The 169,532-nt window shown below is 57.9% G+C and carries 147 protein-coding genes, 1 tRNA gene and 1 pseudogene (1 of these 149 cut by a window edge); 83 read left to right on the plus strand and 66 right to left on the minus strand.

The window, feature by feature from the left end; translation table 11 throughout:
• Positions 1-396 carry the 5' portion of a LysR family transcriptional regulator gene (locus tag KGA81_RS07665; protein WP_223545261.1) on the minus strand. 807 nt of this gene lie to the left of the window's left edge, so the window shows 396 of its 1,203 coding nt (coding positions 1-396); the start codon lies at positions 394-396; its stop codon lies beyond the left edge, outside the window.
• Between the two features lie 155 nt (positions 397-551).
• Here KGA81_RS07665 and galB point away from each other — a divergent pair, with 155 nt between their 5' ends.
• The 8 genes from galB (at position 552) to KGA81_RS07705 (ending at position 8,594) form a co-directional block, all read left to right on the plus strand.
• Entirely contained in the window at positions 552-1,286 is a 735-nt protein-coding gene (gene galB / locus KGA81_RS07670; RefSeq protein WP_223545262.1) for a 4-oxalmesaconate hydratase, read from the plus strand.
• On the plus strand, positions 1,283-1,999 hold the full coding sequence (locus KGA81_RS07675; protein ID WP_223545263.1) for a 4-carboxy-4-hydroxy-2-oxoadipate aldolase/oxaloacetate decarboxylase: 717 nt from the start codon (positions 1,283-1,285) through the stop codon (positions 1,997-1,999). The genes galB and KGA81_RS07675 overlap by 4 nt, the downstream gene beginning before the upstream one ends.
• Positions 2,000-2,004: 5 nt before the next feature.
• Positions 2,005-3,093, plus strand: a complete 1,089-nt coding sequence (locus KGA81_RS07680; RefSeq protein WP_223545264.1) for a 4-oxalomesaconate tautomerase — start codon at positions 2,005-2,007, stop codon at positions 3,091-3,093.
• Complete coding sequence (locus KGA81_RS07685; protein ID WP_223545265.1) at positions 3,093-4,004, plus strand: NAD(P)-dependent oxidoreductase; 912 nt, start codon at positions 3,093-3,095, stop codon at positions 4,002-4,004. Before KGA81_RS07680 ends, KGA81_RS07685 begins: the two co-directional genes overlap by 1 nt.
• Before the next feature lie 38 nt (positions 4,005-4,042).
• Complete coding sequence (locus tag KGA81_RS07690; protein WP_223545266.1) at positions 4,043-4,927, plus strand: LysR substrate-binding domain-containing protein; 885 nt, start codon at positions 4,043-4,045, stop codon at positions 4,925-4,927.
• 114 nt (positions 4,928-5,041) lie between these two features.
• Complete coding sequence (locus KGA81_RS07695; protein ID WP_223545267.1) at positions 5,042-5,905, plus strand: amidohydrolase family protein; 864 nt, start codon at positions 5,042-5,044, stop codon at positions 5,903-5,905.
• Between the two features lie 54 nt (positions 5,906-5,959).
• A complete protein-coding gene (locus KGA81_RS07700) occupies positions 5,960-7,273 on the plus strand; it encodes a dicarboxylate/amino acid:cation symporter (RefSeq protein ID WP_223545268.1) in 1,314 nt (437 codons plus the stop codon).
• A 91-nt stretch (positions 7,274-7,364) separates the two neighbouring features.
• Positions 7,365-8,594 carry an OprD family porin gene (locus tag KGA81_RS07705; RefSeq protein ID WP_223545269.1) on the plus strand — a complete coding sequence of 410 codons (1,230 nt, stop codon included), beginning with the start codon at positions 7,365-7,367 and terminating at the stop codon, positions 8,592-8,594.
• A gap of 212 nt (positions 8,595-8,806) precedes the next feature.
• On the opposite strand, the gene KGA81_RS07710 is transcribed toward KGA81_RS07705, so the two are convergent.
• The 3 genes from KGA81_RS07710 to KGA81_RS07720 form a co-directional block, all read right to left on the minus strand.
• Positions 8,807-9,172, minus strand: coding sequence for a histone-like nucleoid-structuring protein, MvaT/MvaU family (locus tag KGA81_RS07710; RefSeq protein ID WP_223545270.1), 366 nt, complete (start codon positions 9,170-9,172; stop codon positions 8,807-8,809).
• Positions 9,173-9,310: 138 nt separating this feature from the next.
• Entirely contained in the window at positions 9,311-15,946 is a 6,636-nt protein-coding gene (locus KGA81_RS07715; RefSeq protein ID WP_223545271.1) for a DUF3320 domain-containing protein, read from the minus strand.
• A gap of 167 nt (positions 15,947-16,113) precedes the next feature.
• Complete coding sequence (locus tag KGA81_RS07720) at positions 16,114-17,118, minus strand: hypothetical protein (protein ID WP_223545272.1); 1,005 nt, start codon at positions 17,116-17,118, stop codon at positions 16,114-16,116.
• Positions 17,119-17,396: 278 nt separating this feature from the next.
• On the opposite strand from KGA81_RS07720, the gene KGA81_RS07725 reads away from it, so the two are divergent.
• The 6 genes from KGA81_RS07725 (at position 17,397) to KGA81_RS07750 (ending at position 23,127) form a co-directional block, all read left to right on the plus strand.
• A complete protein-coding gene (locus KGA81_RS07725; protein ID WP_223545273.1) occupies positions 17,397-18,368 on the plus strand; it encodes an ornithine cyclodeaminase family protein in 972 nt (323 codons plus the stop codon).
• 20 nt (positions 18,369-18,388) lie between these two features.
• Complete coding sequence (locus KGA81_RS07730) at positions 18,389-19,354, plus strand: threo-3-hydroxy-L-aspartate ammonia-lyase (protein WP_223545274.1); 966 nt, start codon at positions 18,389-18,391, stop codon at positions 19,352-19,354.
• A 136-nt stretch (positions 19,355-19,490) separates the two neighbouring features.
• Positions 19,491-20,762 carry a dicarboxylate/amino acid:cation symporter gene (locus tag KGA81_RS07735; protein WP_223545275.1) on the plus strand — a complete coding sequence of 424 codons (1,272 nt, stop codon included), beginning with the start codon at positions 19,491-19,493 and terminating at the stop codon, positions 20,760-20,762.
• Between the two features lie 24 nt (positions 20,763-20,786).
• Positions 20,787-21,929, plus strand: coding sequence for an asparaginase (locus tag KGA81_RS07740; protein WP_223545276.1), 1,143 nt, complete (start codon positions 20,787-20,789; stop codon positions 21,927-21,929).
• 66 nt (positions 21,930-21,995) lie between these two features.
• A complete protein-coding gene (locus KGA81_RS07745; protein WP_223545277.1) occupies positions 21,996-22,385 on the plus strand; it encodes a RidA family protein in 390 nt (129 codons plus the stop codon).
• Between the two features lie 43 nt (positions 22,386-22,428).
• On the plus strand, positions 22,429-23,127 hold the full coding sequence (locus tag KGA81_RS07750) for an RraA family protein (RefSeq protein WP_223545278.1): 699 nt from the start codon (positions 22,429-22,431) through the stop codon (positions 23,125-23,127).
• A 23-nt stretch (positions 23,128-23,150) separates the two neighbouring features.
• On the opposite strand, the gene KGA81_RS07755 is transcribed toward KGA81_RS07750, so the two are convergent.
• Together KGA81_RS07755 and KGA81_RS07760 are read right to left on the minus strand one after the other, a co-directional pair.
• Positions 23,151-23,777 carry a transcriptional regulator gene (locus KGA81_RS07755; protein WP_223545279.1) on the minus strand — a complete coding sequence of 209 codons (627 nt, stop codon included), beginning with the start codon at positions 23,775-23,777 and terminating at the stop codon, positions 23,151-23,153.
• A gap of 52 nt (positions 23,778-23,829) precedes the next feature.
• Positions 23,830-24,738 (minus strand): LysR family transcriptional regulator, encoded by a 909-nt coding sequence (locus tag KGA81_RS07760; RefSeq protein WP_223545280.1) that lies wholly within the window; start codon positions 24,736-24,738, stop codon positions 23,830-23,832.
• A gap of 96 nt (positions 24,739-24,834) precedes the next feature.
• On the opposite strand from KGA81_RS07760, the gene KGA81_RS07765 reads away from it, so the two are divergent.
• A complete protein-coding gene (locus tag KGA81_RS07765; protein WP_223545282.1) occupies positions 24,835-25,971 on the plus strand; it encodes a DSD1 family PLP-dependent enzyme in 1,137 nt (378 codons plus the stop codon).
• 124 nt (positions 25,972-26,095) lie between these two features.
• Here KGA81_RS07765 and KGA81_RS07770 read toward each other — a convergent pair whose 3' ends face one another.
• The 8 genes from KGA81_RS07770 to KGA81_RS07805 all read right to left on the minus strand — a co-directional run bounded on the left by KGA81_RS07770 (position 26,096) and on the right by KGA81_RS07805 (position 32,701).
• A complete protein-coding gene (locus KGA81_RS07770) occupies positions 26,096-26,455 on the minus strand; it encodes a RidA family protein (RefSeq protein ID WP_223545283.1) in 360 nt (119 codons plus the stop codon).
• Between the two features lie 72 nt (positions 26,456-26,527).
• Positions 26,528-27,334 carry an ABC transporter ATP-binding protein gene (locus KGA81_RS07775; RefSeq protein ID WP_223545284.1) on the minus strand — a complete coding sequence of 269 codons (807 nt, stop codon included), beginning with the start codon at positions 27,332-27,334 and terminating at the stop codon, positions 26,528-26,530.
• Positions 27,335-27,363: 29 nt separating this feature from the next.
• On the minus strand, positions 27,364-28,056 hold the full coding sequence (locus tag KGA81_RS07780; protein ID WP_223545285.1) for an ABC transporter permease: 693 nt from the start codon (positions 28,054-28,056) through the stop codon (positions 27,364-27,366).
• 2 nt (positions 28,057-28,058) lie between these two features.
• The gene (locus tag KGA81_RS07785) at positions 28,059-28,772 is read right to left on the minus strand and encodes an ABC transporter permease (RefSeq protein ID WP_223545286.1); all 714 of its coding nucleotides are present in this window, start codon (positions 28,770-28,772) and stop codon (positions 28,059-28,061) included.
• 5 nt (positions 28,773-28,777) lie between these two features.
• A complete protein-coding gene (locus tag KGA81_RS07790; RefSeq protein ID WP_223545287.1) occupies positions 28,778-29,935 on the minus strand; it encodes an NAD(P)/FAD-dependent oxidoreductase in 1,158 nt (385 codons plus the stop codon).
• Entirely contained in the window at positions 29,928-31,460 is a 1,533-nt protein-coding gene (locus KGA81_RS07795) for an FAD/NAD(P)-binding oxidoreductase (protein ID WP_223545288.1), read from the minus strand. Before KGA81_RS07795 ends, KGA81_RS07790 begins: the two co-directional genes overlap by 8 nt.
• A complete protein-coding gene (locus KGA81_RS07800) occupies positions 31,457-31,852 on the minus strand; it encodes a (2Fe-2S)-binding protein (RefSeq protein ID WP_223545290.1) in 396 nt (131 codons plus the stop codon). The genes KGA81_RS07795 and KGA81_RS07800 overlap by 4 nt, the downstream gene beginning before the upstream one ends.
• A gap of 3 nt (positions 31,853-31,855) precedes the next feature.
• Complete coding sequence (locus KGA81_RS07805; RefSeq protein ID WP_223545292.1) at positions 31,856-32,701, minus strand: transporter substrate-binding domain-containing protein; 846 nt, start codon at positions 32,699-32,701, stop codon at positions 31,856-31,858.
• A 155-nt stretch (positions 32,702-32,856) separates the two neighbouring features.
• Between KGA81_RS07805 and KGA81_RS07810 the strand changes: the two genes are divergently transcribed.
• From KGA81_RS07810 to KGA81_RS07820, 3 genes are all read left to right on the plus strand, one after another.
• Complete coding sequence (locus KGA81_RS07810) at positions 32,857-33,768, plus strand: LysR family transcriptional regulator (RefSeq protein ID WP_223545293.1); 912 nt, start codon at positions 32,857-32,859, stop codon at positions 33,766-33,768.
• A 502-nt stretch (positions 33,769-34,270) separates the two neighbouring features.
• Positions 34,271-35,449, plus strand: coding sequence for a phospholipase D family protein (locus KGA81_RS07815; protein WP_223545294.1), 1,179 nt, complete (start codon positions 34,271-34,273; stop codon positions 35,447-35,449).
• Positions 35,450-35,708: 259 nt separating this feature from the next.
• A complete protein-coding gene (locus KGA81_RS07820; RefSeq protein WP_223545296.1) occupies positions 35,709-35,882 on the plus strand; it encodes a type II toxin-antitoxin system CcdA family antitoxin in 174 nt (57 codons plus the stop codon).
• A 376-nt stretch (positions 35,883-36,258) separates the two neighbouring features.
• Here KGA81_RS07820 and KGA81_RS07825 read toward each other — a convergent pair whose 3' ends face one another.
• From KGA81_RS07825 to KGA81_RS07845, 4 genes are all read right to left on the minus strand, one after another.
• Positions 36,259-36,594 (minus strand): hypothetical protein, encoded by a 336-nt coding sequence (locus KGA81_RS07825; protein ID WP_223545298.1) that lies wholly within the window; start codon positions 36,592-36,594, stop codon positions 36,259-36,261.
• Between the two features lie 24 nt (positions 36,595-36,618).
• Entirely contained in the window at positions 36,619-37,347 is a 729-nt protein-coding gene (locus tag KGA81_RS07830; protein WP_223545299.1) for a metallophosphoesterase, read from the minus strand.
• Between the two features lie 804 nt (positions 37,348-38,151).
• Positions 38,152-38,700: a hypothetical protein gene (locus KGA81_RS07840; protein ID WP_223545303.1), complete on the minus strand. Its 549-nt coding sequence runs from the start codon at positions 38,698-38,700 to the stop codon at positions 38,152-38,154.
• Positions 38,657-39,100: a DUF6957 family protein gene (locus KGA81_RS07845; protein WP_223545304.1), complete on the minus strand. Its 444-nt coding sequence runs from the start codon at positions 39,098-39,100 to the stop codon at positions 38,657-38,659. The genes KGA81_RS07840 and KGA81_RS07845 overlap by 44 nt, the downstream gene beginning before the upstream one ends.
• A 308-nt stretch (positions 39,101-39,408) precedes the next feature.
• Between KGA81_RS07845 and KGA81_RS07850 the strand changes: the two genes are divergently transcribed.
• Positions 39,409-39,882 carry an XRE family transcriptional regulator gene (locus KGA81_RS07850; protein ID WP_223545306.1) on the plus strand — a complete coding sequence of 158 codons (474 nt, stop codon included), beginning with the start codon at positions 39,409-39,411 and terminating at the stop codon, positions 39,880-39,882.
• A gap of 95 nt (positions 39,883-39,977) precedes the next feature.
• On the opposite strand, the gene KGA81_RS30175 is transcribed toward KGA81_RS07850, so the two are convergent.
• From KGA81_RS30175 to KGA81_RS07875, 6 genes and pseudogenes are all read right to left on the minus strand, one after another.
• Entirely contained in the window at positions 39,978-40,079 is a 102-nt protein-coding gene (locus KGA81_RS30175) for a hypothetical protein (protein WP_411736544.1), read from the minus strand.
• Positions 40,080-40,157: 78 nt separating this feature from the next.
• Positions 40,158-41,681: a hypothetical protein gene (locus KGA81_RS07855; protein ID WP_223545307.1), complete on the minus strand. Its 1,524-nt coding sequence runs from the start codon at positions 41,679-41,681 to the stop codon at positions 40,158-40,160.
• Positions 41,678-42,670 (minus strand): AAA family ATPase, encoded by a 993-nt coding sequence (locus tag KGA81_RS07860; protein ID WP_223545308.1) that lies wholly within the window; start codon positions 42,668-42,670, stop codon positions 41,678-41,680. The genes KGA81_RS07855 and KGA81_RS07860 overlap by 4 nt, the downstream gene beginning before the upstream one ends.
• A gap of 9 nt (positions 42,671-42,679) precedes the next feature.
• Positions 42,680-44,677 carry a hypothetical protein gene (locus tag KGA81_RS07865; protein ID WP_223545310.1) on the minus strand — a complete coding sequence of 666 codons (1,998 nt, stop codon included), beginning with the start codon at positions 44,675-44,677 and terminating at the stop codon, positions 42,680-42,682.
• Complete coding sequence (locus tag KGA81_RS07870; RefSeq protein WP_223545311.1) at positions 44,674-45,258, minus strand: hypothetical protein; 585 nt, start codon at positions 45,256-45,258, stop codon at positions 44,674-44,676. Before KGA81_RS07870 ends, KGA81_RS07865 begins: the two co-directional genes overlap by 4 nt.
• Before the next feature lie 468 nt (positions 45,259-45,726).
• Positions 45,727-46,240: pseudogene (locus KGA81_RS07875) on the minus strand (cupin domain-containing protein).
• A gap of 351 nt (positions 46,241-46,591) precedes the next feature.
• Between KGA81_RS07875 and KGA81_RS07880 the strand changes: the two are divergent.
• From KGA81_RS07880 to KGA81_RS07895, 4 genes are all read left to right on the plus strand, one after another.
• Positions 46,592-47,659: an alpha/beta fold hydrolase gene (locus KGA81_RS07880; protein WP_223545312.1), complete on the plus strand. Its 1,068-nt coding sequence runs from the start codon at positions 46,592-46,594 to the stop codon at positions 47,657-47,659.
• A gap of 372 nt (positions 47,660-48,031) precedes the next feature.
• The gene (locus tag KGA81_RS07885) at positions 48,032-48,685 is read left to right on the plus strand and encodes a hydrolase (RefSeq protein ID WP_223545314.1); all 654 of its coding nucleotides are present in this window, start codon (positions 48,032-48,034) and stop codon (positions 48,683-48,685) included.
• Between the two features lie 177 nt (positions 48,686-48,862).
• On the plus strand, positions 48,863-50,182 hold the full coding sequence (locus KGA81_RS07890; protein ID WP_223545316.1) for an OprD family porin: 1,320 nt from the start codon (positions 48,863-48,865) through the stop codon (positions 50,180-50,182).
• A gap of 361 nt (positions 50,183-50,543) precedes the next feature.
• On the plus strand, positions 50,544-50,789 hold the full coding sequence (locus tag KGA81_RS07895) for a type II toxin-antitoxin system ParD family antitoxin (RefSeq protein WP_223545318.1): 246 nt from the start codon (positions 50,544-50,546) through the stop codon (positions 50,787-50,789).
• Between the two features lie 57 nt (positions 50,790-50,846).
• Here KGA81_RS07895 and KGA81_RS07900 read toward each other — a convergent pair.
• The 7 genes from KGA81_RS07900 to fdnG form a co-directional block, all read right to left on the minus strand.
• Positions 50,847-50,942, minus strand: a tRNA-Sec gene (locus KGA81_RS07900).
• A gap of 20 nt (positions 50,943-50,962) precedes the next feature.
• Positions 50,963-52,870 (minus strand): selenocysteine-specific translation elongation factor, encoded by a 1,908-nt coding sequence (selB, locus tag KGA81_RS07905; RefSeq protein WP_223545431.1) that lies wholly within the window; start codon positions 52,868-52,870, stop codon positions 50,963-50,965.
• A complete protein-coding gene (gene selA, locus KGA81_RS07910; RefSeq protein WP_223545319.1) occupies positions 52,867-54,297 on the minus strand; it encodes an L-seryl-tRNA(Sec) selenium transferase in 1,431 nt (476 codons plus the stop codon). The genes selB and selA overlap by 4 nt, the downstream gene beginning before the upstream one ends.
• A gap of 51 nt (positions 54,298-54,348) precedes the next feature.
• Positions 54,349-55,275: a formate dehydrogenase accessory protein FdhE gene (fdhE, locus tag KGA81_RS07915; protein ID WP_223545321.1), complete on the minus strand. Its 927-nt coding sequence runs from the start codon at positions 55,273-55,275 to the stop codon at positions 54,349-54,351.
• A gap of 3 nt (positions 55,276-55,278) precedes the next feature.
• Complete coding sequence (locus tag KGA81_RS07920) at positions 55,279-55,944, minus strand: formate dehydrogenase subunit gamma (RefSeq protein ID WP_223545322.1); 666 nt, start codon at positions 55,942-55,944, stop codon at positions 55,279-55,281.
• Positions 55,941-56,876, minus strand: a complete 936-nt coding sequence (gene fdxH, locus KGA81_RS07925; RefSeq protein WP_223545323.1) for a formate dehydrogenase subunit beta — start codon at positions 56,874-56,876, stop codon at positions 55,941-55,943. The genes KGA81_RS07920 and fdxH overlap by 4 nt, the downstream gene beginning before the upstream one ends.
• Positions 56,877-59,942 carry a formate dehydrogenase-N subunit alpha gene (gene fdnG, locus KGA81_RS07930; protein WP_223545324.1) on the minus strand — a complete coding sequence of 1,022 codons (3,066 nt, stop codon included), beginning with the start codon at positions 59,940-59,942 and terminating at the stop codon, positions 56,877-56,879.
• A 309-nt stretch (positions 59,943-60,251) separates the two neighbouring features.
• Between fdnG and KGA81_RS07935 the strand changes: the two genes are divergently transcribed.
• A complete protein-coding gene (locus KGA81_RS07935; protein WP_223545325.1) occupies positions 60,252-61,406 on the plus strand; it encodes a MalY/PatB family protein in 1,155 nt (384 codons plus the stop codon).
• A 61-nt stretch (positions 61,407-61,467) separates the two neighbouring features.
• Here KGA81_RS07935 and KGA81_RS07940 read toward each other — a convergent pair whose 3' ends face one another.
• Positions 61,468-63,816: an ATP-dependent DNA helicase gene (locus KGA81_RS07940; RefSeq protein WP_223545326.1), complete on the minus strand. Its 2,349-nt coding sequence runs from the start codon at positions 63,814-63,816 to the stop codon at positions 61,468-61,470.
• On the minus strand, positions 63,813-65,480 hold the full coding sequence (locus KGA81_RS07945) for a VRR-NUC domain-containing protein (protein WP_223545327.1): 1,668 nt from the start codon (positions 65,478-65,480) through the stop codon (positions 63,813-63,815). The genes KGA81_RS07940 and KGA81_RS07945 overlap by 4 nt, the downstream gene beginning before the upstream one ends.
• Before the next feature lie 194 nt (positions 65,481-65,674).
• On the opposite strand from KGA81_RS07945, the gene KGA81_RS07950 reads away from it, so the two are divergent.
• Together KGA81_RS07950 and KGA81_RS07955 are read left to right on the plus strand one after the other, a co-directional pair.
• Positions 65,675-65,902: a YgdI/YgdR family lipoprotein gene (locus KGA81_RS07950; RefSeq protein ID WP_223545328.1), complete on the plus strand. Its 228-nt coding sequence runs from the start codon at positions 65,675-65,677 to the stop codon at positions 65,900-65,902.
• Positions 65,903-66,039: 137 nt separating this feature from the next.
• Entirely contained in the window at positions 66,040-66,717 is a 678-nt protein-coding gene (locus tag KGA81_RS07955; RefSeq protein WP_223545329.1) for an MliC family protein, read from the plus strand.
• A 45-nt stretch (positions 66,718-66,762) separates the two neighbouring features.
• On the opposite strand, the gene KGA81_RS07960 is transcribed toward KGA81_RS07955, so the two are convergent.
• From KGA81_RS07960 to KGA81_RS07975, 4 genes are all read right to left on the minus strand, one after another.
• Complete coding sequence (locus tag KGA81_RS07960) at positions 66,763-67,848, minus strand: polyamine ABC transporter substrate-binding protein (protein ID WP_223545331.1); 1,086 nt, start codon at positions 67,846-67,848, stop codon at positions 66,763-66,765.
• A gap of 71 nt (positions 67,849-67,919) precedes the next feature.
• Positions 67,920-68,261: a cupin domain-containing protein gene (locus KGA81_RS07965; protein ID WP_223545332.1), complete on the minus strand. Its 342-nt coding sequence runs from the start codon at positions 68,259-68,261 to the stop codon at positions 67,920-67,922.
• Positions 68,262-68,307: 46 nt separating this feature from the next.
• The gene (locus KGA81_RS07970; RefSeq protein ID WP_223545333.1) at positions 68,308-69,714 is read right to left on the minus strand and encodes an NAD(P)/FAD-dependent oxidoreductase; all 1,407 of its coding nucleotides are present in this window, start codon (positions 69,712-69,714) and stop codon (positions 68,308-68,310) included.
• 50 nt (positions 69,715-69,764) lie between these two features.
• Entirely contained in the window at positions 69,765-70,580 is an 816-nt protein-coding gene (locus tag KGA81_RS07975; RefSeq protein ID WP_223545334.1) for a helix-turn-helix transcriptional regulator, read from the minus strand.
• A 263-nt stretch (positions 70,581-70,843) separates the two neighbouring features.
• Here KGA81_RS07975 and KGA81_RS07980 point away from each other — a divergent pair, with 263 nt between their 5' ends.
• On the plus strand, positions 70,844-71,116 hold the full coding sequence (locus KGA81_RS07980; protein ID WP_223545335.1) for a DUF1652 domain-containing protein: 273 nt from the start codon (positions 70,844-70,846) through the stop codon (positions 71,114-71,116).
• A gap of 164 nt (positions 71,117-71,280) precedes the next feature.
• Here KGA81_RS07980 and KGA81_RS07985 read toward each other — a convergent pair whose 3' ends face one another.
• Complete coding sequence (locus tag KGA81_RS07985; RefSeq protein ID WP_223545336.1) at positions 71,281-73,755, minus strand: UvrD-helicase domain-containing protein; 2,475 nt, start codon at positions 73,753-73,755, stop codon at positions 71,281-71,283.
• A gap of 279 nt (positions 73,756-74,034) precedes the next feature.
• Between KGA81_RS07985 and KGA81_RS07990 the strand changes: the two genes are divergently transcribed.
• Positions 74,035-74,730, plus strand: coding sequence for a pirin family protein (locus KGA81_RS07990; protein ID WP_102670283.1), 696 nt, complete (start codon positions 74,035-74,037; stop codon positions 74,728-74,730).
• Between the two features lie 173 nt (positions 74,731-74,903).
• Here the strand turns inward: KGA81_RS07990 and pgm are convergent, their stop codons facing one another.
• The 4 genes from pgm to KGA81_RS08010 all read right to left on the minus strand — a co-directional run bounded on the left by pgm (position 74,904) and on the right by KGA81_RS08010 (position 81,183).
• Positions 74,904-76,550: a phosphoglucomutase (alpha-D-glucose-1,6-bisphosphate-dependent) gene (gene pgm, locus KGA81_RS07995; protein ID WP_223545337.1), complete on the minus strand. Its 1,647-nt coding sequence runs from the start codon at positions 76,548-76,550 to the stop codon at positions 74,904-74,906.
• 115 nt (positions 76,551-76,665) lie between these two features.
• Complete coding sequence (locus KGA81_RS08000) at positions 76,666-78,066, minus strand: PLP-dependent aminotransferase family protein (RefSeq protein ID WP_223545338.1); 1,401 nt, start codon at positions 78,064-78,066, stop codon at positions 76,666-76,668.
• A gap of 39 nt (positions 78,067-78,105) precedes the next feature.
• Positions 78,106-79,596 (minus strand): hypothetical protein, encoded by a 1,491-nt coding sequence (locus KGA81_RS08005; RefSeq protein WP_223545339.1) that lies wholly within the window; start codon positions 79,594-79,596, stop codon positions 78,106-78,108.
• A gap of 564 nt (positions 79,597-80,160) precedes the next feature.
• Positions 80,161-81,183: a zinc-dependent alcohol dehydrogenase family protein gene (locus KGA81_RS08010; protein WP_223545340.1), complete on the minus strand. Its 1,023-nt coding sequence runs from the start codon at positions 81,181-81,183 to the stop codon at positions 80,161-80,163.
• Between the two features lie 269 nt (positions 81,184-81,452).
• Here KGA81_RS08010 and KGA81_RS08015 point away from each other — a divergent pair, with 269 nt between their 5' ends.
• The 3 genes from KGA81_RS08015 to KGA81_RS08025 all read left to right on the plus strand — a co-directional run bounded on the left by KGA81_RS08015 (position 81,453) and on the right by KGA81_RS08025 (position 83,383).
• The gene (locus KGA81_RS08015; RefSeq protein WP_223545342.1) at positions 81,453-82,367 is read left to right on the plus strand and encodes a LysR family transcriptional regulator; all 915 of its coding nucleotides are present in this window, start codon (positions 81,453-81,455) and stop codon (positions 82,365-82,367) included.
• 366 nt (positions 82,368-82,733) lie between these two features.
• Positions 82,734-83,024, plus strand: a complete 291-nt coding sequence (locus KGA81_RS08020; protein ID WP_223545343.1) for a type II toxin-antitoxin system ParD family antitoxin — start codon at positions 82,734-82,736, stop codon at positions 83,022-83,024.
• Positions 83,025-83,026: 2 nt separating this feature from the next.
• Positions 83,027-83,383 (plus strand): type II toxin-antitoxin system RelE/ParE family toxin, encoded by a 357-nt coding sequence (locus KGA81_RS08025; protein WP_223545344.1) that lies wholly within the window; start codon positions 83,027-83,029, stop codon positions 83,381-83,383.
• A gap of 316 nt (positions 83,384-83,699) precedes the next feature.
• On the opposite strand, the gene KGA81_RS08030 is transcribed toward KGA81_RS08025, so the two are convergent.
• Together KGA81_RS08030 and KGA81_RS08035 are read right to left on the minus strand one after the other, a co-directional pair.
• Positions 83,700-84,986, minus strand: a complete 1,287-nt coding sequence (locus KGA81_RS08030; RefSeq protein ID WP_223545345.1) for a type II toxin-antitoxin system HipA family toxin — start codon at positions 84,984-84,986, stop codon at positions 83,700-83,702.
• A complete protein-coding gene (locus KGA81_RS08035; protein WP_223545346.1) occupies positions 84,979-85,296 on the minus strand; it encodes a helix-turn-helix domain-containing protein in 318 nt (105 codons plus the stop codon). Before KGA81_RS08035 ends, KGA81_RS08030 begins: the two co-directional genes overlap by 8 nt.
• A 381-nt stretch (positions 85,297-85,677) precedes the next feature.
• Here KGA81_RS08035 and KGA81_RS08040 point away from each other — a divergent pair, with 381 nt between their 5' ends.
• Both KGA81_RS08040 and KGA81_RS08045 read left to right on the plus strand, forming a co-directional pair.
• The gene (locus KGA81_RS08040) at positions 85,678-85,995 is read left to right on the plus strand and encodes a type II toxin-antitoxin system PrlF family antitoxin (protein ID WP_223545347.1); all 318 of its coding nucleotides are present in this window, start codon (positions 85,678-85,680) and stop codon (positions 85,993-85,995) included.
• Positions 85,992-86,465 carry a type II toxin-antitoxin system YhaV family toxin gene (locus tag KGA81_RS08045; protein WP_223545349.1) on the plus strand — a complete coding sequence of 158 codons (474 nt, stop codon included), beginning with the start codon at positions 85,992-85,994 and terminating at the stop codon, positions 86,463-86,465. The genes KGA81_RS08040 and KGA81_RS08045 overlap by 4 nt, the downstream gene beginning before the upstream one ends.
• A gap of 334 nt (positions 86,466-86,799) precedes the next feature.
• Here the strand turns inward: KGA81_RS08045 and KGA81_RS08050 are convergent, their stop codons facing one another.
• From KGA81_RS08050 to KGA81_RS08065, 4 genes are all read right to left on the minus strand, one after another.
• A complete protein-coding gene (locus KGA81_RS08050; RefSeq protein WP_317850777.1) occupies positions 86,800-87,177 on the minus strand; it encodes a fe2+ zn2+ uptake regulation protein in 378 nt (125 codons plus the stop codon).
• 69 nt (positions 87,178-87,246) lie between these two features.
• Positions 87,247-89,487, minus strand: a complete 2,241-nt coding sequence (locus KGA81_RS08055; RefSeq protein ID WP_223545353.1) for a TonB-dependent receptor — start codon at positions 89,485-89,487, stop codon at positions 87,247-87,249.
• A 110-nt stretch (positions 89,488-89,597) separates the two neighbouring features.
• Positions 89,598-89,999 (minus strand): ParB N-terminal domain-containing protein, encoded by a 402-nt coding sequence (locus KGA81_RS08060; protein WP_223545354.1) that lies wholly within the window; start codon positions 89,997-89,999, stop codon positions 89,598-89,600.
• Between the two features lie 26 nt (positions 90,000-90,025).
• Positions 90,026-90,916, minus strand: coding sequence for an HpcH/HpaI aldolase/citrate lyase family protein (locus KGA81_RS08065; protein WP_223545356.1), 891 nt, complete (start codon positions 90,914-90,916; stop codon positions 90,026-90,028).
• A gap of 27 nt (positions 90,917-90,943) precedes the next feature.
• Between KGA81_RS08065 and KGA81_RS08070 the strand changes: the two genes are divergently transcribed.
• The 13 genes from KGA81_RS08070 to KGA81_RS08130 all read left to right on the plus strand — a co-directional run bounded on the left by KGA81_RS08070 (position 90,944) and on the right by KGA81_RS08130 (position 106,654).
• Entirely contained in the window at positions 90,944-91,255 is a 312-nt protein-coding gene (locus KGA81_RS08070; protein ID WP_223545357.1) for a hypothetical protein, read from the plus strand.
• Between the two features lie 271 nt (positions 91,256-91,526).
• Positions 91,527-92,921, plus strand: coding sequence for a Y4yA family PLP-dependent enzyme (locus tag KGA81_RS08075; RefSeq protein WP_223545358.1), 1,395 nt, complete (start codon positions 91,527-91,529; stop codon positions 92,919-92,921).
• A gap of 14 nt (positions 92,922-92,935) precedes the next feature.
• Positions 92,936-93,979 carry a PLP-dependent cysteine synthase family protein gene (locus KGA81_RS08080; protein WP_223545360.1) on the plus strand — a complete coding sequence of 348 codons (1,044 nt, stop codon included), beginning with the start codon at positions 92,936-92,938 and terminating at the stop codon, positions 93,977-93,979.
• Between the two features lie 28 nt (positions 93,980-94,007).
• A complete protein-coding gene (locus tag KGA81_RS08085; RefSeq protein ID WP_223545362.1) occupies positions 94,008-95,168 on the plus strand; it encodes an NAD/NADP-dependent octopine/nopaline dehydrogenase family protein in 1,161 nt (386 codons plus the stop codon).
• Positions 95,169-95,204: 36 nt separating this feature from the next.
• Entirely contained in the window at positions 95,205-97,055 is a 1,851-nt protein-coding gene (locus KGA81_RS08090; protein ID WP_223545363.1) for an IucA/IucC family protein, read from the plus strand.
• Between the two features lie 13 nt (positions 97,056-97,068).
• Entirely contained in the window at positions 97,069-98,313 is a 1,245-nt protein-coding gene (locus KGA81_RS08095) for an MFS transporter (protein WP_223545364.1), read from the plus strand.
• 15 nt (positions 98,314-98,328) lie between these two features.
• Positions 98,329-99,492, plus strand: a complete 1,164-nt coding sequence (locus KGA81_RS08100; protein ID WP_223545365.1) for an aminotransferase class V-fold PLP-dependent enzyme — start codon at positions 98,329-98,331, stop codon at positions 99,490-99,492.
• A gap of 105 nt (positions 99,493-99,597) precedes the next feature.
• Positions 99,598-100,113, plus strand: a complete 516-nt coding sequence (locus tag KGA81_RS08105) for a sigma-70 family RNA polymerase sigma factor (protein ID WP_223545366.1) — start codon at positions 99,598-99,600, stop codon at positions 100,111-100,113.
• Positions 100,114-101,091, plus strand: a complete 978-nt coding sequence (locus KGA81_RS08110) for a FecR domain-containing protein (protein WP_223545367.1) — start codon at positions 100,114-100,116, stop codon at positions 101,089-101,091.
• A 97-nt stretch (positions 101,092-101,188) separates the two neighbouring features.
• Entirely contained in the window at positions 101,189-103,603 is a 2,415-nt protein-coding gene (locus tag KGA81_RS08115; protein ID WP_223545369.1) for a TonB-dependent receptor, read from the plus strand.
• A gap of 62 nt (positions 103,604-103,665) precedes the next feature.
• On the plus strand, positions 103,666-104,847 hold the full coding sequence (locus KGA81_RS08120) for an ABC transporter substrate-binding protein (protein ID WP_223545372.1): 1,182 nt from the start codon (positions 103,666-103,668) through the stop codon (positions 104,845-104,847).
• Positions 104,844-105,905 (plus strand): FecCD family ABC transporter permease, encoded by a 1,062-nt coding sequence (locus KGA81_RS08125; protein ID WP_223545375.1) that lies wholly within the window; start codon positions 104,844-104,846, stop codon positions 105,903-105,905. Before KGA81_RS08120 ends, KGA81_RS08125 begins: the two co-directional genes overlap by 4 nt.
• Positions 105,899-106,654, plus strand: coding sequence for an ABC transporter ATP-binding protein (locus KGA81_RS08130; protein WP_223545377.1), 756 nt, complete (start codon positions 105,899-105,901; stop codon positions 106,652-106,654). Before KGA81_RS08125 ends, KGA81_RS08130 begins: the two co-directional genes overlap by 7 nt.
• 44 nt (positions 106,655-106,698) lie before the next feature.
• Here the strand turns inward: KGA81_RS08130 and KGA81_RS08135 are convergent, their stop codons facing one another.
• From KGA81_RS08135 to KGA81_RS08145, 3 genes are all read right to left on the minus strand, one after another.
• Positions 106,699-107,595 (minus strand): alpha/beta fold hydrolase, encoded by an 897-nt coding sequence (locus KGA81_RS08135; RefSeq protein ID WP_223545379.1) that lies wholly within the window; start codon positions 107,593-107,595, stop codon positions 106,699-106,701.
• 111 nt (positions 107,596-107,706) lie between these two features.
• Positions 107,707-108,495 carry an SDR family NAD(P)-dependent oxidoreductase gene (locus KGA81_RS08140; protein WP_223545380.1) on the minus strand — a complete coding sequence of 263 codons (789 nt, stop codon included), beginning with the start codon at positions 108,493-108,495 and terminating at the stop codon, positions 107,707-107,709.
• A gap of 43 nt (positions 108,496-108,538) precedes the next feature.
• Positions 108,539-109,633 (minus strand): alkene reductase, encoded by a 1,095-nt coding sequence (locus tag KGA81_RS08145; RefSeq protein ID WP_223545381.1) that lies wholly within the window; start codon positions 109,631-109,633, stop codon positions 108,539-108,541.
• 220 nt (positions 109,634-109,853) lie between these two features.
• Between KGA81_RS08145 and KGA81_RS08150 the strand changes: the two genes are divergently transcribed.
• Positions 109,854-110,432 (plus strand): TetR/AcrR family transcriptional regulator, encoded by a 579-nt coding sequence (locus tag KGA81_RS08150; protein ID WP_223545382.1) that lies wholly within the window; start codon positions 109,854-109,856, stop codon positions 110,430-110,432.
• 37 nt (positions 110,433-110,469) lie between these two features.
• Here the strand turns inward: KGA81_RS08150 and KGA81_RS08155 are convergent, their stop codons facing one another.
• From KGA81_RS08155 to KGA81_RS08165, 3 genes are read right to left on the minus strand one after another with little or no spacing between them, the layout of a single operon-like run.
• Positions 110,470-111,366 (minus strand): alpha/beta fold hydrolase, encoded by an 897-nt coding sequence (locus KGA81_RS08155; RefSeq protein WP_223545383.1) that lies wholly within the window; start codon positions 111,364-111,366, stop codon positions 110,470-110,472.
• A 13-nt stretch (positions 111,367-111,379) separates the two neighbouring features.
• Entirely contained in the window at positions 111,380-112,381 is a 1,002-nt protein-coding gene (locus KGA81_RS08160; protein WP_223545384.1) for an NADP-dependent oxidoreductase, read from the minus strand.
• A 9-nt stretch (positions 112,382-112,390) separates the two neighbouring features.
• A complete protein-coding gene (locus tag KGA81_RS08165) occupies positions 112,391-112,846 on the minus strand; it encodes a DUF2147 domain-containing protein (RefSeq protein ID WP_223545385.1) in 456 nt (151 codons plus the stop codon).
• A gap of 84 nt (positions 112,847-112,930) precedes the next feature.
• Here KGA81_RS08165 and KGA81_RS08170 point away from each other — a divergent pair, with 84 nt between their 5' ends.
• Complete coding sequence (locus tag KGA81_RS08170; protein WP_223545386.1) at positions 112,931-113,614, plus strand: TetR/AcrR family transcriptional regulator; 684 nt, start codon at positions 112,931-112,933, stop codon at positions 113,612-113,614.
• 42 nt (positions 113,615-113,656) lie between these two features.
• Here the strand turns inward: KGA81_RS08170 and KGA81_RS08175 are convergent, their stop codons facing one another.
• Genes KGA81_RS08175 through KGA81_RS08190 form a run of 4 tightly spaced genes read right to left on the minus strand, consistent with a single transcriptional unit; the run spans position 113,657 to position 118,713 of the window.
• The gene (locus tag KGA81_RS08175; protein ID WP_223545387.1) at positions 113,657-115,255 is read right to left on the minus strand and encodes a GMC oxidoreductase; all 1,599 of its coding nucleotides are present in this window, start codon (positions 115,253-115,255) and stop codon (positions 113,657-113,659) included.
• A 60-nt stretch (positions 115,256-115,315) separates the two neighbouring features.
• Complete coding sequence (locus tag KGA81_RS08180; RefSeq protein ID WP_223545388.1) at positions 115,316-116,776, minus strand: class I adenylate-forming enzyme family protein; 1,461 nt, start codon at positions 116,774-116,776, stop codon at positions 115,316-115,318.
• A 39-nt stretch (positions 116,777-116,815) separates the two neighbouring features.
• Positions 116,816-117,742, minus strand: a complete 927-nt coding sequence (locus KGA81_RS08185; protein ID WP_223545389.1) for an alpha/beta hydrolase — start codon at positions 117,740-117,742, stop codon at positions 116,816-116,818.
• Positions 117,739-118,713, minus strand: coding sequence for an enoyl-CoA hydratase/isomerase family protein (locus tag KGA81_RS08190; protein ID WP_223545390.1), 975 nt, complete (start codon positions 118,711-118,713; stop codon positions 117,739-117,741). Before KGA81_RS08190 ends, KGA81_RS08185 begins: the two co-directional genes overlap by 4 nt.
• An 88-nt stretch (positions 118,714-118,801) precedes the next feature.
• Here KGA81_RS08190 and KGA81_RS08195 point away from each other — a divergent pair, with 88 nt between their 5' ends.
• From KGA81_RS08195 to KGA81_RS08320, 25 genes are all read left to right on the plus strand, one after another.
• Positions 118,802-119,758 (plus strand): SDR family oxidoreductase, encoded by a 957-nt coding sequence (locus tag KGA81_RS08195; RefSeq protein WP_223545391.1) that lies wholly within the window; start codon positions 118,802-118,804, stop codon positions 119,756-119,758.
• Between the two features lie 289 nt (positions 119,759-120,047).
• A complete protein-coding gene (locus KGA81_RS08200; protein ID WP_223545392.1) occupies positions 120,048-120,707 on the plus strand; it encodes a winged helix-turn-helix transcriptional regulator in 660 nt (219 codons plus the stop codon).
• 347 nt (positions 120,708-121,054) lie between these two features.
• Positions 121,055-122,425, plus strand: a complete 1,371-nt coding sequence (locus tag KGA81_RS08205; protein ID WP_411736546.1) for an outer membrane protein transport protein — start codon at positions 121,055-121,057, stop codon at positions 122,423-122,425.
• Between the two features lie 198 nt (positions 122,426-122,623).
• A complete protein-coding gene (locus KGA81_RS08210) occupies positions 122,624-124,267 on the plus strand; it encodes a GMC family oxidoreductase (RefSeq protein ID WP_223545394.1) in 1,644 nt (547 codons plus the stop codon).
• Positions 124,268-124,291: 24 nt separating this feature from the next.
• The gene (locus KGA81_RS08215; protein ID WP_223545395.1) at positions 124,292-125,557 is read left to right on the plus strand and encodes an NADH:flavin oxidoreductase/NADH oxidase family protein; all 1,266 of its coding nucleotides are present in this window, start codon (positions 124,292-124,294) and stop codon (positions 125,555-125,557) included.
• A 55-nt stretch (positions 125,558-125,612) separates the two neighbouring features.
• Entirely contained in the window at positions 125,613-126,458 is an 846-nt protein-coding gene (locus tag KGA81_RS08220) for an alpha/beta fold hydrolase (RefSeq protein WP_223545396.1), read from the plus strand.
• Positions 126,459-126,480: 22 nt separating this feature from the next.
• Complete coding sequence (locus tag KGA81_RS08225; protein WP_223545397.1) at positions 126,481-126,879, plus strand: helicase; 399 nt, start codon at positions 126,481-126,483, stop codon at positions 126,877-126,879.
• A gap of 1,036 nt (positions 126,880-127,915) precedes the next feature.
• Complete coding sequence (locus KGA81_RS08230; protein WP_223545398.1) at positions 127,916-128,086, plus strand: YhfG family protein; 171 nt, start codon at positions 127,916-127,918, stop codon at positions 128,084-128,086.
• Entirely contained in the window at positions 128,083-128,700 is a 618-nt protein-coding gene (locus tag KGA81_RS08235) for a Fic/DOC family protein (RefSeq protein WP_223545399.1), read from the plus strand. Before KGA81_RS08230 ends, KGA81_RS08235 begins: the two co-directional genes overlap by 4 nt.
• Positions 128,701-129,274: 574 nt before the next feature.
• Positions 129,275-129,568, plus strand: a complete 294-nt coding sequence (locus KGA81_RS08245) for a hypothetical protein (protein WP_411736545.1) — start codon at positions 129,275-129,277, stop codon at positions 129,566-129,568.
• Positions 129,565-130,248 (plus strand): GntR family transcriptional regulator, encoded by a 684-nt coding sequence (locus KGA81_RS08250; RefSeq protein WP_223545400.1) that lies wholly within the window; start codon positions 129,565-129,567, stop codon positions 130,246-130,248. The genes KGA81_RS08245 and KGA81_RS08250 overlap by 4 nt, the downstream gene beginning before the upstream one ends.
• Before the next feature lie 114 nt (positions 130,249-130,362).
• Positions 130,363-131,295: a 4-hydroxyproline epimerase gene (locus KGA81_RS08255; RefSeq protein WP_223545401.1), complete on the plus strand. Its 933-nt coding sequence runs from the start codon at positions 130,363-130,365 to the stop codon at positions 131,293-131,295.
• On the plus strand, positions 131,292-132,407 hold the full coding sequence (locus KGA81_RS08260; protein WP_223545402.1) for an NAD(P)/FAD-dependent oxidoreductase: 1,116 nt from the start codon (positions 131,292-131,294) through the stop codon (positions 132,405-132,407). The genes KGA81_RS08255 and KGA81_RS08260 overlap by 4 nt, the downstream gene beginning before the upstream one ends.
• Positions 132,400-132,636: a 2Fe-2S iron-sulfur cluster-binding protein gene (locus tag KGA81_RS08265; protein WP_223545403.1), complete on the plus strand. Its 237-nt coding sequence runs from the start codon at positions 132,400-132,402 to the stop codon at positions 132,634-132,636. The genes KGA81_RS08260 and KGA81_RS08265 overlap by 8 nt, the downstream gene beginning before the upstream one ends.
• Positions 132,633-133,889 (plus strand): FAD/NAD(P)-binding oxidoreductase, encoded by a 1,257-nt coding sequence (locus KGA81_RS08270; RefSeq protein WP_223545404.1) that lies wholly within the window; start codon positions 132,633-132,635, stop codon positions 133,887-133,889. The genes KGA81_RS08265 and KGA81_RS08270 overlap by 4 nt, the downstream gene beginning before the upstream one ends.
• A gap of 74 nt (positions 133,890-133,963) precedes the next feature.
• Entirely contained in the window at positions 133,964-134,713 is a 750-nt protein-coding gene (locus KGA81_RS08275) for an AraC family transcriptional regulator (RefSeq protein ID WP_223545405.1), read from the plus strand.
• Positions 134,714-135,399: 686 nt separating this feature from the next.
• Positions 135,400-136,218 carry a transporter substrate-binding domain-containing protein gene (locus KGA81_RS08280; RefSeq protein WP_223545406.1) on the plus strand — a complete coding sequence of 273 codons (819 nt, stop codon included), beginning with the start codon at positions 135,400-135,402 and terminating at the stop codon, positions 136,216-136,218.
• A 10-nt stretch (positions 136,219-136,228) separates the two neighbouring features.
• Positions 136,229-138,007, plus strand: coding sequence for an aconitase X (locus KGA81_RS08285; RefSeq protein ID WP_223545407.1), 1,779 nt, complete (start codon positions 136,229-136,231; stop codon positions 138,005-138,007).
• Entirely contained in the window at positions 138,000-138,665 is a 666-nt protein-coding gene (locus KGA81_RS08290; protein ID WP_007997725.1) for an amino acid ABC transporter permease, read from the plus strand. The genes KGA81_RS08285 and KGA81_RS08290 overlap by 8 nt, the downstream gene beginning before the upstream one ends.
• Positions 138,666-138,675: 10 nt before the next feature.
• Positions 138,676-139,326, plus strand: a complete 651-nt coding sequence (locus KGA81_RS08295; protein WP_223545408.1) for an amino acid ABC transporter permease — start codon at positions 138,676-138,678, stop codon at positions 139,324-139,326.
• On the plus strand, positions 139,319-140,041 hold the full coding sequence (locus tag KGA81_RS08300) for an amino acid ABC transporter ATP-binding protein (protein WP_223545409.1): 723 nt from the start codon (positions 139,319-139,321) through the stop codon (positions 140,039-140,041). The genes KGA81_RS08295 and KGA81_RS08300 overlap by 8 nt, the downstream gene beginning before the upstream one ends.
• Before the next feature lie 133 nt (positions 140,042-140,174).
• Positions 140,175-141,203 (plus strand): trans-3-hydroxy-L-proline dehydratase, encoded by a 1,029-nt coding sequence (locus tag KGA81_RS08305; RefSeq protein ID WP_223545410.1) that lies wholly within the window; start codon positions 140,175-140,177, stop codon positions 141,201-141,203.
• Positions 141,204-141,328: 125 nt separating this feature from the next.
• Complete coding sequence (locus KGA81_RS08310) at positions 141,329-142,246, plus strand: dihydrodipicolinate synthase family protein (protein ID WP_008018644.1); 918 nt, start codon at positions 141,329-141,331, stop codon at positions 142,244-142,246.
• A gap of 72 nt (positions 142,247-142,318) precedes the next feature.
• Positions 142,319-143,707, plus strand: coding sequence for a fosfomycin efflux MFS transporter AbaF (gene abaF / locus KGA81_RS08315; protein ID WP_223545411.1), 1,389 nt, complete (start codon positions 142,319-142,321; stop codon positions 143,705-143,707).
• Positions 143,708-143,860: 153 nt separating this feature from the next.
• Entirely contained in the window at positions 143,861-145,441 is a 1,581-nt protein-coding gene (locus tag KGA81_RS08320; RefSeq protein WP_223545412.1) for an aldehyde dehydrogenase (NADP(+)), read from the plus strand.
• A gap of 60 nt (positions 145,442-145,501) precedes the next feature.
• Here the strand turns inward: KGA81_RS08320 and KGA81_RS08325 are convergent, their stop codons facing one another.
• Positions 145,502-146,509 (minus strand): Ldh family oxidoreductase, encoded by a 1,008-nt coding sequence (locus KGA81_RS08325; protein ID WP_223545413.1) that lies wholly within the window; start codon positions 146,507-146,509, stop codon positions 145,502-145,504.
• 375 nt (positions 146,510-146,884) lie between these two features.
• Here KGA81_RS08325 and mexE point away from each other — a divergent pair, with 375 nt between their 5' ends.
• The 3 genes from mexE to KGA81_RS08340 are packed head-to-tail and all read left to right on the plus strand — an operon-like array spanning position 146,885 to position 152,751.
• Positions 146,885-148,138, plus strand: a complete 1,254-nt coding sequence (gene mexE / locus KGA81_RS08330; protein WP_223545414.1) for a multidrug efflux RND transporter periplasmic adaptor subunit MexE — start codon at positions 146,885-146,887, stop codon at positions 148,136-148,138.
• A gap of 12 nt (positions 148,139-148,150) precedes the next feature.
• Positions 148,151-151,330: an efflux RND transporter permease subunit gene (locus tag KGA81_RS08335; protein ID WP_223545415.1), complete on the plus strand. Its 3,180-nt coding sequence runs from the start codon at positions 148,151-148,153 to the stop codon at positions 151,328-151,330.
• Positions 151,330-152,751 carry an efflux transporter outer membrane subunit gene (locus KGA81_RS08340; protein ID WP_223545416.1) on the plus strand — a complete coding sequence of 474 codons (1,422 nt, stop codon included), beginning with the start codon at positions 151,330-151,332 and terminating at the stop codon, positions 152,749-152,751. The genes KGA81_RS08335 and KGA81_RS08340 overlap by 1 nt, the downstream gene beginning before the upstream one ends.
• Before the next feature lie 215 nt (positions 152,752-152,966).
• On the opposite strand, the gene KGA81_RS08345 is transcribed toward KGA81_RS08340, so the two are convergent.
• The 3 genes from KGA81_RS08345 to KGA81_RS08355 are packed head-to-tail and all read right to left on the minus strand — an operon-like array spanning position 152,967 to position 156,244.
• Positions 152,967-153,914 (minus strand): HlyD family secretion protein, encoded by a 948-nt coding sequence (locus tag KGA81_RS08345; protein WP_223545417.1) that lies wholly within the window; start codon positions 153,912-153,914, stop codon positions 152,967-152,969.
• A 4-nt stretch (positions 153,915-153,918) separates the two neighbouring features.
• A complete protein-coding gene (locus tag KGA81_RS08350; RefSeq protein WP_108217534.1) occupies positions 153,919-154,119 on the minus strand; it encodes a DUF1656 domain-containing protein in 201 nt (66 codons plus the stop codon).
• Positions 154,109-156,244, minus strand: coding sequence for an FUSC family protein (locus KGA81_RS08355; protein ID WP_223545418.1), 2,136 nt, complete (start codon positions 156,242-156,244; stop codon positions 154,109-154,111). The genes KGA81_RS08350 and KGA81_RS08355 overlap by 11 nt, the downstream gene beginning before the upstream one ends.
• A gap of 185 nt (positions 156,245-156,429) precedes the next feature.
• Between KGA81_RS08355 and KGA81_RS08360 the strand changes: the two genes are divergently transcribed.
• A complete protein-coding gene (locus tag KGA81_RS08360) occupies positions 156,430-157,485 on the plus strand; it encodes a tetratricopeptide repeat protein (protein ID WP_223545419.1) in 1,056 nt (351 codons plus the stop codon).
• Positions 157,486-157,531: 46 nt separating this feature from the next.
• Entirely contained in the window at positions 157,532-157,654 is a 123-nt protein-coding gene (locus KGA81_RS29985; RefSeq protein ID WP_263293275.1) for a hypothetical protein, read from the plus strand.
• 4 nt (positions 157,655-157,658) lie between these two features.
• Here KGA81_RS29985 and KGA81_RS08365 read toward each other — a convergent pair whose 3' ends face one another.
• From KGA81_RS08365 to KGA81_RS08380, 4 genes are all read right to left on the minus strand, one after another.
• Positions 157,659-158,036 (minus strand): response regulator, encoded by a 378-nt coding sequence (locus KGA81_RS08365; protein WP_223545420.1) that lies wholly within the window; start codon positions 158,034-158,036, stop codon positions 157,659-157,661.
• A 17-nt stretch (positions 158,037-158,053) separates the two neighbouring features.
• Positions 158,054-159,295: a hybrid sensor histidine kinase/response regulator gene (locus KGA81_RS08370; RefSeq protein ID WP_223545421.1), complete on the minus strand. Its 1,242-nt coding sequence runs from the start codon at positions 159,293-159,295 to the stop codon at positions 158,054-158,056.
• A 94-nt stretch (positions 159,296-159,389) separates the two neighbouring features.
• Positions 159,390-160,223, minus strand: coding sequence for a CheR family methyltransferase (locus KGA81_RS08375; protein ID WP_223545432.1), 834 nt, complete (start codon positions 160,221-160,223; stop codon positions 159,390-159,392).
• A complete protein-coding gene (locus tag KGA81_RS08380) occupies positions 160,223-163,714 on the minus strand; it encodes a response regulator (RefSeq protein ID WP_223545422.1) in 3,492 nt (1,163 codons plus the stop codon). Before KGA81_RS08380 ends, KGA81_RS08375 begins: the two co-directional genes overlap by 1 nt.
• A 257-nt stretch (positions 163,715-163,971) precedes the next feature.
• Here KGA81_RS08380 and KGA81_RS08385 point away from each other — a divergent pair, with 257 nt between their 5' ends.
• The 5 genes from KGA81_RS08385 (at position 163,972) to KGA81_RS08405 (ending at position 169,446) form a co-directional block, all read left to right on the plus strand.
• Positions 163,972-164,334 (plus strand): response regulator, encoded by a 363-nt coding sequence (locus tag KGA81_RS08385; RefSeq protein WP_223545423.1) that lies wholly within the window; start codon positions 163,972-163,974, stop codon positions 164,332-164,334.
• A gap of 74 nt (positions 164,335-164,408) precedes the next feature.
• Entirely contained in the window at positions 164,409-165,701 is a 1,293-nt protein-coding gene (locus KGA81_RS08390; protein WP_223545424.1) for a glycosyltransferase, read from the plus strand.
• A gap of 187 nt (positions 165,702-165,888) precedes the next feature.
• Complete coding sequence (locus tag KGA81_RS08395; protein WP_223545425.1) at positions 165,889-166,794, plus strand: phospholipase; 906 nt, start codon at positions 165,889-165,891, stop codon at positions 166,792-166,794.
• 116 nt (positions 166,795-166,910) lie between these two features.
• On the plus strand, positions 166,911-167,816 hold the full coding sequence (locus KGA81_RS08400; protein ID WP_223545426.1) for an AraC family transcriptional regulator: 906 nt from the start codon (positions 166,911-166,913) through the stop codon (positions 167,814-167,816).
• Positions 167,817-168,135: 319 nt separating this feature from the next.
• Positions 168,136-169,446 carry an ABC transporter substrate-binding protein gene (locus KGA81_RS08405; protein WP_223545427.1) on the plus strand — a complete coding sequence of 437 codons (1,311 nt, stop codon included), beginning with the start codon at positions 168,136-168,138 and terminating at the stop codon, positions 169,444-169,446.
• The last annotated feature ends 86 nt before the right edge of the window (positions 169,447-169,532 follow it).

The raw sequence follows: 169,532 nt of genomic DNA on the forward strand, positions 1-169,532 counted from the left end.
CGCTGGTTGTGAAACCCCGAAAGTGCTCGCAGTGGTTTGCATATGATGCGTTTCACAGAGTTTCGCAAAGATCTCTAGGCGTCGGATTTGGAACAGATAAAGCGGCTCCGCAACGTGACCTAATACCTGTCCAAGCAATTGCGGTATAGCGAGTAACTCATCCATTGCCCTTCTAGCCCGAGGAACTGTGCACTCACCATACTTAGTCAGACGCATACCATCGACGTGTCGCTCAAACAGCGAAATACCGAGCCGTTTCTCTAAAGAATGGATGGAGCGCGTTACAACGGGCTGAGCACGAAACAGCACAGCGGATGCCTTAGAAACACTGCCGTATTCGACGACACGAAGGAACGCCCGAATCTGCATGAGATTGGGTAGTTCAGGACTGTGCATGTGCACCTACCGAATTTTCGAGGAAGCAGATGTACAGCATGCAGAACCCATCGCGATAAGTAAAACGTATACCCACCACTGCCGAACGCATTATTCATTTCCCTCCTCAAATGCGAACGTGGGCTCTATCAAACAACCGCAAAAAGAGCCCTCCAATGATCGATAAAACAAAAAACGCACTGGTTGTCAGCGCCCACTCAGCCGACTTCGTCTGGCGCGCTGGTGGCGCCATCGCGCTGCAAGCCCAACAAGGTCACGCCGTTCACATCGTGTGCCTTTCCTATGGAGAGAGAGGTGAGTCGGCCAAGCTCTGGCGCAAAGGCGATATGTCTGAAGACAAGGTCAAAACCGCGCGTCGCAACGAGGCTGAAGCCGCAGCGAAGATCCTTGGCGCGAGCGTGGAGTTTTTCGATATCGGCGACTACCCGATGCGGGCCGACAAAGAAACGCTGTTTCGCTTAGCCGATGTATTTCGTCGCGTTCAACCGGAGTTTGTCCTCAGCCACTCGATCAAAGACCCCTACAACTATGATCACCCGCTAGCGATGAACCTGACGCAGGAAGCCCGCATCATCGCCCAGGCTGAAGGCTACAAACCTGGCGAGAAAATTGTGGGGGCCCCGCCTGTTTACAGTTTCGAACCCCATCAGCCTGAGCAATGTGAATGGCGCCCGGATGTTCTGTTGGATATCACTGAGGTCTGGGACAAAAAATATGCCGCCATCCAGTGCATGGCAGGCCAGGAACATCTCTGGGAGTACTACACACGTGTTGCGCTGCAACGTGGAGTGCAGGCCAAACGCAATGTGGGCATCGCCTCCACCCGCAACATCGTTTACGCAGAGGGCTACCAAAGCATCTTCCCACGGGTGACGGAGAACTTGGCATGAGCACACTGATCGGAAAAACCGGCATTGTGGTGCGCAACATTCCCCGTGCTGACTCGGCGTTGATCGACGAATTGGATCGCTTCGGTGTTGCCACCGTACATGAAGCCCAAGGACGCAAAGGCCTTCTGGATTCGGCCATTCGCCCAATCCAGCAAAACCAAAGCATTACTGGAACGGCGGTGACCGTATTGGTCGCGCCTGGCGACAACTGGATGTTTCACGTGGCAGTCGAACAATGCCAACCCGACGATATTCTGGTGGTCGCGACATCGTCGCCCTGCACCGATGGCTACTTCGGCGACTTGCTCGCCACCTCGTTGATGGCCAGAGGAGTACGCGCCCTAATCATTGACGCGGGTGTACGCGATATCCGAACACTACGCGACATGGGTTTCAAGGTATGGTCGCGGGCAGTTCATGCCCAGGGTACCGTCAAGGAAACCCTGGGTTCAGTCAATGTGCCAATCATCTGCGCTGGCCAATTGATCGAGCCCGGAGATGTTGTCGTGGCAGACGATGATGGCGTAGTCGTTGTCCGCCGAGAAGAGTTACCCGAAGTGTTTGAAACCAGCCGAAAACGCGCTCGGCTCGAAGAAGAGAAACGCGTACGCCTGGCAGCTGGTGAATTGGGACTGGATATCTACGAGATGCGTCAGAAGCTCGCTGACCGGGGCCTGAGATACCACGACAGTCTCACTGACCTGCAAGGATAACCTTCATGCACCAGACTCGTATTCCGTGTCTCTTGATACGTGGAGGTACCTCCAAGGGTGCTTACTTCATGGCCGACGACCTGCCGCCCGAAGGCAAGCTGCGTGACCGAGTACTTTTGGCCGTCATGGGATCACCCGATGCACGCCAGATCGACGGCATTGGTGGGGCAAACTCGCTGACCAGCAAAGTCGCAATCATCAGTCGCTCAAACCGTCCGGATGCCGATGTCGATTATCTGTTTGCCCAGGTCTCAGTCGAGCAAGCTCAAGTTGATTACGGTCAGAATTGTGGAAACATCCTCGCAGGTGTCGGCCCCTTTTCGATTGAGCGTGGGCTGATAAACGCCGACGAATCGCAGACAAGCGTGCGAATTTTCATGGTCAATACCGGCCAGATCGCTGTAGCTAATGTACCCACGCCAGGCGGCAACATTGAGTACGCCGGTGAGACTCGAATCGACGGTGTTCCAGGCACCAGTGCCCCACTGATTGTCGAATTTGAAGACATTGCCGGCTCCAGTTGCGGATTACTGCTACCGACTGGTCACGCCATTGACCGCATCGACGGTATCGAGGTCACGTGTATCGACAACGGGATGCCTGTTGTACTGATCAGGGCCGCTGATGTGGGTTGCACGGGTTACGAACTCCCCGAGCAATTGGACGCCAACATCGAGCTCAAAGCGTTGTTGGAATCAATCCGACTGCAAGCGGGCCCTTTGATGAATCTGGGGGATGTCCGCGAGCGTACTGTACCGAAAATGTCCTTGATAGCAGCCCCTCGCAGTGGTGGCGCAATTTGCAGCCGTACCTTCATTCCTCATCGCTGTCACACATCGATCGGAGTGTTCGGCGCTGTCAGCGTCGCCTCTGCTTGCCAGGTTCAAGGGACAGTTGCAAGCAACCTAGCCCAAGTAGAAACAGCTGATCGAGTGCAATTATCTGTTGAGCATCCAACAGGGGAGTTTACGGTCGAGCTTCGTTTGATTGCCGGTCAGTTAGCCGGGTGCGGATTGGTGCGCACGTCCAGACTTCTATTCGACGGTGACGCTCTCATCCCTGGCGATATCTGGCAAAAAACGGTGAAATCATAATGACCACAACCTTGTCTCTAATCGGTTTCGGTGAAGCAGGCGCCATTTTCGGCCGAGACCTCGCCGCGCTGGATGTGAAAATCTACGCCTATGATCGACTCCTTGAAGACCCGGCTCAACGAACTGCGCTGCATGAACGCTCTCAGCGGTGTGGCGTTCAACTTTGTGAAAGTGCGGCCCAGGCGATAGCGCTGGGCGAGTGGGTAATTTCAGCAGTCACAGCGGATAACGCACTCGAAGTTGCACTGAACGCGGCGCCACTGATGAGGCGCGGGCAGCTGTTCATCGACATCAACTCGGTGGCCCCCTCTACGAAGCGCGCAGCGGCCACGGCCATGCAGCAATATGGCATCGATTACATCGATGCGGCTGTCATGGCACCCGTACCCCCTCAGCGTTTGAAAACCCCCATTCTTTTGGGCGGCGAATGTGCTGACCAAGTTGCCGAACGATTACGCGAGCTAGGAATGAACGTACGGGTTGTGGCCAACCTGATCGGCGTAGCGTCAGCGATAAAGATGTGTCGAAGCATCATGATTAAAGGCCTGGAGGCGCTCACTACCGAATGCCTGAGTACTGCTCGCCAATACCAGGCCGAGGATGAGGTGCTAGCGTCGTTGCACGAAAGTTTCCCGCAAATGGGTTGGGACAACGCACTGCCCCACTACTTGATAAGTCGTGTGGCCGAACACGGTCGTCGTCGATCTGAGGAAATGAAGGAGGTCGCGAAAACTTCTCGCGACGTAGACGTTGTTCCGAACATGAGCCTTGCCATCGTCAATACTCAAAAAGGGCTCGTCGACGCCATGTGTGACGCCGATATCGGTTACCCAAATCTTGAGCCATTCGACTGGTCACACCTAATCGACACGTTGTATGGCACTCCAGTCGCCCGTGAAAGCGCTCTGTAGGAAAAGCGGTAACATAGCCTTTTCCCAGAGTCGCGCTCATGGATCTAAAACAACTCGAATGTTTCGTAAGGGTGGCCGAGTTCGGAAGTTTCACCAAGGCGGCGGCCGTACTGAACATTTCCCAGTCGGTCGTCAGCCGTCAGGTCAGGCAACTTGAGGTCGAGTTGCAGGAGCATCTACTGCTGCGAAATGGTCGAGGGGTATTGCTTACCGCTTCCGGACAACGCTTGTTCGATCATGGCAAAGGAATCTTGCGTCAGGTGCAAGTGGCTCGTGAGGATCTACGCGAACAACGCGATACCTTGTCGGGCAAAGTGGTCGTCGGGCTTCCTCCAAGCATTTCCCGACGACACACCGTGGCACTGGTCTCGGCCTTTCGTGAGCGCTTTCCCAACTGCATACTAGGGATCAAAGAGGGGCTGACTCACTCGATGCGCGAGTGGCTGCTGCTCGGTCGCCTGGATTTCGCCCTACTCTTCAATCCTAGCCACAGTGCTCAATTACAGTATGAGCACATCCATTCAGAGCCACTGATGCTCATCGGTGGCCAGCACTCGAACCTTCCCTCCCAAGTAGCGATGAAAGACTTGGGGCAATACCCTTTGATCACCCCCAGCGAACCTCACTCCATACGTCGCCTCATCGAAAGTGAAGCGTCACGTCACGAGGTTAATCTGAACGTATGCCTGGAGATCGATAGCATTCCTTCACTGCTGGAACTGATCAATCTCAATATGGGCTTCGGCGTACTGTTTCGCTCTGCTCTGGCAAATAGCGACGGGAAACTTGAAGGCCTGAAAGCTGCTCAGATCGTTGATCCATCTATCCAGACACACCTGTTCATAGCCACCTTTGAGCAACGCCCCTTGTCTCGTTTGGCAGTAGAGACAATGGCTCTGGTTCGTAGAATCTGCATAGCCTGAAGAGTCGCATGTGAATTCAGCATAACTGCTAGAGCCTGCATCTGGTTGTTGTAGAGCGTAGAGAGCGCCACCATCGGGTTATCGCTTTCGCTAACAATGACTAAAGGACACGAGATGAAAACCTGCCTCGCACCTGACTCCAATCCTACAAAACCCATGCAGCCGCTCCCTGTGGGTGCTTGGGATGCCCACTGCCATGTATTCGGCCCCGGGGCTGAATTTCCCTACGCCGAAGATCGCAGCTACACCCCTCCTGACGCACCTTTTGAAACTTTGCGGGCATTGCATGACCACCTGGGGTTCACTCGCGGTGTGATTGTCCAGGCCAGCTGTCATGGCAGCGATAATCGCGCGATGCTGGACGCTATAGCTCGTAGCGAAGGACGGTATCGAGGCGTAGCCATCGTGGACGGCAGTGAAACCGACGAGCAACTTGCCGAGATGGACGCTGGGGGTGTTCGTGGCGTGCGATTCAACTTCGTTGCACATCTGGGTGGCGCGCCAGATCTTGATGTCTTTGATAGCACTGTGGATCGCCTGGCTGATTTGGGATGGCATGTTGTGCTGCACCTTGATGCACAAGACATCCTGACCTATGCGGACAGATTGGCGCGGATACCCGTACCCTTCATTATCGATCACATGGGCAGGGTCAAAGCCCAGGATGGCATTGAGCAGCAGTCCTTCCTTGCGTTGCAGCAACTGATGGAAAATCCACTGGCGTGGGTCAAGGTATGTGGTGCAGAACGAGTATCAGTGGGCCGGCGCCCCTTCGATGATGCGGTTCCCTTTGCAGAGAGACTGATTGAGATTGCTCCAGACCGCGTCCTGTGGGGCACTGACTGGCCGCATCCGAACATTACCAAAGACATGCCCAACGACGGGGAGTTGGTGGATCTGATGTTCAACTTCTGTACCGCCCCTCTATTGCGTCAAAAGCTGCTGGTCGAAAACCCGATGAAGCTTTACGGACGCTAAGCACAACTACCTTCGCTGCACCTCCAAAAATAAGACTTTCAGTGAGTGACCGCCATGAATCCTAGCCCTGCATCTGCTCAGGTCGAAGTAACAGTTCCCATCAAGGTGAAGACCAAGCCACCCTTCTATCGCGCAATGTACTTTCAAGTGCTTCTGGGGATTATCGCAGGCGTCGCCGTCGGCCACTTTTGGCCCACCTTTGCCGCCGACCTTAAGCCACTGGGCGATGCTTTCATCAAGCTGATCAAGATGATCATCGGCCCAGTAGTTTTTTGCACAGTCGTCACTGGCATCGCAGGGATGCGCGATTTGAAAAAGGTTGGTCGAGTAGGTGGCAAAGCACTGCTCTACTTCGAAGTGATTTCGACCGTTTCGCTGCTGATTGGCCTTATCGGTGGTCACCTTTTCAATCCAGGTGGTGGCTTCAATGTGGACGTCAATACGCTGGATGCTTCGGCGGTCACCGGATTCGCTGAAAAAGCACAACACATGCACATGGTCGAATTCCTGATGGGGATCATCCCCTCGACATTTGTGCAGGCCTTTGCCGAGGGCAACGTCCTTTGCATTTTGCTAGTCTCAGTGCTTTTCGGATGCTCGTTATCAGCTATGGGTGAAAAGGGCCGCCCGGTCTACGACATGATCGAAGGTCTGTCCGGTGTGTTCTTTCGCATCGTACACATCATTGCCAAGCTCTCTGCAGTCGGTGCATTCGGTGCCATCGCTTTCACGGTAGGTACTTACGGTGTTGGCTCACTGCTTCCACTGATGAAGCTGGTAGGCAGCTTTTACGTGCTGTGCGCATTGTTTGTGATCGTCGTGTTGGGCGGTGTGGCGAGAGTCTGCGGATTTAGCATTCTCCGCTTCATCTCCTACATCAAAGAGGAACTGTTAGTCGTTCTTGGAACCAGTTCCTCTGAAGTGGTTTTGCCACAAATTATGGAAAAAATGGAGCGTCTCGGCTGCTCAAAACCCGTTGTTGGCCTGGTCATTCCCACGGGTTACTCCTTCAACCTCGACGGCACTAACATCTACCTCACAATGGCGGTGCTATTCATCGCACAAGCGCTGAATATCGACCTGTCACTTTCGCAACAACTTACATTGGTCATCGTGGCCATGCTCACCTCCAAAGGTGCCAGCGGTGTCTCAGGTGCCGCCTTTGTCATGCTAACCAGCACCTTGATGGTCGTACCACTTGTCCCTGTGGCAGGCATGGTGCTGATTCTGGGTATCCACCGTTTCATGGGTACCGGCCTTGCCATGACTAACCTGGTTGGCAACGGCGTCGCGGCACTTGTTGTCTCAGCGTGGGAAAAGGAACTAGATCGCGACAAACTCGCCAAGGAACTTGGCACTAAGCCGTAACCCTTCTGCACTAACGATCACAACATCTCTAGAAAGTCTCTGTTCGGTCTAATACCGAGCAGCGACTCCCTGCGTCAGGAAGATAATAAAAATGAACCGCGCCTTATATGTTGCTGTGCTTGCATCCGTATTTTTCTCCATCGACACCTCCATGGCCGACGGTTTTATCGCTGACAGCAAAATTCGCTTAGAAGCACGAAACTTCTACTACAACGGTGATTATCGCCAGGGGGCTGGCGTATCGAAAAAAGAAGAATGGGCTCAGGGCTTTTTGCTCAACTATGAATCAGGATACACACCAGGAATCATTGGCTTCGGCGCTGACGCATTGATCTTTGCAGGCTACAAGCTGGATTCGAGTCCAGATCGCTCTGGCAGCGGCCTTCTCCCCAAACGAGCTTCCGGTGAGGCCGCAGACGAATATTCGAAAGCTGGATACGGTGCAAAACTCAAGATATCCGAGACGTCGTTGCGCTATGGGATGTCATTACCAAAGGTACCGGTGCTGCAATACAACAACAGCCGGCTGCTTCCCCAGACATTCCAAGGTTGGCAGATTAGCTCTACCGACATCGACCGCCTGACCATAAACCTGGCTCAATTCAATAAGACGATTACACCTGATTCCACCGATCTTCAGGACATCAGCCTCGCGGTGAAAGACGGCCGATATCGTGCAACAGGTATCGGAGACTACTACCGGTATGGCGGTGGTGCATACAAGCTGACTCCCGAGTTGAGTGCAACGTACTTTTATGGCGAGCTTGATGATGTATATCGTCAGCAGTTCGCTGGCCTGGTACACAGCACACGTATCGGAAAAGGCACGCTCACTACTGATCTACGTGCTTTCGCAAGCAGTGATGTTGGTGCAGCTAAAGCCGGAGACGTCGATAACCGTGCATACGCCGCAGCGCTCAGCTACACAGTGGGCAATGGGCATAGCGTCATGGCGGCCTATCAGGTCATGGAGGGCGCTACCGGCTTCCCTTACGTCAACAACCCCTATCTGCCGAACTACGTGCAATACCATGATTTCGGAAGTGCAGGCGAACGCAGTTGGCAGCTTCGGTACGGGTACGACTTTGCGGCCATGGGTATTCCTGGACTGAGCTTTTTTACAGCGTACACCCATGGAGATGGACTGAAGAAAGTCGGCACCGAAAAGGAATGGGAACGGGATATAGATGTGAGCTACGCTTTCCAAGGGTCGCTTAAAGGCTTTTCGGTACGTCTGAGGAACGCAACCTATCGTAGTGACGACGCCCGAGATATCGACGAGACACGCTTAATCGCAACTTACCTGTTCACATCTTTTTAAACGGCATGGAGTGCCGTTGAAAGGAAGCAGGATTCAATGCGCAATGCGTCAAAAATCGCATTTTCGGATCGATTCTGGCCACGCGACCAACAAACGATGATCGATTGATTCCATCTCACCATCAGCTGCATTTTGATCGCAGTTCGTGAGCTACGACATACTATTCCTCGAAATAAGGGCCATCGACGGGCCCTTTTGTACTCAAACCAAATTCACTTGGTCAGCCAGGACTCTACGGTCGCGGAGCCGTGCTGTGCTTTCCATTCCTTTAGCGTCTTGTGGTTGCCGCCTTTGGTTTCGACGACTTCTCCGGTGTTAGGGTTTTTATAGACCTTCACTTGACGTGGCTTACGGGAGCCTGCTTTGGACTCGACGGATGGAGCGCGACGACGGGACTGCGGATCAAGCAAGTTGATCACATCTTTCAGGCTGTAACCGTACTCAGCCAACAATGCACGTAGCTTGGTTTCAAATTCTATTTCTTTCTTGAGGCCAGCATCATCTTTCAGAGCTTCGAGAGCTTGGAGCTGTTCGGCAAGGTTTTTTTCGAGTTGACGAAATTCTGCGAGCTTGGACATGTAAAACCTCCATGTGATCTGGGTTAGCAAGACAAAAGAGATGTAAAAAAATCTACTCTTTCATCGCTAATACGTTTTAACAGTATCTTACAAAATCCCGGTATCAGCTACTTTGCGACACCGGGGTGCTGCAGTTTATTAGCTAGCTAAAATCTGCTGGCTCACTTTTTCGAGTCTCAATCGGCTAGATGCGGTTAGTTTCTGTAGCCCCAACTCCCTAGCCATGGCATGGAGTAGAACCTCCCCTTCTTTGCCTTTTGCAAGAAGCTCCCGGGCGAGTGCGGCCAATTCATCACCACAAACTTCATCAACCGGACGGATACTCGCCTCATCTCTTGGACGCCGACAGACAATGGCAGAAGAGTCACCAATATGGCTTGGCCAGTAGAACTCCCCCACGTCATCTATCGTCGTACGGTGAGTACTCTTCGCCATCGATGACACCCTTTCTCGGATCTTGGATCCGGTGCGCACCCAGCCATGGGCTCTCGCGATTCGCCGAGCAAGAATCACATCGAGAATAGGCCCTTCCTCATTGATCACGTGAGCAATGAGTGCGCTTAATACACCTGAATAGCTGGGTTCAAAAAACGCATCCGGATCCACTTCCTGAATGCTGGAGGCGGGATCACATTCTCGGTAGTAAACGACTTCAGTTGGGGAGTACTGCGATGGGGTAGCACTCACAGTTTGAGGTAGCGAAGCAGCTGCCGCGTAGTGCTGTTTCATTGGAGCTGCACTTTCGTCACTGGCACTCTCGACAATCATCGATTCAGTAACTGAACTTGTGACCCCCTCGATCACCTCTATCACTTCGACCATAGCAGCATCTGCTAACAAACGGGCAGCCTCTTCACGCGCTTCTTGCTCAGCCCGTTGAGCACGACTTAAAGCAAGCAAAGCGGTCAGGCGTTCATGGATGAGATCAGCGGTGCCAACGGCGTTGATCCACCAATCCGTAGACCAGATGCGAAGAATCTCCCATCCAAGGCCACGTAATACGTGCTCACGCAGTTTGTCTCTATCTCGTGCGGTGGCGCTGCGATGGTAGGTCGCCCCATCACACTCTACACCGGCAAGATAACGACCTGGCGCATCAGGGTCGACAACTCCCAAATCAATTCTGAATGCTGAAACGCCGACTTGAGTATGCACTTGCCATCCACGGCTGGTGAGTGCACGGGCAACGGCTTCCTCGAAAGGGCTATCGAAGCCGCCAATGCTGCCGGTGACTGCTTCAGCCAACGCGCGAGGCCCTCGCTGGGCAAACTCGAGGAAGTGCTTCAGGTCACGTACGCCGATCGCTTGGGTTCGAGTTAAATCTATTTGCTCAGGTTGCAAGCTAGCGAAAACACATAGCTCGTGCCGGGCACGCGTAATTGCAACGTTTAATCGACGCTCGCCACCAGGGCGGTTAATTGGGCCGAAATTCATTGCTAAGGCGCCTGTTGCATCACGGCCATAGGTGGTCGAGAAGTAGATGATGTCTCGCTCATCTCCCTGAACGCTCTCGAGGTTCTTCACGAACAGAGGCTCAAGCTCGGTGTCCGCAAAATAAGCTTCAAGCGAAGGCTCGTTACGACGGGCTTCGTCCAACAAATCCTCAATGAGCTTCTGTTGCTCACCGTTGAATGTCACCACACCTATGGTCAACTTACTTTCCCGGAAGCCCGGCGAGCGCAGGCGAGCAACCACATCAGTGACGACTGCACGCGCTTCGATCAGGTTAGTCCTCGACCCGCCCTTGGAATAAACGCCTGCGATCTCGTGCAGTTTGACGGCACGATCATTCGTCACAGGTGATGGGAACGTCACGAGCTTAGACTCGTAATAGCGTTGGTTTGAGAAGGCAATCAAGCTTTCATGGCGACTGCGGTAGTGCCAATTAAGGTGACGAGTCGGAAGATTCGCACTGATACATTCATCAAGAATGCTCTCAAGATCAGCCTCAACGTCTTCATCATCCGCCGTTGATTCTGCCCGATCAAAGAAGGATGTCGGAGGCAGCTGTTTGGGGTCGCCGACCATTACGACTTGCTTACCGCGTGCCATGGCTCCGACAGCATCCCAGACGGGAATTTGCGAAGCTTCATCGAAGATGACAAGGTCAAAGGCACTTGCACCAGGCGTGAGGTATTGAGCAATGGACAGCGGACTCATCAGCATGCAAGGCGTCAATTTCGTCAACGCGTCAGGAATTTTCGACATCAATTCCCGAAGCGGCAGGTGACGCGTCTTCTTACCCATTTCATACCGGAGCACACCCCACTCCGAAGAGCGAGTAACCGTCTCCGGATTTGGTAAGTCAGCGCACAAGCGCGCCCGTAGCCAGTCGCGGGTCAATGCGGTGAAGCGATCATCCAGGGCTCTGAAATCTCGAATTCGCTGCTCATGTTCAACACTGACAAAACCACGAATGACTGGTTCGTTGTCGACGACTGCGTTCAGCCACCACCGCGCGTAATTGGTTTCAAAAGAAAGGCGGACTTCGCCAGGGTTTACGAGATTCTCCTCCATCGCCTGAACCAGACTGGAGAGACCAGCACCGATCGCCTCCTCGCGCACCTTGCGCCATGCGCACCAGGCACGAACACCTGTTTCAGATCGAACGATGGCCTCGCAATGATGCAGTAGCGCATCAAGTGTCAGTTGCTGGATGTCCGCTTGCCCTGATTCTGAGAAGCGCCCTGCTGTCGCCAGAAAATCCACTCGTTGACGGAGCGACTCAAAGCACTGACGCAATTCAGAACCCGATTGGCAAACAACACCCTCTGGTTCAAGCAGTGCATTGGCGTCGCCGAGCAGTACCTGTATTGCACTGCGATAAGCAGATACAAGCTCAGGCGTTGTGCCGAGCTGCGCTAGTGCGAACGCTAGATTACCTTGGAACGCGACCGCGTCCGAGACCTTGTCTACTTTGGTTTTGAGACCCGCCCATAGCCCCGAGGTAACAGCACTCAAATCATCAAATTCTGACAGCGCTTTTTCAACGAGATGTCGCTGATGGAGCACCGCCAATTCTGTCTGCATGGTCTTGCCACACTGGCCTGCGGCCACTGAGCCATGATCACCCTCAATTCCACCGTGCTCGATCACTGGGCGACGCTCGGTTTGAAAAGCGATAGCAGCGAACAACGGTTCAGAGGCGGTGTTAAGCCCAGCCCACAATCCTTCTGTGAGGTCGCCCAGGTGAAGAGGTGCAAGCTCCTGGTCAAGCAAGACGATGGAACGCATATGGGAAAGGTCTGATTTCAGCTGCTCACCGCAATGCCCTTCAGCGACCAAATCAAACCCGGTATCTGTCCAAGGCTCGTCCGACGCCAAACACAACATTGCCTGACGTAGCTGAATAGCCGCCTTAAGATGCTGCGCAATCGATAGTGCACCGTTCCAGATTTGGGCGCAGTAATCCCCCACCTCCAACGTGTCGAGTTTATCGCGCAGGTCACGGATCTGAATCCAGGCGTGCAGGTCGTTGGCCACATCAGGCTCCGCATCACCAGAGACGGCTGTTGAGAGAGTCTTTGTGACTTTGCGTGTCCCCAACAGGGACTTGGGCCAGAACGACTGCTCTGCGCTTTGCCAATCCCCGAGTAACTCACGCACATCAAGTGTTTCGATGATATCGGTGTAGGTCACAGAGAGCTCCTGCGTGACCTCAGCGATACGCTCAAGCATTTCTATTGCTTGGCTCAATGTCTCAAACGTCTGCACTGGCCATGCGGGACTGAGCTGCGACATCAAAGCCCTACGCCTAGCCAAAAGACTGAGGCCTTTTTCAGCAGCATTAACCGTCGAGATGGCCCACACCGGAGAGAGTTGTTGGCAGAGTGCACGATGCTTCTCTACAAGCGTGCTGCTTTCAGTCAGTCGCTGCGCAATCATGCGACCGTCTGGGCGCAGTACGAACCGCCAATCATGACCCGCCGCTAACGGCAATGTCGACGAGAGGAGCGAAAGTCCGTTGCAAACTGAAGGCACTAGACTCGCGACGGGTAAACTCGTAGCAGCACTGAATTTCTCCGCGGCCCGGATTGCAGCTTGCGCGGCAGGCAGTACTTCTCGCGCAGCTTGAATCAGTTGTTGCTGCCATGAAGGCGACCACTCTCCCTGACCAACCAGGCTCAGTGAATGACTCGATAGCGCACCATATCCAATGGCCTGTGCATTCACTTCCAGACGATCAGACAACTCCCGCAGTGCAGCCATATCCTCCCGCGTATGAGCATGTGGTGATGACCACGACATGGTCATTGGTGTGATGGCTGCGCCGCCGCAAACAACGCCAATCGCATGGTAGATGCTGTACCCATTCGTATAACGCTGATGCAGTCGCTCTACGTAAGTGTTCAAGCCTTCGCGTAACACCTGAAGACGATCAGCTTCGGCATGCCATGTCGCCGAATCCACAACCCCCTTCGCATCCCATGCTGACTGCAGCTGAGCTAGGACGTCAGTTTTGCGTGCTTTGCTTGAATGGACTTCCAGGCAGAACTCACCCAAGCCAACTTCGCGTAAACGCCGGTAAACGACATCCAGCGCTGCGATTTTTTCAGAGACGAAAAGCACGCGTCTGCCCTGAGCCACCGATTGCGCAATAAGGTTGGCAATGGTCTGGCTTTTCCCGGTTCCGGGCGGGCCAATCAGGACGAAGTCTTTTCCTTTCGAAGCCGCCATCACAGCGGATAGCTGCGAGGAGTCCGATGGCAAAGGGCAGAACACTTCTCGTGGGTTGAAGTCGATGTCCAGACGTCGATCTTCTGGGAACGTAATGTCGGATGGGAAGGCATCTCGCGGAGTATCCAACAGGTGCCGAACGACCGGACTTTCGCGAAGCGCTTCGGCATTCTCAGCGAGGTCTTTCCACATCAAGTATTTTGCAAAGGAGAACATGGACAGGACGACGTCTCCCACGACTTCCCAGCCTGCGATGTCCTTGACTGCGCGGCCTACCGCTTTCCAGATCGCATCAATATCCAGGCCCGAGTCGTCCCGAGGAAGCTCGGTCTCAAGCGACCCAAGATTCAATTCGAAATCTTGGCGAAGCATCTCGATGAGTGTCGGGTTGAACCTAGGTTCGTCGTCGTGCAGCACCATCGAAAAACCAGAGCGCGCGCTTTTGCGCTCAAGCGTCACAGGGATCAATACAAGCGGAGCCCGGTACTTCTGCCCACCTTTATCCGCTCGCTCCCAGCTGAGAAAACCCAGGGCAAGGTAAAGGGTGTTCGAGCCCCCTTCCTGCAAGGCAGTACGTGCCCCACGATAGAGCTCGATCAGCCGTGCTTCCATTTCAGTGCTGGAGAGGCCGACAAACACCTCATACCGTTTCAAGGCATCCAGGGCGTGGAGACGACGAACATCTTCTCGCTCACGTAATTCGTACAGCGCCTGGTCACGTGGATCGGCCCCATCCATCAGATCGGGACGTGTCAGCAATTTCAGCTTCTTACCGCTGGCCAGGATATCTTCCAACGCCGCAGGATCGGGTGACTCCAGCTTCAGCGACTTTTTCCCGGCCTTGAAGTTGAGCAAATTATTGCGAAGCGATAAGTCCAGTAGCTTGCGTTGCCACCGTCCGAGGCGATCTTTTGGGTCGAGCAGACGCTCATCCACCTCGACCGTAACCGCCTCATCAGGAAGCGCCGGCGCAATACCGACCAATAGCTCCGTCCCACTGGCAAGATCATCGTCCGTCGGTAACTTAGAAAGCTGCGCGTCGGCACTGGCCAGAGGTTTAATACGTTGCAAACGTGCTCTGCGCACATCCAGCAGCAGGTGGAAATCTTCATCCTGCCCTTCAGCAATCAGTTGCTCGCCACGGTCAGTGGCATAAGTGAAGGACGGTACCGGGTGCTGGGTCGCAAAGGTCGTCTCGAACAACATCAATTCTTTGAGTTTTATACGTTTGCGCACGGCCGTGATGTCGTCGATGACAGTCGTGGAAAACTCTTCAGCTTTAAGCCAGAAGCCGGCAAAAGCATGTCCCTTGGTGAACACCAGGACTGGGTTAAGACCTGCCTGCTCAATTGCGGCGCAAAAGAACAATGCAAGATCGAAACACGTCGCCAGGCCATGTTCAGTAACGTGGCTTGGGCTACGCACCTTCTGGCCGGTTTGCTCAAAGCTCGCCGGTGGTAGTGCGTAATCCAGCTTCATACGTGCCACTGCAGCCCAGATGGCTGAAGTCAGCTCCCAGGCTCTTTTCGCTCCACCGGTGTATCCATCTAAGGCAGAGCTCTTTTCGCTTTGTCGTAATACCTCAGCCGCCTGCTTGAGTAGTCGCTCCACCGCGAGATCATTCGGCTGAACAAACGCTGCGGTCATGTCAGGGAGATGGGAAAGGCCACCCCAGTGATTGCGAGGCAGCAACTCCAGTGCCAAATCTAGGCGAGCAATTTCGGCTCGACCATCTTCAGCAGCGGTATCCGCGGCGGTTAGCGTGTACGTGAGAGTGGCGTTTTCCGCTTCAGTGAGGCGCCCAAGCAATGCACCGTCCAATGCAAGGTCATGCCCGGGGATGGGCATGAATGCATCCGGCATCAGCGCATCAATGCGCCAGGTCTTGGGTTTGAAAACTTCGGGATAGGCGGTCAGGGTCAATACCAAGTCGTTGTACTTGGTGGACGTTTCATTGACGACTCTCAGCTCCCTAATGACTGGAACTGCGTTTTGATAGTCTGCGAGATTTAGCTTTGCGACGACGGTACTGTGAATGCTTACAACTTTGACTGGCTCTACTTCAGGCTCAACCGTAATTTTTGCGGCCTCGTCCATGTGCTTCCCCTATCCTGCTGATGGTGGCGCACATGAACGCGGAGCGAGGTAAGTGGGCTCAACGCGGCAAGTAGACGCCAGAAATGGCCACTATCTTATAACGGGATCCAGAGGCGAGTCCGCGGTATTTGCCCATGCAAAAGCGGTTCACCAATACCGTCTATCTGTTAGGCGTTAGTGACGAACTGTCGAGCATCCAACGCATTAACAGGTTGGAAACCGGACGTCTTTTTAAAGGATGTGTTGTGCACGAAGTTTTTCATGGAATCGGATGGATCGATCGAATCCATATTCAATGCTTCCAGGGTGTGCCTAGAGAGCGCTACGCTCAATATAGGTAACTCTTCTATATGCCCCGTAGCTGAGTTCAGCACATCGTCGACGGCCGTCACGATCACAAGATCATCAGGGAGCATCGACAAAAGCTCGCGCCCTACCCTCAAAACACAACTGCACACATAGTCCTGCAAAAGCTCATTGTACTTTCCGGCCGGCATCTTCTTCGTTGAAAGCTTTCCGCTCTGCAGCAAGGACTTGATCTCAGCTGGAATTACGCGAACACCATGCACGCCAAGGCTAGCCTCCACGAGGCCCGTCTCCCCTATTGAGAACTTGATCGATGTGCCGAGATGAGAAATGTCCGTGAATGGATCGACGAGCTTGATCGCTTCAAGCTTTGCCTTGCCTGAACCGCTCAGAACTCCTTGCGCAATCGTGAGTTCCTGCTGCCAAGAATCATGCTCGACTCGCCACTTCGCGACAGCGGCCTCATGCTGTTTAGCATCGTGCAGTCGCCCCGTCTCAATGGCGGCAGCCAAGTTTTTACGTTGGCGCGCTTCGAGCTTGAGCAACCTTGCGAAGAAACCAGGCTTATAGGTTTGCTCTTGAGCTTTAGCATGCGCTTCACTCGTATCTGCGAATGCGGGCTTTACGGGTTCAGCCCTATCAACGAATGATTGCCAATCTATTTCCTCCCCACATTCTTTATGCACGGAGAGCAGGACATCAATTTGGTTTTCATAGACTTCGACTTCGTAGGCCGCTTGCTCCAGCGCCTCCATCTTGGCGTACTCTTTCTGGCGTACATGAAGCTCACGTTGCCTACGCTGGGCGTTACGATCAGCTTTGCGCGAAGCTGCCTGCATCGAACGCAACGTTCCTTTCCAGCCCATATCTCATTCCTTCGAAGTATTGGCTGAGCGGTTTCAGACCACGAACAGCCTCGGATGATGATGGCAGCGTAGCACCAAGACTCGATTTGGAAAGGTGATGAACCCGGGGAATACGGTGCAAGCTCGACTTGGCTACCAGCGCCACGGGACATCTTTCCAACCTGTCTAATTTTCAGCTGATTGGTCGCCCTCTCATGACAGGCGGCTGCGCCTTTACTTTACAATTTGTCTAGTTCTGGATAATATGTCTGAACGAATTGTCGTACCAGGCGTGCATAATGTTCAAGATTGAAACGCTAAAACTGCTGGATAGGGACTGTGTCAATGCCCTAGTGCTACCCGAGCAGATCCTCTTCGCCGTTCGCGAAGCCTTCTACCTGCACAGCGCAGGAGATGGCCAAGTCTTCCCGGTTGTTCGCGAAGCGCTGAGTACGGGTGGCATCTTTGGAATCAAATCCGGTGGTATCGCCAACGAGGGCGTGCTCGGATTCAAAGCAGCCGGTTTCTGGCCCGCCAACCGTGCCCAGCAAGGTGAGCCTCATCAAGCGACCATCCTACTGATTGATCCTGCGACCGGACGGCCACTGTGTGTCATTAATGGCAATGCCATTACGACACTCCGTACAGGTGCTGCCGGGGCCTTGGGTCTGGAGATGTTTGCTCGTCGGGACAGCTCGCAACTCTGCGTTTTCGGCACCGGCGTACAGGCCCGTATTCAAGTGGATTACGCACTTCGCGTGATGTCCGGCATCAAGCATGCCACCTATCTGACGGCAGATGGCGTACCGAGTGCCCAATTTGAATCGCAGTTTTCAGAACGTGTCTCCGTGCGCCACAGCACATCGGCAAACGATGCCGTATCCGTAAGTGATGTAGTCATCACAGCGACGCCTGGAGGACAGGTACTTTTTGACTTGGACGCTGTGCAACCCGGTACGCACTTCAACTGCGTGGGTGCAGACACCAAGGGCAAAAGGGAGGCGCCGGAAGGGCTTTTGCCCAAGGCCAAAGTCTTTGTCGACGACAAAGCTCAAGCTCGCCAACTTGGCGAAACGCAATGGGCGCCGGCTTCACCAGTAACGGAAATCGGCGACCTGCTGACAGGGCAAGTCGAATTCATCCGTAGTGCCAATGACATCACCCTCTTCGACATGACGGGGTTGGCACTTCAAGACCTGACAGTTGCTCAGCTTCTGTTCAAGCAAGCCAATATCGAAGGTATTGGCCACGATATTTCTTGGCCGTGGTAAATCTTTGAGGACATTTTGCTATGCAAATCACTCTGCCAACTTATCAAGACGTAGTCGACGCGGCTACGCGACTTGAGGGAGCAGCCAACGTCACACCTGTTCTGACCTCCCGTACGATTGATGAGGAAGTCGGTGCAAAGGTATTTTTCAAATGCGAAAACTACCAACGTACGGGTTCCTTCAAGTTCCGAGGGGCATACAACTCGCTCGCTAAATTCAGCGAAGAGCAACGTCGAGGCGGTGTTGTAGCGTTCTCTTCGGGGAACCACGCACAAGGCATCGCTTTGGCGGCCAAGCTGTTGAAGATTCCGGCCACCATTGTTATGCCAACTGATGCTCCTGCAGCCAAGGTCGCGGCTACCAAAGGCTATGGCGCCGAGGTTGTGTTCTACGACCGCTATACCGAAGACCGCGAGGCTATCGGTCGGGCGCTGGCCGCCAAGCATGGCATGACGCTGATCCCGTCCTACGATCATCCAGACGTTCTGTCCGGCCAGGGTACGGCGTCCAAAGAATTGTTCGAAAGTGTCGGTCAACTGGACGCCTTGTTTGTAGGCCTGGGCGGCGGCGGCATGTTGTCGGGAACCACCTTGTCGACGCGCGCATTGGCACCAGAATGCACTCTGATCGGCGTTGAGCCTGAAGCAGGTAACGACGGACAACAATCTTTCAATTCAGGTGAGATTGTTCACATCGACACCCCTAACACCATCGCTGATGGTGCTCAAACACAGCATCTGGGCAATTACACCTTCCCAATTATTTTGAATGGTGTGAACCGGATTGTAACTGTCACTGACGAAGAGCTGATTTCTGCAATGAAGTTCTTTATTCAGCGCATGAAGATTGTGGTCGAACCCACCGGATGTCTGGGTCTTGCCGCAGTAAGAAAGTTAAAGGATGAGTTCCAGGGCAAACGGATCGGCGTCATTATTACAGGCGGTAATATTGATATCGACAAGCTTGGGAAGCTTCTCCAGTCCTAAGGATAGTTAGCTTTATCTGTTGAAAAAATCAGGCGTTCAACAGCGCCTGACGGCACCGTCTTGCCGAAATTTAATGAACATACATTTAGCCCAGACAATATGGCCATAAATTAGGCCACTATAAAAAGAGGTGCACATGAAAAGCCGCCTTCTCGTTAAAGCGATAGTTATCGCAATGATTTTCGGCGTAGTCCTGGGAGGCACGCTCCACAGCCAGCTGGATGCTGCGGCCGCAAAAGAAATTTCCGGATACCTGAATCTGGTCACTGACGTGTTTTTACGCCTGATCAAAATGGTTATCGCACCCTTGGTGCTTGCCACTCTGGTAACCGGCGTTGCCAGCATGTCAGGGAACGGTTCGATGGGCCGTGTCGGCTTTAAGGCCATCACCTGGTTCCTGATTGCCTCCCTGGTATCTCTGTCTATCGGTTTGCTCTTCGCCAATATGTTCCAGCCAGGTGTCGGTCTGAACCTGACCGTGAGCGGTGAAGCCGTGAACACGGGTTTGAACACTTCCGGCTTTAGCCTGCCGATCTTCCTCACCCATGTATTCCCTCGAAGCATTATTGAGGCAATGGGTACGAATGAAGTGCTGCAGATCGTCGTGTTCTCCCTGTTCTTCGGCTCCGCATTGGCGTTCGTCAAGGGCAAAGGCAAGTCCATCATCGTGGATATGCTTGAAGAGCTGGCCAATGTCATGTTCAAAGTCACCGACTACGTGATGTATGTGGCTCCATTGGCTGTTTTTGCAGCCATCGCCGCAACCATCACCGTGCATGGTCTGGAAATGGTTGTGACCTTTGGCAAGATGGTTGGGCAGTATTTCCTGGGCCTAACACTACTTTGGTCGTTGATTACGCTCGCGGGTTATCTGGCACTCGGCTCCCGCATCAAAGACCTGTTTAAGCACATGCGTGAGCCATTGCTGATCGCTTTCTCTACCGCGAGCAGTGAGGCTGCTTACCCGAAAACCATTGCTGCCATGGACAAATTCGGTGCCAACAAGCGCGTGAGCAGCTTTGTCCTGCCGTTGGGTTACTCATTCAACCTGGACGGCTCGATGATGTACCAAGCCTTCATCGTGATGTTCATCGCCCAGGCCTACAACATTGAAATGACCTTCTCCCACCAGATCATGGTGCTGCTGACGCTGCTGGTTATCAGCAAAGGCACAGCAGGTGTAGCGCGGGGCTCACTGGTCGTCCTGGCTGCGGGTCTGCCAATGATCGGCCTTCCAGAAGCAGGCCTGCTTCTCATCCTCGCCGTTGACCCAATCCTGGATATGGGACGCACCGCCACCAACGTTTTTGGTTGCGGCGTCGCGACAGCTGTCATCGGACGACACGGTAATGAAACTGAGGAAATTGAAACAGCAGTTGATGCTGAGAAAAGTCCTCAAGCCGTTTAATCAAAACAATAAGAGAAGCGAAAAATGACTATCAGCGCCTTGAATTTCAACAGCAGCCATAACTTCAGCCGTAAATTTTTGGCGGGATTTATGCTCTCGATCTTGGCAGGCTTAACCGTTGGTGTTCCGTCTGCGCTCGCCCAGGAAAAGACCATGAGTTCGACAAATCAACAAGTGGCACTGCCACGTGTCCTGTTACTTGCAACGGGTGGAACTATCGCAGGCTCCGCCGATAATCGTGGCACCGGTAGCTATAACGCCGGCGCCATCGGCCCTCAGCAATTGGTGGCCGCTGTTTCGGGGCTTGGGGATTTGGCCTCCATCTCCGCCGAACAGATCGCCTCAATCGGCTCGCAAGACATGAGCGATGAAGTCTGGTTCAAGCTCGCCAATCGCATTCAACAAGCCTTCGACAAGAACGAAGCGGATGCCGTGGTGATCACCCATGGCACGGACACTATGGAGGAGACAGCCTTCTTCCTGGATCTGGTGCTGAAGACCGACAAGCCGGTCGTTTTGGTCGGCTCGATGCGGCCGGCCACCGGTTTGAGCGCTGATGGCCCTGCCAATATCTATGAAGCGGTTCAGGTAGCGACGGACAAACAATCGAAAGGTCGCGGCGTCTTGGTTGTGATGAACGAACAGATCGATGGAGCGCGTGGTGTTACCAAAACTAACAGCACCAGCGTTCAAACGATGCAGTCTCCTAACCTGGGCTCTCTGGGCTACGTGGACATGGGACATGTGCGCTATGTCCAGCCGCTTGATGCGGGTCGCATTGCGCCATTGGCACTGCCGCAAGACCCAGCTCTGCCACGAGTCGATATCATCTACAGCCACGCCAATATGGATGCCAAGCAAATTGAGCATGCCATTGAAGACAAAGCCAAGGGCATCATTTTGGCTGGCAAGGGCGATGGCAACACCTCGAAGCAGGCACTCGCCGCCCTCGAAAAAGCAGCCGCGCAAGGAATTGTGGTTGTCCGCTCGACTCGCGTGAGCAAAGGTTATGTCAACCGCAACATCGAAGTGGATGACACCAAAAGCGGCTTTGTGGCTTCGATGGATCTAAACCCACAGAAGTCGCGGATTCTCGCCCAACTGCTTATCGCCAGCGGCGTCACCGAGCCTGGCAAAGTTCAAGCAGCCTTCACAAACGCTCATTGATACGTCCAAGAGCTGACGCTGTGGGCAGCGTCTGCTGCGTCGGCTCCACCCTATACAAGGTCACTTATGAAAATTGTTAGCACCGATGCGGCTTCCCAACCTGCCGGTCACTACTCGCAAGCGGTTATTCACCAAGGCTCGCTGTACATTTCTGGTCAGCTTCCCGTTAGTCCGGATGGCACTCACAACATTGAGGCGTCGTTCACCGAACAGGCACAAGTTGCACTGAACAACCTTCTGGCCATTCTGCATGCCGCAGGTTGCACTCCCTCCGACCTAGTCAAAGTTACTGTTTACGTCGCAGGCGTGAAGCACTGGCCAGCCTTTGACCGGATTTATTCCGAAATGTTGGGCAGTCATCGCCCTGTTCGCGCCGTAGTACCGGTACCAGAGCTGCACCATGGCTATCTGGTTGAGATCGAGGCTGTCGCAGGTATTGAGACCAACGCTGATTAGAGCGCTGAAGGTACGTCCATTTCTGGCATTTCAGAGGAGATCGATGATGCTCAATGTCGCGTCGAATGAAGCTTGGCCTACGGGCTTTCAAATCAACTCATCACCAGTCGCTGTAGGCGAAGAGTGGCTCACTGCATTCAGCCAAGTTCCCAGCGCTATCATCAGTGACTGTTTGGGCCGCAACGTAGGCGGGTTAGGTCTTCGCCCGTTTCACGGCCGTGGCCATATGTGCGGAACAGCGATTACCGTGCGAGTTCGCCCCGGCGATAACTTGATGACACTCAAAGCCATTCAGATGGCGCGCCCTGGCGATATTCTGGTGGTGGACGGAAGTGGAGACCAGACCAGAGCCATCATTGGTGGAATCATGCGTGCGATGGCCCTCAAAGCAGGGATCGCTGGCATCGTTGTGAACGGTGTACTTCGTGACCGAGACGATTGGCTGGACGGCAAGATGCCAATTTTTGCGCTTGGTTGTGTTCACCGGGGCCCAAGCACGGATGGTACCGGCGAGATCAATGTTCCAGTGTCGTGCGCCGGCTTGGTGGTAAATCCAGGTGACTTGGTGGTTGGGGATTCCGATGGTGTTGTGGCGATAGGACAGGAGCAGCTCGCGACAATTTACGAACGTTGCCAACAACTCCTAGAACGTGAGGCCGCGATCCTAAAAGGGATTGAGGAAGATGCCCTTGATCCAGATCGCTTCAACGCGTTGCTAAGGGCCAAAGGCTGCCCCGTTTGATCGAAAGCGTAACGAGGTGTTGTTCACCTCGTGTCGCTATAAACCGTTGCGCGAGATACACCCAAGTGAGAAGCCACCGTCTCCATGGCCTTTCGGATTTCAAGCAAACCAGACTCCTTCAGCTCTTGAAGCAGGACTCTCCGGTCAGCGGCCTTCAGGGCACGGGGGGTGGTGGCTAGGCGCGCTGCAAAGTGATCTATCCTCGCCCGTATCGTGTCCGCGCCGCTTGACTCAAGCGACTCATGTGGGCGGTCGCTGCTGAATGAACCGAACTGATCAAGCATACCCTGCAAACCTCTGAACAAGGTGAGGTCAACGTTCATGCAGAGCGCTGCTACATACCGTCCGGTGGAGTCCTTGATGCCAATGGACGTGCTTTTGGCTTGACGCCCATCTTTGAATTGGTTTGGGTAGTTGGCAATGATTTGTGGGTAAGCAGGATCTGCGATCCTAGCAAGTCCGAGCTCAGTGGCAGGTTGCCCTACTTCCCTTCCTGAAAGATTGTTGTGAAGGGCCAAAATTGCGTGCTCTGGATCTCGTAGATCGTGTAATACAACCTCACAGAACGGACTGAAGGTTTGGCTTAAGCCTTCTGCAATTTGCTCCAGCTGACTGATCAGCGCTTGTTGCTCGGGGGTCGTTTTCTTCATAGTGAAGATATCCAGCAAAAGTAGAAGGTTTCAATGAGAGGACGATAACAGCCTATGAACGGCTTTTTTCAGTGCCTTTCGTTTTGAATGATTCACTCAAGAAAGAAGTAAGAGCCTGTATTTTACGGGATCTGTTTTTTCTGGTCGGTATCAGCAAAAGAATCGGAGCGATCTCGAATTCCCATTCCGCCATCACTCGGATCAAGGTTCCCTGGGCAATCGAATCAACCACGTCCCATTGCGAACGCAGAACTAAACCTAGATCCTGTTCTGCCCATCTGCGCGCCACTCCGCCATCATTGCTGACCATGCTTGGAAAGATTCGGACAGATCTGCTCTCGTTGTCCCTGCGCAGGTGCCAGTACGTCGCGTGTTCGTCATTCTCACGAATACAAATACACCGGTGAGCCGCTAGGTCTTCAGGAGCTATCGGGGCTCCATTCTCTTTCAGATAGGACGGACTGGCACACAACCATCGTTCATTGGATGCCAACACTTGAGCAGTCCATGAGCTGTCGCTGATGGAGCCAATGTGGATTACCGCATCGCAATTGCTCCGATCTGGCCAAGGGGTTTCTCGCAGGTCGAGCTCGATTCTTAGTTTAGGGTGGAGCTTTGCAAACCTTGCCAGCAAGGGGGCTAAACGCAACCGCCCAAAGCCAAACGGTGCAGATAGGCGGATCACACCTTGAAGGCGCTCGTCGTCTGCCACCATTGAGTCCGACAGCTCCTCCAACGCCTGCAGCAACCGTCTGCCTTCCTCGGCCATGCGTTCTCCATCCTCGGTCAACGCCAAGCGCCTGGAGTCTCGGCTGGCGAGCTTCATGCCCAACTCCGCTTCGAGCTTTCGCAGTCTCATCGAGAGGGCTGCAGTGGTGACTCTTAGCTTGCGAGCGGCCTCGCTCAATGAGCCGGAAACAGAAATTGCCGTAACCAGTTCGAGATCGGAGAACGTAATCATTAAGTAATTCTTAACATTTGTTTAAGTGAACGTTAACCAAAAATATACCGTACTGCGTAGAGTTGCAAACACACAGACATCCGCGAGACCTAGCTAATGACTTCCTCCATTGATTCCCTCGATACCCCCGTAGCCGTGGTGGATGTAAGCCGCATGCAGCAAAACATCCAACGCATGCAGAGCCAGGCAAATAGTCTTGGCGTAAGGCTACGGCCGCATGTGAAAACTACCAAATGCGAGCAGGTGGTAGCAGCCCAGGTGAAGGCTGGAGCCCAAGGCATAACGGTTTCCACACTCAAGGAAGCTCAGGCCTTTTTTGCCCAAGGCATCACCGACATTCTCTACGCCGTAGCAATGGCCCCCACCAAGCTCAATCAAGCGCTGGAACTACGCCGCGCTGGTTGTTCCCTGACGATTGTCACTGACAGCATTACAGGCGCGAGAGCAATCACCGACTTTTGCCGCGCCCATGGCGAGCAGTTTGAGGTTTTCATCGAGATCGACAGTGACCATCACCGCTCCGGTGTTCGTAGTGACGATCCTGTGCTGATCGAGATCGCCAGAATCCTTCACGAAGGTGGCGCTGTGCTCAAAGGTGTGATGACACACGCCGGCGAAAGCTACAAGCTGAACACCCTTGAGGCGCTTCAGGAAATCGCTGAGCTGGAGCGTTCAGAATGTGTGAAGGCTGCTGAGGTCATTCGGTCTGCGGGCTTGCCGTGCCAAGAAGTAAGTGTCGGTTCGACTCCTACTGCATTGTCCGCCGTTCACCTCGATGGCGTCACCGAGCTCCGTGCCGGCGTGTACGTTTTCTTCGATCTGGTCATGCACAATGTTGGCGTATGCCAGCTGGACGAACTCGCCTTGAGCGTCCTCACCACCGTGATCGGCCATCAGCCAGAGAAGGGCTGGATCATCATCGATTCCGGCTGGATGGCGATGAGTCGTGACCGGGGCACACAGTCCCAACAATGCGATTTCGGCTATGGCCTGGTATGCGATGCAGAGGGCAAGCTGATCGACGGGCTTCAGTTGCGTTCAGCCAACCAGGAGCACGGTGTGGCGTCTTTTGAGGAAGGCCAAAAGGTAGGCTTCGAGCAGCGGTTTCCTATCGGAACCCGACTGCGTATTCTGCCCAACCATGCCTGCGCCACGGGTGCTCAATACCAAGCCTACGAGGCTTTAGAGGAAAATGGAGTGATCAGCCATTGGTCTCGTCTGAACGGATGGTGAGGATATGTTTCACAGAATGGATGCCGCTCCGAGCCGAATAATAGGCTCGTGAATCGTGAAAGGAAGCAATGACCGTTTGGTGCCACGCACACCAAGCGGTCAACCTCAATTCAAGCGCTCCAGCTCAATCCGGCACGGCTGCTACGACGATAATCTCTAGACGAATGTCTGCCTCATCAAATGTCACTTGTGATGTAGCCCGAGCTGGTGTTTCACCGGGGGTGAACCACTGACTCCACACCTCGTTCATGCGATCAAAGTCCGCCACCATGTCTTTCATCCATATCTGGGCATTCAGTATCCTGGAACGATTGCTCCCTACCCCCTTCAACAACTCATCGAGACGAGCCAATACTTGTTGGGTTTGCCCAGCAATATCTTCACTCCAGTCGGTGGCGACGATGCCACTGAACCAAGCCACCCCGTTATGAACTACGGCTCGACTCAGTTTTGGATTGTTTTCAATACGAGTGATGGTGTTCATCATTACCTCACGAATACATGAAGCCGTGCCGGCCATTTGTAGGTGAGCACCAGCCAGCGGGATGTCTGGCTGCTAACGGACAGCGCTCTCGTTGAACCGGCGGACAAACTGATCAAACCTGTCGCTGACGCCACCCGCAAACAGCTTTTGCGGGTCTCCCTGAGCACCGATCCGGCCCTCCTCAAGGAAAAGGATTCGGTTGGACACATCACGGGCGAAGGCCATTTCGTGGGTCACAATGAGCATCGTTCGGCCTTCGGCAGCGAGATCGCGCATGACCTTGAGTACCTCACCCACCAGTTCGGGATCGAGGGCGGAAGTCGGCTCGTCGAACAGCAATACGCGAGGCTTCATCACCAGGGCGCGGGCAATGGCCGCACGCTGTTGTTGACCACCCGACAGTTGCGCTGGATAGGCGTTGACGCGATGAGTCAACCCAACTCGCTCAAGCACCGACAGTGCCTCTTCGCGGACTTCCGCCTGATTGCGCCCTTGAACGTGTACAGGCGCTTCCATCAGGTTCTCCAGAACGGTCATGTGGCTCCACAGACAGAAGTTCTGGAAAACCATGGCCACCTCGGTTCGCAAGCGATCCACCTGCTTGCGGTCGGCAATGCGAGGGTCGGACGTACCCAGCCGGAGTTTGACTCGCTCGCCAAAGATATCCAGCGAACCGGCAGACGGAAGTTCCAACAAGTTGAGGCAACGGAGGAAGGTGGACTTTCCTGATCCCGAAGCACCGAGGATCGAGACGACCTCGCCCTCTCGTGCAGTGAAATCGATGCCTTTCAATACCTCGATTTCACCATAGCTTTTACGTAGACCCAGCGTAGCAATCGCAGATGCCTGGGTGGACAACTCAGCGGCGATAACAGACATGACATTCTCCTTGGCGGTAATTGGCAGAATTAGTTACGACGATGGGCGAGATGCCGCTGTAGCCGTCGTTCGATAAGTGAAAACGCCAGACTGATGAGGAACGTCAAAGTCAGATACAGAGCCCCGGTGACCGCAAAAATTTCCATGACCCGGTAGGTGGAAGAGATCAGTTTGTGGGCGATCCCTGTCATCTCTATCAGCGTGATGATGCTGGTCAGCGACGTCGCCTTGAGCATGAGGATGACTTCACTGCCATACACTGGCAGTCCCTGACGAATCGCGATGGGCCACGTCACCCTCCGGCGTAGCAACAGCCCCGACATCCCGCAGGCTCGACCGGCTTCGATCTCATTGGCCGGAACGGCCTGGAGCGCACCTCGAATGATTTCCGCTGTGTACGCTGACGTATTCAAGGCAAGTGCAAGGATTGCGCACCAGTAAGGCTCGCGCAAGAACGGCCATAGAACCGACTGACGTAACCCCGGTATCTGACCCAGACCGTAGTAAATGAGGAATATCTGCACGAGAAGCGGTGTTCCGCGAAAAATCTCAACATGCGCGTTGCCTATCCAGCGAAACAACCGATAACGGCTGCTGGCTGCGGACGCAATCACGATAGCCAGCATAAAACCCGCAACGAGCGCCATCAGCGAAAGTTGGAGAGTGAGCGGTACGCCCCCCAGCAGTTGCTGGAAGACATCAGTCAGAAAGTCCCAATCCATCGTCAACGACTCCACGGTCTGGCAAGGCGCTTTTCCGTGCGGCTCAACAGAGATCCAGTTAAACGACCGATAATGAAAAACACCGCCGCTGCCACGCCGTAGAACAACAACGGCTCTCGTGTCGATCCGGCTGCCGTGATGGATTGACGAAGCAGTTCAGTCAGACCAATGACAGACAGCAATGCGGTTTCCTTCAATACCGATTGCCAGATGTTGCCCAAGGCGGGCAAGGAGAAACGCAGCGTCTGTGGCGCAATGATCCGTCGGAGCAAAAGAACGTCGGACATACCGCACGACAGCCCGGCTTCAATTTGTCCGCGATCCAGCCGCAGAAATCCCGCGCGGTAGGCTTCGGTCTGATACGCCCCGGAAACAATGCCAATCGCCAGTACACCGATAAAGAATGCCGGGAGCGAGAAGAACCCTGGAAGCCCGCTCAGGTTCATGATTTTGGTGAACGCGACACTTCCACCAAAGTAAAACAGATAGATGATTAGAATCTCGGGAATCCCACGGAACACCGTGGTGTAGAACATGCCTGCGGCCCGCAACATGGGTTGGCGAGACAACTTCAATGCAGCTCCGCCTACTCCGAGAACACTTCCAAGTAGAAAACCACTGATTGCAGCGGCAATGGTAATGCCGGCGGCATTTATCAACGGCATGCCCCATCCCTGGGGGCCAAAGCCGACCAGATCATAGATACCCAGCGTCATTGTTTTTAACCTTGTAGTTGGGCTGAATTGATAGAGGAGAATCTTGTTGTATTGAATGGCTCGATCAATGGATTAACTGAGCCGCTCACCAATGAATGGGCTACGGCTTCTCCCACTGCAGGCGCTAACTGGAAGCCATGGCCGCAGAAGCCGAACACATGCCACAGACCTTTATGTTTTGCGCTCGGCCCGATATAAGGCACGCCATCCGGTGTCGCCCCTTCGAGCCCCGTCCAGGTACGCAGTACCGGCACTCCGGCCAGAACGGGAAACGCCTCAAGCGTCGCAGCAGCACTGGAAGCCATCCGATCCATGATTGTGAACGAAGTCCCCTCCTCCAGGCATGGCTTGCCGGAGATGCCACCGCCAATCACCAGAGAGCCCACAGCGCTCTGCTTGAACGACAACGGTCTGTCGATGCCGATCACAACCGGCTCGATAAACGGCTTGACCCTGGCGGTCACCATCATGCTTAACGCCAGCACCTTGATCGGCAATTCATCACCCAACTGCGCCGCCACTTGCGAACCCCAGGCTCCCGCGCAGTTGACGACCCAATTGGCCTTAATCGCACCGACACCCGTGTCGGCTGACCAACGCCCATTGGCGTCTTGATCCAGTCCGTTTAGTACACATCGTTCATGAATGACTGCACCTGAAGCCTCGGCCGCCTGCCGGAACGCCAATGCAGCATTAGCCGGATTGGCATGACCATCTCGCCGGGAAATGAGTCCTCCGAGTGCAGAATCTGAAAGAGCTGGAAGCAACCGCCGCAACTCGTGGGAATCAATGAACTCCTCGCTGTTGTAGCCTCGGCGCTGCATCTCCTGATGACGAGCACGAACCCACGCCATTTCGGCCTCATCCAGGGCCACCGCAATTTGCGACGTCCCCAGACGAACCTCACACGATTGCACGGCGGACGGGTCAACAAATCTGTCCAGGTTGCGCCACATCTCCATCGCACGCAGCGACAACGGATACTCGCGCACATCGCGCATAAGCAGTCGCAATCCACCTGCGTTCACACCGGAAGCGTGTCGCCCCGGCACACCTTTGTCGACGAGGGTTACTTTCCAGCCGGATCGAGCGAGGAACATGCCGATTGCACACCCCTGCAAACCTGCACCGATGATCAGTACATCATCTGCATACTTACTCATGGGGCTGCTCCATGGCTTCGGCTTCCGGTTTATCTCCCAGCGAAACGATCTGTGACAGCTCCGGATCCAGCCCACCGAGGTTCGCCAGTGCAATGAGCGGCAAGGGACGCAGCGGAGGCCGCGCGCGAAACGGTGCCGGCGCGTCTGTGCCAGGTGATTCAGCCAGCAAGCGAGCCACGGTCACCGCACAACTGCGCCCCTGACACGGCCCCATCCCACAACGCAGGATGCCCCTGAGGTGATTCATCTCGGTGACGCCATTGCCGATGGCCGCTCGGATATCTCCTGCCGTGAGCTCCTCGCAGCGGCAAACAATCGTGTTGTCCTCCAGCACTTGCGTTGCAAGGCCGCGAGGAAAAGCCTTGTCTATAAACGGTCGGCCCGCGAGAGTGCGGACGACGTCACCACCACCCGTTATCATTCCGCCCGATATGGCGGTCTTGTGCAGGTCAGCCGCGATGCAAGCAGCGACGTACCGCCCATGGGCGATCGCAGCATCGGCACCACCAATTCGCCTCGCATCACCGGATACCCGAATCTTGCACGGGCCGCCGGTCAAACCCGGGCCTGGCGCCATTTCTGCACGGCCGTCTTCGGTTGTTCTGGGTTTCCAACTCGAGTCATCGCTCTGCCAATCCATTGCTAGACCGGCGCAGTGCACAATGTCGGTCGCCGGCACAATCCCGTCATGCACCACAAGCAGATCACAACCGAGTTCGACTTTACGGCCGGCAATCGACAGGCTCACGGACTCGACCTTGTCGCGCCCAAAAGCCCGCAAATCCGAAACGCCCGTCCGCATAGAAATACCGGCCAGTTTCAGCTTGGTGAGCCATCCCAGCCCTTTGGCAAGGGGGGCCAATGCGGAGATCTTCAGTGATCCTAAGGCTGCAATCTTGTCGTTGAACGTGTCAGTACGCCCAATCAGACTCGGACGAACACCCAGGCGACGCAATTGGTCAGCCAGGAGCAGAATCAACGGGCCTGTCCCCACTAATACCACGCGCCCGCCAGGCTGCAGTCGGCCCGCCTTTAGCAGCGTTTGTACCGCGCCTGCGGTCATGACGCCGGGCAATGTCCACCCAGGAAAGGGAATCGGTCGTTCCATGGCGCCGTTCGCAACGACCACCTGGTGTGCCCGTAGATAGCCGGCTGCATCACCCTGTAACCAGCCCACCGTGGCATCAGCGCGCAAGTCCCAGACTGTGGTCTGCGGCCGGTAGTCGATGCCGGGAGTTAAGCGAAACTGTTCGATCAATGCCTGGCCGGCGAGGTAAGTGGGCCCGAGTGCGTCCAGAAGTTTGTTTGTTGCTGGGCGCGCTTGGAGATTGGACTCAAGCGAACGAAAAATCTGTCCGCCTGGCGTTGGCTGCATGTCGAGCACGATGACCTTGAGTCCTGCTCGGGTGATCCCAATCGCCGCAGACATACCGGCCGGCCCTGCACCGATAACGATTACATCGGCATCAACCTTGATTTCGCTGCTGCCTCCCGGGAGGGAATGCAGTGTCGGCATACCGGTCATTGGAGCTCTCCAATGGCTGTCGCGGCACCCGTCTGAGTGCAGATTTTCATACCCTCATTAACGATTTGAAGGCAGGCCTGCTTGTTGCCGATTCCGTTGATTTCCACTAGACACTCGAAACAGTGACCGATCATGCAATACGGCAATCGAGTAGCACCTGTAACAGGCGTCGTGCGAAAAGCAGGTGTATTGGCTCGCAATAGACACGCTGCGACTGTTTCACCGGGACGGGCCGGAATCGGTCGGTCATTCAAATAAATAGTGATTGTTGCCTCGAAGGCACCCACTGGGGTGAACATACCCGTACCTGCCAGAAATAAAGTTGCGGAGTTGCCTGCTGTGTTCAACGCCTGGACAGCCTCTCCCGGTTGCCGGAAGAGGCCTTCGCCCATCGATCAATCTCGCGTCGAGATATCCACGCCGAACCACTTTTCCGTCAGCGCCTTGTTTGTGCCGTCGTTGTTCACCGAAGTGATCGCGGCATCAAATGCCTGGCGTAAAGTGTCGTCGCCCTGACGAAGCGCAATGTTGGTGGTGCCCTGCCCCAGCACGCCCCCAGCAAATGTAGGCCCAGTGGAAACCAGCACACCTTTGTTCGCTTCGATCACAGGCTTGAAGGTGGTGACGTTCGCCACGCCGACATCCAGACGGCCGTTCGCCAGATCCAGTGCGAGCTGCTCAAAGGTTGGGTAGTCGCGAATATCCAGCCCTTTGAAGTACTCGCGAACGAAGTTCGATGCAGTCGATCCGGTCTGTACGCCGATAACTTTACCTTTAAACTTCAACTTCAATTCGTCTATGGCGGCCTGTGCATCCGCCGGCGAATCGGTCAAATCAAAAGCATGCCCGGCGTCAGAGAGACTCTTCAGATCATTGTCAGAAGTCGTCAGAAAACCGTTGGGCGCTTTGGCATACGACTTGGAAAAGGCGATGACTTTCTTGCGCTCCGGGGTGACGCCCATAGAGGCAATGATCGCGTCGTACTTCCCAACGGTCAGGCCTGGGATAATGCCGTTCCATTCCTGGCTAACGATGGTGCATTTGACCTTCATACGCTCACACAGCGCATGCGTTAGATCAATCTCGTAACCCGTCAGCGAACCATCGGCATTCGTGTAGTTCCACGGAGGATAAGCACCCTCGGTGGCCACCTTGATTTCGCCCGGCAGGGTCTGGGCGCTGGCAATACCAGCGAACAACGGCATAAACGCCATGGCAAGCAACACACGTTTTTTTAACATCTCCATCTCCCGGCTTGTTTGGATTATTGAAGGGCAGATAGCAAAAGACTTAAAAGCGGCTATTCATCGTTGTGGGCTCACTATAACGACGGGCTGAGAAGTGGCACAGACACTATCTAGTTGACCTCAGCAAAAGCCCTACTTATGCTGAGCTCATGAGCAGATCACTTATCCCTTCCCTGAACTGGCTCCGTGTTTTCGAGTCAGCGGCCCGTCATCAGAGCTTCTCCAAAGCCGGCCAGGAGCTTCACATGACAGGCGCGGCCGTCAGTCAACAAGTCCAGTCGCTAGAAGCCAGTCTCGGCCGTCCCCTGTTCGAGCGCTTGGCGAATCGAATCCAGCTGACGCCGGAGGGCAGCGACTTCCTCCCGACGGTACAGCTCTCCATTGGTGCAATAGAGAGCAAGGCTGCCGCACTTTTCGCACCTCAACGGATACAGCGCGTGTCGCTTCAGGCCAGTCATCTGATGTCCATGAGCTGGCTGCCACAAGTGCTGGCGGATTTTGAGCGCGACAACCCTTCTATCCGAGTGGAGCTCTGGATGGAGGGTACTCAGCAGCGAAGTACCGAACCTGATCTGGCAATACGTTTCGGCGAAGATCCGGATCTGGTACGCCACCCTGGCCGCCTCATGGGACTTTCTTACGTGATCATGTGCCGTAAGGTTGACCTGCCCGAACTGACGTCTCTAGACGAGTTGCTGAAACACCGTCTTCTGGAGATGATTCCGCATTCGATGGGCTGGATGGGTTTGCTGAGTCACAACTTTGGGCCCGCCCGAAGTCGTAATCTGAAGTTGGAACCTGTCGACACCACTCCCTTGGCTTTCATGATGGTCAGTCAGGGGTTGGGGCTCGCGATCGGGCCTGTTCCAGTTTGCTTGCCGCTAGCAGCCTCACTGGGGCTGGTAGTCTGCCCCCTAATCCCGCAAACCCCAGGCCCTGGAAATTACTATCTTGAACATGCGGTGAACCGCCCGCAGAGCGCTGCAGTACTAAAGTTAGAGCAAGCTCTTCATGTTGCTGCGCAAAGCTCGATGAAAGCTTCGGTCACGTCCATTTCATGAGATACGTAATCGTTTGGATGAAACATTCAGCTACTTGAAAGTGCGCTTCAAAGAGGAGCACGATCGCTTCGACCACTTAGAGCAACCAGTACATGCATTGGTCGATGCACCGCCAAGTAAGCATGCAGCAGCGGAACCAGATCTATGCTTGTCCAAGCCCTACCAACACTTCGGCAACGGCTGTAAATTTATCAACGCGAGCGGCGTTAGGAGCACCCAATTTACCTGACCGTTTCGGCTTTGGTTGTCTCCCTGTTGGCGGGAAAACTCGCCCTGCGCCTGATGTTCAGAAACCCGATGATCACAGGATTTTTGCATACCATTCGCTCCAGTGTGACCCCCTCTGACTCCTGTCCTATCTCGGTTTATCCGCCTCCCAGCGTTTGCAAAAGGCGGCATATGCGGTCATGCAAGCCAGAGTCGGCCAGAGCCTGTCGGTACGACAGCGGCAAGTGCATCAACCCAGCGACGCCACCTCAATAACAACGCGGATTTTTTTTGCATGAAATTGCTTTTACTTCCCAAACGTTCCGGTACCGAGCTTCATGACGTCTATCGTCGTGCCCTTCGCGAATCGACTCATCTGTACATCGTCAGCGCTTACTTGACTCATTGGGACATAAAGGGCGACCTGGGCCACCAGTGCGAGTCATTCAAGTTCATAGTTGGCAAAGATTTTGGAATTACCCGCAAGAAAGCTTGCGAGGACGTACTCCGATGGCTTCCCTCAGACAGGCACGATGATTTTCTCGCCGCGGAAGCAATAGACGGATTCCACCCGAAGGCCGTTTTTTGGAGAGAGCTGGATGGCAAATCCTACGCGCTTGTCGGCTCTTCAAATCTCTCTAAAGCTGCTTTCTCTACCAATTACGAAGCTAATGGCTATTCAATGATTTCTGATGAGACTTTCAAAGCCGCCGAACAGTGGATCGAACAGCTCGCAAATATGTGTGTGACCCTCGATGAGAATTGGATTCATCGGTACAGAGAGGCCATCCAACCTAAGAAGCCGAAATCACCAGATACATCAGAAACAGAAGGCCATGATGATGGAGCTGTCTTCGAACTGGTATTGCCCGATCCCCTAACGCTCGAGCGTTCCGCGGCCGTGCTGACCAGACGGCGACAACAAATGCTCCTGTTCAAAAGCGTAAAACCCGACCTCGAATCTTTATTTCGGACGACTGCGGCAGCCCGCGCCTGGAATCCGTCTCGCAACCTAGGTTTTTACGCCACGCTCAACGCCCTCTGGTCACTCGATATCGGAAGCCGGTTCCAGGGTCGGGGTTGGGAAAGACAAGGTCGAGGTAGTAATTTTAAGGAGCTGGCGAAAAGCCTGGTACGCATATTGGACGCACAGTATGTATCCAGGGATCGTGTCGTGAGAGTAGAAATTGATCGCTTGCACAGCATTGGCTTGACCACCAGAGGCGCCCTCCTCTCAGAGATGCTTTGCCAATTCTTCCCGAAGCAATACCACGTGCTCAATAAGCCAGTCAGAGATTGGCTACGAGACTCAGGCCTAGACAGAGTACGAGGCGCGACCGAGGGCGAGAACTACATTCGCTGTGCACGCCTATTTCGCATAGCGCTCGACCGCGCGAAAGATTATCCAGCGAAAAACATTGCTCAACTCGACGCCCTCATTTGGTTGGAGAGTAATCCCGACTCAGAATTTTAAACTGATGCGTCGTGCGCGAGCTGCTTCCATCGGCTCAGGCCCATATACGCCTAAGGACACTCCCCCTTCGGAAAGCTGCTGCCCTTGTCACGCAGTAGCTTAACCAAGAGGGGATGCAGGACGAGGATGGGTGGTAGTCATCATGTTTTCGTGCTTGACGAGTACAAACCAGAGCCCAAAATTTAACGCTGGGGTTAGCAGTTTGCGGCAACACGGCTACCAGTATCTTGTTGATAGCGATTCAGAAGAGGCGATGGCCATGCACCAACAGGAAGACATTATCCTCTCTGCGATGATGGAGCGGAATCGAGCGGAGGCGCTGCGTACGGAGCGGCAAGAGCAATGGCTGGCAGAGAACAGGGAGGAACTAGATGCCTACAACCAACACGTTGAAGCCCTTGGAGTGTTTAGCGACAATGTGCGGAGCTTTTGAGGCAATCGCTTCACTAGCGGATCGCACTCACATCATCGAGGGCATGAGTGCATCAAGTCAGTGGATGATCTCGACAAGGGGCAAGGCACCGTTTTGGTACCACCAGTGGCAGATCACGTACCTACTACCATTACGTGTCTCGCAAACCCGATATCCCTTGAGCTCGAACACCCTTTCGATCCTGGAAGTGCGGATTCTCCCGCCGTCTACAAATCGACCCCGCGTTTCTGAAAAAACGACTCCAGTCATGCACGGAGACTGAGTTTCGGCACAGCAAAGGTACCCGGTGATCGGAACACCGAAATTAATTTTCTGTGCCTCTAGCACACTCTTTGGGAATCCCAACTATCAACCCTCTTGGCATTCGATATCGACGTCAGTGAACTCGATCAAACCGGTCTAACGCGCCATTCTCGTAAAGGCAGTGGGCTACGACATACTTACCGCCATCGGCTGCAATCACGACTTCATAGCCATCACGCTTGTATCGATCAGCAATGGGTTGCGTATGGATTGGCAACCCTTCCGGAAACGCCCTCACGTGATCGCAAAACAGAAGCCCAGTCATCCGCGGGGAACGCTCCAATGCGCATAGCAAATAGCCAACGACGTCTGGATCAGCGATAGCTGCACGCGCTTGCTCTATGACCTTCGGCAGCTTGAAAAAACTAAAGTCAGACAGATCTGCGCCATAGGTTTTGATCCAGTGCATCTGGTCTCCCCTCCTCTTCAGCGATCAGATTTCTACAGTCAAATTCGGAACAAAACCCGTCTCTTCCCCTGGATAACCACGGGGGTTGGAAATGATTCGGCATCCATCTAGCTCGCAATCCACAGCTCGGTGGGTGTGTCCAAAGATCCATACGTCTACGAAAGGTAGAAGCGCGTGCCAGGAGTTGAAATATGCGGCACTGAGATGATCGTAGTGCTTTTCACGGCCCACCTCCGGGACAGGACAATGATGCGTAACGACAACAGTTTTGCCATCAAATGGCTCGCTGAGTTCGCGCTTCAGAAAGTCAAAAGCCACGCGATTTCGCTCAATCACATCTTCTGGGCGCAGCCGGCGGAAACTCTCTTTCGCCCTGATCAACTTGAAATCATTCATAAACGCTGCACACGTCATCGACGCTGCAAGTTTGTCGCCTGTAGATGTGAAATCAGTCCACCCCGTTGTGACCAAAAAACGTATTTCGCTGTGAATCCACACCTGGTTTTCCAGGACATGGACGTGGGGTGCGGCGGCATCTCGCATTTTGCGCAGGGTGTGGTCGATATGGCCTGAGTAAAATTCATGGTTCCCACAAACATAAATAACCTCACGCTCAAACGTCTGATTCGCCCACTCCACGCCACGACATTTTGTGTGGAGGTCTCCCGCTAAGATCACCAGATCTGCGTCGTTCGGAGGCGGTACGAAATCAGAAAATTCGAGGTGTAGGTCTGAAAGCACGTAAACCTTCATCTGTGACTCCTCAAGCTCATTCGCCAGGTACGCCAGGAAAAATATGAGCCAGCGACAGGCAAGCAAGATCCACCATGACGCTTGAATCGCTCCTTCGCGTAAGCGCCTAGCTTCACCAGATCCTCTACAGGCAGCGAACAATTTGCGGGGCGAATCAATGCTCCGTAGGTTCTCCAGCACCCCATGTCGGTGGGTGCTCAACAATATCGATAGTCATCGTCAGCTCAAATTGCATACGAGCGAAAACAGTATCGAGGCTCGGATGAGATCCCGATTCACGTAGCGCTGTTACTAGCTGAAGCAGCTCTTTGCCACTAGCCAGGGACATTTGAACATTGCAATACACCGTATCGTCGTCTTCTCGAGCCATACCGACTTCAGATTCCCATGCTGCATTGGCCCGCCCTGAGCTCACTCAACAGTTGGTGACACAGGAGACCCATTCATACCCGCCAGGAAGGCTCGGAAGCTTGGACGGCCGTCCAATCGCTTGAATGACGCGATCACGTATCTAGCATCCATCGATGTGAGCACCCAGAACCGCCCTTCCTTCTTAGCAAAGCGTATGGAGGAGGTACGCAAAAAATGCCCGTCATCAAATCGCCCGAATTTACCGACTTCCCTGTGACCGTACACGACTCCGACCGCCGTGCTGCCAGATACGAAAACGTCGCTCAAGTAAGCCATGATGGGAAGATCGTAGTGGTGCTTGCTCGCACGTAGGATTCTGCGCAAATGAAAATCTGTGAGGCGTCTGGAATGAAGTTCGAGCGTTGTATCGCTTGGCATTGCCCCAGCCCCGATTTAGTAGATTTTCTTGACTTCGACTAAAGAGTCAATGCAAAACTGAGGGTCGTGAACGTCTGCATACACTGCTCCGCTAGCCACCTCCAAGAGACACACCGGGATCCCAATTTTATCGTAACCAAGCGATAGCCCAGTCAACTTTTCCATGCTCCATGCATCAGTTTTGTTCATCCACTTTGGGATCACTGCCTGCACTTGTGTCAGTTCGAGATCAGGCCCGCGCTTTTTGAGGATCTCCTTAAACGCAGTTTCATCACCAGCCATTAGCACTAGAGGAGTCATCCGATCTTCATTACGGATTTTTACATCCACGTGATACCAATGCGTCGGGAGCAATCGAGAGATTTTGAACCAATGTGAATGACCTTCCCCGAACATTCCTTCCTCCCCTGCCTGATCAGCAATATCTGTTCCGAACGTTCCTTCGTCCTCTGCCTGATCGGCAATATCTGTTCCAAACATCTCAACCTCAGCTCCAATCAATTCGTGAACCGATTTCACACTAGAAAAAAGAAAGAACCGTCTTGAGGGTTGCTGACTTTTCATGACCGAGCCCCTTCAACACGTAGATCGTGTTCCTTGTTTCAAAGAGGAATCCCTCCTCAAACGAGGTTGCAAAGGTGCTGCGCATCCAGTCCCCGACGTCGAACCGCCGCTCGCTGTCAAAGCGAACATTGTGAGCAAACAGAATCATCGGGAGTTGCCCTGCTGCGTGGATTTTGTTCAGTTCCTCCTCGGTGACATCGACGTTGAAAATTGTCCAGTTCTCAACCAGGCAGTACGGTTTTCGCGGATAGAGAGCTTGGACGAGCCCAATGAGAATCTCATCTGTGTCCATGGCACCTTGGCGAGGTACGCCTGGGCCGCCATCGAGTAACTCCTCAGCACCTTCGTTTTTATCTCTGCTCAATCTCAATATCTCCGTTAATACATCTGCTGTGTTCATCGCGCGATCCCTTCATAGGCTGCGCAACCGTATTCCCGAACCGCTCTCGAGCGAACGTGACCACCTGATCACGGTCTTCGCTAGCGCAATCTCGGTGCTCTTGAGGCACCTGAAAGAGCTCTAGACCTGGGGTACCCACCACGGGCACCTCGGTCTTAATGCTCCTTCAGAGAGGTCTGGTGGTGTCCTACTACCCTCTCTACCACTGCGCGCTGCCCACTGAAGAACCCGACAAAACTGATAATACACTATATTGACGTTTATTCGTAAAGCTCAGTTATGGCTATATCCTGACTTTTGAGAAAGTCATGGAACTGAGAACCGCATTTGCAGGTGTGCTTCGGGCGCTCCGCCTCATTCGGCGCGCCAGGTACGCTGACGTCTCGGATGCGACTCACCGACGTAAAGTCAGTGCTCTTGAGAACGCGCAGACAAGCATCACCGTCGAGCAATTTGACGAGCTGGCACGATCCCTTGGCCTCGATCCCATTGCGATGCTTACCCTCTGCATCGCCCAACGCCAGAATGAGCAGCCACTCACTGTGATTGGCCGTGCATTGACCGACGTGGCAGCGTTCGAAGCTGAGGGCGGCATGAAGGTGCTCAGCGATCAGTTCGACGCAGGCGGTAACCTCATAAAACGAGGACGCGGCAAACCGCTAAACACAGATAATGAGAAAGCGGTACTGGCGCTCAAAGCGGAAGGTGCGACGCAGCAGCAGGCAGCAGCGCAGTTGGGGTTGGCGTTGACGTCGGTCAGGGAGTATTGGAAAAAGAATTGACGATCAGTAGCTCATCCTTGGCAGATGAATTCACGCTTCAAACGCTTGCGTAGAGCCCTAGTGGGGACTTAATCAAACACCAGGCTTGGAGCTTGCTAAATTTCCCTCCAAGCCTCAACTAACTCTCGGCCATGAGCCGATTTCCACTCTCTTAGCTTTTTATTGTTAGTTCCCAGGTGCAGCGCCTGAAAGCTCATGGGCTAACCGGGTTTGGGTTGCCCGGAAGCTTGGAGATTCCAAGCAGTCAGTGGGGAGGCATTGGGAGTGACTCACCGCTACAGATCGAGACGGCGGTTACTGTTTGATCCCACGTTATGCAGCGCACATAGGATGTTCTGGTTGTTTTTCAGCGCCGAGTAGTACCAGCGATCAAGCGTCACCTGCAGCGGATACCTGCGACGGCTAACGCAGTCTGGGATGCTGCCTGCGAGCGCAAACTCTGGATCCTCCATGAACAAGATCGCATCCCAGTAGATATAATCGCGGTACCGGCGTGCGGTTTCGTAAATCATCGGAGCTACAAAGCTAAGCAGACTGCCGTCATGCCTGTAATTCAGCACAAGCGTGCGACAATCTATCTCCCGAAAGTGGCGGAGTATGCTCCACATCTTGTAAAAGTTGCCAATCAACCTATACATCCCTAGCTCACTCTCGCACTGTAGGGTTTCCCCGCGCCGAGCAGAGCTAATGCCATACGAATGCAAATGGCTTATTTTTATATGCAGCATATCCCAAGGCGAGACACCCCAACGCCGAGAAAAGACAATCAAATAAGCCATCACGCAGGGGCATATGGTATCAAGATTGAAAGCATACCAGTTCCCCGAGGCCGTACGAACAAGACGCGCCAAACATTTTCTATGCAGGCGTATATAGCGACGATATATATACCTACGAATAGACTTAATGGTTGATACAGAGTCTTCGAAATCAGCGTGTGGCTGCGTTTCCCGTATAGCATCATAACACCTGATACATTCTTCGCTAGGAGAACTGAGGATGTGATAAAATCTTATTTCCCAGGCGAGCTTTGAAAGAGGGAATTTTAGCATTGAAGCGGGCGCTTCAACCTTAGATGCAAAATATCCAGGCGATCCACGATCTGCTAGGAATTTGAAGACGACTTCTTTGTCTTGCAGTTTGGACGGCTCTGCCGCCACTACTTCATAGATGTCCTGTCCTACCAAACGCGATCCACGCCTGATCCAATCTTTAAGCCCGTCACACCAAGCGATTACCTCGATTTGAAAATCTTTAGGCGCTTCATCTGACGATAAAACATCAAGGATAATGCCCAAATGCTTACATCTCTCTGAAGCAGCTGCGATCCCTTCCTTTCCCGGCCATTGCTTTGATAACACATCCGAGCATTGCTGGCAGTCCTCAAGGGCTTCATGATGCCAAGGACAATGCGTGATGTGTTCGAAATAGAATACTACCGAATGATATCCCATCTTGATGCATTGAGGGCAGTGTCGGATTCTGGGTCGAGGCCTCATTTGTAGGGTTTCACACTCCCAATATCCGGGCAAAGGAAACCAGCCATCTAAAAACGAATATTTAAGCTCATTGCGTAGGAGCCCACATGCGTCCTCCACTCTTGAATGAGGAACTTGAGCACCGTCCCACCAACGATCGAACTCCTCGGGCTCGGAGCCACCGACCTCCAAAAGTTCGCGAATCTCATGAAAAGCGCGAGTGTGGTTCCACTTCATCACATGGAGAAATATCAGCCAGGAGGAAGTGTATTTGAGCGGAGGCCTAAGAAAGATTAGATGAACTGGATTCGACGGTTTCATAACACGCCGCTCTGTGTGAGAATATCTGCATAGCTGCTCAACTGTGACTCTGACGTGGCAGATTCAATAATTTTTTGGGTCAGAGTAAACTCTGGGGCGTCTCGTTTCATGGAGCGAATCAGAATAAGCCTGAACACCTCAAACACGAATGCGGTGGGAAGCAGAGGAAGATTATAGGTTTTCGCAGCCTCAGACATTACCTGATAAATGTCCGAGGCCGTGCTGGCAAGACGAAAGCCAGCGGCATAAGCTTGCGGAAGAAAAAACTGAGTGTAGGTGCAACGGCTTCCGGCGGGATAAGTAAAGTCTTCATCGAACCCTTTCATAGTTTCAGCCATCCAGGTATGGTCTGTGCAATGCGGCAGATCCCATACTTCACTAAGAAACCGGGCAGTCAGCTCCGCACGCTTCTGGTTTTTAAGCAATTCAATCGCATAGCTAATTTGTGTTTGGCTAAAGCCAATGAGCGTGGTGTCAACATTACCAACGGCTAGTACATTTTGGATATACTGTAGCTGCTCAAAATCTTCTATCGTAAGCGTTTGAAGCTCATCTAAGAATAGAACCCAGTGCCTCCCCCCCCTGTTTCTCAGGGTGCTTTCTATGTCATTCAGTACATCTACTCGCAACGTCCCGATATCTATTCTCTTAGGCAGTCGGAGACCCAATGACCTGGCCAAACACTTGACGATATTTTCCCGGCGTTTCCGATCACCGTTTGTGTCCGCGGATACGCGCGTCAGAAATCTGTCCTTGAATGCGGGATGGCTATTCAGTGCGCTGATCACGAAGTTACATGCCGTAGTTTTCCCCATCCGGGGGAAAGCCTTAAAGACTAGGCACGTCTTATGAAGCATTACGCAGTCCATGACTATCCCGAGCACCTGCGGCATACTAGGAGTGAGTGCGACATAGTTCTTTGTCACTAACGGGTGGTTCCACAGGAACGTCTCTTGCTGCTCGGCGTCGTACGGGTCATAAGTGTTCATAAGGCCCTCTTAGAGCTTTTTGACCAATTCGATGAGGTCTAAGCTGCTAGGTGGAACAAGAAACTCGCGCTCCGGTATAGGAGCCTTCTGAGTCAGAGACGGGGCAGGCTGTTGCAGCGCTACAGGTTGAGCACTATTCTCAACTTCGGAAGCGCTACGAGATTGCTCAGCTCTCAGCCTGTCGAGCTTCGATGCCGACCTTCGATCTTGCTTGTTGCTCGCCGCAGCTGCTTCGAGATTTGCTTCCAGATGTCGCTTGAAGGTCGCAAAAATGTTGACACCACTCGTACGAAATATGACCTTCCGATACATCAGTGAGTTGATCTCGTCACGGGTTCTAAGGCTATGAGGGAGCTCAGCCCAGTCCCCCTGTACCGTGAGAGGCCCTATAGGAGCGCCGTTTTTCAGAAACCCTTGTACGACTCGAATGTCCGACTCGTTGACTTCAATGATTATTTCTTTTCCAACGAGATCGGGACTATCCATCAATCTGGACGAGGTATATCTGCCTCTCTTAAAAGTAATATAAGGGCGATGGCCATCTTTGGCTCCACCTTTGACTGTCCGCGTGCTCTTCACGCTGACAACCCCCAATGATTCACGCATATCAAGTGGTGGTCGCCTCGGTATATAATGATCCTTCCTTACCAACTGTGCGACCGCTTCAAGTGGGGACAAATTCCGCAGGCCCTCGGTCGGCTCCGCATTCAGGTTAGCGAGATACGCGTAGACCAATTGATCGAGTTCATCACTGGTGACCCGGAACTGAATAGCAGCTCGTTCGGGATCAATGGCTCTGCCTTTATCAGGGCCTGCACCCGTAGTATTTGGAAAGCGTTGAATCAAATCCGCAGCCAGAAGCTTAAATTTATGTTCGATGTTCGGTCGTCTTTCCGGGCGGCCAGGAACACCATATTCATTTATGCATCCAATTTGCATTCGGAGCGTACTAACCTTATCACTCAGGTGTGCTAACGCATTATCAAGTCGAATGATCGACGGCTCTACCTGCGTCATCTCAGGAATCACCTCTGCGGGAAACCCCGCACCCGGATTTATATCCAAATCCTTGATTGTAAACTCGGGTCTTGGGAGCTTAGCGCTAAGCATTTGGCGTATTAGTGCCACGACATCTTCAGCAGTCACGTCGTCACCATGAACGACATAAAACCAAAGCGCTGCAGAAGTCAGTGACTCGACCGCTGCAAGGAGGTGCAGCTTTTTCAAGATATGATAGGTTTCAAGCCCATATTCATGTTGAAGTATCAAGATGAATAATGCATCGACTGTATAAGAATCAATCTCAATAATCTCCATCAGGCCCCTTGACTTGGTCAGTGAGGAATGCCCTGTACCGACAGGTATATGCGCAATCGCACCACGATCACCAGTAATATGAACAGTCCGCTCAAAATTTTGATCTCGCACTTTGCTCACATACGCAGTCAAGGTTCTAATGCCGCGATGCTTTGTGTTAAATGGCCACTTCGCTGTCGGGTGCCCATTGTCTTTTAGTATATTTATAAAGGCAATGTGAAGATCTTTTGGCCGTATTGCGAACTCATGCACTTTTTTATTTTTTCCTTTGGGCTTCCTCTTCAAGATGAGATCTTGAAGCTCCGACTCAAGTTTTGGGTAAAGCGTGAAAATCGCCCCCAGAACGCCAGAGAGCCCAGCGCCCGATTGCCACAGGGACGCATCAACTTCCTTCGTACGCTTGTAGGTTTTTATCGCAATATGAGGCAAGAGCGCGCGGTAACCATAAACAGATCGATCAGGTGCTAACAGAAGGCAGCGCTTTATCATTTTTTTTAAGTAGCTGCCATCTATGTTAGTGGCATGCTTTATGGATTCGATCGTGCTTCCATTCATGTACAGCTCAAGCGCCTGCTTCCTGTGCCGGTAGATCTCGGCAGCCTTCGGCTCCAAAGCTTGAACAGAGACTTCTTCCCAAGGCATCGTGGCCTGGATAAGCTCTATGATTTGCGAGCGAGAGCGTCTGCTCATAGTGCGCGCCAGACGGTGTTATAACCGAAGCCGTTTTTGTCAACCTCAACCATCACAGATCCAGCAATGATCAATCTGCAGATGACACCCAGCGCGATGGCTTGATCTGAGATATCCACGTCATCAAGGAGAGACCGGATCGTCCCCTCCTTCTTCAACTGAACCTGGGTGCCCACCAGCTCAGTTTCATGGTCAAGTACGTAACTCCTCACCTGCGATGCCATAGCAATCACTTTCAGCCAGAAGCCCAACTGATAGGCGACTAATGCAAGGTGGGCGAACGTAATCGAAACGAGCTGAGCGTGGCGAACGACCTGATCAGTGTGTCGATAACGGATGGGCACCGATTTGCGGTCTGGGTCTAGCTTCTCCTCGGCGTCTATCTGATGGAGTGCTACCGAGCCATCCCGACGCTCAACCCATATCCCTCTGAGCTTCGTGAAATCATCGATGTCATCCGCATTCAAGCTGATGTCGACATCCTCATCGAATCTGTAGGCCAGCACGCTCGAACTGGTCTCAAGCTCAGTAGCCCAATGGATAATTTCCAGGTCGCCCAAGATCTTGAGATCAGCATTCATTTTCGGGCTATAGGTTATCCAGAGACTGCGGTTGTGACCGCTCGTTTTCCTACTAGCCGTTAGCTGCTTTCGGCGGTGACCTTTCATTGTCGCCATGGGATTCGATCTCGCTGGTTGCAGGGGTTCGAAATCGCTTCCCAAAATTTTACTACGACAGACGGAACCTTCTAGGACTTATTGGAAACTTCTATCAGCCTACAAAGATCGGTAAGATATAAAGGCTAGGTGGTCTCAATGATTTCATGCGCCAGCTACCTTGAAATCTGCATTGTTTTGTGAATTTTAATGGTTAGTGATTCTTTAGGGAAAAAATTACTTCTCAGTGATGCTATGGGTACGGAATCACTTCCCAACATTAGAAGGGACTTTGACCATATCGACTGAGCAATCGCGGAGTGGATTTTGTTAAGTTCTTGATTAGGCTGCAACTGGTCGCTATGGGGATAGGGTCATCGTTTCTTCTGAGTACTATCCTCGCGTCAGCTTTTCGATCAGCGCCCAATGCTCAGGAAGCTGTTGACCGAGCTTTTGCCGGTCGCCCATTTCCATATCCATCCGCGAAATCAAATCCTGGCGTAACCGCTTCACTGATCAAGCCGAACCCTGCAGCGCCGTGCATCACCTGCGAAGCTTTCCAGATGCCACCGGGCACATGCAGTTGCAAGCATTGTCCGGCTAGAACGTCGTGACCCATCACGATGGTTTTCAACGTGCCATCTGGAAAAATCAACGTGTACCGAATCGGATCGCCCACATGATAGTAATGAACGATGTCTGACTGGTTGAGATGGAAATGACCTATCGGAGAATCCTGGGTCAACAGATAGAAAATCGACGTCATGCAAAGCCGTTGGCCACCTGCAGTCACAACAGTGTTCTCGTCGGCCGATTGGTAGGTTCTGCGAAAGAATCCACCTTCGATATGGGGCTCTAGACTCAGGGCTTTGATCATTTCTCCAATTTGCAGGGAGATTTGAGTCATTTGTCGTATACCCCATAATTCGTGATCTTAGCGCCGTATTCGCAGCGTTTATCGACATAACTCGACTAAATAGTGCTTTAGTCGAGTTGGCTTTTACTCTGACTCGAAGCCATAGCAGAAAACCGGTCGACTTCCCCGCTCCTCAGCCGCAGCTAAGTTTCGCTGCCTATCCAAAAGGCTCAGGCCAAGTCCCCATGTATCACAGTGTGTCGGCGCGACGGCCCGATACACAGGCATTCATCCGCCCGGCGATTCGACACAGGCCGGATACGTTGCCGCGTTTCAATGCAAGCCAGGTTTGAAGGGGCTCGGACCGGCCCCCTGACCCTTGACTGGCAATGGAGAAATCCCATGAAGATGGCACCGCGCAACAGCAACACCGGCAACGCTCGCCGCCACTTGGTCGGCCCTTCGATCCTTGCGCTGACCCTGTTCGGCGTTTTCGGCGCAGCCTACGGGCAAACGGCCGCCACCGCGCAGCCAGCGGCAACCCCGGCTGGCACCACTCGGGCGGCGCCCTCGCCGTTCGGCTCGCTCAAGCATGTCGACGCCGGGCTGCTGGACGTGGCGTATGCCGAAACAGGCCCGGCCAACGGGCCGGTGGTGATCTTGCTGCACGGCTGGCCATACGACATTCACAGCTATGACCAGGTCGCGCCCTTGCTGGCCGCCAAGGGTTATCGGGTGCTGATGCCCTATGCCCGCGGCTATGGCGATACGCATTTCCTCTCCGACAAAACCCTGCGCAATGGCCAACCGGCTGCGCTGGCCACTGATGTCATCGACTTCATGGATGCCCTGAAGATCAAGCAAGCGGTGCTCGGTGGTTATGACTGGGGTGCGCGTTCGGCCGACATTGTCTCGGCGTTGTGGCCGGACCGGGTCAAGGCGCTGGTCTCAGTCAGCGGTTATCTGATCGGCAACCAGGCGGCCGGCAAGAACCCGTTGCCACCCAAGGCGGAATTGCAGTGGTGGTATCAGTTCTACTTCGCCACCGACCGTGGTCGCGCCGGTTATGAAAAGAACACCCACGACTTCGCCAAGCTGATCTGGCAACTGGCTTCGCCGAAATGGGCGTTCGATGACGCCACCTTCGACCGCAGTGCCAAGGCGCTGGACAACCCCGACCATGTCGATATCACCGTGTTCAACTATCGTTGGCGCCTGGGCCTGGTCCAGGGTGAAAGCCGATATGCAGCGCTGGAGCAGAAACTGGCCACGGCGCCGTCCATCAGTGTGCCGACCATTACCCTGGAAGGCGATGCCAACGGCGCGCCCCACCCTGCCCCCGAGGATTACGCCAAGCGTTTCACCGGCAAGTACCAATTCCGGCTGATCAGCGGCGGCATCGGCCACAACCTGCCGCAGGAAGATCCACAGGCGTTCGCCAAGGCGGTGATCGATGCGGATCATCTTTGAGGGCTGATCCGGCATCGCCTGCTGTTGCCGAATAACTACCTTTGTGGGCACGGTCCCTTGTAGGAGCCAGCTTGCTGGCGATGGTCGTAAACGATAAACGGGGGCAAGCCCCCCTCGCCACAGATCGCTCCCAAAGGGTATATCGGCTCCTCTGGCATCCGCTCCCGAAGCACACCTCAGGTTGACCTGCCCATCGGCCTTGCGCCGATAGGCCCGCCGCTTGCCCGGCATGTGCAATCCGTCGGCTTGGGGACGTAATGTAATCATGAACCACTTGGGCAGCGGGCCTCAAAGACAGCACACCGATTCAATATTCCCGACCCGATCTACGTAACCATGACGTCCTCATTCACACCCCGTAAGGACCCTGTCATGGCCATTGCAAAAGCAGTCCCCGGCAAAACCCTGCTGACCCCGACCGACCACACCCTGATCATGATCGACCACCAGTCGCAGATGTCCTTCGCGACCAAGTCGATCGATGCCGTGACCCTGCGCAACAACGCCGCGCTGGTAGCCAAGGCAGCCCGTGGCTTCAAGGTCTCGACCATCCTCACCACCGTCGCCGAGAAGAGTTTTTCCGGGCCGATCTTCGATGAAATCAAAGCCGTGTTCCCGGAACACAACGTCATCGACCGCACCAGCATGAATACCTGGGAAGACGAGCGCATCGCCGTGCAAGTCAATGCCATCGGCAAGCAGAAGATTGTCCTCGCCGGTTTGTGGACGTCCGTTTGCATCGTCGGCCCGGCGCTGTCGGCGATCGATCAGGGCTTCGAGGTGTATGTGATTGCCGACGCCTGTGGCGACGTCAGCACTGAAGCCCATGAAATGGCCATGCAGCGCATGATCCAGATCGGTGCCCGGCCGATGACCGCGCTGCAATACCTGCTGGAACTGCAACGTGACTGGGCCCGCGGCGAGACCTACGACGAAACCGTGAAAACCTCGATTGCCAACGGTGGCGCCTACGGTCTGGGCCTGATCTACGCCAAGACCATGTTTGGTGCATCCGAAGGCCATTAAGGTCCGTTGAAAAAACCGGCGACTGCAGACGGACTCCTGTAGGAGCGAGCTTGCTCGCGATGGTCGTTAACGATAACGCGTGTTTACCGGCTGAACGCGGCGCTATTGAGACCATCGCGAGCAAGCTCGCTCCTACAGTAAATCATCGCAGTCGCTCCCCCCTGTGGTGAGCCATTGATGACCCTCTTCCCGCAAGACTTCAGGGTGACGATTGCGCTGTGCTTCTGCCTGTTCGCTACCCACTCACTGGCCGATGAACCGGCGCAAGGCGCAGAAGGATTTTTCGACGGAGCGACGCTTGGCGTACTCAGCCGAAACTTTTATCTGAACAGCGACTATCGATCCCCCTCGCCAACCGGCAAGAACTACAAAGCCGAATGGGCTCAAGGTTTTATTGGCGCTTTTACATCCGGATTCACACCGGGAACCGTCGGCTTCGGCCTCGATGCCCATGCCTTTCTGGGATTGAAGCTCGATGGCGGCAAGGGCCATTCCGGGACCGGATTACTGCCGGTGGACAGTGACGGCCGCAGCGCAAGCGATTACTCCAGCGGCGGCGGCGCGATCAAGCTCAAGGCCTCGAACACCACCCTGGCGTTTGGTGAAATGGAGGTCGAAAGCCCGGTGTTCGACACCGCGGACAAACGCCTGCAACCGGAGTACGCCACCGGTTTTCTGCTCGACAGCCGCGAAATCGAAGGAATGAACCTGCAGGCCGGCCGCTTCACGGCGTTCAAGAATCAGGACAGTGCGTCAGGCAAGGGCAACTTTTTCGGTTATGGTGCCAACACCGAGGCCGGCGGCATTTCGTTTGTCGGCGCCGACCTGTTTACCCAAAGCCCGGTTGGCGGCGCCCTGTACGCCTCGGAGCTGACCGACACCTGGCATCAGTACTACGGCAATCTGCACTTCAAGCAGTCCGAAGTGTTCCTCGACGCCAACCTCTATCACACCCGGGACACCGGTCAGGCGCTGGCCGGTGCCATCGACAATACGGCGTACAGCCTGTCCGGCCGATACACGCTGGGCGCCCATGGTTTCACCCTGGCCTATCAGAAGATCAACGGTGATACGCCGTTCGATTTTGTCGGTGGCGACTCTATCTACCTGGCTAACTCGATCAAGTACGCCGACTTCAACGGCGCCCGCGAACGCTCCTGGCAGGTTCGCTACGACCTGGACCTGGCCACCTTCGGGGTACCCGGCCTGAAGTTCATGACCCGTTACGTCACCGGCGACCAGATCGACGGCACCCATGCGCCACAAGGCGGGGCCTACAACCCGTTCGACCCGGCGACCGGCACCTTCGTGCCGCAACAGGGTGATGGGGGTAAACACTGGGAGCGCGACATTGATTTGAAGTACATCGTTCAAACGGGTGCGGCGAAGGACTTGTCGCTGCAGGTGTCGCATGTTTCGCACCGGGCCAACCAGGCGCAGGCAGGTGATGACATAGACCGGATATATGTAGTGATTCAGTACCCGCTGGGGTTCTGAGCAAAGCATTCGGCAATGTCTGGAATGCATTCAATTGTTGGAGCGGGCTTGCCGTATTGCCAGTCAGTTAAGCCGAGACACTGAACCCGTAGCGAGGGAGCTTGTCGGATCGCCGCACCGTCCCGCCGGGCAGCGAAGCGGCCCCAACAAATGGGCCTGCTGCGCAGTCCAGCGGGAGCAAGCTCCCTCGCCACAGGTTAATCAGCGCTCGTCGATCCCTTGACTGACTGGCATTAGGGCTTGCCGCAAAGCTGCAAATTCTGTTCGGACTGGATGGATCGCAATAGAGCTCGCCTGCTCGATACCGCACCAATAGTATGATTGGTAGCACGCAGTCGACCATCTCCATGGAGGCCCGATCATGGGAACCGTACGAAAAACCATCACTGTGACTGACCAGCAAGACAACGGGATCAAAGCGCAGATAGAAGCGGGCCATTACACCAACGACAGCGAATATATTCGCGATCTGATCCGTCTTGAACAGGAGTGCAGCGCTGAACTCGAAACGATCCGTGCCGCTCTTCGGGAAGGTGAATCCAGCGGAAAACCTCGCCCATTCGATCCCGTTGCATTCAAACAGAGAATGTTAACCGCGCATGGCTGACGCGAGCAGGCTCGCTCCCACAAGGGATTGGGTTGAGTCAGAAGGATTGGGGTTGATTGGCGGAAGGCAGCCGGAGTCGAACCTGCCCGGGAACGGATGCCGTCCCCAACCGGGTTTGAAGCCCGGCCGCGCCACCGGGCGCGATTGCCTTCCTTGAAGTCTTGCCCCCTGAATCAGTGCTCTGTGTGCCGGGCCAACGCACTGTCCGGGCGAATCTGTCGTCGATCGCCAAAGCGCCGGGTCAGGCCGATACGGTCGAAGTACTCCAGTATCTGAATGCTGCGCTTGCGTCCCAGACCCACCGCATCCCGAAATACTGCCACTTGAATCACCGGATTGGCGTCGGCCAGTTGCAACAGCATAGCCGCCAATCGACGAATCATGCTGTCGGTATAGAACAGATCGCGCACCACCTGGTGCATCAAGCCCAGGCGCGCCATTTTGCGCAGCAAGTCGCGCACGGCCGCTTCCCCATGCCCCAGGTCGCGCACCCACGGCGGGTCGAAACCGGCCTGTTCGAACAGCGGCTGCAAGTGTCGCCACAGGGTTTCGTCCGTTTCGCTCAAGCGCACCTGATGCCCGGGCAGATGCAACCACGGGCCGCTGCTGGCGATGTCGCCGCTGGCCAGCAACTGATCGAGCAGGCTGATAAATGTCGCGCGTTCCAGAGTGCTGCCGGCGAATCGGCGCAAGCGATCGCGGTCCGGCCCCATTTGATCCGCATCGAGCTGATGAAAGCGTGCGAGGTGCTCCAGTACCGCCACCTTCAAGGCTTCCCAACGATCGGCACTGAACAGCAACGCGCCTTGACGGGTGTCGATCCAGCGCACGTCAGCGGGCAACACCCAACTGCTGCGCGGTCGGTTGAACTGCCGTTCCAGGCGCTGCGGATCGAGCCCGGTGTCGCTGTGGGCCAGCAACGCCGGTAGAACGTCCTCCAGTTTCGTGCTGTTGGCCAATGCATGCAGCTGCACCAGCCGTTCGGGACTGCGGCGTTGCCGGGTGGGGCCAAACGGGTCGAGCACCCGGCCACCGCCAAGGGTGCGTTGGGCACTCTGATCGCGCAGGATCAGCGGATCGCCTTTCACCGCATGCACCGGTGCATTGAGCAGCAATTGGGCCAACATCCGCTCACCCGGCGCCAGGCTGGTGCCTTCGAGCAAGGCGACTCGACCGGTGACGTCCTGGGTGCCGAGGTGCACGTGCACCGCCTGAAAGTGCTCGAAAGCGCGGGATTCGCCGGGGAGCAACTGCATGTCGATGTCCAGGCGCTGTGTCGGTGCGTACAAGCCGGCGGCCAGTAACCAGTGGCCGCGATGGATGTGCTCCAGGGCCAGCCGCTCGGCACTCAGGTTCAACGCCACGCGCTGGCCGGCAAACGCCTGGTCGGTGGCCTGGTTTTGCGCGTGCAGACCCCGAATGCGCACCGGTTTGCCTTGGGGCCCCAGCAGCAAGGTATCGCCTACCGCAACCTGGCCGGACAGCGCCGTACCGGTCACCACGATACCGGCCCCGGCCACGCTGAAGGCCCGATCGATCGCCAGGCGAAAACCGCCTTCGGTGCTGCGTTGCGACACTTCACGCTGGGCATCGAGCAACGCCTGGCGCAAGGTGTCGATGCCATCAAAGGTCACGCTCGACAGCGCCATCAGCGGCGCACCGGCATACGGACCGGGCGCCAGCAATGCGCTCACCTGCTCGCGAACAGCCTGCACCCGGGCACCATCGACCCGGTCGCACTTAGTTATGGCCACCAGCGCCCGGGGAATGCCCAGCAACTCGACAATCGCCAGATGCTCGCGGGTCTGTGGCATCACGCCGTCATCGGCGGCCACTACCAGCAACACCAGATCGATGCCCTGCGCCCCGGCCAACATGTTGTGGGTGAAGCGTTCATGGCCGGGAACGTCGATGAAACCGGTCAACTGCGCATTCGGCTCCAGCACAGCATACAGGTAGCCAAGGTCGATGGTCATACCGCGCTCACGCTCTTCCCGGCGCCGGTCACCCGCCTGACCGGTCAGCGCCTGGAGCAGCGCAGTTTTGCCATGGTCGATGTGCCCTGCGGTGCCGACAATCACCCTTTCCGGCCCTCCACGTGTAATTGATCGAGTTGCGCCAGCCATGCCGGCTCGTCGTCCAGTTGCCGCAGGTCCAGCCACAGGGCGTCATCGTCAATGCGCCCGAGAACCGCAATCGGTAAAGCGCGCAAAGCCTGCTCAAGATTGAGCAAAGATCGCCCGCGCAAACGCTTGGAGGTGAGTGGTCGCACACACAGCGCCGCGCTGGCCAGCCGTGCCACCGGCTGGCTGCCGCTGCCGATCATGCCCAGTGCCGGCATGGCACTGACGCTCCAGCCCGCACCCAGCACCTGGGCCAGCGCTGGCCGCAATCGCTCGGCCTGGGCGAGGATATCGGCCTGTGGCCGGGTCAGCAGGCGCAGGATCGGCAAGCGCTCGGCCAGTCGGTCCGGGTTGCGGTACAAACCCAGCACCGCTTCCAGGGCCGCCAGGGTCATTTTGTCGACCCGCAGCGCACGCTTGAGCGGGTTATTCTTGATCCTGGCGATCAATTCCTTGCGGCCGACGATCAGCCCGGCTTGCGGCCCGCCAAGCAGTTTGTCGCCACTGAAGGTAACGATGTCCGCGCCATCGAGCAGTGCCTGGCGAACCGTCGGTTCGGCGGGCAAGCCCCAGCGGGTCAGGTCCAGCAGGCTGCCGCTGCCGAGGTCTTCAAGCAGCGGCAGTCCATGTTGGTGGGCAATTTGTGCCAGTTCAGCCGTCGCCACACGTGTGGTGAAGCCTTGAATGCTGTAGTTGCTCGCATGCACGCGCAGGATCAAACCGCTACGCGGGCCAATGGCGGTCTCGTAGTCGCGGGCATGGGTGCGGTTGGTGGTGCCGACCTCAACCAGCTTTACCCCGGCGCGGGCCATAATATCGGGGATGCGAAAGGCGCCACCGATTTCAATCAGTTCGCCCCGGGAAATAATCCCTTCCTTGCGCGCGCCCAGGCTGTTGAGGGTCAGCAAGACCGCTGCGGCATTGTTGTTGACCACGGTCACCGCTTCAGCACCGCTCAGTTCTCGGATCAAGCCTTCGATCAGGTCGTCGCGGTCACCGCGCTTGCCGCTGCGCAGGTCAAATTCCAGGTTCAGCGGATAGCGCGCGGCCATTTGCACCGCCTCAATCGCCTCTTCGGGCAACAACGCCCGCCCGAGGTTGGTGTGCAGCACCGTACCGGTGAGGTTGAACACCCGGCGCACCTGGCTGCGATGCTGGGTTGCCAATCGTTCGCCGCCCCTGCCCGCCAACACTTCGGCGCTGACTTCTGCAGGTTCGAGCAAACCCTGCTGCACCCCTTCGCGCAACTCATCCAGCAAAAGCCGCAAGGTACTCAGCAAGGCGTCGCGCCCATAACGCTCGGCCAACGGCAGGCACGCCGGGTGCCGCAACAAGCTGTCGATGGAAGGTAGACGCAGGGGTTGGCTGGCACCGCGTGCAGACATCTGGCGCTCCTGAAAACGAAAGTCCCTCGCGCCAGAGTGTAGACGGTGCGCTTATTCGTCTCCCGGAGCCAGCAGCAGATTCGGGGCCAGACGCTGATAACCGTCCTGGGTCAGGCGCATGTCGAGCATCAGGCTGGACAGGTCTGCCGACAGCGCTTCGGCATCCGCATCGTTCTCCAGATAGAGCAACTTCAGATAGCTGTTGCAACCGGGGCAGACTTCGGCACGCAACGGTGCCTGGTTGGCGGCATGGCGGTCATCTTCAAGGCTGAGGTATTCCAGGCCCTTGCTCTGCTCGCAATAAACGCACTTGACCCGCACCACATGCCACTCGCAGGCGCACAGCGAACAGACCAGATAACGCAAGCTATTGTGCTTGCCACGATGGCGAATGACCCCGGCCATGGCCGGCGAGCCACAGGCCGGGCACAGGCTGAGGCTGTCACCGGGGGTCAGTTGCAGATTGGGCGTGCTCAACAGCCAGTGGCTCCAGGCCGTTTGCAACGCCGCACCGAGAAACGGCACCAGTGCTGCCGGCACCAGCGAATACTGGCCGCTGATCAACGCCACCGCCCAAGCACGGCGCTGCCCGGCACCGGCCAGGCGCAAGGTTTGCACGGCATCGGCCACGGCGGGTTGCCCTGGTGCGCTATAGCGCTGCAGCAAAGCATCGAGGTAAAGCTGCCAATCGTCTTCGCGCGCCAGGCTGTCGGCCGCGAACGGCGGCAAGCCGTGTTGCTGGCACAACTCGATGCGTTGTCGGTCGAGAGGTTCGCTCAGCGGTGGGTCGTCCAGCACCTGTTGCTGCACCCGGCACAATCCGGCAATCAGGCGTAGGTAATCGGCCAGCGGGTGCCCTTCGGCCAGCGTTTCCAGGCGCAGGGCACGCAGGCTGAACAGGTTATGCGGTGGCATGTACAGAAACGGCGGCGAACTGGCCGCCGCTTCTATTTCTCCAGGCTCAAGGATGGTTGGCAAATGTCAGCCCTTTTTAGTGATCGGTCGCTTGGGTGCTGCGTCGCGGGTCTCATCTTGAGTTACTTGGCGGTACCAGAGTTCGTGGTGCCTCTTCGCCCAGGCGCGGCTGACCCAGCCGTGCAACATGGCGCTTACCGAGCCCTTGATCCAGATCCCGGCATAGATGTGCACGATGATGCTCAGGATCAGCACGAAAGCGGCCAGCGCATGCAGCAAACTCGCCCAGCGGATAAGCGTGATGCCGAAGTAATCGCTGAAATACGCGCGCCAGATCACCAGGCCACTGAACAGCAACACCAGCATGCACAGCAGTAAAGTCCAGAACAGCAACTTCTGCCCGGGGTTGTACTTGCCAATGGGCGGAACGCCCTCCTCTACATTCTTGATCACCCGGCCGATGCGCTTGAGCCACAGGCGATCGTTGGCGATGAAATAGTTGGCGCGCCAGAAACGCAGCACCAGGCCGAGGAACAGCAAAAACATCAGCACGCCCATGAACGGATGCAGAATGCGCGTCCACGGACCGCCGCCGAACAGGTTGCTCAGCCAGAACAGGGCCGGGTGGAACAGCGCCAGCCCGGACAACCCGGCCATGAAGAACAGAATCGCCACCAGCCAGTGATTGGTGCGCTGGTTGCTCGTATAGCGCAGGATGGTCTTGTCGCTCATGGCTTACCCTCCCCACGGGGATCGAAGGTATGCACCGCCGGGTCGACTTCGTGCACCGAGGTATCCGGCGGGCTCGGGTGTTCATCCTCTTCGACCACTTGCGGGCCGACCCGCACGTAGTGGAAGAACCCGGCCAGCACCGCCGCGCCCATGGCCAGCAGCGCCAACGGTTTGCTCACGCCTTTCCACAGGTTGACCAAGGGACTGATGACCGGATCGGCCGGCAAACCAGCGTACAGTTTCGGCGTATCGGCGTGGTGCAGTACGTACATCACATGGGTGCCGCCGACGCCCGCGGGGTCATACAGGCCGGCGTTTTCAAAGCCACGGCTCTTGAGATCAACGATACGCTCGGCGGCGTGTTCCTTCATGTCGTCCTTGGAGCCGAACACAATGGCGCCGGTCGGGCAGGTTTTCACGCAGGCCGGTTCCAGCCCTACCGCCACCCGGTCCGAACACAACGTACATTTGTAGGCCTTGTGATCCTTCTGCGAGATCCGTGGAATGTTGAACGGGCATCCGGTGATGCAGTAGCCGCAGCCAATGCAGTGGTCCTGATCGAAATCGACGATGCCGTTGGCGTGCTTGATGATTGCCCCCGGGCTGGGGCATGCCGCCAGGCAACCGGGCTCGGCGCAATGCATGCAGCCGTCCTTGCGGATCAGCCATTCCAGGTTGCCGGCGTCGGTCTCGTGCTCGGTGAAGCGCATCAAGGTCCAGGTTTCTGCGGTGAGGTCCTGCGGGTTGCCGTAGGTGCCATGGTTGTGACCGACCTCGTCACGCAACTCGTTCCATTCCGAGCAGGCGACCTGGCAGGCCTTGCAGCCGATGCATTTGGTGGTATCGATCAGCTTGGCGACTTCCTCCACGCCGCGTATCGACGGCGCGGGGGTGGTGGTGGCCGAGCGGGCAATGATGTCTTGGCTGGCCATTTAGACTTTCTCCACGTTGACCAGGAATGACTTGGATTCCGGGGTCTGGGTGTTGCCATCGCCGAGGAACGGCACCAGGGTGTTGGTCAGGTAGCCGTGACGGGTGGCGCCGGTGAAACCCCAGTGCAAAGGGATACCGATCTGGTGAACGACCTGATTGTTGACCTGCAGCGGACGAATTCGCTTGGTCACCACCGCCACCGCTTCGATATGCCCGCGCTTGGAGCTGACCCGAACCCGGTCGCCCGCAGCAATGCCCTTTTCCTTGGCCAGCACCTCGCCGATTTCGACGAATTGTTCGGGTTGGGTAATGGCGTTGATCGGGCAATGCTTGGTCCAGAAGTGGAAGTGTTCGGTCAGCCGATAGCTGGTCGCCGCATACGGGAAGTCCTTGGCCTGCCCGAGGCTGTCCCAGACTGAATCGAAGATCCGCCCGGCCGGGTTGCTGGTCGCCTGCTTGTTGTTGGGGTGCATCGGGTTGATACCGATGGGCGTCTCGAACGGCTCATAGTGTTCCGGGAACGGCCCTTCGTTCATCTTGTCGAGGGCGAAGAAACGCGCCACGCCTTCGGGGTTCATGATGAATGGGTTGATGCCCGCTTCCGGTGCGGCGTCGACTTTGTAGTCGGGCACGTCGGTGCCGGTCCAGACCTTGCCGTTCCACCACACCAGCCGCTTGTTCGCGTCCCATGGTTTGCCTTTCGGGTCGCACGAGGCGCGGTTATAGAGGATCCGTCGATTGGCCGGCCAGGCCCAGGCCCAGCCGAGGTTCTGCTTCATCCCGAACGGGTCGCTGTTGTCACGCCGGGCCATGTTGTTGCCCTGCTCGGTCCAGCTGCCGCAGAAAATCCAGCAACCGGATGCCGTGCTGCCATCGTCCTTGAGCTGGCCGAAGCCGGACAACTGCTGACCGGCCTTGACCACCGCGCCCGAGGCGTCGGTGACATCGGCGACGGCGTAGCCGTTGAATTCCCGGGCCAGTTCTTCTGGCGTCGGGTCATCCGGTATTTTGTACGGCCAGTCGAGCTTGAGGATCGGCTCGGCCCAGGCACCGCCGTTGGCCTGGTAACGCTTGCGCAGGCGCAGGAACAGCTCGGCCATGATTTTCACGTCGGTGCGCGCCAGCCCCGGGCCATCGGCACCCTTCCAGTGCCATTGCAACCAGCGGCCGCTGTTGACCAGCGAACCGTTTTCTTCAGCGAAGCAGGTGGTGGGCAGGCGGATGACCTCGGTCTGGATGTTCGCCGTTTCCACGTCGTTGTAAGGCCCGACGTTGCGCCAGAACTCCGAGGTTTCGGTCGCCAACGGGTCCATCACCACCAGCCACTTGAGTTTGGCCAGCGCCTTCATCACCCGGTTTTTGTCCGGCAAGGCGGCGATCGGGTTGAAGCCCTGGCACATGTAGCCATTGACCTCGCCCTTGCTCATCATGTCGAACATTTTCAGGATGTCGTAGCCGGGAATGTCCAGCTTGGGCAGCCAGTCGTAGCCCCAGTTATTCTCGGCGGTGGCATTAGCGCCGTACCAGGCTTTCATCAGGCTGACGTGGAACTTGCCGTAGTTCTGCCAGTAGGACATCTGTCCGGGACGCAACGGCTTGAGTGCACGTTTGGCAATGTAGGCGTTGTAATCCTGTTCGGCTTCGGCCGGCAGGGTCAGGTAACCAGGCAACAGGTTGGACAGCAAGCCCAGGTCGGTCAGGCCCTGAATATTGGAGTGCCCGCGCAAGGCGTTGACGCCCCCGCCCGGCATGCCGACGTTGCCCAGCAGCAATTGCACCATGGCCGCGCTACGGATCATCTGCGAACCGGTCGAGTGCTGGGTCCAGCCCAACGCGTAGAGAATCGTCATGGTTTTGCCCGGTTGCGAGCAGGTGGCGATCTCTTCCCAGATTTTCTGCATTGCGTCCACGGGCATGCCGCAGACCTGACTGGACAGCTCCAGGGTGTAGCGGCTGTAATGTTGCTTCATCAATTGGTAGACGCAGCGAGGGTCTTGCAAGGTCGGGTCGACTTTGGCGAAGCCGTCCTCGCCGATTTCATAGTCCCAACCGGACTTGTCGGTGTAGCTGCGCTTGCTCGCGTCGTAACCGCTGAACAATCCGTCCTCGAAACCGTAGCTGGCCTTGACGATGAACGACACGTCCGTATAGGCCCGCACGTACTCGTGCTGGATCTTGTCTTCGGTCAGCAGGTAATTGATCAGCCCGCCCATGAAGGCAATGTCGGTCCCGGTGCGGATCGGTGCGTAATAGTCGGCCACCGAAGCGGTCCGGGTAAAACGCGGGTCGACCACAATCAGCCGCGCCTTGTTGTGGGCTTTGGCTTCGGTGACCCATTTGAAACCACAAGGGTGCGCTTCGGCGGCATTGCCACCCATCACCAGAACCAGATTCGCGTTGGCGATATCGGTCCAGTGGTTGGTCATGGCACCACGGCCATACGTCGGGGCAAGACTTGCCACCGTCGGACCGTGTCAGACACGCGCCTGGTTATCGAACCCCAGTATGCCGAGACTGCGAATCACCTTGTGGGTGATGTAACCGGCTTCATTGGACGACGCCGACGCCGCGAGAAAACCGGTGCTCAACCAGCGGTTCACCGTTTGCCCCTTGGCGTTCTTCTCGATGAAGTTGGCGTCGCGGTCGGCCTTCATCAAGTCGGCGATGCGATCGAGCGCTTCATCCCAGGAGATTCGCGTCCACTCCGTGGTGCCGGGCTTGCGTACCTGCGGGTACTGGAGACGACTGGGGCTGTGAATGAAGTCCAGCAGGCCCGCGCCTTTGGGGCAAAGGGTGCCGCGGTTGACCGGGTGGTCGGCGTCACCTTCGATGTGGATGATGTTTTGCGCGACATTCTTCGCGTCATCGCCCTGGCTGTACATGATCAGCCCGCAACCGACCGAGCAATACGGGCAGGTGTTGCGGGTTTCATGGGTGTGGGCGAGCTTGAAGTGACGCACCTGTTCGGCAAAGGCTGTCGTCGGGGCCATGCCCAACGCGCCCAGGCTAGAGCCTGCAAGGCCGATACCGGCGACCTTGAAGAACTGACGACGGCTGAGATCCATCGTGCACTCCTGATCAGGTGGAACCCGGTATATGGCCGGGTTTTTTTTGAACAACCACGGTAGTGGCAGTCTGACTGCCGACACTACAAACTGTAGTCAATACTGTCGAAATCACCATGACAGCCGACCGTCGGGCGTTTGTCGTTCCGGGCACAAAACCTAATGTAGGAGCTAGCTTGCTCGCGAAGGGGCCATCAAGGTCAACATTAATGGTGACTGACCCGCCGCCTTCGCGAGCAAGCTCGCTCCTACAGGGGATTGGCGCTTATCATGGCTGGCATGATTAACCGGCCTTTACGAGATTTGCGCATGACTTTCGATTTTGATCAGGTGTTCGACCGTCACGACACCGGCAGTACCAAATGGAGCCGCTACCCGGCCGACGTGCTGCCGATGTGGGTCGCCGACATGGATTTTGCCGCGCCGCCGGTGATCATCCAGGCCCTGCAAAAACGCCTGGAACACCCGATGGTCGGTTACAGCGTGGCCCGGGATGACCTGCGCGAGGCGATCGTCGCCGACCTCTGGAACAAGTACGCCTGGCGCGTCGAGCCCCAGGAGCTGATCTTCCTGCCGGGCGTCGAGTCCGGCTTCAACATGGCGCTGAAGGCCCTGGTACAGGCGCCACAGAACGTCGTTGTGCAGGTGCCGAACTACCCGCCGCTGCGCCACGCCCCCGGGCATTGGGGGCTGAACAAGGTCGAGCTGAATTTCGATGCGCAAGCCGATGGCACCTACACCACGCCGCTGGATACCTTGAGCCAGTCGTTGCAGGGCGGCGGCGCCTTGCTGCTGAGCAACCCGCATAATCCGCTGGGCAAGGCCTTCCCCCGCGCCGAGCTGCAAGCCATTGCCGACATTTGCCTTGAGCATGATGCCTGGATCATTTCCGACGAGATCCACGCCGAGTTGTGCTACGACGGGCGCCAGCACATTCCGATCGCCACATTGAGCGCCCAAGTGGCCCAGCGCACCATCACGCTGATGTCGGCGAGCAAGGCCTACAACATCGCAGGTCTGAAGACCTCGTTCATGATCATCCAGGACCGTCACCTGCGCGAGAAGGTCAACCACGCTCGTTGCGGCATGGTCGACAGCGTCAATCCGCTGGGCATGGAAGCCACCCGCGCCGCCTACGCCGAAGCCGCGCCATGGCTGGCCGAACTGAAGGTCTACCTGCAGGGCAACCGCGACTTTCTCGCCGAGGCCGTGCGCACCCGCTTGCCGGGCATCACCATGAACCTGCCGCAAAGCACTTATCTGGCGTGGCTCGACTGCACGGCTCTGGGGCTGGATAACCCGCAACAGTTCTTCCTAGAACAAGCCAAAGTTGGCTTGAGCGCCGGGCTGGACTTCGGCGATGACTGCAAGCAGTTCGTGCGCCTGAACTTCGGCTGCCCACGGTCGCTGCTGGAAGAAGGCATTGCGCGGATGGAGCGCAGCTTGCGCAACCTCAAGGCCTGATACCTCCCTCAGCAACAACGAAGATCCCTGTGGGAGCGAGCTTGCTCGCGATGGCGTAGTGTCAGGCGACATCATTTCTGACTGACAGGACGCCATCGCGAGCAAGCTCGCTCCCACAGGGTGACAACCCGATGCTGTGATGCGCCGAATAATTGCCTGCTATGTCCCACCACCTCGGCAGCAATTGCCTGACCTTGCTCTGGCCAAAACGGTCGTCGATCAACATCACCACCCCTCGATCCTGCTGGGTGCGGATCACCCGTCCAGCGGCCTGTACCACTTTCTGTACGCCGGGAAACAGATAGGTGTAGTCGTAACCGGCACCAAAAATGGCGGCCATGCGCCGTTTCAGTTGCTCGTTCACCGGATTGAGCTGCGCCAATCCCAAGGTGGCGATAAATGCGCCGATCAACCTCGCACCGGGCAAATCGATGCCTTCACCAAAGGCCCCGCCCAGCACTGCGAAGCCGACTCCCTGGCCGTCGGCGTGGAACTGATCGAGAAACTGCTGACGTTGCGCTTCGCCCATGCCTCGGGACTGCGACCACAGACTGATGTGCGGATGCTTCTCGGCGAGTAACTGCGCCACTTGCTGCAAATAATCGAAGCTGCTGAAAAACGCCAGGTAATTGCCGGGGCGAGCGCTGAACTGTCTGGCGATCAAGTCCGCGATCGGTTCGAGGGAGGACTGGCGATGCACGAACCGCGTGGAGATCCGGTCGACGATGTGAACTTGCAGTTGATCGGCGTGAAACGGCGACTCGACGTCGATGCACACCGTGTCCGCCGGTGTTCCCAGTAAATCGGCGTAATAGTGCCGGGGGCTGAGGGTCGCGGAAAACAGTACCGTGCTGCGCGCGGCGGTCAGGCGCGGGCGGATGAACCCGGCGGGGACCACATTGCGCAGGCACAACTGCGAGAGGTTGCGCTGGCGCTCCAGGTCACGCTTGCTGATATCGAACAGGAACTGCTCATCGAACAGTTCGGCCACCCGGCAAAAACTCAGCATGTCGAAGTAAAAACCCTGCAGTGCACTGTCCAGCCCTTGAGGGTGATCGTTCAGGTAATCACCGATGCTGGCGCTGCAAGACGACAGTGCCTGAAGGAGCTTTTGCGGCGCCTTGTCATAGGCCTGATAAGCACCGGTTTGCGCGCCATGCAGGGCGTTCCACTCGCGATTGACCCGCTGCATCGGCTTCTTCAGCACTTCGGGTGCGGATTTGCGCACGCTGTTGAAGGTCCCTTGATCGAGGCTGGCGCTGTACATCTGCCGGCCGCGTTCCACCAGGTTATGGGCTTCGTCGACCAGCACCGCGACTTTCCAGTTGTTGGCCTGGGCCAGACCGAACAACAAGGCGCTGAAGTCGAAGTAATAGTTGTAGTCGGCAACCACCACGTCGGCCCAGCGCGCCATCTCCTGGCTCAGGTAATACGGACAGACATCGTGGGCCAGGGCGACCTCGCGCAAGGCGCTCTGGTCCAGCAGGCGCGGTTGAATCGCCGCCTGCCGCGCGGCGGGCAGGCGATCGTAGAAACCCCGGGCCAATGGGCACGACTCACCGTGGCAGGCTTTGTCCGGGTGTTCGCAGGCCTTGTCCCGGGCGATCATCTCCAGCACCCGCAATGGCGGTGCACCGGCGCTGGCAAGCATCACTTGCGCGGCGTCCAGGGCCAGCTTGCGTCCCGGGGTTTTCGCCGTGAGGAAGAACACTTTGTCCAGTTGCTGCGGCGCCAGCGCCTTGAGCATGGGGAACAAGGTGCCCAGGGTTTTGCCGATTCCGGTGGGTGCCTGGGCCAGCAAGCAGCGCCCCGTGCTGACTGCCTTGAACACCGACTCGGCCAGATGGCGTTGCCCCGGCCGAAAGTCGGCGTGGGGAAACGCCAGACGCTGCGCCGCCAGATTGCGCCCGTCACGATGGGCGACTTCCTGTTCGGCCCATTGCAGGAAACGCGCGCACTGCTGTTCGAAGAACTGTTGCAGCTGCGCCGCCTCGAAGGGCTCGACCAGACAGGTTTCCTTTTCGCTGACGATGTCGAAATACACCAGCGCCAGGTTGATCCCGGGCATATCCAGTTTGCGACACATCAACCAGCCGTAGATTTTCGCCTGGGCCCAATGCAACTGACGGTGGTTGGCCGGTTGCTTGCTCAAATCGCCGCGGTAGGTCTTGACCTCTTCCAGGCAGTTTTGCCCGGGGTCGTAGCCGTCCGCCCTGCCCTTGACCGTCAAGGTTCGATACTGGCCCTCAAGGGCGACTTCGCTTTGGTAACCCTCGCTGCGCCGCGAGGCCACGGTGCGGTGCCCGGCGATGCCCTCCAGCGCAGTCGGTGACGGTGTGAAGCGCAGATCGAGGTCGCCGGCCTTGGCGGTGAACTCGCACAGCGCCCGCACCGCAATGCTGTAGCTCAAGCGCCCTGCTCCGCCCATTGCACGTAGCACACGGCAATCGGCATCTGGTGTTCGTGGCAGAACTCCAGCCAGCGCAATTGATTGTCTTGCAGGCGATCGCCCGGGCCTTTGACTTCGATCATGCGGTAGGTCTTTTGCTGCGGCCAGAACTGGATCAGGTCGGGCATGCCGGCGCGATTGGCCTTGATGTCCAGCAACAAACGGTTGAACCAGTGCCTGAGGTGCTCGGCCGGGAGGCAATCCAGCGCTTGCTCCAGCAGTTCTTCGCTGAGCACGCTCCAGAACACGAAAGGCGACTGCACGCCCCACTTGGCGGCATAACGCTCGCGGATGGTCTGCCGGTAGCGGCCGTCGTCGAGTTCGGCCAGGCATGCCTGAAACAGTTCGGCCCGACGGCCATGGAAGTCTTCGCTGAGCAAATCCATAGGCCCGCGCTGGAACGGGTGAAAAAACGCGCCCGGCAAAGGCGCAAAAATCGCCGGCCAGCACAACAGGCCGAACAGGGAATTGATCAGGCTGTTTTCGACGTAGTGCACCGGCGCCGAATCCTCAGCCAGATGCGCCTGAACATGAAACTCCACCGACACTGCAGGATCGACTCTGGGTAGTTGCAGATCCAGACGCTGCATTTCCCGAGGCGCTGCGCGCTTGATGGGCGGCCCGCCGAGCTTGCGCCGCAGGCGTGGCAGCACACGGAGCAGCTGTTGTTGTTCGGCGGCGCTCTGCGGCGCCTGTTCGGCCTGTACGGCCAGCTCCAGCGCCAACTCGAACTCGCCACTGCGTTCCAGCACGCGAATCAGCCGCGAACGCGCGCCCGGATAGGCACATTCGCGGTAGAGGTTCAGGGCCATGGCGAAATCCGCGATGCGTTCGCAATACTGCCCCATCTGGAACAGCAGCTTGCCGCGCCGGCGTTGCAACCATGGGTTGTCCAGCACCAGCCCCTTGATGCGTTCGACTACCTCTTCCAGCGCTTCACCGGCCTCGAATTGTCGCTGGTACGCGTGCAGGAGGACGCAGGCATCCACGTCTTCGCGGCTGCGCAAGCCGCGGGACTCGGCACAGAACTCGACTTTTTCGTAGGTATAAATGCCCAGGTCGGCCAACACAAATTCCGACCAGTCCTGGTACAGGTTGCCGAAGAACATCAGGCGCAGGCGATCGCACAACGCCATGATAGTCAGGCTGAACAGGCGCTCATCCAGCCACGGACACCAGTCGTTGAAGCTCTGCGCCTGGGGAAATTGCTCGCTCAGCGTGGGCAACCAGTCGTTTTTCCTGCCTTTGGGTTGATCGATGGCAGCGGCAAAGGTCTGGAGGATTTCGGCCTTGAGCAGCACCTCGAACAGCTCGTCGATGGCGATGGGCATTTGCCCGTCGACCCAACCCAGTTCAAGCAGCGGGCCGGCGGCTATGCCGATATCGCCGATTTCGTCGTAATGCAGCTTGCTCGCCCTGAAATGAACGCCTTTGCGCATCACCATTCTGACCAGCAGTGCCTGGGATTCACGGGGTAACCCCTTGAACGCTTGAATGAAATGCTGCTCCTCGACGTTCAACACATCGCCAGAGCGCTGCTCAAGCCAATCAAGCACTTGCATGAAGTTGTTCAGGTAATAGAACGGATCGTCGAGGGGATTTGCAGTCACAGGGAAATGGGCCATGGCGAGCGAATACTGGTTATGCGTACAGATACCAGTTCCACCCTGCCCGGTGCAATCGGAAAAGGATAAATGGCGTTGTACGGAATTTTTCCCGGGCAGTAGAACTTTCTACCCCCCGGCGGCACCAACCGCCATAGAGGTGCAGTGACAGCCATCGAACCGATGGCGCTGCTTCAGAATCTATGGAGGTGATCATGGACATCAAGACTTTGGGCATGCCCTTGGCGGTAGCGGCCCTGCTGACGCTGGCCGGTTGCTCGACGCCAACGGTGGTGACGCTGCAGAACGGCACCCAGTACCTGACCAAAGACATGCCGAAAACCAAAACCCGGGACGGTTTCTTCGAGTTTGAGGACATTTCAGGCAAGAAGGTGAAAGTCAGGTCAGACGAAGTGGCGACGATTCGCAAAGAAGAAGACTGACGTTTCTCCTGGCACGATGTGGCAGGTTTCGGGCACTGCTTTACACTCGATAGACCCCGTGCGACCGAATGACTGTGCAACACTTCGACACAGGCGTTGCAATACGGGCATCACGCAAAGACTCAGGTGACGCCGAAATGAAAATGGTCATGCCACTTCTTGCCTCTGTGCTCGCCGTCAGCGCGTGCGTGACGGCGAGCCTGTGTGACGCCGCCACAAAGGCAAAACCAAAACCAAAACCCTTGCCAACGTACAAAACCAGTTTCGATTGCGCCGCGTCCCAGGCATCCGCCGAAAATCTTATCTGTCACGATGCTCAACTGGCGAGCATGGATCGGGAACTCAATCGTCTGTATCTGCTGGCGCTCACCGACGAACATTCAGTGCCGCGCCCGAATAAAGTCGAGATCGATCACAGGTTTTGGTTAGAGTCCCGTAACCAGTGTGGTGCCGGGCCGCAAGCCAGGGCGTGTATCGTGCGAAGTTATGCCGAGCGTGCGTTCCAATTGCGTCAGGGTTCGGCCATAGCGAGAACCAAGGACCCAAGCAGGCTCACCGAAGGCCCCTTGGCTTATCGTTGCGCAGGGTTCAACGCATTGATTGCCGCGACCTTCTTTACGGTCGAACCGGGCGTGGTGTTCCTGAAATGGGCCAACTCCTCGGTTACGCTGAACCAGGTGCCGAATAGTTACGGAACCCAGTACACGGGCAAGGATTACAAAGGCAACTACAGCTTCTGGCAAATCGGCGATGACGTGTTTTTGCAGCTACCCGACTCAGGAAAGATGAGTTGCGCAGCCGAGCCGGTCGGCTGATGACGATGGCATCGGGACGTCCTGTCCCGATGACTGCTCACCACTTCAACTGCCGGTGCGAATCTTGTTCCACACTCGGGTACGCACCCGATCGATATTCAGCGGCATGGCCTCCAGCGCAAACAGCTTGCCCATCATTTCAGGACTTGGGTAAACCTTGGTGTCGTTCTTGATCGCCGGGTCGATCAGGCTGTCGGCCGTCTCGTTGCCATTGGCGTAATGCACGTAGTTGCTGACGCTGGCCATGACGTCCGGGCGCAGCAGGTAGTCCATGAAGGCGTAACCGGCCTTTTCGTCCGGAGCGTCCGCCGGCATGGCCACCATGTCGAACCAGATCGCGGCGCCTTCCTTGGGGATCGAATAGCCGATGTCGATGCCGTTGCCGGCTTCCCTGGCGCGGTTTTCCGCTTGCAGGATGTCGCCGGAGAAACCGACCGCGACGCAGATATCGCCGTTGGCCAGGTCGCTGGTGTACTTGGACGAGTGGAAATAGCTCACATACGGCCGCACTTTCAACAGCAGGGCTTCGGCCTTTTTGTAGTCTTGCGGGTCCTTGCTGTGGGGCGGCAGCCCGAGGTAGTTCAATGCGGCCGGCAGCAGTTCGGGGCCGTTGTCGAGGATGGCCACGCCGCACTTCTGCAGTTTCTGCATGTTCTCGGGCTTGAAGATCAGGTCCCAGGAATCCACCGGGGCGTTGTCGCCCAGTACCGCTTTGACCTTGGCGATGTTGTAGCCGATGCCGGTGCTGCCCCACAGGTACGGGAAGCCGTGCTCATTGCCCGGGTCGTTGGTCTGCAAGGCCTTGAGCAATACCGGGTTGAGGTTTTTCCAGTTCGGCAACTGACGCTTGTCGAGCTTCTTCAGCGCACCGCCTTCAATCTGCCGGGCCATGAAGTGGTTGGACGGGAACACCACGTCGTAGCCGGATTTGCCGGTCATCAGCTTGCCATCGAGGGTTTCGTTGCTGTCGTAGACGTCGTAGGTGAAACCGATGCCGGTTTCTTTCTGGAAGTTTTTTGTGGTGTCCGGCGCGATGTAATCCGACCAGTTATAGATTTTGACGGTATCGGCCGCCTGGCTGATCGATGCCACGAGCATCAGCGGAGCCAAGGTCAGTGTCTTTCGGATCATGAGTCGATTCCTGGTGAGGTTGTTTTTATTGGCAGGCAATCAAAAGATCAGCGTTCAAATTTCAAAAGCATTCAAAAAATCAGAACGTAGGTCTTGCGCACGGATTCCTGGATGTCCCAGATACCGAGGCTGTTGGCCGGCAACATCAACGCATCGCCGGCTTCGATGTGCAGCGGTTCACCACCGTCCGGGGTGAAGGTGCAACGGCCCTGAATGAAGTGACAGAATTCCTGGGCAACGATCTGCCGCCGCCAGCGCCCCGGGGTGCATTCCCATACGCCGGTCTCGACGCCGTCGTCGCGTTCGACACTGGTGGTCGAAGCCACGGCCACGGGCGTGCCCAGGGGCTCGGCGACCGGATTGGACGCTTCCAGTTTCAGGGTTGCGGTGTTCTTGAATTGCGTGATGCTCATGGTAATACCTGTCGAAGTAGCCTTTTGATGAAAAGCGTGCCGTTTTTCAGTGCATGAAACCTTCCATGAAACCGGCAACCCCGCTGGCCAGCTTGCGCCGCCAGGGCGCGGTCGCCGGGTTGGCCAGGGTCTGGTCCTCGTGGACAAAGCTGCGGATGATTGCGTTGTAGCCGAGCCAGCGGATGGGTTCTGGCTCCCAGGCCCTGAGCGCCTCGAGGCCCTGCTGCGGGATGACCCACGGCTGGCGCACCAGATCGGTGTCGCGGCCCAGGATCAGGTCGGCCAGCGTCCGTCCGCCCAGGTTGCTGGCGCCGACACCCTCCCCGCCATAGCCACCAGACAAGGCAATGCCGTTAGCCTGGTCGCAGAGCATGTGCGGCTGGAAATGCCGGGACATACCCAGGTTGCCGCCCCAGGAATGAGTGATCTGTACGTTCTTCAGCTGCGGGAATAGCTCGCCGAACAGGTAGCGCCGCAGGTCTTTTTCATCCGTGGTCAGGTCGAAGTCGTGGCGCAATTTGCCCGCGAACTGATAGCCGCCACGGGCGCCAAAGATCAATCGGTTGTCAGCAGTGCGCTGGCCGTAGGTGACTTGGCGACTGGCCTCGCTGAACGCCTGGCCGCGGCTCAGGCCGATTTCGTCCCAGGTGGCCGCCGACAATGGCTCGGTCGCGACGATCAGGCTCTGCACCGGCATCTGATAACGCCCCAGTGGCGGCAAGGTGACGGAGTAGCCTTCTACCGCCGGCACCACCCAGCGACTGCGCACCGACGCTTTCGCCGTGCGCAGGCTGCCGGACTGCCAATGGGTGACCGGGCTGCTTTCATAGATTTTGACCCCCAGGCGCTCTACCGCCCGGGCCAGCCCTCGGACCAGCCTGGCCGGGTGAATGGTCGCCACGTGCGGCGCGAAGATTGCGCCGTAGGGTTTGGCGACGCGGATCTGTTGCGCCAGTTGTTCCGGGCTCAGCCAGCGATAGTGGCTGTCGTTGAGGCCTTGGCGGTGGAGATCGTCCAGATAGTGGCGAAGGCTGGTCTCCTGCTCCGGATAGCGCGCAGCGCAGTACAGCACCCCGCCTTTACGGTAATCGCAGTCGATTCCCTCTCGTTCGAGGACAATCTCCACTTCATCCGGTATGTGATGCAACAAATCGTAGGAGGCACGTCGCTCTTCGGCCGGCAGGTCTGCCAGCAGGCGATCTTCACCCAGCAAGTTGCCCATCAGCCAGCCGCCATTGCGTCCCGACGCGCCGAAACCCGCGGTCTGCGCTTCGACAATCGCGATGCTCAGGTCCGGTTTGTGCTGCTTGAGGTAGTACGCGGTCCAGAGACCGGTGTAGCCCGCGCCGATGATCGCCACGTCCACATCCAGGTCCCGCTCCAGCGCCGGCCGCGGCAATAGAGGCTCGTCGAGCTGGTCCATCCACAAACTGATAGTGCGCCACGCCGGCATGCAAGACTCCGCCACTCAAACTTCGATGGCGTCGATCCTAGTGCGTGGGCTCAGGGGTTGTCTTGCGCGCGTGCACGCAAAGAAATCTGTTTGATGTAGGCCTTGGGTGACTGGCCGGTGCGCTGGCGGAAACAGCTGTAGAACGCCGACAGCGAATTGAACCCGGCAGCGAAGGCCAGTTCATCGATACGCAGCGGTGGCGTGGCGGCATCCAGCGCCGCGAGCAAATGTTGCAGGCGCGCCTGGTTGACGTAGCGGTAGAAGCTCTGCCCCAGCACCTGGTTCAACAAGTAGGAAATCTGATTGCGGCTGTACCCGCACTCCTTCGCCACCCGTTGCAGATCGAGCTCCGGGTCCAGATAAGGTTGCTGGCGCTGAAAATATTGTTGCAGATCATCGGCCATGAAACTCAATTGGCGTGGCGACAGGCCGAGCCTGCTGACCGCCGGGCGCTGGTTGCCGGACGTTTTGCTTGCGGGTAGCTCATGCACCAATGAAGCGTATTCGTTGACCCGCCAGATCAGCCCGTCCTTGACGGTAATCGCTTCGCTGGCGCGGAACGACACCAGCCCTTCACCGCCGCGCAAGGTGATGCGGTATTGAATGAACGCCGTGTTGCCGTCCAGTCGTATGCGATCGGAATGCTCCAGCGCTTCATCCGGATCCCGGGGCATGCTGTTGCGCACGTATTCGCGCAATTGGGCCAGGCCCATGACCCGGTTCTGGAAAAAGTCGTTGTACTGGACTTCAGGGTGATAGAGCGCCATGACGCCGTCCAGGTCCCGGTGCTTCCAGCGCAAGTGATAGCGCATGACCGTCTCGCCCGTGGCCTGGGTTTGCAGCGGGCCATCATCATCGACGTGCATTGAACATCTCGACGGGAAAACCCCGAGCTTGCCCAACTTGCGCTTTGTCTTCAACGACTAAACGGATGATGGCTTCTGGCCGCGAATGCGAACGCGCGTGACTGAATCAAAAAAATGGCGGCAATCGCCAAATGGCCTGAAAAATCCACATTCATTTCACATCCGGATGCTACTTTTAAACATTGTCACTGGTTGAACCAATGAAGGTTCTTCCCTCCTACCATGAGCTAAAGGAAGCGCTCGATAATGAAGGCGGGTAACACATGAATAGAGGGTTCAGTAAGGTCACGTTTCCAAACGCCTGCCAGCTGATGCGCTGGCATTTTCATCCCATGGGTTTCGAGGCGAGCATGGACGCCCCAGGCAGTATGATTGCCCGACTTTTTGATCGTGCCACTGGCGAGACCATGATCGCCATTGCTGGTATTCCGTGCGCCACCGTCATGAATGCCGCGGATGTAGAACTCATAATCGAAGCGGTGGAGGACGAACTTGAAGCCTTCATCCCACCGCAGGCCCTCAGGAGTTATGCCTGACGGCTCGGTTATTAAAAGGCCCACGTTGAGTGGGCTTTTTCTGTAGGGGCGAGCTCGCTCGCGATGGTCGTTAACGATAACGCGTATTACAGGTTAAACGCGGCGCTCTTGAGTCCATCGTCGGAACGCCGCCCGGAGCAAGCTCGCTCCTACAGAGTGCCGATTCAGACGCTGGTTTTGCTTCCACGATGATCGACAAAAAACGCCTTGCCCTTGCCGATCCGGTCAGATGCCTTGGGCATGTTCGCGGCCTGGGTGTCTTGGGCATCGACGTACCAGTAGCAATGGCTGACGGCGCGGGTAATACCCACGTAGGCCAGCCGCAGGATCTCGTCCTTCTGGGCGTTGTCGTAGGGTTCGCTGTCACCGGCCTTGCCCAGGCCCGCCATCCGGTACACCTGATTCTTGTAAGGCGAACAGGTCAGGTGTTGACAGTCGCCCAGCAGGAACACCGCATCGGCCTGGAGGCCCTTGGCACTGTGATAGGTCAGTTGCTTGAGTCTGCGAGCCTCATGCGGCAAGCTCGAATCAACATTAACTACAGACTGAATATGCTCTTGTATCAATGACTTATCGCTACTTTTTCGATAAAGCATCAAGATCGAATCACCCTTTCGATAATGCTCCATCAGGCGCTGGGCCATGCCCGGGTCATCACGATCGAGTACGTTCACGGGCAGCAATGCCTTGGGTTCTCCGCTGGCCTTGGCTTTCTTCCCGGCAATCGCCGGTGCAGCGCGCACGATGTGCTCGGCGGCATCGATGATGTGCTGGTGGCTGCGGTAGTTGTCGCTGAGCATGACCCTGGTGGTGCTCGGCGACGGGAACTCCTTGTTGAACTCCATGAAATAGGTCGGCGAACTGCCGCGCCATCCATAGATGGATTGCCAGTCATCGCCTACACAGAGCAATGAAGAACGCTGGGCGCCACGTCCGACGTGCATGGCCGGTCCGCGACTGCGAATCTCTGCCAGGCTGGCCCTGATCCAGGAAACGATTTGCGGCGAGACATCCTGAAATTCGTCGATCATCAGGTGCGACAGCGGCCGCAGCAGTTCATCGCCAAGCAGTTTGAGGTTCTCCGGCGAATGCTCGCTGAACAGCGCAAACATCCGGTTGTAGATCATGATCGGCGGTTTCTGATCCAGCAAGTGATCTTCCAGCGCCCGCCAGTAAAGGCTCAAGGCCTCGAAGAAGAACCGGTCGGGATCGTCCTTGGCGAAACTCATCTGGCCGACGGCGCTCGGCACATCCAGGCCGAGGTTTTCGATGAATCCGGCGGCGGCGACAAAACAATCGAGCAACGGCGCGGAGGCGAGCTCGCCCTTGACCTTGTAATCGAAGCCCGGCCCGGCGCTGGCATCACCGGCAAGCGAGGCCAAAACACGCCTTGATGATTCGTAACTATCCAACCATATCAAAGGCTTACGACAGAAAGCTTGAAACAGGGTGCGCTTGACTGCCCACTCTGCGCGTACCGACAGCTTGGCGTTTGGTCGCGTGACCTGCGGGTTTTCCCGAGGGTCGAACCCCAGCACCACCCAGGCATCCAGGGACGGGATGTAGCCGTGGCTATGGAATGTCGAACCGTTGATATCGAACGACTGGCGATTCGGTTCGATCCCCTTGATCGGCCAGGCACCGGCGCGAAACCACAGGTCTTCAATGACGTCGCACAGTTCTTCATCGCGCTTGGCCGCCAGTTCGGTAACGCCCATGCGTTTCTGCACATCCGGGTGATCCCGCTCCAGCTCCTTGAGTTGCAAGGCATGCCGGGACAATGGCTTGATCAATTCACGAAAACGCTCATCGTCACGGTGCAGGCGGTGATAGCAGGCGTTGAGCTGTTGGCGTTGAGCGTCGTTGATCCGCAGATCGAACGGGTTGCTGTCAACCTCCTCGTCACCCTGTGCAGCCCGCAGGCTGAGGTTCTCGAAAGCCTGCAAACGCTCGAAACCCGGAAGACTGCGCACCATCGGCAGGATCCGCGAGTGAAAGGTGCGCACCAGATCCCGCGCCTCCTTGAAACTGATTGCGCGACCCCAGAGCGCAAACAGTTCGATCAGCTTGTTGATGAAGTCCTTGCGTGACTCCCGGGTGAAGGTCACCACCGTCATCGAACTCAGCTCGAAGCCCAGGTAATGACTCAGCAGCAGGATACGCAGCACCAGCGTGGTCGATTTGCCTGCACCGGCGCCCGCGATCACCGAGGTGGATGGCGTGTCGCTGAAGATCATTTTCCACTGGGCGGTGCTGGGTTGGGCATGGGCTGGCAACAACCGGGCGACATCCGCCTTCATGCGCTTCTTCAATTCGGCGCTCAACGGCAGGCGCCAATCGTCGAACAACAGGTCATCGACATTCGGTGGCCGGTGTTCGGTTGCGCGCGAGTCGCGGATCAGCAGGACCTGCCGACCCTCCTCCAGCCCTTCGAGCTTGCCCTCCTTGTAACCGTAATCGACCCCGGCGCTGTGGCCACTGCGAAAACCGTCAGCCTGGCCGTGCAACCACGACGCTCGGTGCTGGGCATGCAGGCGGGTCAGGCTGTAACCGAAGAATCGGGCGAGCAATCGCTTGATCAACGGCATCTCGGCCAAGGGGCGAAGTTCAGGAGGAAGATCGGGGGTGTGTTGCGGCACGCGGACTGACTCCAGGGTGTGAGGCTGTTGAGCGCTATGGTGTCTGCATTTGCCCTCGAGTTCTAGTCAATTGCTTATGACTCATTGGTTTATGCGATGAAGTGAAGGCTGGATGAGAAACTTTCGAGTTCGTTTTATATCGATGTATTCGATTGGAATGGCGCATTTTTTACGCTTTTTATCGATCATTGCCTGTCGGATGATGGCCGTCATCACTCACCGGTCTCGCTTCGTGGCTCAGGCACCTTGCCCCATGACGAACCTTTTCTGGAGACGATCATGCTTGAACTCAGACCTTTCAACTCGCTCGGCGGCGCTCACCACGGCTGGCTGGATGCTCACCATCATTTTTCGTTCGCCGAGTACTACGATCCCAAGCGTATGAACTGGGGCAACCTGCGGGTCTGGAATGACGACGTGATCGCCCCCGGCACCGGTTTCCCGCAACACCCGCACCGGGACATGGAAATCATCACCTATGTCCGCGAAGGCGCCATCACCCACCAGGACAACCTTGGCAACAAGGGCCGCACCGAAGCCGGCGACGTCCAGGTCATGAGCGCAGGCACCGGGATCGCCCACAGCGAGTACAACCTGGAAGCGACGCCGACCAGGATTTTCCAGATATGGATCATCCCGAACGAATCCGGCCTGGCCCCTTCCTGGGGCGCCAAGCCGTTCCCGAAAGGCAATCGCGAAGGTTTTGTCACCCTGGCCAGCGGCAAGGAAGGTGACGACCAGAGTTTGCGTATCCGCGCCGATGCCCGACTGGTAGCCGCCAATCTGAAGGCCGGCGAGTCTGCCGAATACCATTTGGACAACGGTCGTCGCGCCTACCTGGTGCCGGCCACCGGGGTCATTGAAGTCAATGGGTTGCGTGCACAAGCTCGAGATGGTGTCGCGGTTGCCGATGAGCAGGTGCTGCGGGTGACGGCCATCGAGGACAGCGAGATTGTTCTGGTGGATCTGGCCTGATCGGGCAGATAGCGGATAAAAACAGGGCGGCCATGTTGGTCGCCCCATTTTTTTCAGGGTTCACGCGACCCATGTAGGAGCTGGCTTGCCAGCGAAGGCGTCATCAGCCTCAACATCCATGCTGACTGAAACATTGCTTTCGCTGGCAAGCCAGTTCCTACAGGGTTGCGTCTTTATTTGGCGGAAATGGCACCATCGACCAGCGTTTGCGCTTCGGCCACCAGTTGCTTGAGGTGATCGTCGCTGACAAAGCTTTCGGCGTAGATCTTGTAGATGTCTTCCGTGCCCGACGGACGCGCTGCGAACCAGCCGTTTTCGGTCATGACTTTAAGACCGCCAATGGCCTGGTCATTGCCCGGCGCATGGCTGAGGATGCTCTGGATCGGTTCGCCGGCCAGTTCGGTCGATGTGACCTGTTGCGGCGACAGCTTGCTCAACAGCGCTTTCTGCTCCGGGTTGGCCTTGGCGTCGACCCGCACCGAGAACGGCTCACCCAGCTCATTGGTCAAGGCACGATACGCCTGGCTCGGGTCGCGACCGGTCCGGGCAGTCATCTCGGCGGCCAGCAGGGCCGGAATCAGACCGTCCTTGTCGGTGCACCAGACGCTGCCGTCCTTGCGCAGGAACGAGGCACCGGCGCTTTCTTCACCACCGAAACCGAGGGAGCCATCGAACAGGCCGTCGGCAAACCATTTGAAACCAACCGGCACTTCGTACAGGCGACGACCCAGGCGCCTGGCCACGCGGTCGATCAAGCCGCTGCTGACCACGGTTTTACCCACAGCCGCATCGGCACGCCATTGCGGACGATTCTGGAACAGGTAGTCGATGGCCACGGCGAGGTAGTTGTTCGGCGCAAGCAAACCACCGGACGGCGTGACGATGCCATGGCGGTCGTGGTCCGGGTCGCAGGCAAACGCCACGTCGAAACGTTCTTTCAGGCCGATCAGGCCTTGCATGGCGTGGCCGGACGATGGGTCCATGCGGATCTGGCCGTCCCAGTCGACGGTCATGAATCGGAAGGTCGGGTCGACCTCTTTGTTCACCACATCCAGGTCCAGACGATAATGCTCGGCAATCGCCGACCAGTAGCGCACCCCCGCTCCACCCAGCGGATCGACACCCAGGCGCAACTTGGCATCGCGGATGGCATCGAAGTCGATCACGTTGATCAGGTCGGCGACATAGGTGTTGAGGTAATCGTGACGATGGGTGGTGCTGGCCTTCAGTGCCTGCTCGTAGCTGATGCGCTTGACGCCAGCGAGCTTGTTGGCCAGCAGTTCGTTGGCTTTGGCTTCGATCCACTTGGTGATGTGGGTATCGGCCGGACCACCGTTGGTTGGGTTGTACTTGTAACCACCGCTTTGCGGCGGATTGTGGGACGGCGTGATGACAATGCCGTCCGCCAGGCCGCTGGTGCGACCACGGTTGTAGCAGAGGATCGCATGGGAAATGGCCGGCGTCGGCGTGTACTCGTCGCCAGCGGCGATCATCGCCGTCACGCCATTGGCGGCCAGTACTTCGAGGGCGCTGGCGCCGGCCGGCGTGGACAGCGCGTGGGTGTCGATGCCGACAAACAGCGGGCCATCGATGCCTTGAGCTTCGCGATACAGGCAGATCGCCTGGCTGATCGCCAGCACGTGCCATTCGTTGAAACTCAAGTCGAACGAGCTGCCGCGGTGCCCGGACGTGCCGAAGGCAACGCGCTGGGTCGAAATCGCAGCATCAGGCTGGCCGGTGTAATAGGCCGTTACCAGTCGCGGGATATCGACCAACAATTCTGTCGGTGCCGGTTTACCCGCAAAAGGACTGAGTGTCATGCAAAACCTCTGGAATAGAGTGGTCAGGAATTGGGTCGCAGTTTACTGGCAGTTCGACCGCAACGCGATGGGATCGATCCAATAGAATGAAGGGTGTTATTTTTTGTCTCATCACTCACTCGATCGATTCCAGACGCAGCGCATCCCCCAACAAGCCCAGAGCGGCAGCCAGGTTGTGATCACCACCGAAGGTATGACTCAGACGCAAATGCTGCCCGTGCAGCCCCTGGAGGCTGAACAGTTCCCCCGGCGCGATGACCACCTGATGCGCCAGCAGGCGCTGGAACACACGGCGTACGTTGACCCGACGCAACGAACGCACCCAGATCGTTGCACCGCCGTGCGGCTCGACGAAATGCAAGGCATCTCCCAATCGCTCCTGCAACAACAGGGTCATTTGGCTCTTGCGTTCCTTGAGTAGCCGTCGCAGCACCAGCAGGTGTTGATCGATGCGACCGCTGCTGTACAAGCGGGCAATGGCTTTCTGGCGGATCGGCGAGAGACGAAAGGAGCGCAGCAGAAAGTGCCGTTGCAACTCAGCGCTCAAATGCCTTGAAAGCAGGTAGCCGTAGGGCGCTTCCGGACCGATGATTTTCTCGAACGTGGAAAACACCATCAGCCGCTCAGGGTCCAGCAAGTCGCGAAAGCGCACAGCTGCAAGGTCGAATCCGAGTTCGCCATAACAGTCGTTTTCCAGCACCCAGCTGTCATGCGCGGCCAACAGCCGGGCAATGGCCTGCCTGTTTTCGTCAGACGCCAGGCTGCCACGGGGCATGTTCAGGGCCGACGACAGCATCACCAGCATGACCGGTTCGGTATCCAGCAGCGTTTTGAGCCGTTGCGGATCCAGGCAACCATCGGCTTGCACGGGCAACTCGATCACCCGCACGCAGGCGGCTTGAAACAGACGCAGGATCGTCCAGTCGCACGGCGATTCGACCACCACGGTGGCATCTTTCAAGCCCAGCACGGCGATCAGGATTTCCAGTACGCCGCGAAGGTCGGCGCCGATGTAGACATCATCGGCATGCCAGTAACGCATCGGAGACGTGGTGTAGCGTGCAGCCAGGGCGGTGCGCAATTCGAGCTCGCCACAGGGTTGCGAAGACGACTGCGGCTGGCGGGGATACTGGCGCAGCAACTCTCGCTCCAGCAGCAACAAAGGACTGTCGAGCGGCTGCAACAAGGCCGGTTCATCGGCGCTCAAGACCAGCATCCCGGGACGCCTGGCATTGACGTAGACGGCTTCCAGCAGGTCGCTGCCACTGTCCAGCAGGTTGATTGAAGACACTGGCAACGCGTAGTAACCGGACTTGGCCACCGAATAGACGCGCCCTTCTTTTTCCAGCAACGAATAGGCGTACTGAATGGTCGAGATGGACACATTGAGGCGCTCGGCCAGTTGCCGCAACGACGGCAGGCGGATGGGTGAATCCCCTTCAGACTCGTTGATCAGGCTGGCCAAGTATCGATACACCGCCTGATAGGCGAAATCCGTTTCTCGTTGACCTTTCATGGGTGAAGGCCGGCCGCACAGGCTGAAAATCCGTCCACGTCAGTGACCCGCCGACCATTCATCCACCAGCGTGATATCAGCGTCAGGATCCCCCGGCGAATTTTGCAACGCGGCGGTCTGGAACAGTGCTTGCGGCGCCCCACCAGCGCGCCCTGGCGCCCACTCCATGCGATAAAGCCGGCCAATCAGGCTGACGGGCAATCCGCTGACATCCATCATCCATTGCATGACCTGTTCGGCGACCGGGTGCCCCTGCATGGCCCGGTGCAACTCGGGCATGGCCACCAGCATGCCCGGATGACACTGACGCAGAAAACGCTCGAGCCCCGCACCTCTTTCGATAAATGGCGCAAAAAGCAGGCACACCAGTTGTGCTTCGCTCAGGCCCAGGTCCCTTTGCGCCTCGGCCGCTGCCCGGGCGCGCAGTTCGCTCAGTGTCGCCGGATTACCGAAAACCTTGATGGCCTGCTCGCACAAACGCTCAGGCACGCGCTTGCGGCGCATCATCACCAAGGCGCGTTGCAGGTATTGCGCAACGCCGGACTCGTAATCGCGACCCTGCACGAAGCTCGCCTGCAACCCCTGCACGTGTGCCGAAATCGACGGGCTGACGAATTCGTTGTCACTGATCTGCGCGAACAGTTCGTCAGGCTGGAATCGGAGAAACTCCGTCAGCAACGGCCAGCGCTCTTCCAGGTTACTGATCAGCAAGTCGTGAATATCGATGCAAGCCGTACGACGACAGGTCTCAAAGCGCTCTTGTGGACGCCACCGGGCCTGGCCGTAATCGGCGTAGAACGCGTTATAGCAGTCGCTGCCCAGTTCATCGAGCAGCGCAAACAACCCCGAAAAACCGGCCTCGCCCCCGTGTGAAGGCGTGAGCCCTGCCTTGGTGGCGGCACGTTTCAAACCGTCGATGAACTGCTTTTGCTGACGCAACGTGTCAGCGATGAGCAAGGCGTCCACACCACCGTCCCAGCGGGCGATTTGCCCGTAGAACTCTCCCGTGGCCAGATAACCGTCATCCCACAGGTCGAACCCGCCGCGCCACGCCCGGCGATGGCCGATCATCAACAGGTTCAGGCGGCTGGACTCGCGACCTGCGTCGGAGATCCGCGTCAGGTGGTTGAACGGCAAGACTTCGCGATCATCGACCATCAACACCTCGACCCGGGGATCGTCATAGACAAACAATGCGCTGTTGGTCCGGTGCATGTTCTCCACGGCGGCGCAGCTTGCCCCGTTCAACCGCAACGAGGCGATGCGCAACTGGAATGTCGCCGGTGTCCGCGTGGCGATGATCAACTGCGCCGCACGCAACAATGCCAGGGTGTAGCAGTTGTCGCGAGTGCCGGACTGGATCGCCAATACCTTGTAATCGCCAATGCGCGCCATGCCCCCCGCCGCTACCGCCAGGCGCTGAATCAACAATTGCAATGCGGTGCGTTCGGCACGGGAGAAATACCCCAGCAATCGCTGCAGCACTTGTTGGTAGACATAATTCATCGCTTGGTCATGGATGCTGGTCATCTTTGTTTACCTGATACTCGTAAGTTCAATATCGCGCAGACAGCAAATCCCGTTGGACTGTCTGCACGTATGGCGTCATGGGCTGTATTGCCAAATGCTAGCACTTGAATTTTCTGGTGATCACTTGAAACGCTCGTAGCGCCCCCTCGGCTTAACGACGCAGACGAAGCTGTAGCTCCCGCCTGGCAAGGGTTTGCTCGATTCAAATCGCAGTCCTAGGAAACTTCCGACAATGTCCCACAGACACTTAATACAAGAAATAAGGAAGGAAGTTGTCGCTGTCTCTTTGGCAACTACGCAACGACACACTAGTTTGGAGATGTACACCGACGGCGCACATTGAAAAGTTCCAGTCTGACACCCAGCCATGACTCATTCCTTGAGATGAAAGTAATCATTCAATTATCAGGGCTTAGTGGCTGATTAGAAGCTACAGATTACGAGCAAAAACCAGTTCAGTTGCTGGACCGGCCTGCGGATCGACGGATTTCGGGGACTGGCGCACGAACGAAAGAGTCCGTGTGGGCACGGACTCTTGGGGGGGGGGGGCTATTGCGGAGGTTGTTATGCCGGTTCGACCTGCAGCGCGACCCTTTCGCGACACGGGCATTCGTCCATGTAGCGGTGCGCTTCGACAAACTCGGCAAACGGGAAGACCCGAGTCTTGAGCGGCAGCAGAACGCGGTCGGCGGTCATCTGATTGATGTCGCGCAAGGCACGTTGCAGTGCGACCTGGTCCTGGGTGATGCCCAGTTCCGGCTTGCCAGTGAAGTTACCGATGCAGTGTACGAAGAACTGAATGTTCTTCTGGAACGCTGCGCAGGCCGGAAAAGGCGTCTGGTTGCCGCCTTGCAGGCCGTACAGCACCAGACTGCCGCGAGGTGCCAACACATCGCCAAGCAACGACATCTGCGGACCGCCCAAACCATCGAATACCACATCCACGCCGCGGTTATCGGTGATCTTGTTGACTCGTACCAGCAGATCTTCTTCCTCGGTGACGATGACTTTTTCGGCACCCAGTGACAGCAGATACTCACGCTCGTCTGCTGACTTGGTCGCGGCGATCACGCGAACACCCAAGGCCTTGCCCAGTTGTACGAACGAAGGTCCGGCGCAATGACTGGCGTCGGTCACCAGGGCAAATTGCCCGGGTTTGACCCGTGCCAGATCCGCATAAGCGAAATAGGCAACCAACAACGGCGTGTAGTGCACGCTGGCTTCAATCGGGCTGAGCACATCCGGGTAGCGGGTCAGTGCCGAGCGCGGCAGCACGATCAGCTCGCCGTAGACCGGGTAATCGTTCGGGCTTTCGGCCGGGAAACTGGCAACCTTGTCACCGACGGCCAGGTCTTCCACGCCATCGCCGACGGCGGTGACGATACCGGCCATTTCATGACCAAGGCCTGAAGGCAGACGAGCGTGGGACGAGGCCAGGTTCTGGCGCCAAAGAATGTCATACCAACTGATGCCGATCGCTTCGACGCGCACCTGCACTTCGCCCGGTGCAGGCAGAGCCGCCGCATGCTCTTCGCATTTGAGCACCTCGGCTGAACCAAACTTGTGAAAACGAATCGTGCGGGACATCGCAAACCTCGCCAATTGAACCTCTAATGCCTTGAACTCTAGCTGGGCTTTCAACCCAACACTATCTGTGGCTATTAATAGTCGACATGCCTGTCATTGATTCCGCGGCGGCGGCAATATCGTGAAATTTCATAGGAAACTGAAGCCGCCTTTGCAGGAAATCTGAATTACCCGGTGCAGAGTACCAGCCTTTCCCCGTAATATTCCTGCTGGCCATTGTTCTCATATGGCCGCTCACGTCAAGTTTGCTGACTCTGCCAGGACTCCAGATGAATCGTAATGATCTGCGTCGTGTCGACCTGAACCTGTTGATCGTTTTCGAAACATTGATGCATGAACGCAGCGTGACCCGTGCTGCGGAAAAACTGTTCCTCGGCCAGCCGGCCATCAGTGCGGCGCTCTCGCGCCTGCGCGGCTTGTTCGATGACCCTTTGTTTGTGCGTACCGGCCGCAGCATGGAGCCGTCCGCCCGGGCGATCGAGATTTTCGCCCTGTTGTCGCCGGCACTGGATTCGATTTCCACCGCGGTCAGCCGTGCGGCCGAGTTCGATCCTGCCACAAGTACCGCGGTGTTCCGCATCGGCCTTTCGGACGATGTCGAGTTCGCCTTGCTGCCCATGCTGCTCAAGCGCCTGCGTGCCGAATCGCCGGGGATTGTGCTGGTGGTGCGCAGGGTCAACTACATCCTGATGCCGGGGATGCTGGCGTCCGGGGAAATTTCCATCGGCGTCAGCTACACCACCGACCTGCCGGCCAACGCCAAACGCAAGGTACTACGCCGCAGCCAGCCGAAGCTATTGCGCGCCGACACCGTGCCGGGGCCGCTGAGCCTGGACGATTACTGCGCACGCCCCCATGCACTGGTGTCGTTCGCCGGCGACCTCAGCGGTTTTATCGATGAAGAGCTGGAAAAACTCGGGCGCAAACGTCATGTAGTGCTCGCCGTGCCGCAGTTCAACGGGTTGAGCACCCTGCTCGCAGGCACTGACATCGTGGCTACGGTGCCGGACTACACGGCCGATGCACTGACTGCCGCCGGCGGTGTACGGGCAGAGGACCCGCCGTTGCCGGTGCGCAGCTTTGAACTGCATATGGCCTGGCGCGGGTCGCAGGATAACGATCCGGGGGAGCGCTGGCTGCGCTCGCGGATTCAGATGTTTTTTGGGGATCCGGACAGTCTTTAAGGCGCCTTGGCGAGACATCATCAGGGTTGGGTCTCGATGCTCAAACTAACCCACTAACCGAGCTGCAAAGCTCAACGAAGGGCCGAAAACCACTCAATGTGGTGAGTAGGTTCTCCGGTGGTGGTCGTGCCAGAGTTCAGGCGAGCTGAAAATCCGACTTTTTCAACAGAAACGACGCCGCTCCTGCGATAGCCTTTTTTTGACTTTGTGCGCATGTAGTCCGGGTTAGCACGAGGCTCGGCGCAAAGGATGCCCCCCGTACGACGCAGTTCGTCAGATTCAAATCCCAAACCATGTGTTCGCAAGCGAAATGGCATAATATGCCAATGATCGGAAGAAACTGTTTACCGAAAGCTGGAGTTTATTATGGCAACGCGAAACGTTGTGCTCACCCCTCACCAGGAACAGGTTATCCAGGATCTGGTGCAATCCGGCCGTTATCAGAATGCCAGCGAAGTGATGCGGGAAGGTTTGCGGCTATTGGAACAACGCGTCGCCGAAGACACCGCCAAAGTTGAGGCACTGCGTCAGGCGACCTCGATCGGCATCATGGATCTTGAGCACGGGCGCTTTACTCAGTTGAGCGAAAGGGATCTGGAGCACTACCTCGAGGGCTTGAGCCTGGAGGCCACCCTCCCCGCGAGAGGCAAACACTGAGTATGCCGCAGTATCGGATTACCAACGCGGCGCGCGCCGACATTGTCGACATCCTCAGGCTCTCCCAGACGCAGTTCGGCGATCAAGCACGCCAGCGCTACCAGGCGCTGATCCTCGCGGCGCTGCAAGCGGTTGCCGACACGCCTTATCGCATTGGCAGCCACGACCGCGATGAGCTCGCACCGGGCCTTCGCAGCTATCACCTCATCTATGCACGCCAGCAGGCCAAACAGACCCATGGAGCGGTCAAAAGCCCACGCCACATCGTGTTCTATCGTATGGCAAACGACAACGTGATCGAGATCGTTCGACTCCTTCATGACGCCATGGAAGTGCAGTTGCATTTGCATAATGACTGATCAGCGACCTGGCCCAACGGCTTAACTGGCCAGGAATAGCGAAGTCCGTCGGAGATTGCCATTCGCGATCACCCGCACACTCGGTACGAATGGGGGCAAAAGTGGGGGCAAACAAAAGTGTTATCGACCTAAAAATATTGTCCTAGAGCCAAGTCAAAATGTTCTTCGGCGATCCTGACAGTCTCTAGGCTTCGTCGGGCAGGCCGTTCATCTGATCATTTCTGCCTTTTGATAGAACAAACACCGACAGCACAGGACCCTATGTGCTCGAAGCACACGGCAGCTTCGATTATGAGAGTCGCCGTTGCTCCGATCTTCAACGGCGACCGCTGCCCGCATGATCGTGGTGTAATCGAGCTACGTTCTGATCGATGCGGCCTTGGATCGTGCGCAAGGTGTCTCGAGTAATCGCCTGTGGGTATAGGTTCTCGGCGATGCTTGCAAACCGGCTCGCCACATCACAAATGCCGTCAATCGTTCTGCCTGCAACGTCCGGGGGCACCTCGGCTTCCTCGGCAAGCCGAAGCATTTGCGTGCGGGAAATCGACAGGGCTTCCCCCATCACATCCATCTGGTGATATCCACCTGGCCCCTCGCAGAAGGTCACGTCGTAAGCCGGCGATAGTCTCCACTGACCGTTTTGCGACATGATGTAGGCGAAGTTCTTGGGATGATCGTCTCTGTTGTTGAACGCAACATTGAAGACGGCACGTTCGAAGGCCATCGCCATCTCTCGCACGTCGTTCGTACACATCTGTGTTGCCCGCAAGAAGTTGACGTAGTCCAACACCCCCGGAGACCGGTAATTTGCCCCCGTAAAGGCCGCGAGGCTTTGCATGGGTGCGCGCAGACCATCCCGACGGTCGAATCGCTTACTGGCAAACGCTGCCAACCCATTAGGCAGACTGAAATACTGCGTGTCAGGGGTCTCGATACCGCACATGCGCAGGCATTCGGCGTAGACCATTTCGATGGCGCACACCTCGGCATCTTCTTCTTTGGCCGGGAACTTCATCAACCATGCTTCAAAGCCCGCCTTAACAGCAGTGGTAAACTCGCCAGTTTCGGGATCGCGATAGACGAGGGCTTTAGGCCTTGCACCTTGAGGCGAACCGCCCACCAGCAGCAACGTCTGCAGGAACTCGCCACCGTCTCCATGGAGCACTTCCTGCACTTGGGCGGCAAGCTGTTCCAGCGGGATGTGGACTTCAGACTCCTGACCTTCGGGTGCCACGGGCTCAAACGTCATGGCCCCCATCGCATTGCTACCGATGTAGGCCAGCCGTTCCAGTGAGCCGATGCGTGCCGTGGTGAGCCCGCGGCGCCTGAACATACGGTCCATCAGCAACATGCCCCACCCATCCGGCAACGAGTCGTAAACAGGCCCAGGCAAGTACAGTTGGTGGTCTGGAAAATCTCGGCGCAACTGAGCCCCCTCCAACGGCAGCGTGTAGGAGGACAGTTCCAAGCCCCTTTGCCTGGCTTCATTGCTGTACTCGAACACGGTCAGCGGGCGACCGGTCAGGGCGGTCGTGGAGACCAGCGTGCCCCATTGCCATCGCTCACCCCAGCCCTCGTAGAAGACGTTCACCTGCTCAAGCATTGCCGGACTTCCTCTTTGTACGAAGACGATTGGCGCTATTTTCGTAGCGCCGAATATCCTCGATGCTGTCCAGCTTTGGCAGGAACAGGCCTTCGAGTTCCTTGGTTCGGCCAAGGGCCATCGCCACCCGGACCACGTTCTCGAACCCGACATTGCGCCCGGCTTCAAGGTTGGACACGGTGTTGGTGCCGATGCCGGCACGCCCGGCCAATTCGGCTTGTGTCATGTCCAGCGCCAAACGCTCTGTGCGCAAGCGATCGCAGAGGCGCTTGACGACCTCACTCGGCTTGCTGAAGCTTAAATCCAACATAGTGTGTACCCAGCCCACTCTGTGCCAGTTAATTCACAAAATTATAGAATTAACGCCAAGTCCTATCAAGTTACGTAACTCCCTGATTTTGTGCCTTATCACTTTTTTTCTGGATTTAGCCACAATTTACTGGACTTACCTATCATCAAACCCAAGGGAAGGCCGCCCCGGCGAGCTAACTATTGGCGGCCGTTCAGAATCGTATTGTTAGTGAAGACCTGGCTTCCACCCGAATCCAGTCGGTAGAGCATGGTGAAACCAAATAGCTGAGCAGAAAGTTACAGAGTCTCTACCTGGCCGGTGCTTGATCAGCAGATAATCCAGATTGACCAAGTAAGGAATATTCCTTACAATCTGACTTCCTTTTTCGGAAGAACCCTCATGCCTGCCATTCATGAAATCGCCACGCTGACCTCCAAGGGCCAGGTAACGCTTCCCAAATCCGTTCGGCAGCTACTGGGCCTGGATACCGGTGGCAAGATCGCATTTGACGTGCGCGGGGGTGAAGTGGTGGTCAGTCGTGTGGACACTGTCCACGAAGACCCTGCCATCGGTGCATTCCTGGTCTTGCTGGAGGCCGACATTCGAAGCGGACGAAACATTACCGCACTGCCAGAAGATCTGACGCAGACCATGCTCGCCAACGCGGGCCACAGTGTGAATCTGGATGAAGAGATTGACGGTGAGATCGCGCTTTGAGGCAGCGACATGGCTGGACATTGTTGTTCCATGAAGGTGTGATCGTACAGCTACGAAAACTGCAAGAGGCTGTCGCCCGGGCTGAACAGAACGACCCGCAAGGCTTTGAAAGCAATGCCAACGTCAAGTTGTTCCGGGCCTTGAGTCATCTGATCATGGATGGCGTACCCAGCGATCCTGGACGGGATGAGTTCCGCCAAGGCAATACGCTTGGAACAGCTTATCGCCATTGGCGGCGGGCAAAGATCGGTAGGCGGTTTCGGCTGTTCTTTCGCTACGACTCGAAGTCCAGGGTTATCGTCTATGCATGGGTCAACGACGAACACACCTTGAGGTCGGCAGGCAGTAAATCCGATCCATATGCCGTGTTCGAAAAGATGTTGGGCCGGGGCAACCCTCCCGATGACTGGGATGCATTGATCACAGCCACGCGAAGCGACTGGAGCGAGTCCAGAACCCCTGATTCTTGATCGTTCTTGCGCACAAACCACCAAGACAGCACTACCCGCTCATCGGGCTCACTTGGGGGCATAACTGGGGGAAAATTTCATTTTTTTCTGCCTAGACCTACCACTCTAGAGCCCAGTCAAAATGTTTTTCGGCTTGCCTGAGAGTCTTTAAAGGGGATGGTATTTCACTTTCATGGGTTCGCACCTTGAGCGCGCATTCAGGCTCAGGCATGACGACACATGTCGCGGGTGAGTCATGACAAGTGTTGAAGCCCGTAAACGCCTCGACACTTGTCACTGTTCAAACCTGAATCATTCGAGGGCCGCGACGAAAGCAGCCAATCGTTAACACCTTTCAGCCATCCGGATGCTGCTTCAGCAGCGCCCAGGCTTCGTCGGTGATCCGGTAGCTCTTGTCGGCCTGAAGCAGAATCACGCCCTCGTCGCACAGGCGCTTGAGCACTTCGCGCACACTGACAAATGCCATCCCGGCAGACAGCGACACCAGATAGGCATGCACCTCACTGACACCAACGACACGCCCATTCAAAGTGGCGGCGACCAGCGCATTGAGCACCTTGAAGCGGATCAGACTGGTGCGCAGCCCATAGAAACGAAGCAATTCACGGATGTGTTCATTCGAGCTGCGATCACATACGAACGCCAGCTGATTGGTCGCGGTCCGAAGCGATGAAGGTGCGCTTACAGCCGCTGAGCCTGAGTTGTTCAACATGCGAATACTCCCTTTCCTGATGTTCAAATGCGGCTGCCACGTCTGCCGTAGTAACCCTTCCCTTCTTCGTCAGAAGTCCACGGTGGCCGACAACTGCAAGGTCCGCGGATAACCCGGGGAGAATGCGCCGTACGAGGCAACGCCCGACCAGTACTCACGATCAAACACGTTCTGCACGGTGGCGCGGAATGTCGTCGGCCGACCTTCGATCCTGGTGGCATAACGCGCGCCGACATCGAAACGGGTCCAGGCGTCCAGCTCCTGCGTATTGGCCTGATTGACGAATTGGCTGTCGGTGTAGATGGCACCACCGGTCAGAGTGAAACCTTCAAGCCATGGTGTATCCCATTCGGCCCAGAAGTTGGCTTGCACGTCCGGCACACCCACCGGTTTGTTGCCGCGGTTGGCCGCCGTCGCCGAATCGGTCAACTCGCCGTCAAGCACAGTCACACCCCCCATCAAGCGTGTGCCTGGCGCGACTTCGCCGAACAGGCTCAACTCGATGCCCCGGTTGCGTTGTTCGGCCTGCACCGAGAACACATTGCCGGCACCGATTTCACCACTCGGCTTCTCGATCTGGAACAACGCCAGGGTGGTCATGAACGTACCGAGCTCATATTTGACGCCGAGTTCATGCTGCTTCGATGTGTACGGGGCGAACGCCTCACCAGCGTTGGCCGCCGTGCCTGGTGCGATGTCTCCTTTGCTCAAGCCTTCAACATAATTGTAATAGAGCGAGACATCTTCCCAAGGCTTGACCACCACGCCGACCAGTGGAGTCGTGGCACTGTCGTGGTATTTCGAGCTGACCGAACCTGCAGCATTGTAGTTGCGTGATTCGATGTCCTGGCGACGCACACCGAGGGTCAACTGAAAGCGGTCATCGAGCATGGACAACGTGTCGGTCAACGCGATGCCGGACAGATCCGATTCGGAAATGCGCAGCACCTTCGGCGAATTGATGAATTGCTCGGGCACATCGATCGGGTGGTAAATGTTCGAACGGATTTCGGTGCCGTTGTTGATCCCTCGGGACAGTTCATCCTGGTACCGGGTCGCCATCAGCGTGGTCGTATGGGTGATCGAACCTGTAGCGAACACGCCGCGGATGCCGACATCGGCCGTCGAACGATCGACGTTGAATTTGTAGTAACCCGGAATGCTGCTGGTATCGCCGGCCTCATTGAGGATTCTCGGCACCTGGTCAGACAACCGCTTGACGTCCGATTTGCCGCCACCGGCATGGGCAAACACGGTAACCGTGTCAGTCAGGTCATATTCGCCCCCCAGCAAGGCCGACTGCTCTTTGGTGTCCGACCAGCCCCAGTCTTGCGGCAGGTTGGTACGACCATTGGGCGCGGACGGGACATCAATGCCAGGCGCGACAGTGAATGGCCTCGACGGTGCATCGAAGCTTTCTTTCTGACTGATGTAATCAAGGTTCAAGCGCAAGCGCTCGCCGCGATAATCAAGGGCGATGGCGCCGATACCAAGGTCGCGGTGCTGATCATCAATGGCCGTATCACCGCCCTGCAGGTTGCCGTTGAAGCGCACGCCAAACTGGTTTTCCGAACCGAAGCGACGACTGAGATCCAGATGACCGCCGACCTGGGAATCCGAGGCGTAAGTGCCGGTGAAACGGGTCAGGTCTTCATCCAGCGGGCGCTTGGGAACGATGTTGATCACGCCACCGACGCCACTGTTGGGCGAGATGCCGTACATCAGCGCGCCCGGCCCTTTGAGCACTTCGACACGTTCGGCGTACTCGGTGAATACGCGGTAGTTGGGTGCCACGCCATACACGCCATCGAACGCCAGTTCGCCCAGATTGCCTTCACCGACCGGAAAGCCACGGATGAAAAACGAGTCGACGATGCCGCCCGTCTGACCGGTGGAGCGCACCGAAGGATCACGTTCCAGTGCATCGGCCACGGTTACCGTTTGCAGGTCGGCCAAGGTCTTGGCGGTGTAACTGGTCACGCTGAACGGGGTGTCCATCACGTCCTTGTTGCCCAGCATGCCCAGGCGGGCTCCGCGCGCCACCTGGCCACCGGCGAACGCTTGCGGCAATGAGGTCGCGCCGTTGTAACGGGCGTTGATGTTGGTGGTGCCGAGGGTCAGCGTATCCGTGGCGTCATCGGTCGGCGTCGCAGCCGAAAAGTTCGAGGTGTTGTCGGCGGCAACGGCTTGTTGCTCAGGGCTGGCGGCCCAGGTGTTGGCGCTTCCTGCGACCAAAACAAAATTCAGCATGGCGGTACGAATGGCGAGTGTTAACACGCGCTCACCGCAAGGACGACTGACAACAGGCATGACGTGAGGATCCTATTCATCAAGAGAAAATGGTAATCACTCCTATTGCCAGTCGATCTGCGAAAAAGTATCAACCTCAGTAAAGTTTTTTTGCTTTTGTGCAGCCAAGGTCAGGCATACAAGTGCTCCAGCGGTATCGCGACCACTGGCAACGCTGGGTCAAACGCGTGCCGGGTGGTCTTGTACGCAAAGATCTCGCCGCGGGCGATGGTGGTGAAAATCCGCGCCACTTCGAACGCCTGCCCGGTCTGCCAATGCCGTACACACACCCGCGGATCGGTGTAATCGAGCTGGATGCACGGCACTCGCTTCAAGCCCAACTGCAATGCCGCGCTGAGCCGGTGATTGCCGTCCATCACGATGCCTCGCGAGCGCTCGACGATGATCGGCTCCAGCCAATGCCCGGCCCGGATAATCGACTCGCGCAGCATCGTCACGTTGGCCGGGTCGACCTGCTCCGATTGCAGCACTTTGCAGAGCGGCCGCAGCTCAATGTGATAACCGTATTCCATGGTTGATCTCCTGTTTCGCCGGGGACTCAGCAGGCATCTGCGCGGACAATCGGCGCGTATTGGCCGGCCACATCGAGCAGGCGCTGGGCGTGTTCGATCAGCGGCAAGTCGACCATCTCGCCATCCACTTGCACCGCATGACTGCCGGTGGCCACCGCCCTCATCACCCGATCGGCCCACGCCAATTGGCGCGAATCAGGCAGGAAAGCGCGCTGCACTGTGGCCAGTTGCGATGGATGGATGCACAGCTTGGCGCCGAAGCCCAGCGAGCGCGCGTAATGCGAGTCCTTGGCGACCACCGCCAAATCGCTGATCGCCGGGGTGACGCCGTCGATCGGTGATGGCAAATCCGCCGTGCGCGAAGCCAGCACGATACGGTTGCGGGCGAACACAAACGCCTCGGGAATCTGGCTGCAGTTGATGTCCAGGGAGAAATCCAGCGAGCCGAACGCCAGCCGCGTCAGCCCCGCAATTGCGGCAATCGATTCGACCAGTTGCAGGCCTTTGGCGGTCTCGATGATGGCAACGATCTTCAGTTCCGGTTGCCACTCCAGCAGGCGCTCGACCACCCGCGTCAGCGCCTCGGGGCATTCGGCCTTGGGCAGGAAAATCCCGCTGCAACGCTTTGGGTAGCGCATGTCGCTGAGCCAGGTCAGGTCCTGGCGCAACAGCGAACTGCTCACGCTGTTCAGGCGGATGTAACGTTCACAGGCGCCGCTCGGCGTAGCCTCTTGCCAGGCCCAAATGGCGGCGCGTGCGGCGGCTTTGCTGTCCGGATGAACGGCGTCTTCGAGATCGAGGATGATCGCGTCCGCCCCTGCTTCGACGGCTTTGGAAAACCGCTCGGGACGGTTGCCCGGCACGAACAGGTAGCTGATCGCAAGTGGGGTTTTGCTGTTGAGTCGGTCGGATTGCATGGTGTTGCTCCTTGGCGTGAACCAGTCGTGATTTCTGAAAATTTTCAGGCCCCTTCAGCGGCAGATTTGCATGCTGTTCCGGGGTTTCTCGCAACAGCCCTTAACGCCTTATTGTTCAAGGAATTAAGGGGATTTTTATCTCGGGGCGAACGAGTCCTTGAGCGTGTAAAAACACGTTCATGCGTTCGCGTTGAGCAGGTATTCATTCAAAAATATTTGAAAATCTTACTTGATAATAGTTCTCGTTCGCAATATTGTTCACGCCGCCAAGAGGAACTATCCTCGCTTCAAAGCAAGTCATCAGTATCTCGGGAAGTACCTGTCAGTGATGTCATTTGAATGTCAGTCACGGGTATTTACAGGGGATTGGCCCTCAACTAGTGGCCACTTAACACGTCCGTACAAACCTTATGGAATGGGGTTCTCATGCAATTGTTTTGTGAGCCATTTATTACGATCAGCGCTTCGAACCCCGACCCGTATTTCGCCTGGCATCCGCCTCCAAATTGTTTAGACCTCGTATCTGACGAGCAAAAAGACTGCATACATCGATAACGCTTAGTTATCGAAACATCAATGGCGACGTCATTTACGAGGCCAGGGGTTAACGATGCCTACAATAAATACACCACCTGTCGAACAACGAAATAAAGTTCATCATCCGGAGATGTTAAAGCCGCTGACTGACCCACTTATCTCCACGTTCATCAATGACTTTCCGGGCACACTTGCAGACTTGGTCAAACAACACGGCTCACCATTGAATCTGGTCTGGCCCCATGCCTTTGAATTGAACACACAGGCCTTGCTGGCGGTGTTGAAGCAGTACAACGTGCCTCATGCCCTTTTCTACGGGGCCAAGGCCAACAAGTCCCAGAGCATGCTCAGTGCAGCGGCAAAATCGGGGATCGGCGTTGATGTATCGAGCATCCACGAGTTGCATGCAGCGCTGCGAGCCGGCACGCCAGCAGAAAAAATCTGTGCCACAGGACCGGCCAAAACTGCCGCGTTTCATCAAGCACTGATCAGCGCCGGTTCATTGATTTGCGTGGACTCGCTGGAAGAGTTCGATCACCTGAAAAGCGTGATCGACGCACAGCCAAGCCTTGCCAAAGCCAGAGTTTTACTGCGTTACAGACCCAAGAGCAGTCCAGGGAGTCGATTTGGAATGGGCTCGCAAGATTTGCTCGAAGGCCTGCAACGATTGACGAAATACGCCGCGTCTTTTCACTTCGAGGGTTTCCATTTCCATCTCGGCGGCTATGGATTTGAACCCCGTGCACAAGCCTTTCGTGAGGTCACCGGGTTCGTCGAGGCGGCCAGGGAAATGGGCTTGAATCCGCAGATGATTGATATTGGCGGCGGCCTGCCGATTCGTTATGTCGAGCCCCAGGACTATGTTCGGTTCCTGCAAAACGACAATAACCCCAGCCATTATCACAACCTGAAAGTTCCCGCTGCTTATTACCCTTACGGCAGCGACCTGACAGCGCCGCAATGGTTGACATTATTACTTGAGGCCGAACACTCACAAGGCCTCTCCATTGCAGGTTATTTGAACCGACAGAACATAACCCTGGCACTGGAACCCGGTCGAAGTCTGGTGGACCAGGCGGCCATTTCAATATTCCGCGTAACACGCACAAAAAAACTGGCCGACAACAAAACCGTCATTTTTGTTGAGGGCAGCAGTTTTAGCGCCTGCGAAACCTGGTTCGCTTCTGAATACCTGGTTGATCCAATACTGATCAGTACAAAAGAACAACCCGACAAACCGACTCAAGCGTACATCGCGGGCCATAGCTGCCTGGACGATGACGTCATCACTCATCGCCTGATCAACTTTTCGACTGTGCCTCAAGCCGGCGACTTATTGATTTACATCAATACCGCCGGTTATCAGATGGACTTGCTGGAGAACGAGTTTCATCGCCATCCCCTGCCCCGGCGGTTGACGGCGACCTGTTGTACGAAAGGTAACTTTGCGTTTTCACCTGACTACTAAAGGAAACAATTGAAATGATCTTGAATAAAGTATCTGACCTTATTGGTAATACACCGATGTTGAGCATTGATGTTCCGGACACCAACGCCCGTTTGTTGTTGAAGATCGAGAAAAACAATCCCGGTGGCAGTATCAAAGACCGCATGGCGCGCAACATGGTATTGGCTGCGCTCAAGTCCGGTCGGTTGAAACCCGGCGGCGTGGTCGTCGAGTCGTCCTCCGGCAACACCGGGATTGGCTTGGCCATGGCAGCGGTCGAGTTCGGCCTGCATTTTATCGCTGTGGTCGACCATCACGCAGCGCAAGACAAGATCGCGGTGATGAAGGCTCTGGGTGCCGACATTCGTTTCGTCAAAGGTACGTATCGCGAAGACGAAGTCGCAGTGGTCGAGCGCCAGCGGATGGCAGCCGAACTGGCGGCCGAGATTCCCGGGGCTGTGTTCATGAACCAGTCCGACAACGCAGCCAATGCCGGCGGCTACAGTGATTTCGTCCGCGAAACCATCGCTCAGGCTGAAGGCGTTATCGGCGCTTACGTTGGTTGTGTCGGCACCGGTGGTTCGATGACCGGCATCGCTCGTGGCTTGAAAGTGCACAATCCGAACACCGTGACCGTCGCGGTGGAACCCGCCGGTTCGATCGTCTTCGGCCACCCCGGCTACCCCTACTACCAATCTGGCACCGGCACGCCGGCCGGTGACACTGTCGGCCTGGTGCTCGACTACAGCTGCATCGATCTGGGTGTGCAGGTCACCGACTCTCAGGCATTCGAAACGGCCCGCTACATCGCGCGCAACTTCGCCCTGCTGGTCGGCGGCTCGACCGGTGGTGCGATTTTCAAGGCGCTGGAGCTGATCCACAAAGGCGTACTGACCGGCAGCGTAGTCGTGCCGATTGCCGACGGCGGCGAGAAATACCTGCACACCGTGTTCGACGATAAATGGCTGCAAGAGCGCGACCTGATCGACCCGGGCATCGCCCCGCAACTGGATGCCTGGCTGGGCAAGACCCAATGGCTGGAATCCGTTTCCGCGTCGCTGCAACTGAGCGTCGCATGACTCATCCATCACACAGGAACGCTTCTCGATGAATCTGTTGAAAGTCGCTATCTGTGGTGGCGGCAGGACCGGCCACCTCAACGCCATCCTGTTCAAGCAGCTGCCCAACGTTCAGGTTTCGATGCACACCCATAATCCGCAGGTCATCGAACAGCACGCCCGTCACACGCCGATGCAGGCCTTGCTGCCCGATGGCTCGACCCTGAGTGCCCGGCTGGACCGGGTAACCAGCGATGCAAAAGCGGCGGTGGAAGATGCCGACATCGTCATCATCACCGTGCCCGCCCATGCCCGACCGCAAACGCTGAAGGCCGTTGCGCCGCATCTGAGCGCGAGCAAACCGGTTTACGTCGGCGCGATTCCGGGATTTTGTGGTTTCGACTGGCTGGCTGAAGCCACTCTGCCCGATCGACCGAATGCAGTGATCTGGGGCATGAAGGATGTTCCGCATACTGCGTTCGAGCTGACACCGGGGCGCTCGATCAAAATGGGCGGCGGCAAAAGCCGGTTGTATGTGGCAACCCATGCCCGCGAGTCGCAGGCGTCCAGTCAGCAACTGGAGGAAATCCTGACGCGGTTGTACGGCCCGTGCGTGACGATGCTCGACCACTATCTGGAGATCACCCTGACGCCGGGTAACCCGATCATGCACAGCTCGGTGATCTACGGCCTCATCGGCCCGTTCGGCCAGTGGCATCGCAAGATCTTCCCGCAACGCATGTGCTGGTGGACCGAGTGCCCGGAACTGGGCGCTTACTTCCTCGAACGCATGGATCAGGAAAGCCAGGATTTGTGCGCAGTGATCAGCCAGCGACTGGGCATCGACCTGTCCTCGGTGAAATCCCTGAAACAGGAAATCGTCGAGGCCTACGGCGAGCAGATCCGCGACCAGAGCAGCATGCTGTCGATCCTGCGCACCAATCAGGCCTACAACGACATCCTCGCGCCGATGGTGCCAGCCGCCGGCAACCGCGCCGGTTACGTGATCGAGCGCGAGAGCCGGGCCTTCAACGAAGACGTCGCCTACGGCCTGGTGCTGCTGGTGGAAATGGCCAGACGTTTCGACCTCAAGGTGCCGTATATCGAGGAAGTCCTTCAGTGGAGCGTGGCCTACATGCAAGGCCTGCGCGACTCGGCGCTCGATTACTTCCCGAGCCATTGGCCGCACACGACAAGCGCCGCCGCTTGATCTCTTTATTCAATTTTCGACGAGCAGACCGCTGATATGGATGACTTCAAGACACTGATCGCCTACTCCCGCAAGAACGCCATGCGCCGCCTGGTTCGCTGCCTTTTTGCGGAAAACATCCTCGACCGTTCGGCCCTGAGCTTTTCCGTCGAGGGCAACCAGGCCACTTACCCGCTCAAGGGCGGCCGCGCCCACCTGGCTTTTTCCGACATCGCCAAAGGCCCGGCCGACACGGTGGTCAATGACGGTGACGTGGTGCTGGTGACCGACGAAGGTGTGCGCCAGGTCATCACCAGCCATCAGGACATGCTGGATGTGCTGCGCGACAGCTTCGACTTCCAACCGACCGACGAAGGCGTGGCCGGGCTCAAATCCGACATGGAAAACAGCCTGACCAACGATGCTCACGCCCGTCAGCATCGCCAGCAATGGAACGCCCGACTGCAACAGGCCGCCAGGGATAAAGGGCTCGACAGCTTCACTGACTACCTGCGCCAACACGCCAAGACCAAGGACGCCGCGATCCTGCTCGACCAGTGGGGTTCACTGGAAGGCCATCCGTACTACCCGACGTGGAAAGCCCGGCCGGGCCTGACCGATGAGGAAGTCGAGCAACTGTCGCCCGAGTTCAACGCGCAGGTGCCGCTGCGCATCGCCGCGTTGCGCGCCGACAACGCAAAAAGTGAAAGCATGCCTCACGTGACCAGTTACCACGACTGGTTCGCTGGCAACTTTGCTGCGCAATGGGAACAATGGAAAGCCTCGCTCAACAACAAGGGCCTGGACGAAACCGAGTGGCTGCCGCTGCCGATTCACGCCTGGCACCTGCAGGCTTATGTGCTGAAGACCTTCGCGGCGCAAATCGAAGAAGGCATCCTGATCACCGACGGCCCGGACATCCCGACCCTGCCGACCATGTCCTACCGCACGATGATGCCGGTGCTGGACGAATGTGCGCCGCTGATCAAATTGCCAATCGCCGTATGGATGACCAGCGAGCTGCGCAGCCTGCAAGCCAAATCGATTCACATGGGGCCGCGCATCAGCACGGTGATCACCAGGATTCTGGAGGCCGAAAACGGCTTCGATCAACGCCTGGAAATCTTCCCGGAAGAAATCGGTGTGCGTTACAAAAACGCGGTCACCCAGGACGATCATCCGGGCCGTCATTTGTCCGTGGTCTATCGCGCCAGTGCGCCAGCGTTCGAACGCGATGACGATTGCCTGCCGATTACCGTGGCCTCGCTGTTCACTCGTTTGCCCGGCAGTGGTCGGCCGTTGTTCACTGATCTGATCGAGCGTGATGGCGTGCGGGCCAATGCAGCACAGGTCGAGAGCTGGTTCCGCGAGTACGCCAAAGTGGTCACCCACCCGGTGGTGGCGATCTATTTGATGTACGGCATCGGCCTCGAAGCCCACCAGCAAAACACCATGGTGCTGTTCTCCCCCGACGGCAAAGCACGTAGTCTGCTGATCCGCGATTTCGGCGATGGCCGCACCTACGCGCCATGGCTGGAAGAACGTGGCTACAGCCTGCAACCGCATGTTCAGCCGGGTATTCTGCCGACGGTGTTCTGCGGTGATATCGAGCCAGTGCGCATGTTTGTGCTGGATGCGGCGTTCCTCACGCATCTGCACGAGATCGCCCTGTGGCTGACCAAGGAGTACAGCTTGAACAACACGCGGCTGTGGCAAGTCTTGCGCGAGGAAACCGACCTTGCCTTCGAAGCCGTGCGCGATCGTGTCTCGCCTGCAGTGTGGGAAACCGAGCACAAGGCGTTCGTCGAAGATCCATGGCCGACCCGGTCGTTGTTGCGCATGCACTTGATGCAGTACAGCGACTATCGTTTGCAACACACCCTGACCAACCCGCTCGCTAGCGCTTAACCGAGGCAGACTCATGTCCCATGCAGGTGTCATCCAGGGTTCAAGAGTACAAATCCTGATTTATCTTCTATTTGCGATCCAGTTGGTGTCGATGGGGGCGATGGAAATGAGCGGGCCGTTCTGGCCTGTCCACCTGCGTGGGCTGACGACTTCGGAGTCGGTTTTCAGCTTCGCCAGCATCGCCGTGTACGTCGGGCCGATGCTGGGCATTATTCTGACCAGTGCATTCTGGGGCCGTATCGGTGATCGCTACGGCCACAAGTTGATGATGATCCGCGCCCTCGCCGGTTTGTCTTTGACCCAGCTTGGGCTGGCCCTCTTCACTGACATCTGGGTCATTCTGACCCTGCGTTTGCTGCAAGGCGCGTTCGCCGGATACATCGCTCCGGCGCAGGCGTATGGCGTCAGCATTGAAGCGCCTTCGCGACGGGCGCGGCTGTTCGCCATTCTGCAAATCTCGACCAACGTCGGCTCACTGCTGGGTGCGGTAGTCGGTGGCTTGATCCTCGATTACGCGACGTTCTTCTGGATCAACATCATCGCCTCGGCGTTGTGTGCGGTGTGCACCGTGATCGCCGCCATGACCTTGCCGGATGTACCGCCGGTGAAAAAAGCAGTGGTCGCGGACAAGACCGCGCCGGTCAGCCGCTCCGGCAGCCTCTGGCAGGGTTCGCCGTTGCTGTCGCTGCTCGGCGTGATGGGCATTCTGTTGCTGGCGCGGATGCTGCCGCAGACGTCGTTCTCGCTGTATGTCAGCTCGGTGTTCGATGTCAGCAATTCTGTGGTCGGCCTGTGCTACGGCTTGCTGGCGCTGGGTTTCATTCTGTCGGCCACTGCGTGGTCGCGCTATTTCGAACACCGTGGCCAGCAAGACACTTTGCAACGCATGACCTGCGTCGTCATCGGCTGCATCGTCCTCACCGCCGTGGCGGGCGTCACCCGTAATCCGGTGGTGTTCGTCATCGCCTACTTTATCTGGGGCGTATTGCTGGGGGCGACCACCCCGGTGTTGATGGCGCTGATATCGAAAACCGCCGACAGCTCGCAGCAGGGCCATGTGCTGGGAATCGCTCAGGGCACCGCGCAATTTGCCTCGATTGCAGGGATCTCGGCCGGCGGTCTGCTCAGTCAGGTCTACGGTTTGCAGTACACCTATCTGTTCGTTTGCCTGGCCTACGTCGTGGCGCTGATCCCGCTTGTCGCGTTGCGTTACTTGCCTGTGGTGATGCAACCGGGTCATGCCCCGCCCGGAGATTGATCAAGGAGCCTTGCTTTGAACATTGAACAACTGCGTATCGATACCCCCGCTGTCGCGCAACTGATCCACTTCAACAATGCCGGTGCGGCGCTGATGCCTGCGCCGGTGATCGAAGTCATGACCCGCCACATTCAGCTCGAAGCGAGTCTTGGCGGTTATGAGGCGGCCGGGAAACAGTCGGCCGAGCTGGAAAATGTCTATTGCGCCATTGGCCAACTGATCAACGCCCAGCCTGACGAAATCGCGGTGATCGAGAACGCGACCCGCGCCTGGGACATGGCGTTCTATTCATTACCGCTGCAACCCGGAGATGTGGTGCTGACTTCGCCCACCGAGTACGCCGGCAACTACATTCCCTATCTGCAACTGAAGCAGCAGCGCGGCATCGAAATTCGCGTCATTCCCAACGATGAGCACGGCCAGGTCTCGTTATCGGCGCTCAAGGATATGCTCGACGACGATCGGGTTGCGCTGATCTCCCTGCCGGTGATCGCCACCAATGGCGGACCGGTGCAGCCCATCGAGCAGATCGGTGCCCTGGCCCGCGCTGCTGGCGTGCTGTTTCTGCTGGATGCCTGCCAGGGTGTCGGGCAGATGCCGATCGACGTGCAGAAGATCGGTTGCCACATGCTCGCCGCCACCAGCCGAAAATACCTGCGCGGGCCTCGCGGGATGGGATTTTTGTATGTTGAAAGGTCTCTGTGCCAGAACCTGGAGCCGGTCTTTCTTGACCTGCATGCCGCGTCTTTGCAGACAGCACACAGGTTCAAAATCCGCGCCGACGCCCGGCGTTTCGAGAACTGGGAGTGCAACGTTGCGGCCAAGCTGGGCCTCGGTGCGGCGGTGGAGTATGCGCTGGCGCAAGGCGTCGAACCGATGTGGCAGCGGATTCAACAACTGGCTGGTTATTTGCGTCAACGACTGACGGGCATTCCCGGCTTCACGCCGCGTGACCTGGGCATTCAGAAGTCAGGCATCGTGACATTCACCCACCGGGACAGCAGCGCTGCACAGCTCCAGCAGTGGTTGGCGGGACAGGAAAAACGCATCAACGTCTCCACCTCGACATTCCGTTCGACGCTGCTCGACATGCAGCACCGGGACTTGCTGGAGGTCAGCCGCGCCTCGCTCCCGCGTACAACACTGAAGCAGAAATCGACACAATGGTTGCCGCGCTGAGCCGTCTGCCAAGAGTCTGAACGGGATTCCAATCGGCGCTTGCGTCGCAGCCGGTTTGTAAACTAGCATTGTGAATACTTCTCAATTGCATAAAAATCTGCAGCCATGAGCCAAACCCTTTCCGCGAATAACGACAATCACCTGCGCGCGATCGAAGCCCTGTACAGCGGCCATCACGGTTGGCTGTACGCGACGCTGAGAAAAAAACTGGGTAACGCCATGGATGCGGCGGATCTGGCGCAGGACACTTTCACCCGCATCCTCGCGTCCCGGGTCACCGTCATCGAGCAACCTCGCGCGTACCTGAGCTGCGTGGCCAAAGGCATTCTGGTCAACTGGTATCAGCGCAAGGCACTGGAACGCGCCTACCTCGATGCCCTCGCTCACATGCCCGCGCCGCAAGTGCCTTCGCCGGAACTGCGTTTGATGGTGCTGGAGACCCTGCACGAAATCGACGCGATGCTCGACGCCCTGCCACCGCTGGTCAAACGCGCATTCCTGCTGTCACAGATCAGCGGCCTGAAATACGACGACATCGCAGAGCAATTGGGCGTTTCGCTGATCACCGTCAAACGCTACATGAAGCAAGCCTTCGTGCAGTGCCTGTTGCTGGTGGAGTGAATGCTCGCACGGCGCAATGAAACGCCCCCCGATCACCAGGTCCTTGAAGAAGCAGCCGACTGGTTGATCCGCATGAGTGAAAGCGAACTCAGCGACACCGAACATGCCGAATGGGAGTGCTGGAAAGTCAGCACGCCCGAACGCAGCAGAGCCTGGTCGCGTGCGCAGTTGTTGCAAACCAAACTCGGCGGCTTGCCACCGGCGCTGGCCATGTCGGCACTCGATCGCCCAAGCAGTCCGGAACGGCGCGCGGCCCTGGGCAAACTGGCAATGATTCTGGCGATCCTGCCGGCCGGTTGGGGTAGCTGGAAACTGGCCGAATCGCAGCAGTGGTCCGCCGACTATCACACGACCGTCGGTCAGCAGCGCGAACTGACTCTGGCCGATGGCTCGAAAATCACCTTGAACACCGACACCGCCGTTGACGTGCTGTTTGACGCCAATCAACGCCTCATCCACCTGCGCGAAGGCGAAATACTGGTGAAAACCGCACCGGATATTTCCCCGATGGCCCGCCCCTTTCTGGTCAGCACCCGTCAGGGCCGCATGCAGGCATCAGGGACGCGGTTTACCGTTCGAGAACAGCAACCTCGCACTCACCTTGCCGTGCTGGAAGGCGCGGTGAAAGTCGAACTCGCGCAAAATGGCCAAAGCACACCGCTGATCGTCAATGCCGGTCAACGCACCGACTTTTCTTCCCACATGTTTGGCCAGCTCAGCGTCGCCGACCGCTACGTCGGCGCCTGGACCCAAGGCATGCTGATGGCGGACAAAATGCGCCTGGCCGATTTCGTCGCCGAACTGGCGCGCTATCGCCGCGGCTTCGTGCGTCTCGATCCGGCGCTTGCCGATCTGCGCATTTCCGGCGCCTACCCCATCAGCGACAGCCAGCGCACGTTGAACATGCTGGCGCAAACCTACCCGATTCTCGTCAGCGGCCATTTGAATGGCTACTGGGTCATGCTCTCCCCGGTCTGAGTCAAAAAATATTTGCCGAACCGGTGATACTTTTTTTGATCTCGACTGGCTACAGGGGAGAAACACTTTTCCGTCCTGTTCATAGGCTCATTCATCCATGCTTGCTGCACGCCTCCTGCGCCCGGATCGTCAGTTCAAACCAGTTGTTCGCAGTGCGTTGCTAAGCCTTGTCCTGACCGGTGCCGTTTGCCCGTTTGCCTTGGCCATCGTGCCGGTGCAACTGGACTCTGTCGCGGTTCGCGCCTACAACATCCCCGCCGGGCCACTGGGTGCCACTCTGTCGAGCTTCGCGGTGGACGCCGGTATTGCCCTGTCGTTCCAGCCATCGTTGGCCGAAGGCCTGACCAGTCCTGCGCTGATCGGCAATTTCTCTGCCCGGGAGGCGGCCAATCGTTTGCTGGAAGGCAGTGGCCTGGACATGGTTTTACGCAGCGACGGCAGCTACACACTGGTCCCGCGCTGGATGACACTGGATGAAACGGCCGTCATCGGCACTGAAAAGCGCGCCGATTCTTTGCCGCAGGTGTATGCCGGCGGCCAGGTGGCCAACGGCGGACGATTGGGCATTCTGGGCAATACCGACGTGATGGACGCGCCTTTCAGCGTCAGCACCTACACTTCGGCGCTGATCAAGGATCAACAGGCGGTCACCGTCGGCGATGTGCTGGAGCGCGACTCATCGGTGCGCTCCACCGGCCAGACCGGGGGGATTGTCGACTCGTTCTTCATCCGTGGCTTTCCCGTTGGTGAAGGCAACCTCGGTGAACTGGCCTTCGACGGCGTGTACGGCGTGGCGCCCAATTACCGGGTGTTTACCGATTACGCCGAACGCATCGAGTTGGTCAAAGGCCCCGGTGCCCTGCTCTATGGCATGTCACCGAACAGCGCGGTCGGCGGCGTCATCAACGTGGTGCCCAAGCGCTCCCTTGATGAAGACCTGACCCGTTTCACCGCCAGTTACGCCATGGACTCGCAGCTCGGTGGACACCTGGATGTCAGTCGGCGTTTCGGTGAAGAACGCCGCTTCGGCGTGCGCATCAACGGCAGCACACAACGGGGAGATACGGTGATCGATGATCAATCGCGCCATGTCGATATCGGCGCCATTTCCCTCGATTATCAAGGCGAACGCCTGCGCACCACCGTTGATTGGCTCAACCAGAAAGAAAGCTTCGACGCTGCCTCACGACCGTTTCTGATCGCTTCGGGCGTGGACATTCCCTCGGCCGCCAACGGCCGAACCAATGTCAGTCAGGCTTGGGGTTGGTCGACAACCCGTGACAAATCGGCGTTGCTCAGCGGCGAATACGACCTCAGCGACACACTGACCGTGTTCGCCCACGCGGGCGGCGGCAAATCAGATGTTGCGCGGATGTCCGACCAGACCCCGACCATTATCAACGCCGCTGGCGACACTTCGTCGATCCCCGGCTACTACAAGTTCGAAGTCGAGCGTTACACCGTCGACGCCGGTGCGCGCCTGCGTTTCGACACCGGGCCGATCAGTCATCGCACGGCTTTACAGGTCAGTCGTTACCGCGACGTGTTGTCTCGCGGGATCATTTCCGGCGCGCAGATCCTCTCCAATATTTACCATCCGGTGGATCGCCCGAAGCCTTACATCCCCAAGCCGGACACGCCAAAAGTGTCCGAGAGCGAACTGACCGGCGTGGCGCTGGCCGACACGCTGTCGATTCTGGATGACCGTGCACAGATGACCCTCGGCCTGCGCAAACAGAACATCAAATCCGACAACTACAATGCGTCCGGCGTCGTCACCACGTCCTACGATGACGGCCGAACCACACCGTTGTTCGGCGTAGTGCTCAAGCCCCGGGATCACGTTTCGTTCTACTACAACTACATTGAAGGCCTGAGCAAAGGCGACATCGCGCCCTCCACCGCTTCCAATGCCGGCGAAATGTTCGCCCCTTACGTTTCCCGCCAGCATGAACTCGGGGTCAAGGCCGACTACGGTACCTTCACCTCCACCCTCAGCCTGTTTCAGATCACCAAACCCAGCGGCGAACTGACCTCAGGGGTGTTTTCGGTCCAGGGCGAACAACGCAATCGCGGGCTGGAGTTCAATGTATTCGGCGAAGTCACTCCGGGCACTCGTGTGCTCGGTGGTGCGACCCTGCTCAATGCCGAACTGACCAAAACCGGCGTGGCCGCCAACCGTGGCAATAAACCGGTCGGCGTACCCGACGTTCAGGCCAACCTCTGGGCCGAATGGGACACCTCGTGGGTCGAAGGCCTGACGCTGACCGGTGGCGCTATCCACACCGGCAGCCAGTACGTGAATCAGGCCAACACGCAAAAACTGGATGACTGGACCCGCTTCGATGTCGGTGCACGTTACACCACCCGCATCGATGAACGACCGACCACGTTCCGCGCCACCGTGCAGAACGTGTTCGACCACGAATACTGGTCGGGCGTCGCCTCTTATGGCGCGTTCTCCCAAGGTTCACCGCGCACCTTATTACTGTCGGCGACTGTCGATTTCTGAAACGTTCAGCCCGGCGGCGGTGAGAACCGTTGGCCGACCTGACTTTTGCAAAGGCTTTGACCATGGTGACTTTTGATCGACGCAGCTACGCTTTTGCTGCGCTATTACTGGCAGGACTGCTGAGCCTGTTTTCCCTGGCGTCACGCAGTGCCAACGCCACCGAAGCGGATGCGGCGCGCACCGAAGTGACCGATTTACTGGGGCGCAAGGTCAAGGTTCATTTGCCGGTCAGACGGGTCATCCTCGGTGAAGGCCGGCAGTTGTATCTGGTCGCCGCCCTCGACACACAAAACCCGATCGAGCGCATCGTCGGCTGGCGCAAGGATCTGATCCAGTCGGACCCGGACACCTACAACGCCTACCTGCGCAAATTCCCCGCCATCGCCAAAATCCCCACCTTCGGCGGGTTTGAGGACGGCACATTCGACATCGAGCAGGCCATCTCCCAGCGCCCGGACGTGATCATCCTCAACATCGAGGCGCAGCACGCCACCGAAGATGCGCGCTACATCGAAAAGCTCGACGCCCTGGGCATCCCGGTGGTGTACGTCGACTTTCGCAACAATCCGATCCAGAACACCGAACCGACCATGCGCCTGTTCGGCCAACTGTTCGGCAAGGAACAACGCGCAGAAGCCTTCATCGAATTCCGCAACCAGCAGATTCATCGCGTCACCGACATCATCGAGAAACAACACCCGCCCCGCCCCAGCGTGTTCATTGAGCGCATCGGCGGCTACACCGATGATTGCTGCCTGAGTTTCGGCAACGAGAACTTTGGCCTGTTCGTCGATATGGCCGGTGGCGACAACATTGCCCGCCGCATAATTCCGACCACGTTCGGCCAGTTGAACCCCGAGCAAGTCGTCGTTGCCAATCCTGAGCACGTAGTGGTCACCAGCGCCAACTGGGAAGCTTTTGCCCCCGGCGGCCACTGGGTCGGCGTCGGTCCGGGCGCGGACATGACACAAGCCAGGAAAAAACTCGCGTGGTACACCCGGCGTCCGGCCTATGCCGGCATCAAGGCCCAGGACAATCAAGCCTTTCATGCCATCTGGCACCAGTTCTACAACAGTCCCTACCAATTCGTCGCCATTGCGCAATTGGCGAAATGGCTCCATCCGGAGCTGTTTGCCGATCTTGATCCGGACGCGTCATTCCGCGAACTGCATGAGCGCTTCCTGCCGGTGCCGTATGAGTCAGGCTACTTTGTCAGCCTGCGCCAACCCGAGGTCAAGCCATGAGCTCATTGACCGACGCCGTGGTTGTGCAGCGCGAAACCTACCGTCGTCTGGTGCTGCGTAAACGCCTGATTCTTTCCGGGCTGGTCATTCTGTTGATGTGCAGCGTGCTGCTCGATCTGGCCCTGGGTCCGGCGAGCTACAGCCTCAGCGAAGTGCTCGGCGCACTGTTTTCGCCGGACAGCGCTTCACCGCAGGTGCGCGTGGTGATGTGGGATATCCGCTTGCCGGTGGCGTTAATGGCGGTTGCCGTTGGCGCGGCGTTGTCGCTGGCCGGCGCGCAGATGCAGACGATCCTCAACAACCCGTTGGCCAGCCCGTTCACCCTGGGTATTTCCGCCGCCGCCAGCTTCGGCGCGGCGTTGGGTTTGGCATTCGGCATCGCGCTGTTCCCGCTGGCGGCGCAATTCATGGTTCCGCTGAACGCGTTCCTCATGGCCATGCTGTCGGCGCTGCTGATTCACTTTCTGAGCATGCGTCGCGGCGTCACCGCCGAAACCATCGTGCTGCTCGGTATAGCGCTGGTGTTCACCTTCAATGCGCTGTTGGCGCTGGTGCAGTTCTTCGCCACCGAACAAGCCGTGGCCGCCGTGGTGTTCTGGACAATGGGCAGCCTGACCAAAGCGACGTGGCCGAAACTCGGCATTATCTGTCTGGTGATCCTCGTCACCCTGCCGATCTTCGCCAAACGCGCCTGGGCCCTGACCGCCCTGCGCCTGGGCGACGACAAGGCCGCCAGTTTCGGCATCAACGTACGCAGCCTGCGCTTTCAGACATTGATCATGGTCAGCCTGCTCGCCTCGTTTCCCGTGGCATTTGTCGGCACAATCGGTTTCATCGGGCTAGTCGGTCCGCACATCGCCCGTATGCTGATCGGCGAGGACCAACGGTTTTTCCTGCCAGCCTCCTTGCTGACCGGCTCGTTGATTCTGTCGGCCAGCTCCGTGGTCAGCAAAACCCTGATCCCCGGCGCGATATTCCCTATCGGCGTGGTCACGTCGCTGATCGGCGTACCGTTCTTCATATCTCTGATTCTCGGCGGGAAGAAAAACTCATGGTGAAGCTGCAGCTGGAGAATCTCGGTGCCTGCTACGGCCAGCGCGAGATCATTCGTGATGTCTCGACGACGACGTTTTTCGGCGGTCAGGTGGTCGCCGTAGTCGGGCCCAACGCTGCCGGCAAATCGACTCTGTTCAAGCGCATGGCCGGACTGATCGACGGCCCCGGACAGGTGATCTTGCAAGAGTCGAAAAAAGGCCCGACGGGCATCAGCTACATGCCTCAGGGTCTGAATGCCAGCGCCCGGTTGACGGTGTACGAGTCGGTGCTGTTGGCGCGCAAGCAACTGACGCCGGGTTGGGCCGTTCACGATGATGAATTGAAACTGGTCGATGAGATTCTCGCGGCGCTGGACATCAGCGGATTGTCCTTTCGCAACCTCGGTGAACTCAGCGGTGGTCAGCAACAGTTGGTGTCCATCGCGCAAACCCTGGTGCGCGAACCGGAAATACTGCTGATGGACGAACCGACTAGCGCCCTCGACATGCATCGGCAGGTTCAGGTGCTGAACTTCATGCGCAGCCTCGCCCGAAAACGCGAGGTCATTGTGTTCATCGCCATCCACGACCTGAATCAGGCACTGCGTTTCGCCGATCAGGTTCTGGTGATTGCCGACGGCACCACGCAAGGCAGCGGCCCGAGTCACGAGGTGATTACCGAATTGATGCTGCGCAGCGTTTATAAGGTTGAGGCTCGGATTGAGCAGTGCAGTCTTGGGCAACGGCATATCGTGATTGACGATATTGTCTGATGGCTTGCAAATTGCCACCTTCGGCCTGAATCGTTTAATAGAAACTAGTGCGGGTCAGGTAACGTTTTGTCAGGCTGTCCGGGAGCGAGAAAAGCCAGCGCCTTCGCCACGAAATTGGCGTGATTCTGGAAAATCGCACCATGTCCGGCATCTTCGTAAATGATCAGTTGCGAGTTCGGGATGCGGCGGGCCATATCAGTAGAGTTCACTGTCGGCACCATGATGTCGTTATCACCATTGGCGATCAGTACCGGGATCTGGATACTGCCGAGATCCTGGGGTGCCTGCCGCCCCCACGCCTTGATCGCCTTCAACTGTCGCGAGAAGGCACTTGGCGTGGGTCCCTTGTCCCGATCCTTTTTACGCTCCTTCAGACGCTTCAAGAAGGCCTTCGCGGCTTGCCGACCATTGGCCGTGGCTGTGAAGAACAGGTAGAACTTCGGATCCCGCAGCGTCAGTAAGCCCTTGATCATCAATGGCCAGGATGCCGCCCCTACCTTGTCAATGTCTATGCCGCCCGCCGGCCCGGTACCGGCCAAAATGAGCGTGCGTACCAGGTCGGGGGCTTTGAGCACGATGTCCTGTGCCACGAATCCGCCAAGGGAAAAACCGACTAGATCAACCTTCTCCAGGCCCAGCCCGTGGATCAGGGCTATCGCATCCCGCGCCATTTCATCAATGGTCAGGGGTGCCGTTCCTCCCGATGCGCCGATGCCTCGGTAGTCAGTGGCGATGACGCGATGCTTACTGGCAAGACCATCGATGATCCGTGGATCGAAGTTGTCCAATACCGCGCCCCAATGGTTAAGAAGAATCAGCGGCACCCCGCTGCGCGGCCCCAGATCACGGTAGGCATACACGGTCCCCGCGACATTGATCGAGCGGTTCACGGCAGTTACGTAGGACGTACCCGATCCAAGGTCATTGTCGGAATGGGTCATTGTTTACTCCCTGCGTCTGGTGTGGACCGGGAGTCCTGATAGGGGGAGGTCCCGGTCTGCTGTATGTCGATTGAAAGTGATGACGCCCCTGCCTCTGCGTCGCCGGAGTACTTACGAGGGCGTGCGATACCGCTCTGCTACATGCGCTTGTCTAATGTCTGAAATGAGCGCTTGTCGCGCCGCATCCAGGGCGGTCCAGCGACTGGCGTCATGCAGTGGCGGGATGGTCACGAGCTCACGCCGATCGAAGCCCGCCAGCGCGGCGTCCACCAGTTCACCTACCTCCATCAGTTCCGGCAGCGCGTTGACGTCGATGCCCGCCCGCCCCCAAATCTCCGTGCGGGTTCCGGCAGGCAGCACGGCCTGGACATAGACGCCTTTGGGCGCGAGTTCCAGACTCAGTCCCTGGGAGAGGAACAACACAAAGGCCTTGGTGGCGCCATAGACCGACATGCCGAATTCCGGCGCCAAGCCAACCACTGAGCCGATATTGACGATCGCGCCTTCACCGGCCTGCGCAAACCGCGGGGCGATTGCGCTGGCGAGCCGCACCAACGAGGTTGTGTTGAGCGCAACGAGTCGAGCGACATCGTCGGTCGTCTGCTCGATGAAGCTGCCAGACTGGGCTGCCCCGGCGTTGTTAATGAGGATGCCGATGCGCGAATCATCACGCAGGCGCGTCTCGACGACGGCCAGGTCACCGGGCTGGGTGAGATCAGCCTGGAGGACATCGACAGCGACGCTGTGTTCCTCACGCAGGCGAGCCGCGAGTGTCTCCAGCCTGACTTTGTCGCGGGCAACCAGCACCAGATCGTGGCCGCGACGGGCGAAGCGCTCGGCATAGGTGGCGCCGATGCCGGAGGAAGCACCGGTAATCAGGACTGCGGGATGGGTAGTCATGTATTTGCTCTCTTGATCAGGTGAGCCCGTGGTGGGCGTAGCGTTACAGGGCGCTGGCGTCGGCGAGGGCCGGATAGTCGATGTACCCTGCAGCACCACCGCCGAAAAGCGTGGTCGGATCGAACGACGCCAACGGCGCTGCGGTTTTCAGACGTTCCACCAGATCGGGGTTGGCAATGAACGGGCGCCCGAACGCGAAGAGGTCTGCCTTGCCTTCGGTGAGCCGGGAGGTAGCGAGATCCAGGTCATAACCGTTGTTGGCGATGTAGGTGTTGCTGAATCGCCGGCGCAGGGAATCAAAGTCGAACGGTGCAACCTCGCGCGGCCCGCCGGTCGCGCCCTCGACGACATGGAGGTAGACGATGCCCAAGGCGTCGAGCTGATCGACGATGTAGTCGAACTGCCCCTGTGGATCGCTGCTCGAGACACCATTGGTGGGCGAAACCGGCGAAATACGAATGCCGGTGCGCTCGGCGCCGATCTCAGCGACCACGGCTGCCGTCACCTCCAGCAGCAGCCGCGCGCGATTTTCGATCGAGCCGCCGTAGGCATCGGTGCGTACGTTGGCACCGTCCTTGACGAATTGGTCCAGCAGATAGCCATTGGCGCCATGGATCTCTACGCCATCGAAGCCCGCGGCCATAGCGTTTGCCGCGGCCTGGCGAAAATCGTTGACGATCCCGGGCAGTTCGTCGAGCTCCAGCGCCCGAGGCTCGGAAACGTCGACAAAGCTGTTGTTGACGAACGTCTTGGTTGCGGCCCGAATGGCCGAGGGCGCCACCGGAGCGGCACCGTTCGCCTGTAGATCAACGTGCGAAACGCGTCCGACGTGCCACAACTGCAGGAAAATTTTTCCGTTCTTCCCATGGACAGCATCGGTGACCTCACGCCAAGCGTCGATCTGCGCTTGCGAGTAGATGCCGGGCGTATCCTGGTAGCCCTGCCCCTGCTGCGAAATCTGTGTGGCCTCGGAAATCTGCAGGCCGGCCGACGCCCGCTGGCTGTAATAGGTTGCAGCGAACTCGCTTGGAACGAAGCCCGCACCGGCGCGGTTGCGCGTCAGCGGCGCCAGGACCACCCGGTTGGAAAGCGTCAGGGAGCCGAGGGTGTAGGGCTCAAATAAAGTTTGTTCGGTCATGCCTTGTTTCTCCCACGTTGACTGATGGTCGTTGTTGCGAGTGTGCATCGCCATACGATCGGCGCTTTCAGGTGGGCGTCGCCCTTGGCCTGGGCCCTTGCAAAGTTGGCGAGCTGTTATGATGATGATCATAATCTTAATCGTCAATGACTTTGATGATGATTGACATCAATGTATATTGAGCGCCTGACAGTCAGCAGATTCAAAGAGGCATGTGGGTATGAGAGTCACCAAAGCGCAGGCACAGGCGAATCGGGCGCACATCGTCGAGACGGCCTCCACCCTGTTTCGTGAACGCGGCTATGACGGTGTGGGGGTGGCGGAACTGATGGCCGCTGCCGGGTTCACCCATGGCGGGTTCTACAAGCACTTTCGCTCCAAGGCCGATTTGATGGCTGAAGCAGCGGCGAACGGGCTTTCGCAAAGCCTGGTCAGTAGCACAGGCCTCGACGTCACCGAGTTCGTCAATATCTACCTGTCACGGGCTCACCGCGATGGCCGCAACGCTGGCTGCACGATGGCTGCTCTCTGCGGGGACGCTGCGCGTCAGTCAGAGGAGATCAAGGCAACGTTTGCCGACGGGGTCGAAGGCTTGCTGGCAGCCCTTGAGCCAGGGGATTCGCTGGGCGACGTGGATCCGCACACAGTACGAGCACAGATGATCGACATGCTTGCCCATGTGATCGGCGCAGTCGTGTTGTCGCGGGCTTGCCCGGATGATTCCCCACTGGCGGATGAGATTCTGGAGGTCTGCCGCGAAAAAACTCTCGCGACACTGTCACCGCCGCAGGCCACGTAGGTCGTTGCCTCAGCGGCAATCCCGAGCAGGGAAGTTTTCAGCAAGACTGCAAGGGATGGCTTGCCAAAAATGCGGCGACTCGCTCAACGACCTCGTCTGGCCGGGCATCAGCAAAAAAATGCCCGCCCACTATCGCAGAGGCCTCCATCACTGTGCAGCGACTCACCCAGGTGGCGGGCAAATCATAATGCCTGGCCATCGCACCCGAGGCGCCATAGAGAATCAGCGCCGGCGCGGTGATACGTCGTCCGGAATCTGACAAATCGTCCTTTAGATCCACAGTGAGCGTGGCGCGATAATCGTTGCAAAACCCGGCGATCGTCGCCGGATCGCGCCAGGCTTTCCGATACGCCGCCAGTTGGTCAGCATCGAAATCTTTCAGCCCTGCGGCACCCCAGCCGAACAGGCAGCTCTCGAAAAAGAAATCGGGATCTGCCTCAATCATGCGCTCCGGGAAGGGTGCGGGCTGAGACAGGAAAAACCAGTGCCAGTAACTGCGGGCGACGTCCTTGCTCAGATCTGTCAGCATCACAGCCGTAGGGACGATGTCCATCAGCGTGACGCTCGCCACCTTGTCTGGATAATCCAGCGTCATCCGGTATGCAGTGCGCGCACCACGGTCGTGTCCGACAAGATGGAACCGTTCATGCCCGAGCACACGCATCAGTTCGACCTGATCGGCAGCCATGGCGCGAAATCCGTAGTTCGACAGATCCGCTTGAGCCGGCGGCTTGGACGATGCGCCATACCCACGCAAATCAGCACAGACAACCCGATAGCCACGCGCGACCAGCCCCGGTGCGATATGCGCCCAGAGTGCCATGGTCTGCGGAAAACCATGGAGCATCAGTATGGGTTCGCCCGTACCCGCTGCAACACAGGCAATTTCTACATCACCTACGGTGATTCGGTGCGTTTCGAAGTTTTCGAACATGGACGTCATCTCGTTACTTTACCTTGACGATGACCTTGCCTTTTGCCCGGCCGGTTTCAACATAAGCCAAGGCCTCCGGGGTCGATTCGAATGGAAAAACCCTGTCCACCACCGGGCGTATGACCCGGGAATCGATGAGCGCGGTAATCTTGCGCAATTGCTCACCGCTGGCTGTCATATAAAGAAATGAATAGCTGACACCACGACGCTTGGCTTTTTTCCTGATCCCATGACTCAACAGACGCATGACCAGTTTCAGGAACCCGGACAATCCAGCGCTTTTCGCAAAGTCCACATCCGGCGGTCCAGAGATCGAGATGAGCTTTCCACCCGGCTTGAGGATGCGTAGCGATTTCTCGAGAGTCTCTGCACCCAGGCTGTTCAAGACCACATCGTAGTCGTGCAGAACCTTATCGAAATCGTCTTTGCGATAATCGATCACGATATCCGCACCCAGACGCTTCACCCACTCGACATTCGCCGTGCTGGTGGTCGTCGCGACGGTCGCCCCCAGGTGTTTGGCCAGTTGAATGGCCAGTGTTCCCACGCCACCGGAGCCTGCATGGATAAGCACCTTTTGGCCTTTCTTCAGGTTCGCTTTTTCGACCAGTGCCTGCCACGCGGTCAAGCCGACCAGAGGGATCGAAGCCGCTTCTTCCATGGTGAGATCTTTCGGCTTGATCGCCAGCGAGCGTTGATCGATCGCAATGAATTCGGCGAATGCACCGATTCGATTGTCATCGGGTCGTGCATAGACCTCATCACCCACCTTGAATTGCTGCACGCCTGAACCGACCCGAACGACGACCCCAGCCAAATCATTACCCAGAACAAGCGGCATGCGATAAGGCAAAATCATTTTGAACTCACCGTCTCGGATTTTTAGATCCAGGGGGTTTACACCCGCCGCATGGATCTGGACTAAAACATCATCCTTGCCCAATTCAGGTTCTGGTATTTCGGTCGCCCGCAACGCAGCCTTTTTCCCATAGCGATCGATAATGAATGCTTTCATCGTGCTTCCTTATTCCTGGCGTATCCAGGTTTGTGAGCGCCCTAATACCGGCACGCCAATGTAGCCGCGCACACTGAGCTTTTTACCGTTGTCGGTCAGGTAGACTTTACTGCTATAGACCTTGCCGTTATCCGGATCAAGGATTTGGCCACCGGTGTACTCTTCGCCATCCTTTCGCAAACCGCTCAGAATGGTCAGGCCTACAATCGGCGCATTCTTGTTCGCGCCTTCACATTTCTCGCACCTCGGATTCTGATCTTCCTTGGGAGTGGGAAACGCTTTTTCGATAATGCCCTTCAGCGTGCCATCGGATTCGGTGATTCGAATCAATACCCTCGGCTGGCCACTGACATCGTCGATGTTTTGCCACAGGCCAACCGGCGAATTGTCGTCTGCCCACAGTGCCGATGACATGACTGCTGCTGCCAGGGTGAGCCCCAAGACACCTGTTTTGAGCGTACGCATTGTCTGAATCCTCATGGTTGAGCGCTTGCAGCTCTATAACACTGTTATTTGATAAACATAACGCCGTTATGGCAGTATTGCAACATGACCACTGACAACTCACTCCCTAATGCCCCCACCCGCCTCGTCGAGGCAACCATTCGTGTGCTTGCGACCAGCGGCCCGTCCGAAGTCAAGGCCCGTTCGGTCGCGAGCGAAGCCGGCCTGTCGACCATGGGGGTTTACACACACTTCGGCGGAGTGCCGGAACTTCTGCAAGCCGTCGCTGACGAGGGATTCAAGCGGTTGGCTGCAGTCTTCACGCGTGTGCCAATCACCGATGATCCGATAACCGACTTGTGTGCGATGCTCCTGGCTTGCCGCGACCTTGCACGAAGCAATCCCCATCTGTACGACTTGATGTTCGGTCTTTCGATTGACGGCAGATATAGCCCCTCACGAGGGACCATGACATCGATTGCAAATGGGCAATCGGAAGCCTTCAAGGCGACATACGCGATTCTGATCGACGCTTGCGCTCGCCTGGTTGATGCCAAATGCGTTCGCAAAATCGATCCTGCTCTCATCGCGCCACAGCTATGGAGTGCCGCGCATGGATTCATCATGCTCGAACTCGCCGGCCACTTCTCAGGCATGGAAAATCCAGCGGCGCAGATCCTGGTAGCGACGTGTAACAACATTGTCGTCGGCTTGGGAGCGAAGCGCGAAAAAGTCGAATCTTCCACTGCAGGCGTGATTGCCGGGTCGGCAACTGCCCTGGAACCATGAAAAAACCGCGCAACCATGCAGTCACGCGGCGCGAACAATATTTCAGTTCAAGTACGCAGGAGCCTGTGGAATCTGCGCCATTGCGTACTCGGCGAGTGCCGTGATGGTCAGCGCAGGATTAACCCCGGGATTTGCAGGCATTGCAGCGCCGTCACAGACCAACATGTTCTGGTAACCAAAAACATGCAGGTTCTGATCGATCACGCCGCTTTGGGCATCGGCGCCGATCACGGCGCCTCCCAGCACATGGGCTGTTGTCGGAATGTTGCCCAGCGCTTCCAGTACATTGCTCTGGGCAATGCCGCCGGTGTGCCTGGCCAGCCACTGAGCGGCCTGATTACCCATCTCGATGTACGTCGGATTTGGCTTTTTGCGGTTCTGCTCAGTGACGAGGCGATAGCCGCGGCCCAGCCAACGCTTGCTGGGACGCAGTGCAATCGCATTGTCCAATGTCTGCATCACCAGCAGCATCACCATGTGTCGGCTCCAGCCCCATGGCCATAGCGACTTGAACCATCGCAGCGGGTGCAACACGATATTCCCCAGCCACTTCAACGGCCGCGTCACGCGGTTACCCTTCCCGACCAGCAACGTGCAAAGCAGGCTCAGGAAGTCCGCGTTGCGACCATAGGTGAGAAACTCGATGTGGGTATCCTGATCGACGTGCACACTGCTGCTGGCGGTGACATCGTTCCAGGTCTTGCGGTCCTCGGGCAGGCGCACGTTCAGGACCGATTCGCTGTTGGTGCGCACCAGTTCACCAAGGCGATCGCTGACCCGGGGCAACGAGCCGCCGTGTTTGCAGTTGGCCAATAATTCGTTGGTACCGAGAGCTCCGCCGGCGAAGATCACTCCGCGTGCGGTATACGTCTGACGATCACGGAAGAACCAGGCGCCGGGGCGCCGGGTGGTCACACGATAACCTTCACTGCCGTCGGCGGCCCCGAGCGGGCTCACATCAATGACCTCGCGCTCTGCCAATATCTGCACGCCGCGTTTCTCTGCGAACCACAGGTAGTTTTTCACCAGCGAGTTCACGGCACCGACGCGGCATCCCACCATACAGGCGCCGCAGCGTATACACCCGGTACGGTCAGGCCCTTCCCCACCAAAATAGGGGTCCTTGACGGTTTTGCCCGGTTCGCCAAAGAACACTCCGGTGGGTGCTCGAGTGAATGTATCTTCGGTCGCGAAGTGTTGCGCCATCTCCCGGGCCAGTTGCTGGTTCGTCGAGTCGAATGGCACCGTCTTTACCCCAAGCATGCGCTCGGCCGTATCGTAGTGAGGCTGCAATAGCCTGTCCCAGTGACCGAGCGCGCGCCACTGCACGTTTTCGAAGAACGCTGGCTTGGCGCGGTACAACACACCGCCATACACGGTGCTACCGCCACCGACACCCGACTGGCTGGGAAAAAAGACATGACGAAACAGCGACATGCGCATGATGCCCTTCAAACCCAATGCGGGTGCCCACAGATACTTGTTGAACTGCCAGGCCGACTTGGGAAGGTCTTCGTCGCGATAGCGACGGCCGCGCTCGAGTACCCCGACGCGATAGCCTTTCTCCACGAGGCGCAGCGCCGAGACGCTGCCGCCAAATCCCGATCCGATCACCAGCCAGTCGAAGTCTGTGTTCTTCATGATGTATCCCCTTCCACGTGCCGGTTGCTTTTCGCCTAAAGTCCATCAGGTAACGACCTGTCAATCGACACATTCGGTCCACATCTTGCGCAACCTCAGCTTGTCGACCTTGCCCACGGCATTCTTTGGCAGGCTGTCGATGATGTTGATCGTGGAAGGTCTTTTATAACGCGTCAGCCGGTCAGTGCAGTGCTCGTTCAAGCCCTCCTGGGTACCGGCGAATCCCGTACGAAACGCGACGCAGGCCACAACAATTTCGCCGAAGGTCTCGTGAGGGACACCGATCACTGCAGCTTCAAGAACCCCCGGGAATTCGCACAACACATCCTCGATCTCCTTCGGATAGATGTTCTCGCCGCCGCGAATGATCATCTCTTTAAGGCGCCCGACGATGGCCAGATAACCGTCTTCGTCGATCCGGCCGATGTCACCGGTGTGCAGCCAGCCATCGACGATGGTCCTCGCCGTTTCCTCGGGCTTGCCAAGGTAACCGCGCATGACGTTAGGACCTTGAACCAGCACCTCACCAATGGCGCCCTGCGGCAAATGCACACCGCTCGGGTCGGCGATTGCAATGCGTTGCCCGATGAAGGGCAGCCCGACCGTACCGACCTTGCGCAGGCCGTCGAAGGGGTTGATGGTCGAAGCGCACGTGCCTTCGGACAGGCCATACCCCTCAAGCAGCGGAAAACCGAAGCGAGCTTCAAAATTTTTCAGCAGTTGCGCCGATGCAGGCGCCGCGCCGCAGATGCCATACCGAAGACTGGAGGTATAAGGTTTTACCTCGCGAGGTAACGCGTTAAGCATTGCGTAGATGGTTGGCACCGCAGAGAAGTACGTGGGTCGAAGCCACTCGACATCCTCAAAAAACGTGTCGACATTGAAACGCTTGCGAATCGAAACCCGACCACCGCTTGATAGCGGGATGAGCGTGCTCACCACAATGCCGTTTACGTGAAACAGTGGAAGTATCGATAAACAGTGGTCTGCTGCCGTGACCTTGAGTGAGTTTCGTCCCATTTGCGACATGGCTTCGATATTGGCGTGATCGAGCATCACGCCCTTCGGCAGGCCGGTAGTGCCACTGGTGTAGATCAGCAGAGCTAGTGCAGCAAGCTCTGCAATCGGCATACCGGTGTAGGGTGCCCCTGCTTCCAGATCAGCCACAGGCAGGGATTGCGCACTTGGGATCACAGTTTCGCCACTGATATTGACGAGCAGCTTCGCCCTCGAATCAACCAATTGATGAGCAGCTTCCTTATTGGTGAGCCCCGGGTTCATAGGCGTGACCGCCGCCCCCAAGCGCCAGGCGGCGAACATTGCCACCACAAACTCCACCTGGTTGGGCAACATGATCGCAACCACGTCTCCAACGCCCACTCCCCTGTCAGCGAATACTCCCGCTGCCGCGAGGACTCTGGAATGGAACTGCCGGTTCGTCAGGTTGCTGTTGTCGTCAGCGATGCACAGAGCATCAGGCTCTGTCGCCGCGCGCACATCTGAAAGTCTGGAAAAGCACATTATTGTTGTTCTCTCTGAAAAGTGACGTAAACGCTTGAATCAATTGGCTGAAGAGCCGAGTAGATGTTTCGTCAGAAATTGAGTCTGATCCTTCACCAGCTCTTCGAACGCGTCGCCCATGTAGAACTCGAAATGCCCCGCCGCGTAGAGCCTGGTTTCTCCATGCGGGGCCTTGCGCACCAAGGCGATCGTCTGTTCCGGTGGCGTGACGGTGTCAGTGGTGCTGACGCAAAACAGGATGGGGAGTTTCACCCTGGAGGCCGAGCGTCCGGGTCGATAAGTCATGATTTCCGGGAGCACCCGTGCGGCGACGTGATTGACGAAGACCATCCCCTTCGGCACCAGGGCCAGATAACCCGGCAGGGCATCATGGGCATTCATCAAGGCTGGCTGACCGGGAACGGCAGCGATGGGCACCATCACGGGCGGGCGACCCAGTAGCCTGGCTGCAAAATCACGCAGGAGCACCGGCATTACCTGCAGCGACCCCTTCACACCCAGTGCGGCAGTTGAAGCCAGACCATCGGTAAAAGGGCACTGACTGATGGCGGCCAGTAACTCGGGATGCCGGCTGGCCACGGTAATCGCATGCCCTCCCCCAAACGAGCTTCCCCATACGGCAACCCGGCGCCCATCGACATCCGCGCAGCCTTTGACGAAGTCCAGCGCGGCATCCCAGTCAGCCAGTTGCCGCTTCACAGACATCAACTGTCTGGGCCGGCCACCGCTGTCTCCGAAATAACGGTAGGTGAAGGCCAATGTAGCGATTCCCGCAGCAGCGAATCGCTCGCAAAAGGCGTCGAGGCGCATCTCGCGAACCGCACCCAGCCCGTGACCGAGCACTACGATCGGCGGTTTCTCTACCCCAACCGGCAGGTAGAGCCAGGCTGAACAGTAGGTTTCGCCGGAGTCAAATTGAACGTCCTGGCGAGTGAACTGATAGGTAAGCGGTGACATTTGATTCATTTCCTACCTCCCCCGTTTTGCAGGGGCAAAGAGCCTTGCTCAAGGGTTTGCTCGAAAATGGCCGGGTTGTAGAACGGCACGCTGCCGTCCCGATCGGTGCGCTCAAGGTATTCAACCATCAGCGATTGCGCCGTCTCGGTCGGCGAGATCCTGATGAATTCGGTGCGCTCCCTATGCAGCCCCTCGTCGAGGGTGGCTGACCCGCCGAAGTACACGGCTCGCTTGATGGCCTCAATCGCCCCTTTGGGTCGGGAACCCAGATACCCGGCCAGCTCGATGGCGCGATCAAGCAGCGCATCCGGAGCAATCACTTCGTCGATGTAGCCTATTTCCAGCGCCTTCTGTGGCGACACCGGCCGACCTTCAAGCATCAGCATCAGCGCGCGATGGGCACCGACCAGTCGTGGCAATCGCTGAGTGCCTCCGCCACCAGGAAGGATTCCAAGAAGCACCTCGGGCTGCCCGATGAAGAAATCGCCATCGGCCATCAGGCGGACGTCACACGCCAGCGCGAGCTCGCTGCCCAGTCCCAGCGCAGATCCATTCAGCGCGGCGACGAAAATGACGCCACTGCGGTTCATCCGTAAAAAAGTGTCGTGCAGCTTGTCGAGTTGCATCCCGCCATCCAGCGGTGTCAGGGACGCAGCTGCCGCCAATGGCGCAATACCGCGAACGGTCCTGGCGGTTCGAGCGATCGCCGAGGCCGTCATGCGCCCGACCGAAGGGATACTCTTCCCGCCTTCCTGCAGCCAACGAACGTCGGCATGCCCGATGAAACGCTCAGGATGAGTCCCGGTGAGCACCACCGCTTTTACCGCAGTATCGGATTCCAGCCTGTCCAATAACACCGCAAGCTCATTGGCCATGTCCAACCCCATCAGCCCGTGTGGACCTCCATCCAGCCGCGCAATCAACACAGAGCCACGGGACTCCATATCAAGGTACTCGGGCGGTGTATGCATCTTCGTCATCTCTTGGATCCTCCGGTGACAAACGTGGAGAGCAAGCGCTCCCATCAGTATTTCCACCTCCGGACCAGTCATCGGATCAGTCGCAGAGATGAATAACACCGTTATTGCAAAACATAACACCGTTATATTACTCTCGCAATATGTGCTGAGCCGTACACAAAACCTGAATGCTCAGCTCCTGAAGGGAACCTCTGAAATGAAGCCGCATATCACCGTGGTACAGAGCAATCAAACAGTCAGAAACCCGACTCAATCCCTTCTTCCCGAATGGAGACCCGCCATCTTCGTCACAGGCGCGGCTTCGGGAATCGGTCGCGCCTGCGCTGAGTTGTTTGCGCGACGCGGTTGGTTCGTGGGGCTATACGATATCGATTCAGAGGGTGTCGCTGCGGTCGCCGCGACCCTGGGAGAGGGCAACGCCGTCTGCGGAGCGCTCGACGTGAGCGATCCCGAAGCCTGGGGGCGAGCGCTTGAGGATTTCTGGGCACACAGCGGCCAGCGGCTTGACGTGTTGCTCAATAACGCCGGGATTCTCGCTGCCGGGCAATTTGAAGCCGTACCCTTGACCAGGCACCAGGCAGTGCTTGACGTAAACGTTCAGGGAATGATCACCGGCTGTCACAGCGCTTTCCGGTACCTGCGAGGCACGCCCTGCTCTCATGTCATCAATATGGCCTCTGCCACTGCGATCTACGGCCAGCCCGAACTTGCAACCTACTCGGCGAGCAAGTTCGCCGTGCGCGGATTCACCGAAGGACTCGAACTCGAATGGGGAAAGTTCGGCATTCGTGTGAGCGATATCTGGCCGAGCTTCGTAAAGACCGCAATGGCTGATGAATACGGTCGTATCCCCAGCGCCAGATCACTGGGTATCCGGCTCACCTCGCACGACGTCGCATCGACCGTGTGGGCTTGCGCGACGTCGAAGCGACGAATCCGCAAGACCCACTGGACAGTCGGCATGCAAGCCGGATTCCTGTCGTTCGCTACACGTCTCGCGCCTGCGGCTCTGACCCGCTGGGTCGTCCAGTGCATTGCGCGATGACGGACAGGCTTTCGCCATAACTATACTTTTTATATAGCGTCATCACTAAGCGAACGGTATAGTGAAATCAATAACAATGACTCAACCTGTTCAGTGAGCCATACATGAAAGCGACGGCGAGATCAGCGGTAGTAAGTGCAGATACGACACTCTCCATCCATTTGGCGTCGATGCGTGATGAGGTGCGTGCCACCGCCCTGGGGCCTGGAACAACTCCCGATTCCTTCGAATCGAGGCAGCAGCGGCTTTCCACTGTGTTTCAACCGAGCGGAATTTTGTACAATGCGCCATGACAAACAAAACCTACGGTCAACTCTGCCCCTTAGCCCGGTCGCTCGACGTACTCGGAGATCGCTGGACGCTGCTCTTGATTCGCGAACTCCTGTTAGGTCCGAAGCGTTTCAAGGATCTGCTCGCGATCCTGCCTGCAATGGGTACAAACCGGCTGTCCGAGCGCCTGGCCATGCTGGTGCACAACGGCGTGATTCAACAAGTCACCCTGCACACACCTTCCGCCACGCCCGCTTACGAGCTGACGGACTTGGGCGAGCAACTGCGCAAGCCGGTGATCGCGCTGGGATTCTGGGGGCTGAGCCTGCCGATCGACGAACGCATCGATCCGTCCAGTGCTCGCGCGGAACTCATAGCCCTGTGCCTGACAGGTGCGAACGATTCGGCAGCGAGCGCCGGTTTGCAGGAGTTGTACGAGTTCCAGGTGGGAGCGGAGGTGTTCCATATTCAAGTCAACAACGGGAACCTGTTGGCACGCTCCGGGCCGAGCGAAAAGCCCATCGACGTCAAAATACAATGCGACATGGAAACCTTCATTGCGTTAGTCCTGCGCCAGATCACTCCAACTCGCGCACTTCGCGAAGGTCATGCAAAGCTGTTGCAAGGGGATCGGCCAGCCTTCACACGAGTGTGCAAAGTACTCGAATACAAGCCCTAGGACTGCAGGTCCTCTCCCTTTCCCCTTCTCTCGCGTCATGCGAGTCGAGGGGGACAGCCGCCATTACCTCTTACCTGCGCGCTGCCCGCCCCCTTGTAACCGCACGCGGCTCAGTCTGGCCCCAACTTGCAACCCTCAAATATATAAATACGGCGATCGCCTGATCACGTGATATTCCAGAGAGGGTTTTGCAACTAAAAAAACTACATATCTGCAAGACCCAATTAACACGCTCCCACTCCAGCCCAGCCGGCACTTTGATGTTTCCGGCCGCCCACGATTTGCTTCATCCCGACAACAACAACAACAACAACAACAACAACAACAACAACAACAGGTACCGCCAGATGAACCATCAACATCTTTCTGCGCTTCGCCCTTCCCAGAGATCAGTGCTGCGTTTGAAACGTCATCTTGAGGCAGGGTCCACCCTGATACTCAAGTCAAGCAGAGCGTTGTTCAAAACCACTCTGTCATTGGCTATCTGTGGGCAGGCAACTTTATCTTCAGCCAATGGTTTATCTATTAACGAGCAAAGCGTCAGCAGCGCCGGAACTGCTTATGCCGGACGCTCGTCCGCTGCTCTGGATGCGAGTACTGTCTATGGGAATCCGGCCGGCCTGAGCAAGCTAAAGCGCAGGGAAGTGAGCGGAGGGTTCGCGCTGATCAAGGTTAATAATGATATTAAAAACGCTCATGGCGAGGCGCCTGGCACCAACAAAGGAGATTCCGTGCCCCTGACGACAATCCCCTTTGGCTATTTATCCATACCGATTGACGAACGCTTCACTTTCGGCTTGGGCGTATACGCTCTCTATGGCCTTGTGAACGATTACGAAAGTTCGTTCCAGGGACGCTACCATGGCTCCTATAGCAAGGTTCAAGTTAAAACCCTGAACTCCGCCGTTGCTTATCGCATCAATGATCATGTCTCTGTCGGAGGCGGGCTGACATTGAACCGTATCGAAAACAATATGCAAACCTATTTGGCCACAGGGCAGCTCAATGGGGGCACCGACACGAAGATCACTATCAAAGGCAACGATAACGCCGTTGGCTATAATTTCGGCCTGATGGTCGACCTGAACGACGCCACCACGTGGGGCGTCACCTATCATTCAAAACTTGATTTTCATGTCAACGGCCATACGCAGGTGAGCAACTCGCCAAGTGCTTTCGGTCTCGATGGCAAATACAGCAATAAAATAGACATCACGTTGCCAGAGTCGCTGGACACATCGTTTACCCATCATTTTGACGAGCGCTGGACTGGCTACCTGGGCGCGACCTGGACCCGATGGAGCCGCGTTCAGAGGATCGAAGCGGTCAATAGTGGTGTACCGCCGCTGGGCCAGCAACTGGGTTTTAACAGCTTCGGAGATGACTTTAAATTACATGACACCTGGTCGATGGCTGTTGGGGCCTCTTACCAGCTTTCCCCGCAATGGCTGTTGCGCAGCGGCTTCGCCTACGATCCATCACCTGCCCGCAACGCCGATCGAAACGTCCGACTCCCCGTGGGCGACCGAAAAGCGGTGACGCTGGGCATAGGTTTCTCTCCCGACACCGACCTGACCATCGATTTGGCTTACGGCTATCTATGGGAATCGACCACCTCCGTCAGCCAGGCAAATACAACCGGCGTACAGCCCGGCTACAGCGCAAAATACGACAACAGCGCGCACATCATAGGTACACAGATAACCTACCGTTTCTGATTTGACCCTTCCTGCGTCTACGTCTGCAGCCTTACAATACTATACTGTTCGTATAGCGATAAAAATATACGAATGGTATAGTTATTCTGACAGAGTCACTCCTGCCACCCGTGTCCGCAGCATCATTACAAAAACAAGGAGACACCGCATGACCCGTGCTTTCACGCCTGATCGCAGTGCTTGCCTGAGCAGCACGCTATGAATCCATCTTTCGATTTCGACTACATCGTGATCGGCTCCGGATTCGGTGGCAGCGTGTCCGCCTTCCGGCTGACAGAAAAGGGCTACCGCGTTGGCGTCATGGAGATGGGCCGACGCTGGACGGCCGAGGACTTTCCAGAATCCAACTGGGACACGCGGCGCTGGATGTGGCGACCCGGGCTGAAGATGTTCGGCTTCTACAACATGCGCCTGTTCCGTCACGTGATGATCGTCAGCGGCAACGCAGTCGGTGGCGGATCCATCACCTATGCCAACGCCTTGCTGACACCGCACGATAGCGTATGGAGCGAAGGCTCCTGGGCCGGCCTGGCGGACTGGCAACGAATCATGCCGCAGTACTACGCCACGGCGGAGAAGATGCTGGGCGTGACAGAAAGCAAGATCATGGGCGAGGCTGATCTGCGCCTCAGGAAAATGGCGGATTTGCAAGGTGTGGGCCACACGTTTCACCTCCCACGCGTTGGTACCTTCTTTGCTCCCGATGGTGAAGAAGGCGGCCAGACCTACCCGGATCCCTACTTCAATGGTGAAGGCCCGGCGCGCGGAACCTGTACCGGGTGCGGTGGCTGCATGATGGGTTGCAAGCACAACGCCAAGAACACACTCGACAAGAATTACCTTTATCTCGCAGAAAAACGTGGCGCCCAGGTTTTTGCCGAGACCAAGGTGGTAGACGTGCGACCGCTCAACGGCAAGGAGGACGGCAGTGATGGCTATGAAGTCTTCACTGAATGCTCGACCGCCTGGTTCGCCAAACAGCGCCGCAGTTTTCGCTGCCGCGGCGTGATCTTCGCAGCCTCGTCGTTGGGCACCCTGGAATTGTTGTTCAGGCTCAAGCAAAACGGGTCCTTGCCGCGCATCAGCGCCGACCTCGGAAAACGCGTGCGCACCAATGCCGAATCCCTTATCGGCATACGCTTTCCGGCAGCGGACAAGAGCATGTCGCCGGGACTGGCGGGGGGCGGCAGTATCTATCTCGATGAGCGCACCCATATCGGAGTCGTGCGCTACCCGGAAGGCTCGGATGCGATAGGCCTGATGATGACCTTGCTGTGCGGCGGGCGCCCGGGGTGGACGCGAATATTGACCTGGTTATGGACGCTGCTCAAACATCCACTGCAAACATTGCTCGTGCACAACCCCATCGGTTTCGCCCGTCAGACCATGTTACTGCTGGTGATGCAGACAGCGGACGCGTCTCTCGACATGCGGCTCAAGCGTCGCTGGTTTTGGCCGTTCGCGAAACAGCTCGCCAGCGAAGGCGGCCCCATCCCCACCTTCATTCCAGAGGCGAACGCGTTTGCCGAAAAGGGCGCGAAAGCACTCGGTGGCATACCCACCACCTTTCTGTCCGAGATCTTGTTCAACATCCCGACCACGGCGCATTGCATGGGCGGCTGTGCGATGGCGGACTCGCCAGAGCGCGGCGTGATGGACGTACAGAACCGCATCTTCGGCTATCAGAACCTGCTGGTTTGCGACGGCTCGATGCTCAGCGCCAATCTCGGGGTCAATCCAAGCCTGACGATCACCGCGCTGACCGAACATGCCATGTCGTACATCCCAGTGAAAAACGCGCGGGTATCGAACGCCATCCCGCTGCACACCCTTCAATCTTGAATCAGACCCAATAGAGAACTCACCATGACCGCCGCCTCGCCTGAAGAAAATCTGCTGAGCCAGCCCTTGCAACTCCCGAACGGCAGCGCTTTTCGCAATCGCCTCGCCAAGGCATCCATGAGCGAAACGCTGGGCACCTACAACAATCACCCGACGTTGAAACTGGTCGAGTTGTACCGGCGCTGGGCCGCCTCGGGCATTGGGTTACTCATCACCGGAAATGTGATGATCGACCGGCGTGCGCTCGGTGAACCAGGCAACGTGGTGATCGAGGATCAAGCGGACCTGCCTGTGCTACGCCAGTGGGCTCGTGCGGCTACCGGGCAGGGAGCGGCGATCTGGGTGCAGCTCAATCACCCTGGCAAGCAGTCGACCAAAGGCTTGAATGCCGGCAACCTCGCGCCATCGGCCGTGCCCTTTCGCGAGGACATGGCCGCGCTCTTCGAGACTCCACGCGAAGCCACCACGGCCGAGATCGAAGACATCATCCAACGCTTTGGACGCAGCGCGGCCATCTGCAAGGAGGCCGGCTTCAGCGGCGTGCAAATCCACGGCGCGCACGGTTATCTGATCAATCAGTTCCTCTCGCCACACCACAATCGGCGTACCGATGAATGGGGTGGCAGCCCGGAAAAACGTCGACGTTTCGTATTGGCTGTCTACGCCGAGATTCGCCGCCAGGTCGGCGCCGAATTTCCCGTCGGCATCAAGCTCAACTCAGCAGATTTCCAGCGCGGAGGCTTCACCGAAGAGGAATCGATGGCGACGATTCATGCACTTGCCGAAGCAGGCATCGACCTGATTGAGATTTCGGGGGGCACCTATGAAGCTCCGGCCATGAGCGGCGGGCTCCAGGAGACGAAAAAAGCATCCACCGTAGCGCGTGAAGCTTACTTTCTTGAGTTTGCTGAAAAGGTGCGCGCCTCGATCAAGGTGCCTTTGATGGTCACTGGCGGTTTTCGCAGCGCCGCCGCCATGAACGCTGCGCTGCGTTCTGGAGCGCTCGATGTCATTGGCCTCGCGCGGTTATTGGCCATTGATCCCGAGGCACCGGCGGCCCTGCTGCAAGGGCGAGACAGTTCGCAACGCGTTCGGCCGATCACCACAGGCATCAAGCAAATCGATCAGATGGGCGTCATGGAAATCTTCTGGTACACGCTGCAGCTCAAACGAATCGCCAATGGCGGTGATCCGCGTCCCAACGAAAGTGGGCTGTGGGCGTTTTCAAAATCAGTGATGAAAAGCGGCTGGGGCACGTTCCGTACGCGGCGCATGCGCGCACGGGCCTGAAAGTCCGAGGCTCGCTCGCATCGATCGCCACAATAACCACCTGGAAGACTTCAATATGACCGACACCCATCTCACCACCCCTACCCGCTTCGTGGAAGTTGATGGTGATCAATTTGCCTATCGCCGCTGGGGCAACAATACGACAGGCCAGCCTCCCCTGTTCTTCCTTCAACATTTTCGCGGCGGTATGGATCATTGGGACCCACTCATGACGGATGGCCTGGCTGCGGGGCGCGAGGTCATCCTCTACAACGGTCGCGGGATTGCCTCTTCTTCCGGCAAACCGCGTACACGGATCGAACAGATGGCCGACGACGCGGCTGCGGTAATCCGCGCGCTGGGCCTGTCCAAGGTCGATGTTCTAGGTTTCTCACTCGGTGGTTTTCAAGCCCAGGACCTGACGCGACGCCATCCCGACCTCGTGCGCAAGCTCATGCTGCTCGGCACCGGACCTCGTGGCGGAAATCCGGATTCACACTCTGGAGTGCTGGAGGCTGCACCGCGCCCCGTTCCGACCCTGGAAGACTTTCTGTTTCTGTTCTTCGGTCGATCCGCGGCGGCGCAGCAGGCCGGACGTGATTTCTGGGAGCGCCGTCATCAGCGTGTCGACCAGGACCCACCCAGCTCTCCTGAAGTGATACAGGCCCAGATCGAAGCGAATATGTACTATTTGCCAAAGCTGGACCCGAACGATCCTTTCAATCATCTGCGCGAGATCAAACAGCCGACGTTCATTCTCAACGGCATGAATGACGTCATGGTTCCAACGGTGAATTCCTGGTACATGGCTCAGAACATCCCGAACGCCCAACTGTTCCTGTACCCGGATGCCGGGCATGGTGCTCAATTCCAATGCCCTGAGCGTTTCCTGAAACACGCCATTCAGTTTCTCAACGAGTAACAGCTTGCGGAGCACGTTTACCATGCTGAAGTTTAAATTCTTGTTATGGGCTTTGACCAAGCTATTACAAAGGGCAGTCAAAAAAACTCCTGGCTGCGCAACATACGTTAAAGGCAAGGAGCTGGTCTTTCAAATCCAGACACATGACGGAGTGGGTCGCTACTTCACCCTTGAAAACGGCAAGATAAAATCCTCTGCCGGCTTGACTGAAAAACCAGAATTCACCCTGTCGTTTAGAGATGCAGCCAAGGGTTTCGCCATTCTGTCTGCCAAAGACAGTAAAGATGCATTTCTGACAGGATTGCGTAAAGAGGACCTGGTTATTCGCGGTGACTTTGTTGAAGTGATGTGGTTCCAGGGATTAACTGAATACTTGCAGCCTGTTAAAAAAACATCAGCACTTTACCCGTCGACGCGCTAGGAATTTGATGCAGTGCCCCCTGTTTGATCTGACAGTCACCCGCTTTTTATGGGTGCCTGTCAGATCTGACTTTTTCGCCGTGATCCTGGTGGCTATTCAAAAATTTTCGGGCAATTGCTGGTTCCACATGACCGCTTCAGACTCCTCTCCTTCAAATCCGAATAACATTCGAGGCGCTTCACCAGCAACAAGTGCATCGGTCGGACTTGGACAAAATCGAAAATACGAACAACATCGACCACACGCACTGGATTTTCTTCAATCGTAATCGTACAAACACTCCGGCAGCAAGATGACTTGCGTCCAAGCCTCACCTTCATAAATCGCTTCATGATCGCTCCCGCAACGATCTCGGCGATCAGACGATTAGACAGTCGCAGGCGTTTTCACGCCTGGACCGAAAGCGAATTTGCTCTTCCTGTATGAGCCCTGCACTCGCCCCTCAATTCCAAGGTGGCGTTACACTCAAAGCCACCAGGTACCATAATGGAATTCTGCCAGGAATCCCCATTTGCGATCGTTTGTGTATCACGTGCGAGCGGGGGCAAAAGTGGGGGCACCCCAAAACTTTCGCGGTCTGAAAATACCATCCTGGAGCCAAGTCCAAATGTTTTTCGGGAGTCCAAGTCCTCGCTGTGGGAGCAAGACGGGCCGTCATTGATGTGGAAACCAGTTCGGCTGCGTGACCCAGTCGTCTTCCCTCTTTGTGTTTTCAGAGTGAGAGATGCGCTCACGGCGCTGGAACGCATGACCGAGCACTTCAGCCGCGCAAGTCAATAAATACGGGGGCTTTGTCCTCCAGGAACCTCCGATCAAATCCAGCTTCCTCCGTTACATTCAGACATCACCGAGTACAGCTTTATCGCAGCAGTGGAGGACCTGGCGTGCGATGAGGCTTGGGCGGCAGTAACGGTGGATTGCTCATGAACATCGACTGGGTTGAGTGGTTCACATCAGTATGCGATGCTGACTTGGCAGTCCCTAATCAGGGACTCAATCAGCTATACTTGCCAGACACTGACATTGGGTGCCGAAAATGGAAAAGCTGAGTCTGCAGACCAAGAAGGCGTGGTTCGCCAAGCACCGCAAGGCCAATTTCGCCGCCAGCCTGCGCCTGGAAGGTTTCGTGCCTTCTCCAAATGATGGCGACATCAAACTCCCTACCCGAGAAGCTGCCCTTAAAGCGGTGCGGCACATCAAAGTTTGAGTCACGACAAATACGGCACTGACCAAGCCCCGGATTGCTATCCCGGCACCGAGGTTCTAGTAAACCTGCTCGACCTGCATGACGGCGATGACCTTGATGAGGCTGAACGCTATCTCAACGAAGTCGCCTCCATGCGACTGGAATTCGTCGACCCTCCTTACAACGTAGCCACCCTGAAGCGGATCCACCGCACTTTGTTTGCTGAAGTTTACGAGTGGGCTGGAGAGATCCGCACACTCTCAATCAGCAAAGGCAACACTAGATTCTGTAGCCCGGAGTTCATCGAGACGGAAATCGGAAAGGAACTTTCAAAGATCGCGAATACGGGTTGGTTTGAAGGGTACCCCCGCGACTTGCTTGTTTCGTCCATAGCCGAGTCCTACGGCACGATTAATGTTGCGCACCCCTTCCGGGAGGGTAATGGCCGGACCCAGCGGATCCTCTTTGAATGGATCATCCTCAATGCGGGATATACGATCGACTGGAGCCTGGCTGATCGCCAAGAGTGGAGCGATGCCTGCATACACTCGTACTACGGCGATGATGATGGCCTGACTGACATCTTTGATCGATGCATCGGAACGAAGATTCAAGAAGATCAGCCACTGAACTAATAAAAAGGGCGCCATCCATCAGACGGTATGAAAATGCAGTCTGCCAAGATCAAAAACAAATGCCCCGACTTGTCGGGGCATTTGTTTTTCTGAAATCAGTGCCATCCATCAAAATCTGCTTTATTCCACTGCAACCAGTGGGCATATTTTGGGCAGCTTTCTCTTTCTCAAAAAAGGATGCCGCCAACCATGAGTGCGGACCTTGAGAGACCTCCTGGACGTAAATTCAGTGACGCTTGCGTAAGCGTCGCTGATAGAGCCAGGTAAGTACAGCCCCTTTGAAAGCCAAGACCGCAAAAATTGAAGCGCAACGTCTCGATGAGACCCGTACCTTCCAGCGTGCAGCCGAGCAATGGCCTAAGCACAAAGCCCCCGGGCTGGTTACAAAATCGGTGTCCGGTTTCGAAGGCGCGCTGACTAGCCATGTTTACCCACTGATTGGAACTAAGCCTGTCAGCGCGATCAGACTGGAGCACGTCACAAAAATCAAATACGTGGTGACGCGCTCAACTTGCGCAAAAACTCTCTATCGTCATAAGTCCAGGAAACCTGTTCAAGGACGATCGTCTTTTCCATGCGCGGCGTGTTCTGGGCGCCGATGGGTGAAGTCGACATCCCGCAGCACATTGCAGGCTCGGCCTTCGGCATTGGCTGCCTGATCGGCTATGCCCCGGCCCAATCCGTCCAGCGTAAAACCATGGCAACCGGTGAAGTGGGCGCAGTGCAGGCCTTAATGAAAACGGGCGCCTTGACAGGCGCCCGTTTTGTAGTCGCCGGTTGCATGACCGACATCGAGTGCATCGATGTCGCACCGGGGAAGATCAGTAATAGAATTTCGTATACCCTAGCGCTATCTCACTCCAAATGACCGCCGCCGTGAAACTACCCAAACTCAACGCCCCCGACCTTGGTAACACGCCTTCGACTTCGGAAATCATCACCCGCCATCTGCGGGATGCGATTGTCGCCGGGCATTTTGCCGAGGATGAGCCGATCCGCCAGGACGACATCGCCCGCCAGTTCAATGTCAGCAAGATCCCGGTGCGCGAAGCCCTCAAGCGGCTGGAGGCCGAAGGGTTGGTGATGTTCCAGCGCAATCGCGGAGCGATGGTCACGCGGGTTTCCGATGCGGAACTGGCGCAGATGTTCGAAGTGCGGATGTTGCTGGAGGACAAGATTCTGCGCCTGGCCATTCCGAACATGACCGAAGAGACCTTCGCCCGTGCCGAGCGCATCTGTCAGGAGTTCATCGGCGAGGACGACGTGGGGCGCTGGGCCGAGCTCAACTGGGAGCTGCATTCCTGCCTGTACGAGCCGGCGCAGCGACCGTTTCTGGTGAGTCTGATCCGTTCGGTCAACGACAAGCTGGAGCGTTATCTACGCATGCAGATGAGCTTGTCGGCCGGTAAGGAACGGGCCGATCACGAACACCGCGAGATCCTGGCGGCCTGCCGCGCCGGGGATGTGGACCTGGCGGTGAAGCTTCTGGACGAGCACATTGCCGGCGTCTGCACGACCCTCTTCGAACACCTGCCCCACAGCCACTGACAACTGCGGATGCTGTGCCGATTTCGTCATCGACACAGACTAAATCCATCAAGCCGACACCCCGCCGCACGGGCCACTCTTGCGTTCACTCAACCGAATGGACGTGGCCCTCCCATGAAACGCATCTCTGTGATCGACTCCCACACCGGCGGCGAACCGACCCGCCTGGTGACCGCCGGCTTTCCTGAGCTGGGCACCGGCAGCATGGCCGAACGGCGCAAGGTATTAGCCGAACAGCATGATCAATGGCGCGCCGCCTGCGTGCTGGAACCACGGGGCAGTGACGTACTGGTGGGCGCCCTGCTCTGCACGCCGGTGGACCCTGGCGCCTGTGCCGGGGTGATTTTCTTCAACAACACCGGTTATCTGGGCATGTGCGGCCACGGCACCATCGGCCTGGTGGCGTCGTTGGCGCATCTGGGCAAGATCGGCCCCGGCGTGCACAGCATCGAAACGCCGGTGGGCACGGTGCAGGCAACCCTGCACAAAGACCATTCGGTGAGCGTGCGCAACGTGCCGGCCTACCGTTATCGCAAGGCGCTGGCGGTGCAGGTACCGGGCATCGGCCGGGTGGTGGGTGATATCGCTTGGGGCGGTAACTGGTTTTTCCTGATCGCCGAGCATGGCCTGCGGGTGGCTGGCGACAACCTCGACGCGCTGACCGATTACACCTTTGCCGTGCAGCAAGCGCTGGAGGTCCAAGGCATTCGCGGTGAAGACGGCGGCTTGATCGATCACGTCGAGTTGTTCGCCGATGACGATCACGCCGACAGCCGCAACTTCGTGCTCTGCCCCGGCAAAGCCTATGACCGCTCGCCCTGCGGCACCGGCACCAGTGCCAAACTGGCATGCCTGGCAGCCGACGACAAGTTGCAACCGGGGCAGATCTGGCGCCAGGCCAGCGTCATCGGCAGCGAGTTCGAGGGCTCCTACGAACTGCAGGGCGAGCGCATCGTGCCGACCATTCGTGGGCGCGCGTTCATCAGTGCCGAGGCGAGCCTGATCATCGAACAGGACGACCCGTTCGCCTGGGGCATTCGTCCATGAACGAGGGTCAGGTGGCCGATGTGATCGTGATCGGCGCCGGCATTATCGGCGCCGCCTGTGCCCAGGCGCTGGCCCGTCGCGGCTTGCAGGTGCTGGTGCTGGACGCCGGCCTGCACGGCGCCACGGCCGCCGGCATGGGCCACTTGCTGGTACTCGACGACAACCCCGCCGAACTGGCCCTGAGTCAATATTCGTTGCAGCGCTGGCGCGAACTGGGCGCGGACCTGCCCGACAGCTGTGCCTACCGCTGCAACGGCACGCTGTGGCTGGCGGCGAATGCCGAAGAAATGGCGGTGGCCCACAGCAAATTCCTGAACCTGCAAGCCCAGGGCGTGGCTTGCGAACTGATCGGCGCCCGTGCCCTGCGCCAGCGCGAACCGGAACTGAGCGAAGGACTGGAAGGCGGCTTGCTGATCAATGGCGACGGCATTCTATACGCCCCGGCGACGGCCGGATGGATGCTCCAAACTCCGAACATCCGCCAGCGCCGGGCACGGGTCAGTGCGGTCGATGGCAACCGCGTCTGCCTCGATGATGATCACTGGTTGAGTGCCGATGCCGTGGTGTTGGCCAACGGTATTCAAGCCAACGAGCTGTGCCCGGAATTGCCCATCGAGCCGAAAAAAGGCCACTTGCTGATCACTGACCGCTACCCCGGCAGCGTCACCCATACGCTGGTGGAACTGGGTTATGTCACCAGTGCCCACAACGCCACGGGGCCGTCGACCGCCTGCAATATCCAGCCGCGCCCCACCGGGCAACTGTTCATCGGCGCCTCGCGGCAATTCGGCACCACCGACCCGCAGGTCGAAGGCTGGATGCTCGCCAAAATGCTCAAGCGTGCCGCCGAGTACATGCCAGGGCTCGCCCGGCTCAATGGCATCCGTGCCTGGACCGGTTTCCGTGCCGCCAGCCCCGACGGCTTGCCGCTGGTGGGCCAACATCCACAACGTCAAGGCTTGTGGCTGGCAGTCGGTCACGAAGGACTGGGCGTAACCACCGCCCCCGGTACCGCCGATTTACTGGTGGCGCAACTGTTCAACGAAACCGCCCCACTGGCCGCACAACCTTATCTGCCCCAGCGTTTTCTCGGAGAACCGGTCTATGCCTGAATTATTGCTGGACGGCCACACCCTGAACGTCGCCGAAGGCACCAGCGTCGCCGCTGCCCTGGCGTTGGCCAGTGACGGCTGCACGCGCACCTCAGTCAGCGGTCAGCGCCGTGCGCCGCTGTGCGGCATGGGCATTTGTCAGGAATGCCGGGTGACCATCGATGGCCAGCGTCGCCTGGCTTGCCAGACCCTGTGCCGTGACGGCATGCAGGTGGAGACTCGCCCATGAATGAATACGCTGATCTGTTGATCATCGGCGCTGGCCCTGCCGGGATGAGCGCCGCCATCGCCGCCGCCCCCAGCGGCGCCCGCATTGTCATGCTCGACGACAACCCGCAGCCGGGCGGGCAAATCTGGCGCGACGGACCTCAAGCCAGCGTGCCCGGTCAGGCCCGGCGCCTGCGCGAGCGTCTGGCGGCGTGCAACAACATCCGCCATCACGCCGGTACACGGGTGATCGCCAACCCCGGCGCGAAACAACTGCTGGTGGAAGATGACGACCATGGCTGGTTGATCAGCTACGACAAACTGATTCTGTGCACCGGCGCCCGTGAGTTACTGCTGCCCTTCCCCGGCTGGACCCTGCCGGGTGTCACCGGTGCCGGTGGTTTGCAAGCACTGATCAAGGCCGGTCTGCCGGTGCAAAACGAACGCGTGGTGATCGCCGGCAGCGGCCCGCTGTTACTGGCCAGTGCCGCCACCGCCAAACAGCATGGCGCGCAAGTGCAACGCATTGCCGAACAAGCCAGCCGCAGCGCCGTCGCCGGTTTCGCCGCGCAATTGCCGCGCTGGCCCGGCAAATGGCTGCAGTCGTTCAGCCTGTTCGACCACCACTACCGCACCGCCACCCACATATTGGCCGCGCTCGGCACCGACCGAGTGGAAGGCGTGCGCCTGCAACAACATGGCAACATCGTTGAGTTGGAGTGTGACCGGCTGGCCTGTGGTTTCGGGTTGATTGCGAATATCCAGCTGGGTCAGGCACTGGGTTGCGCCATCGAAGATCAAGCCATCGCGGTGGATGCCTGGCAGGCCAGCAACCGCGCCGATCATTATGCGGCGGGCGAATGCACAGGGTTCGGCGGCAGTGAGCTGGCCTTGGTGGAAGGTGCGATTGCCGGCCACGCTGCGGTCGGCAATCTGGAGGCCGCCAGGCAATTGTGGCCGCGCCGGGCGCGCTGGCAGGGTTTCGCCAAGGCGCTGAACAGCGCGTTCGCCCTCGACCCGCGACTCAAGTCCCTGGCCCAACCCGACACCCTGGTTTGCCGCTGCGAAGACGTGCCCTACGCGGCATTGACCGGTCACTCTGACTGGCGCGAAGCCAAACTCGCCAGTCGCTGCGGCATGGGCGCCTGCCAGGGCCGGGTATGTGGCGGCGCAGTGCAGCATATGTTTGGTTGGCAGCCCTCGGCACCGCGCCCACCCTTCAGCCCGGCGCGGATCGAAACCTTGATGTCCCTGGACGATACCCCGCCAGCGTGATGACCACGCCAGGGGTTTCGGCCACGCTGTCGAGCCTCTATGATCCCGGGGGTCACCCTCAGACCCCCAGCGCCATGTATCCCTCGCTCACCACCTTTAAACCTTGCGATCTGCCGACGCTGCTGAACAGCCTTCAGCCCATCGCGCCGTTGCTCGATACCCTGTCGGACGTGGTGTTTTTCATCAAGGACTGCGAGGCCCGCTACGCCTTCGTCAACCAGACCCTGGCCCGGCGTTGTGGTTTCAAACACCGGGACGGACTGCTGGGGCGCACCGCCGAAATGGTCTTCCCGGAACGCTTCGGTCCGCTGTACACCGAGCAGGATCGGCGAGTGCTGTCCAGCGGTCGCGAACTGGCCGATCAGCTGGAACTGCATTTGTATTATGGCAATCAGCCGGTCTGGTGCCTGACCCACAAACTCGCCTTGAAGGATGAACAGGGTCGAATCGTGGGCCTGGCCGGTATCTCCCGCGACCTGCAATCGCCGCAGTCGAACCATCCGGCGTTCCAGAAACTCGCCGCCGTGGATGCCCATATCCGCCGCCACTTCGCCCGCTCCATCAGCCTCGCCGAACTGACCGCCATCGCTGGCTATTCCGTGGCGCAATTGGAGCGGCACTGCAAACGGGTGTTCCAGCTCACCCCACGGCAAATGATTCACAAGGCGCGCCTGGAAGAAGGCTCGCGGTTGTTACTGCACACCGAGTTGCCGATCACCGAGATTGCCTTGCGCTGTGGTTACACCGACCACAGTGCCTTCAGCCGACAGTTTCGGGCGCTGACCAGTCTGTCGCCGAGTCAGTATCGCGATAATCAGCGTTAGGTTTGGGGGTATATCCGTTGCTGCGGTAACGGCCACTTACGGTTCCGCTTTTACAGCGGGTCACTTGGAAGAGCCCCAAGTAACCAAGGGCTTTTGCCCCTGACGTTCGGTACCTCGCTTAGGCTCGGCATGCCCTCGCTCCGGTCCTGCTCCGTGGGCCCGCCGCCATCGGCCATCCATGGCCGGGGGCGGCTAACCCGGCATCCCTGCCGGGTTGCCCACTACGCAGAACCTCCTCTCGGCCTCTCGATGGGGCGTGTACCACAACAGCAAAAGCGAGGCGGCCTACCGGCCGGCCTGATCGCGACATCGTCGTGTTTCTTCCGCAGGAATTATCGTATGTCCGTTAATAGCAGCTGTACGCGGTCGGTGTAGGAACTGGCGAAGTCTGCGATCTTTTGATCTTCAGCGATCGTTCTGACATCGTTGGTTCAAGGCCGCACACAGCATTGACCAGTGTTCCTTAAAGGGGCGCCCGCGCAACCATTGCTCCCATATGTAACACCTGCCCCCGATACCTTGGCGTCACCGTACCTCCGGTTGCACCGCTACAAAACCTCTACGCCAAGGCCTGACAACTAATTCACCCCTCGGACTGGAAATAGGCACGTTGATTGCTATTGTTAATATCGTATACGAAATCCCCAATACGATATCCAACAGCACTTCACATCAACGAGGCCTCTATGAAAAACCCCGCATTTGCCGTAGCCCTCAGCGCTGTTCTCAGTACCTCCTTCATCGCCACTGCCCAGGCCGACAAGCTCGACGACATCATCGGTTCGGGCAAGCTGCGCTGCGCCGTGACTCTGGACTTCCCGCCCATGGGCTTTCGCGATGCCAGCAACTCGCCGGCCGGCTTCGATGTGGACTATTGCCGCGACCTGGCGAAGATCCTCGGGGTCGAGGCCGAAGTGGTGGAAACGCCGTTCCCGGATCGTATTCCGGCACTGGTCTCCGGCCGGGCTGACGTGATCGTCGCGTCCACCTCCGATACCCTCGAACGCGCCAAGACCGTTGGCCTCACCGTGCCCTACTTTGCCTTCCAGATGGTGGTGCTGACCCGCGACGACACCGGCATCAACGGCTTCGACGACCTCAAGGGCAAAGCGGTGGGCAACACCAGCGGCACCTATGAGGCCATCGCCCTGGAGAAAGACGTGAAGAGCTGGGGTTCGGGCAGTTTCCGAGCCTACCAGTCGCAGAGCGATACCCTGCTAGCCGTCGCCCAAGGCCACATCGATGCCACCGTGGTCACCAACACCGTGGCCGCCGCCACCCTCAAGTCGGGCAAATACAAAAACCTGAAAGTCGCCGGTAACGCCCCTTACGTCATCGACTACGTGTCCCTGGGTGCCAAACGCAGCGAATACGGCCTGCTGAACTACCTCAACCTGTTCGTCAACCAACAGGTGCGCACCGGTCGCTACAAGGAGCTGTTCGTTAAATGGGTCGGCACCGAGATCCCGCCGACCAACCTGACCGTGCCTCAGGTCTACTACTGAGATGTCCGGCATGCCTGGGCCAATTTCTCTGATCGGGCGCAGCCTGGTGGCGGGCGCCGCGCAAGGCGCCCTGCTGTTCGCCGATATCGGCTTGAGTTTCTGGGGCGGCGTCGATCCCTGCACGGGTGAAGTCATCGACCGCCATCACCCGCTCAGCGGCCAACACCTGGCTGGCCGCGTGCTGGCGATTCCCAGTGGTCGCGGCTCGTGCACCGGTAGCAGTGTGTTGATGGAACTGATCAGCAACGGCCATGCACCGGCGGCATTGGTGCTGGCCGAAGCCGACGAGATCCTGACCTTGGGCGTGCTGGTGGCGCAGACCATTTTTGCCCGTTCCCTGCCGGTGCTGTGCATCGGTCGGGAGGCCTTCGCCGCCTTGCGCGGCCAGGCCTTCGCCCGGGTCGAAAATACAACGTTGAGCCTGTTCGATCACCTGCCGGGCGACGCCTGGCAGGCGCTCGACAGCCCATTACCAGACACTGACAGCAGCGCTTCGATCAGGCTCACCGAGCACGATCGGGCGCTGCTCGATGGCCGGCATGGCAAGGCCGCGCAAATGGCCATGCAGATCGTCCTGCGCATGGCCGGACTGCAGGGGGCCGAGCACTTGGTGGATGTCACTCAAGCACACATCGACGGCTGCATTTACACGGGACCTGCGAGCCTGCGCTTTGCCGGGCAACTGGTGCAATGGGGAGCCAAAGTGCGAGTGCCCACCACCCTCAATTCAATTTCCGTCGACCAGCGCCGTTGGCGCGAACTGGGTATCGACCCGGCACTGGGTGAACCGGCCAGTGCCTTGGGCGATGCGTATATGGCGATGGGTGCACAGCTCAGTTTCACCTGCGCGCCGTACCTGCTCGACACTGCACCGAAGGCCGGCGAGCACATCGTCTGGGCGGAATCCAACGCAGTGGTCTACGCCAACAGCGTGCTCGGTGCACGCACCCTGAAATACCCGGATTACCTGGACATCTGCATCGCCCTCACCGGTCGCGCCCCGCTGGTCGGCTGCCATCTGGACGCGCAACGCAAGGCCCGGTTGCAGATCGAGTTGCCGGCCCTCGGTGAACTGGACGATGCCTTCTACCCGCTGCTGGGTTACCACATTGGCGCCCTGGCCGGCAGTCGCGTGCCGCTGGTGCTGGGACTGGAAAAACGCAAGCCGGGCCTGGACGACCTCAAAGCCTTTGGCGCGGCCTTCGCCACCACCTCTGCGGCGCCACTGTTCCACATCGCCGGGATCACGCCGGAGGCCATTGACCCGGCGCAGGTGCTGGATGCGGACACGTGCATTGCCGTGGAAAAAATCCGCCTGGAGGACCTGCTGCCGAGTTGGCGCGAACTCAACAGTGCTCGCGATAACCGGGTCGATGTGGTGTCGCTGGGTAACCCGCACTTTTCCCTCGGCGAGTTCGCTCACCTGGCGCGACTGTGCCGGGGACGACAAAGACACCCGGATGTGGTGCTTGCCATCACCTGCGGCCGTGCCGTGTTGGAGCAGGCCCGCGAGGCCGGGCACATCGCCGTGATCCAAGCGTTTGGCGCGACCCTGGTCACCGATACCTGCTGGTGCATGCTCGGCGAACCCGTAATCCCCCTGGCGGCTAAAACCCTGATGACCAACTCGGGCAAATACGCCCACTACGCACCGGGCCTGGTCGGCCGCAAGGTGCACTTCGCCAGCCTTGCCGAATGCGTCGACTCGGCCTGCACCGCAACGGCCAGCGGACGTTTGCCGGCCTGGTTACAACCTGCTGCCCTACTGGAGAGTCCTGCGCATGTTTGACTACAGCTTCCAATGGCGCTCCGCCCTGCGCGCCCTGCCGGACATGCTTGCCGGTGCCATCGTCACCTTCGAAACCGCCGCGCTGTCGATGATCTTCGGCGTGCTGATCGCCCTGGCCCTGACGGTGATGCGCGAGGCCAAACACCCATTACTGCGCGGGTTCGGCAACGGTTGGGTATCGATTGCCCGCAACACCCCGTCGCTGTTCCAGATCTACATCCTCTACTTCGGCCTCGGCTCGCTGAACCTGCACGTCAGTTCCTGGTTCGCCCTGCTGGCCGGGATCACCTTCAACAATGCCGGGTATCTGGCGGAGAACTTTCGCGGTGGCCTCAAGGCGGTGCCTGACACGCAGGTGCGTGCGGCGCGTTCCCTGGGCATGAGTGCCTTCCAGGCCTACCGCATGATCATCGTCCCGCAACTGCTGCGGATCGTGTTCTACCCGCTGACCAATCAGATGGTCTGGGCGGTGTTGATGACGTCGCTGGGGGTGATCGTCGGGCTGAACAATGACCTGACCGGTGTGACCCAGGAATACAACGTCAAAACCTTCCGCACCTTCGAGTATTTCGCCATCGCAGCGGTGCTGTATTACTTGATTGCCAAGGCGATCGTCGCGGCAGCCCGGCTGATGGCCTGGCGGTTGTTCCGTTACTGAGGAGCTGTGCATGTTTTCCACCGATTTTTCCTCCAATGACTTGATGTTCCTGCTCAACGGTGCGTGGGTCACGATGCAACTGACGTTCTGGTCGATCATTCTCGGCTCCTTGGCCGGGTTGTTGTTCGGCTTGCTGCGGGCCCTGTTGCCACGGGCCAGCCTGCCGTTGGCCTGGGTGCTGGACGTGTTTCGCAGCGTGCCGTTGCTGATCCAGTTCGTGCTGTTCAACTCGCTCAAAAGTATCATCGGTTTGAACATCAGCGCCTTTAGCGTCGGCTGCATTGTGTTGGGGGTTTACGCGGCGGCGTACTTCACCGAGATCGTGCGGGCTGGCGTGCTGGCGGTGCCGTTCACCGTGCGCCGGGCCAGCCGTTCGCTGGGGCTGAGCTTCTTGCAGGACTTGCACTGGATCGTTCTGCCGATGGCCACCCGAGTGGCGTTCCCCGGCTGGCTGAACCTGGTGCTCGGGGTAATGAAAGACACCGCGCTGGTGATGTGGATCGGCATCGTCGAACTGCTGCGCGCCTCGCAAACCATCGTCACCCGCATCCAGGAACCGTTGCTGGTGCTGTGCATCGCGGGCCTTATCTACTACGTCATGAGCCTGGTGGTCGCACGCCTGGGCGCTCGTCTGGAAAGAAGGTGGCAAGAAAATGATTGAGATCGACAACGTACATAAATCCTTCGGCAACCTCGAAGTGGTCAAGGGCGTCAACCTGACGGTGAACAAGGGCGAAGTGGTGTCGATCATCGGCGGCTCTGGCTCCGGCAAATCGACCTTGCTGATGTGCATCAACGGCCTGGAACCGATCCAGAAAGGCAACATCCGCGTGGACGGCGTCGAGGTCCATCACAGCGCCACCAACCTCAATCGCCTGCGGCAGAAAATCGGCATTGTGTTCCAGCAATGGAATGCCTTCCCGCACCTGACGGTGCTGGAAAACGTCATGCTCGCGCCGCGTAAAGTGCTGGGCAAAAGCAAAGCTGACGCTGAAGAACTAGCGGTCAAGCAACTGACCCACGTCGGTCTGGGCGACAAGCTCAAGACCTTCCCTGGCAAGCTGTCCGGTGGACAGCAACAACGCATGGCCATCGCCCGCGCCCTGGCCATGTCACCGGATTACATGCTGTTTGACGAAGCCACCTCGGCCCTCGACCCGCAGTTGGTCGGTGAAGTGCTGGACACCATGCGCATGCTCGCCGAAGACGGCATGACCATGGTGTTGGTGACCCACGAAATCCGCTTTGCCCGGGATGTGTCCGACCGTGTGGCGTTCTTCCGCAATGGCCTGGTGCATGAGATCGGGACGCCGGATCAGGTGATTGGCAATCCGCTGCATGCGGAGACTGCAGCGTTTCTGAAATCAGTGAAATAGCGACTGGCCTCATCGCGAGCAAGCTCGCTCCCACAGGAGTGAGGGGTGTACACAACATTGTGACCCACACAAAACCCTGTGGGAGCGAGCTTGCTCGCGATGAGGCACTCACAGGCGAAACAAGGAGCAAACCATGCGTTCATCAAAAGTCATTCATGTAGTCAGCTGCCACGCCGAAGGCGAAGTCGGCGACGTGATCGTCGGCGGTGTCGCCCCGCCGCCCGGCGCCACCGTGTGGGAACAGTCGCGCTGGATCGCCCGGGATGAAACCCTGCGCAATTTCGTTCTCAACGAACCCCGCGGCGGCGTGTTCCGCCACGTCAACCTGCTGGTCCCGGCCAAGGACCCACGGGCGCAGATGGCCTGGATCATCATGGAACCGGCGGACACCCCGCCAATGTCCGGCTCCAACTCGTTGTGCGTCGCCACCGTATTGCTCGACAGCGGCATCCTGCCCATGACCGAGCCGCAAACCCGCCTGGTGCTGGAAGCGCCCGGCGGCCTGATCGAAGCCGTGGCCGACTGCCGGGATGGCAAGGTGCAGCGGGTGGAAGTGAAAAACGTGCCGTCCTTCGCTGATCGACTGGATGCGTGGATTGAAGTCGAAGGCATCGGCTCGCTGAAGGTTGACACCGCTTATGGTGGCGACAGTTTTGTGATTGCCGATGCCCAAGGCCTGGGTTTCTCCATCCGCCCGGATGAAGCGGCCGATCTGGTGGCGGCCGGGCTGAAAATCACTCGAGCGGCCAACGAACAACTGGGCTTCGTGCATCCGCTGAATCCCGAGTGGTCGCACATTTCCTTCTGCCAGATCGCCGCCCCCATCGTCCATGAGAACGGCATCGCCACCGGCGCCAATGCGGTGGTGATTCAACCGGGCAAGATCGATCGCTCCCCCACCGGCACTGGTTGCTCGGCGCGCATGGCGGTGTTGCAGGCCAAAGGCTTGATGCAGGTTGGCGAGCGCTTTGTCGGCCGTTCGATTATCGGCTCCGAGTTCCACTGCCGCATTGATTCGCTGACCGAGGTCGCCGGCCGCGCCGCGATTTACCCGTGCATTTCAGGGCGGGCGTGGATCACCGGCACCCATCAATTGCTGCTCGACCCAAGCGATCCGTGGCCACAAGGCTATCGCCTGTCCGACACTTGGCCCGGCGCCTGATCACGCAATCCCTGACCCCCCAGACCAACGGCCAGTAAAAACCCTGAAAACCGAAAAAAGCACTAGCCGAGCACCGTCATTTTAAATATCGTATACGAAATACAATTAACGAACCGGAGGCAACAATGAGCAAGCGCATTAACTGGAGTGGCGTATTCCCAGCGGTGACCACTCAATTCAACGATGACTACTCCATCAACCTGGAAAAAACCCATCAGGTGATTTCCAACGTGATCCGCGACGGCGTGTCGGGCCTGGTGGTCTGCGGCTCGGTGGGTGAAAACACCTCGCTGACCGCCGAAGAGAAAATCGCCGTGACCGAGGTCGCTGTCGATGCCGCCCGCGGTCGCGTACCGGTGATTTGCGGCGTGGCCGAGTTCACCAGCATACAAGCGGCCAAGGTCGCCAATGCCGTACGCCGGGTTGGTGTCGATGGTGTGATGCTGATGCCGGCGCTGGTCTACGGTTCCAAGCCGTTCGAGACCGCCGAGCATTACCGCTACGTGGCGAAAAACGCCGACGTGCCGCTGATGGTCTACAACAACCCGCCTATCTATAAGAACGACGTCACCCCGGACATCCTGATTTCCCTGGCCGACTGCGACAACGTGGTGTGCTTCAAGGACTCTTCCGGCGACACCCGCCGCTTCATCGACGTGCGCAACGAAGTCGGTGACCGTTTCGTGCTGTTCGCCGGCCTTGACGACGTGGTGCTGGAAAGCATCGCCGTGGGTGCCGAAGGTTGGGTCTCGGGCATGTCCAACGTGTTCCCGAAAGAAGGCGAAACCATCTTCCGCCTGGCCAAGGCCGGTCGTTTCGCCGAAGCCATGCCGATCTACGAGTGGCTGATGCCGATCCTGCACCTCGATGCCCGTGCCGACCTGGTGCAGTGCATCAAGCTGTGTGAAGCCATCGCCGGTCGCGGCAGCGCGTTGACCCGTCCGCCACGCCTGGCCCTGCCGGAAGCCGACCGTGTGTTCGTCGAGCAGATCATGGCCAAGGCGTTGGCCAACCGCCCGGAACTGCCGGACGTCGGTCTCTGAGTGATTGCCGGGCGGGCCTTTACCGGCCCGGCCCGGCTGCCCGTTTTTTGCGCCTTAACAAGGTACGTCAGCATGTCCAATCCTCAACACCCGCAAAGCGCAGCCACACCCTCGGGACTCAAACGCGTAGTGGCCGCCGCCATGGCTGGCACCGTCGCCGAATGGTATGAATTCTTTCTCTACGGCACCGCCTCGGCGCTGGTCTTCGGCCAGTTGTTCTTCCGTCAGACCGACAGCCCCATCGACGGCATCATCGCCGCCTTCGCCTTGTACGCGGTCGGCTTTCTCGCCCGGCCGTTGGGCGGCTTGGTATTCGGTCACTACGGTGACAAATTCGGCCGCAAACGCCTGCTGCAACTGAGCCTGGTAGTGGTCGGCATCACCACCTTCCTGATGGGTTGCCTGCCTGGCTTCGACCAGATCGGTTACGCAGCGCCAGTGTTACTGGTGCTGTTGCGGTTGATCCAGGGCTTCGCTTTCGGTGGCGAATGGGGCGGCGCGATTCTGCTGGTGTCCGAACACTGCCCGGACAATCGTCGGGGCTTCTGGGCCAGTTGGCCGCAAGCCGGGGTGCCGGCGGGCAACCTGGTGGCCACGGTCGCCCTGCTGCTGTTGTCGTCGAACCTGTCAGAGCAACAGTTCCTTGCCTGGGGCTGGCGCGTGGCGTTCTGGTTCTCGGCGGTAGTCGTGTTGATCGGTTACTGGATTCGCACCAGCGTCGATGACGCGCCAATTTTCAAGGAAGCCCAGGCCCGTCAGGCCCAGACCAAACAGCAACAACTCGGTGTGGTGGAGGTGCTGCGTCATCACTGGCGTTCGGTGCTGGTGGGAATCGGCGCACGCTTTGCCGAGAACATCCTCTACTACACCGTGGTGACGTTCTCGATTACCTATCTGAAACTGGTGGTGCACAAGGACACTTCGCAAATTCTGCTGCTGATGTTCGGTGCGCACCTGGTGCACTTTTTCCTGATCCCGCTGATGGGCTATCTGTCGGACATCGTCGGGCGCAAGCCGGTGTACCTGACCGGCGCGGTGCTCACAGCGTTCTGGGGTTTCATCGGTTTCCCGATGATGGACACCGGCAACAACTGGCTGATCATGGCCGCCATCACCCTGGGCCTGGCCATCGAGTCGATGACTTATGCGCCTTACTCGGCGCTGATGGCTGAACTGTTCCCGACCCACGTGCGCTACACCGCTCTGTCCCTGTGCTACCAGGTGGCGCCGATCTTCGCCGGCTCCCTGGCACCGCTGATCGCCATCACCTTGCTCAACAAGTACCACAGCTCGACTCCGATCGCCTGGTATCTGGTGGGCGCCGCACTGATTTCCGTGGTGGCTGTCGGCCTGACCCGCGAGACCCGTGGCAAGTCATTGCGCCAGGTGGATGCCGAGTCGGCGGCGCGGGTTGCTGCGCTGGACCCGGCTAGCCCACGCCGGGCCGACTCTCTGGCCTGAGTTAATTCCTGTGGGAGCGAGCTTGCTCGCGATGGACGTCAACGATAACGCGTGTTGTCTGAATGGAAGCGTTGTCCTTGCGTTTTTCGCGAGCAAGCTCGCTCCCACAGAGGTTTTGTGTTGCTACCCCATTTTTCGACAGGAGCTTTTTTGATGTCTGAAATCCTCGGCCACAACTACATCGGCGGAGCGCGCAGCGCCGTCGGCGGCATCATCCTGAACAGCCATGACGCCAGCACCGGCGAAGCACTGCCTTATTCTTTCGTGCAAGCCACCGCGCAAGAAGTCGACGCGGCCGCCCAGGCCGCTGCGGCCGCCTACCCAGCCTTCCGTAATTTGCCGGCGACGCGCCGGGCGCAATTTCTTGAAGCCATCGCCGCGCAACTGGATGCCCTGGATGACCAGTTCGTTGCCCTGGTGACCCGTGAGACCGCCCTGCCCAGCGCGCGGATTCAGGGCGAGCGCGGCCGAACCAGCGGCCAGATGCGTCTGTTCGCTCAGGTCCTGCGTCGGGGCGATTTCTACGGCGCGCGCATCGACCGTGCCCTGCCGGAGCGTCAGCCGCTGCCACGGGTTGACCTGCGCCAGTACCGGATCGGCGTCGGCCCGGTGGCCGTGTTCGGCGCCAGCAATTTTCCGTTGGCCTTTTCGACGGCTGGCGGCGATACCGCAGCGGCCCTGGCCGCCGGTTGCCCGGTGGTGTTCAAGGCCCACAGCGGGCACATGGCAACCGCCGAATGCGTGGCCAATGCGATCCTGCGCGCCGCCGAGCAGACCGACATGCCCAAGGGTGTGTTCAACATGATCTACGGCGCGGGTGTCGGTGAAGCGCTGGTCAAGCACCCGGCGATTCAGGCCGTCGGTTTCACCGGCTCGCTCAAAGGTGGCCGTGCCCTTTGCGACATGGCCGCCGCACGGCAACAACCCATCCCGGTGTTCGCCGAGATGAGCAGCATCAATCCAGTGTTGGTATTGCCCGAAGCCTTGCGCGTGCGCGGTGAGAAAATCGCCGGTGAACTGGTGGCATCGGTGGTCCAGGGTTGCGGGCAGTTCTGCACCAATCCGGGGTTGGTCATTGGTATTCGCACCCCTGAATGGACGGCGTTCACTGCGCGACTAAGCAACCTGATGGCCGAACAACCGGCGCAAACCATGCTCAATGCGGGCACCCTCGGCAGCTATGAAAAAGGCGTGCGGGCCTTGCTCGAGCACCCGGGCGTGACGCACCTGGCGGGTCGCGACCAGCAGGGCAATCAGGCGCGACCGCAACTGTTCAAGGCCGACGTCAGCCTGCTGCTCAATGGCGATCCGCTGCTTCAGGAAGAGGTGTTCGGGCCGACCACCATTGTCGTTGAAGTGGCGGACACGGTTGAGCTGCGGCAGGCGTTGAACAGCTTGCACGGGCAACTGACTGCGACATTGATTGGCGAAGCATCGGATCTTCAGACCCATACGGACCTGCTGATGCTGCTGGAACAAAAAGTCGGCCGGGTACTGTTCAACGGTTACCCCACTGGGGTCGAAGTCTGCGATGCCATGGTCCATGGCGGGCCTTACCCTGCAACCTCCGACGCCCGTGGCACGTCGGTTGGCAGTCTGGCCATCGAGCGCTTCCTGCGGCCGGTGTGCTACCAGAACTGCCCGGACGCCTTGCTCCCCGACGCCTTGAAAAACGCCAACCCGCTGGGGATTGCACGGCTGGTGGATGGCAGCAGCAGGCACGACCCAATCTAGAAAACCACACAAATACCCGTAGGAGCTGCCACTCCCACAGGATTGAGCTCTTTGATTGAATCAGGCGAGCAAGGCCTTGAGGTCGTTGTACAGCGCCTCGGGAATTTGCACGCCTTCCACCAGGCTGCGTGCCCGCGCCGCGTAACGTCGTTGCGACGGTAAGCGTGCGCCCTGCCCTTCAATGCCCTGGAACAACGTTTCGGCCCGGGCCAGATGTTCTTCAGTGGCGTCCCCCAGAAAGCGCCGAGGGTCCAGGGCGATGATCAACTCGCCATGGTACGGCGACGACTTGCTGCCTGCGTCGTAAGCCAACGACTCGGTACTGGTCAGGTCACCAATCAGCGGCCCGGCAATCAACTCCACCATCGCCGCCAGCGCCGAACCCTTGTGCCCGCCGAACGTCAGCATTGCGCCGCTGTCGAGCACCACGTTGGCGTCGGTGCTCGGCTGGCCTCGGGCGTCGACGCCCCAACCTTCGGGAATCGCCTTGCCGGCACGCCGGTGCAGTTCGATATCACCACGGGCAATCGCGCTGGTGGCGAAGTCGAACACAAACGGATCTTGCCCCGTACGCGGCCAACCGAAGGCAATGGGATTGGTGCCGAACACCGGCAGTCGTCCTCCAGCCGGTGCCACCCAGGCGTGGCTCGGATTACACGCCAGTGCCACCAGGCCGGCAGCAGTCAGTTGCTCGATCTCCACCCACAGCGCCGAGAAATGTACACAGCGGTTGATTGCCAACGCTGCAATGCCGTTGGCCCGGGCTTTCTGCGCCAGCAACGGCAACCCCGCCTGAAACGCCAACTGCGAAAACCCACCGCCAGCATCCACCCGCACGATCGACGGCGCCTGGTCGATCACCTGTGGCTCGGCATCGGCTGACACCTTGCCGGCCCGCAGGGAATTCACACACCCCAGAATCCGGTACAAACCGTGGGAGGCACAGCCATCACGTTCGCCGACAATCACCGTCGCCGCCACTGCTTGTGCATGGGCCAGATTAAAACCGTTGTGCAACAAGATCGATTCGGCCAACTCACGGGCTTCGATCAGGGTCAGTCGGATCATGGTCATCTCCTTGGACAGACCGGTCAGAGTGGTCTATCCGAGGCGTTATGGCTTGATGGGTTTGGGCATTGGCGGTGACGAAATTGGCACAGCGCAGGCGGTTGGCCCCTGTTAAACCAATGGCTGATCAGATCCAGCAGGGGGCGAACCTGCTCACGATAGCCGCAACACGGTGACAAGTCTGCCTATTGCATCCAATGCAACACACAATTGTCATCAATCCAGTTGATGACGACCGAACGCAAGGCGCAAGCTAGAGGGCTGGCTTGGGTCTCATATCATTCCGAATGATAGTTACCTTCGCCCCATTCGATTCGTGAGATACAAACCCGCCGCGCATCATTCGCCAATCTCAACACATTGGCGGATGCATCCATGGAACAGTCATTCAAACATTTGCGCTTCCCGTTGGCTTTGTTGGCCATGGTGGTGATCAGCGCTTGCGGCAAGGCCCCGGAGTCGGCCGCCAGCATGCCAGCGGCCAAGGTCAGCGTGGCCAAGGTGCTGGAGCAACCGGTCAACGAGTGGGACGAATTCACCGGCCGCCTCGAAGCGCCGGAAACCGTCGAGATTCGTCCACGGGTCTCAGGCCAGATCGATGAAGTGGCGTTCACAGAAGGCGCCCTGGTCAAGAAAGGCGACCTGCTGTTCCAGATTGACCCGCGTCCGTTCCAGGCTGAGGTCCGCCGCCTCGAAGCCCTGGTTGCACAATCGCGCGCCAATGCCACCCGCAGCGAAAACGAAGCCCAGCGCGGTGAACGCCTGCGCACCAGCAACGCCATTTCCGCCGAGCTGGCCGATTCGCGCACCAGCGCCGCCCAGGAAGCACGCGCCGCCGTCGGCGCCCTGCAAGCGCAACTGGACCTGGCCAAGCTGAACCTGAGCTTCACCCGTGTGACAGCGCCAATCAGCGGCCGCGTCAGCCGTGCCGAAATCACCGCCGGCAACCTCGTCACCGCCGACACCACCCCGCTGACCAGCGTGGTCTCCACCGACAAGGTGTACGCCTACTTCGATGCCGACGAACGTGTGTTCCTCAAGTACACCGAGCTCGCCCGTCAGGGCAAGCGCGGCGCCACCACCCCGGTGTACATGGGCCTGTCCAACGAAGACGGCAACCCGCACCAGGGCGTGATGAACTTCGTCGACAACCAGGTCAACCCGAAAACCGGCACCATCCGTGGTCGCGCCGTGTTCGACAACAGCGACGGCAGCTACACCCCGGGCCTGTATGCACGCCTGAAACTGGTGGGCAGCGGCACCTACAGCGCCATGCTGATCAACGATGAAGCGGTCGGCACTGACCTGGGCAAGAAGTTCGTGCTGGTGATGGATGCCGACAACAAGACCGCCTACCGCGCGGTGGAACTGGGTCCGAAGATCGAAGGCTTGCGCATCGTGCGCAACGGTCTGAACAAGGACGACACCATCATCGTCAAGGGCCTGCAACGAGTGCGTCCTGGTTCACCGGTCACCCCTGAAGTGATTCCGATGGCCAGCGAACAAACCCTCGCGGCACTCGCACAACAACGTCAAGCGCTGGAAGCCAGCAACCTGCCCCAAGTCGCGCCTGCCAGAGTTGCGCCGGGCACGGCTGTGAAACTGGCTGCCACGACCCCACGCGGTTAAGGGATTTTTACGATGAATTTTTCCCAATTCTTCATTTCGCGGCCGATCTTCGCAGCGGTGCTGTCGCTGCTGATCCTGATCGCCGGTGCGATCTCGCTGTTCCAGTTGCCGATCAGCGAATACCCGGAAGTCGTGCCGCCCACCGTAGTGGTCCGTGCCAACTTCCCGGGTGCCAACCCGAAAGTCATCGGTGAAACCGTGGCCGCTCCCCTGGAGCAAGCGATCACCGGCGTCGAGAACATGCTGTACATGTCCTCGCAATCCACCGCTGATGGCAAGATCACCCTGACCATCACCTTCGCCCTGGGTACTGACCTGGACAACGCGCAGGTACAGGTGCAGAACCGCGTGACCCGGACCGAGCCGAAACTTCCCGAGGAAGTGACGCGCATCGGTATCACCGTGGACAAGGCGTCGCCCGACCTGACCATGGTGGTGCACTTGACCTCGCCGGACAAACGCTACGACATGCTCTATCTGTCCAACTACGCGATCCTCAACATCAAGGATGAACTGGCGCGGCTGGGCGGCGTCGGTGACGTGCAACTGTTCGGTATGGGCGATTACTCGCTGCGCGTCTGGCTCGATCCGAACAAGACCGCTTCGCGCAACCTGACCGCTACCGATGTGGTCACCGCGATACGTGAACAGAACCGCCAGGTGGCTGCCGGTGCCTTGGGGGCGCCCCCTGCCCCGAATGCCCAAAGCTTCCAGTTGTCGGTCAACACTCAGGGCCGTCTGGTCAATGAGGAAGAATTCGAGAACATCGTCATTCGTTCTGGCGACAACGGTGAAATCACTCGCCTCAAGGACATCGCCCGCGTCGAACTGGGCTCCAGCCAGTACGCCCTGCGTTCGCTGCTGAACAACCAGCCGGCGGTGGCGATCCCGATCTTTCAGCGCCCTGGCTCCAACGCCATCGAAATCTCCAACGAAGTGCGGGCCAAGATGGCCGAGCTGAAGAAGAGCTTCCCCGAAGGCATGGACTTCAGCATCGTCTATGACCCGACGATCTTCGTGCGCGGCTCCATCGAGGCGGTGGTTCACACCCTTTTCGAAGCGCTGATCCTCGTGGTGCTGGTGGTGATCCTGTTCCTGCAGACCTGGCGCGCCTCGATCATTCCGTTGGTGGCGGTGCCGGTTTCGCTGATCGGTACTTTTGCCGTGATGCACCTGTTCGGCTTCTCACTCAATGCTTTGTCGCTGTTCGGCCTGGTGTTGGCGATCGGTATCGTGGTGGACGATGCCATCGTGGTGGTGGAGAACGTCGAACGTAACATCGAACTCGGACTGACCCCGGTCGAAGCCACCAAACGCGCCATGCGTGAAGTGACAGGCCCCATCATTGCCACGGCGCTGGTGCTGTGTGCGGTGTTCGTTCCGGCAGCGTTCATTTCCGGTCTGACGGGCCAGTTCTACAAGCAGTTCGCCCTGACCATCGCGATTTCCACGGTGATCTCGGCCTTCAACTCCCTGACCCTGTCGCCGGCGCTGGCCGCGGTATTGCTCAAGGGCCATGACACACCGAAAGACCGCTTCTCCAAGGTGCTGGACAAGATTTTCGGTGGCTGGTTGTTCCGTCCGTTCAACCGCTTCTTCGAGAAGGCCAGCCACGGTTATGTCGGCACCGTTGCCCGTGTGATCCGCTCAAGCGGCATCGCCTTGCTGCTGTACGCCGGCCTGATGGTCCTGACCTTCTTCGGTTTCTCCAGCACCCCGACCGGTTTCGTCCCCGGCCAGGACAAGCAATACCTGGTGGCCTTCGCCCAATTGCCGGATGCATCGAGCCTGGACCGTACCGAAGACGTGATCAAGCGCATGTCCGAGCTGGCGCTGAAACAGCCTGGCGTGGAAAGCGCGGTGGCCTTCCCGGGCCTGTCGATCAACGGCTTCACCAACAGCCCGAACGCCGGCATCGTGTTCGTGACCCTCAAACCGTTCGACGAACGTAAAGACCCGAGCATGTCCGCAGGGGCAATCGCCGGCGCCTTGAACGGCCAGTACGCGAATATCCAGGAAGCCTACATGGCGATCTTCCCGCCGCCGCCGGTACAAGGCCTGGGCACCATCGGTGGTTTCCGCCTGCAAATCGAAGACCGGGGCAACCTGGGCTACGAAGAGCTGTACAAGGAAACCATGAACATCATTGCCAAGAGCCACAACGTGCCGGAACTGGCGGGCCTGTTCACCAGCTACACGGTGAACGTGCCCCAGGTCGATGCCGCCATCGACCGGGAAAAAGCCAAGACCCACGGCGTGGCCGTCAGCGACATCTTCGACACCCTGCAAATTTACCTGGGTTCGCTGTATGCCAACGACTTCAACCGCTTCGGGCGCACCTATCAGGTCAACGTTCAGGCTGAGCAACAGTTCCGCCTCGAATCCGACCAGATCGGCCAGTTGAAAGTGCGTAACAACAAGGGCGAGATGATCCCGCTGGCGACCTTCATCAAGGTCAGCGACACCTCGGGCCCGGACCGCGTGATGCACTACAACGGCTTCATCACCGCTGAAATCAACGGTGCGGCAGCCCCCGGCTACAGCTCCGGCCAGGCCGAAAAAGCCATCGAGAAACTGCTCAAGGAAGAACTGCCCAACGGCATGACCTACGAATGGACCGACCTGACCTACCAACAGATTCTGTCCGGCAACACCGCGCTGTTCGTGTTCCCGCTCTGCGTACTGCTGGCGTTCCTGGTACTGGCGGCCCAATACGAAAGCTGGAGCCTGCCACTGGCGGTGATCCTGATCGTACCGATGACCCTGCTGTCGGCCATCACCGGGGTAATTGCGTCCGGCGGTGACAACAACATCTTCACCCAGATCGGCCTGATCGTACTGGTGGGCCTGGCCTGCAAGAACGCGATCCTGATCGTCGAGTTCGCCAAGGACAAACAGCTCGAAGGCCTCAACCCGCTGGCGGCGGTCCTGGAAGCTTGCCGTCTGCGTCTGCGGCCGATCCTGATGACCTCCTTCGCGTTCATCATGGGGGTTGTGCCGCTGGTGTTCTCCAGCGGTGCCGGTGCCGAAATGCGTCACGCCATGGGTGTGGCGGTGTTCTCCGGGATGCTTGGGGTGACCTTCTTCGGTCTGTTGCTGACGCCAGTGTTCTACGTATTGATTCGGAACTTTGTCGAGCGTGGTCAAGCGCGCAAAGTCGCCAAGGCCGCCCTGAAGCTGGAGTCGCACTGATGAGTTTGAAAGCCTTCCTGCCGAGCCTGCTGGTACTGGCCCTGAGTGCCTGTGCCGTCGGCCCGGACTACAAGACGCCAACCACCGAGGCGGCCCACATCACGGCCGCCACCGATGGCGCCGCCGGCCAGAAAAACTTTGACCGCTCGCGTTTCGAAGGCATCTGGTGGCAACAGTTCGAAGACCCGACCCTCAACCAGTTGGTGACGCAATCCCTGCAAGGCAACCGCGATTTGCGCGTCGCCTTCGCCCGCTGGAAAGCCGCACGGGCGATCCGCGATGACGTCAGCAACGATGCCATGCCGACCATCACCAGCCGTGTCAGCAGTGATTTGGGCAAAGGCCAGATTCCTGGCCAGACCACCGACCGGGTCAACAGCGAACGCTACGACCTGGGCCTGGACATGGCGTGGGAGATCGATCTGTTCGGCCGCATCCAGCGCAACCTGGAGTCGGCCAACGCTGAGCAACAGGCGTTCGAGGCCGATCTGTACCAACTGCAAGTCACCATGATTGCCGAACTGGTGGATTCCTACGGTCAACTGCGCGGCGCGCAACTGCGGGAGAAAATTGCCCTGGCCAACCTGGAGAACCAGCAGGAGTCGCGCAAGATCACCATCAGCCTGCGTGATGCCGGCGTCGGTGATCAGCTCGATGTGGAGCGTGCCGATGCGCGCCTGGCGTCAGTCGAGGCCAGTGTGCCGCAACTGCAGGCCGAACAGGTTCGGCAGAAAAACCGTATCGCCACCCTGCTGGGTGTACGTCCGGACAAGCTGACCGTGGACCTGAGCCCGAAAGACCTGCCGGCGATCGCCAAGGCATTGCCGATCGGTGATCCGGGTGAACTGTTGCAACGCCGTCCGGACATTCGCAGTGCCGAACGCCAACTGGCCTCGGCCACGGCACGTATCGGCGTGGCCAAGGCCGATCTGTTCCCGCGGGTCAGCCTCAGCGGCTTCCTTGGCTGGACGGCCGGGCGTGGTTCGCAGATCGGTTCCTCGGCGGCCAACGCCTGGGCACTCGGCCCGAGCATCACCTGGGCGGCGTTTGACCTGGGCAGTGTGAAGGCCCGGTTGCGCGGCGCTGACGCCGATGCCGAAGGCGCCCTGGCGACCTACGAGCAGCAAGTGTTGCTGGCGCTGGAGGAATCGGAAAACGCCTTCAGCGACTACGGCAAACGCCAGCAACGCCTGATCTCGCTGATTCGCCAGAGCGAGTCCAGCCGTTCCGCAGCCGATCTCGCCGAGATCCGTTACCGCGAAGGCACCGCCGATTTCCTTGTGCTGCTCGACGCCCAACGGGAACGCCTGGCCGCCGAAGACACCCAGGCCCAGGCCGAAGTCGACCTGTATCGCGGCATCGTCGCGATCTACAAGGCCCTTGGCGGTGGCTGGCAGCCGGAGACGGTCGCGAGCAACTGACCCGATGTTTTGAAGTGCTCCTTTGGTTGGCCGCAACCAACCAATTTCCTTGCCCTGCGTCTCATTCGGTCGCGGGGCTTTTTTTGCCTTTTCCAGGCAACGTAAATCCCTTGTAGGAGCGAGCTTGCTCGCGAAGAACCAGAGAACACCGCGTTAATTCAGGCTGCCCGCGTCATCGTTGACCACCATCGCGAGCGGGCTCGCTCCTACAGGGATTAGGGGTGTTCCTGGACGGTCACCGTCGCGGTGGTCCCGGCGCGCAATTTGTCTTTACCCGCATAGTCGGCATCGATCTCGATTCGCACCGGCACCCGCTGCGCCAGTTTGATCCAAGTGTAACTGGGGTTGATATTCGCCAGCAGGCGGCCGCCCGGCAGGTTTTCCCGGTCGGCAATGGCAAAGGCAATGCTCTGCACTTTGCCGCCGAACGTCTCGCCACTCATCAACTCGATCCTGACCCGGTCGCCCTCACCGATCCGCGGCAATTTGGTTTCTTCAAAATAACCGCTGACATAGAACGAATCGCTGTCCACCAACGCCAGCAATGGACTGCCGGCCGAGGCGTAGTCGCCCTCGCGGGTCAGCAGATTGGTGACATAGCCGGTCACCGGGGAGACGACGTGGGTACGCTGCAAATCGAGCTCGGACTGGGTCAAGGCCGCGATGCCCAGTTGCACGTTGGCCTGGGCCAACACCAGGTTGGCCTGATTACGCAGCAAGTCAGCCTGGGCCACCGACACGTCGGTGTTGGCTTTTTCCCACTCTTCGCCGGAAATCGCCGAACGATCCTTGAGCGTGCGCCGCCGTTGCTCCTCGCTCTGACGTTGTTTGAGCAACGCTTCGCTGGCGGTAATGTTCGCCTGGGCCTGCCCGAGCGAGGCTTTTGCCACCTCAACGGCACGTTTGGCATGCTCCACCGCCAGGATGTAACGCGCCGGATCGATCTCCAGCAGCGCCTGCCCTTTGTTCACATGCTGGTTGTCCTGCACGGTGAGGCTGACGATTCGCCCCGAAACGTCGGCGGACAAGGTCACCACATCGGCACGCACCCGGGCATCCCGGGTCCAGGGGGCGCGGGTGTAATGCTCCCACGCGAACCAACCCAGGATGACGGCCAGCAGTACCACCGCCAACGTCGTGAGTCGGGAAAGGATGTTCTTCAAGGCATCAGGCTCCCATCACCAGGATCAATGTGGCGCAGACGCAGACGTATAGCGCGCCTTCGAACAACGCTTCGTGCCAGACAAACTGCAGCACACCCAGGCGCCGCAACGTCCAGTCCAGCAGCAGAAAAATCGGCACGCCCAGCAGCAGCGCCTGAGCAATCGGGGGCAGGTAGGCACCACCCACTTCCAGATCAATGGGCAAGGACAGGGTCTCCTTCAAGGCCTGCGGGTTGAAAGTAACCGCGATAACGCTCGACGAACGACACCACGATCAACAGCGCCACGCGCATACGAAACACCGACCACAGGTGCTCATGAACATCGGTATGCAGGGCATCCAGCTCGTCGCCCAGGGTGTGCAGGCTATCGAGCACCCGCGCCACTTCGACCCCGGGCCGACCGGCGACCAGCCTCCCCGTTTCCCGCACCGTCGAGAACAGGCGACTTTGCAGATCCGGACTCAGCAGAGCGTTGTTCTGCCCCTGCTGCCTGAGCTGATTCAAGGCGATACCCAGTGCCATGCAGGCCAGGCTGACCTGGAACCGCTCACGCGATTGTGGCTCCCGGGTCGCCGGCAATAGCCCCAGCATCATGGTCAGGCGATCGACCATACGGCTCTCGAACGCAAACTGCTGCTCATCGGTCGCCGAGGTTTTCAGCAAGGCGTACACCTGTTCGCAGCTCTCTTTATGGAGCCGGCGCATGCGCAAATCCGGCATGAACGGAAAGATCAACGCATACACACTCAACGCCAGCACGGTCGCGCAGGTATAAGCCCCGGCAAACTCGAACCACTGGATCGCGGTGTTCTGGCCAATCCCCACGTTCAACGGGCCGAGCAACAGAAAAGTCGTCAGCCCAAGGCCAATGCCGGTGCCTGTAGTGGCAGGACTGGCCAGGCCCACCGCAACGGCGTAGAGCAAGGGTGCCAGCAACAAGGCGAGCATCTCGAAATTGCTGATCATCGGCACAAACATGAACTGAAGCAGTGCCGAGGCCACCAGCGCCAGCCCGAATCCCCGCGCATAGCTTTGAACGGCCAGCAGCGGCCGGGGAAACGTCGACATCAGCGAACACAGGATGCCCACCAGCACCATCGCGCCTCGCGCACCGTCCCAGCCGGTTTCGATCCAGATCAGGCCGGCGATCAACAGCGCGCAAAAAGCCCGGACGGCATTCATGGTCGCCAGGGTGAAGTCCAGGTGCAGCGGGTTTTCCCGCCCGCGAAACACGCTGCTGGCGGGTCGCCCGCTCTGGATGGCATCACTCAATTCCAGAATCTGCTCAAGTTGCTGCAGCAGGCGTGCTTGCTCCCAGCGCAACGACCAGGCCAGCGAGCGCAAGGTGGCCGGCAGCGGCTCGGTCAATTGTTCGGCCCTGTAGGCCAGTTCATCAAAACGTTGTTGCAGCGACGTGAAATGATGGCGCTTTTCACTGGACAGCGTACGGCCCTCCCGGGCCAGTTCATCGAGAAAGGCCAGTTCTTCGGCGCGCAGCCGTTGAATCTCTTCAGGCAACTCGCCCTCCCAGCGTTCGGTCAACAACAACCGCTGGTGGCGCAAGGCGGTCAGGCGCGCGGTCAACAACACCAATTGATTGCCCAACAGTTGCACCAGGCCGTTGGCACTGCGCAAGCGCGGGGCATCGTAATACATGTGCCGGCGCACGCCCTCCAGGCCGCTGATCTGCCCCAACAGCTGCATTTGTCGGTGCTGGAAATCCGCTTCGCTCTCTTCAGTGCGGATGACGGCGCTGGCATGGGTCGCCAGCAGCTTGGTGATTTGATCGATCCTGGCGAAGTAGTCCCGGGCCACGGCTTCCGGCCGGGCGGTGAGCAGGCTGACCACGCACACACAGGCAACCGCCAGCAAGGTTTCAGTGAGGCGGGTCACCGCCAGCAAAAAGGTACCGTCCTGATCGGGTATCGCCAGCATTGCGATGACCACGGCGGTGTAGCCACTGAGCACGAATGCCCCGGAGCTGGTGTAGCGCAACAGCGTGCCACCGGCGGTGCACAGCGCCAGCCACAGGGCCAGGGTGGTGATGAACGGCAATGGTGCCTGGGCAAATATCGCCATGATTGCCACCGCTACGACCGCCCCCATGGTGGTACCGATGACTTGGCCAAAACTGCGCGCCAACACCATGCCGCCCAGTGGCTGGCTGATGATGACCACAGCCATGATCGACCACTTGGGCTGGTCCAGATCGAACAAAAACGCCAGATACAGTGTCAATAAACCGGCCGCGATGGTTCGCAGGGCAAACAGCAACACCCCGGGCCCGGGGTTGAGCATGGCCTTGAAGTACTGCAACAACGCTTGCATGGGAACACTCGTCGAGACACCTCCAGCAAGCGTAGTCACTGCTGCGGGGCCTCGACAGGTTTTGCTGTCGACACCACTTGCAGGCCCATTGAATCGTCAGTGAGCGTCGTCAAGGTTTGACTCAAAGCCTGGCCTGACCGAAGCTGGCGACCTTTGCAAAAGCTCGCCAGCTTCCGGATTCCTGCATGCCCAAGTCCCGCCGCTATCTGTTTATCAGCCTCCTCGCCCTGCTCGCCATCGGCCTTGCGTGGGTTTCCCTGCGCGATACCGCCCCGGTGGTTCCCGAAGCCATACAACGTGGCTACAGCGAAGCATTGACGGCTGCCCGGGGTGGTCAACCTGGTGCCGCACGGGTGCTCTATCAGCAATTGGGCCGTCCGGACCTGTCCCCCAAGCGTCGTGTCTGGTTACATGCCGAGCTGCCCAACTATCCAAGCTCGGTGGCCCTGAAACTGGCGGATGCCGATCTGCGGAACGAGTCGCCCGAGGTCCGTATCGCAGCGATCAGGAGCATCAGCGGCCTGGTACCGAGCGGTCAGCGCAGTCTGCTGCTGGGGCCATTGCTCGATGACCGCGAACAAAGCGTGCGGCTTGCAGCCATCAACGCGCTGCTGGGTTTGTCCCCGGATGAACTCGGCTTGTATTTCGGGTCGCTGGAGCAAGCCATCGATGCCTGGGAGCAAGTGCTCAAGAGCGAGCCGCAAAGCGCCGAAAACCAATACCAACTGGCCCGGCTGCACCTGCACAACGCCGAGCTCAAGCAAGCGCAACTGGCACTGGACAACACCCTGCGCCTGGCACCGGACAACCTGCCGGCGCTGGTGCTGCAAATCGAAGTACTGGATAAACAGGGCCAAAACGACGCCGCCCGGCAGTTGTTGGCCAGGCAACTCCAGGCGCAACCCGATTCGGCCTACCTGCAACATGCCCTGGGGCTCTGGCTGCTCAATCACGACCAAAGCGAATTCGCCCTGCTCGGCCTGTCCAAAGCCGTTGAACTCGAGCCCAATAACCGGGATTACCGCTACGACCTGGCCACCACATTGCACAGTGAGCACGAGCTCGAAGCAGCTCAGAAACAGTTGCAGGAAATCGTTCAGCGCCATCCGAACGATCGCAAGGCACGGGTGCTGCTGATCAATTACTGGAAGGAAAGCGGACAACTGCAAAACGTGCAGATCCTGTTGGCCCAACTCGAACAGATGAACCCCGACGATCCGGCGCTGCAACAAGGGCTTTGACCCCCGACTGACTTTTCGTGCAACCGCCGTCCCGGCCAAGGATCAAGTGAACAGGCAACCCGTTGCGGCGGTGTGCGGCAGGTTTCTCGATCCGGGCATGCAGATGATCACCAAGCCGTTTACCTCCGATCTGTTGGCGGCGAAGGTCTGGGAGATAATCAGCGCCTGAAAGCTTACGAAAGCATTTCCTGCATCAATTCCTGCAATGTATCCAGATCGAAGGGTTTTTCCAGGATTGGTGCCTTGCGCGTAATCGGGCTGTCGGTCTCACGGATTTCCTGGGCATAGCCGCTGATGAAAATCACCTTGAGTTCCGGTCGCAGCTTCACGGCGGGTTCGGCGATCTGCACGCCGGAGATGCCACCGGGCAGGCGGAAGTCGGTGATCATCATGTCCAGGTGCGGTTTGCTGGCGAGGATTTCAAAGGCCTGCTCGCCGTTTTCCGCCTGTAGCACGCGGTACCCCTCGCCCGACAGATAAGCGGACAGCACCATCAGAATCGAGGGATCGTCCTCGACGACGAGTACTACATCTTGTGCATCTTCGCTCATGGGAAGCCTTTGCTCGGTCAATTGCTGCTGATACGACCGTGAGGTCGATCAGAGGTTGCGTTTATCTGGTGGTTTTCCTGCAGCGGCAGACAAACGCGAAACAGGGCGCCTTCGCCAATCCTGCTCTGGACCGTAATAGTACCGCCATGGGCGGTGACAATCCGTTCTGAAATAAACAGTCCCAGGCCCAGTCCGGCACCGGTATGTTTGGTCGATACCCGTTCGAACTGCTGGAAGATGCGTTGCTGGTCTTCTTCGCTGATACCGATCCCCTGGTCCTGCACGTCCACCAGCGCCCGGCCCTCTTCGCTGTAGACTCTCACCGAGACCTGGCCCTTGGCCCCGTAGCGCAAGGCGTTGGTCAACAGGTTGGAAATCACTTGTTCGATACGAAACTCATCCCAATTTCCGATCACCGGTTGCCCGGCATCCAGCGTGACCGACGCCTCGGCGGCGTCGATCTGCCGGGAAAAATTCTGCAACAACTCGCTAACCAGGGCCGAAAGATCGAAGCGCGTTGGCCGAATCGACAACTTGCCGGTGCGAATGCGCGAGACATCGAGCATGTCTTCGATCAAGCGTATGAGGCTTTTGATCTGCCGTTCGTCGCGGTCGACCATGGCGCGCATCTTGTCAAGGGTGAAGGCGGCGGCGTTGTCCCGGGTCAGGTGCATCTTGCGCAACTGGGTTTCCAGGATCAGGCCATTGAGCGGTGTGCGCACTTCGTGGGCGACGATGGACATGAAATCATCGCGCATGCGCACCGCCTGCTCCAGTTCCAGCTGAGTATCTTGCAGTTGCTCGAGCAGGGTCTCCTGTTCGCGGCGACTTTGCTCAAGGGCCAGCACTTGTTCCTTGATCGCCTTGCTTTGGCGATACAGGTCGACGAACACATTGACCTTGCTCTTGACCGCGTGGATGTCCAGCGGCTTGTACAGGAAGTCCACGGCACCGCTTTCATAGCCCTTGAACGCGTAGTTCAGTTCACGTCCGGCGGCGCTGACGAAAACGATCGGGATGTTCCTGGTTTTTTCCGTGCCACGCATCAACTCGGCCAGCTCGAAGCCGTTCATGCCGGGCATCTTCACATCGAGGATGGCCATGGCGAATTCGTGCTGCAACAGCAGGGACAAGGCTTCGTCGGCGGACAGTGCCTTGTAGACGATGCAGTCCTCACGCCTGATCAGCGCTTCGAGCGCCAGCAGATTTTCCGGCAGATCGTCGACGATCAGCAGTTTGACCTGGATATTGCTCAGCATGCGATTGGTTCCAGCTCGACAGGCAGACGGCCGATGCCACCGGCGCAGGCACCGATCACGATCGCTTCGATAGCTGGCAAGTTCGTTGCACTGTTCATGATTTTCGATAGATCCGTTCTTGTTTGACCAGCGGCTCGAACTGATGGCCAAAGGCTGAGAATTCCGGGGTTTCCTTGCTGCCCAACACCAGGAAACCGCGATGGCAGAGAGACTCATGAAACAGTCCGAATGCCCGACCCTGAAGTTTTTTATTAAAGTAAATCAGTACATTACGACATGAAATTAATTGGGTTTCTGAAAAAACGCTGTCCGTCGAAAGACTGTGATCGGCGAAGGTTACGTTCTCGCGCAGGGTCTTGTCGAAAATCGCGTACCCATAGGCAGCCGTATAGTAGTCGGCAAAAGAACACTGGCCACCGGCCTGCTGGTAATTAGCAGTGTAGGCGCGGACATTCTCCATCGAGAAAATCCCTTGCCTGGCCTTTTCCAGCGAACGCGGATTGATGTCAGTGGCGTAGATGGTCGTGCGGTCGAGCAAGCCTTCTTCGCGCAGCACAATGGCCATCGAATACACCTCTTCACCCGTGCTGCATCCGGCGATCCAGATCTTCAGCGAAGGGTAGGTTCGCAGCAGCGGCACCACCTCTTTGCGGATGGCCAGGAAGTGCGAAGGGTCGCGAAACATCTCGCTGACCGGAATGGTCAGCAATTGCAGCAATTGCATGAACGCGGCGGGGTCGCGCAGGATCTTTGCCTGTAGCGCCGAGATGGTATTGCACTGGAACTGACTCAACGCATGGTTGACCCGGCGGTGGATCGAAGCGCCGGAGTAATCGCGAAAATCGTAGCTGTACTCGAGGTAGATCGCCTCGATCAACAAGCGCAATTCGATTTCGCTGTTTCGCTGCACTGAAAAATTGCGCTCCACTAGATACGTTCCACCTTCGGTAACCACACACGAATCAGCGAAAACAGTCGATCCAGGTCGATGGGCTTGGCCAGGTAATCATTGGCGCCGGCCTGTCGGCAGCGCTCCTGGTCGTCCTTCATGGCCTTGGCCGTCACCGCGATGATCGGCAGCTTGCGCCAGCGCGGATCCTTGCGGATTTCAACCGTAGCTTCGAAACCATCCATCCGCGGCATCATGACGTCCATCAACACCAGATCGATGTCATGCACCTCATTCAATCGCTCAATCGCTTCGCGGCCGTTGCGACCAATGACCACCACTGCGCCTTTTTGCTCCAGCGCACTGGTGAGGGCAAAAATGTTGCGCACATCGTCATCCACCAGCAGCACCTTGCGGCCCTCGAAGACCTTGTCGCGGCTGCGAGCGACCTTGAGCATCTTCTGCCGTTCCCGGGACAACCGTGATTCGACTTTGTGCAGGAAAAGCGTCACCTCATCCAGCAACCGCTCCGGCGACCGTGCGCCCTTGATGATGATCGAACGCGAATACCTGCGCAGTTCAGCCTCTTCATCCCGGGTCAGGTTGCGCCCGGTATAGACGATGACCGGTGGAAGGCAGCAGAGGTCTTCGGTGGACATGCGCTTGAGCAGGTCATTACCGAGCATGTCCGGCAGTGTGAGGTCGATGATCATGCAATCGAAAACCGAAGTCCGCAGCAGGTCGAGTGCCTCCTGCGCCAGGCCAACGGCAGTGATCTCGAGGTCATCGTCGCCGATCAGGCGGGTAATGCTGTCGCGCTGCAAGTCGTCGTCCTCGACCAGCAGCACGCGATTGACCTTCTGGGTCAGCCTGGCCTCGAGTCGCGCGAATACGTCCTTGAGTTCCTCGCGGGTGGCCGGTTTGACCGCATAGCCAATGGCGCCCATCTGCATCGCTGCTTCAACCCGGTCCTCGACCGAAATCACATGCACCGGAATGTGCCGGGTTTCAGCGTGCTCCTTCAGGCGTTGCAGTACGGTCAGGCCGGAATGATCCGGCAAGCGCATGTCCAGCAGGATCGCGTCGGGGATGAACGTCCTGGCCAGGTCGTAGCCTTCGTCGGCGCCATGGGCCACCAGGCACTGATAACCCAGTTCATGGGCAAGGTCGTAGAGGATGTGCGCAAAGTTCGCCTCATCTTCCACCACCAGCATGCAGCGGCTGGTGAACGGAGCGTTGTTGCGATCGTCGTCGAAACGCGCAATGTCGACTTCGGCCAGCAGTGGCGACAGCGCGGGCGGCATTACGTTTGGCACAGCCGCCATCGTCTCGGCGCGCATCGGTTCGACAGACCCTTCGCCCGGTTCCACGTACTGCTGCGGCAGTACCAGGGTAAACGCACTGCCCTGCCCCGGTGTGCTGCTCACGCTGATGGAGCCGCCGAGCAAGGCCGCCAGGTCACGGGAAATCGACAAGCCCAGCCCGGTGCCGCCATAACGCCGACTGGTGGTGCCATCAGCCTGGCGGAACGCCTCGAAGATGCTGGCGTGCTGCTGCGCGGCAATGCCGACTCCCGAATCACGGACGTTGAACGCGATGCCGTCGTTCGGCACCGTGGCGACGGACAGGCTGACGCTGCCGCGTTCAGTGAATTTCACGGCGTTGGACAGCAGGTTCTTGAGCACCTGCTCCAGGCGCTGGCGATCAGTGAACAGCATCAGCGGCACGCCGTCCTGCACATCCACCTGGAAATCCAGCTGTTTGTCCGACGCCAACGGCTGAAACAGATCGCGCAGACCTTCGACCAGGCGCGCCACGCTGGTGTGCTCTGGATGGATCTCCAACTTACCGGCCTCGACCTTGGAGATGTCCAGAATGTCGTTGATCAGGTTGAGCAAGTCATTGCCCGCGGAGTAGATCGATTCGGCGAACTTGACCTGCTCGGCGCTGAGGTTTTCCTCCGGGTTTTGCGCCAGAAGCCTGGCCAGGATCAACGAGCTGTTCAGCGGCGTGCGCAACTCGTGGGACATGTTGGCGAGGAATTCGGACTTGTACTGGCTCGAGCGCTGCAACTCTACGGCACGTTCTTCGAGCTGGATCCGGGCCTGATTGAGCTCGGTATTCTTCAGCTCCATGGCGTCGCGTTGCTCGGCCAGAGCTTGTGCCTGCTCGGCGAGTTGTTCGTTGGTCTGCTCCAGCTCCACCTGCTGGATTTCCAGGTGCGCCTGGGACTCCTTGAGAATCCGTGACTGTTCTTCGAGTTCTTCGTTGGCGGCCTTGAGCTCCTCCTGCTGAACCTGCAATTGTTCGTTGAGTTGCTGGGTTTCGGCCAACACCTCCTGCAAACGCTGACGATAGCGTGCCGCCTCGATCGAGGTGCCGATGTTGCCGGCAATCAGCTCAAGCAACTCAATGTCACGGTCCGTCAGTGAGCGCAGAAAGCCCAGTTCGATCACGCCATTGACCCGCTCGTCATCACTGGTTGGCACCACCAGCACACTGCGTGGCAAACCTTCGCCGAGGCCGGAGCTGACTTTGAAATAGTCAACCGGTACCTCGTCCAGGCGAATCAACCGTGCCTGTTGCGCCACCTGGCCGACAATGCCTTCCTCACTGAAAATCTGTTGCTCGCGCTCTTCTTGCTCACGGGAAAACCCGTAAGTGGCGATGCGTTTGAGGCCGCCGTGGTCTTCGCGCACATAAATAGCCGCCACGGCAGTGCCAAGGTACTGCGCACAAAATTGCAGAATATTGCGTCCCAGCAGGCTCAGGCTCAACTGTCCCAGTACCTGCTCTGCGAGTTGAGTCTGACCGTTGCGCAGCCAGGCTTGCTGCTCCAGGCGATGGGCGCTGGCCTGTTGGGTTGCGAGGTTGACGCCGTAGCTTTGCGAAAGATCAAGCAAATCGCGGCGCCCGACATACGCCAGCAAGCCACTGACGCCGGCAATGAACAACAGATAGAAGCTGATACTCCAGACTGTGGTGCGCCGCATGTCCTCATTGCGAGCGGCGCGCAGTTGTTGCTCGGAGTCGATAACGTCCTCGAATTGCTTGCGAATTTCATCGGTCAGGCGTTTGCCGCGCCCGGCCTTGACTACGGCGCGATAGTCACCGCTGCCGCGCTGCAAATCGATCAGCGATTGCGCATAGCTGGCCCATTCCAGCTGCAAAGCCTGCAACCGCAGCAAGCGGTCGGACTGCACCGGGTTGTCGGCGGTCAGCTCAAGCAAGGTGTTGAGGGCCACGGCAATTCGCGGTTTGGCGGTTTCGTAGGGATCGAGGAAATGTTCGTCGCCACTGAGCAGGAAACCGCGCATCCCGGTTTCAAGGTCCACGGTCAGCTTGAGCGCTTCATTGGCGTTATTGATCACCCGGTCGGTGTGTTGCACCCACTGGATGGTCGACAGTAAGTAGCTGATCAGCGAAACGAAGAACACCGCGCTGATAAGGCCCAGACCCAACGGCAGGCTGATGTTGCGGCTCAGGAGTTTACGAAATCGTTGCTCATCAACCGTGGACGCGGAGGGCATGGGGCAAGCCTTGTCGAACTGTCAGAGTGCAAGGAGTTTGCCCCAGAACTGGCACCTTGATCCAATTTTCTGACATGTTTTCGCGCCAGGTCTTACATTCCGCTGCGCCCACACAAAGTGGCGGGTTATCCTTGCCTGACCTGCGCCCGGTTCTTTTTTGCATCGCGTCGGGAACTTGTCGGGATCCGTCACTCACTCATGTAGGAGGACGGTGATTTCCAGCGCCCGGCAACGCCAATTTTATCGGGAATCTCACTATGTCATCTGCCAACGGCTCTATCATCCTCGTCGTCGAAGACGATGCCATTGTGCGCATGCTGATCGTCGATGTACTGGAGGAGTTGGAGTTCAAGGTGCTTGAAGCCGATGGCAGCGAACAGGCGCTGGAGACACTCAAGGACTTGGACCAACAGATTGATCTGATGATGACTGATGTCGGCCTGCCGGTCATGGACGGCTGCGAACTGGCCAATCAAGCACGAGCTTTGCGTCCAGACCTACCCATCCTGTTTGCAAGCGGCTATGCCGAAAAAATTGAAGTCCCTCGCGACATGCACGTGATCGGCAAACCATTCTCCATTGATCAGTTGCGCGACAAGGTCAAAAGCATTCTCGAGTGACCCTGCGCTGCGCTGTGGTTTAATGCGCGCCTTTTTCGCCCCTGCCCTGTCTTCGCTTCAAGGAATTCCCGTACATGAATCAGCCCCGCGCAACCAAAGTCCTGGTCATTGGTTACGTCTGGCCCGAGCCCCGCTCTTCCGCGGCCAGCGGGCATGTCATGCAAATCCTCGAAGTTTTCCTGCAACAAGGCTGGGACATCACGTTCAGCAGCCCGGCGGGCTTCGGCGAACAACGTGCAGACCTGACGGCGATGGGCATTCGCGAAGTGCCGATCGAGCTGAACAGCAGCAGTTTCGACGAGTTCATCAGCGAACTGGCGCCGGACATCGTGTTGTTCGATCAATTCATGATGGAGGAACAGTTCGGATGGCGGGTCGAGAAGCATTGTCCCGATGCCCTGCGCGTACTCGAAAGTTGCGACCTGCAAAGTCTCAGGCACGGTCGGCATCAACGTCTCAAGGAGCGTTTGAAGGCCAGCGAGGACAATAACGACTTCAGCAACCTGTTCGCCAAGGCGTCGCGTGAAGAGTTTGAACACATGGCCAATACCGACCTGGCCAAGCGCGAGATCGCCTCATTTTATCGTTGTGATTTGACATTGATGGTTTCCGAAGTGGAAGTCGAATTGCTGGTCGAGCAGTTCAGGTTTCCCCGCAACCTGTTGCACTGCTGTCCATTGATGGTCGATGTACCGACCCATGCACCGGTGCCGTTTGAAGACCGGGCACACTTTCTGCACATCGGTAACTTTCGCCATGCACCCAACTGGGATGCGGTGCTCTGGTTGAAAACCGCGATCTGGCCGCTGATTCGCGAGCAATTGCCCGGCGCTCAATTGCATATCTATGGTGCCTACACACCACCCAAGGCCACTGCGCTACATAACGTGGCGCAGGGGTTCCACGTAATGAACTGGGCAGAGGACGCCTTGCAGGTGATGTCCGCGACGCGGGTGTGCCTGGCGCCCTTGCGTTTTGGCGCAGGCATCAAGGGCAAAATCGTCGATGCAATGCTCTGTGGCACGCCCAACGTGACGACGCCTATCGGTGCCGAGGCCATGCATGACGAGGAGGCCTGGCCCGGTGCTGTGACCCGTACGGCTCAAGAGTTCGCAGCCCGCGCGGTGCAATTGCACAACGACAACGCCCTATGGTTGAGCGCCCAGAATCAAGCCCGCGCTTTGTTGGCCAGTCGCTACCAGTCGTCCATTCATGGCCCGGCGTTGATCGAACGGCTGGTGGCGTGTCAGCGGCACCTGTCCGACATTCGGCGAGATAACTTTACCGGCAGCATGTTGCGCCATCACCACCACAAAAGTACTCAATACATGGCGCAATGGATTGAAGCGAAAAACCGGGCCCAATGAATCGCCGAAACAGCCCTATATAAAACGCATCAGATAACCTATTAACAATACGAAACACCCTGCCACTCCTGCCTGCGTCGCATGAGTGGCTTTCCTGTTTTTCAGTTGCTATAAAACTCCTCTCCGCCAAATGCGATAAAGCATTTAGTGCAAAAAAACATATTCAACCTGATTGCACGGACGCACCATGAACGACAGCAACGAAACACAACCAAATTTTAAGTATGGCAATTACAAACCCACACTGAACGACTGGATGAGTAATATTCCAATCATCGAAAACCTGACCCTCGGCGAGCTGATTTTGCCTGGCGCACATAATGCCGGCTCAGACAAGAACGGTAACTATATCTGGGCACCAACCATGCACTGGTCCGTCTGCCAAAACGACTCGTTTTATTATCAACTGATGAACGGCGCCAGGGTATTCGACATCAGACTTGAATTTGATATGAATATCAGGAATGGCAATAGTTACTTGTTTTTTTACTTTCACCACAACGGAGTACGATCCTATCGCGAGCTCTCTCAGCTGGCTCAGGATGTCTCCAGCTTTCTGGCGCATCATCCCGACGAGTTCATAATCTTCGACTTCCACAAACTGGATCGTGGAAATCGTCCTTTCAACTTCAAGGAATTCAGTGACCGCCTCGTGCGCAGTTTAGGCAAACTCATCATTCCTCCTGAACACAGTCGCAAGACGCTTGGACAGTTGAAACACATCAGCAGGACTCAACGGGTACTACTCGCCGCCGATCATCACCCGGACCTGGACCCGCAAGCCTTTTGCTGGAGCGTCCAACACAAATGGAGCGGCTCCGCCATCACCGATGTGCAACACCTCGAATCCTTTATTGAAACCGTCATGAAAAGCCCTCCCTCTTCAAGTTTCCCATGGTCTCTATCTGCCACCGCTTACTCCGTCACAGGTGGCCCGGTTAGCATCCCCAAACAGCTGAATGACTGGTTCGATGTAAACAAACCATGGATTCACAGGTGCAGCATTATCAATGTGGATTTTTTTGAAGAGTCAAACCTGGTTCACAACTGCCGCGCGGCCAACGTCATGAAGGCCCAATCCCGCCTCAAGTAACAGCGGCATGGATAAACAGGCGCCCAATCACGAAGCGTTCGTTCAAACGGCAGAGTAGCGTTATCCATCCGGTTGCGGGCATGATCAGGGCGGGATAACAACACAAGCGCCCTGACATGACCCGCACCGCCAGAGTCACCGATCCGTCCTATGAATTGATGGACGACCATAACGGCTTGTCCATCATCTATCGCCAGCACGGTTTCCCCTGCCCGCTGGTGCGCTGGCATTTCCACAAGGAATACGAGTTGCACCTGATCGTCGCCAGTTCCGGCAAGGTGTTCATTGGCGATTACATCGGCAACTTCTATCCGCAAACCCTGTTCCTGACCGGCCCCAACCTGCCCCACAACTGGATCAGCCAGGTGGCCGAGGACGAAGTGGTGCCCAAGCGCGACATGCTGGTCAACTTCACCGACGAGTTGTTCGACAGCGGCTATCAGGTGTTTGCCGAACTCAAGACCCTGGCGCCGCTGCTGGAACGCGCGCAGTACGGCATCGAGTTCCGCTGCAAGCACACCATCGCCCAGGCCATGGACTTGATGCAGCGCATTGCCGATACCGGCGGCATTACCCGGCTCGGGCACTTTTTCATTTTGCTCGAATTGCTCGCGGCCACCGACGACTACCATTTGCTCTCTGGCGCCACGACGCCACAACTGGCCGACGAGAACAACATCGATCGCACCAACCGCGCGGTGGATTACATATTCGCCCATTACGCCCGGGAATTGCCGCTCGAGGAGGTCGCCGAGCATTTGGGCATGAAGCCCACGTACTTCAGCCGCGTATTCAAGCAGGCCACCGGGCGCAATTTCATCGAATTCGTCAATCGACTGCGCATCAGCAAGTCTTGCGAGTTGCTGGCCGATGGTGACAAGCCGGTCACCGATGTGTGTTTCGAGTCGGGCTTCAACAACATTTCCAACTTCAACCGTCGCTTCCAGCAGCTCAAGGGCATGACGCCTTCGCATTATCGGCGGTTGGTGGTGCAGCGGCTGACCGAACAGAATCTGGGTTAAAAATCAAAAGATCGCAGCCTTCGGCAGCTCCTACAGGAGGGCACATTCCAACTGTAGGAGCTGCCGAAGGCTGCGATCTTTTGGCTGCTAAAAGCTATAAAACCTGTACGGATTTAAGGCCGCCCCATCGCTGAAAAGCCCTTCCCTACATCTACCTCTCAAAACTCCAGTGCAAAAAAGTATCGATCAAAGTGCGATGGATGATTTGTCTCGCCCGCCGTTGAAGGTTGTAATCAGCGCACATTCTTCCCTGCGCAGGAAGACACAAAAACAATAACTGTCCTTCTGTAACCCACCGGGTGCAGAAAAGGAGTGCACGATGCAACCCTCGGTAAAAGCTCTGCTTGCCCTCACCTGCATGACCCTCAGCAGCGTCAGCCTTGGCGCCCAGACCCTGACCATCGCCACCGTCAACAACAGCGACATGATCCGCATGCAAAAGCTCTCGAAGACCTTCGAGGCCGAGCACCCGGACATCGAGCTCAATTGGGTGGTGCTCGAAGAAAACGTCCTGCGCCAACGCCTGACCACCGACATCGCCACCCAGGGCGGGCAGTTCGACGTACTGACCATTGGCATGTACGAAGCCGCACTCTGGGGCGCCAAGGGCTGGCTGGAGCCGATGAAGGATTTGCCGGCCAGCTATGCCCTCGACGATGTGTTCCCGTCGGTGCGCGAAGGCCTGTCGGTCAAAGGCTCGCTGTACGCCCTGCCGTTCTACGCCGAAAGCTCCATCACCTACTATCGCACCGACCTGTTCAAGGGCGCCGGCCTGAGCATGCCCGAACGCCCGACCTGGGAGCAGATCGGTGAATTCGCCGCCAAACTGAACAAACCCGAGCAGGAACAGTACGGCATCTGCCTGCGGGGCAAGGCCGGCTGGGGCGAGAACATGGCGCTGATCAGCACCGTCGCCAACGCCTACGGCGCTCGCTGGTTCGATGAACAGTGGCAGCCGGAATTCAACGGCCCCGAGTGGAAAAAGGCGCTGAACTTCTACGTCGACACCATGAAGAAATCCGGCCCGCCGGGCGCCTCAAGCAATGGTTTCAATGAAAACCTGGCGCTGTTCAACAGCGGCAAATGCGCGATCTGGGTCGATGCCAGCGTTGCCGGCTCGTTCGTGACCGACAAGGCCCAGAGCAAGGTCACCGATCACGTCGGTTTCACCTATGCGCCGCATCAAGTCACCGACAAGGGCTCGGCCTGGCTGTACTCCTGGGCATTGGCCATTCCCACCAGTTCCAAAGCCAAGGACGCGGCGAAAACCTTCAGCGCCTGGGCCACTTCCAAAGAATACAGCGCACTGGTCGCGCAAAAGGACGGCATCGCCAACGTACCGCCAGGCACCCGGGCTTCGACCTACAGCCAGGCGTACATGAGCGCTGCGCCGTTTGCCAAGGTCACGCTGGAATCGCTCAAGGCCGCGGACCCGAGCAAGCCGGGCGCCAGACCTGTGCCGTATATCGGCATCCAGTTGGTGACCATTCCCGAGTTCCAGGGCATCGGTACCCAGGTCGGCAAATCCTTCTCTGCGGCGCTGATCGGCCAGACCACGGTCGACCAGGCATTGGCGGCGGCCCAGCAAACCACTGAGCGCGAAATGAAGCGCGCGGGTTATCCCAAGTAATTTCGCAGGCCCTCTGTAGGAGCGAGCTTGCTCGCGATGGAGTGTCAGTTGACACCGTCGTGCCTGGCACTCCATCGCGAGCAAGC

It is taken from the genome of Pseudomonas sp. A-B-19 (assembly GCF_019947515.1).
In the GTDB taxonomy this organism is placed as follows: Bacteria; Pseudomonadota; Gammaproteobacteria; order Pseudomonadales; family Pseudomonadaceae; genus Aquipseudomonas.

Coding starts and splice junctions, on each gene's coding strand:
- galB (WP_223545262.1), top strand. CDS start 552: ATGATCGATAAAACAAAAAACGCACTGGTTGTCAGCGCCCACTCAGCC.
- KGA81_RS07675 (WP_223545263.1), top strand. CDS start 1,283: ATGAGCACACTGATCGGAAAAACCGGCATTGTGGTGCGCAACATTCCC.
- KGA81_RS07680 (WP_223545264.1), top strand. CDS start 2,005: ATGCACCAGACTCGTATTCCGTGTCTCTTGATACGTGGAGGTACCTCC.
- KGA81_RS07685 (WP_223545265.1), top strand. CDS start 3,093: ATGACCACAACCTTGTCTCTAATCGGTTTCGGTGAAGCAGGCGCCATT.
- KGA81_RS07690 (WP_223545266.1), top strand. CDS start 4,043: ATGGATCTAAAACAACTCGAATGTTTCGTAAGGGTGGCCGAGTTCGGA.
- KGA81_RS07695 (WP_223545267.1), top strand. CDS start 5,042: ATGAAAACCTGCCTCGCACCTGACTCCAATCCTACAAAACCCATGCAG.
- KGA81_RS07700 (WP_223545268.1), top strand. CDS start 5,960: ATGAATCCTAGCCCTGCATCTGCTCAGGTCGAAGTAACAGTTCCCATC.
- KGA81_RS07705 (WP_223545269.1), top strand. CDS start 7,365: ATGAACCGCGCCTTATATGTTGCTGTGCTTGCATCCGTATTTTTCTCC.
- KGA81_RS07710 (WP_223545270.1), bottom strand. CDS start 9,172: ATGTCCAAGCTCGCAGAATTTCGTCAACTCGAAAAAAACCTTGCCGAA.
- KGA81_RS07715 (WP_223545271.1), bottom strand. CDS start 15,946: ATGGACGAGGCCGCAAAAATTACGGTTGAGCCTGAAGTAGAGCCAGTC.
- KGA81_RS07720 (WP_223545272.1), bottom strand. CDS start 17,118: ATGGGCTGGAAAGGAACGTTGCGTTCGATGCAGGCAGCTTCGCGCAAA.
- KGA81_RS07725 (WP_223545273.1), top strand. CDS start 17,397: ATGTTCAAGATTGAAACGCTAAAACTGCTGGATAGGGACTGTGTCAAT.
- KGA81_RS07730 (WP_223545274.1), top strand. CDS start 18,389: ATGCAAATCACTCTGCCAACTTATCAAGACGTAGTCGACGCGGCTACG.
- KGA81_RS07735 (WP_223545275.1), top strand. CDS start 19,491: ATGAAAAGCCGCCTTCTCGTTAAAGCGATAGTTATCGCAATGATTTTC.
- KGA81_RS07740 (WP_223545276.1), top strand. CDS start 20,787: ATGACTATCAGCGCCTTGAATTTCAACAGCAGCCATAACTTCAGCCGT.
- KGA81_RS07745 (WP_223545277.1), top strand. CDS start 21,996: ATGAAAATTGTTAGCACCGATGCGGCTTCCCAACCTGCCGGTCACTAC.
- KGA81_RS07750 (WP_223545278.1), top strand. CDS start 22,429: ATGATGCTCAATGTCGCGTCGAATGAAGCTTGGCCTACGGGCTTTCAA.
- KGA81_RS07755 (WP_223545279.1), bottom strand. CDS start 23,777: ATGAAGAAAACGACCCCCGAGCAACAAGCGCTGATCAGTCAGCTGGAG.
- KGA81_RS07760 (WP_223545280.1), bottom strand. CDS start 24,738: ATGATTACGTTCTCCGATCTCGAACTGGTTACGGCAATTTCTGTTTCC.
- KGA81_RS07765 (WP_223545282.1), top strand. CDS start 24,835: ATGACTTCCTCCATTGATTCCCTCGATACCCCCGTAGCCGTGGTGGAT.
- KGA81_RS07770 (WP_223545283.1), bottom strand. CDS start 26,455: ATGAACACCATCACTCGTATTGAAAACAATCCAAAACTGAGTCGAGCC.
- KGA81_RS07775 (WP_223545284.1), bottom strand. CDS start 27,334: ATGTCTGTTATCGCCGCTGAGTTGTCCACCCAGGCATCTGCGATTGCT.
- KGA81_RS07780 (WP_223545285.1), bottom strand. CDS start 28,056: ATGGATTGGGACTTTCTGACTGATGTCTTCCAGCAACTGCTGGGGGGC.
- KGA81_RS07785 (WP_223545286.1), bottom strand. CDS start 28,772: ATGACGCTGGGTATCTATGATCTGGTCGGCTTTGGCCCCCAGGGATGG.
- KGA81_RS07790 (WP_223545287.1), bottom strand. CDS start 29,935: ATGAGTAAGTATGCAGATGATGTACTGATCATCGGTGCAGGTTTGCAG.
- KGA81_RS07795 (WP_223545288.1), bottom strand. CDS start 31,460: ATGACCGGTATGCCGACACTGCATTCCCTCCCGGGAGGCAGCAGCGAA.
- KGA81_RS07800 (WP_223545290.1), bottom strand. CDS start 31,852: ATGGGCGAAGGCCTCTTCCGGCAACCGGGAGAGGCTGTCCAGGCGTTG.
- KGA81_RS07805 (WP_223545292.1), bottom strand. CDS start 32,701: ATGTTAAAAAAACGTGTGTTGCTTGCCATGGCGTTTATGCCGTTGTTC.
- KGA81_RS07810 (WP_223545293.1), top strand. CDS start 32,857: ATGAGCAGATCACTTATCCCTTCCCTGAACTGGCTCCGTGTTTTCGAG.
- KGA81_RS07815 (WP_223545294.1), top strand. CDS start 34,271: ATGAAATTGCTTTTACTTCCCAAACGTTCCGGTACCGAGCTTCATGAC.
- KGA81_RS07820 (WP_223545296.1), top strand. CDS start 35,709: ATGCACCAACAGGAAGACATTATCCTCTCTGCGATGATGGAGCGGAAT.
- KGA81_RS07825 (WP_223545298.1), bottom strand. CDS start 36,594: ATGCACTGGATCAAAACCTATGGCGCAGATCTGTCTGACTTTAGTTTT.
- KGA81_RS07830 (WP_223545299.1), bottom strand. CDS start 37,347: ATGAAGGTTTACGTGCTTTCAGACCTACACCTCGAATTTTCTGATTTC.
- KGA81_RS07840 (WP_223545303.1), bottom strand. CDS start 38,700: ATGAAAAGTCAGCAACCCTCAAGACGGTTCTTTCTTTTTTCTAGTGTG.
- KGA81_RS07845 (WP_223545304.1), bottom strand. CDS start 39,100: ATGAACACAGCAGATGTATTAACGGAGATATTGAGATTGAGCAGAGAT.
- KGA81_RS07850 (WP_223545306.1), top strand. CDS start 39,409: ATGGAACTGAGAACCGCATTTGCAGGTGTGCTTCGGGCGCTCCGCCTC.
- KGA81_RS30175 (WP_411736544.1), bottom strand. CDS start 40,079: ATGAGCTTTCAGGCGCTGCACCTGGGAACTAACAATAAAAAGCTAAGA.
- KGA81_RS07855 (WP_223545307.1), bottom strand. CDS start 41,681: ATGAAACCGTCGAATCCAGTTCATCTAATCTTTCTTAGGCCTCCGCTC.
- KGA81_RS07860 (WP_223545308.1), bottom strand. CDS start 42,670: ATGAACACTTATGACCCGTACGACGCCGAGCAGCAAGAGACGTTCCTG.
- KGA81_RS07865 (WP_223545310.1), bottom strand. CDS start 44,677: ATGAGCAGACGCTCTCGCTCGCAAATCATAGAGCTTATCCAGGCCACG.
- KGA81_RS07870 (WP_223545311.1), bottom strand. CDS start 45,258: ATGAATGCTGATCTCAAGATCTTGGGCGACCTGGAAATTATCCATTGG.
- KGA81_RS07880 (WP_223545312.1), top strand. CDS start 46,592: ATGAAGATGGCACCGCGCAACAGCAACACCGGCAACGCTCGCCGCCAC.
- KGA81_RS07885 (WP_223545314.1), top strand. CDS start 48,032: ATGGCCATTGCAAAAGCAGTCCCCGGCAAAACCCTGCTGACCCCGACC.
- KGA81_RS07890 (WP_223545316.1), top strand. CDS start 48,863: ATGACCCTCTTCCCGCAAGACTTCAGGGTGACGATTGCGCTGTGCTTC.
- KGA81_RS07895 (WP_223545318.1), top strand. CDS start 50,544: ATGGGAACCGTACGAAAAACCATCACTGTGACTGACCAGCAAGACAAC.
- selA (WP_223545319.1), bottom strand. CDS start 54,297: ATGTCTGCACGCGGTGCCAGCCAACCCCTGCGTCTACCTTCCATCGAC.
- KGA81_RS07920 (WP_223545322.1), bottom strand. CDS start 55,944: ATGAGCGACAAGACCATCCTGCGCTATACGAGCAACCAGCGCACCAAT.
- fdxH (WP_223545323.1), bottom strand. CDS start 56,876: ATGGCCAGCCAAGACATCATTGCCCGCTCGGCCACCACCACCCCCGCG.
- KGA81_RS07935 (WP_223545325.1), top strand. CDS start 60,252: ATGACTTTCGATTTTGATCAGGTGTTCGACCGTCACGACACCGGCAGT.
- KGA81_RS07945 (WP_223545327.1), bottom strand. CDS start 65,480: ATGGCCCATTTCCCTGTGACTGCAAATCCCCTCGACGATCCGTTCTAT.
- KGA81_RS07950 (WP_223545328.1), top strand. CDS start 65,675: ATGGACATCAAGACTTTGGGCATGCCCTTGGCGGTAGCGGCCCTGCTG.
- KGA81_RS07955 (WP_223545329.1), top strand. CDS start 66,040: ATGAAAATGGTCATGCCACTTCTTGCCTCTGTGCTCGCCGTCAGCGCG.
- KGA81_RS07960 (WP_223545331.1), bottom strand. CDS start 67,848: ATGATCCGAAAGACACTGACCTTGGCTCCGCTGATGCTCGTGGCATCG.
- KGA81_RS07965 (WP_223545332.1), bottom strand. CDS start 68,261: ATGAGCATCACGCAATTCAAGAACACCGCAACCCTGAAACTGGAAGCG.
- KGA81_RS07970 (WP_223545333.1), bottom strand. CDS start 69,714: ATGCCGGCGTGGCGCACTATCAGTTTGTGGATGGACCAGCTCGACGAG.
- KGA81_RS07975 (WP_223545334.1), bottom strand. CDS start 70,580: ATGCACGTCGATGATGATGGCCCGCTGCAAACCCAGGCCACGGGCGAG.
- KGA81_RS07980 (WP_223545335.1), top strand. CDS start 70,844: ATGAATAGAGGGTTCAGTAAGGTCACGTTTCCAAACGCCTGCCAGCTG.
- KGA81_RS07990 (WP_102670283.1), top strand. CDS start 74,035: ATGCTTGAACTCAGACCTTTCAACTCGCTCGGCGGCGCTCACCACGGC.
- pgm (WP_223545337.1), bottom strand. CDS start 76,550: ATGACACTCAGTCCTTTTGCGGGTAAACCGGCACCGACAGAATTGTTG.
- KGA81_RS08000 (WP_223545338.1), bottom strand. CDS start 78,066: ATGAAAGGTCAACGAGAAACGGATTTCGCCTATCAGGCGGTGTATCGA.
- KGA81_RS08005 (WP_223545339.1), bottom strand. CDS start 79,596: ATGACCAGCATCCATGACCAAGCGATGAATTATGTCTACCAACAAGTG.
- KGA81_RS08010 (WP_223545340.1), bottom strand. CDS start 81,183: ATGTCCCGCACGATTCGTTTTCACAAGTTTGGTTCAGCCGAGGTGCTC.
- KGA81_RS08015 (WP_223545342.1), top strand. CDS start 81,453: ATGAATCGTAATGATCTGCGTCGTGTCGACCTGAACCTGTTGATCGTT.
- KGA81_RS08020 (WP_223545343.1), top strand. CDS start 82,734: ATGGCAACGCGAAACGTTGTGCTCACCCCTCACCAGGAACAGGTTATC.
- KGA81_RS08025 (WP_223545344.1), top strand. CDS start 83,027: ATGCCGCAGTATCGGATTACCAACGCGGCGCGCGCCGACATTGTCGAC.
- KGA81_RS08030 (WP_223545345.1), bottom strand. CDS start 84,986: ATGCTTGAGCAGGTGAACGTCTTCTACGAGGGCTGGGGTGAGCGATGG.
- KGA81_RS08035 (WP_223545346.1), bottom strand. CDS start 85,296: ATGTTGGATTTAAGCTTCAGCAAGCCGAGTGAGGTCGTCAAGCGCCTC.
- KGA81_RS08040 (WP_223545347.1), top strand. CDS start 85,678: ATGCCTGCCATTCATGAAATCGCCACGCTGACCTCCAAGGGCCAGGTA.
- KGA81_RS08050 (WP_317850777.1), bottom strand. CDS start 87,177: ATGTTGAACAACTCAGGCTCAGCGGCTGTAAGCGCACCTTCATCGCTT.
- KGA81_RS08055 (WP_223545353.1), bottom strand. CDS start 89,487: ATGCCTGTTGTCAGTCGTCCTTGCGGTGAGCGCGTGTTAACACTCGCC.
- KGA81_RS08060 (WP_223545354.1), bottom strand. CDS start 89,999: ATGGAATACGGTTATCACATTGAGCTGCGGCCGCTCTGCAAAGTGCTG.
- KGA81_RS08065 (WP_223545356.1), bottom strand. CDS start 90,916: ATGCAATCCGACCGACTCAACAGCAAAACCCCACTTGCGATCAGCTAC.
- KGA81_RS08075 (WP_223545358.1), top strand. CDS start 91,527: ATGCCTACAATAAATACACCACCTGTCGAACAACGAAATAAAGTTCAT.
- KGA81_RS08080 (WP_223545360.1), top strand. CDS start 92,936: ATGATCTTGAATAAAGTATCTGACCTTATTGGTAATACACCGATGTTG.
- KGA81_RS08085 (WP_223545362.1), top strand. CDS start 94,008: ATGAATCTGTTGAAAGTCGCTATCTGTGGTGGCGGCAGGACCGGCCAC.
- KGA81_RS08090 (WP_223545363.1), top strand. CDS start 95,205: ATGGATGACTTCAAGACACTGATCGCCTACTCCCGCAAGAACGCCATG.
- KGA81_RS08095 (WP_223545364.1), top strand. CDS start 97,069: ATGTCCCATGCAGGTGTCATCCAGGGTTCAAGAGTACAAATCCTGATT.
- KGA81_RS08105 (WP_223545366.1), top strand. CDS start 99,598: ATGAGCCAAACCCTTTCCGCGAATAACGACAATCACCTGCGCGCGATC.
- KGA81_RS08110 (WP_223545367.1), top strand. CDS start 100,114: ATGCTCGCACGGCGCAATGAAACGCCCCCCGATCACCAGGTCCTTGAA.
- KGA81_RS08115 (WP_223545369.1), top strand. CDS start 101,189: ATGCTTGCTGCACGCCTCCTGCGCCCGGATCGTCAGTTCAAACCAGTT.
- KGA81_RS08120 (WP_223545372.1), top strand. CDS start 103,666: ATGGTGACTTTTGATCGACGCAGCTACGCTTTTGCTGCGCTATTACTG.
- KGA81_RS08125 (WP_223545375.1), top strand. CDS start 104,844: ATGAGCTCATTGACCGACGCCGTGGTTGTGCAGCGCGAAACCTACCGT.
- KGA81_RS08130 (WP_223545377.1), top strand. CDS start 105,899: ATGGTGAAGCTGCAGCTGGAGAATCTCGGTGCCTGCTACGGCCAGCGC.
- KGA81_RS08135 (WP_223545379.1), bottom strand. CDS start 107,595: ATGACCCATTCCGACAATGACCTTGGATCGGGTACGTCCTACGTAACT.
- KGA81_RS08140 (WP_223545380.1), bottom strand. CDS start 108,495: ATGACTACCCATCCCGCAGTCCTGATTACCGGTGCTTCCTCCGGCATC.
- KGA81_RS08145 (WP_223545381.1), bottom strand. CDS start 109,633: ATGACCGAACAAACTTTATTTGAGCCCTACACCCTCGGCTCCCTGACG.
- KGA81_RS08150 (WP_223545382.1), top strand. CDS start 109,854: ATGAGAGTCACCAAAGCGCAGGCACAGGCGAATCGGGCGCACATCGTC.
- KGA81_RS08155 (WP_223545383.1), bottom strand. CDS start 111,366: ATGTTCGAAAACTTCGAAACGCACCGAATCACCGTAGGTGATGTAGAA.
- KGA81_RS08160 (WP_223545384.1), bottom strand. CDS start 112,381: ATGAAAGCATTCATTATCGATCGCTATGGGAAAAAGGCTGCGTTGCGG.
- KGA81_RS08165 (WP_223545385.1), bottom strand. CDS start 112,846: ATGCGTACGCTCAAAACAGGTGTCTTGGGGCTCACCCTGGCAGCAGCA.
- KGA81_RS08170 (WP_223545386.1), top strand. CDS start 112,931: ATGACCACTGACAACTCACTCCCTAATGCCCCCACCCGCCTCGTCGAG.
- KGA81_RS08175 (WP_223545387.1), bottom strand. CDS start 115,255: ATGAAGAACACAGACTTCGACTGGCTGGTGATCGGATCGGGATTTGGC.
- KGA81_RS08180 (WP_223545388.1), bottom strand. CDS start 116,776: ATGTGCTTTTCCAGACTTTCAGATGTGCGCGCGGCGACAGAGCCTGAT.
- KGA81_RS08185 (WP_223545389.1), bottom strand. CDS start 117,742: ATGAATCAAATGTCACCGCTTACCTATCAGTTCACTCGCCAGGACGTT.
- KGA81_RS08190 (WP_223545390.1), bottom strand. CDS start 118,713: ATGACGAAGATGCATACACCGCCCGAGTACCTTGATATGGAGTCCCGT.
- KGA81_RS08195 (WP_223545391.1), top strand. CDS start 118,802: ATGAATAACACCGTTATTGCAAAACATAACACCGTTATATTACTCTCG.
- KGA81_RS08200 (WP_223545392.1), top strand. CDS start 120,048: ATGACAAACAAAACCTACGGTCAACTCTGCCCCTTAGCCCGGTCGCTC.
- KGA81_RS08205 (WP_411736546.1), top strand. CDS start 121,055: ATGAACCATCAACATCTTTCTGCGCTTCGCCCTTCCCAGAGATCAGTG.
- KGA81_RS08210 (WP_223545394.1), top strand. CDS start 122,624: ATGAATCCATCTTTCGATTTCGACTACATCGTGATCGGCTCCGGATTC.
- KGA81_RS08215 (WP_223545395.1), top strand. CDS start 124,292: ATGACCGCCGCCTCGCCTGAAGAAAATCTGCTGAGCCAGCCCTTGCAA.
- KGA81_RS08220 (WP_223545396.1), top strand. CDS start 125,613: ATGACCGACACCCATCTCACCACCCCTACCCGCTTCGTGGAAGTTGAT.
- KGA81_RS08225 (WP_223545397.1), top strand. CDS start 126,481: ATGCTGAAGTTTAAATTCTTGTTATGGGCTTTGACCAAGCTATTACAA.
- KGA81_RS08230 (WP_223545398.1), top strand. CDS start 127,916: ATGGAAAAGCTGAGTCTGCAGACCAAGAAGGCGTGGTTCGCCAAGCAC.
- KGA81_RS08245 (WP_411736545.1), top strand. CDS start 129,275: ATGCGCGGCGTGTTCTGGGCGCCGATGGGTGAAGTCGACATCCCGCAG.
- KGA81_RS08250 (WP_223545400.1), top strand. CDS start 129,565: ATGACCGCCGCCGTGAAACTACCCAAACTCAACGCCCCCGACCTTGGT.
- KGA81_RS08255 (WP_223545401.1), top strand. CDS start 130,363: ATGAAACGCATCTCTGTGATCGACTCCCACACCGGCGGCGAACCGACC.
- KGA81_RS08260 (WP_223545402.1), top strand. CDS start 131,292: ATGAACGAGGGTCAGGTGGCCGATGTGATCGTGATCGGCGCCGGCATT.
- KGA81_RS08265 (WP_223545403.1), top strand. CDS start 132,400: ATGCCTGAATTATTGCTGGACGGCCACACCCTGAACGTCGCCGAAGGC.
- KGA81_RS08270 (WP_223545404.1), top strand. CDS start 132,633: ATGAATGAATACGCTGATCTGTTGATCATCGGCGCTGGCCCTGCCGGG.
- KGA81_RS08275 (WP_223545405.1), top strand. CDS start 133,964: ATGTATCCCTCGCTCACCACCTTTAAACCTTGCGATCTGCCGACGCTG.
- KGA81_RS08280 (WP_223545406.1), top strand. CDS start 135,400: ATGAAAAACCCCGCATTTGCCGTAGCCCTCAGCGCTGTTCTCAGTACC.
- KGA81_RS08285 (WP_223545407.1), top strand. CDS start 136,229: ATGCCTGGGCCAATTTCTCTGATCGGGCGCAGCCTGGTGGCGGGCGCC.
- KGA81_RS08290 (WP_007997725.1), top strand. CDS start 138,000: ATGTTTGACTACAGCTTCCAATGGCGCTCCGCCCTGCGCGCCCTGCCG.
- KGA81_RS08295 (WP_223545408.1), top strand. CDS start 138,676: ATGTTTTCCACCGATTTTTCCTCCAATGACTTGATGTTCCTGCTCAAC.
- KGA81_RS08300 (WP_223545409.1), top strand. CDS start 139,319: ATGATTGAGATCGACAACGTACATAAATCCTTCGGCAACCTCGAAGTG.
- KGA81_RS08305 (WP_223545410.1), top strand. CDS start 140,175: ATGCGTTCATCAAAAGTCATTCATGTAGTCAGCTGCCACGCCGAAGGC.
- KGA81_RS08310 (WP_008018644.1), top strand. CDS start 141,329: ATGAGCAAGCGCATTAACTGGAGTGGCGTATTCCCAGCGGTGACCACT.
- abaF (WP_223545411.1), top strand. CDS start 142,319: ATGTCCAATCCTCAACACCCGCAAAGCGCAGCCACACCCTCGGGACTC.
- KGA81_RS08320 (WP_223545412.1), top strand. CDS start 143,861: ATGTCTGAAATCCTCGGCCACAACTACATCGGCGGAGCGCGCAGCGCC.
- KGA81_RS08325 (WP_223545413.1), bottom strand. CDS start 146,509: ATGATCCGACTGACCCTGATCGAAGCCCGTGAGTTGGCCGAATCGATC.
- mexE (WP_223545414.1), top strand. CDS start 146,885: ATGGAACAGTCATTCAAACATTTGCGCTTCCCGTTGGCTTTGTTGGCC.
- KGA81_RS08335 (WP_223545415.1), top strand. CDS start 148,151: ATGAATTTTTCCCAATTCTTCATTTCGCGGCCGATCTTCGCAGCGGTG.
- KGA81_RS08340 (WP_223545416.1), top strand. CDS start 151,330: ATGAGTTTGAAAGCCTTCCTGCCGAGCCTGCTGGTACTGGCCCTGAGT.
- KGA81_RS08355 (WP_223545418.1), bottom strand. CDS start 156,244: ATGCAAGCGTTGTTGCAGTACTTCAAGGCCATGCTCAACCCCGGGCCC.
- KGA81_RS08360 (WP_223545419.1), top strand. CDS start 156,430: ATGCCCAAGTCCCGCCGCTATCTGTTTATCAGCCTCCTCGCCCTGCTC.
- KGA81_RS08365 (WP_223545420.1), bottom strand. CDS start 158,036: ATGAGCGAAGATGCACAAGATGTAGTACTCGTCGTCGAGGACGATCCC.
- KGA81_RS08370 (WP_223545421.1), bottom strand. CDS start 159,295: ATGCTGAGCAATATCCAGGTCAAACTGCTGATCGTCGACGATCTGCCG.
- KGA81_RS08380 (WP_223545422.1), bottom strand. CDS start 163,714: ATGCCCTCCGCGTCCACGGTTGATGAGCAACGATTTCGTAAACTCCTG.
- KGA81_RS08385 (WP_223545423.1), top strand. CDS start 163,972: ATGTCATCTGCCAACGGCTCTATCATCCTCGTCGTCGAAGACGATGCC.
- KGA81_RS08390 (WP_223545424.1), top strand. CDS start 164,409: ATGAATCAGCCCCGCGCAACCAAAGTCCTGGTCATTGGTTACGTCTGG.
- KGA81_RS08395 (WP_223545425.1), top strand. CDS start 165,889: ATGAACGACAGCAACGAAACACAACCAAATTTTAAGTATGGCAATTAC.
- KGA81_RS08400 (WP_223545426.1), top strand. CDS start 166,911: ATGACCCGCACCGCCAGAGTCACCGATCCGTCCTATGAATTGATGGAC.
- KGA81_RS08405 (WP_223545427.1), top strand. CDS start 168,136: ATGCAACCCTCGGTAAAAGCTCTGCTTGCCCTCACCTGCATGACCCTC.